This window comes from Chitinophaga sp. G7 BAM 1005, assembly GCF_057126945.1.
On record NZ_CP181478.1, the window covers coordinates 4036195 to 4266880 of the forward strand.

183 protein-coding genes and 2 tRNA genes (2 of these 185 running past the window's edge) are annotated in these 230686 nt (G+C 46.5%); 63 read left to right on the forward strand and 122 right to left on the reverse strand.

What is annotated here, in order from left to right; genetic code table 11:
* The 6 genes from ACMXI2_RS15910 to ACMXI2_RS15935 all read right to left on the reverse strand — a co-directional run.
* On the reverse strand, positions 1-793 hold the 5' portion of the coding sequence (locus ACMXI2_RS15910; RefSeq protein WP_483777083.1) for a RagB/SusD family nutrient uptake outer membrane protein. It extends 668 nt beyond the left edge of the window; 793 of the gene's 1461 nt are visible here — the first part of the coding sequence; its start codon is at positions 791-793; its stop codon lies beyond the left edge, outside the window.
* Positions 794-801: 8 nt separating this feature from the next.
* Positions 802-4191, reverse strand: a complete 3390-nt coding sequence (locus ACMXI2_RS15915; protein WP_483777084.1) for a SusC/RagA family TonB-linked outer membrane protein — start codon at positions 4189-4191, stop codon at positions 802-804.
* Positions 4192-4535: 344 nt separating this feature from the next.
* Entirely contained in the window at positions 4536-5738 is a 1203-nt protein-coding gene (locus ACMXI2_RS15920) for a FecR family protein (protein WP_483777085.1), read from the reverse strand.
* Positions 5739-5803: 65 nt separating this feature from the next.
* Complete coding sequence (locus ACMXI2_RS15925) at positions 5804-6373, reverse strand: RNA polymerase sigma factor (RefSeq protein ID WP_483777086.1); 570 nt, start codon at positions 6371-6373, stop codon at positions 5804-5806.
* 202 nt (positions 6374-6575) lie between these two features.
* Positions 6576-7352, reverse strand: coding sequence for a pseudouridylate synthase (locus ACMXI2_RS15930; RefSeq protein ID WP_483777087.1), 777 nt, complete (start codon positions 7350-7352; stop codon positions 6576-6578).
* 317 nt (positions 7353-7669) lie between these two features.
* Positions 7670-10018, reverse strand: a complete 2349-nt coding sequence (locus ACMXI2_RS15935; protein ID WP_483777088.1) for a TonB-dependent siderophore receptor — start codon at positions 10016-10018, stop codon at positions 7670-7672.
* Positions 10019-10365: 347 nt separating this feature from the next.
* Here ACMXI2_RS15935 and ACMXI2_RS15940 point away from each other — a divergent pair, with 347 nt between their 5' ends.
* On the forward strand, positions 10366-10656 hold the full coding sequence (locus ACMXI2_RS15940) for a class I SAM-dependent methyltransferase (RefSeq protein ID WP_483777089.1): 291 nt from the start codon (positions 10366-10368) through the stop codon (positions 10654-10656).
* A 13-nt stretch (positions 10657-10669) separates the two neighbouring features.
* Positions 10670-11068: a hypothetical protein gene (locus ACMXI2_RS15945; protein ID WP_483777090.1), complete on the forward strand. Its 399-nt coding sequence runs from the start codon at positions 10670-10672 to the stop codon at positions 11066-11068.
* A 171-nt stretch (positions 11069-11239) separates the two neighbouring features.
* On the opposite strand, the gene ACMXI2_RS15950 is transcribed toward ACMXI2_RS15945, so the two are convergent.
* Together ACMXI2_RS15950 and ACMXI2_RS15955 are read right to left on the reverse strand one after the other, a co-directional pair.
* Entirely contained in the window at positions 11240-11872 is a 633-nt protein-coding gene (locus tag ACMXI2_RS15950) for an ankyrin repeat domain-containing protein (protein ID WP_483777091.1), read from the reverse strand.
* A 32-nt stretch (positions 11873-11904) separates the two neighbouring features.
* On the reverse strand, positions 11905-13503 hold the full coding sequence (locus ACMXI2_RS15955) for a hypothetical protein (protein WP_483777092.1): 1599 nt from the start codon (positions 13501-13503) through the stop codon (positions 11905-11907).
* 169 nt (positions 13504-13672) lie between these two features.
* Between ACMXI2_RS15955 and ACMXI2_RS15960 the strand changes: the two genes are divergently transcribed.
* The 4 genes from ACMXI2_RS15960 to ACMXI2_RS15975 all read left to right on the forward strand — a co-directional run bounded on the left by ACMXI2_RS15960 (position 13673) and on the right by ACMXI2_RS15975 (position 16261).
* Positions 13673-13813 (forward strand): hypothetical protein, encoded by a 141-nt coding sequence (locus ACMXI2_RS15960; RefSeq protein ID WP_483777093.1) that lies wholly within the window; start codon positions 13673-13675, stop codon positions 13811-13813.
* 96 nt (positions 13814-13909) lie between these two features.
* On the forward strand, positions 13910-14932 hold the full coding sequence (locus tag ACMXI2_RS15965; RefSeq protein WP_483777094.1) for an SDR family NAD(P)-dependent oxidoreductase: 1023 nt from the start codon (positions 13910-13912) through the stop codon (positions 14930-14932).
* A gap of 71 nt (positions 14933-15003) precedes the next feature.
* On the forward strand, positions 15004-15813 hold the full coding sequence (locus ACMXI2_RS15970; RefSeq protein ID WP_483777095.1) for an AraC family transcriptional regulator: 810 nt from the start codon (positions 15004-15006) through the stop codon (positions 15811-15813).
* 160 nt (positions 15814-15973) lie between these two features.
* On the forward strand, positions 15974-16261 hold the full coding sequence (locus tag ACMXI2_RS15975; protein ID WP_079473123.1) for a hypothetical protein: 288 nt from the start codon (positions 15974-15976) through the stop codon (positions 16259-16261).
* Between the two features lie 30 nt (positions 16262-16291).
* On the opposite strand, the gene ACMXI2_RS15980 is transcribed toward ACMXI2_RS15975, so the two are convergent.
* Positions 16292-16642 (reverse strand): VOC family protein, encoded by a 351-nt coding sequence (locus ACMXI2_RS15980; protein WP_483777096.1) that lies wholly within the window; start codon positions 16640-16642, stop codon positions 16292-16294.
* Positions 16643-16778: 136 nt separating this feature from the next.
* Entirely contained in the window at positions 16779-17600 is an 822-nt protein-coding gene (locus ACMXI2_RS15985) for an alpha/beta fold hydrolase (RefSeq protein ID WP_483777097.1), read from the reverse strand.
* A gap of 222 nt (positions 17601-17822) precedes the next feature.
* Between ACMXI2_RS15985 and ACMXI2_RS15990 the strand changes: the two genes are divergently transcribed.
* The 3 genes from ACMXI2_RS15990 to katG all read left to right on the forward strand — a co-directional run bounded on the left by ACMXI2_RS15990 (position 17823) and on the right by katG (position 21196).
* Positions 17823-18275 carry an SRPBCC family protein gene (locus tag ACMXI2_RS15990; RefSeq protein ID WP_483777098.1) on the forward strand — a complete coding sequence of 151 codons (453 nt, stop codon included), beginning with the start codon at positions 17823-17825 and terminating at the stop codon, positions 18273-18275.
* On the forward strand, positions 18256-18579 hold the full coding sequence (locus ACMXI2_RS15995; RefSeq protein WP_483777099.1) for an ArsR/SmtB family transcription factor: 324 nt from the start codon (positions 18256-18258) through the stop codon (positions 18577-18579). The genes ACMXI2_RS15990 and ACMXI2_RS15995 overlap by 20 nt, the downstream gene beginning before the upstream one ends.
* A 340-nt stretch (positions 18580-18919) precedes the next feature.
* Entirely contained in the window at positions 18920-21196 is a 2277-nt protein-coding gene (gene katG / locus ACMXI2_RS16000) for a catalase/peroxidase HPI (RefSeq protein ID WP_483777100.1), read from the forward strand.
* Positions 21197-21340: 144 nt separating this feature from the next.
* Here the strand turns inward: katG and ACMXI2_RS16005 are convergent, their stop codons facing one another.
* Positions 21341-22177, reverse strand: coding sequence for a hypothetical protein (locus ACMXI2_RS16005; RefSeq protein WP_483777101.1), 837 nt, complete (start codon positions 22175-22177; stop codon positions 21341-21343).
* Positions 22178-22381: 204 nt separating this feature from the next.
* Here ACMXI2_RS16005 and ACMXI2_RS16010 point away from each other — a divergent pair, with 204 nt between their 5' ends.
* The 3 genes from ACMXI2_RS16010 to ACMXI2_RS16020 all read left to right on the forward strand — a co-directional run bounded on the left by ACMXI2_RS16010 (position 22382) and on the right by ACMXI2_RS16020 (position 25059).
* Positions 22382-24004, forward strand: coding sequence for an NADP-dependent glyceraldehyde-3-phosphate dehydrogenase (locus ACMXI2_RS16010; protein WP_483777102.1), 1623 nt, complete (start codon positions 22382-22384; stop codon positions 24002-24004).
* Positions 24005-24119: 115 nt separating this feature from the next.
* Positions 24120-24452: a hypothetical protein gene (locus tag ACMXI2_RS16015; RefSeq protein WP_483777103.1), complete on the forward strand. Its 333-nt coding sequence runs from the start codon at positions 24120-24122 to the stop codon at positions 24450-24452.
* A gap of 112 nt (positions 24453-24564) precedes the next feature.
* Positions 24565-25059 (forward strand): hypothetical protein, encoded by a 495-nt coding sequence (locus tag ACMXI2_RS16020; RefSeq protein ID WP_483777104.1) that lies wholly within the window; start codon positions 24565-24567, stop codon positions 25057-25059.
* 283 nt (positions 25060-25342) lie between these two features.
* Here the strand turns inward: ACMXI2_RS16020 and ACMXI2_RS16025 are convergent, their stop codons facing one another.
* A complete protein-coding gene (locus ACMXI2_RS16025; RefSeq protein WP_483777105.1) occupies positions 25343-25675 on the reverse strand; it encodes an ArsR/SmtB family transcription factor in 333 nt (110 codons plus the stop codon).
* Positions 25676-25842: 167 nt separating this feature from the next.
* Between ACMXI2_RS16025 and ACMXI2_RS16030 the strand changes: the two genes are divergently transcribed.
* Positions 25843-28635, forward strand: coding sequence for a TonB-dependent receptor domain-containing protein (locus ACMXI2_RS16030; RefSeq protein WP_483777106.1), 2793 nt, complete (start codon positions 25843-25845; stop codon positions 28633-28635).
* A 43-nt stretch (positions 28636-28678) separates the two neighbouring features.
* The gene (locus tag ACMXI2_RS16035; RefSeq protein ID WP_483777107.1) at positions 28679-30085 is read left to right on the forward strand and encodes a hypothetical protein; all 1407 of its coding nucleotides are present in this window, start codon (positions 28679-28681) and stop codon (positions 30083-30085) included.
* A gap of 70 nt (positions 30086-30155) precedes the next feature.
* On the opposite strand, the gene ACMXI2_RS16040 is transcribed toward ACMXI2_RS16035, so the two are convergent.
* From ACMXI2_RS16040 to ACMXI2_RS16090, 11 genes are all read right to left on the reverse strand, one after another.
* Positions 30156-30431: a hypothetical protein gene (locus ACMXI2_RS16040; RefSeq protein ID WP_483777108.1), complete on the reverse strand. Its 276-nt coding sequence runs from the start codon at positions 30429-30431 to the stop codon at positions 30156-30158.
* A 147-nt stretch (positions 30432-30578) separates the two neighbouring features.
* Positions 30579-31349 (reverse strand): metallophosphoesterase family protein, encoded by a 771-nt coding sequence (locus ACMXI2_RS16045; RefSeq protein ID WP_483777109.1) that lies wholly within the window; start codon positions 31347-31349, stop codon positions 30579-30581.
* 56 nt (positions 31350-31405) lie between these two features.
* On the reverse strand, positions 31406-32179 hold the full coding sequence (locus ACMXI2_RS16050; protein WP_483777110.1) for a metallophosphoesterase family protein: 774 nt from the start codon (positions 32177-32179) through the stop codon (positions 31406-31408).
* Positions 32180-32212: 33 nt separating this feature from the next.
* Positions 32213-32626, reverse strand: a complete 414-nt coding sequence (locus tag ACMXI2_RS16055; protein WP_483777111.1) for an arsenate reductase ArsC — start codon at positions 32624-32626, stop codon at positions 32213-32215.
* A 16-nt stretch (positions 32627-32642) separates the two neighbouring features.
* Positions 32643-33170, reverse strand: coding sequence for a DUF6428 family protein (locus tag ACMXI2_RS16060; protein WP_483777112.1), 528 nt, complete (start codon positions 33168-33170; stop codon positions 32643-32645).
* A 26-nt stretch (positions 33171-33196) separates the two neighbouring features.
* On the reverse strand, positions 33197-34285 hold the full coding sequence (gene arsB, locus ACMXI2_RS16065) for an ACR3 family arsenite efflux transporter (protein WP_483777113.1): 1089 nt from the start codon (positions 34283-34285) through the stop codon (positions 33197-33199).
* A 23-nt stretch (positions 34286-34308) separates the two neighbouring features.
* The gene (locus ACMXI2_RS16070; protein ID WP_483777114.1) at positions 34309-34629 is read right to left on the reverse strand and encodes an N-acetyltransferase family protein; all 321 of its coding nucleotides are present in this window, start codon (positions 34627-34629) and stop codon (positions 34309-34311) included.
* A gap of 24 nt (positions 34630-34653) precedes the next feature.
* Positions 34654-35493 (reverse strand): arsenite methyltransferase, encoded by an 840-nt coding sequence (locus tag ACMXI2_RS16075; protein ID WP_483777115.1) that lies wholly within the window; start codon positions 35491-35493, stop codon positions 34654-34656.
* 53 nt (positions 35494-35546) lie between these two features.
* On the reverse strand, positions 35547-35876 hold the full coding sequence (locus tag ACMXI2_RS16080) for an ArsR/SmtB family transcription factor (RefSeq protein ID WP_483777116.1): 330 nt from the start codon (positions 35874-35876) through the stop codon (positions 35547-35549).
* Positions 35877-36049: 173 nt separating this feature from the next.
* Positions 36050-36337: a hypothetical protein gene (locus ACMXI2_RS16085; protein ID WP_483777117.1), complete on the reverse strand. Its 288-nt coding sequence runs from the start codon at positions 36335-36337 to the stop codon at positions 36050-36052.
* Between the two features lie 15 nt (positions 36338-36352).
* Positions 36353-37198 (reverse strand): universal stress protein, encoded by an 846-nt coding sequence (locus ACMXI2_RS16090; protein WP_483777118.1) that lies wholly within the window; start codon positions 37196-37198, stop codon positions 36353-36355.
* 151 nt (positions 37199-37349) lie between these two features.
* Here ACMXI2_RS16090 and ACMXI2_RS16095 point away from each other — a divergent pair, with 151 nt between their 5' ends.
* Positions 37350-37838 (forward strand): PDDEXK nuclease domain-containing protein, encoded by a 489-nt coding sequence (locus ACMXI2_RS16095; RefSeq protein WP_483782400.1) that lies wholly within the window; start codon positions 37350-37352, stop codon positions 37836-37838.
* Between the two features lie 94 nt (positions 37839-37932).
* Entirely contained in the window at positions 37933-38985 is a 1053-nt protein-coding gene (locus tag ACMXI2_RS16100) for an IS481 family transposase (protein WP_483777119.1), read from the forward strand.
* Between the two features lie 149 nt (positions 38986-39134).
* On the opposite strand, the gene ACMXI2_RS16105 is transcribed toward ACMXI2_RS16100, so the two are convergent.
* From ACMXI2_RS16105 to ACMXI2_RS16125, 5 genes are all read right to left on the reverse strand, one after another.
* The gene (locus ACMXI2_RS16105) at positions 39135-39464 is read right to left on the reverse strand and encodes a YegP family protein (protein WP_483777120.1); all 330 of its coding nucleotides are present in this window, start codon (positions 39462-39464) and stop codon (positions 39135-39137) included.
* Positions 39465-39528: 64 nt separating this feature from the next.
* Positions 39529-40290, reverse strand: coding sequence for a PIN domain-containing protein (locus tag ACMXI2_RS16110; RefSeq protein WP_483777121.1), 762 nt, complete (start codon positions 40288-40290; stop codon positions 39529-39531).
* A gap of 1455 nt (positions 40291-41745) precedes the next feature.
* Complete coding sequence (locus ACMXI2_RS16115; protein ID WP_483777122.1) at positions 41746-42126, reverse strand: hypothetical protein; 381 nt, start codon at positions 42124-42126, stop codon at positions 41746-41748.
* 187 nt (positions 42127-42313) lie between these two features.
* Entirely contained in the window at positions 42314-43549 is a 1236-nt protein-coding gene (locus tag ACMXI2_RS16120) for a tyrosine-type recombinase/integrase (protein ID WP_483777123.1), read from the reverse strand.
* Between the two features lie 260 nt (positions 43550-43809).
* Positions 43810-43885: transfer RNA gene (locus ACMXI2_RS16125), tRNA-Lys, on the reverse strand.
* Positions 43886-44076: 191 nt separating this feature from the next.
* Between ACMXI2_RS16125 and ACMXI2_RS16130 the strand changes: the two genes are divergently transcribed.
* The 4 genes from ACMXI2_RS16130 (at position 44077) to ACMXI2_RS16145 (ending at position 49675) form a co-directional block, all read left to right on the forward strand.
* On the forward strand, positions 44077-44889 hold the full coding sequence (locus ACMXI2_RS16130) for an SDR family oxidoreductase (RefSeq protein WP_483777124.1): 813 nt from the start codon (positions 44077-44079) through the stop codon (positions 44887-44889).
* A 247-nt stretch (positions 44890-45136) separates the two neighbouring features.
* Entirely contained in the window at positions 45137-45964 is an 828-nt protein-coding gene (locus ACMXI2_RS16135; RefSeq protein ID WP_079472864.1) for an SAM hydrolase/SAM-dependent halogenase family protein, read from the forward strand.
* Positions 45961-46254 carry a putative quinol monooxygenase gene (locus ACMXI2_RS16140; protein ID WP_336387913.1) on the forward strand — a complete coding sequence of 98 codons (294 nt, stop codon included), beginning with the start codon at positions 45961-45963 and terminating at the stop codon, positions 46252-46254. The genes ACMXI2_RS16135 and ACMXI2_RS16140 overlap by 4 nt, the downstream gene beginning before the upstream one ends.
* 184 nt (positions 46255-46438) lie before the next feature.
* On the forward strand, positions 46439-49675 hold the full coding sequence (locus tag ACMXI2_RS16145; protein WP_483777125.1) for a glycosyltransferase family 117 protein: 3237 nt from the start codon (positions 46439-46441) through the stop codon (positions 49673-49675).
* A gap of 153 nt (positions 49676-49828) precedes the next feature.
* Here ACMXI2_RS16145 and ACMXI2_RS16150 read toward each other — a convergent pair whose 3' ends face one another.
* Positions 49829-50674, reverse strand: coding sequence for a sugar phosphate isomerase/epimerase family protein (locus tag ACMXI2_RS16150; RefSeq protein ID WP_483777126.1), 846 nt, complete (start codon positions 50672-50674; stop codon positions 49829-49831).
* 367 nt (positions 50675-51041) lie between these two features.
* Here ACMXI2_RS16150 and ACMXI2_RS16155 point away from each other — a divergent pair, with 367 nt between their 5' ends.
* The 4 genes from ACMXI2_RS16155 to ACMXI2_RS16170 all read left to right on the forward strand — a co-directional run bounded on the left by ACMXI2_RS16155 (position 51042) and on the right by ACMXI2_RS16170 (position 56291).
* Positions 51042-52136, forward strand: coding sequence for a vWA domain-containing protein (locus ACMXI2_RS16155; protein WP_483777127.1), 1095 nt, complete (start codon positions 51042-51044; stop codon positions 52134-52136).
* 81 nt (positions 52137-52217) lie between these two features.
* The gene (locus tag ACMXI2_RS16160) at positions 52218-53723 is read left to right on the forward strand and encodes a sigma 54-interacting transcriptional regulator (RefSeq protein WP_483777128.1); all 1506 of its coding nucleotides are present in this window, start codon (positions 52218-52220) and stop codon (positions 53721-53723) included.
* 458 nt (positions 53724-54181) lie between these two features.
* Complete coding sequence (locus ACMXI2_RS16165) at positions 54182-55504, forward strand: Gfo/Idh/MocA family protein (RefSeq protein ID WP_483777129.1); 1323 nt, start codon at positions 54182-54184, stop codon at positions 55502-55504.
* A gap of 49 nt (positions 55505-55553) precedes the next feature.
* On the forward strand, positions 55554-56291 hold the full coding sequence (locus ACMXI2_RS16170; protein WP_483777130.1) for a 3-keto-disaccharide hydrolase: 738 nt from the start codon (positions 55554-55556) through the stop codon (positions 56289-56291).
* A gap of 54 nt (positions 56292-56345) precedes the next feature.
* On the opposite strand, the gene ACMXI2_RS16175 is transcribed toward ACMXI2_RS16170, so the two are convergent.
* Together ACMXI2_RS16175 and ACMXI2_RS16180 are read right to left on the reverse strand one after the other, a co-directional pair.
* Positions 56346-56840, reverse strand: coding sequence for a GNAT family N-acetyltransferase (locus ACMXI2_RS16175; RefSeq protein ID WP_079472857.1), 495 nt, complete (start codon positions 56838-56840; stop codon positions 56346-56348).
* Positions 56841-57314: 474 nt separating this feature from the next.
* A tRNA-Cys gene (locus tag ACMXI2_RS16180) sits at positions 57315-57385 on the reverse strand.
* Between the two features lie 197 nt (positions 57386-57582).
* On the opposite strand from ACMXI2_RS16180, the gene ACMXI2_RS16185 reads away from it, so the two are divergent.
* Both ACMXI2_RS16185 and dapF read left to right on the forward strand, forming a co-directional pair.
* Entirely contained in the window at positions 57583-58461 is an 879-nt protein-coding gene (locus tag ACMXI2_RS16185) for a nucleoside phosphorylase (protein WP_483777131.1), read from the forward strand.
* 48 nt (positions 58462-58509) lie between these two features.
* Positions 58510-59292, forward strand: a complete 783-nt coding sequence (gene dapF, locus ACMXI2_RS16190; protein ID WP_483777132.1) for a diaminopimelate epimerase — start codon at positions 58510-58512, stop codon at positions 59290-59292.
* A 64-nt stretch (positions 59293-59356) separates the two neighbouring features.
* Here the strand turns inward: dapF and ACMXI2_RS16195 are convergent, their stop codons facing one another.
* Positions 59357-60856 (reverse strand): hypothetical protein, encoded by a 1500-nt coding sequence (locus ACMXI2_RS16195; RefSeq protein WP_483777133.1) that lies wholly within the window; start codon positions 60854-60856, stop codon positions 59357-59359.
* An 89-nt stretch (positions 60857-60945) separates the two neighbouring features.
* Between ACMXI2_RS16195 and ACMXI2_RS16200 the strand changes: the two genes are divergently transcribed.
* Complete coding sequence (locus tag ACMXI2_RS16200; protein ID WP_079472853.1) at positions 60946-61884, forward strand: magnesium transporter CorA family protein; 939 nt, start codon at positions 60946-60948, stop codon at positions 61882-61884.
* An 18-nt stretch (positions 61885-61902) separates the two neighbouring features.
* The gene (locus ACMXI2_RS16205) at positions 61903-62355 is read left to right on the forward strand and encodes an NUDIX domain-containing protein (protein WP_483777134.1); all 453 of its coding nucleotides are present in this window, start codon (positions 61903-61905) and stop codon (positions 62353-62355) included.
* 42 nt (positions 62356-62397) lie between these two features.
* Here ACMXI2_RS16205 and ACMXI2_RS16210 read toward each other — a convergent pair whose 3' ends face one another.
* The gene (locus ACMXI2_RS16210; RefSeq protein WP_483777135.1) at positions 62398-63204 is read right to left on the reverse strand and encodes a queuosine precursor transporter; all 807 of its coding nucleotides are present in this window, start codon (positions 63202-63204) and stop codon (positions 62398-62400) included.
* 343 nt (positions 63205-63547) lie between these two features.
* Between ACMXI2_RS16210 and ACMXI2_RS16215 the strand changes: the two genes are divergently transcribed.
* Positions 63548-66079: a YfhO family protein gene (locus ACMXI2_RS16215; RefSeq protein ID WP_483777136.1), complete on the forward strand. Its 2532-nt coding sequence runs from the start codon at positions 63548-63550 to the stop codon at positions 66077-66079.
* 72 nt (positions 66080-66151) lie between these two features.
* Here the strand turns inward: ACMXI2_RS16215 and ACMXI2_RS16220 are convergent, their stop codons facing one another.
* The 8 genes from ACMXI2_RS16220 to ACMXI2_RS16255 form a co-directional block, all read right to left on the reverse strand.
* Positions 66152-67024: a glycosyltransferase family 2 protein gene (locus ACMXI2_RS16220; RefSeq protein WP_483777137.1), complete on the reverse strand. Its 873-nt coding sequence runs from the start codon at positions 67022-67024 to the stop codon at positions 66152-66154.
* 5 nt (positions 67025-67029) lie between these two features.
* On the reverse strand, positions 67030-67746 hold the full coding sequence (locus ACMXI2_RS16225) for a class I SAM-dependent methyltransferase (RefSeq protein ID WP_483777138.1): 717 nt from the start codon (positions 67744-67746) through the stop codon (positions 67030-67032).
* Between the two features lie 110 nt (positions 67747-67856).
* Entirely contained in the window at positions 67857-68612 is a 756-nt protein-coding gene (locus ACMXI2_RS16230) for a glycosyltransferase family 2 protein (RefSeq protein ID WP_483777139.1), read from the reverse strand.
* Between the two features lie 8 nt (positions 68613-68620).
* Entirely contained in the window at positions 68621-69862 is a 1242-nt protein-coding gene (locus ACMXI2_RS16235; RefSeq protein ID WP_483777140.1) for a glycosyltransferase, read from the reverse strand.
* A gap of 3 nt (positions 69863-69865) precedes the next feature.
* Positions 69866-70864 (reverse strand): polysaccharide deacetylase family protein, encoded by a 999-nt coding sequence (locus tag ACMXI2_RS16240; RefSeq protein WP_483777141.1) that lies wholly within the window; start codon positions 70862-70864, stop codon positions 69866-69868.
* Positions 70865-70889: 25 nt separating this feature from the next.
* Complete coding sequence (locus ACMXI2_RS16245; protein WP_483777142.1) at positions 70890-71582, reverse strand: methyltransferase domain-containing protein; 693 nt, start codon at positions 71580-71582, stop codon at positions 70890-70892.
* Positions 71575-72513 (reverse strand): glycosyltransferase family protein, encoded by a 939-nt coding sequence (locus ACMXI2_RS16250; RefSeq protein WP_483777143.1) that lies wholly within the window; start codon positions 72511-72513, stop codon positions 71575-71577. Before ACMXI2_RS16250 ends, ACMXI2_RS16245 begins: the two co-directional genes overlap by 8 nt.
* Positions 72514-72602: 89 nt before the next feature.
* Positions 72603-73274, reverse strand: a complete 672-nt coding sequence (locus tag ACMXI2_RS16255; RefSeq protein WP_483777144.1) for a C40 family peptidase — start codon at positions 73272-73274, stop codon at positions 72603-72605.
* 378 nt (positions 73275-73652) lie between these two features.
* Between ACMXI2_RS16255 and dnaE the strand changes: the two genes are divergently transcribed.
* The 5 genes from dnaE (at position 73653) to ACMXI2_RS16280 (ending at position 81700) form a co-directional block, all read left to right on the forward strand.
* Positions 73653-77297: a DNA polymerase III subunit alpha gene (gene dnaE, locus ACMXI2_RS16260; protein ID WP_483777145.1), complete on the forward strand. Its 3645-nt coding sequence runs from the start codon at positions 73653-73655 to the stop codon at positions 77295-77297.
* A gap of 110 nt (positions 77298-77407) precedes the next feature.
* Positions 77408-77725, forward strand: coding sequence for a thioredoxin (gene trxA / locus ACMXI2_RS16265; protein WP_079472839.1), 318 nt, complete (start codon positions 77408-77410; stop codon positions 77723-77725).
* A 112-nt stretch (positions 77726-77837) separates the two neighbouring features.
* The gene (locus ACMXI2_RS16270; RefSeq protein WP_483777146.1) at positions 77838-79979 is read left to right on the forward strand and encodes a M43 family zinc metalloprotease; all 2142 of its coding nucleotides are present in this window, start codon (positions 77838-77840) and stop codon (positions 79977-79979) included.
* Entirely contained in the window at positions 79976-81157 is a 1182-nt protein-coding gene (mqnE, locus tag ACMXI2_RS16275) for an aminofutalosine synthase MqnE (RefSeq protein ID WP_483777147.1), read from the forward strand. The genes ACMXI2_RS16270 and mqnE overlap by 4 nt, the downstream gene beginning before the upstream one ends.
* A 12-nt stretch (positions 81158-81169) precedes the next feature.
* Entirely contained in the window at positions 81170-81700 is a 531-nt protein-coding gene (locus tag ACMXI2_RS16280) for a DUF192 domain-containing protein (protein WP_483777148.1), read from the forward strand.
* Positions 81701-81748: 48 nt separating this feature from the next.
* On the opposite strand, the gene ACMXI2_RS16285 is transcribed toward ACMXI2_RS16280, so the two are convergent.
* Both ACMXI2_RS16285 and ACMXI2_RS16290 read right to left on the reverse strand, forming a co-directional pair.
* Positions 81749-82123 carry a GreA/GreB family elongation factor gene (locus ACMXI2_RS16285; RefSeq protein ID WP_483777149.1) on the reverse strand — a complete coding sequence of 125 codons (375 nt, stop codon included), beginning with the start codon at positions 82121-82123 and terminating at the stop codon, positions 81749-81751.
* 329 nt (positions 82124-82452) lie between these two features.
* A complete protein-coding gene (locus tag ACMXI2_RS16290; protein ID WP_483777150.1) occupies positions 82453-84747 on the reverse strand; it encodes a DUF7133 domain-containing protein in 2295 nt (764 codons plus the stop codon).
* Between the two features lie 153 nt (positions 84748-84900).
* Between ACMXI2_RS16290 and ACMXI2_RS16295 the strand changes: the two genes are divergently transcribed.
* Positions 84901-86166: a NupC/NupG family nucleoside CNT transporter gene (locus ACMXI2_RS16295; RefSeq protein WP_483777151.1), complete on the forward strand. Its 1266-nt coding sequence runs from the start codon at positions 84901-84903 to the stop codon at positions 86164-86166.
* 237 nt (positions 86167-86403) lie between these two features.
* Here the strand turns inward: ACMXI2_RS16295 and ACMXI2_RS16300 are convergent, their stop codons facing one another.
* Positions 86404-86799 carry a DUF4259 domain-containing protein gene (locus ACMXI2_RS16300; protein WP_079472833.1) on the reverse strand — a complete coding sequence of 132 codons (396 nt, stop codon included), beginning with the start codon at positions 86797-86799 and terminating at the stop codon, positions 86404-86406.
* 77 nt (positions 86800-86876) lie between these two features.
* The gene (gene smc, locus ACMXI2_RS16305) at positions 86877-90407 is read right to left on the reverse strand and encodes a chromosome segregation protein SMC (RefSeq protein ID WP_483777152.1); all 3531 of its coding nucleotides are present in this window, start codon (positions 90405-90407) and stop codon (positions 86877-86879) included.
* Positions 90408-90813: 406 nt separating this feature from the next.
* Between smc and ACMXI2_RS16310 the strand changes: the two genes are divergently transcribed.
* Positions 90814-93045: an FUSC family protein gene (locus tag ACMXI2_RS16310; RefSeq protein WP_483777153.1), complete on the forward strand. Its 2232-nt coding sequence runs from the start codon at positions 90814-90816 to the stop codon at positions 93043-93045.
* A 235-nt stretch (positions 93046-93280) separates the two neighbouring features.
* Here ACMXI2_RS16310 and bshC read toward each other — a convergent pair whose 3' ends face one another.
* Positions 93281-94864, reverse strand: a complete 1584-nt coding sequence (gene bshC, locus ACMXI2_RS16315) for a bacillithiol biosynthesis cysteine-adding enzyme BshC (protein WP_483777154.1) — start codon at positions 94862-94864, stop codon at positions 93281-93283.
* 218 nt (positions 94865-95082) lie between these two features.
* Here bshC and ACMXI2_RS16320 point away from each other — a divergent pair, with 218 nt between their 5' ends.
* Positions 95083-96084, forward strand: coding sequence for a glycosyltransferase family 4 protein (locus ACMXI2_RS16320; protein ID WP_483777155.1), 1002 nt, complete (start codon positions 95083-95085; stop codon positions 96082-96084).
* Positions 96085-96093: 9 nt separating this feature from the next.
* Here the strand turns inward: ACMXI2_RS16320 and ACMXI2_RS16325 are convergent, their stop codons facing one another.
* Genes ACMXI2_RS16325 through ACMXI2_RS16335 form a run of 3 tightly spaced genes read right to left on the reverse strand, consistent with a single transcriptional unit; the run spans position 96094 to position 100308 of the window.
* Complete coding sequence (locus ACMXI2_RS16325; protein WP_483777156.1) at positions 96094-97563, reverse strand: glycoside hydrolase family 130 protein; 1470 nt, start codon at positions 97561-97563, stop codon at positions 96094-96096.
* A 14-nt stretch (positions 97564-97577) separates the two neighbouring features.
* Complete coding sequence (locus ACMXI2_RS16330; RefSeq protein WP_483777157.1) at positions 97578-98849, reverse strand: glucose-1-phosphate adenylyltransferase; 1272 nt, start codon at positions 98847-98849, stop codon at positions 97578-97580.
* Between the two features lie 43 nt (positions 98850-98892).
* Entirely contained in the window at positions 98893-100308 is a 1416-nt protein-coding gene (locus tag ACMXI2_RS16335) for a glycogen synthase (protein ID WP_483777158.1), read from the reverse strand.
* Positions 100309-100485: 177 nt separating this feature from the next.
* Here ACMXI2_RS16335 and ACMXI2_RS16340 point away from each other — a divergent pair, with 177 nt between their 5' ends.
* Positions 100486-101379, forward strand: coding sequence for a DUF72 domain-containing protein (locus ACMXI2_RS16340; RefSeq protein ID WP_483777159.1), 894 nt, complete (start codon positions 100486-100488; stop codon positions 101377-101379).
* An 86-nt stretch (positions 101380-101465) separates the two neighbouring features.
* The gene (locus ACMXI2_RS16345; RefSeq protein ID WP_483777160.1) at positions 101466-104390 is read left to right on the forward strand and encodes an FAD-binding and (Fe-S)-binding domain-containing protein; all 2925 of its coding nucleotides are present in this window, start codon (positions 101466-101468) and stop codon (positions 104388-104390) included.
* A 38-nt stretch (positions 104391-104428) separates the two neighbouring features.
* On the opposite strand, the gene ACMXI2_RS16350 is transcribed toward ACMXI2_RS16345, so the two are convergent.
* From ACMXI2_RS16350 to ACMXI2_RS16365, 4 genes are read right to left on the reverse strand one after another with little or no spacing between them, the layout of a single operon-like run.
* Positions 104429-105181 carry a class I SAM-dependent methyltransferase gene (locus ACMXI2_RS16350; protein WP_483777161.1) on the reverse strand — a complete coding sequence of 251 codons (753 nt, stop codon included), beginning with the start codon at positions 105179-105181 and terminating at the stop codon, positions 104429-104431.
* Positions 105182-105197: 16 nt separating this feature from the next.
* Positions 105198-108371, reverse strand: a complete 3174-nt coding sequence (locus tag ACMXI2_RS16355; RefSeq protein ID WP_483777162.1) for an efflux RND transporter permease subunit — start codon at positions 108369-108371, stop codon at positions 105198-105200.
* A gap of 21 nt (positions 108372-108392) precedes the next feature.
* The gene (locus ACMXI2_RS16360) at positions 108393-109529 is read right to left on the reverse strand and encodes an efflux RND transporter periplasmic adaptor subunit (RefSeq protein ID WP_483777163.1); all 1137 of its coding nucleotides are present in this window, start codon (positions 109527-109529) and stop codon (positions 108393-108395) included.
* 36 nt (positions 109530-109565) lie between these two features.
* Positions 109566-110912, reverse strand: a complete 1347-nt coding sequence (locus ACMXI2_RS16365; protein WP_483777164.1) for a TolC family protein — start codon at positions 110910-110912, stop codon at positions 109566-109568.
* Between the two features lie 175 nt (positions 110913-111087).
* On the opposite strand from ACMXI2_RS16365, the gene ACMXI2_RS16370 reads away from it, so the two are divergent.
* Together ACMXI2_RS16370 and ACMXI2_RS16375 are read left to right on the forward strand one after the other, a co-directional pair.
* Complete coding sequence (locus tag ACMXI2_RS16370) at positions 111088-111792, forward strand: TMEM175 family protein (RefSeq protein ID WP_483777165.1); 705 nt, start codon at positions 111088-111090, stop codon at positions 111790-111792.
* Between the two features lie 10 nt (positions 111793-111802).
* Entirely contained in the window at positions 111803-112843 is a 1041-nt protein-coding gene (locus ACMXI2_RS16375) for a hypothetical protein (RefSeq protein ID WP_483777166.1), read from the forward strand.
* A gap of 55 nt (positions 112844-112898) precedes the next feature.
* Here the strand turns inward: ACMXI2_RS16375 and ACMXI2_RS16380 are convergent, their stop codons facing one another.
* Positions 112899-113873, reverse strand: coding sequence for a terpene synthase family protein (locus ACMXI2_RS16380; protein WP_483777167.1), 975 nt, complete (start codon positions 113871-113873; stop codon positions 112899-112901).
* Positions 113874-114082: 209 nt separating this feature from the next.
* Positions 114083-114616, reverse strand: a complete 534-nt coding sequence (gene idi / locus ACMXI2_RS16385) for an isopentenyl-diphosphate Delta-isomerase (RefSeq protein WP_483777168.1) — start codon at positions 114614-114616, stop codon at positions 114083-114085.
* A gap of 176 nt (positions 114617-114792) precedes the next feature.
* Between idi and ACMXI2_RS16390 the strand changes: the two genes are divergently transcribed.
* Positions 114793-115263 (forward strand): GAF domain-containing protein, encoded by a 471-nt coding sequence (locus ACMXI2_RS16390; RefSeq protein ID WP_483777169.1) that lies wholly within the window; start codon positions 114793-114795, stop codon positions 115261-115263.
* Positions 115264-115314: 51 nt separating this feature from the next.
* A complete protein-coding gene (locus ACMXI2_RS16395) occupies positions 115315-116055 on the forward strand; it encodes a tyrosine-protein phosphatase (RefSeq protein WP_483777170.1) in 741 nt (246 codons plus the stop codon).
* On the opposite strand, the gene ACMXI2_RS16400 is transcribed toward ACMXI2_RS16395, so the two are convergent.
* From ACMXI2_RS16400 to ACMXI2_RS16485, 18 genes are all read right to left on the reverse strand, one after another.
* Positions 116056-117633: a T9SS type B sorting domain-containing protein gene (locus ACMXI2_RS16400; protein ID WP_483777171.1), complete on the reverse strand. Its 1578-nt coding sequence runs from the start codon at positions 117631-117633 to the stop codon at positions 116056-116058.
* A 152-nt stretch (positions 117634-117785) separates the two neighbouring features.
* Positions 117786-118964 carry an aminotransferase class I/II-fold pyridoxal phosphate-dependent enzyme gene (locus ACMXI2_RS16405; protein WP_483777172.1) on the reverse strand — a complete coding sequence of 393 codons (1179 nt, stop codon included), beginning with the start codon at positions 118962-118964 and terminating at the stop codon, positions 117786-117788.
* 19 nt (positions 118965-118983) lie between these two features.
* Positions 118984-119565 carry an acetyltransferase gene (locus tag ACMXI2_RS16410; protein ID WP_336387937.1) on the reverse strand — a complete coding sequence of 194 codons (582 nt, stop codon included), beginning with the start codon at positions 119563-119565 and terminating at the stop codon, positions 118984-118986.
* 20 nt (positions 119566-119585) lie between these two features.
* Positions 119586-120197, reverse strand: coding sequence for a sugar transferase (locus ACMXI2_RS16415; RefSeq protein ID WP_483777173.1), 612 nt, complete (start codon positions 120195-120197; stop codon positions 119586-119588).
* On the reverse strand, positions 120172-121449 hold the full coding sequence (locus ACMXI2_RS16420; protein WP_483777174.1) for a glycosyltransferase family 4 protein: 1278 nt from the start codon (positions 121447-121449) through the stop codon (positions 120172-120174). Before ACMXI2_RS16420 ends, ACMXI2_RS16415 begins: the two co-directional genes overlap by 26 nt.
* A gap of 5 nt (positions 121450-121454) precedes the next feature.
* On the reverse strand, positions 121455-123347 hold the full coding sequence (locus tag ACMXI2_RS16425; protein ID WP_483777175.1) for a heparinase II/III domain-containing protein: 1893 nt from the start codon (positions 123345-123347) through the stop codon (positions 121455-121457).
* On the reverse strand, positions 123344-124462 hold the full coding sequence (gene wecB / locus ACMXI2_RS16430; protein ID WP_483777176.1) for a non-hydrolyzing UDP-N-acetylglucosamine 2-epimerase: 1119 nt from the start codon (positions 124460-124462) through the stop codon (positions 123344-123346). Before wecB ends, ACMXI2_RS16425 begins: the two co-directional genes overlap by 4 nt.
* 111 nt (positions 124463-124573) lie before the next feature.
* Entirely contained in the window at positions 124574-125545 is a 972-nt protein-coding gene (locus ACMXI2_RS16435) for a glycosyltransferase (RefSeq protein ID WP_483777177.1), read from the reverse strand.
* Positions 125542-127590, reverse strand: coding sequence for a hypothetical protein (locus tag ACMXI2_RS16440; RefSeq protein ID WP_483777178.1), 2049 nt, complete (start codon positions 127588-127590; stop codon positions 125542-125544). Before ACMXI2_RS16440 ends, ACMXI2_RS16435 begins: the two co-directional genes overlap by 4 nt.
* Before the next feature lie 14 nt (positions 127591-127604).
* The gene (locus ACMXI2_RS16445; protein ID WP_483777179.1) at positions 127605-128975 is read right to left on the reverse strand and encodes a hypothetical protein; all 1371 of its coding nucleotides are present in this window, start codon (positions 128973-128975) and stop codon (positions 127605-127607) included.
* Between the two features lie 5 nt (positions 128976-128980).
* On the reverse strand, positions 128981-130129 hold the full coding sequence (locus tag ACMXI2_RS16450) for a glycosyltransferase family 4 protein (RefSeq protein ID WP_483777180.1): 1149 nt from the start codon (positions 130127-130129) through the stop codon (positions 128981-128983).
* On the reverse strand, positions 130126-130677 hold the full coding sequence (locus ACMXI2_RS16455) for a serine O-acetyltransferase (protein WP_483777181.1): 552 nt from the start codon (positions 130675-130677) through the stop codon (positions 130126-130128). Before ACMXI2_RS16455 ends, ACMXI2_RS16450 begins: the two co-directional genes overlap by 4 nt.
* Positions 130678-130680: 3 nt before the next feature.
* On the reverse strand, positions 130681-131775 hold the full coding sequence (locus ACMXI2_RS16460; RefSeq protein ID WP_483777182.1) for a polysaccharide pyruvyl transferase family protein: 1095 nt from the start codon (positions 131773-131775) through the stop codon (positions 130681-130683).
* Positions 131772-133292 carry an oligosaccharide flippase family protein gene (locus tag ACMXI2_RS16465; RefSeq protein WP_483777183.1) on the reverse strand — a complete coding sequence of 507 codons (1521 nt, stop codon included), beginning with the start codon at positions 133290-133292 and terminating at the stop codon, positions 131772-131774. Before ACMXI2_RS16465 ends, ACMXI2_RS16460 begins: the two co-directional genes overlap by 4 nt.
* Positions 133293-133341: 49 nt before the next feature.
* Positions 133342-134655 (reverse strand): nucleotide sugar dehydrogenase, encoded by a 1314-nt coding sequence (locus ACMXI2_RS16470; RefSeq protein WP_483777184.1) that lies wholly within the window; start codon positions 134653-134655, stop codon positions 133342-133344.
* 129 nt (positions 134656-134784) lie between these two features.
* A complete protein-coding gene (locus tag ACMXI2_RS16475; RefSeq protein WP_483777185.1) occupies positions 134785-137178 on the reverse strand; it encodes a GumC family protein in 2394 nt (797 codons plus the stop codon).
* Positions 137179-137195: 17 nt separating this feature from the next.
* Entirely contained in the window at positions 137196-138011 is an 816-nt protein-coding gene (locus tag ACMXI2_RS16480) for a polysaccharide biosynthesis/export family protein (protein WP_483777186.1), read from the reverse strand.
* Between the two features lie 43 nt (positions 138012-138054).
* Positions 138055-139857, reverse strand: a complete 1803-nt coding sequence (locus ACMXI2_RS16485; RefSeq protein ID WP_483777187.1) for a polysaccharide biosynthesis protein — start codon at positions 139855-139857, stop codon at positions 138055-138057.
* A gap of 1047 nt (positions 139858-140904) precedes the next feature.
* Between ACMXI2_RS16485 and ACMXI2_RS16490 the strand changes: the two genes are divergently transcribed.
* The gene (locus tag ACMXI2_RS16490; RefSeq protein WP_483777188.1) at positions 140905-141096 is read left to right on the forward strand and encodes a hypothetical protein; all 192 of its coding nucleotides are present in this window, start codon (positions 140905-140907) and stop codon (positions 141094-141096) included.
* Positions 141097-141267: 171 nt separating this feature from the next.
* Here ACMXI2_RS16490 and ACMXI2_RS16495 read toward each other — a convergent pair whose 3' ends face one another.
* The 4 genes from ACMXI2_RS16495 to ACMXI2_RS16510 all read right to left on the reverse strand — a co-directional run bounded on the left by ACMXI2_RS16495 (position 141268) and on the right by ACMXI2_RS16510 (position 146565).
* Entirely contained in the window at positions 141268-141840 is a 573-nt protein-coding gene (locus ACMXI2_RS16495; RefSeq protein WP_483777189.1) for a LutC/YkgG family protein, read from the reverse strand.
* The gene (locus tag ACMXI2_RS16500) at positions 141837-143213 is read right to left on the reverse strand and encodes a lactate utilization protein B (RefSeq protein WP_483777190.1); all 1377 of its coding nucleotides are present in this window, start codon (positions 143211-143213) and stop codon (positions 141837-141839) included. Before ACMXI2_RS16500 ends, ACMXI2_RS16495 begins: the two co-directional genes overlap by 4 nt.
* Positions 143194-143949: a (Fe-S)-binding protein gene (locus tag ACMXI2_RS16505; RefSeq protein WP_483777191.1), complete on the reverse strand. Its 756-nt coding sequence runs from the start codon at positions 143947-143949 to the stop codon at positions 143194-143196. Before ACMXI2_RS16505 ends, ACMXI2_RS16500 begins: the two co-directional genes overlap by 20 nt.
* 375 nt (positions 143950-144324) lie before the next feature.
* Complete coding sequence (locus tag ACMXI2_RS16510) at positions 144325-146565, reverse strand: helix-turn-helix domain-containing protein (RefSeq protein WP_483777192.1); 2241 nt, start codon at positions 146563-146565, stop codon at positions 144325-144327.
* A 36-nt stretch (positions 146566-146601) separates the two neighbouring features.
* Here ACMXI2_RS16510 and ACMXI2_RS16515 point away from each other — a divergent pair, with 36 nt between their 5' ends.
* Positions 146602-146796 (forward strand): hypothetical protein, encoded by a 195-nt coding sequence (locus ACMXI2_RS16515; protein WP_483777193.1) that lies wholly within the window; start codon positions 146602-146604, stop codon positions 146794-146796.
* Between the two features lie 488 nt (positions 146797-147284).
* Here the strand turns inward: ACMXI2_RS16515 and ACMXI2_RS16520 are convergent, their stop codons facing one another.
* Positions 147285-148004, reverse strand: a complete 720-nt coding sequence (locus ACMXI2_RS16520; RefSeq protein ID WP_483777194.1) for a hypothetical protein — start codon at positions 148002-148004, stop codon at positions 147285-147287.
* A gap of 157 nt (positions 148005-148161) precedes the next feature.
* Positions 148162-148353 (reverse strand): cold-shock protein, encoded by a 192-nt coding sequence (locus tag ACMXI2_RS16525; protein WP_079472790.1) that lies wholly within the window; start codon positions 148351-148353, stop codon positions 148162-148164.
* A 259-nt stretch (positions 148354-148612) separates the two neighbouring features.
* Between ACMXI2_RS16525 and ACMXI2_RS16530 the strand changes: the two genes are divergently transcribed.
* Complete coding sequence (locus ACMXI2_RS16530; RefSeq protein WP_483777195.1) at positions 148613-149896, forward strand: MFS transporter; 1284 nt, start codon at positions 148613-148615, stop codon at positions 149894-149896.
* Here the strand turns inward: ACMXI2_RS16530 and rpiA are convergent.
* From rpiA to ACMXI2_RS16555, 5 genes are read right to left on the reverse strand one after another with little or no spacing between them, the layout of a single operon-like run.
* Entirely contained in the window at positions 149862-150563 is a 702-nt protein-coding gene (rpiA, locus tag ACMXI2_RS16535) for a ribose-5-phosphate isomerase RpiA (RefSeq protein WP_483777196.1), read from the reverse strand. The genes ACMXI2_RS16530 and rpiA overlap by 35 nt on opposite strands.
* 27 nt (positions 150564-150590) lie before the next feature.
* Positions 150591-151835, reverse strand: a complete 1245-nt coding sequence (locus ACMXI2_RS16540) for an NAD(P)/FAD-dependent oxidoreductase (RefSeq protein ID WP_483777197.1) — start codon at positions 151833-151835, stop codon at positions 150591-150593.
* 11 nt (positions 151836-151846) lie between these two features.
* Positions 151847-152848 carry a 4-hydroxyproline epimerase gene (locus tag ACMXI2_RS16545; RefSeq protein ID WP_483777198.1) on the reverse strand — a complete coding sequence of 334 codons (1002 nt, stop codon included), beginning with the start codon at positions 152846-152848 and terminating at the stop codon, positions 151847-151849.
* A 14-nt stretch (positions 152849-152862) separates the two neighbouring features.
* Positions 152863-154452: an aldehyde dehydrogenase (NADP(+)) gene (locus tag ACMXI2_RS16550; protein WP_483777199.1), complete on the reverse strand. Its 1590-nt coding sequence runs from the start codon at positions 154450-154452 to the stop codon at positions 152863-152865.
* Positions 154449-155372 (reverse strand): dihydrodipicolinate synthase family protein, encoded by a 924-nt coding sequence (locus ACMXI2_RS16555; RefSeq protein ID WP_483777200.1) that lies wholly within the window; start codon positions 155370-155372, stop codon positions 154449-154451. The genes ACMXI2_RS16550 and ACMXI2_RS16555 overlap by 4 nt, the downstream gene beginning before the upstream one ends.
* Positions 155373-155577: 205 nt before the next feature.
* On the opposite strand from ACMXI2_RS16555, the gene ACMXI2_RS16560 reads away from it, so the two are divergent.
* Both ACMXI2_RS16560 and ACMXI2_RS16565 read left to right on the forward strand, forming a co-directional pair.
* On the forward strand, positions 155578-157197 hold the full coding sequence (locus ACMXI2_RS16560) for a M28 family metallopeptidase (RefSeq protein ID WP_483777201.1): 1620 nt from the start codon (positions 155578-155580) through the stop codon (positions 157195-157197).
* Between the two features lie 29 nt (positions 157198-157226).
* Complete coding sequence (locus ACMXI2_RS16565; RefSeq protein WP_483777202.1) at positions 157227-157985, forward strand: M90 family metallopeptidase; 759 nt, start codon at positions 157227-157229, stop codon at positions 157983-157985.
* 50 nt (positions 157986-158035) lie between these two features.
* Here the strand turns inward: ACMXI2_RS16565 and ACMXI2_RS16570 are convergent, their stop codons facing one another.
* From ACMXI2_RS16570 to ACMXI2_RS16635, 14 genes are all read right to left on the reverse strand, one after another.
* Positions 158036-158656, reverse strand: a complete 621-nt coding sequence (locus ACMXI2_RS16570; protein ID WP_483777203.1) for a barstar family protein — start codon at positions 158654-158656, stop codon at positions 158036-158038.
* Between the two features lie 8 nt (positions 158657-158664).
* Positions 158665-163044: a DUF6443 domain-containing protein gene (locus ACMXI2_RS16575; protein WP_483777204.1), complete on the reverse strand. Its 4380-nt coding sequence runs from the start codon at positions 163042-163044 to the stop codon at positions 158665-158667.
* A 72-nt stretch (positions 163045-163116) separates the two neighbouring features.
* A complete protein-coding gene (locus tag ACMXI2_RS16580; RefSeq protein WP_483777205.1) occupies positions 163117-166524 on the reverse strand; it encodes an RHS repeat domain-containing protein in 3408 nt (1135 codons plus the stop codon).
* A 156-nt stretch (positions 166525-166680) separates the two neighbouring features.
* Positions 166681-167094, reverse strand: a complete 414-nt coding sequence (locus tag ACMXI2_RS16585) for a hypothetical protein (protein ID WP_483777206.1) — start codon at positions 167092-167094, stop codon at positions 166681-166683.
* Positions 167091-167831 (reverse strand): hypothetical protein, encoded by a 741-nt coding sequence (locus tag ACMXI2_RS16590; protein ID WP_483777207.1) that lies wholly within the window; start codon positions 167829-167831, stop codon positions 167091-167093. The genes ACMXI2_RS16585 and ACMXI2_RS16590 overlap by 4 nt, the downstream gene beginning before the upstream one ends.
* A 29-nt stretch (positions 167832-167860) precedes the next feature.
* Positions 167861-169282 (reverse strand): hypothetical protein, encoded by a 1422-nt coding sequence (locus tag ACMXI2_RS16595; protein WP_483777208.1) that lies wholly within the window; start codon positions 169280-169282, stop codon positions 167861-167863.
* 13 nt (positions 169283-169295) lie between these two features.
* Positions 169296-170141: a hypothetical protein gene (locus ACMXI2_RS16600; RefSeq protein ID WP_483777209.1), complete on the reverse strand. Its 846-nt coding sequence runs from the start codon at positions 170139-170141 to the stop codon at positions 169296-169298.
* A gap of 387 nt (positions 170142-170528) precedes the next feature.
* The gene (locus ACMXI2_RS16605) at positions 170529-173885 is read right to left on the reverse strand and encodes a 3-keto-alpha-glucoside-1,2-lyase-like domain-containing protein (RefSeq protein ID WP_483777210.1); all 3357 of its coding nucleotides are present in this window, start codon (positions 173883-173885) and stop codon (positions 170529-170531) included.
* Positions 173886-173904: 19 nt separating this feature from the next.
* Positions 173905-175182 (reverse strand): Gfo/Idh/MocA family oxidoreductase, encoded by a 1278-nt coding sequence (locus tag ACMXI2_RS16610; protein WP_483777211.1) that lies wholly within the window; start codon positions 175180-175182, stop codon positions 173905-173907.
* A gap of 167 nt (positions 175183-175349) precedes the next feature.
* Positions 175350-176948: a RagB/SusD family nutrient uptake outer membrane protein gene (locus ACMXI2_RS16615; RefSeq protein ID WP_483777212.1), complete on the reverse strand. Its 1599-nt coding sequence runs from the start codon at positions 176946-176948 to the stop codon at positions 175350-175352.
* 18 nt (positions 176949-176966) lie between these two features.
* Positions 176967-180239, reverse strand: a complete 3273-nt coding sequence (locus tag ACMXI2_RS16620) for a TonB-dependent receptor (protein WP_483777213.1) — start codon at positions 180237-180239, stop codon at positions 176967-176969.
* A gap of 120 nt (positions 180240-180359) precedes the next feature.
* Positions 180360-181481, reverse strand: coding sequence for a FecR family protein (locus tag ACMXI2_RS16625; RefSeq protein WP_483777214.1), 1122 nt, complete (start codon positions 181479-181481; stop codon positions 180360-180362).
* Positions 181482-181552: 71 nt separating this feature from the next.
* Positions 181553-182170 (reverse strand): RNA polymerase sigma factor, encoded by a 618-nt coding sequence (locus ACMXI2_RS16630; protein ID WP_483777215.1) that lies wholly within the window; start codon positions 182168-182170, stop codon positions 181553-181555.
* Between the two features lie 198 nt (positions 182171-182368).
* On the reverse strand, positions 182369-183247 hold the full coding sequence (locus ACMXI2_RS16635; protein WP_483777216.1) for an ROK family protein: 879 nt from the start codon (positions 183245-183247) through the stop codon (positions 182369-182371).
* A gap of 518 nt (positions 183248-183765) precedes the next feature.
* Between ACMXI2_RS16635 and ACMXI2_RS16640 the strand changes: the two genes are divergently transcribed.
* Both ACMXI2_RS16640 and ACMXI2_RS16645 read left to right on the forward strand, forming a co-directional pair.
* The gene (locus tag ACMXI2_RS16640) at positions 183766-185676 is read left to right on the forward strand and encodes an SPFH domain-containing protein (RefSeq protein WP_483777217.1); all 1911 of its coding nucleotides are present in this window, start codon (positions 183766-183768) and stop codon (positions 185674-185676) included.
* A 174-nt stretch (positions 185677-185850) separates the two neighbouring features.
* Entirely contained in the window at positions 185851-186255 is a 405-nt protein-coding gene (locus ACMXI2_RS16645; RefSeq protein ID WP_483777218.1) for a winged helix-turn-helix transcriptional regulator, read from the forward strand.
* On the opposite strand, the gene ACMXI2_RS16650 is transcribed toward ACMXI2_RS16645, so the two are convergent.
* Positions 186252-187139 carry an NAD(P)-dependent oxidoreductase gene (locus tag ACMXI2_RS16650; RefSeq protein WP_483777219.1) on the reverse strand — a complete coding sequence of 296 codons (888 nt, stop codon included), beginning with the start codon at positions 187137-187139 and terminating at the stop codon, positions 186252-186254. The two genes, ACMXI2_RS16645 and ACMXI2_RS16650, sit on opposite strands and share 4 nt — an antisense overlap.
* Before the next feature lie 196 nt (positions 187140-187335).
* On the opposite strand from ACMXI2_RS16650, the gene ACMXI2_RS16655 reads away from it, so the two are divergent.
* A complete protein-coding gene (locus tag ACMXI2_RS16655; protein WP_483777220.1) occupies positions 187336-187797 on the forward strand; it encodes an Mpo1 family 2-hydroxy fatty acid dioxygenase in 462 nt (153 codons plus the stop codon).
* A gap of 6 nt (positions 187798-187803) precedes the next feature.
* Here ACMXI2_RS16655 and ACMXI2_RS16660 read toward each other — a convergent pair whose 3' ends face one another.
* From ACMXI2_RS16660 to ACMXI2_RS16680, 5 genes are all read right to left on the reverse strand, one after another.
* Positions 187804-188376: a hypothetical protein gene (locus ACMXI2_RS16660; protein WP_483777221.1), complete on the reverse strand. Its 573-nt coding sequence runs from the start codon at positions 188374-188376 to the stop codon at positions 187804-187806.
* 138 nt (positions 188377-188514) lie between these two features.
* Entirely contained in the window at positions 188515-190092 is a 1578-nt protein-coding gene (locus ACMXI2_RS16665) for a DHA2 family efflux MFS transporter permease subunit (protein WP_483777222.1), read from the reverse strand.
* A 173-nt stretch (positions 190093-190265) separates the two neighbouring features.
* Positions 190266-191354 (reverse strand): HlyD family secretion protein, encoded by a 1089-nt coding sequence (locus tag ACMXI2_RS16670; protein WP_483777223.1) that lies wholly within the window; start codon positions 191352-191354, stop codon positions 190266-190268.
* A 70-nt stretch (positions 191355-191424) separates the two neighbouring features.
* Positions 191425-192786 (reverse strand): TolC family protein, encoded by a 1362-nt coding sequence (locus ACMXI2_RS16675; protein WP_483777224.1) that lies wholly within the window; start codon positions 192784-192786, stop codon positions 191425-191427.
* Positions 192776-193408, reverse strand: coding sequence for a TetR/AcrR family transcriptional regulator (locus ACMXI2_RS16680; RefSeq protein WP_483777225.1), 633 nt, complete (start codon positions 193406-193408; stop codon positions 192776-192778). The genes ACMXI2_RS16675 and ACMXI2_RS16680 overlap by 11 nt, the downstream gene beginning before the upstream one ends.
* 274 nt (positions 193409-193682) lie before the next feature.
* Here ACMXI2_RS16680 and ACMXI2_RS16685 point away from each other — a divergent pair, with 274 nt between their 5' ends.
* On the forward strand, positions 193683-194150 hold the full coding sequence (locus tag ACMXI2_RS16685; RefSeq protein ID WP_483777226.1) for a hypothetical protein: 468 nt from the start codon (positions 193683-193685) through the stop codon (positions 194148-194150).
* Positions 194151-194176: 26 nt separating this feature from the next.
* Here ACMXI2_RS16685 and ACMXI2_RS16690 read toward each other — a convergent pair whose 3' ends face one another.
* Entirely contained in the window at positions 194177-195100 is a 924-nt protein-coding gene (locus ACMXI2_RS16690) for a hypothetical protein (RefSeq protein WP_483777227.1), read from the reverse strand.
* 200 nt (positions 195101-195300) lie between these two features.
* Here ACMXI2_RS16690 and ACMXI2_RS16695 point away from each other — a divergent pair, with 200 nt between their 5' ends.
* Together ACMXI2_RS16695 and ACMXI2_RS16700 are read left to right on the forward strand one after the other, a co-directional pair.
* Entirely contained in the window at positions 195301-196737 is a 1437-nt protein-coding gene (locus ACMXI2_RS16695) for a sensor histidine kinase (RefSeq protein ID WP_483777228.1), read from the forward strand.
* A 4-nt stretch (positions 196738-196741) separates the two neighbouring features.
* Positions 196742-197434 (forward strand): response regulator transcription factor, encoded by a 693-nt coding sequence (locus ACMXI2_RS16700; protein WP_483777229.1) that lies wholly within the window; start codon positions 196742-196744, stop codon positions 197432-197434.
* Between the two features lie 200 nt (positions 197435-197634).
* Here the strand turns inward: ACMXI2_RS16700 and ACMXI2_RS16705 are convergent, their stop codons facing one another.
* The 14 genes from ACMXI2_RS16705 to ACMXI2_RS16770 form a co-directional block, all read right to left on the reverse strand.
* On the reverse strand, positions 197635-198435 hold the full coding sequence (locus ACMXI2_RS16705) for a hypothetical protein (RefSeq protein ID WP_483777230.1): 801 nt from the start codon (positions 198433-198435) through the stop codon (positions 197635-197637).
* Between the two features lie 15 nt (positions 198436-198450).
* Entirely contained in the window at positions 198451-199245 is a 795-nt protein-coding gene (locus ACMXI2_RS16710) for a hypothetical protein (protein WP_483777231.1), read from the reverse strand.
* Positions 199246-199277: 32 nt separating this feature from the next.
* The gene (locus ACMXI2_RS16715; protein WP_483777232.1) at positions 199278-202736 is read right to left on the reverse strand and encodes a TonB-dependent receptor; all 3459 of its coding nucleotides are present in this window, start codon (positions 202734-202736) and stop codon (positions 199278-199280) included.
* 85 nt (positions 202737-202821) lie between these two features.
* On the reverse strand, positions 202822-203820 hold the full coding sequence (locus ACMXI2_RS16720) for a FecR family protein (RefSeq protein WP_483777233.1): 999 nt from the start codon (positions 203818-203820) through the stop codon (positions 202822-202824).
* 129 nt (positions 203821-203949) lie between these two features.
* Positions 203950-204573: an RNA polymerase sigma factor gene (locus ACMXI2_RS16725; RefSeq protein ID WP_483777234.1), complete on the reverse strand. Its 624-nt coding sequence runs from the start codon at positions 204571-204573 to the stop codon at positions 203950-203952.
* Positions 204574-204752: 179 nt separating this feature from the next.
* Positions 204753-205775 (reverse strand): MBL fold metallo-hydrolase, encoded by a 1023-nt coding sequence (locus ACMXI2_RS16730; RefSeq protein ID WP_483777235.1) that lies wholly within the window; start codon positions 205773-205775, stop codon positions 204753-204755.
* 10 nt (positions 205776-205785) lie between these two features.
* Positions 205786-207288, reverse strand: a complete 1503-nt coding sequence (locus tag ACMXI2_RS16735; RefSeq protein ID WP_483777236.1) for a RagB/SusD family nutrient uptake outer membrane protein — start codon at positions 207286-207288, stop codon at positions 205786-205788.
* 11 nt (positions 207289-207299) lie between these two features.
* Positions 207300-210392 (reverse strand): SusC/RagA family TonB-linked outer membrane protein, encoded by a 3093-nt coding sequence (locus tag ACMXI2_RS16740; RefSeq protein WP_483777237.1) that lies wholly within the window; start codon positions 210390-210392, stop codon positions 207300-207302.
* Positions 210393-210484: 92 nt separating this feature from the next.
* On the reverse strand, positions 210485-211525 hold the full coding sequence (locus ACMXI2_RS16745) for a FecR family protein (protein WP_483777238.1): 1041 nt from the start codon (positions 211523-211525) through the stop codon (positions 210485-210487).
* A gap of 104 nt (positions 211526-211629) precedes the next feature.
* Positions 211630-212166, reverse strand: coding sequence for an RNA polymerase sigma factor (locus ACMXI2_RS16750; protein ID WP_483777239.1), 537 nt, complete (start codon positions 212164-212166; stop codon positions 211630-211632).
* A gap of 315 nt (positions 212167-212481) precedes the next feature.
* Entirely contained in the window at positions 212482-214425 is a 1944-nt protein-coding gene (locus tag ACMXI2_RS16755) for a hypothetical protein (protein ID WP_483777240.1), read from the reverse strand.
* A gap of 21 nt (positions 214426-214446) precedes the next feature.
* A complete protein-coding gene (locus ACMXI2_RS16760; RefSeq protein ID WP_483777241.1) occupies positions 214447-216306 on the reverse strand; it encodes a 3-keto-alpha-glucoside-1,2-lyase-like domain-containing protein in 1860 nt (619 codons plus the stop codon).
* 447 nt (positions 216307-216753) lie between these two features.
* Complete coding sequence (locus ACMXI2_RS16765) at positions 216754-217374, reverse strand: HAD family hydrolase (protein WP_483777242.1); 621 nt, start codon at positions 217372-217374, stop codon at positions 216754-216756.
* Between the two features lie 235 nt (positions 217375-217609).
* Positions 217610-218128 (reverse strand): DUF4251 domain-containing protein, encoded by a 519-nt coding sequence (locus ACMXI2_RS16770; protein WP_483777243.1) that lies wholly within the window; start codon positions 218126-218128, stop codon positions 217610-217612.
* Positions 218129-218262: 134 nt separating this feature from the next.
* On the opposite strand from ACMXI2_RS16770, the gene ACMXI2_RS16775 reads away from it, so the two are divergent.
* The 5 genes from ACMXI2_RS16775 (at position 218263) to ACMXI2_RS16795 (ending at position 223076) form a co-directional block, all read left to right on the forward strand.
* Positions 218263-220023 carry an ABC transporter ATP-binding protein gene (locus ACMXI2_RS16775; RefSeq protein WP_483777244.1) on the forward strand — a complete coding sequence of 587 codons (1761 nt, stop codon included), beginning with the start codon at positions 218263-218265 and terminating at the stop codon, positions 220021-220023.
* Positions 220024-220117: 94 nt separating this feature from the next.
* The gene (locus ACMXI2_RS16780) at positions 220118-220954 is read left to right on the forward strand and encodes an ankyrin repeat domain-containing protein (protein ID WP_483777245.1); all 837 of its coding nucleotides are present in this window, start codon (positions 220118-220120) and stop codon (positions 220952-220954) included.
* 72 nt (positions 220955-221026) lie between these two features.
* Complete coding sequence (locus ACMXI2_RS16785) at positions 221027-221926, forward strand: NAD(P)/FAD-dependent oxidoreductase (protein ID WP_483777246.1); 900 nt, start codon at positions 221027-221029, stop codon at positions 221924-221926.
* 98 nt (positions 221927-222024) lie between these two features.
* A complete protein-coding gene (locus ACMXI2_RS16790; protein WP_483777247.1) occupies positions 222025-222336 on the forward strand; it encodes a hypothetical protein in 312 nt (103 codons plus the stop codon).
* 332 nt (positions 222337-222668) lie between these two features.
* A complete protein-coding gene (locus ACMXI2_RS16795) occupies positions 222669-223076 on the forward strand; it encodes a contact-dependent growth inhibition system immunity protein (RefSeq protein WP_079472745.1) in 408 nt (135 codons plus the stop codon).
* A gap of 195 nt (positions 223077-223271) precedes the next feature.
* Here ACMXI2_RS16795 and dinB read toward each other — a convergent pair whose 3' ends face one another.
* Entirely contained in the window at positions 223272-224390 is a 1119-nt protein-coding gene (gene dinB / locus ACMXI2_RS16800) for a DNA polymerase IV (RefSeq protein WP_483777248.1), read from the reverse strand.
* 123 nt (positions 224391-224513) lie between these two features.
* Between dinB and ACMXI2_RS16805 the strand changes: the two genes are divergently transcribed.
* Entirely contained in the window at positions 224514-225098 is a 585-nt protein-coding gene (locus ACMXI2_RS16805; protein ID WP_483777249.1) for a pentapeptide repeat-containing protein, read from the forward strand.
* A 226-nt stretch (positions 225099-225324) separates the two neighbouring features.
* Here ACMXI2_RS16805 and ACMXI2_RS16810 read toward each other — a convergent pair whose 3' ends face one another.
* The gene (locus ACMXI2_RS16810; protein WP_483777250.1) at positions 225325-225702 is read right to left on the reverse strand and encodes a hypothetical protein; all 378 of its coding nucleotides are present in this window, start codon (positions 225700-225702) and stop codon (positions 225325-225327) included.
* A 3-nt stretch (positions 225703-225705) separates the two neighbouring features.
* Positions 225706-226101, reverse strand: a complete 396-nt coding sequence (locus tag ACMXI2_RS16815) for a hypothetical protein (RefSeq protein WP_483777251.1) — start codon at positions 226099-226101, stop codon at positions 225706-225708.
* A gap of 125 nt (positions 226102-226226) precedes the next feature.
* Between ACMXI2_RS16815 and ACMXI2_RS16820 the strand changes: the two genes are divergently transcribed.
* From ACMXI2_RS16820 to ACMXI2_RS16830, 3 genes are all read left to right on the forward strand, one after another.
* A complete protein-coding gene (locus ACMXI2_RS16820) occupies positions 226227-227108 on the forward strand; it encodes a helix-turn-helix domain-containing protein (protein ID WP_483777252.1) in 882 nt (293 codons plus the stop codon).
* Between the two features lie 76 nt (positions 227109-227184).
* Positions 227185-229923, forward strand: coding sequence for a DUF1553 domain-containing protein (locus ACMXI2_RS16825; RefSeq protein WP_483777253.1), 2739 nt, complete (start codon positions 227185-227187; stop codon positions 229921-229923).
* A gap of 180 nt (positions 229924-230103) precedes the next feature.
* On the forward strand, positions 230104-230686 hold the 5' portion of the coding sequence (locus ACMXI2_RS16830) for a DUF1501 domain-containing protein (RefSeq protein ID WP_483782401.1). It continues 731 nt past the right edge of the window; 583 of the gene's 1314 nt are visible here — the first part of the coding sequence; its start codon is at positions 230104-230106; the stop codon falls past the right edge of the window.

Genomic DNA, 230686 nt, shown 5'->3' on the forward strand with positions numbered 1-230686 from the left:
TGAAGGCAGTGGGCAGTGCAGACAGCGAATAAAGCGCGGTTTGCGCAATCACTTCAGATGCCTTATCTGATGCGGCCTGCCATTGGCTGGTATAGACATACACCCTGGCCAGCAACGCTTTGGCTGCGCCCCTGTTGGGCCGGCCACGGTCTATGGTAGTATTTCCGTTCACATCGCTGTAAGCTTCCGGCAGCAGGCTTTCGGCCTTCTTCAGGTCTTCCGCCACCTGGGTATATACTTCGTTCTGCGGACTTCTTTTTAATACATTATTCAAACGGTAATCGGAAGTAACTACCAGCGGTATATCACCATAAAGATTAGTGAGATAAAAGTGTAGCAACGCGCGCAGGAAATACGCTTCCCCCAACCACTGATCGCGGTGGTTTAGGATAGCTGTAGAAGCACTGATGCCTTCCAGCGCCATGTTCACCTTATAGATCTGGGCATAAAAAGTAGTCCATTGGTCAGATACCTGCCCAGGTGTTACCACGCTGGAATAAATGGCCCTGTTCAGTTCCGAAACAGCGTAATTGATGATTTCATCGGTATACAAACCTGTCTGGTAGCCAATCCCCTGCCCGTCGAAATTGCTGCCGCCGGCTAACGTGCCGAAAATACCATTGAGGGTGGCGGCGCATGATTTATCGTTGGTAAAAGCGCTGGAGCCGGAAATTTTATCTACCGGCAGCGGGATGTCCAGGTAATTCTTACATCCGGTTATAAACAGGCAGGCTGTTATCCCGGTAATTGCTATGAAGTATTTATACAGCAGCATCATGATTATCTTTTTCATATAACAGCTTATAAGGTTACGTTTAAACCAAACATATATGTTTGCAGCGGTGCAGTTCCCACACCGAGGTTTTCCGGGTCCAGATCACCGAATTCGGAGATGGTAAGCAGGTTCTGTCCCTGTGCAAAAACGGAGCATCCTTTCAGGTGCATTTTCTTCAGGAAGGCGCCTTGAAGAGCATAAGAAAGACTGATGTTTTGCAAACGCGCATAAGTAGCCTGGCTATATGCGCCGGTACTGGTGATAAAATTGCCTTGCGAGAAAAAACCGATGGCTGCATTCTGTGTTGCTCTGGGGACATCTGTAATATCTCCCTTCTTCTGCCAGCGGTCCAGAAACACGGTGGAAGTATTTTGCCCCATGAATCCTGCGGAAAACAACTGTGAACCCAGGAAATTTTTCCCCATACGGTTGGTGAAGGTAAACAGCACATCCAGCGAGAAATTCTTATACCGGAAATTATTCTGGAACCCGCCGTAGTACTTAGGGCTGAGATCTATAAATTCTGTTTTATCGGTGTTAGGGTCCAGACTTCCGCCGGAGAACAATGTCCATTCGCCTTTCACATCATTCTTGTAAAAATTGTACACACCTGTTTCCGGGTTCACACCGGCATATTTATAGAGCTTCACGCCTGTAACCGGTTTCCCAATAATATAGTTCAGGCTTGTTATGATGTCTATATTCGGATAAGCAACCAACTTATTTTTTGGAATACTGATATTCAGGTTGCTGGTCCAGGCGAAGTCCTTGCGTTTTATATTCACGGTATTCAATACCAATTCATATCCCCAATTGTGGATCACAGCCGGTGAATTTACCGTGATGCCGTTAAAGCCGGTTACGTTAGACAGGATTTGTCCTACCAGCTGATTGGAGGTAATGTTCTTGTAATAGGTAGCATCGATACCAATGCGTCCGTTCAGGAATTCCAGTGTGAGGTTCACATCTCTTTTCTTGCTTACTTCCCATTGCAGCGAAGGATTAGCAAGACTGGTAGGCACAAGGCTTACACCGCCCTGGTATTGCCCGCCGTTGGAATAGGTACTCAGGTAACCATAGTTGCTGATGTTGTCGCCACCGGAGGTGCCAAAACTTCCTCTCAGTTTGGCGAAGGAAACGAAGCTGAGTACATTCCTGAACCATTTCTCTTCACTGATGATCCAGGCAGCTCCAATAGAGCCAAAATTACCGTATTGGCTATCGGGCCCAAACTTTGTGGAGCCGTCTCTTCTGCCGGATAAGTTCAGCAGGTATTTATCATTCCAGCTGTAGTTCAGGATGGCAAAATAACCGAGGTAACGGTTCGGGAACTGGTTATAGGAGGTAATCACTTTGTCTCTGTCTGCAAAGGAAGGATTATAGAGCAAATCATCCGACAGGAATCCGCTGCCTTGTGTGCGGGTATAGTACTGCAGTTTATCCTGCATGGTCATACCGGCGGTAATGGTTACCTGTCCTTTTTTCGACAAGCGGCGCTGGTAGCTGATATTTGGATCAAATGTAAGCGTGCGTATATTAAATACATTCAGCGTACTATTGGTGGTATAACTGGTAGCCGGGTTGAAGAAGCTGCTGGGTTGGCCGTTAATTTCCTTACCGGACATTACATTGTAGCTTAAAGTAGCGTTGATGTTAAGTCCTGGTAGTGGTGTATACCTTACATCCAGGTTGCTCAGGAGGTTATTGGTATTATTTTTATAGATCTGGTTATACACTTTGGCGGGATTATCGCCGGTTTCCCAGTTGAGCGTACCATCTGCATTATAGAGCCCTGGCGCATTCGGCGCGGCTGTCAGGTAATCTGTTCCGCTGGTGCCTGAAAAATCATAAGGCACCATGTCATTAGCGGTAGAAGAATAGCTGCCTGTTAAGCTGGCCATCAGCTTATTATTCCTGGAGCGGGTATTGATATTAAAATTCAGTCCGCCGGTATTAACAGTACCTTTTGCACTTTGTATATCATTCTGCACATTATAGTTGCCCCCCAGCCGGTAAGAAACCTGTTCGGTACCGCCTGAATAGCTGAGGTTATTCATGGTTTTAAACGCCGTGTGGCCCAGGAATTCATCATACCAGTTGGTGTAGCGGTCCTGCGGCCAGGTGCCGTTCACATCATAGTCTGTTGCCTTGGGCGTTGCGCCATCGTTGGCAAAGGCTTCTTTTCTCAGCATGAGGTATTGTTCTGTATTCAGCATTTCGGGCGATACGCCTTGTTTGCTGAAACCTACCTTTGTATTGAAGTTCAGCGTAGGGGCGCCGGCCTTTCCTTTTTTGGTAGTGATCACAATTACGCCGTAGGCGCCCCTTGATCCATAGATAGCGGTGGCATCTGCATCTTTCAGTACACTCACACTTTCTATCAGGGAGGGATCAATAAAGTCGAGGCCATTTCCACCCTGCAGAATATTGGGGGTGTTGGCATAACTTAAAAGCGGCAGGTTATCGAACGGATAGGCGACGCCATCCACCATTACCAGCGGAGAAGTTCCTCTTCCGCTATTGAGGTTGGAGATAGAGTTCCTTCCGCGTATTTCCACGCTGAAAGGGGTGTTGGGTCTGCCGCTGTATTGCTGAATGTACATGCCCGGCACTTTACCCTGTAATGCTTCCAGCACATTGGGAACGGGATTGCGGCCAATTTCTTCCGCGGTAATGGTGGTTATGCTACCTGTTGAAAAACGTTGGGTAGTAGTACCATACGCTTTTATCTGTACCTCATCCAGTTTTGAGGAGCTGGGCTCCAGGTTGATGGCCAGCAATATATTATCGCCTCCGGGAAGCGGTGTTAACTTCAACAGGCCCGCCTGGCTTTTACTGAGGGTGTAAGCGGTAAAGCCTGTACCTGCCCGGCGAAAACCTATTTCAAGAGATCCATAGCCTACCATTGTTACCTGCAGTACGGTATTTTCTTTAATATGGCTCAATGAAAACATACCCTGGGCGGAAGTAGTAGTGCCCGTGGCTGATCCTTTTATCCTGATGGAAACGCCTGGTAAAAATTCTCCTGCTGCCGAACGGATAATGCCGGTAACACGGGTTTCATTTATTTCTTTCTGGACGGAAGGCAGGGGCACACCCAGCTTCAGGTAGTAGGTAACCGGCGTTTTCCTCGACAAGGAAATGGTTTTATCTTCTATAGTATAGCTGAGTGGCTGATCTTTCAATACTATCTCCAGAAAATCGCTTAATAAAATGTTATCCGCGATAACAGATACCGGCTTCGCCAACTGGAGATCCGACTTGTTACAGAATACTACATAGCCGGTTTGCTGCTCAATAGCATTAAAAACCTTTTTCAGGGATAAATTCTTTCCTGACAGGGAGATCTTTTGAGAAAAAGCGGCAGCGTGTACCTGAACTAAAGCAATGGTCAATAAAAAAGTGGTTAGTTTCATAACCAATAAGATTTTGGTAATGGCGCGGTACCCCCGGGGGCATACCGGTAACCAATTGCAGTTTTTTTTCATAAATTGCAGTTGTTTTTTGGTTGATTTTTATCAATGAAGCAGTCTTAGCGGACAAGCGTTGTAAGGATCGTCAAAGACAATCTGCCGGAGGTGGTACGAACACTTCCGGTTTTCTTTTTTTGATCTCTTATAGCCTGTAATTCTTTGGCTGAAGATGTATTTCTTTTTTCCTGAAAGATTTTTTTCCGGGCAATAGCAATCCTGCTGCATCTCTCCGCGGGATGCGTACATATACATTTCTCATATCAACAGTGTATTAACTTACTCTCAGATCAGGCTGGCTGAACATATAATTTTTTTCCTTCCAGGCGGAAATGGACCCCTGCCCTTTCCAGTACCCTGAGTACTCCATTCAATGAAATACTTTTACTTATTTTTCCTACAAATTCAATATCCGGTATGCCTTCCTGGTAAACGACTTCTATATCGTACCAGCGGGATAATTGTTTCATTACTTCTTCCAGCCCGGCATTTTCAAAATCAAAAAGACCGCTTTTCCAGGCCATTGTTTTGCTGATATCTGCATCCGTGACCAACTGTAAAGCTGCCGGCAATTCATTGCTATTTGACACCTGCGCCTGTTGTCCCGGCCTGAGAAGCAAGGGAGGCTGCGGTTGTGCGGATTGTGTTTCTTTGACTTTTACCGCGCCTTCCAGCAAGGTTGTTTTTATCACCGGTTCATCCTGGTAGGCATTTACATTAAAGCTTGTTCCGAGTACTTCCACCATTGCCTTTTTATTAGCTACTACGCGAAAGGGCGATGCAGCATTTTTTGCCACTTCAAAGTAAGCCTCCCCGGTTATTTCCACCTGTCGCCCGCTGGCTGCAAACCCTGTTGGGTAGCGGATAGAGCTGGCAGCATTTAACCATACCGCTGTTCCATCCGGCAGTGTGATCCGGAACTGGCGGCCTTTGGGAGTGGTCACCTGGTTGTATACCAGGTTGCCGGTGGTGGCGGCTGTGTTATCATATAACAGGGCGCCATTTTGTAATACTACCTGTGCGCCGTTTTGTGTAGCGACCACGCCGTTGCCAAGACTGTCGAGTATCATGCTCGAACCATTTGCCAATGTGAGTATGGCGCCGTTTTTTCCCGGCGCAACATCGGCGGGTGGCGTGTTTCCAGCGACCGGTTTGTTTTTATTGCCGGAGCCAAGTATTACTGCCAACGTACCGGCGCCTGTTAGTAACAAGATGGCTGCAGCCCAGCCCCATTTTCGGATAAATGAAATCCGGTGAACGGGCTTCGCTTGCTGAATATGCTGTAATACGGCGTTCTTCACCCTGGTATGAGCAGCGGGGAAAGCGTCATCCGCCTGCAACCGGTCGGCCAAATACTGGTCGGCCAGTTCATCCAGCACCTGCTGATAAGCGGGATCATTGATGATACGCTGCAATTCAGCCATATCTTCCCGGTTCAGCGTACCGGTTAAGTATTGATCAATTAAAGCCTGGATGTCATTTTTATCTCCCATAATCAGCGTTCTCTATTAAAGACGCAACAAAAAAAGGATATGTAGTATGGAAAGAAAAAAAAATTTCAGCGATGAAGAAAAAACAGGAACACTACCAACAGGCCGGTAGCAGCAGAGGTAGTTTTTAAGCGGCTCCGGATAAATACGGTAGCATCAATAAGATACTGGTTTACAGTTCCGTAAGTTAGCCCGGTTTGCGCGGCAATCTCTTTGCGGCTCAGGTTTTCCAGCCGGCTCATTTTAAACACCTCCTTTTTACGGGCGGGCAGTTGTTCTATAGCATCCATTACCTGGCGATAAAATTCTTTGTAGCCGAGTTGTTCGTCCGGCTGGAGAGCGGGGGCCGGGAAATGATCGAGGGTAGTATCTTCCAGCAGTGTTTTTTTCTTCCGGAGTTCGGAGAAGATGCGGTTCCTGGTAGCGATGAAGAGATAGCTCCGGAAATCGTTCACGGCGCCGAGGGTTGCTTTTACATCCCACAGCTTAATGAAAATATCCTGGCTTACTTCTTCCGCCAGGCTGGCGTCCTTTAAAAAGCTCAGTATATGTGCATATACACCCGGCCAATAGCTGTCAAACAAAGCGGCAAAAGCCACTTCATCGCCTGCAGCCACCTGCAGGAGCAATTCTTCCACATTATAATATTTCCCGCTGATCGCCAATCAATAATCCATTTAATACCGGCTGCAAACTATAACAAAAAGTTACAGAATAATAATATCCGCCTGGTTGCAGACTAAAATACTTAATATTCGCCGAACAGTTTATTTATCTCTCCATAAGGTTTTGCCTCCCCTCATATCCCGGACGTTTTCCAGCGTTTCCTCCCGGGTACTCCTACTCTCCCAGCATGTGTGCTAATATGGCCGCACATTTTTCGCGGCAGGGAGCGTAAAAGTGGCCATGCTGCCAGTAGTCTGATTTAGGCGATTGCCCCCACCAGAATTCCGCCAGCGCCAGCGGCTCCATCGCATAACGAAAAGCGTATTGCAGTAACTTCGGCGCCGCGCATTCGCCTGCACCGGCGGGTGGCTTACCGGAAGGCGTGTGCTCAAAAATCTCCATTAGGCTTTTGGATGCCCCGGCTTTGTTCAGGAAGTGATACTGTTCAAAAATTTTATGTTGCAGTGCAGTAGAGTGATTTTTCCGTAATATTTTGAGAAGACGGACCTGTTCAGCGCTTGCGTCATCATCAAACGCTTCCAGGATGTTAATTTCTTCATTGATCGCTGTGAGTTTCAGCATGCCGGTATTCACAAACCCTCCTGGCTCCAGTCCGTCGAAAATGGGCGGCACAAATTTCGCGTGGTGGTTGCCACCCGCTAATTTGCCCGAGAATGCCGCCAGGTAGCCCAGTTCATTATCCTTCGTTCTGACAATCAATACGCCGAACATCTTTCCGATAATTGTACCTGCTGCATTGCCCGGTAAACCAAAATTATGCTCCCACTCCTGCTGTTGCTGCAAATGTGCCTGCAAATGGCCTGCTGCCAGCAGGCAAAGCGGATGGGGTGCGCCGTTCAACGAAAAGGTAAGCCCTGCGGCTAATTCATTAACGGCTGTTGATTCGTCGAAAGGGCTGAATACAGACGGCTCATAAACCACACTATCCATTACCAACGTTGTAAAATTTAATATAAAAAGCTTCAGAAAGATCTGAAGCTTTTTATGATGCCCCTGAGGGGATTATATATGTCTTATAATGTGGCTTTCCGGGGATGTTCCCCCGGCCGGCTTCACCTGATCAGACCTGAAAAAACTTTTAATCGCCGCAAAGGTACTAAAATACTGGTCGTTTCTGCTATATTGTCCCACCGCGTTGTCACTTCCTCCATACTTCCCGCGGGAAAAGCAGCGGTTTTATTTCACTGCGTTCCTGCAGTTGCTGCCCATACCAACTCAACGGCATAACCGGGGTAACATAGGATTTCTTAAAATTTAAAAGCAATACCAAGTATTAACCGCCGTGGCATCTGCGGGTTACCACTGGCATCCCAGTAGCGCTGATCCGACAGGTTATCTGCTTTCACAGAAAAACGGTACCGCTTTGTATTATAAAACACTACGGCGTTTAAAATCGTGTATCCCGGTACCGTGATGGTGTTAAGATCATTCCAGAAAGCATTGCTGCTGTAGTTGCCGCCAAATCCGGCGCCAAGCCCGTTTAAACGTCCTTTCACAAAGCTGTAGCTTACCCATAGGTTAGCAGCATGTGCGGGGGGGCCTGCCGGTCTTTTCCCTTCATATCCCTTATCAGTTTTCACGAAATGAATATCATTGTAAGCATATCCTGCTACTACATTTAAGCCTGGCAATATAGTGCCGGTAACTTCGGCTTCCACGCCCTGGCTTTTCTCGGTGCCATCCTGGATACTCGCTGCCGGGTTACCGGGGTCCTGACGTACTACATTCTCCACGTGGATGTTGTAGTAGTTAACGGTACTGCTGAGTCGTCCGTTCAACAGCTCCATTTTCACACCGCCTTCCACCTGCCGCGCATTTTCCGGTTTGAAACTGATACCAAAAATATCCTGGCCGTATACATTATTAAACCCGCTCTGGTAGTTGGCAAACAGGGAAACTTTGCTTTTTACAATTTCGTAGGTAGCGCCAAACTTTGGCGACAGCGACGTTTGATCATAGTTACCCGATATTTCACCGGTTTCCAGTACTTCCGTTCCTTTTTTATTATCGAAGTAGTTGAGCCGTAAACTGAGCAATACATTCAGCCGTTCCGTGAGGGAGATAACATCTGTTATATAGGCCGCATAGCTCACGGGTTTGCTGAGGGTAGTTACCGCCGCGGCTTCACCATCTGCCAGTACTTTGGCGGCATTGATGGGCGGCACAAAGGATTTGGTGTAATCCAGGCCGTCTACCAGTACCGTATTTCCCAGGGGCGAATAACGGGTGTCGCGATGCAGGTAATCCAAACCTACCAGCAGGCGGTTACGCAGCTTGCCTATTTTGAAATCGCCCGTCAGGTTAGGTTGTATAGCCAGTGACTTGGTGGCGTTGGAAAAAGCGCCGTAATAACGCCAGAGGCTATCTTTCTGAAATCTAAGGAAAACGTTACCGATCTCATAGCTGTAGTCGGAGTAATTTACATTCATATCCAGCTTCCAGTCGTCCGAAAAGCGGTGGGTGACCCTTGTATAGAAGCTCCGGATATTAAATGTGCCGCTCAGTTTATTGGAGCCATATGATTTAAAGTAATCGCGTTGTAACTGGTTGATATTTGTAACGCCCGGCACATCGATACCGCTCACCCGCACCGGTGAATTGGCCTTCATGTTAAGGAACTCTGTACTGAAGAGAACATCAGTACGGTCGTCCAGTTTATAGGAAAATGAAGGCGCAATGGTATAGGATTTTTTAAATCCGTAATCCTGGAAACCATTGTCCCAGCTGCCGGCGGCATTAACGCGGAAGAGCGCTGTTTTGTCGTCATTCAGGGGCGTATTTACATCTACTGTTAAGCGGCTGTAGCCATAGCTGCCGAGGTTGGCGTCTATCTCACCGGCTCTTCTGTCGAAAGGCTTTTTGGTAACGCGGTTGATCAATCCGCCATAGGAAACCCCGTTGGCGCCAAACAGCGTACCGGAAGGGCCTTTGATCACTTCTATTCTTTCCGTGTTCACCGGATCAGCATTCACTCCCTGGTCCACATACATTCCATCTCTGAAATTATCGCTGGCAACAAACCCGCGGAGGTATACCCAGCTGTTGTATCCAGGCCTTATCAGCGCCCCGCTTACGCCGGGAATAGCCCTGAGCGCGGATACATAATCCACGATGGCCTGTTCCTGCAATAAGGCCCTGGAGGCTACCGAATATACCTGTGGGTTTTCCAGGTTGCGCAACTGCATTTTGGCTACATACTCACTTTCCTTATTGGCTACACGGTACTGGTTCCCTACCACTACCACTTCTCCCAGTGAAGAAGCGGTTTCTTCCAGTTTTATAGCCGGAAGATCTGTAACCGTTGCATCGGTGATCACCACCGGCTGTTCCAGGCTTTTAGCGCCGATAAAGGAAACCATTAACGTATAACTGCCCGCAGGCGCCTTTATTTCAAAAAGCCCTTTTTCATTGGTAACCGTATAATACCGGGTCGACTTTAACCCTACGGTTACGCCGGGCGCGGGTTTACCGTCGGCCGACAGCACCTGGCCCTTTATGCCGGTAACACCATTTCTCGCAAGCCCAAACAATGGCAGCAGCAATAAAAGAAAGGCAGAAAGATAAAATAAGATATCAGGTTGGTAACGTTGTTTCATATTTAAAATTTAGTACTGCAAAGTGAATACATGCGCGGCTAAGGTGTTTATGTAATCCGGAATTTTAAGAAAAAACCATTTCCCTGGGCGGATGCCCGGAAAACCTTTACTGCACTACATTTCCATACCGGCAGCAAAAAATCATCCCTGCTCAAATCGGAAAAAACATCCGGCTCTTTCCCGTCAAAAGACCTTACTTTTGGCAAAACAGATCAACCGCCGGGCCACAGCGCACCTCAAAACACCTGATTGTCAGCAAAACACCTGGCACTTTCACTAACAATGGCACAAATGCTTCAACAGGAGTTAAGACTAAATATTATCATCTTTTAATTAAACCCCACATTATGGAACAAGTACTTGAACAAATCCGCGATCAGCAAAAGGACGCCTGGAATAAGTTCTCTCCCGGGTGGAAAAAATGGGATGAACTTACGATGGACTTTCTGCAGCCAATGGGCGATGAAATTATCCGGATGCTTCATCTTAAAGAAAACGATGTAGTGCTGGATATAGCCGCAGGTACCGGTGAGCCGGGACTAACCATTGCATCAAAGCTGAAGAACGGCAGGGTAGTAATTACCGACCTCGCTGAACACATGCTGGAAATAGCCCGTGAAAATGCTACGGGTACTTAAACCCGGTGGCAGAATGGCCACATCAGTATGGAATGTGCCGGAGAAAAACTTCTGGGTCACCGCTATTATGGGAACCATTAACCGGAATATGGAACTGCCGTCGCCACCTCCGGATGCGCCGGGAATGTTCCGTTGCGCGAATGATCAGCTGATCGCCGGCTTATTCGCAAAAGCAGGACTCAAAAACATCTCTCAAAAAGAAATTACCGGGAAACTGAACTGCAAAACAACAGATGTATACTGGAATATGATGACCGAGATAGGCGCTCCCATTGTGGCAGCGCTCAGCAAATGCGATGAGGCTATGAAAGAAAAAATAAAGAGAGAAGTGTATGAAGCCGTGAACCAGAAATATCCTTCCGGAGATGTGATGATTGAATCCAGCGCGCTGGTGATCTATGGGGAGAAATAACGATTGCCTTATTAAAAAGTTGTCTCATAAATAAATGAGGCGGCTTTTTAATTTTAGGAAGTAAAGGTAGCTTTATCCACTCAATAGCATTTAAAGCACCCATCAGAATCAGGGTATGTTATTTTCTCCAGTTAAGTGCGCTTGCGGGGACCGGGCAAAAATAAACCTGTGCTATCTTAACAGGTTGATTAACTCAGTATCCGTTTCATCAAGAAATTCCAATGGGGTAGTTCCGTCTATATTGGGAACCGTTTTATCGGCGCCGGCCTCCCTTAGCAACCGCACACATTCCACCTGGTGACGCCTGTTTTCCGCGCCTCCATGTTTGAGCCCATGAACAGCCCATAAAAGCGGGGTGCCTTTAAAGTCAACACAGCGTTTATGAATGTCTGCTTTTTCACGGATTAGTCTTTCCACCAGCTTATCTCTTCCCACCCAGGCAGCCCAATGTAAAGCGGTTCCTCCATGACATCCTGCGTGATCAATAGCGGCGCCGTTTTCTATGTACAAAATACCTGTCTCCTCCGCATGCAGACTGGCAGCTGCAATCAGTGGCGTATCCCGTCCATCGGTTAATTCATAGCCGTTAACGTTTGCCCCATGCGCTAAAAATATCCGGGCCATTTCTACTGCTTCCTCATCGGTATAGGTACCAGCAAATACGCCATCACAGATCCGGTGCAGCGGATGCGCTTTGGTAGTATTCTTTTCATCAAAAGGGATCCCTTCATTGGCCAGTGAAGGATTTTGAGAAAGCGCCTTTTTAATGCCTTCATAATCTTTATTGATGATCAGTTCTTTCATGATAGTTTAAAATAAAGTGAATATTAGTGTTCCTATCTGACCGCCTGCCGGTGCAGATAATCAAACATGTACTTATTCCAGGAAACAGGAAAATAAGGTTCCCCACCTTTCAGCCAGTGTTCAAATACCGGACCGAGTACGACTTCTTTTAAATGCGTACTTATTTTCCCCGACTCAGCAATCACTTTCGCTTTCTCCATCAATACCTCTCCTTTCGCGTTATCGCCTTTGTTGAAATAGTGGAGCGCAAATGCAAGGAGGATATGATATTTGGAGTCAAACAACACGTATTCCGGAACAATACCAATATCCCCTTCCCCATTTTCGAGGACGTATAAAAGTTGGTCAGGGTCCCTTGCGAAGAATTTGTCCGGAAATTCGCCTGTTAAAAAATCAAAATAGGTATCTCCCAAAACCTCCAGTGCTGCAGTAAGGTTGCCGATACTTTTCAAGAGCGCACTTTCCGGCTTCTTAATATCGTATTTCCAGCCACCCCACTGACTGTGGTGTTGCTTATTCTCCTCCATCCAATCATCCGGAAGAAAGGCAACAATATCGCGGTAAAAATGAAAATAACGGGGCGCCGTATCTGCTTCCCTGCGTTGCCATTTCAACAGCAGGCCATGTTGAAGGGCCTGTTTACAAAAAAGCGTTTTCTCTTTTATGTCCAGGTCCAGCATTATAAACCGCCGGTGCTGCATCGGGGTATCTTTGTACCAAAGCCACCGTTCCGGTTGTTGCTGCGGTATAAAGGTCCAGTTGTGCGGGGCCAGGAAAGCATTCATCTTCTCAAAGATCAACCGGAGTTTCTTTTCCGGGTTATCGGTTGTCTTACTTTCTTTCTCATATATGTTTGCAAGTGCCTGCACTGTTTTTTTCAGGTCGAGCAGGAAACGGATTTTACAAACCTCCTCCACATCCTGCGCAACATCTATCTCTGGCTTCAGGGCGGGCAGCGCCAGGTAATCGTCGCTATCACTGGTTTTACGCCTGCTTTCCCCTGCTTTATTCCTCTGCGCAATTGCCCGGATATTACCCAGCACTTCGTGCTGTAAAAAGCCGGTGAATGTTTGCGGGATGCCATCTTCCCCGGAAAAATCAGCACCCAGTATACCATTCACCAGCAAGGCGTACCATTGCACCAGCAGGGCCGGTTGCTGCTGCTTTTCTGCTTCTTCCAGCAGGAGGTTAATTAAATGTAAGATGGAAAACTTTTCCGGTGGCTGCTGATCATCTCCCAACAGCATCCCTTCACTGCAAAGTTGCTGCCACATGGCTTCGCCGGCATCAAAATAAAGCCAGGTTTGTCCATTTTCCTTTAGCGCATAAGCCAATGGCGTTTCGTTACCGTCATTGCTTTTCACCCACCCCTCCATTTCCCCGCTGGCATCCGGAGCGAAGTTCATGGATACCGCCAGATCAGGATATTGTTCCAGCTGTATTTTGTAAACAAACCGGTACTTCAGCAAAATATCAATGACCCTGAAGTGGGTGTAACTGGTATCGAAATACCAGGATTGCAGGGCAAATAAATTACCCAGGAGCCCGCGTTTCTGATGAGCAGGTAAATCAGCCGCATCTATCAGGTGAACAGTTTCCTCTACCAGGTCCTCAATCTGGTGCATGCTCATATTACATTCTTTTTATCAGGTTACTCCGGTGTCCGGCGGGTAATACGGGTTAAAAATCAGGAAAGCAAATGCCTGCTTCTTCGTGCTAACAACCGGCTAATGTTAGGGCTATCAATAATATTTTCATACTGCAATATAGGAAAAGATTGATTTGAACTAATCAACCAGGATGGCAGGGATAAAGCTGGAGAAAGAACTGACTTCTTTCTATACCAATACACCGGAACAACAATTGCTAAGTAACCAACCCCTAAGTAATAGGGGTCCATCCGTTTGGATGGCCCTCAGCTTCCTGGTGCACTCCCGGTAAGATCCGGAAATGACGTTTTAAACAAAGTACTTTGACGTTTTAAACAAAATGGTTTCATCACGCGGTCACTAGCTTTGTCTCATAAAATTTAAAACTATGAATTTAAAAGACAATTATAGTGGTGCACTTCAACAGCCCGTCCACTCAGGATTTGACGCTACCTCAACGGTACATGATGTTATAAAAGGTATCGATCTTACCGGTAAAACAGCTATCGTTACCGGCGGCTATGCTGGTATAGGGCTTGAAACTGTAAGAACGTTTGTTGCCGCCGGCGCAAAAGTAACTGTGCCCGCCCGCGATATCCATAAAGCAGGCAATAATTTAAAAGGTATAAATAATGTAACCATCGAAGCAATGGATCTTATGGACCCCGCATCTATCGATGCTTTTGCGGAAAAATTCCTCACCACTAATGATACCCTTGATATACTGGTTAATAACGCCGGCATTATGTGGGTGCCTTTGCAGCGCGATAAACGGGGCTACGAATCACAACTTTCCACCAATCACTTAGGTCATTTTCAGTTAACGGCAAAACTCTGGCCTGCCTTGAAAAAGGCCCCTGGCGCGCGTGTGGTGAATGTATCCTCATACGGTCACCAGATGGCGCCTTTCAATTTCGAGGATCCCAATTTTACAAACCGGGCATATGAAACACTGCAGGGCTATGGGCAGTCCAAAACTGCCAATAATCTTTTTACTGTAGAACTGGACCTTCGCGGCAAAGCTTTTGGCGTACGCGCTTTTTCTGTACATCCCGGATCAGTAAATGGTACCGACCTGGGTCGTGTTGCCCCAATGGCTTTGTTTCAGCAAATGGGCACACATGATGAAGCCGGGAATATACGACCGGAAGTTGCTGCCAAACTCAAAAGTATTGAACAGGGCGCCGCTACAACGGTATGGTCCGCCACTACCCCCCTATTAAATGGTATGGGTGGCGTATACTGCGAGGATGCGGACGTAGCCGAGCTGGATGAAGGGAATATTGCACACAACTATAATGAGCCTTCCTCGCTGAGAGGCGTAAAACCTTACTCAGTTGATGCTGAAAATGCCAGGAAACTGTGGGCACTAACGGAGAAACTGACAGGCGTAGCGTTCCCTGTCAGCTGATTAAAATCTTCTATCACAAGCCGAATTCATATATTCGGCTTATTTTTTTCCGTAAATCTATCGTTTGAAAAATGGAATTTGAAACGAAATATATTACGCCGGATATTAAGCTGTCGGAGTTTAAAGGCAAAGGGTTCAAAACAGAAGTGATATTTGAACACCATATCCTGGTTTGGTTTATCTCAGGTGAAACAAAAATTATACAGGCCGATGCGGCCTACACTTTCCATTCCGGTGATATTTTTCTCATTCCCCGTAATCAGCTCACCACTGTTATCAATTACCCGAAAGACGGAGCGCCGCACAAAGCAGTAGCGATGCATTTAACCAGGGAACGGCTGAAGGACTTTTATGCCAGGCATAAAGCAGTGGGCAGAATAATGTCTCATCCAAAAGTATATCGTTTCTCCAAACACCCGCTGCTGGAAAGTTGTCTTGCTTCACTGATCCCCTATTTTGATCTTGGTGAAAACCTGCCTCCCGATATCGCCGCTATTAAAATTGAGGAGGCCATTAGTATCCTGAGGTCCATCGACAAAAGCGTGGATGGCTTGCTGGCCGACTTTGAAGAGCCGGGGAAAATAAATCTCTCCGACTTTATGGAGCGGCACTTTATGTTTAACATGACGATGGACCGCTTTGGCTACCTTACAGGCCGCAGTCTGGCCACTTTCAGAAGGGATTTTAAAAAAACCTATCATACCACACCACAAAAATGGCTGACAGAGAAAAGGCTGCAACTGGCGCATTACGAGATGTCGGAGAAAAAGCGAAAACCTATTGATGTTTATTTTGAAGTAGGCTTTGAAAACCTCTCGCATTTTTCAAGTGCGTTTAAAAATTATTTCGGGTATCCGCCCAATTCCTTATTCAATAAATAGAACACTTCATTGACCTTTTGCTTTTCAGATTGTCCGTTTCCGGACATGCACTGCCCGCCCATGAACAATTACAGAAAACAGTTATACATAAGTGATATATGTTGTTTGCTGCCCGGATATGGCAACCTTCTTGTGGAAGCGCTTGTATAATACCAACACCATGAGCCACATTGTCATTCCTATTCCACCACTCCCGGGTAAGCAGGAGATCGAAGTTGAAGTAACCATTAACAACCAGAAGCAACAACTGCATTACCGGGTGGAGTTGTTTTACTGGGACGATTGTTCCAACCCGATGGGGCACCGGGCAGATTGTATCAGTGAAATGCTGTCGCACCACGATCCGGAGTGGACTGTGTATTATATCGGCGCGCCTACAGACAAGTTTGTGCCGATTACTTTTGTGAGTAAGGAGAGCAGGAAATTATTGCAGCGGGTGAATGTGTAAGAAAGCCAGAGCAATCGTTCCAAAACCGGATTATTCAACAAAATGCCAGCATACTCCTGCTATGTCAATAATATTCACTTCTTTTCCATAAGGCTGCTGTGTTACTTCCCCGATCCGTATCCCAAAGCGGTCCGGTAATTTTTTATCCAGCACCTCGCGTCTGAATTCACTTGCGTTTTCAACCTGTACCGTGATCATAAAGTTCTGTGCAAAATCGGGAACATCATAATGCTGCAGAATAAACCGGCATCCGTCTTTTTCAAAACCAGCATAACCAGGAGCTTCAAAACTGATGTTGAAACCTAATGCTGAAAATAATTGTTTCGATCTTTCAAAATCACCTCCCGAAGGAACAAATGGTTGCAGGGAAAGAAATTTCATATGTTGCTTTTTATAGTGTGGCAGAATGAAGCCTGGTGATATCATTACTTCAGCAAAGCAGCAAGCACAAAGCGTGATACATTCTTTCGGATTGTATCACGCTTTGTGCTGCTATTTGAATTGGCATACAGGTGTATTACGACTTGATAAATGCCAGGAGATCCTTATTAATCGTGGCAGCTTCTGTAGTGGGCATACCATGAGGGAATCCCGGATAGGAAATGAGTTTTCCATTCTTTAACAGGCCTACCGTCTTTGCCCCGGAAATGGGGAACGGAACGATCTGGTCATCTTCGCCATGCAGTACCAGCACGGGAATATCCACACTTTTAAGATCTTCAGTAAAATCTGTTTCAGAGAACGCCTTAATGCAGTCGTAATGTGCTTTGATGGCTCCCATCATGCCCTGGCGCCACCAATTATCTCTCACACCCTGCGATATCTTTGCTCCTTCCCGGTTGTACCCATAAAATGGCAGCGTAAAATCCTGGAAGTACTGGACGCGTTGTGTGGCGGTATTTTTTCTTATGTCATCAAATACGGATAATGGCACGCCATCGGGGTTGTTGGCTGTTTGCACCATCAGCGGAGTTACTGCGCTGATGAGTACTGCTTTTGCCACACGGCCTTTACCATGTTTTGCAACATAACGGATTACTTCCCCGCCGCCCGTAGAATGGCCAACGTGGATGGCGTCTTTTAAATCAAGCGCTTTTGTAAGCTCCGCTACATCGGCTGCATAAGTATCCATGTCATGGCCATTGGCGGTTTGACTGGATCTTCCGTGACCTCTCCTGTCATGGGCAATAACCCGGTAGCCCTGCTCCAGGAAAAACATCATTTGTCCGTCCCAGTCATCACCGGACAAAGGCCAGCCATGATGAAAAACAATGGGTTGGCCTGTTCCCCAGTCCTTGTAATAAATTTCAGTACCATCTTTTACTGTGATCTTACTCATTTTGTTTGGCTTTATTTACTTGGTGATAAATTTTTCAGATGTTATCAATTTAGGTCTGTTTAACGGTAATTCTTACCTGCTAACAAAGATTTAATAAATGTTGTTCGTCTGACAACCCAAAAAATATCATCCCGTTTCTTTGCCATTTATACTTATTTCTAAAAAACATTTGCGTAACTCAAAAGTTACACATATATTTATGTAACCTTAAAGTTACTTATTATGATAAAGACAATTAAACACCGGTTCTTCTTCCCGCATCCGGCTGAAACGGTTTGGAACTATCTTACCCAACCTGAACTGATGGAACAATGGCTCATGAAAAATGATTTTCAGCCCATCGTTGGACTCGACTTTCAGTTCAGAACAAACCCGGTACCCAGCGTCAATTTCGACGGGATCTTCTACTGTAAGGTATTAGAGGTTGTTCCTTTTAAAAGGCTCTCCTATTCCTGGAAGTGCGGCCCCGGCGATGGCAGGATTACACTGGATTCTGTAGTAGTATGGAAACTGGAGCCAACCGACAAAGGCACGGAGCTTTTCCTGGAGCACAGCGGTTTCACGAAAGAAGAAAACCTGAATATGCTCAACGCACTGACTGATGGCTGGCTTAAGAATATACACAAAATTGCGGAACGTATAAACAAGGCACAACATGACAACACCAACACCTGATGTATTCCAGGTAATCGGAGATCCGAGCAGGCGGAAGATGCTGATGCTGCTCTCAGAAGATAGTTTGACTATCAACAGCCTGGCAGATAATTTTGATATGAGCCGTCCCGCCGTTTCAAAGCACATTAAAATATTGCACAACGCGGGCTTTATCTCCATCCAGGATATTGGCCGGGAGCGATATTGCACGCTGAAACAGGACGGGTTTAAGGAATTGCAGCACTGGATCTCCTACTTCGATAAATTCTGGACAACGAAACTGAAAAAATTAGAGACTTTATTAAATAATAAATTATCCAGCTAAAAAAATGTAATTTTTAGCGGACACAGGCATCCTGAATGTATAGATAGTGCATGGAGAGTGCATTGATAGTGCATTGATAGTCCATGAGGAGTCCATGAGGACTGTATAGATAGTGCATGGATAGTCCATGAGATACCCATGTCCGAAGCACCGGAGAAGTACCCCGGAAGTAACAGGTAGCCTCCCCCCGTTCATAAGCCCCCATGTACAAATAGATTTTAACTATTGAAATATAGAAATTAATTGATTGTGATTATTCTTTCTATATCATAACTTTATCATTATGCACAACTAAAAGGTGCAGGTAAGTGTTCTTTCAATACCATAAAAACTTCTAAAAATGGGAACAGAATCAAACGACATCAGTAAATGTCCGTTTCATAATGGCAGCATGAAGCACAATGTTGGCGGTGGTGGCACCAGGAACCGGGACTGGTGGCCCAACCAGTTAAAGCTGAATATCCTGCGCCAGCATTCCTCCAAATCAAACCCGTTGGGTGAAGATTTTAACTATGCCGAGGCCTTTAAAAGCCTCGACCTGGAAGCAGTGAAGAAAGACCTTCATGCACTTATGACCGACTCGCAGGATTGGTGGCCGGCAGACTTCGGGCATTATGGTCCCCTGTTCATCCGCATGGCATGGCACAGTGCAGGCACCTATCGTGTGGGAGATGGCCGTGGTGGCGCTGGCTCAGGCCAGCAACGTTTCGCGCCGCTTAACAGCTGGCCCGATAACGTGAGCCTCGATAAAGCCCGCAGGCTGCTTTGGCCCATCAAACAAAAATACGGCAACAAAATTTCATGGGCAGATTTGCTGATCCTCACCGGCAATATAGCACTGGAATCAATGGGCTTCAAAACATTTGGTTTCGCCGGCGGACGTAAAGATGTATGGGAACCGGATGAAGATGTATACTGGGGCTCCGAAACCACCTGGCTCGGCGGCGACATTCGCTATGCACATGGCTCCCCCGGCGTGGAAGAGCATCATGGCGTGGTGGTATCAGACGACAAGGCAGATGGCGATATTCACACCCGCAACCTGGACAAGCCACTGGCCGCCGTACAGATGGGACTGATCTACGTAAACCCGGAAGGCCCCGATGGCAACCCCGACCCCATTGCAGCTGCTAAAGACATCCGTGATACTTTTGGCCGCATGGCTATGAACGACGAAGAAACAGTTGCCCTCATAGCAGGCGGCCACAGCTTTGGTAAAACCCACGGCGCTGCACCTGCTACCCACGTAGGCAAAGAGCCGGAAGCTGCCGACCTCGAAATGCAGGGCCTCGGCTGGAAAAACAGTTATGGCTCCGGTAAAGGCGCAGATACCATTACAAGCGGACTTGAAGTTATATGGACGAAAACGCCCACCCAATGGAGCAATAATTTCTTCGAAAACCTGTTTGGGTTTGAATGGCAGCTTTCTAAAAGCCCTGCCGGTGCGCACCAATGGGTAGCTAAAGATGCAGACAGTATTATTCCTGACGCATACGATAGTGCCAAAAAGCATTTACCCACCATGCTTACCACCGATCTCTCTTTAAGATTTGATCCGGTTTATGAAAAAATATCCAGGCGCTTCCTGGAAAATCCCGATGAATTTGCAGATGCTTTTGCCCGTGCATGGTTTAAATTAACGCACCGCGATATGGGCCCCCGCGCCCGTTACCTGGGCCCCGATGTGCCACAGGAAGAACTCCTTTGGCAGGATCCTATCCCTGCGGTTGACCATGCATTGATAGATGAAAAAGATATTGCAGCCCTGAAGGCAAAAGTACTGGCATCAGGATTGAGCGTATCAGAACTGGTTTCCACAGCATGGGCGTCTGCTTCCACCTTCCGTGGCTCCGACAAACGCGGTGGCGCCAATGGCGCCCGCATTCGCCTGGCTCCCCAGAAATACTGGAAAGTAAACAATCCAACGCAGTTACAAAAAGTACTGGATACACTGGAAAGCCTTCAGAAAGAATTTAATAGCGCCCAGTCCGGCGGTAAAAAAGTTTCACTGGCAGACCTCATCGTACTGGCCGGCGCCGCTGCTGTTGAAAAAGCAGCGAAAGATGCAGGACATGCGATCACTGTTCCTTTCACCCCCGGCCGTATGGATGCTTCCCAGGAACAAACCGATGTTGAATCAGTAGGCTTCCTGGAACCTGTTGCCGACGGATTCCGCAACTACCGCAAATCAAAATTCCCCGTACCTACAGAAGAATTGCTGATAGATAAAGCTCAACTGCTTACCCTTACTGTGCCGGAGTTAACCGTATTACTGGGTGGTATGCGCGTGTTGAACACTAATTTTGATGGCTCCAAACATGGCGTCTTCACGGCACGTCCGGGCCAGCTTACCAACGACTTCTTTGTAAACCTGCTCGACATGGGCATTGCATGGAAAGCAGTTTCTGAAGACAAAGAATTGTATGAAGGCAGCAACCGCGCTACCGGCGAAGTAAAATGGACCGGTACCCGTGCAGATCTCGTGTTGGGCGCCAACGCAGAACTGAGAGCTAATGCAGAAGTATACGGAAGTGCAGATGGCCAGGAAAAATTTGTGAAAGACTTTGTAGCAGCCTGGAATAAAGTGATGAACCTGGACAGGTTTGATCTTGCTTAATTAATCAGAAAAATAACAGGAGCCTCCGTCACCGGGGGCTCCTTTTTTTTGCAAACAGGACGGTATGTATCCTAAAGATACTGCTGCAGCCATTCCTTTGCATAGCGTGCTTTTTGAGTAGGAATATAGAATACCTGTCAGCCGTTAAAATAAACTGCCCTGAACCACAGCCGGCGGCATGGTAGGATGAAACAACCCAATAATGGTAAACGGCTGCCTGGAACCCGCATGTGCATTTTGTGTAGTACCCAGGAAGAAATACAAATCGGTATTCCTGGCATATTCCTGCAGGTACTTCTTCCTTACCTCGTGAATGGCTTTTTGTTCCTTATCAGTACCCCGCTGCTTTTTCAGGCTTTTCCAATACAGCGATGCCAGCTCCCAGTCTTCCACCGGCAGGGTGATTTCTTCATTTCTGTTGTCCGTAAAACGAAAGGAAAATCTGTAGGGCAGCTTTTCCATCACGGTAAATGGATCTTCCGGCTGCTCAGATACCTGGCCACGATACATCTCTTCCTGTAGTATCTTCAACCGGTCGCTGTTCCATTCCCGCTCCGTTTCTTCTACCACAAAATCCAGTATCCGCGCAGGTTTAAATACAACCAGTGAGGTATAAAATGCTTCATGTTTCGCTTCCATGATCACCGTGGACAAGTCGCGGTATACATTCTTCAGCACAATGGCTTTCCGTTCCTGCCAGTGATCTTCCATACCCAGATGCCCTGTCTTTTTTACCGGTGCATCCACCGTTACCGGTCTGAAACTTTCCAGCCGGAAATCCCTGGTGTTCCGCACAAGATCCACCTCCACCCAGTCGTAGAGCTGATATTGTTCTTCATAGGTTTTCTTTGAAAAAGGGATGGGGTATATCCTGATAAAAACGCCATCTTCCCTGAAACCGGCGATGCTAACCTGTTCATCATAATGGGAAGATATGGTAGGGTAACTTTTAACAGTGATCAAAACTTTCGTCAAGGGCATGCGCAAGATGTATTAATTTTCTCCTCTAAAATATCCCGCAATATTAGGTGAATCATTGAAAATAAAAAAGTTAGCGCGGGTACAGCCAATATTTTTCATCTCCCCAAAATCTATCCTATAGATTTTCCACACACCCCGATCGAAACATTCTATGCTTATTATCCGGTCAGTTTTGTGTAATTTGTACGCATAAAATTTTAACACATGAGTTTTCAAGATGAGCTGAAGAAACTTTTTGTTGAAGAAAATGAAATACCCGAGGAATTCCGTATTTCTGAAATTCATCAGAGAGAGTACCTGGTAAACGGGGAAATGAAACAATGGGATGGGCCGGTGAGTGAAGTGTACTCCCCTATCAACATTCCTACTGCGGATGGCCTGAAACGCAAGCTGATAGGCACTTACCCCTTAACCACCGAAAAAGAGGCGTTTGAAGCGCTGAATGCCGCCCTCTCGGCGTATGATAACGGTCGTGGTGAATGGCCTACGATGCGACTGGATGAGCGCATCAACTGTTTGTCTGTATTTGCCCGCAAAATGACGGAGCAACGCACCCTGATCGTAAAACTGATCATGTGGGAAATCGGGAAATCATTTGCTGACTCCATCAAGGAGTTTGACCGCACCATAGAATACATTAACGCCACCATAGATGCGCTCAAGGAAATAGACCGCAGCTCTTCCCGCTTCGAAATTAAAGAAGGTACCATCGCACAGATCCGCCGTTCCCCATTAGGAGTGGTACTCTGCATGGGCCCATTCAACTACCCGCTGAATGAAACCTTTACCACGCTGATCCCGGCGTTGCTCATGGGCAACACCATCCTTTTCAAACCGCCAAAGCACGGCACGTTAGTGCATTACCCGTTGTTACGCGCATTCATGGAGTCTTTCCCGAAAGGAGTGGTAAATACCATATATGGCCGCGGCGCTTCCGTGATACCAGGTATCATGGCTACCGGTAAAATCAATGTACTGGCCTTTATCGGTTCCAGTAAAGTGGCCAACGATCTGCGTAAGCACCATCCTAAGCTGAACCGGCTGCGCGCCGTGCTGAGCCTGGATGCCAAAAATGCCGCTATCATTACACAGCATGCGGATATACAGGTGGCCGTGAATGAATGTATCCTCGGCGCATTATCGTATAACGGTCAACGTTGTACCGCCATCAAAATATTATTTGTACATCGTTCTATTGCAGACGAATTCAATGCCCGCCTCGGTGAATCCATCAGCAAAATGAAATTCGGTATGCCCTGGGAGAAAGGCGTACAACTTACACCAGTAGCGGAACCCGGCAAACCTGCTTATATCCGTGAAGTACTGGATGACGCCATCGCCCACGGCGCGGCTGTTGTTAATGAAAATGGTGGCGCTACCAACGAATCCTTTGTATTCCCGGCTGTGGTATACCCGGTGAATGATAAAATGACACTGTACCGCGAGGAACAATTCGGACCGGTAATTCCTGTAGTGCCTTATGATTATATAGAAGAAACGATCGACTATCTAATCGAATCGCCACACGGCCAGCAGGTAAGCATCTTCAGCAATAACCATGAAGAAGTGGCTACACTGATCGACCCGTTGGTAAACCAGGTAAGCAGGGTGAATATCAACAGCCAGTGCCAGCGCGGACCGGATGTATTCCCCTTCACAGGCCGGAAAGACAGTGCAGAAGGCACCCTTTCTGTGCATGATGCCCTGCGTTCCTTCTCTATCCGCTCACTGGTAGCAACAAAGATGAACGATACCAATAAAAAACTGCTGGAAGATATTGTGAATGAACACAGCTCCGACTTCCTCAGCACCAATTTCATTTTCTAGACATCCGCATTTTTGCGCACATAAAAAATACCTGGAAATCGGGAGAAAAAAAACACCGGATAAGGGTATATGTTTTCGGGGATACATTCGATCATTATTCTTCGGCATTTCCGCTTTGATCTTTGCATGCGCCTGCAATAATGAAGGAAAGCAACAGGCCGCCACTGCTGATTCTACGCCGAAGACGGATGTTGTTACTACCACTGAAGAAAAGCCGGTAAAAGGAACAACCGCTTTTAACATTAATGACGTTCCGGTATCAGAGAAAGAACTGGGCGCTTTCCCCTTTTTTACTTTACCGGAAGGATTAACGACAATGAACAAACCTGTTGAACGCAAGTTTGACCGCCTGAGTTCCGAAGGATTTGGTTCCCTGCAGCCAATTGCAGACAATAGCTCAGAGGAAGGCAAAGCGAAGAATAGACGGGTGGAGCTTGTAAAGAAGTAATCCGCTGCACCCGCTTACATCGAATACCGGGGTTAATTTTTCACACCAGGTTATTCCATTTATACCCAAAATCCCATAAGTCCCGGCATGAGCAAATCAATGATTTTTTACAATGATGGAGAATCCTGCAAACCGACATTTGTATCAAAATATAAAACAAATGAAATCAGGTTTATTGGCGATTATTATTTGCTTCGCATTCATGAGTAGTAAAACTTATGCACAGGCAAATATTACTGCGTCACCATCAAAAAATAATGCAATGAAACAATACAGTTTATTAGTAAGGGTTCCCGAAACTTATGGTTCAGAACAGGCAAAAGTAGCAGGCCCAAAATGGGAGCAGTTGCTCGCACAATGGAAAGCCGACAGCGTGTATGTTTTGAGTTTCGCTTTTCCGGGAGAGAGCTACACGGTGTCAGGAAACGGAAAATCGGTAAAAAAAGAAACCGTTCTTTCCGGTAACCTTAAAGTTGTAAGTAATATCGTTCTTCAGGCGAAAACGATGGAGGAGGCGTTAGAGCTGGCAAAATCCTGCCCTATTCTCTTATATGACGGCACGGTGGAAGTACGGGAAATTCCTAAACCAGTTAAGGCTATACAATAGGTTGCAATAGCTAAACAAAAAGGCCGGGCTTCCGGCCTTTTTGTTTATAATCTGTCTTCCCTGGTTGATATAGCGATGACAGAAGGCTTATCACACGAACTAATTTACAATTCCATCACAAACTACTGAAGAACGGTAAATATACCCCCGCGTGTTATACCGTAATTGCGGTTACCGCAGGTATAGCAGCAAACCTCTCAAAAAGCAAATGATTTATACATGTTAAAATATATAAATTTGGCTGGTAGGATAGAACCAATCCACTATAAATCAATTATTCAGGTCAACAACAATCTTTATTCAACCCTATTATCTCTACAAAGAACCCTGAAAAGTAACTCCGGTATTTTTGCCAGGCCTCCGGCTCTATACAATAATAAACGCTGGTTCCCTCTACAGTTCCCTGTATCAGTCCGGCATTTTTCAGTTCTTTCAGATGTTGGGAGATCGTTGGCTGTGCGAGTCCTAATTCTTCTACCAAATCTCCGCAGATACAAGTATTGGATTTTATGAGATACTGTAAAATGGCTATTCTGGCTGGATGGGCCAATGCTTTGGCCATTTGGGCGAAATCATTCTGTCTCTTATTAAATAATCCTGTCTTTGTTATTCCCATGTTTCCATTTACTTATTGCAATATTACAATACGGGGTCTGAAAGTCGAAATTTAGACAACAGAATTAACGAGGTTCTAATTCAGAGTTAATAATTCCTTAACATCATTCGCACATTACTATATTGCTATATTACGATCTTTGCTCGCAAATAAAACCAAATCCCGCGATGTATAAGAAACTACTTAGTGTAGCATTGCTTTTTCTTTTATCCCAGCTCGTATTCGCACAGAACGCAAAAATAACCGGGAGGGTCGTTGACGAAAAGAATAGTCCCGTAATCGGAGCATACGTACAGGTTCCGGCAAGTCCGTTGAAAACAGTAACGGATGTGGAAGGTCGTTTCAGCTTCAAAGTAACTGCCGGTAATAAATACAGCATCCAGGTATCAGCGATGAGTTACACGACCAAAACCATTAGTGATATCGAGGTAAAGTCAGATGGGCAGGAAGATTTGGTGATTATCCTGACACAGAATGTATCGAACCTGAAGGAAGTAAACATTACCACTACCTATAAAAAGGAATCCATCAATTCATTAATCGGTTTCCAGAAAAATACCAATGCCGTGGCACAGGTCATTTCTGCAGAAGCCATCCGTCGTTCGCCGGATAAGAACACCAGCGAGGTTTTAAAGCGAATTCCCGGTACCAGTGTACAGGAAGGTAAATACCTGGTGGTTAGAGGGTTGGCAGACCGGTATAATCAGGCCATGCTGAATGGTGTATTGCTGTCCAGCACCGAGCCGGATAGAAAAACCTTTTCATTTGATTTGTTCCCTTCCAACATGATTGATAACATTATTATCAATAACACTTTCATTCCTGAATATCCCGGAGAATGGGCTGGCGGGTTGGTACAAGTAAATACCAAAGACATTCCCAATAGAAAATTCCTGAATGTACAAATCGGCACCAACTTTAACACCAATACAGTCGGACAGGATTTCTACTCCTACCAGGGTGGTAAAACTGATTGGCTGGGATTTGACGATGGTACCCGGGCATTACCGAAGAATTTCCCAACAAAATCAGGCTTTGCAAGCTTAAGCGATCAGGATAAAATCAATTTCGGAAAACAAATAGCCGGCAACAACTTTTCCGTTTCAAATAATAACAATGCACTTGCTACATTGGGTCAATCTGTACAAATAAGCGGCGGTGTGCACACTACCCTGTTTAATAAAGATTTCGGCGGTGTGTTTGCCCTTAACTATAACCGCTCCGTACGCAGATTAGAGTATGAGAATAGTTTCTTTAACGTTAACGGCAAAATTGCTCAACCTAACTTCGATTACTCAAATAATAAATATAGCACAGAAATATTGGAAGGCGTACTGGCCAACTTCTCTTTAAAGTTAAATGCCAACAATAAAATATCTCTCAAAAATATTCTGAACGTCAATACAACAGACTATACCACCTTACGACAGGGTATAGATTACGACGCAGAACCACCGGTAGGGGATATTATCCGCGCACGGGAGTTAGGCTTTAAGGCGAATACCTTTTTTAACACTGTATTATCAGGAGAACACAACCTTCCCGTACAAAAGCTGAAATTCAACTGGTATGGTAGCTTTAATATACTGGATCAGTATATCCCTATGCAGCGTCGTATACAATACAATCAGTCTCAGGTTTCAAATGATAAACGTTATCTCGCCTTATTAACGAATACACTCTCCCAAAAAAGCGGTAGCATTTTCTATTCTACACTGTCTGACTATATCTACACAGCAAGTGGCGATGTGACCAAATCACTTGACCTGTGGTCACGTAAACAATCCATTAAAGGCGGGTATCTGTTGCAAATAAAGGATCGTTTGTATGATGCCAGGCCCCTCAATGTTCACTTGCCAAGCAATAATGTGGCAATCCGGGCCTTAGACGAGGATCATATTTTTGCTCCGGAAAACTTCGGTACCGATGATAACCAGTTACAATTTGAAGAAACAAGCGGAGATCAATATCGTTACCTCGCAAATACAATTATGAATGCCGGGTACATACAATTCGATAACTCATTTACGGATTGGCTGCGGGTAGTATGGGGAGTGAGATATGAAAACTTTGATCAACTGGTGGGAAGCACCCGTAAATCCGATCCCAGATTTAATCACACCCGTGTAGGTGATTTCCTTCCATCATTAAATATCACTTTTAAGTTGAATGAGAGAAACAACTTAAGGGTAGCCGGATCTAAAACACTGGTAAGACCTGAATTCAGAGAGCTGACCAATCTCGCATTTTATGACTTTGAATTAGGCGCTATTGTTACTGGTATCAAGACACTTCAAAGAACCAATATTACCAATTTTGATCTTCGTTATGAAATGTACCCAAGAGCCGGTGAAGTACTAACGATAGGAGCATTCTACAAGGATTTCCAGAAACCAATCGAACTAAGATTTAATCAATCCGGAGTTTCATCCGGAAGTTTCAACTACGTCAATGCCACTTCAGCAAAAAGCTTTGGTGTTGAGTTAGAGTTCAGGAAGAAACTGGATGTATTGGGCGAAGAACTTAAGAACTTCACATTTCAGGGAAATGCCTCTTATATCTATAACAGAGTACGATTTGATAATAAGCAACAAGACAGGCCCATGCAGGGACAATCTCCTTATCTGATCAACGCGGGATTATTATATGATAACGAGAAACTGGGATTGACCTCTACTATATTATTCAATGAAATTGGCCGCAGAATTTTATTTGTAGGCAATGAAGAAGTACCTGAAATATGGGAAGCGCCAAGACCGTTACTGGACCTACAGATTGCCAAGAAGATCTTAAAATCAAAGGGAGAACTTAAGCTGAACGTTTCGGATATCATCAATCAAAGAGCCAAATTCTATCATGATCTTGACGATAACAAGCGCTATTCCAAAGCCTCTGATGCTTTAGCAATAAGCCGTAACTATGGTACTAACGTCAGCATTATTTTCGGCTATAACTTTTAACAATCGCTTACGATTAACATAACGAACACTCACAAAAAACTATATGAAAAGATTATTTTTATTTGCAGCTATCATTGGTTTATTCACCGGTTCCTGTCGCAAAATTGAGATTGATGGCACAGGTACTGATGGTAGTAATAATAATAGTGGAGGCGATGAGGTTACGCTCCTGGAAGGTAAAATCACTAAAGATCGTACATTAAAAGCAGGTTCCACCTACACGCTGAGAGGCATTGTGTATGTAACCAGCGGCGCCAAATTAACAATTGAGGCCGGAACAATAATACATGGAGAAACCAAATCAAAGGGCGCTTTAGTAATTACAAGAGGATCTCAGATTATTGCAAACGGCGAAAAGGACAAGCCAATCGTTTTCACCTCTGATGCGGCAACTCCAAAGAGAGGTGACTGGGGAGGCATTGTAATTTGTGGTAATGCGCCTACTAATGCTGCCTTTAACGGCACACAGGGCGTGGGCCAGGTTGAAGGAGGGGTTAATAACGGTGAAGGACTGGGACTTTTCGGAGGAACAAATCCCGCCGATAACTCAGGTACACTGAAATATGTCCGTATTGAATATGCAGGATATGCCTATCTACCCGACAATGAATTGAATAGTTTAACACTTGCCGGCGTAGGTAATGCAACAACAATAGATTATGTAGAAATTTTCAAGGCAAACGATGACGCTATTGAATGTTTTGGAGGTACCGTCAACTTATCTCATACAGTATTCATCAGCACCCTTGATGACGATTTTGATACTGATAACGGATATAGCGGCAGAGTACAGTTCGGTATTGTAATGCGTGATTCAGCCATTGCAGATATCTCCAAATCCGAAAGCTGGGAAAGTGATAATGACGCAAATGGTACCGCTTTACTTCCACAAACAAAAGCAATATATAGTAACATCACGGCCATTGGCCCCCGCGCTACATCAACAAACGTGGGTAACAGCCTGTTTTTATGTGGCGCGCAAATCCGTCGTAACTCAAGCATCTCAATATTCAATTCCGTGATCATGGGTTATCCAACAGGCGTACTAATTGATGCGAGTAAAGGAGTTCCGACAGATAATAATATCAAAGCGGGTACTTTGGCTGTTCAGAATACACTGATTGCAGGTTGCGTAAAACCAACAGATTATGCGCTCAGTAGCACCCCTACCGGCTGGACAGCCGCCGATGTAACTGCCTGGTTCACGACTGCCACATATGGCAATACCATTTTGGCAACGAATGCCGAAGTTAAACTGGCCGCAGCATTCAACTATGTTACACCAGATTTCACCCCACTGGCAGGGTCTCCCCTATTAACGGGCGCTTCATTTACCAACCCAGCGCTTACGGGCTTCACCCCTGTTACCTACCGCGGAGCAGTTGGACCAGCGGGTACTCCTGATGCTGACTGGTGGAAGGGCTGGACTAAATTAAGTTTATCCTTATAACTTCCTATTGCAAACAATAAAAAAACCGGTATGACAAAATCATACCGGTTTTTTTTATGCCGTTAATTACTTATTTATTTTTTGCTGAATTCCGCATATATTGTTTCCGGAGCTTTATACGGGCCTGATTTTGAATATTGAAATATTCCTTCTGGATCTTCAGGATCTGATCCATGTATTGCTGATAGTTAAAATGCAGTATTTCCAGGCGCTTTCTATCTTCTTCCAGCTGATCCTTTATGTCTGTTTTGTTTATAATCTCACGATTTACCAGATCTGGTTCAACAGAAAGCGATTTCAGTTTATCACAAAAAGCATTGTGCATGGATGTTGTTATATGCCGCATATACTTACGGTTAAAATAGGTTGACAGACTAAGATATTGCTACATTGCAATATTACAATAAATGGAGGAATTATTCACTATCATGGTTCTTTTTTTTGAAGAAAAGACGACGATAAAAGTTTTCTTAAAACACATACAAATGTTCTTTTAGTATGCTTTTCGGAGCATATCCGCAAATTCGTTGGGTAGCGGGCTACTTTCTACTGCCTGTGCAGCTTTCTCAATATCATAATCAAATCTGACAAACTGCACCTGGATGCTATCCTTATCTAAAATACTGCTGTTATCATTAATATGCAAAAGCACATAACCTCCTTGCGGATTAGCATCTTTTGGCTTTCCAATGGAACCAGTGTTGATGGCATGAAGATACCGGGGCTGTTCATCTCCATTAACCGGCACGATCCGGTGATAAGGTTTATGGGAATGACCAAAACATAAAATGTCTGTATGAGCCTCCAAAAAGGTATTCAGCAAGGCAGCTTCTTCCATATCTTCCAGCAGGTATTCATCAATACTTCTCGGACTACCATGTACCAACAGCATAGTTAGAGGGGCATTATTTAGTTGGAAGGTTATACGCAGATGTGCTGGCAATGTTTGAAGATAAACCCGGTTGTCATTGTCTATGATATCATAAGCATAGCCTTTGCCACCTGTAGAGGCTTCTGCTGGTTGTTGCCCCTTCACTTTCGCATCATGATTCCCTGCGATGGTAGCAATTCCCCGTTGGCGGATCTCCCGGATTACTTCGTTAGGCCAGATGTTATATCCTACCAGGTCACCCAGGCAATAAATGGCATCCGGACGCTGCTTTGATACATCTTCAAAAAAAGACTGTAAGGCCGGTAAATTGGCGTGAATGTCACTTAATAATGCAATTTTCATTTGATAGATAGCAGTAAGAAAGTATTTCATGCGACCGACAAGATATCAGCTGCATGATTCTAAATAAATTATCAATAAGAAGAAGCTTAGATACCGGTTCTCAGACTTTCGGCGTAGGCATCAGGCAGGGGGCTGTCTTCCACCGCTTTCGCAGCCTTCTCCACATCATACTCAAAGCGGATGAACTCCACCTGAATACTGTCTTTTTCATGAATGCTGCTATTATCATTAATATGCAGCATTACATAGCCTCCACGCGGGTCACCGTCTTTAGGCTTACCTACTGAACCGATATTAATGGCATGCCTGTAGTGTGTATTTTCATCCGGCACGGAAGGCAATATCCGGTGATACGGTTTATGTGTATGCCCAAAGCACATGATATCAGCATCCGCATCTACCATAATCCTCATCATACTTTTCTCATCCCGGTCTTCAAATAAATACTCATTGATTTTACGCGGACTACCGTGTACCAATAGCAGATTCAGTTTATCATTGTTTAACTGAAATTCTACTTTAATATGAGCTGGCAGTGTACGGAGATATTTGCGCTCGTCTTCTGTTACAATCTGGTTAGTGTAAGAGATTGAGACGCTTCCGTTAGCTTTCTCACTGTCAGTTTTGTAAGCACAACCGCAATCATCGCTTGTTCTGCCAATACCAAAATCATAATTCCCTGCAATGGCAGGAATACCACGCTTCCTGATTTCGTTGATTACCTCGTTGGGCCATATGTTATAACCTACAAAGTCGCCCAGGCAGTAAATGGCATCGGGCTTTCTTTGATCCACATCCTTAAAGAATACTTCAAGGGCTGGTAAATTTGCATGAATATCGCTGAACAACGCTATTTTCATAAATAGAAATTTGAAGATTGGATAAGTTCTGTTTTATAAATATTGTTCAACAAAATTTTTCGTGTAATCTTTTATTGTCTGCCTCACGTTTCTGAAATCAGACATTACCTGTTCTTCAGTACCGGTGGCTTTTGCCGGATCAGGAAAATTTTCGTGTAGCATCCTGGCTGATGACGGGAAAAAGGGGCACCTTTCTTTTGCATTGTCACATACGGTGATTACATAGTCGAAATCAATATCCTGATATTCATTAATATTATTAGAAGTATGTTTTGAAATATCAATGCCATCTTCCGCCATTGTGGCTATGGCACGAGGGTTGACACCATGTGTTTCAACCCCTGCGCTATAAATTTCTGCTTTATCACCTGCAAAATATCTCAGGTAACCTTCTGCAATCTGACTGCGGCAGCTGTTGCCGGTGCAAAGCACTAATACTTTCTTCATGTGATTATTTTATAGATTAGCAGCAGCCGCTTCCTGGTGTACAGGACTGGCCGGCTTCCATTGCTACCGGTATTTCGAGTGTTTTAGCTTTCGGTGTTCCGCAGGTCATACCTCGCTCTGTTGCCTTACATTGGGTGGCATCTGGCTGCAGGTTAATGATCAGATTTTCACCTTCCAGCAGGAATTCGTTCGGATACATTTGGCGGGTATCAAATTCAGAATTACCGAATTCGATTTTCACGGTAGCCTTTGGGTTCAGATCCAGATTCTTTTCAACCAGCGCTACAATCTTCAAGGCCTTATTGACAGCCATTGCACGATCAGTCTGTTGTTCTTCCGGCTCCCATAACTGAACGATGATCTCAGTCCAGGCATTTACTTTACCCCCACAATCCACTGAAGTGATTGGCGCCTGTTTGATTTCAGTGATATGGTAAGAAGGATCTACAAGTTTATCTTCCGCATATTGAAACTGCAATATTTGTTCAGGGTGCTTTTCCAGCTGGTCTTTAAAAGCCTGCCAGGTCATTTTTGAATTACTCATTGTATAAAGATTTATGTTTTTTAAAACTATGCTTCTGCCGTCTTAGCCGGAGATTCAATACCACTGCTATACCAGCGTTTGCGGAGCCAGAAGGCAACATTGACCAGGGCAATCAGAGCTGGCACTTCTACCAGTGGGCCGATAACACCTACAAATGCTTGTCCGGAGTTAATACCAAATACGCCAATGGCTACTGCAATGGCAAGTTCAAAGTTATTGCCGGCAGCTGTAAACGCGATAGAAGCATTTTTGGAATAATCTGCTCCTGCTGCTTTGCCTAACGCGAAGCTCACCAGGAACATGATAGCAAAGTATACCATCAGTGGAACGGCTATTCTTACCACGTCCATCGGAATCTGTACAATCAGTTCACCTTTCAGGCTGAACATAACGATAATGGTAAACAACAAAGCGATCAGGGTAATGGGAGAAATAAATGGTATGAACTTCTCCTGAAACCATTCCTCGCCCTTTAATGCAATCAGGCTATAGCGACTGATTACGCCGGCTGCAAATGGGATACCGAGGTAGATACCTACACTTTTAGCAATTTCTCCGATAGACACCTCCACCGTTATGCCTTTCATGCCAAATACCGTTGGTAGCCAGGTGATGAATACATAAGCATATACGCTGTAAAGTAGTACCTGAAAAATGCTGTTGAGGGCTACCAGTCCTGCTGCGTATTCACGGCTACCGTCTGCCAGCTCATTCCAGACGATCACCATAGCAATACATCTGGCAAGACCGATAAGAATAAGACCTGTCATGTATTCCGGATACCCGTGCAGGAACAATACTGCCAAACCAAACATCAGGATTGGACCAATTACCCAGTTTAGCAACAGGGATAACGATAATACCTTCGTATTGCGGAAAACCTCTCCCATCTTGTCATACTTCACTTTCGCCAATGGAGGATACATCATCAGAATTAAGCCAATTGCCAGCGGAATATTAGTGGTTCCCGAAGAAAAGGAATTAATAAACCCTGATGACGATGGGAAGAAATAGCCAATGCTGACACCGATAGCCATTGCCAGGAAGATCCATAATGTAAGATACCTGTCTAAAAAGCCCAGTTTTTTGCGTTGCGCCGGATTACAATTTTGCATATCAATAGAAATAAGTTCGTTATTTAAATACCTACTTTGGTGCTTCTTCTGTCCAGCAGCAAGGTATCGCGCCACCAGTCACCCATTTTTTCAATACTTTCTCTTCTGCCTGTCTGTCTGAAACCGTTTGCTTCATGAATCTTTACACTGCCTGTGTTTTCAGGGAATATACCGGCTTGATCATTTTCTACAGCAACTAAACGGCAGGTAGAAAAGTGTGATTTATTCCAGTCTTCCCACGAAGGGGCTGTTGTTTGAAAAGTAGCGTTCCCGGTAGAAATACCTTCCTGATATATCTGAAGAATGCTTTCAGCATGGTCCTCCGTCATTGGGTAAATAATCATGGATATGCTTTTGTTTATTGACGATTAGCAGCATCCCGGAGGACAGCAAGTTGCTTCAGCTGGTTTTTCTGCATAAACAGTAATGCTATATATGCCTGTATTACTTTGCCTGAAAGCTGAAATTTCATCAGCGGATAGATATTGAGAAAGAATGTCATCCGGTATTTGAATGGTCTTCGTTTTTTGGATCGTAATATTCCTGAACCCGTTATTTGAAATCAACCCGAGATAGACATCTTTTTGGATAGCACCAGATACACAACCAGCATACATTTCAGCTGCTTCCCTGATTTTATCGGGCAAAATGCCTTCCAGAACGATATCTGAAATACTAAAATGACCACCAGGCTTCAATACCCGGAAGATCTCCTTAATTACGTTATTCTTATTTGGAACGAGGTTTAATACACAATTACTTACCACTACATCAGCTACAGCTGCGGTAACCGGCATTTTTTCGATATCGCCCTGGCGGAACTCCACGTTATTGAAGTGCAGCTTCTCTGCATTTGTGCGGGCTTTATCAATCATGGCAGGTGTAAAATCAATACCGATCACTTTTCCTTCGTCACCGGTTTCCTGTCTTGCTACAAAGCAATCATTACCCGCGCCTGAACCAAGATCTATTACTGTATCACCTTTCTTTATTTTTGCGAACTGAGTAGGAAGGCCGCATCCGAGCCCCAGATCAGCATCCGGGTTATAACCTTCAAGGGTAGTATAGTCATCACTCATGATATTATATACTTCAGTAGAACAACAACCAGAGCCACAGCAAGAAGATTCATTGGTGGCTTTGTCCTGTAAAGCGATCTCGCTGTACTTCTGTCTTACTATTTCCTTCATTTGTTCATCAGTAGTCATAATAAAAAGTTATTGTATAATTGCAATATTACGATATATGATAGCAAATTTTTTTAGCAGCAAGATTTTGTCTCCGCTGCTTCTTTGAAGAATGCTCCCAGTATGTTGTGGTATTGGTTCCAAACTTTTGGATTGATACAGTAGCAAACACTGGCTCCTTCGATAGTTCCCTGAATCAGGCCAGCTGTTTTCAGCTCCTTCAGGTGCTGGGAAGTTGTAGCCTGCGCCAGGCCAAGCTCGTCCACAAGGTCACCACAAACACAGGCGTTCTTTTTAACGAGGTACTGCAAAATAGCTATCCGGGCAGGATGTGCCAGCGCTTTAGCCATGTTGGCTATGTCATTTTGCTGTTTAGTAAATAAATCTGATTTCGTAGCTCCCATAAATATTATATCTTTAGCACATCGCAATATTACGATAACTTTCCAATTTTGCAAAGAAAATTTTCTTTCTTAATATAAAATTTACATGATGAGCGAAATTGACAACGTGCAGGTTGGTATGGATAGGTTTTACTAAAGTCATTTGCGTGGTGGTAGCCCCCATTCTCTTACAATCAATACATAAAACCTGGTACAAGTTGGGGGAGTATAGCAAAAATATAAATACCGGAAAGTATAGCAAATAGGATTCCCATCAACAGGGGATAAAAGATAAGATTCCCTTTCTGTTTGCTGGTAAGGCCATGTGACAAGAACCCATGGATACTTGCTACTAGTAATGCATAAATCAAAGTCACTACCCATACAAGTATCTTTACATCCAGAACTTCAGGATTAAATATGAAGTAAAGGATAAATGCAAGTGAAAAGACACCCAATATTGTATATACTCTCTTTGCCATACGGTTGAATTTTGATTACAATTCTACATTTGAATTTAAAGTGTTGAATACCAGTAAAGGAACATTTAAATGAGCCACAAACCGCTTAACCATGTCCGCATGAAACAATTGGTCGATAAGTTCAATCTTCTCTTTTTCGTACATCACCAGCAAATCCACTTCATATTGCTGAAGGTATTCTGCAATAGCCTCGCCTGCATTTTCTGAAACCCGGCTTTCATATCTTAAAAGCGCGTACTTATTTAGGTCTTCTTTCAGGGAGCTGATTCCTGTTTTATCGTTTGCCACTGTAGAAAATATATGAAGGACGGTAATGGACGCCATCATCTTCGATGCAAATTCTGAAAGCCTTTTCAATAGATTGCTGTCATGGCAATCAAAGTCCGATGCGTATACAATTTTTCTTATTTCACCAAAAACGAAATGCTCTGGTATGACAAGTACAGGGCTGGTAGATTTTTCAATCAATTTTCTTGTAGTACTTCCCATAATTACTTCTCTTAGCCTGCTTTTTCCCTTCGCGCCAACTACTACCAGGCTGGCATCATTTTCCTTAATGAAAGCGAGTGCTCCGTCAACTGTTGAATTGTTGATTACCGAAGAGAAATTGACAGTTGACAAGGTTGAAATCATTCCAAGTTCTGTATCGCAATAGTCTTTCAAATGATCAATTGTGGAGGCCTTCTTCTGATCATCCATTTCTTCAAATGTAAATGCGTGCGGGGTATTTAACATGGTTGGTGTTTCCGCAATGTTAACAACCCACAAAGGCACGCTTAGCTTCTGCGATAGATAATAGGCATATCGTAGTGCTTTACGTGCATTATCAGAAAAATCTGTTAGATGAAGAATCTGTTTCATCGTATAACTTTATACGAAGGTACAAGGGCCTTAATCTCTATGCCATGATCAACGTCAACTAAAGTAATGATTCACATCACAATGAAGGCAGGTGTTAACTGTTGGATTTATAATATATATAAATGAAAGACAACTATTCTCGCTCATGTAAATTGGGGGATGTTCGCGGAGAAATCTATATACAATCCGGCAATGGTACCTCTTCTTTTCACAAGATTTTGAATTTGTGCCACAACCTGTGGCACAATTACCCTGGTCTTATCAACGACTCCTGATTTCAAAAATAAAAGAACTCAAAATAGCCATCCAGTATGCCAAAGCGACGCACAAAAATGGCTGGTCAAGGACACAACTTGAAATTAATATTAAAAGTAACTATCATTTAGGACAAGGAAAAGCGGATTACAACTTTGAATCGATCCTACCCAAACCGCAATCTGATCTGGCAGCTGAAAGCATTAAAGATCCCTATCATTTTGATTTCCCCGGATTAGAAGAAAATGCCCAGGAACGAGAAATTGAACTGACCCTAACAAAGAAAATCACACATTTCATGCTGGAACTTGGGAAGGGTTTTGCCTTTGTCGGTCGTCAATATAAATTACAACTAAATAACCCCAAACGCGAATTCGCAACCTAATATGTAATATGAAATAGTCACGACTTAATCTGACAGTAAGGGATTAACTTTAAGTAACCACACTTATTAATTAATCCCCCTAAAACTGTCAGAAATGAAAAGTAATGACAAGTTAATTAAAACCAAATTAGGATTACTCAAATTAGCAGAAAATTTGGGTAACGTATCCCAAGCTTGCAAAGTAATGGGTTATAGCCGGGATAGCTTTTACAGGATTAAGGAATTATACGATACTGGAGGAGAAACAGCCCTACAGGAGATTAGCAGATCCAAGCCGATATTGAAGAATCGGGTTGAGCCTATAGTTGAAGATGCTGTAGTTAAGCTCGCTTTCGAGTACCCTGCCTTTGGTCAACAACGGGTAAGTAATGAATTAAGAAAGCAGGGAATTTTTATCTCCGCCGGAGGCGTACGGAGTGTGTGGCAAAGACATGATTTAGAGATATTTGAAAAAAGACTACATTCTCTGGAAGTCAAAGTAGCTCAGGATGGAGTAATTCTTACTGAAGCTCAGATGATGGCCATTGAGCGCAAGAAAGAGAAACGGGAAGCCTTTGGCGAAATTGAAACAGAACATCCAGGTTACCTTGGAGCACAGGACACTTACTATGTCGGTAACATCAAAGGAGTTGGAAGAATCTACCAGCAAGCCTTTATTGATACCTACTCCCGGATTGCTTTTGCCAAGGTTTATGATCGTAAAAACGCTATTACTGCTGCGGATCTACTTAATGATCGGGTTCTCCCATTTTTTGAGGAACAGCAAGTACCAATGATGCGTATTTTAACGGATAGGGGATCCGAGTATAAAGGGAAGTACGAACATCATGAATATGAACTGTATTTAACTATTGAGGGCATAGAACACACTAAAACCCAAGTTCGAAGCCCTCAGTCCAATGGCATATGCGAAAGGCTTAATCGGACTATTAAAGAGGAATTTTACGTAGTAGCCTTCCGTAAACGTCTTTATACAACATTAGAAGAACTACAAGCTGATCTGGATGAATGGCTTGAATATTACAATAATCAAAGACCTCACAGCGGAAAATATTGTTATGGAAAAACTCCCATGGAGACTTTTCTTGCAAGTAAACACCTGGCTAGAGAGAAACAAATAAATGAGTTAACTTTAGCTACTACTTAACCAACAAAAAATCCCTGTACTGTCAGATCAAGTAGTAGCTATTACATGTAATAGACAAAAAACAAAAACCCGCGCAGCGCGCAGGTTTAAAATTTTCATTGTGATCAATCTTCTTAGGACAACATGCTGAATCAACTCGTAGCAAATCGTTATGCCTCAGATTCAACAGGCGCATTTGGCGCATTGGCTTTAACAGAATTAATTCCATTATCCCGTGCACTTTCAGTTGTATACATCTCACTAGTTCCAATAACTTGTCCATTGCCTGCTTTGAGATTGAAATAAAACGACCCCCTAAGTGAGGCTAGCTTATCATATCGTGAATCATTTACGGCATTTGTCTTAACAGATGCAATGCCATTATCGCAAGCAGCTCTATTGCTATACATTTCACTAGAAAGAATAATCATGCCATTATCCGCTTTTAAATTGAAATAATATTGATTATTCTGGCTTCTCTTAATTACAAATTTCCCCATGTGATAATCCTATACGGATGATGTTTATTTTTCAAAATTCCAAGATAAATTGCGAAAACTAATGCTATTCGCCTTCCGATTTATCCTTCCTTTTCCAATATTCAGCAAAACCTGAATCTTTAATCGTCTTTATTAACTCTTCTTCCGCGTCTACAAGCGCTTTTGACAGATGGACCCCGATCTGTTCGAAAGCATCTGTAATTTTGGTGGTCTTACTATAAATCAATCGACCGGTTCCTCTATGAAAATCCTTACGTAGAAAACTGAAGTTATCGTTGTATGTATTATCTCTTCCAACAAGAATGATATCTTCATTTAAATTGCTTAAGATAATTTCCCAATTGATCTCATCTCCTATTGAATATTTGTCACTACTTGGAGGATTACCAATTAGTTTCCTTTTTTGAGCCTTGGCTATTATTTCATCAGTTGTATACAGCAATCTATCATTCTTAACCGCTTCATCAGTCAGTTGTTTAAAGGCTGTAGCAACTTTGTCCTTTGAAGGGTCTACTAAGATCTCACGAATGTATGCTGTAATTTCATTTCGCTTAGTTTTGTACTCATTCTGAATAGCGATTAACTCTTTAAACCCTGGATAGTCCTGCAAAAATGAAGAAGAAAAATTTTCGAGCTGAGACTCCTTATCGAAATTTTTTTGAACGTCTCTGATTACCTTTTCTCTTCCGCGCTCAAATTCCTGAATTATCTGGTCGGTAAGAATAATATGTTCACTTTTCTCCAGAATTTCAGTCAATAAATTTAGCCCCTCATTAGTAGAGCGATAAAAATCAAAATATATATTAGTATCAATCAGTATTTTCATTCTTCAAGCAAGACAATAAAAACCAGTACCAAATATAGCAAATAAATCAATATAAATAGACCTAAGTAATATACCACAATGATTATAATACCATCCTTCCATCTGAGGAAGGCAGCTCACCTTATCGCTAGGCGATGCAAACTATTTGCATCTCCTCTTGATTATATACTTTCTATGGTCCTAGTTCCAACAACTACAATAAAAAACTAAAACCGAGATTAACGCAAATTTCTAAAACTAAATATTGTATTTTAGTATAGACAAGTCAACCCGAATAAAACTAAGTAAACACGAACGGCGAATCCGCACTTTGATAGACTAACAAATAGACCAAAACAAAAAAGCCCGCGACCAGCGCGAGCTTTGTAATCTTCCAGTGATCCCCTTGGGAGTAGCACGTATCTTCGTAATGTCTTGTAGTATCTGTGTTTGATAGTGGTGAGCGTTTATTGCTAACCGTTATGCTAACCTGATTACGTGTAACCGTTATAGTCAGGAGTAATGATAGGCAAATATAAGTAACATTAGTTCAATAATACAAAACTAGATTAAGTTTAATTGCCCGTATATCAGTCTCCGAACTTAACAAAATTAAGGACCATTAAAGGCACCCAAATAAGCAACAAAATTATTACTGGCACCAAACCACTCCTCTTCTTATAGGTGTCGGTCCCTTTTAAAAGTATATTCCAAACAGGGAATGCGAACAAAATAGCCCCCAAAACCAATGGCAAGAAAAATGTCAACGTTGATGGGCCATAATACACCATCAATCCTACGTGTCCCATTTCAAAAAGCAAAAGTGCTATAACAAGCCAGATAATGTTTATTAATCTCCCTACGCTTATTAAGTTGATTGACATCAAAATAACCCCGCCAATAGGTGTTAAACAAAACGAATAAATTAAAATTAAGATTCTGGAATAAAGAGCAGGTGTTGCTTCGTCAATATCGTTAAGATGATCCATAATGAATTGTACAAATAAAATAATGAGTTCTATCTCGCATTATAAGTTTCAAATATATAAAAACAAACTGACTATATCTTAAAAACTACGTATTGCCAGCTATGTTTTGGTAATACCAAAACACCTAAACCTATCATGCTCCCGCATTCATAAAAACCGATTTTGAGCCAACACAATACGGCTTTTTTCTTTTCACCGGCAATCCGATCTCCCTTTTAATCTCCGCTGCATTTCCTTTTATGACCAACGGGAACAAAAGGCGAGCAGTTTTTGCGAAGCAAAAACACCGCTCGCTAACGGAGCGAAGATCCGTTCAGCGTCCGCTACCAGATGGCGAAGCCGGCTGGTTTATCTCCGCATACCGGCAGCGAAGCTACCTGTATTATATCCCAGAACAGGCGGCCTCGCCGCCTGTTCCATCTTCGCAAACGGAGTACGTTCATCGTTACCTCCAGTTCGTATTACTCGATAAGACCGCATTCATCCTTTAAAATATAAAGTACATATTTTTCTTAGTGGCAAGAGAAATATCCAACAGCCTTAATAGCCCTTGAAGAATTTCCATTTCTCTACCATTCCCAATTGTATCTGCATAATTTGTCAATCTTACCAAAATATTGAGTTTAACTTCAGATGAAAGTATCCAATCATCTTCTCCCTCTCCGAGCATTCCGTCGTTTTCTTCATTTATTATATCCAATATCTGACTCTTATATTGAAGAAGATAAACATCGTCCAAATTCAAAAACAAGGCATTAGGACTAGAGCTTTTTAGATTTTGAGTACACCAATCAATAACATCACTATGCTCCATTTCGTCTTCGTCTATATGCTCAGCGGGGACAAAAACAGGATAAGTTCTTTCCATAACTATAAAGGATATTTTGAATACTAACTTATTGTTTTTTTTCTGCCGGTGAAAAAAAAAGCAGATATCCCACAAAAAAACAAGTGCCTTACGAACAGATGTTTTTTCCGATGCGGCCCAATAGAGAACCACACCGTTGCAAAAAACATCTATTCATAAGGCACCAGCCCGCGGCAGCGATACCAGGCTAACCGATCTGCTGTAATCCTACTCCGGGAGCTGCCAACCGATCCCGCAAAGCCCGCATATTATTACTCACCTTCTGCTGCGTGATCTTTGCATAAATCTGTGTTGTACGGATACATTTATGTCCTAACATCTGGCTCACCGTTTCAATCGGGACATCATTTTCAAGCGTCACCGTGGTAGCAAAAGTATGTCGCGCAGTATGTGTTGTTAAATGCTTTTTCATGCCGCATAAGACAGCTATTTCTTGCAGGTAGGTATTATACCGCTGATTACTATTAACCGGCAACAAACGGCGATACAATAGGCAATACGGGGATTCTTTGTACCGGTCTATTATCTCTAACGGAATTGGCAAAAGCGGCACCCGCTCCGCTGTGTTGGTTTTCATCCGGTCCTTCATAATCCATCGTTCGCCGTCAATGCCAATAACGAGATTGTCGGGGGTAAGATGTAGTACATCTGTGTAAGCATAGCCCGTAAAACAGCAGAACAAATAAATATCTCTCACTTCTGCCAATCGTGGAATCAGCTCCTTTTTATACAAGGACGTGATTTCATCCATTGTAAGCCGTTCCCGCTGCGGTTCTTCATAGCTACATTTAAAACCGCTTAATGGGCTAACGACCAACCAACCTTGATCTACGGCCAATTTCAGCATCTGTTTTAAAATCTTCACATACTTCATAGCGGTGTTGGCTCCTATCCCCTGCGTGATGGTGAGGAAGTGTTCAAAATCCGGGGCAAAAGAAAAACGGATTTCAGAAAGCGGCTTATCTGAAACATGAAAATGAGCTTTCAGGAAGGCTACGATCTTCTCTTTCGTGATCTCAAAGCGTTTCAGGGTGCGCCCAGACTTCATTCCGGCTTTTACTTTCTCTGCAAACCGGCGGTTATGGAAGTCTATCACTTCGCATAATGTCCGCGAGTGTTCCGCAATTCCAGCGAAAGAATTTTTAATAGCAGCAGCGGTTACCAGCCCACCGGACGTAACTAAATGGCTGTAATGCTTGTGTAAATTGGCTTTCAGGGTCACCAATTGCCGGTTAATCGCCTGCGCTTCCTCGGAATTTCCTTTGACTGATTGGGTAGCAGCGTTCCATAAAGAAGGGGTTACATACTGATAGGTGGAAAGTTCTGCACGTTTGCCGTCTACGCTGAGACGTAGATAAATAGCGGGCTTTTTGTTTTTAGAGCGGCTTTTATTAAGCCAGAAAAGAACAGAAAAACTGGTCATACAACACTTGTTTTAAGTTAACCAAAATTGTTTCAACTTCACTTATCCTGACATCACTTAACATTGGTCAAACGCAACACGGTGCAGCATTTTGGGTCTGTGACGGTTTGCACAATTTAATAATTCTATTGCTAACCGCAACGCTCACTTTTCTACCCTTACTTATCTTTTCACAACTTTACCACTAAAAGCAAAAAAACCTTGTAGAATCAGCTTCTACAAGGTTTTAATTACGTGAGAGTATCTAGTTTTACTCCTGATGGTGATCCCCTTGGGACTCGAACCCAAGACCCATACATTAAAAGTGTATTGCTCTACCAACTGAGCTAGGAGATCCTTTGCTGTTAAGCGGTTGCAAAAATAGGAATATTTTTATTTCCGCCAAACTTTTATTCAAAAATATTCCCAAACATACTACTACAGAGTATTATAACACCACACACCCAAAAATAGTTCATTACATTTCTGTAAATGCCTTGTAATAAATTGATGTTACTCACCTATTTTTGTGGGGCTAAATTATACCCATGAAAATGTACTTTCAGAATAAAACGGTTGTCATCACCGGCGGATCGTCAGGAATTGGTAAAGCCCTTGTAACAGAATTGCTGGCACATGGCGCTAATGTGGCTGTTTGTGGCAGAAAGCAGGCTGCCCTCAGTGACCTGCAAAAGGAAGTCAATAGCACCCGGCTGTTTACTTTCGTTGCGGATGTTAGTGTAGAGGCCGAATGTAAAGCCTTTATTGAAAGTACCATCAGTAAATTCGGAAAAATAGATATCCTTATTAATAACGCAGGCATTTCCATGCGCGCCCTGTTCCGCGACCTGGATGTAAGCGTATTGAAATCGCTGATGGATATCAATTTCTGGGGAACCGTATACTGTACCAAATTTGCATATCCTTCTATTCAGGCAAACAAAGGAACCATTGTAGGGGTATCTTCCATCGCCGGGTACAGGGGCTTACCGGCGCGTACCGGCTACTCTGCCTCCAAGTTTGCCATGCAGGGTTTCCTGGAAGCGCTGCGCACCGAAAATTTACATACAGGCGTTAACGTGATGTGGGTATGTCCCGGATTCACGGCGTCGAATATACGTAATACCGCTCTCAATCCTCAGGGACAGGCACAGAGCGAAACTCCGCTGGATGAAGGTAAGCTGATGAGCGCAGAAGCAGTGGCAGCAGCTATTGCCACCGCCATCGCCAAACGAAAACGTACGCTGGTACTCACCGGGCAGGGCAAGCTCACCGTGCTGTTAAGTAAACTCCTCCCCGGCTTCCTGGACAAAATGGTTTACAATCACTTTAAAAAAGAACCCGGTTCTCCTCTTCAGTAAGTAACCAATCTTTTCACTGTAGCCGTTAACGTTAGTGCAAAAAATTCCGCTTAAAATACGATCGCCTCGGCTTTTTTGTCTTTATTTGCACTAAGTTTATTTCACTTAACCCCCAATGGCATCTTTTTTGGAAGGAAAGCGCACTTTTAATTTGCCATTCCGGATAAATGAAAAACGGATAGACGAGTGAGGACGGGAATTGATTCGTGGGTTTTGAACACTGGGATTTGGATTTAGATTTTCGGGCATGTCCATTATAACTTTAACATCAGACATAGGAATGCAGGATTACCTGGTAGGTGCCATTAAAGGGCAGCTCTGGCAATACTGCCCGGAATGTCATGTTACGGACGTCACACACCATATCAGCCCCTTTAATTTACCACAGGCTACTTATATCTGCAAAAGCGCCTTTGCCTATTTCCCGCTGGGAACCTTCCACTTTGTACTGATCAATTTATTCGACAAACGACCGGATCACGTACTGGTGGCTGAACACAACGGACAATACATCGGCTGCGCAGACAATGGCCTGCTCACCATGATTGCCGGAGGTATGCCGGAGAAGGTCATTAAACTGCCCCTCCCGCCGGATGCGCCCAGGAACACATTTACCATCATCCAGCTGATGGCCTCCGCCGCCCGGGAACTAAGCCGCGGCAAAGCCCTCGGCGAACTGGGCCCGCTCACCCAGCAGATCCACGTAAAACACAACCTGCAGCCACTTGTAGGCGACGACTTCATAGAAGGACAGATCATTCATATCGACAGCTTCGAAAACGTAGTGGTGAATATTACCCGGCAACAATTCGATATGCAATGCAAAAACCGGAAATTCCGCATCTTCTTCCGCCGCGATGAAGTCATCAGCCAGATCAGCGAAACCTATGCAGACGTTCCTGAAGGCACCAAACTCGCCCTCTTCAACGCTGCCGGCTACCTGGAAATAGCCATCAATAAAGGAAATGCAGCCGGCCTGTTCGGCCTGCAGGGCTTCCGCCGCGACCAGCTCACACAGCCTGCCGGATACCAGCAACTGTCATACTACCAAACTGTCAGAATAATTTTTCAATGATTAACCGTATCGTCAAAATGGAATTTGACCCGGAAAAAGTAAACACCTTCCGGGAACTCTTTGCCAAACAACAGGAACTCATCCGGAACTTCCCCGGATGCCTCCACCTGGAACTATGGGAACATGCCGCTTCCGGAAACACCTGGTTCACCTTCAGCCAGTGGGAATCTGAAACCGCACTCGAAAAGTACCGCCAGTCCCCCCTCTTCCGGGAAACATGGGCGGCCACCAAAGCGCTTTTCAATGCGAAACCCGCCGCATGGACCGTCCAAACTGCCGTGAGCCTGTAACCTTCAGCGCTTAATCATTGAATTATAATGCCTTTTTAATCTCCCGGAAAACTCCCATCCGGCGCCCGGATGCTGCTAGCCAAAGGCTAACAGCTAAAAAGATATTTACAAAAAGTTAAAACTGTTCACCAGATTAGCATAATTTGCTGTTTTTTATATTTTTGTCGGACCTTAAAACAACCTTATGAATTTTAAAAGGACCAACAACATGGTCGGCTGGGTCATCTGCATCATTGCCTGCTTTGTTTACATTAAAACGATGGAAGCTACAGGCAGCTTGTGGGACTGCGGCGAGTTTATTTCAAGTGCTTACAAAGTACAGATTCCCCATCCGCCCGGAGCGCCGTTGTTCGTGTTGCTTGGAAGATTGTTTAGTATGTTCCTGAAACCATCTCAGGCCGCCCTGGGCGTAAATACCATGACTGCCCTGGCCAGTGGTTTCACCATCCTGTTCCTGTTCTGGACTATTACCCACTTCGCACGCAGACTCATGGTGAAAGCCGGTGAAGAGATCTCCCGTGAAAAAATGATCGCTATCATGGGCGCAGGCGCCGTTGGCGCTTTAGCCTACACCTTCTCTGATTCATTCTGGTTTTCCGCTGTGGAAGGTGAAGTATATGGTATGTCCTCCTTCTTTACCGCCATCGTTTTCTGGGCCATCCTGAAATGGGAACATGAAGCCGATGAACCCTATGCGGACCGCTGGATCGTCCTTATCGGATACCTCCTCGGCCTCTCTATCGGCGTCCATCTGCTCAACCTCCTCACCATCCCCGCTATGGTAATGGTGTACTACTTCAGACGCTTTAAAGTAACCGGCTGGGGAACCTTCTGGGCCTTCATCATCGGTTGCGGTATCACCGGTCTCGTACAGAAATACCTCATCCAGGATACCGTAAAGGCATCCGGATATATGGACGTATTCTTCGTAAATAGCCTCGGAATGGGATACTTCTCCGGATTTATCTTCTATTTCGTACTCATCATAGCCCTGCTGGTAATCGGTTACCAGAAACCTAAATTCGGTATCTACGCACCTTTCATCGTTATCGCTACCATCATCCTGGTACCCGCATTTAACGAGGCAAGTGGCGGCGCTATCGCCTTCAAATTCTTACTGGCTGGTTTCTTTATAGCCATCCCATACCTGCTGAAAACAGTAGGCGTGAAAATGGATATATCCAAAACAGCACACTTCAGCCGGCTCACCATCTCCTTCGTGCTGTTCATGCTGGTAGGCTACTCTACTTATATTACCACTATGGTACGCTCTACTGCCAATCCTTCAGTAGATATGTACAACGTAGATAACCCCATCTCCCTGGTAGGTTACCTCGGTCGTGAACAATACGGCGACTTCCCGCTGGTATACGGCCAGGTGTTCACTGCCCGCCCAACCGGGTACAAAGAAGGCGGTAACATCTACGCACGCGGTGCCAAAAAATATGAAATCGCCGGCAAGAAAATGGAACCGGAATACGATCCGGCGGATATGATGCTCTTCCCGCGCGTTTGGGATGCCAGCAACGATCAGGGCCACGCCGATTACTACCGCACCTGGCTGGGCCTCCAGCAAGGTGAAAAACCAGGCTTTGGCGACAACCTCAAATTCTTCCTGCAATACCAGGTGAACTTCATGTATGCCCGCTACTTCCTCTGGAATTTCGCGGGTAAACAAAATGATACACAAGGCTATGGCAACGTACGTGACGGTAACTGGATCTCAGGTATTCCGTTTATCGATAACTTCTTATATGGCGACCAGTCCATGATACCAGACAGTCTGAAAGATAACAAGGCACACAACACCCTGTTCTTCCTGCCATTCATTCTTGGTGTCATCGGTTTCTTCTATCAATATAATAATCACCGTAAAGATACCCTCATCGTATCCCTCCTGTTCTTCTTCACAGGTTTCGCTATCGTCATCTACCTCAACCAGGCAGGTAACCAGCCGCGTGAACGTGACTACGCCTACGTAGGCTCCTTCTACGCATTTGCTATCTGGATCGGTTTAGGCGTATTGTCGGTATACAGCTTCCTCAAAAAGAGGATCAAAAGCGCTGTCACTCCCGTACTGGCCACTGCTATCTGCCTCCTCGCCGTACCGGTACTGATGGCCTTCCAGGAATGGGACGACCACGACCGCTCTACAAAATACGTAGCCAGGGACGTGGCCAAAGATTATCTGGAATCCTGCCAGAAAAATGCCATCCTGTTCACCGTCGGGGATAACGATACCTACCCGCTCTGGTACGCACAGGAAGTAGAAGGCATCCGCCCCGATATCAGGGTGATCAACCTCAGCCTCCTCGGGGTAGACTGGTACATCGATCAAATGCGCAGAGCCGTAAACGAAAGCCCTGCTATTCCGATGACCTGGTCTGCCGATAAATATAAAGGCGAAAACCGCAACTATATCCGCTTCTTTGATCCGGGAAATATTCCTGCCGACAAATACTTTAACCTGAAAGAAATCATGAACTTCATGGGAAGCGATGATGTAAACAGTAAAGTAACCACACAGGATGGCGGCGCAGAAAACTTCCTGCCTACCCGTCAGCTGTTTATTCCGGTCGACAAGCAGGCCATCCTCTCCAATGGCGTGGTGGCGGCGAAAGACAGTGCGAAGATCTTAGCTTCCATGCCTTTCAAAATCACCAAAAACTACCTGCTGAAAAATGACCTCGCAGTATATGATATCATCGCTGCCAACGACTGGAAACGGCCTATCTATTTCACCAGCCCTACCGATCTTGGCCTGAATGAATACATGCAAACCGATGGTCTTACCTACCACCTGGTGCCTTTGCCAAAAGCTACATCTACCGATCCGCTGGGCATGGACATCAATGCGAACGTAGGCGTGATGTATGATAACCTGATGCACAAATTTGAATTCGGTGGTGCTCAAACACGCGGTACCTACTTCGATGAGCCAAACAGGAAAATGATCATGTACCTACGTCAGGCATTTACCAAACTGTCGGTAGCCATGACACAGGAAGGAGCCGCCAAAGACAGCGCCCTCAACGTACTCCGCTACATGGACAAAAACATTATGGAAACCAACTTCCCGTATGCACTCACCACACCTGGTAACATGCACAACTATACTTCTATCCAAACCATCTACGCCTATTACATGGCCGGCGATGCGAAAAGAGCAGAAGAATTGTCGAACCAGGTGATTAAAGACTGTGAACAGCAGCTGCGCTACTATAGCTCCCTGCCGCCAAACAGGATGACTAACGATTTACAACGCGATGGTCAGAATGCACAACAGTTCATTACCTGGTTAAACCAGATGAAAGGTGAATTTGGTCCTAATGGTACAAGAAAAAATAAAGACGGCGCCGTACAGGTGAATACCGGCGATTCCAATGCAGTACCGCAAAGTGCTGCGGATTCCGCAAAGTAACCGTCACATACCCGATATAAAAAGGAAAGCCCATACCGGTTGGTATGGGCTTTCCTTTTTATATAATAAAGAAAACTACTCTGCTCTTAAAATCCGAAGATCCCGGCAAGGCCGTTATCTTCGGATCCGTCATCCAACAAGGATGATATGTTATTACAGGTTACTTACGATAGTTCTCCAGAAAGCAGCGCTGGCCTTCACTTCCGGAACATTGAAATCCCAGTGGTATTCATATTCCGCAGAAAACAAACCTTTGAATTGCTGGTTTTTCAGTGTTTCCAGCACTTTCGGCATCTGGCAAACACCATTACCCCAAACTACATCATGGGAATCAGGAGATTTGTCGTTCAGATCCTTGAAATGCAGGCTCACAATATGACCATTCAGCTTTTTGATACATTCTACCGGATCCAGTCCTGAGCGTACCCAGTGACCAATATCCGCACAGGCGCCCATTAATTTACTTCTGCCTTTAATCGCTTCCAACACCGTTTCAGGGCTCCAGTAACGGCTTGGTTTCGGGTGATCATGTATCGCCAGCTTAATCTGGTATTGATCACACAGGGAAGAAATCAGGTCCAGATCTTCCGGCTTGGGCTCGGAAGTAATGCTCTGGATTCCCATCCTGTTGGCAAAATCAAACAGCATACGCCATTCAGCAGCCGATTCCGGTACTACCACGCCAAAAGCCAGCAGCACTTTGTGCTTCTTCTTAAACAGCGCTTTTACCTCTTCCTGTTTGGAAGGCGGCATATGGTAATCAAATTTACCTTCAATACCACCACCAATCACCTGGCCAGGATATGCTTCCACGTACTGGATACCGCAGCTGTCCATTTTATCCAGCGCTTCCGCCAATGTAAAATGATTGAATGTCCACGCCTGCGCTCCCAGCTTCCATCCCAATGCATCTGCCCTGCTCTGGGCAGCTGCCGATTTTGCAAATAATGCAACCGCCAGGCCGCCTGCCAGCATCAATGCATTTCTCAATTTTTTCATATAGATATTTTTTTGATGATTGAAAGTAGTTGCTTTCAATCTAAAATGCAAGTTTTAAGCGAAGAAAAATCGTAGGGATCGCCTTCGGCGATTTTAAATTGTCTTGGAGCAGGATTACGCTGATTATACTGATTAGGATGATTTGATTATATTTTGATTATAATGGATTTTATAAAGGATTAAGGAAGATATAAGCGGATATTAGCTTTTATCTCTCTTAATAATTATTAATCATAAAAAAATCAAACATAATCAAATCATCCTAATCAGTATAATCAGCGTAATCCTGCTCCAAGACAATTTAAAATCGCCGAAGGCGATTCTCCGCGAAAAGTGGTAAATTTAATTCAGAAGATTGAGCTAAGCTATGAGAGGAATACAATTTACCAGGTTCAACCCGGACGAAAACAAAAAACCACCTTTCCAGAAACTACTGGACCTTTTCACCCAACTCCTCACCTACACCAGCGGAGACGTGTCAGAAGCCCTGCAATGGCTCACTGAGCTGGACAGCGAATATAATCTCTCCAGCCAGGAATACGGTATCGGCGATTTTATTCAGGAGCTGAAAGATAAAGGATACATCCGCGAAAACGAGGAAAGCGGCGCTATAGAAATTACTTCCAAAGGAGAACAAACCATCCGTAAAAACGCATTGGAAGAAATCTTCGGTAAACTGAAAAAATCAGCTACCGGCAATCATAATGTCCGCAAATCCGGCATGGGCGATGAACTCAACGCCGAAACACGCCCCTTCGAATTTGGCGACGGCGTTGATCAGCTGGACATTACCGCTTCCATCCGTAACGCGCAGATCAATCACGGTATAGACAGTTTCTCCATCAGCCAGGACGACCTGGAAGTAAAAGAAACCGACTTCAAAACACAAACGTCTACCGCCCTGATGATCGATATCTCCCATTCCATGATCCTTTACGGGGAAGATAGGATTACGCCCGCCAAAAAAGTAGCAATGGCCCTGGCAGAACTGATCACCACCCGATACCCGAAGGATACCCTCGACATCATTGTATTTGGAAATGACGCCTGGCAGATAGAAATCAAAGACCTTCCCTATCTGCAGGTAGGTCCCTTCCATACCAATACCGTGGCAGGGCTGGAACTGGCTATGGATCTGCTCCGCCGCAGGCGCAACCCGAACAAACAGATCTTTATGATCACAGATGGAAAACCCACCTGCCTGAAAATTGGATCACAGTATTATAAAAACAGCTTTGGCCTCGACAGGAAAATACTCAACCGTACCCTCAACCTGGCGGCCCAATGCAAAAAACTGAAAATACCCATCACCACTTTCATGGTAGCCACCGATCCGTGGCTCCAGAAGTTCGTAACAGAATTTACCGAAACCAACAGCGGTAAAGCCTTCTTTTCCGGCACCGATAAACTGGGACAGTTTCTTTTCCGCGATTTCGAAAGCGGCAAAAGAAAGTTTTATTAATAGTAAACAGCAGCATAGTGAAAACCGGATCTCCGCATCCGCTAAAAGCTACTGCCAATTTGTAATGCGTAATTATCAAAGATGAACACAAACATAAAAACACTAGGCGAACTCAAAAAAAGCGGCTATAAACCAGTTTCCGTAAAAGAAGAGATCAGGCGTAACCTGATCAAAAAATTAAAAGAAAAGGAAAGCACTTTCCCCGGCATCATTGGCTATGAAGATACTGTGATCCCCGATACAGAAAGAGCCCTGCTGTCAAGACATAATATCCTCTTCCTCGGTTTACGCGGTCAGGCGAAAACACGCATAGCCCGCCAGATGACCGAGCTGCTGGATGAATATATTCCCGTAGTGGAAGGATCTGAAGTAAATGATGATCCCTTTCACCCGCTCTCCCGCTATGCCAAAGACCTGATCGCCGAAAAAGGCGACCACACGCCCATCACCTGGCTCCACAGCAGCGCACGGTATGGTGAAAAACTGGCCACCCCGGACGTGTCCGTTGCCGACCTCGTGGGCGATATCGACCCTATCAAAGCCGCTAACCTGAAACTCAGCTACGCAGATGAAAGAGTGATTCACTTTGGTATCATCCCACGGTCAAACCGCGGCATCTTCGTGATCAACGAACTACCCGACCTCCAGGCACGCATACAGGTATCCCTGTTCAACATCCTCCAGGAAGGTGATATACAGATCAGGGGCTTTAAAGTGAGAATGCCGCTGGATATCCTGTTTATCTTCACGGCTAACCCGGAAGACTATACGAACCGCGGCTCTATCGTTACGCCGCTGAAAGACAGGATCGAAAGCCAGATCATTACCCACTACCCGAAAACAATAGAAAACTCCCTGCTTATCACAGAACAGGAAGCCGATATCCACGAAGAGCAACAGGCCAAAGTACAAATCGCCGATATGGTGAAACGCCTTATCGAACAGGTGTCCTTTGAAGCCCGCTCCAGCGAATACGTTGATAAGAAAAGCGGTGTGTCCGCCCGCTTAACCATCGCCGCCTACGAAAACGCGGTGAGCGCCGGCGAACGCCGCGCCATTATCAACAAGGAAAAGGAAACACAGGTGCGCATCGCCGATCTGCAGGCCATCATTCCTGCCATCACCGGGAAAATAGAACTGGTATACGAAGGCGAACAGGAAGGCCCGCTCCAGGTAGCTCATAACCTGCTCGACAAAGCCATCCGTACCCTCTTTGCCCTCTACTTCCCCAACCCGGACTCCTTTAAGAAAAAGAAAGCCGGCGCACCCGCTGAAAACCCCTACCGCAGCGTGATCCAGTGGTTCGACAAAGGTAATTCCGTTCAGCTCCTGCAGGATATCAGCGACAAACAATACGATGCTACCCTCAGTAAAGTAGAAGGTCTGAAAGATCTCATCAAAGCCCGCTTCCCGAAAGCCAACAGCAAAGAAGCCCTGCTGCTCATGGAGTTCGTACTGCATGGCCTCTCGTCCTACTCGCTCATCAGCAAAAAAGTGGTGGAAAACGAAACACGCTTCAGCGACCTGCTGGGCACTATGATGAACTTCAGCCTCGGCCGAGAAAGCGAAGAACCGGAGGAAGAATAGCGAGGGAAATCGCCTTCGGCGATGAAAATTGTCCTGGAGCAGGATTAAACTGATTACATAGATTACGCTGATTTTAGCTCTTTTATAACAAAGGCTCTTAGCTGCTTTCAACGTTTTCTTTTGATGGATGTTGATGTTCTTATTTAACTTAAAGTATTAATGCTCTTGTTTAGTATCGGCGTAATCATTCAGTGATTACGCCGATACTATTTTAAAATAATATTAAAATAGCAAGATAGATACCTTGCTCCCAAAAGCCCCCATCTAAAATATTCCAGTTCCCAAAGAAAAAAATAAAATCAGCGTAATCCATGTAGTCAGTTAAATCCTGCTCCAAGACAATTTTCATCGCCGAAGGCGATCCCCACCGCTCATAAAATCCGTACAAATAAATCCGCTTTTTTCCCTATTTTGTATTTTTAATTGTCAATTTAACAATTCCACAAACGTTTTATTACATGAATAATTCCCGTAGAAACTTTATCAAGTCTGCCTCCACGCTGATGGCCGGAGCAGGATTGGTGTCTGCACTGCCTGCCGGGCTACAGGCATTTCCACTGCGAACAGTAGCTGCCAGCGACCGGCTCAATGTCGCCGCCATCGGCATTAACGGCATGGGATGGGCAGACCTCACCTCCATGCTGAAAAACCCCGCCGCACAATGCGTTGCTCTCTGCGACGTGGACAAAAACGTGCTGGACAAGCGGGTGGCCGAACTCGCGCAAAAAGGCATCAAAGTAAAAGCCTACAGCGACTACCGCAAGCTCCTGGAAGATAAAAACATCGACGCCGTTGTTATCGGTACACCCGACCACTGGCACTGCCTGCAAATGACAGAGGCCTGCGCCGCCGGCAAAGACGTATATGTAGAAAAACCAATGGGCAACTCTATCATCGAATGCCGCTCAATGGTAGGCGCACAACAGAAATATAACCGCGCCGTACAGGTAGGTCAGTGGCAACGCAGCCAAAAACACTTCAGAGATGCCATCGAATTTGTACACTCGGGCAAACTGGGTAAAGTACGCCTGGTAAAAGCCTGGGCCTATATGGGCTGGATGAAATCCATTCCCGTAAAACCAGATGGCGCCCCGCCTGCAGGCGTGGATTACAAAGCCTGGCTGGGCCCCGCCACCACACGGCCTTTTAACCCCAACCGCTTCCACTTCAACTTCCGCTGGTATTGGGATTATGCAGGCGGCTTAATGACCGACTGGGGCGTGCATCTTCTCGACTACGCCCTGCTGGGCATGAAATCCGGCGCACCAAAATCCATCATGGCCGCAGGCGGCAAATTCGCCTACCCCGACGATGCAGCCGAAACTCCGGATACACTCACCACCGTTTATGAATTTGAAGACTATAACATCCAGTGGGAACAGGCCATAGGCATTGATGGCGGCCCTTACGGACGCGATCATGGTATTGCCTTCATTGGCAACAACGGTACGCTGGTGCTGGACCGCGGCGGTTGGGAAGTAATCCCCGAAAAAGGAAAAATGGAAGCCGTACCACGGCAAAAATCCGTCGATAACGGCCTCGACCTCCATACCACCAACTTTGTGGAAGTAGTAAAATCCAGGAAACTGGACGACCTCCACGCCTCCGTACAGGTGGGCTCTCTTGTGGCCACCACCGCGCAAATGGGTAATATCGCCTATCGCACCGGTAAAAAAGTGTACTGGGATCAGCAAACAGGTAAATTCACCGACAGCGATGCCAACAAACTGTTAGCAGCACAGTACCATAACGGGTACCATCTGCCTAACGTTACGGCCTGAACGAAAACATAGTTTAAATATCATCTACCCGAAAAAAAATAAAAGACACATGCGTACGTTATTGCTATCTGCCTGTACACTGCTTGCCGTTACCGCAGCAGCACAAAACAAGGAGCAGATGAAACCTGAGGCCACGGAAGTATGGGAACCGGTACCAAAAGTAATTACACCCGGCACCGAAACCCTTACGGCGCCGTCAGATGCCATCGTACTGTTTAATGGTAAGAACCTCGACAGCTGGGAATCGGAAAAAGGAGGCCCCGCCAAATGGGAAGTGAAAGACGATGCTATGACCGTTGTAAAAGGGGGTGGCGTTATCAAAACAAAAGAACAGTTTGAAGACTTCCAGCTGCATATCGAATGGCGTACCCCTGCTGAAGTAAAAGGCGAAAGCCAGGGCCGCGGCAACAGCGGTATCTTTATGCAGGAACAATACGAACTGCAGGTATTGGACAATTATAACAACCGCACCTACTCCAACGGACAGGCCGGCAGCTTCTACAAACAAAAAATTCCATTGGTAAATGCCTGCAAAAAACCAGGCGAATGGCAAACCTATGATGTGATCTGGACCGCTCCCCGATTTAACGGCAACGGTTCCCTGAAATCTCCTGCAAGAGCCACTGTACTGCAAAATGGCGTACTGGTGCAGAATAATGTGGAGCTGGAAGGTAAAACAGAATATATCGGCAAACCAACCTATGTAAAACACGGTGCTAAATCCATCGCACTGCAGGACCACGGAAATCCGGTAAGCTTCAGGAACATCTGGATAAGACCCCTGTAAGCCACCATCCTTTTATATGTTATGCAGCGGAGGAAATCCTCCGCTGCATTTTTTTTAAGTTAAACTATCCTCTTCAATGTTCAACGACAAATACACCGCATCGCTGATCGGATTATCATAATACGCAGCAATCGGCTGAAATCCGAGTGAAGTGTACAGATCAATTGCAGGACGCATATGCGCCAATGTATCCAGCAGGATCCGCTTGTATCCAAGCTCCCGGCTCTCTGCAATAGCTGCACTGGCAAGGGCTTTCCCAACGCCGTGTCCTTTAAATGCATCCTTTACGAAAAGACGCTTCATTTCCGCAGTAGCGGTACTGTCGTCAAATGACCGGATAGCCACACATCCGGCCAGCTGTCCATCTACCAACGCCAGGAACAATGCACCGGTTGGAGGCACATACACACCCGGCAGGTTCGCCAGCTCATCTTCAAATTGCTGAAAACTAAGATCAACATTTAGCCAATTGGCATATTCGCGAAAAAGCAGCTTCACCTGGTTCAGGTGCTTGGAATCTTCGGCGGTTACTTTAATAATCTCTGTCATAACCACTTCTTTTTAATGTATATAAAACGCAACAAGCCTTCTGCATGCAGAAGGCTTGTTGACCGGAAAATGATGGCAGCTCCATATTTTAATAGAAAATGCCGCCGATATCTTTATTATCAATTACACACGCTGTGTTTAGATAGCTATAGTAAATTATTGATAAATCTCTTGCCTTCTGATAACCTCACCTGCCTCTTGCGGGGTATGCAATATAATCTTTTGGATTGATATTTCAGCATACTTTTCATTATTTCTTTTTTACCTCTGAAGCCAGCCAGCAGTGGGCATCTCCGCATCAAGTCCACCTATACTCCGGGGATACTTCATGGATGCCCCGGGAATACGCCGGGTATACCACCATATCCCGCAGTGGCACATAAATATGCCCCTCTGTTATTGTTAAAATCCATTAAAGCCTTACCGGAAATGAAAAAGCCGCGTAAACCGCGGCTTTTGGAAGAAGATATGTAGAGGTTCCGAGCGGATTCGAACCGCTGTACGAGGTTTTGCAGACCTCTGCCTAGCCACTCGGCCACGGAACCATCAGTTTCAAAATGTTCGCCGTAAGTGCCCCACTGGCGTACATCTCATTCGTTTTGTGGGATTGCAAAAGTAGTGAATTTATAACAACCACCAAATATTATTTAAAAAATATCTGAAAAAATATTTTGATAATATAGCAGAACAAAGGAATATTGACACTGGAAATGTTGATTTGCGAATAATAAAAATTAGTATAATGAATAACAGTATTGCAGCATCAGAACTGATCATCAACAACCGCGGAGCCATCTATCATCTTGATGTAAGACCGGATGAACTGGCTCATACCATCATCACCGTAGGCGATCCTGACCGCGTAGGTGAAATAAGCAAACACTTTGATAAAATAGAAGGTAAATATCAGCACCGTGAATTTGTAACGCATACCGGCTATATCGGCAACAAACGACTCTCCGTGGTTTCTACCGGCATCGGCACCGATAATATCGATATCGTACTTAATGAACTGGACGCACTCGTAAATATAGATTTTGAAACACGCCAGGTAAAACCAACGCTCACTTCCCTGCAAATCATCCGCCTCGGCACTTCCGGCGCGCTGCAGGAAAACATACCGGTGGATAGCTTCGTGGTATCGTCGCACGGGCTTGGCCTCGACAATCTCATGAACTATTATGTATTCGAAAATACCAGCGCAGAAAAGCAATTGTTAGAGTCGTTCCGCGGACAGGTATTCCTCCAGCCCGGCGGCGCCAACCCCTGTCTCTTTGAAGCATCGGCAAAACTACAGGAACATTTCACAGATGGTTTTCATACAGGCATTACCGTTACCTGCCCGGGTTTTTATGCACCGCAGGGCCGCGTACTCCGGGGAGCCCTGTCTAATCCAGACCTGATCGATAAACTCACCAGCTTCAACTACGAACACCACCGCATCACCAATTTCGAAATGGAAACCTCCGGCATCTACGGCATGGGCCGCATACTGGGGCACGAATGCCTTTCCATAAGCGCCATCGTTGCCAACCGTATCCGCCAGGAATTCAGTAAAGACGGCGGCGCAGCAGTGGCAGCACTGATTGAAAAAGGACTGGGGATCATTGCGGCCATTTAACACCGGTATCGCTCCGCCAACTTCAGTTAATTTTTTATCTTTGTACCCATGCATAATATTCATTTCTATAAATATCAGGGAACCGGCAATGATTTTATCATCATGGATAACCGGGAAGGGCAATACGACTGGCTTACAGATGAACAGGTGAATGAACTCTGCGACCGCCGCTTCGGCATCGGCGCCGATGGCTTAATGCTGCTCAACAAAAGTGAAGACTACGACTTTGCCATGAAATATTACAACGCAGATGGCCGCGAAGGTACCATGTGCGGTAATGGAGGCAGATGCCTCGTAGCCTTTGCCAACAAAATGGGCGTAGGCGACGGCAACCTCTACTTTATTGCAGTCGACGGAGAACATGAAGCTACCATCGATGGCAGCAACTGGGTAAACCTGAAAATGCAGGATGTGGATGATGTGGAACATGGCCCCCTCTACTACTACCTCAATACCGGCTCCCCGCATTTTGTAAAATTTGTGGAAGATGTACAGGCAGTAGATGTGTTTAACGAAGGCCGTAGCATCCGCTACAACGACCGCTTTGCAGCAGAAGGCACCAATGTGAACTTTGTACAGAAATTTGAAAGCGGCATATTTGTACGGACCTACGAAAGAGGGGTGGAAGATGAAACCTACTCCTGTGGCACCGGCGTAACCGCCGCTGCACTCACTTTCGCAGGCGCCGCAGAAAAGGAATACATAGTGCCGGTACAAACTTTAGGCGGACAACTGGAAGTACGCTTCACCAAAACCAGTGAACGTACCTTTGAAAATATCTGGCTCTGTGGTCCTGCTACGCTGGTGTTTGAAGGCGAGATTTCTAAATAAGAAAAACTATAAATAAGAAAGCCGCTCAAACAATTGGGCGGCTTTCTTATTTATATCCGTAACCTTATTTTCTTCTGAACACCTTGTTGCCCACCTTACGCAAGGTAGCCGCAACAGTATGATTAATATCTTCCGATACCTGCATCAGCAATATAGCGCCGCCAAACAACACGAGGAACAACAGTCCGTGTACTACAATACTGATAAAAGGATTACCCAGGGGCGGAAGCAGGCTGCTGATATAATAAATCGTCACACTGGCTGCTACTGCCTTCAATGTGTTAATGGAAAATGGCTGCAGTCCAAAACGCTTCCGGATAAACAATAAGCGGATACCGTTAAACACAAACTGCGAGATCATCATGGAATAACCCGAACCCACCATACCATACTTCTTTATCAGGAAATAATTCAGTGGAATAGACAATATCACCAGCACAGTGGCCGAAGTAAGATCAAACCGCCAGAAACGGGAAGTAGCGAGTAACTGCTGATTCACCCCGGTGCCCATGTCAATAATCTTGGCAACACCCATAAAAAATACCAGGTACTTAGCCGAAGAATACGCGTGCGGCATAATCCGGTATATATCATCAATGTTGAGCCATATCTCCCAGAAAATAAAAAGCGCAGCTACCAGCTGTAAAATCGACGATTTCTTATAAATTTCATCAATCTTAGCCATGTTCTTATCCTTCCACGACTGGGCGATAATAGGTGTGGCAATAGAAGAAATACTCCTTTGCGGCACTTGTATCAGCTGGGCCATGTAAGTGGCAATGGTCATATACGCTGCCTCATCCAATCCGCTGATGCTCGCAATGATCAACGCCCCTATGTTCTGCGACAGGAGGTTAAAAATAGTCGCCGATGTAAGAGAAAACGCATAGATCATCATCCGCTTATACAGCCGGGATGTAACACTGCTCACCCTTATGGAGAAATACAACAGGTCCTTGCGCCAGAGATAAAAGAGCAACAGCACCAGCGCAATGATATACAGGAGGCTGAAAAGCCACATGAAAACAATAAAACTGATTAGCTTGAATACATACAGGCCAATAATGGCCGAAGTCATAATCCTGATTAGCAGTTCCTTCAGGAAGTTGGGTGCTACCGTTTCATGCCGCGACCAGCTATAGCTTTCAAATACCGAAAACAGTACAATCCCCGTCACAAAAGGATACAGGAAATAGAAGTATTCTATAAGCAGGGGCGACTTCGTTACATATTTCCTGACGATCAGATCCTTAAACACCACGGTCCCCACAAAGAACAACGCCAGCCCTATCAGGGTGGCAATTACCACCCAACCCATCAGGTCATTTTTCTTCTCCGGTAAATGATAGGCGTAGTAAGGATAAAACCGGTTGATCATCAAACCCGTGCTAAACGTGCAAAACGGCACCACAATCACCCCTATATCCCCTATGATCCGGGTTAACCCGAATTGATCCCCGCTGAAAAATACCGGAAACAGTAATAACGTATTGATCCCGCCTATCGCAAAGCCCAAATAAATCAACACCGACGACCGCAGACTCTGATGTTTTACAACTCCCATTTATATATAAAATATTTTAACTGTTTCCCGTTGCACAATATTACATCAAATGAAAACAGGATTCAACATTTTAACTACCTTTGCGCCCGATGATCCAGTATTTTACAAATATAGATTCCAAAACTGTAGAAATACACCAGCCGGAAAACGGTGCCTGGGTAAATATTACCCCCCCGCTTAAACAGGCTGAATTTGAACAGTTATCCGAGGAACTCGATATTCCCCTGGACTTCCTCACGGATTCCCTCGATATTGACGAAAAAGCCAGGTTTGAGCTGGAAGACAATGTAAAGCTCATTGTCCTGAAAACGCCGACCGAAAATAATTCGATCAACGAAAGCGAAGCCTATTACATCACCATCCCCATCGTAATTATCCTGACCCACCACCAGATCATTACGGTAAACTCCTTCGACAATACCGCCATCAAAAAGTTCCTGAATACTTTTCATAACCGCTCTCCTGAGAAAAGGAATATGATGGTCCTGAAAATATTTGAGAAAGTGGTCATCAATTTCCTCGATTACCTGAAGGAAATTAACCAGCGCAGGAACATGCTGGAGGCTAAATTATACGATTCCAACCGGAACGAGGAACTGCTGGGTATTATGCGTATCCAGAAAAGCCTGGTGTATTTTGTAACCGCCCTGCGTAGTAATGAGCTCCTGCTCATGAAGCTGGAACGGACCAATTTCCTGGGACTGAATGAAGATGAAAAAGAATTCCTGCAGGATCTGATCGTGGATACTTCCCAGGCGCTGGAAATGGCCAATGTGTATACGAACATCCTCAGCAGTACGATGGATGCCTTTGCCAGCATCATCTCCAACAACCTCAACGTGGTGATGAAGCGGCTTACCTCCATTACCATTATCCTTACATTTCCCATGCTGGTGGCCAGTATCTATGGCATGAACGTGGATATCCCCTACCAGCATACCCTTCACGCCTTCTATATACCGGTTATTTTGTCGATCGCTATTTCTGTAGTTATCAGCTGGTATTTTATGAAGAAGAAGTGGTTTTAGCCCTTTTTAAATAAGCATATGCAAACAGGATTTAACGTAAGAGTATACGGCATCATGATCAACGATCAGAAGCAGGTGCTGGTGAGCGACGAGTATATACGTGGGGGTTATTATACCAAATTCCCTGGCGGCGGCCTGGAATTTGGCGAAGGCACTCTGGAGTGCATCGTCCGCGAATGGCAGGAAGAACTGGACCAGGACGTAAAAGTGGTAGAACATATCTATACCACCGACTTCTTCCAGATCTCAGCTTTCGATAACGTTACACAGATCATTTCTATTTATTACCTCGTAACGCCGCTGTCGCCGTTCATTGCATCGGTAAGCACTACGCCGTTCGACTTTACCATACCGGAAGGCGTGGAAGAAGTGGAACGCGCCCGCTGGATCAGCTGGGATGAGTTTTCATCAATGGCCGTAACCCTGCCCATCGATAAAGTAGTGGCAGACATGGTAAAAGCAAAATACTAAAAAAGAAGGGGGCTGTTTGATCAAACAGCCCCCTTCTTTTTATCAGTTGTTAGTAACAGGTTCTTCAAACGGTTGCTCCTTACCCATCGCAGCCGCCTTCATCTGCTTAGCGGTATCATGCCCCAGGTAACGTTCAATCCGGTGTTCTATAAAATAAATCAACGGAGTAAGCGCCACCGCCACCACAAACTTATAGCTGTAGTTCACCAGGCATATAGCCAGTACCCGCTGCCAGCTCCAGTCGTTACCCAGCTTAAAGGCAATGTACAATACAATAAAGCTGTCTACCAGCTGCGATACAATGGTGGAACCGGTTGCCCTCAGCCATACATGCTTTTCGCCGGTACGCTTTTTAATTTTATGGAACACGGTCACATCCACGATCTGGCTTACCAGGAAAGCGGTTAAGCTGCCCAGGATGATCCACATACCCTGACCAAAAATGCTGGTAAAGGCATGCTGCATGTCGGGAATACCGGCATCTGCACGGCTGCCCTTCCACCAGCCATCGGCAGGCACGCTCATAGCTACCCAAAACATAATAAACGCATAGGAGATCAACCCCACGGCGATGTAAGAAATACGGCGCACTGCCTTCGGGCCAAAGTATTCATTCACAATATCCGTCATCACAAATTCCAGCGGCCATAACAGTACCCCAGCCGTTAAGGTATACGCCAATCCGCTTTCGCCAAACAGGGTGAAGGTATGCACAGGCAATCCCAGTAACTTCTCCAGGGAAAATAATTTACCGCCAATACATTCTGCAATCAGCGCATTCGCCACAAAGAAGCTGGTAAATATCACGAACAGTTTGGTGGGCTTATCGTTTAACAGATTTCTGAGCATTAGTAATTAACTATAAGTTGAAATACAAGGATAGCAATATTGAACAAATATAACCAGGGCGGTAATGTTTTCCATTGTATTTTTTTTAACAATAATAACACACCCGCCAGCATACATAAAAAGGCATTCAACGGAAAAGCAATGCCCACACCCAATACCAGTATATGATTCACCACGTTATCAAAAGAATGGTCATAAGCTGTAATGCGCAGGATTTCACTGATTATAAAGCACAGATTGCATATAAATGCAAATTTTAAGAGAAACCGGATCCAGCGCATATTGAAATTTCGGATAAATTACAGTTATTTTTGTTTCTTTAAAACTAAATCCAAGATATCCGATGAAGCAAAACTGGCTAAAAGCCATTCTTCCACATGTTGCAGCAATAGGGCTCTTCCTCCTGCTGGCATTTGTTTATTGCGCTCCTGTCCTTGAAGGCAAGGTGGTGAATCAGAGCGACATGAAGAATGTAAAAGGAATGGCGAAAGAGGCAAAGGACTTTTATGAAGCAACCGGCGAACGTCCGTTATGGACCAACAGTATGTTTGCCGGGATGCCCTCCTATGTGATATATACGGGTCCGGGCGCCAATAAAATAGCGTACATGAATAGAATTGTGACGCTGTATACGCCGGATCCTGTTAATATGCTGTTCCTGGCCATGATATCCATGTACCTGCTTCTCTGTATACTGGATTTCAAATACTGGATCCGGGTAATGGGAGCCATCGCTTTTGCTTTCTGCTCCTATAATGTGATCCTCATCGATGTGGGTCACGTTACCAAGATGTACGATATCGCCCTGATGCCCGCTGTACTCGCAGGCATTGTGCTCACCTACCGCGGTCGCCTGATCACCGGCGCTGCGTTAACAGCCCTGGCCACCGCCATGCTGATCTATAATAACCACCTGCAAATCATCTACTACACATTGATCATGGTGCTTTGCCTGGCCGTGTGTGCATTTATACATTTTTTCCGGGAGAAACAACTGCTCCAGTTCTTCAAAGCTTCGGCCTTACTCGCCGTAGCCGGCGTTTTGGCGGTACTCACTTCTATGGACAGCCTGATGATCCTGCGTGAATACACCGACTACACCATGCGTGGCAGCAAATCGGAACTCACCCTGGACAAAGATGATGTAAACCAGAAGAAGTCCACCGGCCTGGATATTGATTACGCATACGACTGGAGCTATGGTAAAGCAGAATCGGGTACACTCCTGATCCCCGGCTATGTGGGTAACTCCTCCGGCCAGAAGCTGAAGGTAAGCTCCAACTTCGGTCAGCAAATGATCAGTCTTGGCGCGGCCGAGCCGCAGGTGGAACAGTTCCTGAGCCAGCAGAAATTACCGCTCTACTACGGCGCCCAGTCGAAAGGTACTTCCGGCCCGGTATATGTAGGTGCTATCATCTGCTTCCTTTTCATACTATCGTTACTGTTAGTGAAGAGCTGGCATAAGTGGTGGCTGATCGCTGTAACGGTGATCGGCTTTATACTGGCATGGGGTAAAAACCTGGCGTTTATCAACGATCCATTGTTCTACAACCTGCCGCTGTATAATAAATTCCGCGCACCGGCGCAAGCACTGGTACTGCCATCACTCACCTTTGTAGTACTGGCCTGCTGGGGCTTACAGGAAATTGCCAATGGCAAACATACTACCAAAGAACTGCTGAAAAAATTGAAAGAATCTGCACTGATCACCGGTGCATGTATCCTCGGTTTTGTCCTCATCAGCTACTTCTTCGTGGGCTTCAAATCCGCCAGCGACGATAACATGCTGCAATATTTCGCCCAAATGATGGGGGGGGAGGAAAACGGTAAGCTTCTTATCCGCGCCCTCGAGAAAGACCGCGCCAGCCTGTTGCTGACAGACGCTTTCCGCTCTGCGTTCTTTATCCTGGTGGCTGCCGGCGCTATATGGGCTTTCCTCGTAAACAAAATGAAATGGCAGGTAGCGGCCATCGTTATCACCGCAGCCGTTACCATCGATCTGTGGCAGGTAGATAAAAACTACCTCGGCAGCGAAAGCTTTGTGGATGATATGAGCTACATGCAGGACCTGCAGCCGTCCCCTGCCGATCTTCAAATCAAACAAGACCCGGACCCATACTACCGCGTATTCAATCTTACCACCTCTCCGTTTGATGATGCATCCCCTTCTTACTTCCACAAAAATATCGGCGGCTACAGCCCCGCTAAATTGTGGATCTACCAGGATCTCATCTCTCACCAGATCGCCAAAAACAATATGCATGTGCTGAACATGCTCAACACAAAATACTTTATCGTACCCGATCAGAAAACAGGTCAGCCGGTAGCACAACGTAATCCGGATGCCTATGGTAATGCATGGTTTGTACGTGATATCGTATGGGCGCCCGATGCCAATACAGAAATGAAAACGCTGGATGCGCTGAATACCCGCGACTCCGCAGTGATCGACAAACGGTTTGAAAAACAACTGGGCAGCTTCAGGCCAGGCGCCGATAGCACCGCTGCCATCAAACTCACCAAATACGGACTGAATAAACTGGAATACACTTCCCGCAACAGCCAGGAAGGTTTCGGCGTATTCTCTGAAATATACTACCCTGCCGGATGGAACGCATTTATCGATGGCAAACCCACTGATATTATCCGCACCGACTATGCACTGCGCGGACTGAAAATACCCGCGGGAGAGCATAAGATAGAAATGAAATTTGAGCCGCAAACATTCCTGAAAGGACTGAAAATAGCCAATATCACTTCTGTACTCCTGCTCCTGCTGGTAGCGGCTTCCCTCGTCTTTGAGGTGATCAGGCAAAACAAAACAGGCGTTGTACCGGAACCCGTGACTCCGCAAAAACCTGCTGCTAAAAAATAAGCATTGTAATATTATATAAAAGAAGAAGGGCGGAAAATCATCTCCGCCCTTCTTCTTTTATATAATATTTTGTTATTGTTCGCTTCTGCCTTTTTTTACCACCGGGTAAAGTGATATCAAACCCGTATAAGTGCGGATGATTTTCCACGCATTGCCCCATTTCAGCTTCGCTAATGCCAGCAAGAACGGCTTTCCCAGGTCTTTCAACGCTTTCAGATAAGCTACAAAGAGATTTCTTCTTCGTATATCCATTAAGGTAACCAAACCGTACACCTTGTAATGTTTAATGATCATCTCTTCGGTTTCCTTACGGGCGTGGCGGTCGTGGCAAATGGTTACTGCCGGGCATACACCTATCTTAAACCCGTAGTAAAGTACCCGCTGCGCTAAATTATTATCTTCTCCATAATGAAAAAATACCGGGTGAAACAACCCCGCTTTTTCCAGACAGGCTCTACTCATCATCCAGGCGGCGGCATTTACAAACTCCACGGGGTATATGTCCTTTGCCGGTTCTCCAGGCGCAGGTTGACTGGCACTGTAATACTGTGCGAACCCTGCATCCATACCACTGTAGTCGCCACTCAGATGTACCGGGCTTACTATCCCGTATTCCGGGTATTGCTCCATTACATTGATCAGCACCGCAATAGTATTCCCTTCTGTCCAGGCATCCTGGTTCAGCAGGAAAACATAATCTGCTCCCTGCTGCAATGCCTGTTTAATAGCCATATTATTGGCCTGTCCAAATCCCAGGTTCCTGCCCGAACGGATCAGCGTTACTTCCGGGTAATCCGCTTCCAGCATAGGAATGGTAGCATCTGTTGAGCCATTATCCACCACGATTGTTTGCACCGGATAACTGCCCGACCGTAAACTGCCAAAGCATTGATGTATCCACTTCGCTCCGTTATAGGTGACAATAACAACAAATACCTTTTTCATTCCGGCTATTTTCTGTATTTCTCTTGCAGGAATTCAAAGAAGTAATGGGAAGGTTTTAAGTTAATCAGTTCATACCGTTTCTTTTCAAGATCGGCATAGCTCATGGCTTCAATGGCCGGTATGCTCACGTCCAGCACACTTTCCGGAGTGCCTTTGGTAATAACGCCGATGCCCCAGTCGCTGTCGATGGTAAACACCTGCAAATCCTTACGGGTGCGCAGCATGGCAATCGACTTCCACACATCGCCGGTCCAGGCGCCGGTCCAGTCAGGAATTTCCCCTCTTTCAGCCTTTGCCAGCACTTCCTGTTGTGAAGCTCCTACCGGCGATTCGCAGGCAGCATTGGGAGGATTCACATCATGCACCACAATAAAACCACCGTCGTTCAGGAATTCCAGGCAGTTAACGATATCCTGGTAACATTGCTTGTAAGTATGTAAACCATCTACAAATGCTACATCAATACCATCCCGGCGAAGCATCTCTTTTTGATCTGCGAAAAACTGGTCGCTGGTTACCTGGAAGTATTTGGCATTGCCCGGTCTCAGCTTTGTGCGTAACCAGGCCCTGAAGGAAAACCTGAATTCAGGATCAACAGCAATTTTTGCTTTTACCGGCGCATTCAGTGAAAAGAACACATATCCGGTATCTACTCCTATTTCAACGTAAACTTTGGCCTTTGTTCTCTGCAACAAAGATTTAATGACAGCAATGCGATTCATTATAATGGTTTAATTTTTTAAATCATTCACTTTCCGCAGAAAGACGACCTTCACAAGATAGACATCATTTTCAATATACGATATCCGTTGTGGTTCATTTTACGGAACAATCAGTACTTTTTGCGAACCAGGTACCTGCCTGCGATAAACAGGTGATTCACCAGGTTGGCCAGCTTACCGTAATAGTGGTTCAATATCCTGTAACGCTCCCTCCACGCCAGTTGCTGGTGCTGCTTGGACGTACCGCCCACCCTGAACCTTGCCACTACCAGGTGCGTGTTACATATTTTGCGCGATGCCTTTAATGTACGGATCATCCAGTCAATATCCGCGCAAACCCGGTACTGCAAATCGTATAACGGACTCAAACTGCGGCGGATCACATATGCCTGGTGCGATACCACCATGCCATGTTTCAGGCTTTTCCAGGTCAGTTGCTCCGGCACCCTGTGCGGTGTTTGTTCAGATCTCAACCCAATGTCCTGCCCGTCCCCATCCATAAACATGGCTTCTCCGTAATACACATCGGCATCTTCGCAGGTGGCGAACATTTTGCTGACCACATCGGGTGCTGCCAGTACATCGTCCGCATTGAGAAACAACAGGTACCCGCCTGTAGCAAGTTGCATGCCTTTATTCATGGCATCGTACAAACCATTATCTTTTTCAGAGATCACCGTGGCAATACGGGAGCGGTATTTTTCGATCACCCCTATTGTATTATCGAGCGAACCGCCGTCTACAATGATGTATTCAATGTGCGGGTAAGTTTGCGCCAGCACACTCTGAATGGTATTCTCAATAAATTTCTCAGCATTAAAACACACCGTAATGATGCTTAATACCGGCGAAGATGCTTTGTTCATGTATCTTATTATTGCGGGTTCCTGACCACTGATTGAAACAGGTGAAAGTACTGTCCGGCTACTACTTTCATTCCAAAATACTGTTCTGTAAATGTTCTGGCCGCTTTGCCAAACTGCCGGCAGGTATCCGGCTGGTTCAGCAGCAGCAGCGTTTTTGCGGCAAACTCTTGCTGGTTACCGGGTGCAACCACATATCCCGTTACGCCTTCCTGCACTATTTCCCGGCATCCGCCTACATCAAAAGTAATACAGGCCGTTTCACAACTACCGGCCTCTATCAGCACATTGGGCAGGTTATCCGCCTTGGTGGGATAAAAGAAGATATCACTGGCACTGTAACATTGCATCATTTTCTCTGTTTCCTTCACATAACCGGTATACACACATTCCAGGTGTTTAAATGTTCCGGGCAGCTGGTCCTTACCTATCATCAGCAGGTACACTTTCCGGTCCAGCTGTGCATCCAGCAGGTGTAAAATATGCAGCAGTTCTGCGCCGCCTTTAAACTCGCTGTTAAACAGCCGCTCGGAAACAAAAGTGATCACGGAGGCATCTCCCGGAAGGCCCAGTGCCTGGCGGGAGGCGGCTTTATCCTGCGGCCGGAAATAATCCGTGTCGATAGGATTCGGAATGTGATACAGCGGTTTGTTCTTTGTAAGCGGACTTTCAGCGGTCATGTTATACAACCACCGCGAAGGCGAAACAATATGCAGGTCACTGCCTGCATACAGCTTTTGTTTTCGCTTCATGAGATAATTGCCGGTAGGCAATCCCATAGCGGGAGCGCGTTTGTGCTCCCCTTTGCCGGCCACCCCGCTTTTCCAGGCAGTGTCGCCGAAGGTATGCGCCGCGTTGCCCGTGATGGCCCACATATCATGCAGGGTCCATACAATAGGGGCTATAGCGGATAAGCGCGGTAATAAGGTGGCGTCAAAATATCCGCCGTGAATATTATGCAGACTGATCACATCAGGCTGATAAGCCTGTGCATGCCGCATGATGGCAGAAGTGGAAAAAGGAAAATATAAATATTGTAATCCTGCCCGGTTACTCAGTACATTAAGACCTCTTTCAATAACATTCCGCACCGCACCCGGACGGGTAGCAGTAGCGCGGGAAGAAGCGGTATGGGTGCCCACCAGGAAATCATTGACGGTATGATAATACTCCGCCAGCCCGGCTGCGATCCTCTGCGCCGCTATGGCAGCGCCGCCGCTGTTCTCATATTTATTGATAAAAAGTACTTTCACCGGCTAGTATTTAAAGAACTGTTGCATTTGTTTACGGAATACGTCCGGTGGCCAGTTGCGCACCAGGATACGGGGCAGCGCATACGGATTGCTCCAGCTATGTACCTGCCCGTGGTAGTTAGCGCATACCATCTGCAAACCCAGCGCCTTACAGGCTTTGATGCTGTCTGCGTTGTAATAGCGTTTGGTGCCGAGGAACTTTCTGCCGCCAAAAGGATAGGAAAAATGTACCTGTGGAGTGCCCAGTACGCCTTCCAGTATTTCCCTGGACATCCCAATTTCGGTATACTGTTCTTCATAGCTCAGCATACCCACTGCCGGATGACGGTGGGTATGACAACCAATGGCAGCATAGGGAGCATTGCCCATTGCTTTTACTTCTTCCCAGGTCATTAACCGGTGGGAAGAGCGACCGGTAGCGGTTTTTCCGGACCATTCATACAGCTGCTGCATGGCCGATTCAATTTCCGCAGGTTTACAGAAACGCAGTACCTGCTGCAGCGCGTAATATGTTTCGCGTATAGCCGCAAGCGTATCTGTGGTGTATTGCGCCGGCTGCCCGTTGATGGTGATCTGTAAAACAGGCGGCAGGTTACCGGGCGTGAGCAGCACTCTTTCAAGGTCGTCCCACCACAATTCGTAAGCAGTATTGATTTTAGAGGTAGTGATATAAAACAGGGCAGGCACCTGGTGCCTGGTTAGTAAAGGCAATGCCTCCAGGTAGTTGTCTGCATAGCCATCGTCGAACGTCACAAATACAGAGCGTTCCGGGAAGACTTTTTTGTTTTTTACATGATAGAGGAACTGTTCGGCATCCAGCACATTGTAGTCGGTGGCCAGGTGCGCTAAATGTGAGCTGAAGTGTTCCGGCGTAACAGAGAGGTCTTGTGGGTCCTGCTGCAGGGTAGTAACCCGGTGGTACAGTAAAATAACCGCCGGTTGCTGCACCTTGTTGGCCACATAGTGCATCACTGAAAATATTTTTTTACTCAGGTCTCCCATCAGATAATAGTACAGTTTTTAATCGTTACGCTTTCTTTGCCCTCACCGCAATGATAATAGGATATACCGGGTCGCGGTAATCCAGTTCTTCCGGCAATAATTCTTCTGCGGTAATTCCCTGGAGGATAGCCGTACAGGTGAGTACATTGCCGTAAGAGATGATGTCGATATTGTCTTTACCAAAAATTTCGCCGAAAACTTTCGCGGCCGATTGTATGGTGAACCGCCAGTAGTCGCCCCACCGTTGTTCGTCGTATACGGAGATCTGCGTAGCACCGGCCAGTGTAGCCAGCAACACGCCTCCCGGCTTTAGCAGGTGATGCGCTCCTTCGATGGCTGTTTTAAAATCGTAGATAAAATTAAACGTTTGCGTACAAATGAAACAGTCGATATAGTTGGCCGGCAGCGATGCTTTGTTGGTCAGGTCGCCGATGATGGTCACGTCTTTGCCTGGCTGCACATGCAATACTTCATAGCTGCTCACATTGGTACCAAACTGCTTTGAATAACTGCTTTCGGCTATTTCCAGTACCTGCCCGTGAATATCGGCACGGTGGGCGCTGAGAAAAGAGGTGATATAGTGCCGGTCTACCGGGGTACCACGATTGTAACCAAAGCCTGTGGCAAGCGGTTGCAATCTCCTTAAATTATCCCAGGAAACGGGAGATATTACTTCCCGTTTCATCTTTTTGAATATCTTCCTGATTACTTTAAGCATGGCCGGTTATTTTTCTCCAGTATTTTTTAAGCCTGTTTTTAATCTTCGCAGGTATCGTCATACCGGCGTTCGCCCGCAGGAATTTTGCAAACACTTTTTCCATCGGCAAATTATTCTTTACAGGAATGTCATCTACCGCAATGGGATGCTGATAAATGTCTGTATACAGCCAATCTTCCTCCTTGTAATGATGGGTGGCCGAGGCTACGTTGCCATCATGTCTTACCAGCGATTTTACCGGGTATAATGTAAGCATGTCGTGCAGGTAGGCGGTGGCCCTCCAGCGGATGGCCCACGAGCTTACTTTCCCATGCTTATGCTGGTGCAGCATCCGGAAGAAAGGATAAGCTCCCCAGAAATCAAACGCCGCTTTCAAACCCAGTTCTTTTATTTTGGTTATTACCACATCGGTGTCCCGCTCAAACTTATTCCATGCCCGCTGCCAGGTACCCCAGCCCAAACTGCCCGGATCATGCACCAGGAAAGTAGAGGCGTTATAATCTGCCGGCATCTTAAACGGATACAGATATCCATGCACCGACATTACCTTTTCGTTGTGCTCATATTTTGTGAGCCCATCGTTCATATATTTCAGGAAGAAGGGAGATACCGTAAGATCATCTTCCAATACAATTATTTTCCCGTGCCTGCTGATCACTTCTGTTACCCCATCGATCACGGAGGTAGCCAGTCCTTTGTTCTTTGTCGCCTCTAAAATATTCACTTCTTTACACCACTGCCGGCTGTGTACGATGTCGCGCACCTGTTTGATCAGCTGCCGTTGTTCTTCGGAAGCGCCTTCTTTTGCGCCATCACAATAAACATACAAGGTGCTCTCCCCTGCTTCCCTGTTTTCACTCAGATGCTGTAAAGTACTCAGGGTCAGCTCTGGCCGGTTGTATACAAATAATACGATGGGAGCAAATTCCATGATATAAAAAAGTACTGCGCAGCGCAGTTGTTAGGTTAAAAGGGTAAAAATCGTATAAAAATAACAATAAAACAAATGTGTAGAAGTGGCTATAGTCTTCCTCCGCCGGCAAAATAACGCTTCCAGTAAGGCTCTTTCAGATCACTGATCATGACGCCGGCACTGGTAGATGCGTGTACGAATTTATCGTTCTCCAGGTAGATGCCTACATGGGAAATACGTTTATGATGGATTCTGAAAAATACCAGGTCACCTTCATGCAGGTCATGCGGCTTTAATCTTTTCACCTGTGAATACAGGTCGGTGGAATTCCCGGAAAGGCCCAGTTGAAACACGGTGTTCATCAGGGTATTCACAAACCCCGAACAATCGATGCCGTCTCTCGTTTTCCCGCCAAGCCGGTAAGGTGTGCCGTACCAGTCGTCGATAAAACTGTAGAGTTTCTGGTTCAGTACTTCTTCCACCGCCACATCCAGTAACTGAGCATATTTAAATTGCCAGCTCTGTGCATTTTCCAGGTTGGCGCTGCCCCTGGTAATGTTTTTACTGATGCTTACATCTTTGCTGTTATAGTGAGAAGTATTATTGCGGGAAGTACGGCTGGTAGCGATACCATCTATAAATTCAATACGGTTGTTGGCAGTGGCTGGTGTGGTGGCAGGTTTCTTATTAGCGGTACCTTTCTTTAATGAAGCGCAGGAACTGAGCGATAATGCACATATCGATAACTTCACAAGTAGATGTCCCTTTACTCTGATCATAAGCGCTGGCTAAATTTTTGCTAAAATACAAATATATAGCGATTTACAATTGTTGATTTTACGCGAAGAATCGCCTTCGGCGATGGAAATTGTCTTTTTGCCTGATTAGACTGATTAACCGTGATTTCGCTGATTTGATTGTGTTTTGATTTTATAATGGATTTATAAAGGATCAGGGAAGATATAAGCGGATATACAAGCTGTTATCTTCCTTAACTATTATTAATCATAAAGAAATCAAAAGAATCAAAACACAATCAAATCAGCGAAATCACGGTTAATCAGTCTAATCAGGCAAAAAGAGAATTTAAAATCGCCGAAGGCGATTCCTTTGCACTAATTACATTACTTTTGTCGCTTGACGAAACAGATTAGCAGATGAATTTTTCCCACTTACACGTTCACACCCAATACTCTTTACTGGATGGGGCTGCCGACATTAAATCGCTGTATAAAAAAGCGATGGCTTCCAATCAGCCCGCACTGGCGATTACAGATCATGGTAATATGTTTGGCGCATTTCAGTTTGTGGCAGAAGCATACAACAATAAACTAAATCCGGGCGATCCGAAAGATAAAAGACTGAAAGTAAAGCCCATCGTAGGGTGCGAATTCTATGTAGTGGAAAACCGCCACAAGAGAGCTTTTACAAGAGAAGAAAAAGATGTGCGTTATCACCAGGTGTTACTGGCAAAAGATGATGAGGGTTACCGCAACCTCATCAAACTTTGCTCCCTTGGCTATATGGAAGGACTGTATGGTAAGTATCCCCGTATCGATAAAGAACTCGTATTACAATATCACAAAGGGCTCATCGCCACCACCTGCTGCCTCGGCGCCTCTGTACCCAGGATCATCCTGCGCAAAGGTGAAGAAGAAGGAGAAAAAGAATTCCGCTGGTGGCTGGATATTTTCGGAGAAGATTTTTATGTAGAATTACAACGCCACGGCATTCCGGAACAGGAACAGGTAAACGTAGTCCTGCTCCGCTTTGCAGAGAAGTATAATGTGAAGGTGATCGCGTCCAACGACTCTCACTATGTAGACCAGGCCGATGCCAATGCACACGACATCCTTCTTTGTATCAACACCGGCGAAAAGAAAAGCACCCCTACCAATAAAGATTTTTCTGACGATGATAGTGGTGGCGGAAAGAACAGGCGTTTCGCTTTTTATAACGACCAGTTCTATTTCAAAACAACGGAAGAAATGAGCAAACTGTTTCATGATCTTCCACAGGCCATCGATAATACCAACGAAATTGTAGATAAAGTACAGCTGCTGGATCTTAAAAGAGATATCCTGCTGCCCAACTTCCCTATTCCGAAAGAATTTATTACCCAGGACCAGTACCTGCGTCATATCACCTATGAAGGGGCCCGTACCCGGTACATGGAAATGACCGCCGATATTGAAGAACGTATCAACTTTGAGCTGCAGGTAATCGAAAACATGGGTTTTGCCGGTTACTTCCTCATTGTGGCCGATTTCATCAAGGCAGGCCGTGAACTGGGCGTATTTATTGGTCCGGGCCGTGGTTCCGCCGCCGGATCGGCCGTAGCGTACTGTATTGGCATCACCAATATAGACCCCATCAAGTACAATCTCCTGTTTGAGCGTTTCCTAAACCCGGAACGTAAGAGCATGCCCGATATTGATACGGACTTCGATGATGAAGGCCGTCAGAAAGTAATTGACTACGTAGTACAGAAATATGGCCGCAACCAGGTAGCACAGATCATTACCTACGGTACGATGGCCGCCAAAATGAGTATCAAGGACGTGGCCCGCGTAATGGACCTCCCCCTGGTAGAATCCAACATCCTCGCTAAAATGGTTCCGGATAAACCCGGTATCCAGCTGGATCGTATCTTCAACGCCCCCCTCGAAGGAGAAAAGAGCCTCGCCGATAAGGAAGGTCTCGCAGGTGAAGACATTGAGAACGTGAAAAAGCTGCGGGAACTCATCAAAGGCACTGACCTCCAGGCTGAAGTGCTCCGCGAAGCCTGTGTACTCGAAGGTTCCGTGCGTAATACCGGTATCCATGCGGCAGGTATCATCATTGCCCCGCAGGACCTGTACGACCTGATCCCCGTATCTACCGCAAAAGACTCCGACCTGCTGGTAACCCAGTTTGAAGGAAGCATTATTGAATCTGCCGGCGTAATCAAGATGGACTTCCTGGGGCTGAAAACCCTTACCATCATCAAAGGCGCGCTGGAACTGATCCGCCAGAACCACGGCATCTCCATCGAAATAGATAATATCCCGCTGGACGACGCCAAAACATATGACCTCTACCAGAAAGGTGAAACCAACGCAACGTTCCAGTTCGAGTCGCCCGGTATGCAGAAATACCTGCGCGAACTGAAACCCGACAGGTTCGATGACCTCATCGCCATGAACGCCCTGTACCGCCCGGGACCACTGGAGTACATCCCTTCCTTTATCCGCCGTAAACACGGACTGGAACCGGTGCAATACGATATCGCCGAAATGGAGGAATACCTCAACGATACCTATGGTATCACGGTATACCAGGAACAGGTGATGTTGCTGAGCCAGAAACTGGCAGGCTTCTCCAAAGGTGACGCGGACGTACTGCGTAAAGCGATGGGTAAAAAGCAGATCGCCGTACTAAATAAAATGAAGGCGCAGTTTATGGAAGGTTGCGCCAAAAACGGCCATGATCCAAAGGTCTGCGAAAAAGTATGGACCGACTGGGAAGCCTTCGCCTCCTACGCATTCAACAAATCCCACTCCACCTGCTATGCGTTCGTGGCCTATCAAACGGCCTACCTGAAAGCCCACTACCCTTCCGAATACATGGCCGCCGTACTGAACTGCGCCAGCAATATTGAAAAGATCACCTTCTTCATGGAAGAATCCAAACGCATGGGCATCGACGTACTGCCGCCCGATGTGAATGAATCTTTCAAAGGTTTCGCTGTAAATAAACAGGGCCAGGTACGCTTCGGTCTTGGTGGCCTGAAAGGCGTAGGTGAAGCCGCCATCGAAAACCTGCTGGAAGAACGTAAAAAAGACGGTCCTTTCAAAAATATCTTCGACTTTATCAAACGCGTTAACCAACGCGCTGTAAATAAAAAATCACTGGAAGCCCTGGTAATGTCTGGCGCTTTCGACAGCTTCCCCGAACTGCACCGCGCGCAGTATTTCCACAAACCGGAAGGCGAACAACTCACCGGCCTGGATAAAATCGTGAAATTCGGGCAGCAGGTAACAGCAGGCTCTTCCAACATGGGCAGCCTCTTCGGCGCCGACGACCTCCCGGATGTGGAACCACCAAAGATCCCAGCCTGCGACGCCTGGCCGCTGATCATGAAGCTCAACAATGAAAGGGATATCACCGGTATCTACATTTCCGGCCATCCCCTGGACGACTACCGCTTTGAAATGAAGCATTACCACATGAATTCCGTACAGGAACTGGTGGAATATCAGACCGAAATAGCCCAGCCGGGCGGCAACGGCGGCCGCTCCAGGGAACGCAATTTCCGCCTGGCGGTATATATCACCAACGCCCAGGAGAGGATTTCCCGTAATAACCGCCAGTTTGGCGTAATGACCATCGAAGATTACACCGGTAAGTTTGAATTTGCCCTGTGGAGTGAAGATTTCATCCGCTTTGCCCCCTACCTGAAACCGGGCCTTTGCCTGTTTATCAACGGCGGCTTCAAATCCAAACGGTTTAATGACAATGAATATGAGTTCAAAGTAAGCAGCATCCAGCTGTTACAGGAAGTGAAGAAAACGCACACCAAACAGGTGTACCTGAACACAATGCCCAAATTCATCAAAAAGGAAATGGTAGACTTCCTGGTAGACAATGTAAACCGCTTCCCGGGCAACAGCGTACTGCATGTACACCTGACCGACCGCGACGATCAAACCCAGGCAAAACTGCATACTTTTAACCGGAATATAGAGATGAATGACGAGTTGGCGGGTTTCCTTCACAAACAGCCGGATATTGATGTGTATATAGAGATAATCAATAAGTAAGATGTCAAAAATGCAGTAATTTGCACTCGGATCAAGATTTGATTATAATATAACGCAATCATAAAAATCAAAACAATCGTTAAAATAAAAACATTTTAAAATCAAAGAATATGGCTTTAGAAATCACTGATGCGAACTTTGAAACGGAAGTTCTGAATTCCGATAAATTAACTGTTATTGACTTCTGGGCGGAATGGTGTGGTCCTTGTCGCGCTATCGGTCCGGTAATCGAAGAACTGTCTAAAGATTACGCAGGTAAAGTAAATATCGGAAAGGTTAACGTGGATCAGAATCCACAGTTGTCTGTAAACTACGGTATCACCAGCATCCCGGCTATCCTTTTCGTAAAAGGCGGTCAGGTTGTAGACAAACAGGTAGGTGCTGTGCCTAAATCCGTACTGGATAAAAAAATACAGGCCAATATGTAATTTTTATAAAAACTGAGTTTTGAAAGCGTTCCGGTTTGATCCGGAGCGCTTTTTTTTGCGGGAGATCCAGAAACACATTTTTCGCGTATCTTCAAAGCCAAAATCTACTTTTTTGCGTCACTATATCCTCGCCCTGGTTACCTTTTTTTATTGCGCTACGGCCAACGGTCAACGTAAATGCGGCACTGCCGAAGCACTGCAACAGCGGGTAAAAGAAATTCCTTCTCTTCAAAATATTATACAGAATAACGAAAATAAAATGATGCTGGGCCAGCAACGGCAACAGCAACGTGCGATGGTGGAAGCCATTCCGCAAACAGTATCTGTTCCCGTGGTGATCCACGTAGTACTGGATAATCCGGCGCTGGTAACCGATGCGCAGATCGCCTCCCAGATCGATGCCCTGAACCGGGATTATAACGCCGCCAATCCCGATATCTCCCAGGTGCCCGCAATATGGCAGGCGCTAATCGGCAACAGCCGCATCAATTTCTGCCTCGCCCAAAGAACACCCGACGACGAACCTACCAATGGCATTGTAAGGGTGCAAACTGCTGCCGGTCAAAGCTTCTCCATCAGCAACGCAGCGGCAGACGCCAAGTACAACAACACCGGCGGCTCCGATGCCTGGGATCACAGCAAATACCTCAACATCTGGGTCACCCGCCTTTCCGGCAATTACCTCGGCGTGGCCGCTCCTCCGGGTACCGGCTACCCTGTTGAACAGGAAGGCGTAGTGGTGCAATACACCGCTTTTGGGACTACCGGCAGCGTAGGCAGTACCTACAACCTCGGCAGAACCGCCACGCATGAAATAGGGCATTATTTCGGGTTAAAACATGTTTGGGGAGATGATAACGGAGGATGTACCATTGATGATGGCATCACCGATACGCCCCTGCAAGGCGATAACACATATGGATGCCCCTCCTTTCCGCGGCTCGACAACTGCACCGCTACCTCACCGGGTGTTATGTTCATGAACTACATGGATTATACAGATGACGCCTGTATGCACCTCTTTACCGCCGGCCAGGTGGATCGCATGCGCTTTGTACTGGAAAATATGACCGCCAGCCTGATGACCTCCAACGGCTGCGTACCTCCCGCTATGGTGAATAACGACGCCTCCCTGGTTAGCATCAACGCCCCGGATGGCAAAATATGCAACAACAATATTACACCGGTAGTAACCCTGCGTAACCGCGGCGCCAACGCTCTCACTGCTGTGAGGATCTGGTACCAGGTAAACAGCGGCGCCCTTACCTCTTACCAGTGGGCAGGCAACCTGGCTAGTTTGCAGCAAACCACTGTTACACTTCCTTCTTCCAATGTAGCGATCGGCAGCTATAACCTGAAAGCATATACGCAATCGCCCAACGGCCAACAGGATGGAAATGTTACCAACGATACAGCGGATATCCGTTTCCGTTATGATGCGGAAGCCACCCTGCCTTTTGAACAAGGCTTTGAAAACGACAGCTTCCCGCCCCCGGGCTGGGACCTCTATAATCCTGATCACAGCTTCACCTGGGAACGCGTCCGGAATGTGGGCAAAGGCAGCAGCGCCTCCGCCCTCATACGCAACCTGGGATACAATACCAACGACCAGACAGACGATCTCATTACACCGGTCATTGATCCGCAGGGCGCCGACTCCGTATTCCTCTTTTTCGACGTAGCCGCCGCCGTATTTACCGACCCCGCTGCCACCGGAAACGCATGGGATACCCTGCAGGTGCTGGTTACCAACGACTGCCGCGAAACCGGCCAGATCCTGTATTCCAAATGGGGGCCCAATCTTATTACACACCCTGCAGCTGTTCAAACAGAATACATCCCTACCGCCACCGAATGGCGCCGGGATTCTGTGGATCTGACCGCTGTAAGCCATAAAGGAAAGTTCCAGGTAGCCTTCAGAAACATCTCAAATTCAGAGAATAACATTTATATTGATAATATTAATATTGTCACCAAATCAGTGAATCAAACCCTCCGTGAAAAAGGGGTATTGGTAAATCCCAACCCAACAGACGGCATCGTTTGGGTAACATTCCTGGAAATACCGGAAGACCTGCTGCAGGTATCTATTTACAATGTACAGGGGCAGTTTATTATGAGCCGCCCGGCCGCAGCAATCGGCGCCGGCAGCCGGCTGACCTTTAATTTGGTAAATGAGCCAAATGGTGTTTATTTTGTAAAATTAATTTACAGGAACAGGGCCAACACCATCAAATTAATGAAAGTAAGATGACGATGAGACAAGATTATCCGGCTGTTCAAACGCTCCTTCAGCAACCCAACCTGGACGCAGCATTGAAGGGCATTGCAGAAAAGATCCTTCAACAGGAAAGAATTACACCCGCAGAAGGGCTGATCTTATTTGAAAAAGGCGATATCGGCTTTTTGGGCGCGTTAGCCAACCTGGTACGGGAGCGGATGCACGGCGACAAGACTTACTTCAACCGTAACTTCCATATTGAACCTACCAACGTTTGTGTATTCACCTGCCACTTCTGCTCCTATTCCCGGTTGTATAAAAACAGGGAAGACGGATGGGAACTGAGTATCGACCAGATGATGGACATCGTTAAAAAATACGATAACCAACCCGTTACAGAAGTACATATTGTTGGCGGCGTACATCCAAAAATGCAGCTCAACTTCTTCGTGGAACTGATCCAGAAGATCAGGGCACACCGTCCGGACCTGCATATCAAAGGATTTACCGCTGTAGAACTGGATTACATGTTCCGCAAAGCCAAAGTAAGTGTAGAGGAAGGCATGCGTATCCTCAACGAAGCTGGCCTGCAATCCATGCCAGGCGGCGGCGCTGAAATATTTGCACCCGAAGTACGCGCTAAAATATGCCACGATAAAGTAGATGCCGACGGATGGCTCACCATTCATAAAGCAGCCCACAACCGCGGCATGCATACCAACGCTACCATGCTGTACGGTCATGTTGAATCTTTTGCAGACCGCATCGACCACATGGAACGCTTACGTTCCCTGCAGGATGAAACCGGTGGCTTCAATACCTTCATTCCGCTGAAGTTCCGGAATAAAGGTAATGACATGTCGCATATCCCGGAATCCTCCATCGTGGAAGACCTCCGACTGTACGCCATCGCACGTTTATACATGGATAACTTCCCCCACCTGAAAGCCTACTGGCCTATGCTGGGAAGAAACACTGCACAGCTTACCCTGTCTTTCGGTGTGAATGACCTCGATGGCACGATAGACGATACCACCAAAATTTACTCTATGGCAGGTTCGGAAGAACAAAACCCTTCCATGAACACCGCCCAACTCACCATGCTCATCAAACAGGCCGGCAGAAGGCCCGTGGAAAGAGATACCGTGTACAATGAAATAAGAGATTACACAGATGTAGTTTTTTCAGACGAAGAACTGCTGACCAAATAGTATCGCTGTTTTATGCAATTACACCTGAAATGTATCCTGGTAGCCAGTTTATATATCGCTGGCTGTCATCAGAACAACAGTAACACCAACAGTTCCGCAGCCACCGGTACCAACACGGCGACCACTACGGAAACTGCCGGTGAAACTTCCAATGGCATCGCGTTCAAAAAACAAGGCGCCCTGGCATTCGTTTCCAAATCAGGAGCAGATACCCTGCGGAAAATAGATATCCAGCTGGCCCAAACAGACGAACAGCGCGCCGATGGACTGATGTACCGCAAATCCATGACAGACGATCAGGGTATGCTTTTCATTTTCCCCGATATGGAAGAACGCGCATTCTGGATGAAAAATACCTACATCTCCCTTGATATTATCTACATAGATGATAAGCTGGAAATTGTGTCCATTCAGAAATACGCTACCCCCCTGTCGGAAGAAAGTCTTCCTTCTTTCAAAAAAGCCAAATACGTGCTGGAAGTAAACGGTGGATTCTGCGACAAGTATCACATTAAATACGGCGATAAAATAACTTATCAATAAAAAGGAAGCCCTGGCGTTTGCCAGGGCTTCCTTTTTATTGAGCCTCTTTTATACAGTACCTTCCGGGTTTGTTACATCCAGGATATGCAGCTGCGTTTTTCCGGCAGGCACTTCCCAGTCAACAACATCCCCTGTACTATATCCCAGTAAGGCCGTGCCTATGGGAGAAAGGATCGATAACTTACCCAGCTGTAAATTGCTGGCAGCCGGCAATACCAGCTGTACATTTCTGATGGCCCCACTGCGCTCATCTCTGAATTTAAGGGTGGAGTTTACCTGTACCACATCGGCAGGTACCTTACCTTTCCTGACAGTGGCCCTGTCGAGCTCTTCTCTCAGCTTATCGGTACCCGGTGCATGATAGCACAGGGTTTTAAGGATTTCGTAATCATGTAGGGACACAATAATCTGCTTCTTTTTCATGATAACCGGGTTTTATGTCAGTTGTTTACAGATGATTGCCATCGTGCTATCCGATGATTCATCAAACTGATTTTATAAGATTGTTTGGAAAATACTAGCGGAATAAAACTACGCAGGTAGTTATCCCCCCGGGTACAACACTTTATGTACTAAAAGTTGCCCGGGCTTAATTGTTGAAGTCTTTTGGGCAGGATAAGAACGGCAACAGGAACCCACACATGCGTTTGGATGCACGGGGTGTATTGAGTAAGACTAATATGTTAGTTGCCGGATTCAATTAATAAATAATTGTATCCGGCAAAGATAAGGCTTTTATTTGCAACAAACGGTCAATGTGTTAATTCTCCCGCTGTGAAAGGCTTCTGGCGGCCATTGTTCAGCTTCCGCACCTGCTGGATATCTGCGGCGGAAACTTTATCGGCTTTATTATTCCAGGCACTGCGCAGGAACGTCAGTAGTTGTGCAATATCTGCATCACTGAATTCATCACTGGCGCCGATACCCGGCATATCGCCATTTATTTCGGGCGCTTTGTACACTTTGCCGTGTACTTCCACCGGACCGGTAAGACCGTATAATACAATAGATATAAATGCTTTCTTGTTGCCGTTTACCCAATTGCTTTCATTCAGCGGCGGGGCCATAGAAGCAATGCCTTCCCCGCTTTTACCATGACAGGTTTGACATACGGTATTGAAAATCTTATATCCTCGTGGCAGTTCTTTCCGCAATGCCTCCATTTTTTTTGCATTGGCTTTGCTGTCCATGTTCTTCAGCACTGTTTCCAGCTGCCGGCGCAACACCAGCGTGGTATCAGGATTCCAGGCAATCACCTCTTTCAGCAATACCGCTTCCCTGTTTGTTGCATTGTTTACCAGCGCTGCTGCCACATAACGGTTAGGGGCATACGCTTTTATCATTTTATCTTCCAGGCGGGTGGCGGCGGCTTTATCCAGTTTTTCTACTGCAGGCAATACATAAGCTACAACCGGCGCCAGGTATGGGTTATCCGACAAGGAGTCCAGTGCCGCAGCCGCTGCTTTGATACTGCTGCTGTTTAATACAGATGGCAATGCTGCCAGCCCCTGCATCTTCAACGCAGGATCTGCCTGTTGCCAGATACCGCTGATATCTTCTGCGGTGAGGCTGTGCAGCCCTTCCAGCGTCCAGAGCGCGTGGATCTGCGTCAGCGGATGCGCCGCGTCTTTCAGCATGGTCCTCAGTTCCGGCGCCATCGTGGTTAAGCGCTGATCAATGATGAGCTGTTGCGCTTTATCTCTCAAAATACCATTTTCATTACCAAGCATTTTACCGAGAAAGGCAGGTGTAAGTTCAAACGTTACCGGTTGCGGTTTACTGCCGATAGGAATAACACGGTAAATACGTCCGCAGTTCAGCGGCTGCGTAAGGTTACGCATCTTTATTTCATTCTTCAGGTATTCGGTAAGGTAAGTTTTATGCTGCAGGATGCCCCGGTACATATCGGCGATATACAAGGCCCCATCCGGGCCGGTGCGCAGGTCCACCGGTCTGAAACGCTCGTCGGTGCTGGCGAGGAATTCCTTCCGCTGATAGGCCTGTACACCTTTCACGATGTAGCTGCTGTCTGATAAAATATTCCTTTTGATGAGGTTGGCGGAAGGCTCTGCTACAAAGGCATTACCGGCATAAGTGGCCGGCAGCAGGTTAGCGCGGTAAATCACCGGACCACAGGCGGCGGTGAAATTCACCAGGCGGAGGCTGTCGTCCAGGGAGCCTTTCTGGTAACCGCGGTTTACTCCGGGCGTGGGCCGCGCGGGATACGTACGGTTATCAGGTACTATTTTCTGATCAAAACCAGCGGCATTGTTCTGTTGCGGATTGGTGCCGCCCAGTCCCGGGGAAAAGTAATCGCCCAGCAGGTTTTCGGAGTTGTTGTTATAATAAAGACGGCCATGATCATCCTGTGTGATGCCCCATTGTCCGCGGAAATGTGTGGGTTCCTTCAGCCACTTATCTCCCACCTTACGGTAACGCCTATCCGATTTTGCGTTATAGATCCAGTTGTCCATTGCACGCAGCAATCCGTTTGGTTGGTGTTCCACGTTTCCGCCGGTGGCGTATTGGTCATCCACCAGGGTTCTTTTACCGGGTTTATCGCTGTTGTTTTCAATAAACCACAATTGCGGCGGTGTGGCTACCAGTACCCCGTTTTCAATCAGGCATATGGCCCGTGGCAGTACCAGTGAGTCAAGGAATACGGTGCGTTTATCCATAACGCCATCGCGGTTGGTATCTTCCAGGATCACAATTTTACCATCGGGTTTATCTTCCCCGGTACCGGCAGTATCGGGCATGAAGCCGGTCATTTCCACTACCCACATGCGTCCGCGTTCATCAAAGGTCATCGCTACTGGCGCCACTACCATTGGTTCCGCGGCCACCAGCTGTACTTCCAGCCCCTCATCAACCTGCATGTGCCCGATGCCTGTTTTGCCATCCAATACGGGTGAAGTAGCAAACTGCTCCCGCATGGCAATAGAATCTTTTTCGTGCTTGTTCCCGTTTTCCTGCTGGTTCCCTTGTCCACAGGCAAATAAAGCCAGGGATAACGTGGTGATTAAACGATAATGAATACGCTGCATTTGTTATTGTTCGATTGCGAAAGCGATAAAAATACATTTCTAAATATATTTTTTCTGAAAAATTATATGAGATAACAGCTTACTATGTGAGCGACGGCAAAAAAACTTATCTTCGTCGCTTCATTGCATACATTTTACGATTTATTTGCATTTATGGAACGCTTTCAGGGCATCATAGGCATTGTACTTATTTTGGGTATAGCCTTTCTATTTTCTAACAACAGAAGTAAGATCAACTACAGGCTGGTGTTCAGTGGTATTGGCTTACAGGTACTAATCGGCTTCCTGGTATTTAAGGTGCCCCCTATTACCTGGTTTTTCCAGCGGGTAGGCGATGCGATGGGAAAGCTGGAAGCCTTTGCCCGCAAAGGCGCCGCCTTTGTGTATGGCGGTATTGGCGTATCGCAGCCCGATGGCACAGGGATTAAGGATTATGCTGCCGGAGGTTTTGTATTTGCCTTTAACGTTACGGCCACCATCATCCTGGTGTGTGTGCTGGTAGCGGTTTTATATCATTATGGCATCATGCAGCGTGTGGTAGCAGTGATTGCCCGCGCCATGAATTATGTGATGCGTGTAAGCGGCGCAGAAGCATTGAGCAATGTGGCCAGCGCCTTCGTAGGACAGGTAGAAGCGCAGGTGATGATCCGTCCTTACTTATCAAGCATGACCAAAAGTGAAATCCTCGCTTCCATGAGTGGAAGCCTGGCTTGTATTGCCGGTGGTATCCTGGTGGTGTATGTGAACATGGGATTACAGGCAGGTTTGCATATTGCGCCCTTCCTGATCACCGCCAGCCTGATGGCCGCGCCGGGCGCACTCGTGATATCCAAGATCGTTTTCCCGGAAACAGAGGAAAGTGTAACGATGGGCCGCGTTAAAATGGAAGTAAAAAGTAATTACACCAACGTGATCGACGCCATTTCACACGGCGCCGGCGATGGTTTTAAGATAGCCATGAACGTGATAGCCATGCTGATCGGGTTCATTGCTTTTATTGCACTGATCGACTGGGGCCTCATTCATATCGGTCATATTTTCAATCCTAAGTTTGATCTCAGTCTCGACTGGATCTTTGGAAAGGTGTTTATGCCAATGGCCTGGGCAATGGGCGTACCACAGGGAGATGTACAAAACGTAGCTACCCTGCTCGGACAAAAACTTACCATCAACGAATTTGTGGCGTTTAAAAGCCTCACTGACAAAACAGTACCGGTGCTAAGCTCCAAAGGGATTGCCATTGTTACTATTGCCATTGCGGGTTTTGCCAATTTCAGCAGCGTAGGCATGCAGATCGGCGGTATCGGTGAGCTGGCGCCCGACAGAAGGGCGGATCTGGCTAAATTGGGGCTGAAAGCACTGTTGTGCGGAACGCTGGCGTCTTATATGTCGGCCTCTATTGCGGGGATACTGATTTAGACAGGAGCGCCTTCGGCGCTTTTAAATTGTCTTGGAGCAGGATTAGAATGATTAATCGTGATTACACTGATTTGATTTTCCGGGATTTTGAATAAATGATTTGGGGAGATAAAAGCGAAAATATCCGCTTTATCTCCCCAAAATATTTAAAATCAAAACCTAATCAAATCAGTGTAATCACGATTAATCATTCTAATCCTGCTCCAAGACAATTTAAAAGCGCCGAAGGCGCCCCTGCTACTCCAAACGTTTGATAAGACCTGCCTGTACAGCGGCCCATGCTTCGCCCTGACCTGCATCTTCCCAATAATTCTTCATTTCGGAGGCTGCTACAATTTTATTTACAGCAGCGATTGCCTGGTTTCTGAGTGCGCGCGTACCAATAAGGTTCAGCACATCCAGCTGATCCAACGGATCTTCCGGGAAATCTTCGCTTGGGCGTGCCACCAATGCTGCCACCAGTTCCGCAGCGGCCAACGCCTCTTCGCAATCCGAAATTTCCAGTGTTTCGATATTGTTGATAACACGCGCTAACGTGTCAGCCACCAAACCACCGTCTTTATTATCAATCAGGTCAAAAATCCAATCCTGTGATCCATCATTTTCAAAATTCCTGGTGCCCCATGCGCCCATAGTGTTTACGTTTTTTTATTTTTTTAGAATCAAGAATAAAAGTAATGAACTCTCTTTACAACAACCAAACCAACTGGCTAGTTCAAACTCCTGAAATCAACCGGAACGAGCTTGCTTACACCCGGTTCCTGCATGGTTACGCCGTAGATCACGTCTACAGCAGCCATCGTTTGCTTGTTATGTGTTACAATAATAAATTGTGAATTATCCGAAAACTTGCGGATCATGTTGGTAAACTTACCCACATTGGCATCATCCAATGGTGCATCCACCTCATCCAGGATACAGAATGGCGCCGGCTTAATCAGGTAAATGGCAAACAGCAACGCGGTAGCCGTCAGTGTTTTTTCACCACCGGATAACTGCGTAATCGCTGCCGGGCGCTTCCCTTTTGGCTTCGCAATGATTTCAATACCGGTATCCGCCAGGTTTTCGGGATCGCTCAGGATCATATCGCACTGATCTTCTTCCGTAAACAGGGCTTTAAATACCCGGATAAAGTTTTCCTTTACCTGGTTAAAAGTATCCAGGAATTTCTGATTAGCGGTAGACTCAACCTCCTGGATAGTGGCCAGCAGGGAATCTTTCGCATTTACCAGGTCCGTTTTCTGCTCCAGTATAAACTCGTACCGTTTTTTCATTTCCTGGTAGGCTTCAATGGCAGTGGGGTTAATTTCTCCCATGTTCTCCATGCGCTTTTTCAGTCGCTCTGCACTACCCGTTAATTCATCCACCGACAACTCCGAGCTGCGTTGCTCATCTATAATTTCATCGAGGTTCACTTTAAACTCCACGCTGAGCCTTTCTTTCATGGAAGCCAGTTGCAGTCGCAGTTCATTTACTTTATCCTTGATGGTATTCAGTTGCTGTTCCAGTTCCTGTTTGGCGCGCTGTTTTGTTCTCAGCGTGGTTTCCAGTTCCTGGAGTTGGTTCCGGAAGTTATAGTATTCCTGGTCTTTTTCGTTGAGTGCTTTTTCTTCTTCTTCGCGCTGGCGGAACAGTTCCACGAGTCCGTCGTCCGCGTGGCTCAGCTTATCCACGGCGCCGGCGATATTGGCCACGGCGTCTTCCAGTTGCGATTTGTTACTGGTGATCTGCACGTGCAGGTCTGCCAGTTGTTTGCGTTTAAATTCCAGTTCCTGCTTGAGGGCCTGCACTTTACTTTGCTGACGGGTATGTTGCAGGTTTTGGTTATTGAACTGCACCGTAGCCATATTGAACTGCTGTTCTGCTTCCTGGGCCATCCTGTCGGCGTCTGCGATGCTGTCCTGCAATTCGGTGACTCTTTCGTTCAGGCTTTCCAGTTCGTCCTTCACGCCGGAAATGCTTTCCTGGTTGGTTTCCAGGGATTGCTGCATCTCTTCGAGGCGTTTATCGCCGGCTTCAATGAGGTGGTGGAAGTTTTCAATCCTGTTCTGTAAGCCAAACAGCTGATTGCTCAATTGGTTTACTCTTTCCCGCGCAGCATTGATATTATTTTCATTTAACTGGCTGTTGTAGCCTAATACTTCGTCATGTTTGCTTTGCAGCGCCACTTTCAGGCGGCCCACTATTACTTCGAGGTCTTTGATCTCTGTTTCCAGTTTTTCCAGGTTTTTGGCCCTTCCCAGCTTCTTGCCTTCAAATAATCCTACAGAACCTCCGCTGATATTGTATTTACCGCGGTGCATGCGACCGGATTTTTCCACCAGCAGCATCCTTTCATCAGCCACCTGGCTGAATTCCAGGCGGGTAAGGTCTTCCCCGATAAATACTTTACCCAGCAGGTGTTGTCCCAGGCCCCTGTACTTTTCCTCTATTTCCACTACTTCCAGCGCAGGAATGGTGCCTGCCGGCGCCAGCAGCGAACTGTAATCAGTACGGAACTGATCGAGGATAAAGAAATTGGCTTTACCTTTTTTGTTGTTATCAAGCAACTGGATGGCCTGTACCGCTTCCTGTACATTGTTTACTACATAGTAGCTCAGATAAGGTTCCAGCAGGTTTTCCACGCAGGTGCGGTATTCTTCTTTACAGAAAAAGATATCACTCAGGATGGGAGCGTTATTATTCCAGTCGGGATTCTTTTTGAGGAATTTGATACTCTCCGGGTAGCCTTCCAGGCTGTCGACCAGTGATTTGAGCAGGTCAAACTCGTTCTTTTTGGAATCGAGGGTACGGTTCTCGTCTACCAGTTTATCACGCAGTCCTTCTATATCGGACTGGGTGGCGAGTATTTTACTTTTGGTTTCTTCCTGGAAACGGACCATGTTTTCCAGTTCCGTTTTGCTGCCAGTCAGTGTTTGCTGCAGGGCTTCCTTTTCTGTTTCGAGCTGGGTGATCTGCTGCTGACGGCTGGTCTTTTCTTCCTGGAGTTGCTGCATGCTGCGTTGCAGGTTCATCACGGAAGTATCGGCAACGGCTACTTTCTTTTCGGCCTCAAATTGCTGACGTTGCCAGCGCTGCTGGTCGTTGCGCAGGGTTTCGAGGGCTTGTTTCTTCTGATGGAAGCGTTCTTTCTTTTCCTCTACCATATCGCGGAGGGTGTCCAGTTCGTCTGCCATTGTTTCAAACACTTCTCCCTCTTCTTCCACCTGTTTCTCGGTAAATTCAATGGAAGTGGTAAGTCCCTGCAGTTGTCCTTCCGCATTGTTGAGGAAGTCGCTGATATTTTTTTCCCGCTCGCGCAGATACGTAAGTTGCTGCGTGGCGAGGTTCTTATCGTTTTCTTTGGTGCGGATAGTGGATACCAGCTCATTGAAAGATTTCTGCATGGTTTGCAGTTCCCTTTCTTTTGCTACAAAGTGCAGTTTATCCTGTTCCACGGCCGCTTCTGCGGTGAGGATCTCTGTTTCCAGCGCCAATTTGCGGTCGCTTTCGTTTTGCTGGGTGTCCGACAGTTCCTTAAAGGTAACGTTAAAGCCTTCCAGTGCGGCTTTAGCGAGTTCTATACTAATTTCGCGGTATTCTTTTTTTACTTCATAGAAGCGTTCTGCCTTACGGGCCTGGCTTTCCAGTGTTTTGAGGTTGTTATTGATTTCAAACAACAGGTCCTCAATACGGTTGAGGTCTCCTTCAGTAGCGTCCAGTTTGGATTTAGCTTCTTTTTTGCGGGTTTTATATATGGAGATGCCTGCCGCCTGTTCCAGCATACGGCGACGGCTGTTTTCCTTGTCTTTGATGATATCGTCCACCATTCCCAGCTCGATGATGGCATAGGAATCGGTACTTACGCCCGTGTCCATGAACAGGTTATGGATATCTTTCAGGCGGCAGGCCACGTCGTTGAGGCGGTACTCGCTATCGCCGTTCTTATAAAATTTGCGTGTAATCGTCACCGTAGTGAACTCGGTGGGTAGTACGTTCTTGGTGTTTTCAAAAGTGAGACTAACCTCCGCCATACCGCTTGCAGAGCGGCTTTTGGAACCGTTAAACACAAGTCCAGCCTGGTTATCAGACCGGAGGTTACTGATCTTGTGCTCGCCGATTACCCAGCGGATGGAGTCGATGATATTACTTTTGCCGCAACCGTTTGGCCCAATCACCCCAGTGATGCCCTCATCAAACTGCAAAACGGTTTTATCTGCAAAACTTTTAAAGCCTTTAATTTCTAGTGTTTTTAAGCGCACGTCGTACTCCGAGGTTTTTTAAGGCGTCAAAGATATAATTTTACCCGAATCAAAAAGTAATTTAAGTGAGATGCAATGATATACAGTAATTATTTATACACAATTACCGGTCATTTGCCTCTGTCCGCAGCACGCAACTAAAGTCTAAAAGACTGGTTATAAATATAGTAAAAAGAACAATTAGAATTTAATTCGCTGTTAGAAAATTACGCGGATTTTGCCTTTCTCCGGATTACGCTGATTAAACTGATTAATATGATGATATTTTCTGAATCAGGTATTAAATTAAAGTCAAAATTAATATATTCATCTGCAGAAAATAAAAAAACTGTAATCCGTTTAATCAGCGTAATCCGGAGAAAGACAAAATCCGCGTATCTTTGCGCCAGCAAAAACCCATTTACGCTTGCGTACAGAACAGCAGATCAATAACATAAAAAATTTCCTTTACAGTTATCATTTCAGCAACGGTATGCGTACCACCATCAGTGTGGTAGTGCCTTCACTGGTGTGCGCGTACTTCGGTATGCTGGACCTGGGCATCGCTATGTCGATGGGCGCCCTGTGTACGGCCCTCAGCGACGTACCCGGCACCATTGTACATAAGCGGAACGGCCTGATCATCAGTACCGTACTGATCTTTTTTTCTGCGCTGGGCACGGGTCTGCTGATCCCTTATGTAATCCCGATGGCCATCTGGATAGCGGTGTGTTGTTTTATGTTTGCCATGCTGCTGGTGTATGGTAACCGCGGCGGTAACATTGGTACCGGCTGCCTGCTGGTAGTAGTGTCTATCCTCGGGGAAACCCAGCTCACCCCGAAGCTCACGCTCCTGCATTCCTCTATGGTGCTGCTGGGCAGCATCTGGTACGCGGTGCTGGCGCTCATCCTCTGGCAGATCCGCCCCTACCTTAACGTACAGCAGGCGCTGGGCGACTGTATCCTGCAAACCGCCCGCTACCTCGAAGTAAGGGCCAACTTCTATACCCCCGGCATAAATGTAAGCGAGAACTATAAAGCCGTGCTGGCACAGCAGGTGATCGTCAACGAAAAACAGGAAAATGTACGCGAACTGCTGCTGAAAAGAAGATCCGCCCAACAAGGTACCACCAGTCTCAATAAAAGCATGGTACTCATTTTCCTGGATATGGTAGACCTCCAGGAACAGATCATGGCCTCTCAAACCGACTATAACGCCCTGCAGGCCGATTTTAAAGACCTGGCAATCCTGGAAAAATTCCATGCCCTCATCCTTGAATTCACCCAGGAGCTGAAAAATATAGGAATGGCCGTGGCAGCAGGTCAGCGCTCCCTGCCAAAAGCCAACCTGAAGTTTGAGATGGAAAAGGTAAAACAGGCCATTGCCGACATTACCATGAAACTGCCTACCCTCAAAGAAAGAACCCGCACCATCCCGCTGAGCAACATCCTGCAAAACCTGCAGGACATGGCTCAGCGCATTTATAACCTGCACCGGCTCACCCGCCTGGAAAGACTGAAAGACGAATCCATAGATCCAAAACTGGAGCTGTCGAAGTTCACTACCCGCCAGAAATATGACTTTGAAACGTTCCGGGATAACCTTACTTTCAAATCACATATCTTCCGGCACGCCATCCGCGTGAGCCTGGCTACCGTATTGGGTTACGGGCTGGGCATCGCACTTCATCTCGACCGGGTATACTGGATCCTGCTAACCATAGTAGTGATCCTGAAACCAGGCTTTGGGCTTACAAAATCACGCAGCATACAGCGTTTAATCGGTACCGTTACCGGCGCCCTGTTTGCCGCCGGCCTGCTTTACCTCACGCATAACGATACGGTGATCTTTATCGTGATGCTGATCTGTATCCTGGGTGCCTACAGCTTTATGAGCTTCCAATATACCCTCAGCGTATTTTTTGTAACGCCGTTTATCATCTTCCTGCTGCACTTCCTCCATCCTTCAGACCTGTATAATGTAGCGCAGCGGGTACTGGATACCTTTATCGGCGGAGGCATCGCCTTCTTTGCCAACATGCTGCTGTGGCCTACCTGGGAGCATAACTTCCTCCCGGATTACATGAAAAAGATGATGGAAGCCAACCGGAAATATTTTGAACTGGTAATGCGCGCCTATTCCGATGAAAAGGTAGCCGTTACAGATTTCAAACTGGCCAGGAAAGATACTTACGTGGCCGCAGCCAATATGATGTCGGCCTTTCAACGCATGCTGTCGGAGCCAAAAAGCAAACAAAAAAACGCTTCCGAGGTGTATCATTTCGTGGTGCTGAATCATACGCTCACCTCGCACACCGCCACCCTGGCGGCTTACAGCATGCATCACGGCGTGCAGTTTCCCCGCCCGGAATACCGCGAAATTACGGATTATCTCCTCCATTATATGGACCAGCTCACCCTGTTCACTGATCCGGCCACCAGCAGCAGCGCCCAGCCTTCTCCGCAGGTACGCGCCTTTGAACGGCTGGACGCCCACCTGGAAAGCCTGGTACATCTGCGTCAGCAGGAAATCAATGAAGGCAAAGGCCCTACGCCTACCCGTGATGAAATGCTGGAAACCAAGCAGGTGCACGACCAGCTCGTAGCGATCCTGTCGCTCGTAAAAGATATGAGTAAAGCATTAGCGCAGAGTGCGTAGGAGATCGCCTTTGGCGATGAAATTGTGTTGGAGCAGGATTACGCTGATTATACTGATTACGCCGATTTGATTATGTTTTGATTTTTTATCATTAATAATAATTAAGGGAGATAGAAGCGGATATTCGCTCTTATCTCCCTTAATCCTTTATAAAATCAAAAAAAGTAAAAATCCAGCTAATCAGTATAATCAGCGTAATCCTGCTCCAAGACAATTCCCCCATCGCCGAAGGCGATCACTCCCCTAAAATGGTAAACTGGTCGGTAACAGGCGTTAACGCAGCCAGCACCCTGTCAAAGAAAGCAGGACCTTCCTGGGCATACCAGGGCATGAAGTTCTCTTTACGTTCCTGTAAAGAACCCGCAGGGAATAATTTATTTTTAATCTGACGGATCTGATCTGTTTGCCACGCGAATTTTTTCTTCTCGGCACGCAGGAACTTATGTTCCAGCTTACCAATCGACTTCAACGCTTTCTTTCTTTCAGAGGCCGTGGTAGCAATCAGTGTTACATCAATGCTGCGGGCTTTTTCTTCCAGCGCATCAAACAACTGCTCAATGGCGGCATACTCTTCTTTCAATACCAGCGAAGCATTGGTATGCCGCTTCACATAATCGTTTACAATATCTTCCGTTCCCTTGAAAAGATCGGTGGTAGTGAGTCCCAGCTTATGGATCCGCTGTTGCGAAAGTTCATCAGTAAGCAACAGGGAATTACGCAGCAGCAAAACAGGGAAAGGCACTTTGTAATGTGCAAAAAGCCCTTTCAATTCCAGCCAGTAAGCAATTTCACCGCCACCGCCAATAAATGCAATATTTGGCAGGATGGTTTCCTGGAACATTCCCCGTAAAATAACATTGGGACTGAAATTTTCAGGATGTGTTTCCAATGCTGCTTCCAGGGAAGCGGCGTTGAAAGTCAACGACGTGTGTAATACTTTCCACTGATCACCCTCCTGAACAATACGCTCCCGCGAGCCATCCTGTAAATAAAAAAGATTTATTTCCCGCGGATTGGCCTGTACTTTATAATGTTCGCCCAGCTTCTCCAATGTATCACTTACAATAGCATGCGACGCCTGGTTAAACAGTTCATCCTTTATAACGGGAAGGTATAAACGTTTTAATGCGGCATTGTCCGGCACCAGTACTACCAGTCCGAAGCGGCCGAATAACGCATGTACCAGGTACAGTGTGGCTTCCTGGATATTCGCGTGTTCCAGGTAAGCTTTTTGCAGCAGGTCTGCCAGTTCATCGCTGTGAGCCGCATAACCCAGTCCTTTCTTCACTTCACCAATCAGCGTTTCCAGTCCCTCCGGCTTCATACGCCCTACAGCGCCCTGCTGATCAGTGTTCCAGGTAAGGGTTTTCCCTTCCAGGTAGATGCTGCCCAGTTCTTCGAGGTCGGCATCTTCACTGCCCATATAATAAACCGGTACAAAATTATGTTGCGGGTATTGCTGTTTCAGTTCGTGGCAAAGCTTAATGGTTTGCAGGATCTTATAGGCGAAGTAGAGGTAGCCGGTGAATATGTTAGGCTGATGAGCCGTACATACCGTAAAGGTATTAGGCTGCAGCAGGGCGGTGATGTTGTCCTGTACTGCCTTTACAGGTTCCAGGGCAGTGTATTGCTGTTCCAGTGCGGCTACCAGTGCGATTCTTGGTGTATCAAAATGCTGACGGGCGGCTATCGCGGCGCCAAAATCCGGATGTACAGGAGAATAGGTATAAAATGGTCTGATCTGCGGACGTTCTGCTAAAAAATCTGTTACCAGCTGGTTAAAATAACCAGTTTTCCCATAAGGAATATATTCGGGCATATTGAGTTTCGAATTACAAATTACCAATACAAAACGATGCAGTGCCAACACATCGAAATTTTTGAATGTACGAAGTTAGGTAATTAGTCAATTGGTTGATCAGATTATTGGTTGACCGGTAATCATTCCGGTACACCGGTTTCTTTGGCGCTTGTTTTGACAGCTATGTTGCAAACAACAAACGCCTTACAGCGGTGATGTTGGAAAAACATACCATTATGAAGATTGCAATACTGTCACCGATAGCCTGGCGTACACCTCCAAGGCATTACGGCCCCTGGGAACAAATGGCTTCCAACCTGGCGGAAGGACTGGTAGCCAAAGGAATGGACGTAACCCTTTTTGCCACGGCCGATTCGCTCACTTCCGGCATCCTGGCGGCCATTTGCGCCCAGGGGTATGAAGAAGACCGGGAGGCAGACGCCAAAGTAAACGAGTGTATGCATATCAGTTACCTGATGGAGCAGGCCCGGGATTTTGATATCATCCATAATCACTTCGATTTCCTCCCCCTCACCTATTCCAGGCTGATTAAAACGCCTATGGTAACCACTATTCACGGGTTTTCCTCTCACAAAATATTACCGGTGTACCAGCGGTATAATGATATAGGGAGATATGTGTCTATCAGTAATTCCGACCGCCATGCGTCGCTGAATTACGCAGCCACTGTATATAATGGCATCCGCACAGAAGATTTCGTCTTTGAGCCCGCGCCTGAAAACTACCTCTTATATTATGGCCGGATCCATCCCGACAAAGGTACCCATGATGCAGTGCAGATAGCCCTGCACTCCCGCCGCAAGCTGATTATAGCCGGGATCATACAGGATGAAGCGTATTTTAATGAGAAAATAAAGCCTTATATAGATGATGAACAGATCATTTACATCGGCGCGGTAGGCGGAGAGGAACGCAGCATGCTGCTGGGTGAAGCCAGCGCACTGCTGCATCCCATCTATTTTGAAGAACCTTTTGGCTTAAGTGTGGCGGAAGCGATGCTTTGCGGCACGCCCGTTATCGCTTACAACCGCGGCTCCATGCCGGAGCTGATCAATGACCGCAAAACAGGTTTCCTGGTAAATAATTTACACGAAGCCGCTGCCTGTGTGGAAGATCTTTCGCTGATCAACCGGCAGGATTGCCACCTGCACGCAAAAAATAATTTCAGCGCGGAAACAATGACGGAAAAGTACATCGCAGTATATAACCAATTGTAAAAGGCCGTGCTACACGCCATCTTCCTTGATCTGCGTCAGCAGTTTTTCCAGGTTGACGGTGGCGAAGCCGGAGGCATAATCCGACAGGCCGTAAGGAATGATCAGTTCATCGTTGTGGATAATAGATCCGCAGGAGTATAATACGTTGGGGACGTATCCTTCCCTTTCGTCCTTGTTGGGCATGAGCAGGGGCTCGCGTAAGCGGCCTATTTCCTTTTCAGGGTTTTCCAGGTCCAGCAGGCTGGCGCCGATGCAATAGGTACGCATAGGACCTACGCCGTGCGTGATCACCAGCCAGCCGTCTGGCGTTTCAATGGGCGAGCCGCAGTTGCCTACCTGTACAAATTCCCAGGCATACTTGGGCACATGAAGGATCTGCGGGTTTTCCCATATATTGATTTTATCGGAGTACATAATATACCCGTTGATGCCATCAATGCGGGAGATCATCGCATATTTGCCGTTGATCTTACGGGGGAAAAGCGCCAGGTTCTTATTCTGTGCGCCTTCTCCGTAAAGCGGCATGATCTTGAAATTATAGAAGTCTTTTGTTTGCAGCAGCTTGGGCTGGATCGTAATCCCATCATAGGCTGTGTAAGTGGCATAATAAGTAACGCTCCCGTTTTCGCTGGTATATTTCACAAAGCGGGCGTCTTCAATACCCCTGCTTTCTGCATCTGAATAAGGAAAAATTACGCGGTCGGACAGGTCGGTATCCAGTGAAAAGTTCAGTTCATAATAGGAGTCTGCCAGCCATAGTACCCTTTCCAGCCCTTTTTTAAGGAGATGATCTACCTGGAACCGTTGTTGCATTTCCCGGATCACCTTTTTAAGCGTGAGGTATTCAAACTGGTCCGGCAGGGAGTTTTGTATTTCGCGCATCACAGAATCCGGCAGCCGTATGGATGCTGCATTCTGAAAAAAAGTTTGTTTATGGTACATAGAGTTGCGGATAATTTCCGCTTCATCTACATAATTACCGGGCGCTATCAGGGAGATTTCGTTGTTCTTGTCGATAATACCGGATCTGAAAGCAATGGAAGATACGTGTCCTTCCCCTACTGCGCGGAAGCTCATGATCACGCGCTTTTGTCCTTCTTCCAGCCCGCTCTGATCTACATCTTCCACGAGGGAAGGGTTGAAGAATGCGGCTGATTCGATAGAATATTCGTTGGTGAAATAAGAACCGGTGAGCAATTTACGTTTAAGCGAGAGTCCTTCGTAATCGATCTGCAAACCGGGAAACAGATGTCTCAGCCGGTCTGCATGTCGTTCAAATATCCTCGTAATGTTCCTGTGACGCCGGGAAAATTCTCTTAGTATAGGCATAATCGTTAGATTCACCTCGGAGTCGTTCATCGCTGCTACCAGTTGAATGATAGACTTGGCCCGGGCCTCTCCGTTGAAAAAAAACCTGGCTACTACCCTCTTCAGGTCAGGATAAATTTTTGTACTCTTCCGCTCTATGGACAATCGCATGGTTATCTTGTTTGTTAAATACTGAATCCATCTTCCAGGACCACTCCCTTTTTAACAACAACAATGCCGTCTTTTACCGTATATTTCTCAAAGTCCCCATCAGCTAAGTGTTTTCCGCCATTTATATGTACGCCGTTTCCGATGCGGCAGTTCTTATCGATGATGGCATTACTGATCACGCAGTTCTCTCCTATCCCCATTAACGGACTCCCTTCTGCGCGTGATTTTTCTATTTCATCCAGCGTCTGGTAGTAGTCGCTCCCCATGATATATGCATTGCTGATTTCGCTGCCTTTACCGATGCGGGTACGGATGCCTACCACTACTCTTTCCAGCTTGTCTGCCATAATAATACAACCGTCGGCTATCATTGTTTTCTCCATGTGGCCGGAAATTTTTGTGGGCGGCAACATGCGGGCGCGGGAATAGATGGTTTGGGATTCATCAAAGAGATTAAATAAGGGGATTTCATCGGTGAGACCAATATTGGCTTCAAAGAAAGACTGGATGTTCCCGATATCTGTCCAGTAGCCTTCATATTGATAACTGTAGATCCGGCGTTTGTTTTCGATGGCCTGCGGGATGAGCTGCTTACCAAAATCGGCAGCTTCCGGCTGTGCGTTGAGCATATCGAACAGTACTTCGCGGCTGAAGATATAGATCCCCATGCTGGCCAGATATACGCGGCCTTCTTTCTGCATTTCCTCGCTTACTTCCGACGCCCACGGTGGAAGAACGGCCTGGGATGGTTTTTCTGTAAAAGACACAATAGCGCCGGTTTCATCTTCCTTTAAAATACCAAAATCAGAAGCATCCCTCGCGCTTACGGGAATAGTGGCAATAGATATTTCCGCACCCGTGTCGATATGATGTTTGATCATCTTTTTAAAATCCATCTGGTACAGCTGGTCACCGGATAAGATGAGGATATACTCAAACTCAAAATTCTCCATGTGATGAAGGCATTGCCTTACAGCATCGGCTGTTCCCTGGTACCAGGTGGGGTTATCGGGAGTTTGCTCCGCTGCCAGGATATCTACAAAACCCTTATCAAAATTGCTGAAGTGATAAGTGTTTTTAATATGCTTGTTCAGGGAGGCGGAATTGAACTGCGTTAATACAAAGATGCGGTTCAGTTCTGCATTCAAACAATTGGAGATAGGAATATCCACCAGTCTGTATTTACCTGCCAGGGGCACCGCTGGTTTTGAGCGGCGACGGGTAAGCGGATACAGGCGGGTGCCGGCCCCTCCTCCGAGAATAATGGATATTACATCGTTAGTCATAATGGGAATTGGTTTTAGAAGGTCATCACTCAATTATTCTAAACTATTTCATACTCTTGTACATTTCCAGGTACCGTTGTGCCGAACTGTCCCAGGAATTATCAATGTTCATGCCTCTTAATCGTACTTCGTCCAGGTGTTTGGAATCGCGGTACAATTCGATGGCCCGTTTTACGGAGTAACAAACATCCCAAACGCTGGCCTGGTTAAAGCGGATGCCTACGCCATCCTTGTCTCCAAAGTCAATGACCGTGTCTTTCAGTCCGCCGGTGCTACGTACCACGGGAACAGTTCCATAACGCAATGCGTACATCTGGTTGAGTCCGCAGGGTTCCACCCGGGACGGCATCAGCAGAAAATCGCTGCCGGCATATATCTGATGGGATAATGATTCATCATAACCAATGTGTACATTGAAACCGTAGCTCACTACTGTACGGGTTTGTTGCAATGACCATTCAATATGTGGGTCACCGCTCCCCAGTACGAGGAAATTCACCTCTCCGGCCAATTCATGCAGGGATCTGCCAATTATTTCCGGCAGCAGGTCGGCGCCTTTATCGCCCACCAGGCGGCCAATGAAGGATATCAGCGGCAGGGAGGCATCCAGTCCGAAGCGTTCGCACAGGTGCTGCTTGTTGGTTTGTTTGCCTGCAGTGATGGTATCCTCATCATAATTAAGCGGCAACATCCGGTCGGAGGCCGGGTCCCATACTACATTGTCGATACCATTCAGGATACCCACCATTTTCGCTCTCTCCTGGTTGATGAGTGCTTCCAGGCCATTGGCATTATAATACAGTTCCTCCAGGTATCCCGGCGAAACGGTGGTTACCCGCCAGGCGCACTTGATAGCAGATGCCAATGGATTAATAGCCCCGCCCCAGTCCAGCATACCGGACTTCCACAAATCAAAAGACGGGATGAGGTATAGTTTGTCCCAGCCAAACTGGCCCTGGTACTGTGCATTATGAATGGTGAGCGCTGTGGGTATACTTTTCAGCCGCTCATATTTATACCCGTAGTTCAGCAGGAAAGGAATTAACCCGGTATGATGATCATGGCAATGGATCACGTCCGGCTGGTGCTGCCATTCGTTGATCCAGTCCAGCACGGCAACCTGGAAAGCCAGGAACCGTTCTGTATCATTGGGATAGCCATAAACGCCGGGGGTATCGAGCAAACCGGGGATATCTACCAGGTACAGGTCGAAACCCAGCTCATTGCTCCGTTCCTTTATCACGTTAAAGTGGTACCAGTTGTGTCCCAGCCACATGCCGGCCTGGTGTACCACGTCGAATTCGTGGGTGTGGTAATATTTATTCCTGTAGGCCGGTATCACTACTTTGGCAAAGTTGCCAAGCTGGTGCTGGTATTTGGGCAATGCCCCCACCACATCACCTAGTCCACCTACTTTGGCTACCGGGTAACATTCCGCGCTGATGTGTAAAATCTCCATGCTGGTTAGTTGATAATCCTTATTAAGTTAAACTGGAAAAATAAGAAAACAAAGACTTCCCCGTGATTTTTTATGATTATTATGAATATCCCCGCCGGCGGGGATAGGAGCCGTTACGATAGTTTATATTTGTAACAGCAATTTGTTATGTGTCTCACCTCTAAATGCTGAATGCTCATGGATTTTGGTCGCGTTCCTACTGATATGCTGATGGACATTGATTTTAAGTTGCCCGCAGAACCTGTTTTTAATAAGAAGGTATTGAAGGGCAAACCCGTAAAAAAGCCGCAGGCATGGCTGGGATGCGCCAAATGGGGGCGAAAGGAATGGATCGGGAAAATATACCCCAAAGGTACCAAAGAGGCCAATTTTCTCGGCGAATATGTAAAACACTTCAACAGCATCGAGCTGAATGCCACCCATTACCAGATCTATGGCCCGGAAACCATTTCCAAATGGGACGCCAAAGCGCAGGGAATGGATTTTAAATTCTGCCCCAAAGTACCGCAGGCGATCAGTCATTTCAGCAACCTGGTAAGCTCCGGACCTAAAACCACCGCCTTCCTGGAAGGGGTACTGGCCTTTGGTAAACACCTGGGGCCTATCTTTTTACAATTAAGTGATAAATATGGTCCCGCCAAACGGGAATACCTATACGAATACCTCGCCTCCCTGCCCACCGACCTGCAGTTTTTTGTGGAATTACGGCATAAAGAATGGTTTGAAGATGAAGCCGTGCGGCTGGAATTGTACGAAAAGCTCAACAAACTCAATGTGGGCCTCGTTATTACTGATACTGCCGGCAGAAGGGATGTAGCGCATATGCACCTCACCATCCCAAAAGTGTTCATCCGGTTTGTAGGCAACAGCCTGCACCCAACGGATTATACCCGGATCGACGACTGGGCCAACCGCATCAAATACTGGCTGGACAATGGTTTGAAAGAGGTTTATTTTTTTATGCATATGCACGATGAAGCCACCTCGCCGGAGCTGGCCGTATACCTGGTAGACAAGCTGGAAGCCGTTTGCGGGATAGACGTAAAAAAGCCTCAATTTGTAAAAGAATAGCGCTTTTTTTTACGAATACATTACAAGGGATGAAAAAGACGGACTGAAATATTAATTTCGCCCTCTCAAAACAGGTTTTTACCATGATGCGCGACAAGCTAGAGCAATTAGCCGGGAAACTGGAAGGCACGCTTTATACAGATGATACCATGCGGACACTTTATGCCACCGATGCGTCGGCATACCGTGAAATGCCGCTGGCAGTAGCTATTCCGCAGCATATCGACGATCTCAAAACACTGATCAGTTTTGCGCGTGAAAATAAAACATCCCTCATACCACGTACAGCAGGTACCTCGCTGGCCGGCCAGGTGGTGGGCAACGGGATCATTACCGATGTTTCCCGCACGTTCACCAACATACTGGAATTTAATAAAGAAGAAGGATGGGTACGCGTACAGCCGGGCGTTATCCGCGATGAGCTGAACATGTTCCTCAAACCGCACGGATTTTACTTTGGCCCCGAAACCTCCACCGCTAACCGCGCCATGATAGGCGGTATGGTGGGTAATAACTCCTGCGGCTCCAACTCCGTAGTATACGGCAGCACCCGCGAACACCTGCTGGAAGTAAAAGCCCTCCTCAGCAACGGAGAAGAAGTAACCTTTGGCAGCATGAACGCAGAAAGCTTTCACCAGAAATGCGAAGGTCCCGATACACTGGAAACCCGGATCTATAAACAGATCCGTACCAGTCTCAGTAACTACAGTTACCAGGAAGAAATACGGAAAGAATTCCCGAAAAAAAGCATCCCCCGCCGCAATACCGGCTACGCCGTAGATATGCTGCTGGAAACAAATCCATTCACCGCCGGTACGGAAGACTTTAACTTCTGTAAACTCATCGCCGGTTCTGAAGGTACCCTGGCTTTTCTCACAGAAATAAAACTGCATGTAGACCCGCTTCCTCCAAAGGAAACAGGTTTGCTCTGCATACATTTTAATAATATAGATGAATCCCTGCGGGCCAACATCCTTGTGATGGAATACAAACCCAGCGCCAGTGAACTCATCGACCACTACATCCTGGAATGTACAAAAGATAACATCGAACAAAGCAAGAACCGCTTCTTTGTGCAGGGCGATCCCGGCGCTATCCTGGTAGTGGAGTTTTGCCGCAATTCACGGGAAGAAATCATTGAAATTACCGGGCGGCTGGAAGCCACGCTGCGGGCGGCAGGACTGGGATACCATTTTCCCCTGCTATTCGGCGACGACAGTAAAAAGATCTGGGCGCTGCGAAAAGCGGGTCTGGGTTTGCTCAGCAACCTCCCCGGCGATGAAAAGGCCGTACCCGTGATTGAAGATACCGCTGTTGCCGTGGAAGACCTCCCCGCCTTTATCCGCGACTTCAACAATATACTGGCGCAATACAAATTATACGCCGTGCACTATGCACATGCCGGCAGTGGTGAAATCCACCTCCGTCCTATCATCAACCTGAAAACGGAAGAAGGAAATTTACTGTTCCGTAAAATCGCAGAAGAAATTGCCACCCTCGTAAAAAAATACCACGGCTCCCTCAGCGGGGAACATGGCGACGGCAGGCTCAGAGGCGAGTTTATCAAACAGATGGTGGGCGACAAAAACTATGAACTGCTGCGCCAGATCAAATATACCTGGGATCCTGAAAACATTTTCAACCCCAACAAGATCGTAGACACCCCATCCATGAACACGATGCTGCGCTACGAACCCGGACAAAAAGCACCGGAACTGAAAACCATTTTTCATTTCCCGGATCAAACCATACTGCAACACGCAGAGCAGTGCAACGGCTCCGGCGACTGCCGCAAAACGCAACTCAGCGGCGGTACCATGTGCCCAAGCTATATGGCCACCCGCAATGAAAAAGATACCACCCGCGCCAGGGCCAACATCCTCCGCGAGTTCCTCACCCACAGCACCAAAGAAAACCGCTTCGACCATAAAGAAATCTATGACGTGCTGGATCTTTGCCTGGCCTGTAAAGGCTGCAAGTCCGAATGCCCTTCCAACGTGGATATGGCCAAGCTGAAAATGGAGTTCCTGCAGCATTACCATGATGCCAACGGTGTTCCGCTACGTGCCAATATGATCGGCAACTTCTCCAAACTATCCGGACTGGCTGCTATTGCGCCCGGCATTTATAATGCGATGATCAATAACTCCTTCACCGGTGGCATCATCCGTAAGTTTGCCGGCTTTGCCGCCAAACGCTCCCTGCCCGGCCTGCATAACATTACCTTACGGAAATGGTTCTACGAAAGATGGCCGAAGGAAAAACAGGGCACTGCCGGTAATAGAAAAGTATATCTTTTCTGTGACGAGTTCACCAACTATAACGATACCACCATCGGTATCAAAGCGGTACAACTCCTGCACCGCCTGGGTTACGACGTACAAATGATTGAACACCCGGAAAGCGCCCGCGCCTATATGTCGAAAGGATTACTGCGCAAAGCGCGCGAGTATGCCGACCGGAATGTTCGTATATTCAGTAACGTTATTAACGACAATGTACCTTTGCTCGGCGTAGAACCTTCTGCCATATTGAGTTTTCGCGATGAATACCCCGACCTTGTGAGTGAAGGGCTTCGCGCACAGGCAAAAGCGCTGGCAAAAAATGTATTCCTGATAGATGAATTTATTGCCGCGGAAGCGGACAAGGGACATATCACGGCTCAACAGTTTACCGCCAACAAACAACATATTAAACTGCATGGCCATTGCCAGCAAAAGGCATTATCATCTGCCCTGTACAGCAAAAAAATGCTTTCCCTGCCGCAGAATTATTCCGTTGAAGTAATTCCTTCCGGTTGCTGTGGTATGGCCGGCTCCTTTGGTTACGAAAAAGAACACTACGACCTGAGCATGCAAATTGGTGAAATGGTATTATTCCCGGCAGTGCGCAATGCTGCGCAGGGAACGATTATAGCCGCGCCAGGTACCAGTTGCCGTCACCAGGTGAAGGATGGTACCGGCGTAAAAGCGCTGCACCCGGTGGAGATATTGTACAACAGCCTGGCTTAACGCGGATTTTCCCCATCGCCGAAGGCGATCGCTACGCGTTAAACCCTGCCCACGTAGAGTTTTGTTTCATAGTGGAACTTTACCATCCCCTGCTCCTGGTATTTCCCGAACAGGTCTTCCAGCGCGCGCATCATGGGCGTATGCGACGGGTGGCCCTGTTCCGGGACATAGGAAGAGGAGAGCAATCTTCCTTTAAGCGCAGGGAAATCGAATAGTTGCGCATTCTGAAATACTTTTTCCTGCATGGTACCGGGCTGGAAAAAGCCAGCTAACTGCGACGCCCCAACGTTTCTGTGCTGCATATCTTTATAATCGGTGCCGTATTGGTGCAGGAGTTTTTCGTAGCCTTTTTCAAATGGCAGTTCTGCCTGGCGTACATTCCACATCAGTACTACCTTTGCGTTTTCGCGGCCTATGCGGCGAAATTCTGCGGCGGTAGCCTGCTGGTCGAACCAGTGAAAGGCGGTGCCGGCCACTATCAGGTCCACAGCGGCATCCGGGAGAGTGGTGTGTTCAGCGCTGCCGTTAACGGCAATGAAATTCGGATACCTGTTCAGCAGCTTTTCGGCGGCTTCCCTCATATCTTTGTTGGGTTCCACTGCATATACTTTATTGCCGTTGTCGAGGAATGGCTGGGCGGAAATACCGGTGCCTGCTCCTATGTCTGCCACTATGGTGTGGCGTGTCAGGCCGGTTTCGGCTTCGAGATAAGGAATAACGGCCACAGGATAGTGTGGCCGGTATTTAATATAGTTATCTACGCGGGTGCTGAAGCGTTCTGTATTTTTCATCGTAATGAAGTTAGGGTTATTCTCCTAATCCTTTTGGCTTTTTCTCTTCATTACCGTGTGCTTCGAGGTCGGCCAGTTTCTTTTTACCGTAAGACAGTTTAGTGATGAGCACATACAAAACCGGTACGGTAAAGATTCCCAATAAGGTAGCGGCAAGCATCCCTCCTACTACGGTGAAGCCTATATTAACACGGGAAGCGGCGCCGGCGCCCTGTGCCAGACACAAGGGCAGCACCCCTAAAATGAAGGCGAAGGAAGTCATCAGGATAGGACGCAAACGTAGTTTTACAGCCTCCAGGGTGGCATCCAGCAGCGGCATCCCCCTGTCCACGCGCTCTTTACAGAACTCCACGATCAGGATAGCATTTTTCGCCGCCAAACCAATCAGGGTGATCAAACCGATCTGGGAATATACACTATTGGATTGTTTCGTTAACGACAGCGCCAGGATGGACCCGAACAATGCGATGGGGACAGCGAGCAATACGGAGAACGGAACAGACCAGCTCTCGTACAGGGCCGTGAGCAGCAGGAACACAAACAGGATAGATAACCCAAAGATGAGTACACTACTGTTACCGGCTTCAATTTCCTGCAGGGATACGTTGGCCCATTCGAAGGAAAAGTTTTCCGGCAGCACCTGTGCCGCCACTTCTTTCAGCGCATTGATGGCGTCACCACTACTGTAGCCGGCTTTGCTGTCGCCGTTGATTTCAACAGAGCGGTACAGGTTAAAGTGGTTGATTACCGGGGCGCCGGAAGCTTTTTTGGTGGTGATCAGTGCGCTGAGCGGCACCATCTGCCCGGTAGCATTGCGGACATAATAAGTATTCAGATTATTGATGCTGGTACGGTAGGTAGAATCTGCCTGCAATACCACGCGGAAGCTCCGGCTGAATTTGGTGAAGTCGTTTACATACAACCCTCCGAGGAAAGTTTGCAATGCGTTGAATACATCGCTGACGGCTACGCCGAGTTGCTTACATTTATCGCGGTCCACCTCCACGTTGAATTGCGGGGTATTGGCGCTGAAAAAAGCGTATGCCCTCGCTATTTCCGGCCGCTGGTTGGCGGCCATCAGGAACTGCCCCATTACCTGGAGGAACTGGTTGATGTCAGGATTACTCCGTTGTTCCAGCATAAAGGAAAAACCACCGGTATTACCCAATCCACGGAGCGTGGGTGAAGGAATACAGATGATATTGGCGCCAACGATACGACTGGTCTCCATTTGAATTCTTCCTAATACCGTCCCCATATTATCTCCGTGTTTGTATCGCTCATCCCAGGGCCGGAGGCTCACGAAAAAGGTGCCGGAGTTAGGCTTGGTGGCATTCGCCACGAAGTTGATACCCGTTATACCAAAGAAGTGCAGCACTGCACTGTCTTTGAGCAGGATATCACTGATCTGCGCCACTACTTCCTTTGTTCGCTGGGAAGAGGATGCTTCCGGCAGTTCCAGTGCTATGAACATGGCGCCCATATCTTCCTGGGGTACAAAGGTGGTGGGTGTTTTCTTAAAGAGATAGAATGCAGCCACGAACAGTACCGCCATAATCACCAGTACTGCCGGCGTTTTACGGATACTGAACATCACGCCTTTACCATAACGGTTGGTAAATCTTCCAAACCATTCATTGAATTTGAAGAAGATCTTATTCAGTCCTGTGGATTTCTGGGAAAGGTGCGCGGGCCTTAAAAGGATAGCAGTAAGTGCAGGCGTTAACGTTAGTGCCAGGAATGCCGACAACAACACCGAGAAGGCAATGGTTAAAGCAAACTGCTGGTACAGCCGTCCGCTTACACCGGGAATAAAGGCTACCGGCACAAACACTGCCGCCAGGATGAGGGCGATGGCAATTACCGGTCCCTGCACTTCCGACATGGCTTTAAAAGTGGCCTCCCGCGGCGACATCAGGTTCGCATCAATATGATGCTGCACCGCTTCCACTACCACAATGGCATCATCCACCACAATACCGATGGCCAGTACGAAACCGAACAGGGTGAGGGTATTGATGGAGAATCCCAGCAGCTGGAAAAATATAAAAGTTCCTATCAGTGAAATCGGGATTACCAGGATGGGGATAATGGTTGCCCGCCAGTTCTGCAGGAATACAAATACCACGATCACCACCAGTATCAGGGCTTCCACAAAGGTTTCTATTACTTCTTCGATAGAAATTTTTACGAAAGAGGTAGATTCAAACGGCACCAGCCATTTCACATCTTCCGGAAAGCGTTTTGACATCTCCTCCATTTTGGCCATTACCAGGTCGTTTACATCCAGTGCGTTGGCGCCTGGCGCCAGGTAGATGGCCATACCGCTACCGGTTTTACCATCTGCTTTTGCTTCGATGGCATAGGTAAAGGAGCCGAGGTCTATACGGGCCACATCGCGGAGGCGAACGAGGCTTCCATTCTGGCTGGTGGCCACTACTACGTTGCCAAATTCTTCGGTGGTAGCCAAACGGCCTTTTACGCTTACGGTATATTCAAAAGCCTGTGTGCTGCGCATCGGCGCTGCGCCCACACTACCGGCAGGTACCTGCTGGTTCTGTTCCGTAATGGCCCGGGCAATGTCGCCGGCGGTTAATCCGAGAGCCGCCATTTTATCCGGGTTCAGCCAGATACGCATACTATAATCCTGGGAAAACGCATTTACGTCGCCCACGCCGGCCACACGGGCCAGCTCCGGTTTCAGGTAAATGTTCAGGTAGTTATCGAGGAATTCGCGCGAGTGTTTTCCTTTGGGAGAATTCAGCGCGATTACCATCAACATATCATTAGAACGTTTCTTAACGGTTACCCCTACACGACGTACTTCATCCGGCGTACTTGGCAGCGCCAGGCTCACGCGGTTTTGTACATCCAGGGTAGCGATATCCGGGTTGGTACCCAGTTTAAAGCTCACGGTAATACTCATGGAGCCATCATTTGCACTTACTGATTGTATGTACATGGCGCCGGGTGTACCATTCACCTGGTTTTCTATGGGGGTGGTTACTGTTTCCTCTACCGTTGTGGAGTTGGCTCCTACGTAGTTGGCCCTTACATCTGTTACCGGCGGTGCAATATCCGGCAACTGTGCAATAGGGAGGTTAAACATACAGATGAGCCCTACAATCACAATAATGATAGCAATTACGATCGTAGTATTCTTGCGCTCTATAAATGTTTTTGAGATCATACTGTGATGGTGATTTAGGATTTATTGTTTTGCCCCTGCTCCTGCTCCGGCGATATTCACGGTATCTCCCGGTTTCACCCGCTGGATACCTTCCACCACGATCCTGTCGCCGGCTTTCAGTCCGCTGGTAACCAGCTGCATGGTATCTGTAACCGGGCCTGGAACAATGTCCTGGGCGCCAACTACATTATCTTTTGAAATGGTATACACGCTTGTTTCTGATAAATTCTGGATAATTGCTTTCGCCGGAATAGCCAGCTGTGTGGCGGGAGTGCCGTATTGCATCACAATTACGATACTCATACCTGACTTCAGCATGTTATCCTTGTTTTCAAAAACGAGTCGTACCCTAACGGTACCGGTTTGCGGATCTACAATATTATTGATGGTTAACACTTTGCCGATTTCGCCGTAGCGGGTACCATCGCCAAACTGGATATAGAATTTTTCATCACCGCCTTTACCTTTCTGGATGCGCAGGAATTCCGGCAGGCGGGCCTGTGGAATATCCATATCCGCAAACATGGGGTGTTCATTTACGATAGTGTTGATGAGGGTTTGCCCGGCATTGATTACGTCTCCTACTTTTATCTGGGCGATACCAATTTTACCGGTTACGGGCGCACGCACCACGGCATGGCTTACATCGGTACCAGCCCTTGCCACCGAAGCTTTTGCAGCCGCCACATTAGCCTGTGCGGTTAGCATGGCGGTATAAGCCTGATCTACTGTTTGTTTGGAGATGGCATCGTGGTCCAGGAGGGATTTATATCTTTCGTAGTCGCGTTGCCGTTGTGCCAGGTCGGCTTCTGCCTGTTGCTGGCTGGCGGCTACCTGTCCGTAGGCGGCGGCATAGCGGCTTCTGTCAATATCATACAGGGGTTGGCCCTTCGTTACGTTGCTGCCGTCGGCCACCCGGATGGCTTCCAGGTAACCGGAAACATCCGGCTTCAGCTGCACGATATCGTGGGCCATCAGGGTAGCAGGGAATTTCTCCGACACGGTATACACGGCCGGTACTACTTCTGCGGCTACTACGGTTGGCTTCATCTTCCCCATCATAGCGGCCTGTTGCTGTTGCTTTTTGCTGTTGCCACAGGCTACACAGAGTATCATTCCTGCCACATAAAAGGTCCGCTTGTAATTTATTAGATACATATGAGAAATTAATTGCGAATTACGAATGCTGATACTTTATTTAATTTTGCCCATAGCTTTATCCAAATCTGTTTTGCTGATCAGGGTGTTTAACAGGGCCTGCACATAATCCACCTGCGCCTGTTTCAGTTCACTTTCTGCTGAAATCACATCAAGACTGCTCGCTACCCCCTGTTCAAATTTGAGCACAATACGGTCATAAATACCCTGGGTCAGTCCCATATTTGTTTTCTGGGTCACGAACCGGGACTTGTTATTAAGATATTGTGTATTGGCGTTGGTTACTTCCAGTTTGATCTGCTCCGAGAGGTAGCTGAGGTCGTTCTCTGATTTCTCCAGCGTAATTTTATTCTGCCTGATCTGGTGTAACCTTTCGGTACCGGTAAAAATAGGCCATGCCAGGGTTAGTCCCAATGCGGAGGCGCCGAAACCTGTTTTATACAGATCCCCGAAATCTGTGGAGAAATAGTTCCAGCCGTAGTTCACAAAACCATTTAAAGATGGCAGGTAGGCCATTTTCTTACTTTTCAGGTTCAGTTCATTCAGGGCAATCTGGGTGGTTTGCATCCCGTATTCCACCCGGTCCTGTACCTGGTAATCAACGGTATCTGAAATGAATGATTCCACGTTAAGGTCCTGCACCGTTTGCGTGAGGTCCAGTTTAGCTTCCTGGGGCATGCCCATCTGAAATTTTAATAACTGGGTCGTATACACGAGTAAGCGGATCTGGGTTTCAATATCGGTTACCACATTATTATAGGACACCTGGATCCTGTCTACATCCACTCTTTCCGCCACCCCTACATCGTAGCGGGCTTTGGTATCTTTGAGGGTTTTCTCCAGCTGGTCCATATTGGCTTTGGAGAGGCGGATACTTTCTTCGTTGGCCAGCACTGCATAATAGGCTTTTGTAATGGCCACGCGGATGTCGATCTCTGTTCTTTTATAGGTTCTTTCTGCCAGGCCGCCATATACTTTTGCGGCTTTCAGTCCGAGAAAGTAGTCGCTGTTAAAGATGGTCTGGTTTACCTGCCCGGTTACGGTGGAGGCGTAGCGGGTACCGAATTGCACGGGGATCTTCTGGTCGTAGTTACCATTGGCGATATCCGGGATCAGGGAGGTGGCCAGTTTCAGGTTATCTGTAAAGCTGGCGTTGATATCTGCGTGGGGAAGCAGTTTTCCGGTAGCTTCCCGGATCTGTTCCCGGGAGAAATTGATATCCAGCCGGGCATTTACGACATCGTTCTGATGGGCCAGACCGTACTGTATGCAATTCGCCAGATTAAAAGCAAAGGGTCCCTGTTGCGCCGTATCTGTTTGCCCGTAAGCTCTTGTTATCCCTGAAAGTAAAACAAAGGTGAATAGAAAAAGACGACAATGCATACGTATTACTTTGAAAGTATATGATGATTGATAAATACTTAACAACAAACAGGTAAAAAGGTTCTGTTGAGGAGCCGGCTATTGTACGGTCTCCGGAAAATGAGCAGAATGCCTGATAACTGCCAGCTAAAAGCTATTTTCGTATCTTTCAGAAAAGTTATTGTTAACTATGTCTATGTCTGTCATAAAAGAACCCAAACCGTTTCATCGTGAGTTTGAGCTGGAGCGATTGATGTTTTTCAGTGATGCGGTGTTTGCCATTGCCATTACATTACTGATCATCGGAATAAAGCTGCCTGCCCTTCCAGGGAAAATGCCTGCCAACGGTTATTGGGATTTTTTTGAACCTACCGCTATTGAATTTTTAACGTTCGTGGTAAGTTTTGTCTTTATCGGGAACTTTTGGGTACGGCATCTTCAATTATGCCGGTTTCTCCAAAATTACAATGAAGGATTGATTCATCGTCATCTTTTCTTTTTATTTTTTATTGTGACGTTTCCTTTTTCTACTTCGGCGTTGTTGCATACGAGTGTTCATTTTATGCTGCCTTTCTTTATCTACCTGTGTAACCTGGCGGGTTGCCTGGCGGCTTTGTTCTGGATCAGTTATTATGTATTCCAGAAAAATCCGGACCTGGCCATTGCCGGTCATCATACCGAAAAAGAATTATTATACCAGCGGTTTAAATACGGCTTTCTCACTATGGCAACAGGTTTCACCTGCATTGCCATGACCTATTTCCTGTACCCGGAAAATACAGCGTACCAGCGTATCAGTTATATGTTGATCCCTGCGCTGGCTTTATTTAATTATTTCCGTTTAAAGATAAAGAAACGTAATACGCTCCGCCTGGTACACAAAATGGGGACAAACAACTGAAAAGCAGCCTATGTTAGAACTAGATAAAAAGGAAGCGCAGATAGTGCAACGGGCTATTCAGTCGTGGCAGCAGGACCGCCTCATCAACGATGAGCAGGCCGGCGAGCTGCAGAAAAGCTATAAAGTGGTGAATACAGACTGGCAAACCCTTACGCTCTATATTTTTATTGCGGCCATCTCCTGCGCGCTGATGGCTTTCGGATCGCTGGTGCTGGATGAAAAGTGGATAGAGATTCTCCGGAAGAAGTTTTCGCTGACTGACAGCGTGATTGCCCTGGTATTTGGCGCGCTCACTATTTTTCTTTGTTACGAAGGATGGCGTCGCAATAAACATCAACCACTGTTTTCGTTTAACCGGGAGATTTTCTGGCTGCTGCCTGTTCTTAGTATAGGCGTGAGCGTGGTTTACCTGGGCAAAAGCGTTAACTACCTGGAGGGCAATTATGGCGCCTTCTGGTTGCTGGCTACCGCCTGCTACGGCGTGCTGGGCATTACGCTTCACTCCCGGCTGTTATGGGTTGCCACCCTGCTTTGCCTGATCCCGGCTTATGTAAAGCTCACCTATTTCCTTACCGGCGACGCGGCTTATTTCCTGGGCATGAACCTCCCCTGCCGCATGGCCCTGCTGGGAGTGCTGCTCACGGGAGTGGCCTGGCTCCTCCGTCAGTTCAAAGTGTATGCGCCTATCAAGGATATTACCTGGAGCGGGGGCTGGCTGCTGTTACTTATTTCCGGCTGGTTGATCTCTATTTTTGGTAATTGTGGTACCTGGGACGAATGGCAGCAATTGCGGCAGGTTCACTTATTACAATGGGTGATCATTTACACCATGCTGTGTACCGGTGTATTCCTGCTGGGCCTCCGGTTAAAAGACGACCTGCTGCGTGATCTGGGTGTTGCTTTCCTGCTGCTGGACCTGTATACCCGCTATTTTGAGTATCTCTGGGATTTTACCAATAAGGGACTCTTCTTTGGCATCCTGGCGTTGTCGTTCTGGTGGGTAGGACGGCTCATTGAAAAGAGGATGAAACAGGGAAGCGAACGAAAATAAAAAGGCCTGCGGCGGTATGCTTCTTTCTGAAAAAACAAGCGCCGCAGGCGCTCTTCTACGCTGCTACTACATCTCCTACGGCTATGCCATAGCGGCCGGTATCTTTCACACTCCAGTCGTAATTGCCTGTAATCCAGGACCGGAGTACAGACACGTACCTTAACAATTCATAATCGGTTTCAACGCCTTTCAGGGGAAGCAGTTTTTCCAGGGTAACGAAAATGGCTACTTCTTCGTTGTGCATACGGGTTGCTTCATTAATTGCCTCCTGGAGACTGCATTGCCGGGCATGTTGCACCACCAGCACCAGGTTATGCACGTCGCCCTGCCGGGCTTCTTTCATGCAGGAAAACAGGTCGTTAGCCCAGCAAACAATATTGTTGCAGGCCTGGATCATACGCTGTATCAGGGGTTGTTCTATTATTTCCCGGCTGAGATACACTTTTTCGATAATTTCTATGGCTTCAATATCGGCCAGAAGCGCGCCGGTAAAGGGCCGCATATGTACATAATCGGCCACGGAGGGAACAATACCCGCCTCGCGGTTTTCGGCTTCCCAGATACAGGACGTAAAATAATCGTCCATGCTACGGATAAAGCGCAGGCGCCAGGCCGGGCTGCTGATGGCGCGCATACGCTCCCATATGCTGCTCAGGGCCGCCGCCAGCGGACCGCCGCTTTCCAGTGTTACCTGCCGGTTATGATGCAGTACGTTCATTAACCCGGCCATCATGCTTTTGAGGTAATCGGCTTTGCGCCCCATACCTGCTTCATCACACTGATCATCAAGGATAAACAGCCAGGTGTTAAAATCCGCGATGATGCAAAGCTCGTGCAGCGCCGCATCAGGAAAGGCCCTGGCAGCCAGCCAGGCAAAACGGGCTTTCTCAAAGCGCCGCCAGGCAAGCTCGGAGGTGATCAAACCATAAGTTTGTACCCAGGAAACAATGTGTTGCTGGGCTTCATGTGCGTATTGGTTAACGCCGGAAGGGAATGGATAGCCAATAGTTGGCATTTGGATAGTTGTCATGTGTTTTTGGTTTAATAGTTAACTATGGTGGGTAATAAAAATGACGCTGGCATTGCCGGGAGGGAATCCCGGAAAGGATGTAAAGGAGCGGGGCACAGGAAAACAGCCGCTACCTAAAAGCAGAAAACAAGGCAGGCAGGCTATAATCTTATTTAGATTAAAACAACCCGGTTAACAGCAAAAACTGGCATAGTAAAATAAAAGTTTAACTAAACAGCGCTGACCGGCGTACCGAGATATTGCAGTACCAATGGTAGTGCACGATGGAACCAGATGGTAAACGCAGCCGGTTCTTTTTCCATTAATTCAAGTATTTCGCCGGGTGACAGGTAGCGGTAATCACACACCTCGGATGCTTCGGGAAATATACTGCCATTATAGGTACCCAGCAATACATGATCAAATTCATATTCAGTTAACCCGTTATCAAAACCGGTTCTGTAAGTAAAAGAAAAAATTTCCTGCAGGTCACAATCAAACCCCATTTCTTCTTTTAAGCGCCGGTGCGCCGCTGCTGCAGTATCTTCACCTGGATACGGGTGGCTGCAACAGGCGTTGGTCCACAGCCCGGCAGAATGATATTTCTCCAGCGCCCTGCGCTGCAATAAAATCTCGCCTGCATCATTGATGATAAATACAGAAAACGCACGATGAAGCAATCCTTTCTCGTGGGCTTCCATCTTCTCCATCGTTCCAATAGCCTCATCCTGTTCGTTCACTAATATTACGTCCGGTGATTTCATAGACTGTCAAAGATATTTTATTTACGATTCCGGCAGATGAAAATAGGACAAAGAATCAAAAAACTATGCTTAAACAAATAATAATTGGTTGAATGGTTAACAACAATACTTTAACGGTTACGTGGATAAATATAATATAAATTTTCCGGACTTTTGCAATATTAACAACCACAAAAATGGCAGAAGACTTACAAATCATCAAAGGAAATAAAGCGGAGCAGTACGCTTCTCTCCTTCCCCAGATCAAAGGATTACTGGAGGGGGAAACCGACCTGGTGGCCAATATGGCCAATGTGGCCGCTGCGCTGAAGGAACAGTTTGGGTGGCTTTGGGTAGGATTTTACCTGGTAAAGGAAGATGAACTGGTGCTTGGTCCGTTTCAGGGTCCGGTAGCGTGTACCCGTATCCGTAAGAACAGGGGTGTTTGCGGCAGCAGCTGGGCACAGGCCCGCACGCTTATTGTGCCGGACGTGGAAGCCTTCCCCGGACATATCGCCTGCAGCAGCTTATCTAAATCTGAAATAGTGGTACCGCTGATCCGCAACCGCGAAGTAACAGCCATACTGGATGTGGATAGTGAACATCTTTCTCATTTTGATGTTACTGATCAGCAATACCTGGAAGAAATTGTGGCACTGATTGTGTGATAGCAAAGCGGATTTTTATATCATCGCTTTATTGAGAGACCATTATTTATTATGCTTTTTTTCAGAAAAAAAAATACCGAAACAACGCCGCCTGCAGATTTGCTGGCATTCATGCCGACAGATATCCATTCCCATCTCGTACCGGGTGTGGATGATGGCGTACCTGATGTGGCTACATCTTTACATTTTATTGAACAATTGCAGGCAATGGGGATCCGGAAAATTATTACCACCCCACACATTATGATGGACCGGTACCCTAATTCCGCCGGGACCTTAACCGATCCGTATCAGCAGGTACAACAGGAGCTGCTCCGGAAAAACAGCCCGCTCCCTTTTCACTTTGCCGCAGAATACTATCTTGATGAACAGTTTGTGCCATTAATGCAGCAACCACTGCTTACCATCTCCGGGAATATGGTGCTGGTGGAAATTTCGTTTATGTCGGCCCCTCCGCAACTGGCACAATGGCTGTTTGACATACAGGCTGCCGGCTACCAGCCGGTACTGGCCCATCCCGAGAGATATGGCTACTACCACGCAAACATACCACAGTACGAACAGTTAAAACAACAGGGCTGCCTGTTGCAGCTTAACCTGTTGTCGCTCACCGGCTATTACGGAAAACATGTACAGCAGGCGGCTGAAAAACTCATGGCTGCCGGCTTACCGGACCTGATAGGTACCGACCTTCATCATGAGAAGCACCTGCGCGCCATTGCCGGTATTGCCAAAAACACAAAGCTCCGCAAAACACTGGAAACCTATCCATTCGGCAACGCCGCACTATAATCAGTGGATCAGCATCACCGTACCAGTTTGCTTCCTCGCCTGCTGCTTGCTATCAGTATACAAAAGCACCCATACATAAGCGGCGGTTGGTAACATCTTTCCTTTGAAGAGGCCGTCCCACGCACCATCAGGACTGCTGGTGCTGAACACCGTTTGTCCCCAGCGGGTATACACTTCCAGCTTATAATCATGCACATCGTCATGTACTTTTGCCCGGAACAGGTCATTTTGCCCGTCGCCGTTGGGAGAGAACGCGGTGGGTACGAAAACGGCGCATTCACGGACGTTGCGGATAATATCCGTGCTGCCATCAACTTCACAACTGTGTGTATCCTTCACTTTGAAATGAAACGTGCCTGCGTCTAATCCCGACCAGCTGCCATCTCCCTGCCAGTGACCATTATCCAGACTGTAGGTATAAGGAAGTGTCCCTCCTGTGATGTCCAGCATGATCTTTCCATCCATCGTGGTACTGCAGCTCACATCTTTTTTACGTACTTCCGCAATGCTCACCGGCGAAGGCTCTACCACTTCTATTCTATCGAGTTGCTCAGCGCAGTTTTCTTCATCCTTCACCAACATGCTATAATTGCCCGGCGACAGTTTTTGGAAAGATGGCGTATAGGTAGCGCTAGTACTGCCATTGAAATAATAACGATAGGGCGGCGTACCGCCATCCGTTTCCAGTACGATGGTATTGTCGTTGTCGCCGTAACACGGCGAAGGTGTTACGGCGACTTTACTTTTCACTTCCTTTCCAATAATCGTAGCGCGTTTTGTTACGCTCACGCCATTCGGATGTGTTACCGTTACCTCGTAATCGCCGGGCGCCAGCCCTGTTATGCGTGAAGAGGTTTCTCCACCCGGGCTCCAGCGGATTGTACAATTGCTGGTAACCCCGGTAATGCTAACGCTTGCCTCACCGGTGCGTTCCCCTTTGCATGTATGTTTTAATGTGAGGGAAAGCTGTGGCGTTTCCAGTAGTGCAGCAGAAATATTATCTATCAATAGTGCTGAGCCATAAATACTTTTATCGCAGGGAATGGCCGGATCTGCCATGAAAGTGATAAACTTATAGTTGCGGGTGGGATGAAAAACAAAAGTATAGCGCTTCCAGTTGGTATGAAAGAAGGCCCCGGTACCCGACAATCTTTCTGCCGTATCGCTGGGAGCATTGCCACCATACACTGTAAGGTTTGCGTAACAGGCCAGGAAAGCGTATTCAGGAGCGTAGGCGAGATCCATTGATACTGTATAACTTTTACCGCCAATGAGCGGCACCTCCTGACTAATGGATTCCAGCCATGTGGGACCGCTGTGCAGCCCTATATAAGTTGCTCCATCCGAAGCGGGTTGTGTGATATTGAGGGCGCCCGGTTGTATATCGGGCGTGTTTCTTCCTCGCCAGGAAGGGGGCACTTTACCCTGCCCCGGGATTCCTTCCAGCGAAGGATTCTTCAGTAAAATATTCTGTGCGGTAAGGGGATGCAAGGCGCTCATAGTACAGAACAATACTGCTGCAAGGTGTTTACATACACCGTACATAATATCGGAATATTTCAACAGCAGTGGTTTCATAGTTAGAATGGTTTTGAGGATAGAAAGCCTTTTATCTTTCTCAGGATTAAACTGATTAGGATGATTACGCTGATTTTATCTTCTCAAAAACCTAATTGGAAAATAGGTTTCCTGCAAAGAAAAATAAAATCAGCGCAATCGTCCTAATGAACTTAGTCCTGCGGAGCATAAGCACGGGAAACGTTCACTTCTGCTGTATTCCCTGCAAATAATTCTTTTATACGATTTGTAACACCTGAAAGATCTGTTGTTGTGAGATTAGACCCGCTCGGCAGGCACAGTCCATTCTTAAACAGGTTTTCTGAAACACCATTTACATAGGCAGGCGCGTGCTCAAAAACCGGCTGCATGTGCATTGGTTTCCATAATGGCCTGGATTCAATATTTTCTTTCTCGAGTGCGAGACGTACCGTTTCACGGGTAATGCCATTGCTCAGCACCGGATCAATCAGGATGGTGGAAAGCCAGCGGTTACTGAAAAAACCGGTTGGTTCCGCCACCAGTGTAACACCTGGCAGATCTGATAACTGCTCTGCATAATGCTGGTAGTTGGCTCTCCTCTGGGACACTCTTACATCCAGCACCTCCATTTGTCCGCGACCGATAGCGGCGCAAACATTGCTCATCCGGTAGTTGTAACCGATGTGCGTGTGTTCATAATGCGGAGCAGGATCGCGGGCCTGTGTAGCCAGGAAGCGCGCTTTGCTGATGGCAGCTTCATCATTGCCTATCAGGGCCCCGCCACCGCTGGTGGTGATAATCTTATTGCCGTTAAAACTAAGAATCCCCAGCTTGCCGATGCTGCCGCATGGCTGTCCGTGATATAACGAACCCAATGCTTCCGCTGCATCTTCAATTACCGGGATCTCATAGCGATTGGCTATTTCCATAATTTCATTCATTTGTGCCGGCATGCCGTATAAATGAACAGGGATAATGGCTTTAGGCTTTCTACCTTTTGCGATCCTGTCATTCACGGCCTGCTCCAGCAACGCCGGGTCCATATTCCAGGTACTGGTTTCGCTGTCAACAAAAACGGGCGTTGCGCCCAGGTAAGCAATTGGATTGGCGGACGCAGAGAAGGTCATGCTCTGGCAAATCACTTCATCGCCGACACCCACACCCGCTAATATCAGGGCAAGGTGCAGCGCGCCCGTTCCGGAAGACAATGCCGCAGCATATGCAGTATGCGTATACTCCGCAAGATCTTTTTCAAACCCATCCACATAGGCGCCTAAAGGGGCGATCCAGTTGGAATCAAATACGTCTTTCACATACACCTGTTCATTTGCTCCCATATGAGGCGACGATAACCATATTTTTTTGTTCATAATGATAATTTTTTTGCGTTTATCTTTTACGTGCGGGGTTGCCCACCGCTACACTGTGATCAGGAATATCTTTGGTAACTACAGCACCGGCGCCGATTACAGCCCATTTGCCAATAGTAATACCAGGAATAACTACAGCGCCGGCGCCAACATGTGCGCCTTCTCCTACCCTTACATTTCCGCATAAGGCTACATTAGGAGAAATGTGAACGAAATCTTCGAGCACACAATCATGATCTACCGACGCATTGGTATTGATGATGCAATGCCTGCCAATCAACACATCAGCGTTAATGGTAGCACCGGCCATCACTACTGTTCCTTCTGCGATCATGGCAGTAACGGAGATATTGGCCCGCGGATGCAGGGCCATTCCGAAGCGGCCCGGCAGTTGTTCTGAAATGGTTTTCCGGGTCGAATTTTTACCTATGGAGATAATAATTTCCGGAGATGATAATGCGGGTGAATACGCCGTTACCGGGTACTGCCAGATCTGCTTTATATCCGGGTTGCTATCAAACAAACCGTCCACAGGGATTCCCCGGGATTGTAATATTTCGATAATCACTTTGGCGTGTCCGCCGGCGCCGAATAAATACATATCTGCTTATTTTAATTATTTCATCCATTGCCCATGAAACGCTCCATTGTAGCTGCACCGGCCGCGTTAATCCCTTCTGATTTAATTACTTTCTGTACGGTCATCCAGACTATTTTTATATCAAGTGCCAAACTGATATTATCTACATACCATACATCGTATTCAAATTTCTGCTCCCAGCTGATGGCATTCCGGCCATTCACCTGGGCCCAGCCTGTGATACCGGGGCGTACTTCATGACGGCGGTGCTGCGTGGCATTGTATAACGGAAGATAGTCTACCAGCAAAGGCCGGGGGCCTATCAGGCTCATATCTCCTTTCAATACATTGATCAGCTGGGGAATTTCATCGAGCGATGTTTTCCTCACAAATTTCCCCACGGGTGTGAGCCGGATTTCATCCGGCAGGAGCCGGCCATCTGCATCTTTCCGGTCGTTCATGGTTTTAAACTTGATAACACGGAATACACGGCCATTCTTTCCCGGCCTGGGCTGCAAAAAGAAAGGCTTACCATTATTGGCGATGGTCAGTAATACGATCAGCACTGCCAGTACCGGTGATAGTAATACCAGTGCCAGCAGTGCCGCGGAAATATCCACGAGTGGTTTAAATAGATTCCTGTACCAATGCATCGGTTGCTTTTATTTCTTTTGTTACTTTCTGCCTGATATAATTCAGATACCGGAGGGCCAGTACCTGCCGGTCGAAATTTTGTTTGGCGTACCGGAAGCCGCTCTCACCTTCGCGTTGCAGACGCTGTGCGTCCTGCAGGTAACTGCGGATCGTAATGTTATAGGCCGCTGTATTCTCCGGCTCCACATAACAACCTGCCCCGGCTGTTTCCACCAGCTCTCTTGATACGCCGTCGATGGCCATCAGGATGGGCTTTTTGCAGGCCATATAGTCAAAAGTTTTATTGGAGTAAACTGTTTTAAATGTGTCTACTCTTTTTAATACCGAAGCGCCCATTTCAGACGCCAGGATATATTTGAATACTTCTGCCTTTGGCACTGCATCCAGGAAACGCACGTTTGTTACCCCTCTTTCGGCGGCAAGTTGCTGCAGCCGGGGTTTCTCCATTCCCTGTCCTATCAGCAGGAATAACACCGGGGTATCTTCCAGCGCTTTGCCCGCATCCAGGATCTGTTCCAGGTGGTTGGCTACTCCGTGCGCTCCAACGTAAGTGATTACAAACTTTCCGTCCAGCTGATGTTGCCGGCGGAAAGCCTCGCTGTCAAAGGATTGCAGCAGGTGATCCGACAAAGAAAAATCTGCCGCATTCGGAATGAAGATCAGTTTCTGTTCCGACACTTTTTTCTTATCCCGCAGGGTATTATAAAACGCAGGCGTTAATACATTGATCAGGTCTGCTTTCCGGTAAATAAAATCCTCTACCCAATAGGCCAGTTTAATGACGAGCTTATTTTTCAGGACGCCGGTATCAATGGCAGATTCCGGCCAGAGATCCCGCACTTCAAATATCAGCGGCATCCGTTTCAACCTGGACAACAGGTAGCCGGAGAAGCCCACAAATAAAGGCGGAGAGGTAACCACTACCACGTCGAACTTGCCTTTAACTTTGAAGAGGCCGGCCCAGAGGGAGGAAAACATAAAAGAGAAATATCCCCACAGCCTGCCGAGAAAGTTAGCGTTATAAGACTCCGACACATGGCAACGCCATACGGTAACAGCGCCCTGTTGCTTCTTTACAAAGTATTTTCCTTTGTACTCATCTCTTTTTGCGGAACCGTTGTAATGCATCATGCCACCCAGCACTGTCACTTCTGCGCCCTGATCTGTCCAGGACTTCGTGATTTCATTCCACCGCGAGCCACCCGGATCATCTTCTTCTAAAAAGTATTGGTGTACTAATAAAATTTTCATGGATATTAAATTATGATCTCAGTAATAATGGTATCAGCATCCGAAGTAAATATGATGCTGCTGTTTTCTTCCTTCATGCCATAGAGAGATGAATACATACCCGGTTTACACAGCGGCTGCAAAATGGCGCCGCTGCTGTCTTCCGCTTTGGCAATTAATTTCTCCGGTGCGCTGGTATGCCACAACTGCCGCATTACCAGGTAAGGAGGTTTGTGTTGGATATGATCTTTCACTATCCATACCGGCGCATTCTTTTTCTTCCGCACCTGGCGGATGTGGACAATATCAGGTCCTACATGCTGAAATCCGCTCATGGCGCCTTCCCAGATATATTCATCTGTTGTTTCGTATAGTCTTGCGCGTGCGCACTGCGACCAGTTATACCAGATAAAGCGCGGCCCCTTCAGCATCTGGTCGTAGTTATCCAGCATAACGGTGTTATGCGAAGCGGTGCCCATGAAGTAACGCAACGTTTCTTCATCGGTATTATATTTATAACTGCCTGCATCCATCAGCAGGTTTTCGTTTTTATACCAGATATCCAGGTGCAGGTTATCCGCCTGCGAGGGCCTGTCCTGGTGATTTCCGCAACGCAGGAAGGTGAGCGTTTCCATCTCCCGGCAGATAAAATATCCACCCTCCGGAAACGAATACAGCGTTTGATCTTTTTCCAGTACAGTAGTTTCATATGCTGCCGGCTGCAATCCGTACCAGTATACGTCCTCGCTGATTTCCGGGAACTCCGCATCCATTTGCAGCAGCGTGGCAAGCGCCTGCAGCTGCGGACGGTAATCGCGGTAATGCTCGTTATTAAGACGGAAGAACAGCGCGCCGTCGTTGGCCCCATAGTTGGGTAACCAGCCGTTGCCATCATTCATGCATACACGCAGAAAGCGCAGCGACTTAGCCGCTTTTTCTTTCACATGCGGCGCAAAGGATTCCCCGTTGAGCGCCGACAAGCGCAATGCCCAGGTAAACAGCTGGATCACTACCCGGTGGTAGTTCATGGAAAACTGCAGGAAGGTGCCGTCGTCATATACCTGGTAAGCAATCTCTTCTTCAAACCATTTGCGTCCCTGCTCTTTCCAGGTAGCGGCGCCGGGCAATGTTGGATACAACAATCCGCCGAGATACAATGCTAGCGTTTCCGTGATCGCATGGTTATTACGCACAGCGATCCGCGAAAAATTGATGTTATGAAATACATGATGCAGTTGCCAGTAGATAGCGTACTGGATCTGGTCAAAAACTTCTTCGGTGAGTGCTGGCGAGTGCCGATAATAATATAAGGCGAAGGTCCAGTTCAGCACCCGCAAACTTATTTCCTGGCTGCATTTGTAGTGCGGACCACTGTTTACTTTATTGGCGCTGATCCACGACAGGATATCGCCAAACACCAGTGCGGCATTGTCTTTTCCGAAATGGTGATCATACCGGATAATATCGTACAGGTAAGCGAAACGGGCTTTCTCCCATACATACTTGATATCGCCGGCTTCTGCTGAATAATCGTTTACTTCCGTCCAGTGTTGTTCTCCATTATACATGAATCCCGAATCCGGGTTTTTCATCCAGGGGAAATTTTTGCCGAGCGATAAAGTAGCACCGTTGAAAAAAGTGAGCTTTCCTCCTTTGATCTGTTTAAAGCGCTCTGCCAGCGCTGGTTCCGGCTTCCGTACAGCAGTCACTTCTTCCCTGCTCTGGAAAAAGAACACCACTGGTTGCTTCTTCCACTCTTCCAATGACAGATAACGCTGAAATGCAGGCGCCTGGGGAAAGCGCTTTTTTAGGCGCCCGGTTCTGCGGTTCAACTCGTGAACAGAACGGAATGCCACATAGCGCCAACCCATATTCCTCACTACCTTCAATCCATTTATTACTGTATTCAAACTACTCATACCACTTCTGTCTGTTGCTGTTTTACAGCAAATATTTGTGTTAAATGTTCGGTAATCCTCTCTGATGTTTTACCGTCCCATAAAGCAGGGATGGCACCTTTCTTCCACTGGCCGGCAAATAATTTCTGCATAGCCGCCGCCAATGCCTTGGGATCAGTACCCAGTAATTCGTTGGTACCGGTGAGACATGTTTCCGGTCTTTCAGTAGAATCCCTCAATGTCATGCAGGGAACACCCATTACAGTGGTTTCCTCTGTAATGCCGCCGGAGTCGGTGATAACGGCCTTTGCATTTTCTACGAGGTAATTGAACTCCAGGTATCCCAGTGGTTCTACCAGGTGCAGACGCGGATGTGCCACTGCAATTTTTTCCAGGTTCTTAGCGGTACGTGGATGTACCGGGAAGATGACCGGCAATTGTTGGCTATGAATCATAATTTCATTGATCAGTAAAGCGAGGTTTTCTTCTTCATCCACATTCGCCGGGCGGTGCAGGGTCATTACCAGGTACTGCTGCGGCTGCAATCCTGCCTGTTGCCAGATAGCGGGCGGTGTAAAGCGGCTCCGCTGTTTCAGCAGGGTATCAATCATGGTATTTCCTACAAAAAGGATCTGCTCCGGTGATTTACCTTCTTTCTGAAGATTTGTATTTGCAATTACCGAGGTGGTAAAGAAGTAATCGGTGACAGCATCTGTTACCAGGCGGTTAATTTCTTCCGGCATAGTGATATCGCCGGAGCGGATGCCAGCTTCCACATGCGCTACTTTTATTTTCATTTTCTTGGCTACAATGGCGCAGGCAAGGGTAGAAGTAACGTCGCCTACCACCAGCAACAGATCGCAGGGGTGCGCCGTCAGTTCCTTTTCAAAGCGGATCATGATATTCGCCGTTTGTTCCGCCTGTGTACCGCCACCAGATTCCAGGTTTGCATCGGGCTCAGGGATACCCAGCTGCTCGAAAAACGACTGACTCATGTTTTTGTCGTAATGCTGCCCGGTATGCACCAGGCGGTAACTGATGTTATAACCCTCCTTTCGCTTTTCCTGAACGGCAGCGATGATAGGAGCTATTTTCATAAAATTAGGGCGCGCACCCGCGATGATGGTTAACTTCATATCGATATGGTTTTAATATGGTTTATCCCTGCGATCCCGGAGGCGCAGGGGATTTTTCAATCTGGTTTTTCATTTATGCGTGCGGGATACTTCGTTTATCCGGCACGTTTATTATGCTACTACTTTTTTATACAGTTCCAGTAATTCCTCTCCCCCATTGCGTAATGTGTGGCGTTTGTATGCGGTATTATCATGCCGCATTTTACCGATAGCGTCTGCAATATCCCATTCGTTCAACGCCACCAGCTGTGTGCCTGCAGGCCGGTTCACCACGTCAGTGGCCAGCACCTGTTTACCAAGAAACAAGGCTTCTTTCACCGATAAGGAGTCACCATCTGTAGTAGTGATCCTTAAAAACACATCCGACCTTTTCAGGATCTCGAAGAATGGATGTGGTTCGCTGATCAATAAAACATTGGCGGGTATTTCAAGTCCCTGTTGCTCCAGGAATGATTTATACCGGCCCGAAGCGTCTGAAATCACCAGCGCGTTGTCCTTCATTTTCCGGAAGATATTCACCAGCAGTGTTACCTGGTAGGTTTCATTACCGGCCTTGTCAATGGAAACAGTAGACGCATTAGTGGCATATATTCCTGCGTATTTCGCCTGCATCTCCCCCACCGCAGCCTGGATAGCCGCTGATAGTTCTTCAGGCTGCTGTGGCGGAATAAACGCGCCGATCATCTGTGTCCGTTTGTTCCATTTCCTGCCTTTTTCAAAGCTTTTCTGGTTCAATACAATGGGCATATAAGCGATCCTGAATGCAAGCTGATCCAGCAGGTTGTACAAAGTATTGTGCCTGCCGAGGTTTCCGTGCAAAGTAAAGAGCATCCTCTTACCAAATATTGTACCCAACAGCACAAAGCAGCAGCGGACTACCGGGTGATAAATATGAAAATGAATGAACCGGTGCTGCCTGATCTGCTTTAAAATATTGCCTTTGGTACTTCTACGGAAATCTGTAAACGTATACTCATATCCGTTATTATCCAGGAATTGTAATAGTCTTTGTATATGAATGGTCACACCACCAATAGGCGGCGGCATGGTAGCCAGTATTAACAATTTTGAGCGTTGCTTCATTCCAGTTCTTTTATAAGTTGAGTCCTTGCCTGATCGCCTGTTTGCGGGTTGTCCGCGTCGCTTAATACCCCGTTACATATTTTCATGGCCGCAGCTTTACCATATTTCTTAGCATAGGCATTCAGCAGCATATAATCTTCCACGCCCATCTTAAAAGCCTCCCATCTCCTGCTGGAAATTACCTGGCTGCCATTATCGTATACTACGGCAAAGTCGGCCGACTTACCATCGAAATCATCCCAGAGCGAGGTGGCTCCTGCCTCGTGCCCCGCATCTGCATACTGCCAGAATCCGATACCGGTAACGTCATCTGCATACGCTTTCCAGGCCATTAAGCGGTAATAGCCGTAGGGCGACAATGATTTGGTAGGCTTTTTTGTATCGTATAGCCATACCTGTTGGGCCGATAAATGTTGCTGGCGGTAAGCCTTCAGCACATTGCCGTTGTCATATAGCTGGAAGATATCCACCTGTCCGGATAAGCCGTTTAACACGGTGGCATTAGACACCGTAGCAAACAGTTTTGCATTTTTCCTTACCGACTTCACCCATGTGGCAAACTGCCTGTACACCGGCAATTGTGCCGGCTTAATTTCGTCAAAAGGATAGAGGTAAATATTGGATGCCGCGATGCCCTGTTGCTGTAAGGCAGCTACCATCGCATCATACCATGTTAAAAAAGATTGCTTCCAGGCATCGGATAAAAAACCCTCCTTCTTCCCGGAAAAATCAAGGAAGAGTAACACATTCTGAAATCCTTTTACGTAAGACAGGTTATTACGGAGCTTTTCATTTTTTACCAGTTCTATATTGGGCAACAAAATACCCGGATGAAACACAAAGGTATTTACATAGTGCGCCAGCAAATCCTGCCGGGCGCTTTCTTCACGTCCTTTAAAAAAAGTATCATTAAAGTAAGGCCATACATTTACATCTGGTTTGTATTGCCGGTAGGCAGATAAAGCGCCATTGCCGGCAGTAACGGTAAGCTGCCTGCTGGTATTGCCTGCACTCAATGTAAGTTTGCCCGCACCGCTTTCCACCGCCACTGCTTTCACCAACAACAGCCTCGACTCATTTCTGGCAAGGTTCATTGTTTCCCCGCTCTTTACTTCCATGAGTGCATCGGGCACTACTTTGAAATCGCGGCTTTTCACCGGCTTCGCCCAGTACACCTGGTAACGGACAGCTGGTGTGGAGGCCGTAAAAGTAACCTTCACACCGGTAGCAGCCGCTCTATTATTGATTAAGGAAAAAGCTGCATATTCAGAAACACCGGTCAGGGTTTGGATGGCAATATCTCCGTTGGCTGTTTGACCCGAACCCGCCAAACCGGAAGCCAGCGGCGTTAATGTTACACCACTTCCATCGGCAGGCGCCATACCTTTGGCAACCGGTGCACCCCCGCCCACGCTTTCAGCAGAAAAGCGCTTATTGATACTAGCTGTACGTTGCTCCTTTACAAATCCTTCCATCGCTGAAGAAGCCACCACCATCGATTTTTTGCCGGCGGCCTGCTTACCCGTAAACACCTGTATCTCATCTGTAAAAAAATAACTGCCATTGGGAACCACTATCAACCGTATATACTTACCCGTTATACCAATGTTCCGGAGCGACAATGGCACAATACGGTAGTACTCATCTTTCACGGGCGACTGCCCCATCATATCGCCTGCAAATGACCAGTTCTTCTGATCATTGCTTACAAACGCCAGCACGCTCAGGGGTAGCGTTACCTGGGCTTTTTGCCCCGTTACGGTATTGAGGTTAATACCCGTTACCGGTACCGGCTGCGGCAAAGTAATATCAATGGTGATCTTACCGGTGTTTTGCCAGCCCAATGTTCCGGGATCTTTCCAGAAAGAATTACCGGTAGTATATTTCCCGTCAGATAAAGAGGTTACCTGGCTTTGATCTTTCGTAAGACTATAATTTGGTGCGGGCATTACCTTGCATTGCCACCCGGAGATGGCCTGCCGGGAAACAGCGGGAAACTGTATCGTCAGCATCATGCAAAAAAGGAAAAATACTGATCTCACCATAGCAAAAAAATTTGTCACTTAATCAACGCATAAACAAATACCAACCCAAAGTAAAACAGGAGCGATGCTGCGATGAGCTGCTTGCGTTTTACTTTATCCAGTGATAAAAATCCACCTGCAAAAACAACATATATAACCGGGTATACCGACATAATCCTTCTCGTATCCGCATTGGAGCTGGCCCCGAGGATCAGCAGCGCTGCAATGATGAACAGGAAACGTAATTCCCTGATCTTAAAGAACGGATTACGCGGTTTAATAATAGCGGTATAAATAATAACCCCCCAAACCACAAACCAGAAAAGGGCCGCCAATGCCCAGGGAATGAAGAACGGGTTTTCCTCCAGCACTGCATAAAAAGGGAACGGCAGCGTTTGGGAAAACAATCCCACCACCACGTGCCGCACACCAAAAGGCAGTTTCAGCAGCAAGCTGCCAAATGAACCCAACCCGGCATTTGACATGGAGGAATCCAGGTAATTTTCACTGGTACTCTGAATAGTGTTAAAGCCCTGCTGCAGGTAAACCACCTGCGTTAACGCCGGCAATGCCAGCAGGATTAAGATGGGTATCTTAAACTTATTGAGTGTTTTGTTATTCCTGTCTGTTACCAGCAGATAGATATACGCCATTAAAAAAGAGGCGCTGAAAAAGCCATGCTCAGGCCGGAATAAATAGATCAGTACGGTAAGCAGGATGCCGTAAAAAATACCTGCAAGTCCCTGCCTGTTAATGATCAGCAGGAAATACAAACCAAACAGCAAACCAATGTGTACATCTCTCAGGTAAACAGCAGAAAAGAAAAAGTTATAAGACAGGAAAGCATATACGACCGTAAACTTTATGCTGAGTTCACGATTGATATAAGTTGATAAGATGCTGAACAGGATCACGGGGATAAGCGCCGAACAGAACACGATCTGTAATTTCTGCAATACCAGTGTATTATTATCAATGCCTTTGGCCAGGAAGCCCAGCACGCTGGAAAACCAGGCGAAGCCTTTCCAGTCGGCAGAGAAGAAATCATCCCGGTAATATGCTGTAATATCGCCCAACGTCCGCATGGACGCTACTTTATCGATGTAGGTATAAAACGTCACAGAATCCTTTGCATAAAAAATATCCCGGAAAGGATCCTGGATATAGATAGCATTCGTTACCAGCATAAAGATACCATACACCAGGAAGAACGAGAGGAAAAGCCGCATGCCTGTTTGCCTGCGGGCCGGTTCCTTAAACATAGCTGTTACAATCAGCATGCCGGCGCCCAGCAGGAGCATATTAAACAGGAAAGTGGCTACACTCACTGATACAATACCAGCAATACAAGCGAATATAAAATTCAGCAGGAGCAGTAAATTGGTATTGGCATTGCTATTCCTCATTCCTATCAGATATTAATAATTTTGCCGGCCATCGTTACATTTGAAAACTCCGATATGGCCCGTGTATAAGCAGTGGTTTGCAACCTGTTCCTCAGATCTGCATCTTTCAAAACAGTGACTACTTTATTGATGATTTCCTCTTTTGATACAGGATCTACCAGGTAACCGGTTACATCATTAACCACCGCCTCATTGGTTCCTCCCCGGTTGCCTGCAATCGCTGTTTTGCCGCAGGCTGCCGCCTCGAGGTATACCAATCCGAAAGACTCATAAAACTGGCTGGGAAGAATAAAGAGGTCGCAGACTGCAAAATAATCGGAGAGTATTTCGCGGGCAACGCCCCCGGTAAACAATACCTGTTTTTCCAGTTTCAGTTCCTTTACCTGTTGTTGTAATGAAGGGAGATAAATACCGCTGCCAGCAATAATGCACAGCAGATCCGGCACCGCTGCCACTATTTCAGGCAGGCTTTCAATGACCAGTTCCTGCCCTTTCTCTTTTACCAGGCGGGACGCGCTGAAAAGCACAGGGCGACCAGGATCTATACCCAGCCTGGCTTTGATGGCGCTTACCTGCTGCGGCGTACGCTGGTGGAAAATATCCGTATCAATTCCATGACGGATCAGCAGCAGCTTTTCCTTGAGTGCAGTTTTCGTCCACAACTCATATTCGGCTTCACTGACCACTACTATTTTCTTCTGCTGTTGCAGGAAGTTCAACATCCGTCGCTGCATGCCAAAAGCGCGCAACAGGAAGGATGGCTTTTCAAAAAAACTGGCTTTTTCACTGCCATGCAGCACCGACAAGGAGCAGGCCGACAAGTCCTTTAATGCCGGGTGGAACAGGGCGCCCATTTTTTTTGCACGGGCGTCGCTGAAAATGATGGTATCAAACGACTGTTCCTTTACTATCTTCTTCAGCTGACGGAAGAAAAGATAAAAATGAACATATTTCTTTTCGGGGATAGTATAACAGTGAATGCCATACGTTTTTTCGAATGATGCCAGGAAGGCTTCATTACGCGGCGTTTTATAGGTGAGCAGGCTCACCCGGTGCCCGTTTTTCACCAGTCCTATGGCCAGGTCGTGTGCATACACGCCCGCGCCCCCGATGATAGGCGGAAATTCGTAAGATATGATTAAAACATTTTTCATAGACCCCATTCGTTACAGATATACCCCTCTACATCCTTTCCCTCGTAAATCACTGCGGGGTTACCCATCACCAGCGAGTTAGCAGGAACATCCCTGTTTACATATGCCCCTGGTGCTATCATCACATTATCTCCGATATTAATTTTACCTACAATTATTGCATTCGAACCAATCCACACCCGGTTGCCTACCACCGGCACGCCCATAAGGCGGCCGCGGCTCGATTGGCCTATCACTACGCCGGGCGAAAGATTTACATTGTTCCCGAGTTGCGCATTCCCATTGATAACAATCGTACCGAAATGCCCGATATACAATCCATAACCCACTTTGGTGGTATGTGGTATCTGGAATCCATACTTATAAGAATAATGCCGGAGTATTAACCGCAGCAAAATTCTGAATGGAGCCGCAGCGCCTTTATGCAGCCTGAAAAAAAACATGTAACGGAATCCTTCTATTAAAAAGAAAGCCTTTACAAAGCTTTTTGCATCTGTTTTTCCGTGATACCGGTGTAAATCTGATTTAATCAATTGCCTGACTCTCATAAGCTACGGTTTTACATTATTGAGCATCAGATCATTAAATGTTCCACGGATCTTCCGGCTGTATTCCGTAGGCTGATTTCCTGGTAAAATATATTCCTGGTGAAAGGATTTTAACTTCTGCGAAATCAGGTAAGCCTTCACGGTGCATTGATGTTTCATGGCTAATATCAATGCGTGCATCCTGCCGGAATATACATCGGAAGCGGATTGGTACAGCTGCTTCAGGTCATTGACAGAAGACAGCCTCGCCACCGGCAACTCCAGGTGATAATTCAGTTTTATATAATTCCGGAAAGCAATTGTTTCAGCCGCGTCGGTGATGGTGGTATAAAACAGCTCTACCGATAATCCTGCATCCAGGTATCCTTTTACCACTGCAAACCATTCTTCATAGTAATCTGCATTGGTTTTACCGGGCTGATTATATTTCGCAAACACCTCGTTAAAACTGGTAATTCCCACCAGTGCTTTCCTGTTCGTATTTTCTTCTTCAATCCTGTTCTTACCGCTGTAAAAAGCGATATCCGGCGTGAGCACTGCTTTGTGGCCAAACTTTTCAAACAGGGATGCTTTGGAATAGCTATCTCTTACCCAGATGAGGTCTGCCTTTGACAATGCTTTTGAGAAAAGGGACTGCTCTTTTGTATTGAAGGTAGTGCCCACTCCTACGCCAATGATATAAATTTTCGCACGGGTAAATTTCTTTACCAGGAGCGTCCACCAGTACATGGCAATTGCAAAACGGCTGGGATAGTCTTTCCCTGATGATTCAATCAGTTGTCCGCCGCCAATCACCACGATGTCGTAATTCCCTTTGCGTAATTTGGCGCGGATATGTTTATAGTTGATACCGATCCAGTATAAACCAGCCAGTTTCAACCTTGCTTTTTTGGCAAACGACAGCGCAGGCGGCGCTATAGCGCCTGTTCCTGCTTCCAGGTAATTATATGCCGGCATGCTGTTCATACCGGGGTTGGTGAAATAGGCAAAATCTGTACTGAAATCGCTATCCCGCAATAAACTGGTCATGCTTTCACGGATGGCCTGATCACCCAGATTATTGGAAAACCCTTCATTAATGATTAACGCCTTTTTCATATTTGTCTTCTTATCAATTTTCCGATCAATAATCGCTGATCTTTATTTAAACTTACAAACCAGGCAAAAGGAACACTGCCAATGCCGATTATGATGGCTGATACCATCAGCCCGCCCCAGGAACCAGGCAACATGAACTTCCTGCACCCCCACGATAATAACAGTACCCACACAAACAATCCACATCCACGCAAAATACTGGGGTAATAAAACCACGGTTTCTGTTCCAGGATCTTAGCAGCATAGGTGGGTGAGAAAATCAGGTTCTTCACCGTTAATAATACTGCCGATACGATGGCTACACTATAGATGCCCCAGTTAAAATATTTTATGACCAATATGCCTAATACCAGGTTCAGTATGCCACAGAAAAAGGACGTGAGTCCCGGTACTTTCACTTTGTTGTATACTGAATTGATAGACAGTATAGGCAATACCGACAGGTTAAAGATCAAATGACCGGTCAGCAGGATCATCAGCGGGTAAAAATGGGTGAACTTCTCACCTACCCACAACCGGAGGATCACATCCGAATAGGCAACGATAATGCCTATTGGAATAGCCAGTACCAGTCCCATTGCCACCACCGAATACTTTGAAAACTTCAGCAGGTTGCTGAAGTCTTTATCTGCATAATATTTATATACCACTGGTGTAAATATGGCTACAAATACCCCTGCAAATGAACGTAATAACGTATGCCATTGGGCTACTGTACTGAATTCACCGGTGGCTGTAGCTCCATAGTAATGATTCAGTAAAATGATGTCAATATTGATAAAGAGCAAGGTGCCTATCTGGTTAATCACCAGCCAGAAACTCATGGAGGCCACATATCTCACTATCTTCTTATCAAAACTGGCCATCCGCAATTTCAGGAAGGGAAATTTCCGGATGATCCAGATCAGCGCTGCCGCAAATGACACCAGTGAAGCCAGGAAGAAGGAAACCCCTATCAGGCTCAACTTTGCCGAAGTGTTCAGCAGTAAAAAGATCAGCGCTGTTCTTACCACTATTTCCAGGATGGCAATAATGCGCTGGATATAAATTTTATTCGACGCAAATGCCGGTACCAGGAAAAGTCCGCGGATAAAGGTGAGTACGAAAGAGGTGATAATGGCGATGAACACCCACCTCATTTCTCCCACGGCGTATCCGCGATAGCTGATAATGTTGTCTATTTTATACAAGAACCAGGCTATCAGCGGCAGGATGGCAACAATTAACAAGGTGGCTGAAATGATGGAGGAAGAATAGATGGCGTTTGAAGACGCATGATCATCCTTTCTCATTGCCAGTGTAAAGTTCCTTCCTACCGCCGCGTCAATAGCAATGGTAATGATAGACAAATATGAACTGAAAGAAGTAGCCAGTGCTATGATACCATAGCCATCCACACCAATCTTCGCAATATAAAAAGGTACTACTACCAGCCCCAGTAAAATATTTAAAACCAAAGCCAGAAAGTTAGTCCCTAAGTTTAGCGACATCTCATAGCTCATCCCTTTCGTTGACATCAAATATCAATTTCCAAATTATTCATATATGTTTCTGCGTTAACTGCTTTTAGAGCCTGCCGTCTACCAGGCTTCTATCTACACAAGCTTTGGTATCAAAAATGACCCCGTTGTTACGTCTGTACTTCAGGTAATCAAAGGTTAAAAACTCTTTATGTGCTACTGCCACGATGATAGCGTCGTATACAGCGCCTTTATCAATGGCGTTTAAGATTTTTATACCGTATTCTTCTTCCACTTCTGCGGGATCGGCCCACGGATCGTAGATATCTACATTCAGACCGAACTGTTTCAGTTCGTGATAAATATCCACCACGCGGGTATTACGTACATCCGGGCAGTTTTCCTTGAAGGTAATTCCCATGATGAGCGCTTTTGATCCTTTAATTTTGTGATCTTTATCGATCATCAGTTTCACTACCTTATTGGCTACGAAGTGACCGATGTGATCGTTTACACGGCGGCCGGACAGGATCACCTGCGGGTGATAGCCTACAGATTCTGCTTTGTGTGCGAGATAATAAGGGTCCACACCGATGCAGTGACCACCAACCAATCCTGGTTTGTATTTCAGGAAGTTCCATTTGGTGCCGGCGGCGTCAATAACGTCGTTGGTATCAATGCCTATTTTATCGAAGATCAGCGCCAGTTCGTTCACAAATGAAATGTTCACGTCGCGCTGTGCGTTTTCAATAGCTTTGGAAGCTTCGGCCACCTTCAGGCTTGGCGCCTTGTGGGTACCTGCTTCAATGATAGAACCATACAGGGCATCCACTTTATCTGCAATTTCAGGGGTAGAGCCGCTGGTTACTTTCTTGATCTTTGTGAGGGTGTTTACTTTATCACCCGGGTTGATCCTTTCCGGGGAGTATCCTACAAAGAAGTCGGTGTTATATTTCAGTCCGGATACTTTTTCCAATACCGGAACACAATCTTCTTCTGTACAACCTGGGTATACGGTAGACTCATAGATCACGAGGTCACCTTTTTTCAGGATGCTTCCCAGCATTTCAGATGCTTTGATAAGCGGGCGGAGATCCGGCGCCTTGAACGCATCTATCGGTGTGGGAACCGTTACAATAAACGTGTTATACTTTTTCAGATCTTCCACGTTGGAAGAGAAAGAAAGCCCAATGTCTGATTTTTTCCCGGCTTTCAATGCTATCACGGCGGTCAGATCTTCCATGTTAGCTTCCCTGGTACGGTCAGCGCCCGCAGCCAGCTCTTTTACTCTTTCCTTGTTGATATCAAATCCCAACACATCGTATTTTTTGCCAAATTCAATTGCTAACGGCAAACCAACATAGCCCAGGCCTATAACGGCAAGATGGATATTCTCAACGCTGTTGCTAATCTTAACCATAAAATATTTGTCTGTCTTTTATTTTTTTAAGTCTTTTAATACAGTCCTGCCATCCATCCAACTGATAAGTACAGGGTATATCCGGGGCCAAATGGCGATGCATACACGAATATACATAATATCGTAATGCTATTTCCCGTCCAGCACGGCCCGCTTTCTCCATTTCCCCAGGAAACGCTTACCGCCGGCGTCTTCATTGCCGTAACCGTAGCCGTATCCATACCCGTAGCCATAGCCATAGGCGCTCTTATTCTTCACATCGTTGATCACGATATTGATCCGGGGCAGTTTACGCTGCAGGTACAGGTCTTTGGAGATCTGCAGCTGCTGCTTGAAGGTAAAGCCGTGGCGAACCAGGTACAGGGTGGCATCCGCATAGCGGCCCAGTACCTGCGCATCTGTTACCAGCCCTATCGGGGCGGAGTCAATAACGATATAATCAAAGCGTTCATTCAGTTCTTTAAAGAGCGCTTCTGTCCTTTGCTGTAATAACAACTCGGTAGGGTTTGGCGGAATAGGACCGGAACTGATGATCCAGCAATTCTCATGAATCCCTGATGGCCTGATCAGCGCTTCCATAGAAGTTTTACCGATGGCGTAAGTGCTAAAGCCTTCATGGTTGGACAGGCTCAGTCGCTCCGCGATTTTAGGCTTGCGCAAATCCATTTCCATCAGCACTACCTTTTTCCCTGAAAGGGCCAGGATGGCCGCCAGGTTAGTAGACACAAAGGACTTGCCTTCTCCTCCCATACTGGAGGTAACAATCACCGCTTTATTACTGATATCAGACAATACAAACTGGAGATTGGTTCTTAAAGCACGGAACTGCTCTGCTACCGGCGTACGTGAATCGGCTTTGGTGACAATCATATTTGAGGAACTGTGACCAATTTCCGCCAGTACCGGCACTGGTGTGTTGCTGGTGATGTCTTGTTTATTGAGGATCCTTCTGCTTAACAGTTCCCTCATGTACAGGTATCCGGCCGGGAGTGCTACGCCCAGTACCAGTCCCAACAGGAGGATGAGGATGCGTTTTGGTTTGAAAGGCAGTGCATCGCTTTTGGCATCATCAATAATGCGGGCGATGGCCAGGTTAGAGGTTTTGGAAATCGCTGATTCTTCTCTTTTCTTCAGGAGAAACAGGTATAATTCCTGCTTGATGGCCTGTTGACGGGAGATATCCAGGAATACCCTTTCTTTGGCAGGCACCTGCCTGATCTTCTGATTGAGGGCGCCGGCGTTCTTTTGTTGTTCTTCGATGCCCACCTGGATACCTTTTTTCAGAGAAGCCAGGTTACTGAGCAGGTCGGAACGGATGCCTGCGAGCTGCTGGTCCATATTCACCACTACCGGGTTGGTGGTTGTGCTGGACATCAGCTGGCGTTCCCTGTCGAGCTGCAGGGTGTTGTAACGCTGTACCAATCCTACAAAGGTAGGGTCCTGTACAATGAGGGAAGAAGGCACTACCCTTTTATTGTTTTCGGTGTCGCGCATATATTGTTCCAGCGACTCTACCACGTTTAACTGTACCTGTTGTTCCAGCAGCTGTTTACGGGCATCGCCGGTACCTTCTACCAGTAATTTCGACTGTGATTCAATATCTGCCAGTTCATTATCCTGTTTGAACTGCTGTATATTTTTTTCTACCCCCGACAACTCCTGTGTTACAATAACGAGGCGGTTGTCGATAAAGGCGATGGTGCTGTCGGCGATACGGTTCTTGTCTTCCACACTCGCTTTCAGGTAGGTGGTGAGCAGGTTGTTCAGTACTTTTTCTCCTTTTTCAGGAATCCGTGCATCTAAACTCAGATCGATGGTACTTACCTGTTTATTGGGAATACGCACATCCAGCAGCAGCTGGTAATTAGCCGTAGTTTCATCTACAGACGCCACTTTGACGGTGTAAGCCGACCGGGTGAAAGGAAACGCTGTACGGGATATTTTTGCCACGCCTTCCTGGAGGTGAAGCGTATCATTCCAGGCAGCGGTACGTGTACCTTTTTTGCCGGACAATTCAAATTTATCATTCCCCAATGGCGAAATAACGTAGGAAGTTCTGTTAATGGTATCATTGAGGGAAAGCCATTGCAATGAAAAAGGAAGGTTACCGTATTGCTCGGATTCTTTCACCCTTCCATCCACAAAATAAGAGGTGTTCAGTTGCAGGTTGTTCACTACCTTCTGCATGAGGGTACGTGACTTTAATATTTCCACTTCATTGTCCACGCTGCTCTTATTGGAAAAAACTTCCAGCTGTTGCAATATCTCCTGACCGGGGATATCGCCACCTTTCTGGTCATCCTTCACCAGTACTTTAGCACTGATTTTATAACTTGGAGTGGCGTAGCGGAGGTACAACCACGCAGCAGACACACCCATTATTATAAAGATAATAAACAGGTACCAATGCCTCATCAGGGTATCCAGTATATAACGGGGGTTGATCCCGCCGTCTTTTTCCGGCTCCCTTGCCTCGTGCCCATTTAAATGAGCTGCGTGATTCGTAAAGATATGCTCTGGCATATTTTCTTATTAAAAAATTAAAAATTAATTCTCGACACCGCCACGATCAACAATGATAAAACAGATGCCAGGATTGAAATACGTTTTACCTGTGCAAAGTCCGTACTGGACACTTTCGATTTATTAGGTTCTACATATACTACATCTCCCTGATGCAGGTAAAAGTAAGGAGATGAAAAAATATTGCTCTGATTCAGATTCAGTCTTACAAATTCTTTCTTTCCATTGTTATCCCTGATCAGTAATACATTTTCTCTTTTTCCGTAGATAGTAAGATCGCCGGCTGCACCCAGTGCATCCAGTAAGGTTACTTTCTCATTGGGCATCACATAGGTAGATGGCTTGTTCACCTCTCCCAATACTGTGATCTTAAAATTGGCAAACCGTACGTTCACTACCGGATCTTTATAGTAGGTCGCCGCCTTTGTTTTGATCTCTTCTCTAACGCTGTCGGTTGTTTTGCCCTGCACCATTATTTTACCGATGAGTGGCAGTACCACGTAGCCGTCTTTATCTACCAGGTAGCCGCTTGCTGCTGCGGCAGCGGGTGCTGCAGCGGTATTACCACTTACCGGCACTGCTGCACCGGATTGATTCAGCATGGCAGTAGCCGTTGGATCAAGCGTTTGGATGGTTATCTGTAAAATATCATCTGCCTGGATTAACGGCGTTGAGTAAGTGGCCTGTTGTATTTCGTGTTGTTTGATAGTATCCGGTACATCTCTGAAATACGTAATGTTTTTTGGCGCCGAGCAGGAAGTGATAAATAACGTGACCACACCCGACAACACAATTAATAATCCTTTAAAATCTCTGATAGATCGCTCACACATATTGATTGCTCTTGTTTCCTATTTAGTAATGAATACCGGATGATCAGATGATCATCTTTCCCTTATCAAGTTCTTCATAAGCAGAATTTTTGCTGATGAACTCCGGTACCAGTTGTTTCATCCTCGCCACGGTTGGCGTGAGATAATGTTTCCTGGCGGATTCTATCAATTGATTCACTTGTTCATTCACCTCGGTAAAATCTGATGCGCGTACTTTGGCAATCATAATTTTTTCGTGGTAAGTGGGTAAGGTATTCTCGGCATTGTTCAGTAATTCTTCATACAGTTTTTCCCCGGGGCGCAACCCTGTGAAAACGATCTGTATATCTTTTCCGGGTTCTTTGCCGGACATACGGATCATTTTACGCGCCAGTTCCGCAATCTTCATGGGTTTACCCATATCAAACACGAATATTTCGCCTCCCTGTCCCATAGAACCGGCTTCCAGCACCAGCTGGCAGGCTTCGGGGATGGTCATGAAGTAACGTGTAATATCCGGATGAGTAACCGTTAGCGGACCACCTTTTTCCAACTGTTGTTTGAAACGTGGAATTACAGATCCGTTTGAGCCCAGTACATTGCCAAAACGGGTAGTGATAAAGCGTGTGGGAGGTGTACCATACACCGGTCCTATTTTCTGGTATTTTTCATTCAGGTGGTTGTTGAACGACTGGGAGAAGATTTCGGCAATACGTTTGGAAGCGCCCATTACGTTGGTAGGGTTCACCGCTTTATCCGTAGATACCATAACAAATTTCTCAGCGCCGTATTCCACGGCCAGTTCCGCCACTATTTTAGTACCCAGTACATTATTCACTACTGCAATGGAAGGATTCTTTTCCATCATGGGCACATGTTTGTAAGCAGCGGCATGATAAACGATCACCGGCGCATAGATTTCAAACAGTTGCTGCATCCGTACACGGTCGCATACATTGCCGATAAAAGGAATCACCGGAACCCCGCCGGCGGCTTCCGCCAGTTCCAGCTCCAGTTCGTGCAGCGGCGATTCTGCTTTATCACAGAGTATAACTACCGAAGGCTCATACTTTATTACCTGTCTTACAATTTCACTACCAATAGAACCGGCAGCTCCTGTAACCAGGATACTCTTTCCTTTCAGTTCTTTACTGAGCTGCATGTTTTTGATGTTGATAACAGATCTTTCAAGAAGATCTTCTATGTTGATATCCTTTAACTGGATACCGCTATCGGTGTTACCTTCTGTCCACTGGCTCACGGGAATGATTTTTTGTACACGTATATTTAATGCAATACATTCTTCTACGAGTTCATTGAGATGTGTCCTGTCCAGGTGATCTTCAGGAATCAGCAACAAAGTTGCCTTTGCCTGTTTTACGAGCTTATACAGCTCTCCTTTGCGGGAAGCATAAATGGGTAGCCCTTCCAGCGACTTACCGGCGTGTGCATTCGTGTCTGCCAGGAAAGCGGTGATACGGATATCCGAGTGCGGATCATCGCTGATAGCTTTCCGCAGCATGAGACTGGAATGTCCTGTATAATAAATCGCAGCACGGGTTCTGTTCACCGCGCGGAAATTATTATAATATTTGAAAATCCATTTCACCAGCAGGCGGTAGGACAACAACAGGAAGGAACTGATAAAGAAATTGATCAGGATCACAGACATTGGAAAAACAGCCTGTTCCGGATCCAGCACATAGCTGTAGCCGATGGCCAGATAGATACCACAGCTGATGATGTTTAATGCTGCAATACGCCCGATATCTGCGAGGCTTGTAAAACGGACGATTCCCCTGTAAGTGTGCAGCAGCAAAGATAACACGAGCGTAACAGCCCCGGTAAGTAATGCTATCTTCTCCAATGGATACAAAACAATAGCAGATGCATCAAAATTTAGTCTCAGGAGAAATGCTAAATTGATTGCGATGACAGAGCACCCCAGGTCTAACAATAAAATTAGCCATGACGGGGTAATCCATGATGAATTACGCACCATAGGTTCAATAATAAGATATGGTTATTAAATATAAGCTCGCCTGTTTAACTAAGGTCGCGCAAGTTTCAAGGTTTTCATAGAGGCGCTTAGTTAATGTACAGGACGGAGAATTAATTGATTACAATCTTTCTTTCGGTTTTCAAAGTTAGCGCAAGATAACTACTAAAAATGAAAAGTTCTGTTATGAAAAAGTAAACTGTTAAAAAAAATTTCACCGGCCTACTCTTTCTGAAAGATCAATAATACAAAGCGTTTCCGAACCGCTTTAACTAAGCGATTATGGCAACCATTTTCCCGGTGGGCTATCTGCTCAAACGCTGACCTGTTGGCACATTGCGACAAATAACTTCATCGGATAAACGAAAAATGCGGATCAGCCAATCATGCTGTCCATTTTGCATACTATTAAAGAAAACTTACCAGTGATGCTACATTGGTGGTGATGCACCTCGCTCTCTTGCTGTAACGACTTGTTCTGATGCCGCTCTAAAGTGTTAAATAGATGAAACATGGTCTTTCAATTTTTCTGGTTAACGCAGCTGCTAAAAATATGGCTATGCTAATATGGTTAAAAAAATCACTGCGCTATTTGTATTCGGTTCTTGCAACGCACGCAATTGAACAAACACCATACCAATTTCGGGGATCTATTTAATTTCCCGCCCCAAAGTTAATGAAGTATTTATTATACTGCTTCAATTGTTAAAAAATAACGAAAATATTCTGTAACGTGCTGTGCTATTAAAAAGATGAAGGATGTTTAATCCTTGAAATTTTGAGTCCATTTTTGATTGATGAATTGGCGTAAAGAAATCAGGTTATGTACACAATAGTCAGTATTACGCTGATATGGTCTGGGGTGGCTTGCAGAGAGCCTGTAACTAAGTGCAATAAAAACTAAAGATATTGAATATGAATAAACTATTGATAAGTCTATCCCTCCTTTTATTTTTATGTTCCTGCAGCTCATGGTATAAATCAGGACTGGGTACTAAACAGTATTCGGAAGAGAATGGAAATGAGTTTGAGGGCGTAAGACTAAAACGTATGGGTGGAGGCGACGACAATGCAATTGTAACAGGAAAAAGCATTTATGTACAATGAACTATCGGTAAAGAAGGTTACTCTTTCAAAAGGTGACAGCCTTGTGTTAAATTTTAAATTAACGCCATCTACAAAGCCTATAGAATAGAAAACAAGGCTTCTGATTTCAACCTCACCGGTAACCGGTGAGGCCGTTTTTTATGTAAAATAGCCGTATATACGTAAAAGATATTACCCGGCTGTAATAAATACCACCAAACTCTTCGCCCCATGTGCGCCCAGCACCAGCGATTGTTCGATATCTGCTGTTTTGGAAGGACCGGCAATAAATACCCCGAATCCGGTTTGCGGCGCACCGATTTTTTCATAAGCCTCGTGCATCGTAGGCAGAAGCCTGCCAGCAGGCAGTACAATGGCCAGATGCTGGCAGATGAAAGGCAATACCCTTACCGGTATTTCGGCTTCTGTGAGCCATATGGCGCCGTTTTCCGCTACTCCCCACTGACCGGGCACAACCGCCATATCCACATCTTCCAGCAGGTGCGGATCTTCGTTTATCCATGCACGTTGCTCATCCCCTACCCTGATAATACGCTGCAAGTGCGGATAATGCGCCGCCAGTAATGCAGGTATTTCACTTTCATCTTTTACCTCAAACAAACTGCCACCTAATCCTTCCAGTACTTTGCGGTAGGCGGCCAGCGTACCCGGCATATTACCGGATAACCCTTCCAGGGATGGCAATACGGATGCCTCCGGTTGATGTTGCTTCACAGCTGCTAATATCTGGTCCCTGCTGCTCATGATTTTTTATTTTTTTCGTACCACTGGGAGAAGGATTGCTTCGGTGGAGCCGGCATCTCTCTTTGTTTATACCAGGGATTTAAGCGGTTATTCACCATACCGGGAAATGCGCGCATTACCCATCGACCCATTTTGCCGGCCGTCCGGTAAACAGCGGGCGTAGATAATACGCCGCTCATTGCCTTCATGCCGGCTGTTTTTGCGGACGTAGTATAGCCTTCCTTTACCAATACCTGCCGCCACTTATACAGCTGCTGGTGAATATCTATTTTCACGGGGCATACATTGGAGCAGGACCCACATAGTGTGGACGCAAAAGGGAGGTCGGCATAATCCTTCATATCCAGGTTTGGCGCCAGGATAGCGCCAATAGGCCCCGCTACGGCGGTATGATAGCTATGGCCCCCGCTGCGGCGATATACCGGGCAGGTGTTCATACAGGCGCCACAACGGATACATTTCAATGAATTGCGGAAGTCTTCCCGCCCCAGCTGCCTGGAACGGCCATTATCCACCAGTACAATATGCAGCTCCTGGCCGGGCCGGGGCTGTCTGAAATGACTGGAATAGGTGGTAATGGGCTGCCCGGTAGCACTACGGGCCAAAAGGCGCAGGAACACGCCCAGGTGCTTACGCTGCGGGATTATTTTTTCGATGCCCATACAAGCAATATGTACATCTGCCAGGTGCGCGCCCATGTCGGCGTTTCCTTCATTGGTGCACACCACCATTTCACCGGTTTCCGCTACGGCGAAGTTCACGCCGGTGATAGCTGCTTTGGCCTGCAGGAATTCCTTCCGCAGGTGTTGCCTTGCGGCAGCGGTCAGGAATTGCGGGTCTGCATTCCCCGCGGGCGTACCCAGGTGTTCGTGAAACAGCTCTCCTATCTCTTCTTTCTTTTTATGAATACAGGGCAGTACAATATGACTGGGCGGCTCTTTGGCGAGCTGTACAATCCGTTCTCCCAGATCGGTATCGATTACTTCGATGCCATTTGCCATGAGATGAGGGTTCAGATGGCATTCTTCCGTGAGCATGGACTTACTTTTCACGAGATGACGTACCCCGTGTTTTTTCAGTATGCCTGTCACGATCTGATTATGCTCCTCTGCGTCCGCGGCCCAGTGAACGATGGCGCCATTCTGTGTTGCCTGTTGTTCAAACTGAACGAGATAATCGTGCAGGTTGCCCAGGGCGTTCAGCTTGATGGCGGAAGCGGTTTCTCTCAGCTGTTCCCATTCCGGGATGCTCCAGGCCATCTTATCTCTTTTGGCGCGTACCCACCAGAGGGTTTGGTCGTGCCAGTCCACCCGCGGCTCATCCCCGTTGAACTTATCTGCCAGCGTGGCGTGATCAGCTGTTTGCCTGTTCATGGATATTCTGATTGAGAATTTCTGCAATATGCATCACCTTTACACCGGCGTGCTGCCGGCGTAAAATGCCTTCCATGTGCATGAGGCAACTCACATCTGTTCCGGTGATTACCTCTGCGCCATGTTTAACGTGATCGGCTACACGATCTTTACCCATTTTTACGGATACTGCTTCTTCGGTAACACAGAACGTGCCTCCAAAGCCGCAGCACTCATCCTGCCGGTCCAGCGGTACCAGCTCCACGCCTTCCACCATGCGCAGCAACTGCTCCGGTTTGGAGAAAGGCGCCGCCACCAGCTCACTCATCTGTGCGAGGGCGAGGCCCCGTTGTCCGTGACAGCTCTGGTGCAGTCCTACTTTACAGGGGAAGCGGGCTCTCAGCTTTTCTACTTTGAGTACATCTGTGAGGAATTCCGTGAGTTCGTAGATCCGTTCACGTATGTGAGTGGCCGCTATTTCTGCTGCCGGATCGTGCAAATGATCTTTGATGTGTAATACGCAGCTACCGGAGGGGCCTACAATATAGTCGTAGTCAGCAAAGTTTTTAATGAACAGGCTATTGCACTGGTGCGTAAGATGTTCGTATCCTGAGTTGGCCATTGGCTGACCGCAGCAGGTTTGCCCCTGGGGGTATTCCACTTCACAACCCAGTTTCTGCAGCAGCTGCAGGGTGGCAATGCCTACCTGCGGGTAGAACTGGTCAATATAACATGGTATAAATAATGCTACTTTCACGGGTAAAGTAATTTAAATGATCATTGCTGACCCGCAAATTTAGCGGGCAATGCGACAGTAATCCTCCCTCTTTTTTACCGGTTACTGGCTTATTTTTCACTGATCCAAATTAAAGCAGTGTTTGGAGGTTGGCAACCCGGTCTGTCCTGTTGCGCGCCTTCGGCGCTTTTAAATTGTCTTGGAGCAGGATTACGCTGATTATACTGATTACCTTGATTTTATTTTTTGGGATTTTTTAAATGATTAAGGGAGATATAAGCGAATATCTCCCTTTTATCTCCCTTAATCCTTAAAAATCAAATATGATCAAATCTGATAAATCATTATAATCAGCGTAATCCTGCTCCAAGACAATTTAAAAGCGCCGAAGGCGCGCTAATCGTTCATGATCTGTTCTTCCTGTTTCTTTTTGAGATACCATTGTACCACGCGGATTTCCGCGAAGGTAGCGGCATCGCCTACTCTTTCCTTGATAGGGCCTGCGGCGGTGGCGCCTAATTCGCCAATATGCCTGAGGATAAGGCGCATGGTGCCTTCTGTAACAAAACGGTTGATGTCCATTTCACCGGCTTCCACGCATTGGGCCAGGTGGCTTTCAATGGTGCTGACGGCGAGCTGGCGCGCCGTGGCAATGTCGGGGATAGATTTACCGGCGAGATATAGTTCCAGTGTACCGCGACGGCTGCTGCCCTTTTCTACTTTGCCTTTGGCGGCTTTTTCCTTAGCAGCGGTAACAGGAGCGGCGGCAGCAGCGGCATCCGCATCTCTGAGTTTGGTGTAGTCTTTTAAGCCGGTGGTGAAGTCCAGGTCGGCGTAGGATACTTCCCAAACGTGCCGCAGTTTGTTCCAGCAATCGGCTTCGAGGGCCATGAGCTGGAGGAGATATTTTTTCGACTTTGCTTTTTTTACATCAGCGATGTGTGTTTGCAAAGGCTGGATGAGATCTTCATAAATGCTTTGGGTAAAATAGCCGATAGCTTTATTTACCCGTTGTTTTAACTGTTCCATTTCCCCTGTTTGCACGGCGGTATCCAGCAGTTGGTGTAGCTGTGTCACAAACCTGGCGGCTACTTCCTGTTGCTGTTCTGCTTTGGCAGACAGGGAGCGGCTTAGTTTAATGGAGGCGTCGAAGTCGGGGAGTTTTTTATCCTGGATCCATACGGCGTGGCTGCGGATGGTAGCCTGCATACGGTACCAGTCGAACAGTTGCAGCAGGGACGTGGCCTGGAACTTCTTCTTTTCCATTTCCAGCAGCACTACCAGTTCATTGGCTTCGTTCTCTTTTTCTGCAAATTCAATTACCTGGCGGTCTGTTCTGATGCTGCCGTGCCCGATGCGGGAATGCAGTACCAATCCATCCAGTGAGGTACAGCGGCTCAGTGCCACGTATACCTGTCCGGGTGCGAAGGCGTATCCTGCGTCGATGATGGCGCGTTCAAAGGTAAGGCCCTGGCTTTTGTGGATGGTGATGGCCCATGCGAGGCGTACCGGGAACTGGGTAAAGCTGCCTATTTCTTCTTCTTCGATGCTGTTCTCGTCCTGGTTATAGGAATAGCGGATGTTTCGCCAGGTTTCCTTTCCCAGTTTAAGTTCTTCATGGGAGCCTGCGAGCACCAACATAATTTCCTCGTCGTTGATTTCCTTTACGGTAGCGATTTTGCCGTTGTAGTAACGGCGGGGTTGCGCCAGGTCGTTTTTGAGGAACATTACCTGTGCGCCTACCTTTAGTTGCAGCAACAGTTCTGTAGGCAGGGCCTTGTCGCTGAAATCCCCTTCTATCTTTCCTTCAAAGCGATATACTTTTCCGGGCATATCTGCCAGGCGCCTGGCATTGATTTCATCGGCCTTCCGGTTATGGGTAGTGAGTACGATGTACTCTTCATCTTCTCCCTTAAAATTCGGCTGATAATGTTCATTCAGCAACTGCAGGTCTTCGTGCAGTACTTCATTATTGCGGATCCGGTTCAGCACATCAATAAAGTGCTGTTCATTTTGCCGGTAAATTTTCTTCAGTTCAATATACAGTGGCGGCGCCTGTTCTATTACTTTGGCTGCAAAGAAAAAGGTGCTGTTGTAATATTCGGAGAGCATGCGCCATTCCGCATCCGGCACCACGGGCGGGAGCTGGTACAGATCCCCGATAAACAATACCTGTACGCCGCCGAAAGGCAGCAGTGGTTTATTGCGGAAATGGCGGAGGATAACGTCGATAGCATCCAGCATATCGCAGCGCACCATACTTACCTCATCGATGATGAGTAGTTCCATTTCCTGCAGCAATACTTTTTTATCGTTGGTAAAACGAATATTGCGGAACAGGCCGTGTTTATCTGTACTGCTGATTTCATCCATTCCAAACCCTCTTTTAGTGCCGGGGATAAAAGGTCCGAAGGGCAACTGAAAAAAAGAGTGCATAGTAACACCACCGGCGTTGATAGCGGCTACTCCTGTAGGCGCTACTACTACCGTGTTTTTACGCGTATGTTCTTTGATATACTTCAGGAACGTAGTTTTCCCTGTACCGGCTTTACCGGTAAGGAAAATATGACGGTGTGTATGATTTATGAAATCTGCCGCCAGGTGAAAGATAGTATTTGTATTATCCGGTTGGGGCATTTGCTGTTAAATTGAAAGGGCGAATATACAGAAAAAGTGGCGAAAACAGCTGTATATCCGTTTGGTGATGTGATTGCAGAATGCCGGAAACCGGACAATGACGTAGTAACGGCTACGCTTACACGAAATAAACGCACGGGAGCCGGTGGGCGCCGGCCCGATTTGTATGGAGAAGTGATTGCAGCGGCGCATACGCCCATACAAAAGGTGTGGCTACAGGAAAAGGCGTAAATGCGCTATGGCAGCAGTGGCATATAAAGGCGCTGCTGATACTACATTCCTGCCGGCAGTGCAGGAACATGATAATTTAAACTAAATTGTAATACAAATAAAAAAACGCGATTGGTTGCGGGTTTTAGCCGACTGGCCTTAAATAAAACCGGGAAATCCGGCTGGCCGGTTATCTTTGCAACTCCTGACATATGTTTACAGAGCTTTAAGATAACCCGTTTTTTAGCTTCTTGTATAAAGGAACCGTTCCCTTGTGGAGCGGTTTTTTGTTTCCCGGAACGGGGATGTGCAGCGCCTTCGGCGCTTTTAAATTGTCCTGGAACACTGATTACGCTGATTATACTGATTTGTCTGATTTGATTATTTCAGTCAGAGATGGAGGCCATTATTGCGGGAGTTGGATATAACATGGCTATTACAGGGATATTACCTGGCGATGGGATAGGAAATACAGTGGAGTTGGGGATTACATGGAGAGAAGGTGGAGTTCACGTGGAGGGGACGTGGACTTGATCGGGAAACGTACTGCCAGTAGGGGTTCCGGCGGTTTTTATTTTCCCGGTTAGGGCGGGTACCACGTGCATGATATCGGCGGCAGTGAAGCGGCGGCTGGCCAGGTTAGCCTTGTTAGCGGATGTATTTATTTGTAATACGTGCAGCAATGTGCCGTGGCCACTGAGGCGTGTATCCAGTGCTGCGCCATGAAAGGGCTTACTTAAATCGATGGTGACCACCTTTGCGCGGCTGCTGATGATGCGCCGTTGCATAAAGCTGATGCGGACGGCAATAGCGGTGATATGGAGGTGTGTGGCATTGCCCTGGGGAAGCAGCTCCTGTGCAGGAATATTCCAGGTTCCGGCGGGTGTTAGTACCGGTTGCCTGCTAAAAAACCGTTCCACCGCGGTATGCCTGTTGAACCGGAAGCCCTGCAGCTCCTGCAGGCCGTTTTTCCCGGCCCGGATCAGTGCTTTGTTGAGGCGGTTCACGCAGGTATCGTCCGGCGTAATATCCAGCAGCGGGCCAATGGCATGCCGGATCAGCTTCGCCTTTGTGCTGGCAATGCCGAACTCCCGGGCAGACTGCCTGGTAGCGCCGGTTTGCCGCACTGATTGCGCCATTGCGCGGATAAAGTAAATTCCATTTCTCCGGTAACCTACCTGGTTTTCCAGCTTACCGGTAAAAAGGACGATCCCTGTTTGTTTTGCCATTGTTTGATAAATCTGTTTCCTTAAAATTACGAAAACAGGCTGGCCGGAGAGCCACGAAGAAGAGACTGAACAAAATGAACAGCGCGTGGAATTTCATGCATAAAAAAACCGCCCTGGCAAAGCCAGCGCGGTTTATAACGAACTATTATAAAATAAATTATGCCAGTCTTACGTTAACAGCATTCGGGCCTTTTCTACCTTCTTCCACGTCAAAAACTACGCGGTCATTTTCGCCGATGCTTTCTTTGATACCAGATACGTGAACAAAAATTTCTTGTCCTGAACCTTCGATTTTAATGAATCCAAAACCTTTAGCTTCATTAAAAAATTTTACTACACCTGTTTGCATTATATTTAATATTTAATTGTGAACGTGTTCTCGCCATTATTACAGCAGGCGGCTACCTGGGCAACTAGAAGAAAGACTGTAAGAAAAAGCTGAATGTGAAGAGGTGATCTACCAACAGAATTGAAATACATTATCCTTAAGAAGCGGTACGAAGATAGGTGATTTCCTGAATACAACCCTAATTTATTTTAAACTTTTTCTTCGCCACTATGGCCTGCTGGCTCATAATTCCATATTAAAATATATTTTCGCATTCTATATGAAACATCCTGACGCATGGCGAATTAAAGCCATATTAACCGGTTCTGCCGGTAATCTTGTAGAATGGTATGATTGGTACATTTACGCCACGTTTTCACTCTATTTTGCGCCTGTCTTCTTTCCGAAGGGCAGTTACACCGCCCAGTTACTCAATACAGCAGCCATATTTGCGGTGGGTTTCCTGATGCGGCCCATCGGCGGCTGGATGTTTGGCCGCATTGCCGACAAACAGGGGCGTAAAGCCTCCATGACGCTGTCGGTACTCCTGATGTCGCTGGGTTCCCTGCTCATTGCATTTACGCCCTCCTATAACAGCATTGGCCTGGCGGCGCCCGCGCTGCTGCTGATAGCGCGCCTGTTACAGGGGCTCAGTGTAGGCGGCGAATACGGCACTTCCGCCACCTACCTCAGCGAGGTGGCTACGAGAGACCTGCGGGGTTTTTATTCCAGTTTTCAGTATGTAACGCTGATAGGCGGGCAGCTGGTGGCACTTGGTGTACAGATGCTGCTGCAGAAGATATTCCTTACACCCGCCCAGCTGCACGAATGGGGATGGCGTATCCCGTTTGTGATTGGCGCTGCGCTGGCATTTTTTGCGCTCTACCTGCGCCGGCATATGCAGGAATCCACTTCTTTCGAAAAAATAAAAGCAACAAAAGATAAAGGTTCCCTGAAGCTGTTGTTTAAAAAGCATCCCAGGGCCGTGATGACGGTAGTGGGATTAACAATGGGCGGCACGCTGGCCTTCTATACCTATACCACTTACATGCAGAAGTTCCTGGTAAATACCGTGCATCTGACCATAGAACATGCCACTACCCTCACCTTCTTCCTCATGCTCATCTTCGCCATTCTGCAACCGCTCTTTGGCTGGATTTCAGACATCTATGGCCGGAAGCCTTTGCTGATCGGGTTTGGTGTGTTAGGGACAGTATTTACCGTTCCAATCTTAACGGGCATCAGTCATGCTGCCTCCGAATGGACGGCCTTCTGGCTTATTTTAATGGCGCTGCTGATTGTAAGCGGTTATACCTCCATCAATGCCGTGGTAAAAGCGGAAATGTTCCCCGCAGAAGTGCGGGCACTGGGTGTTGGATTCCCCTATGCCATTACGGTGGCGCTTTTTGGCGGCACCGCAGAACCTATTGCGCTTTATTTTAAAAAGATCGGGTACGAACCGCTGTACTATTGGTATGTAACCATCTGCATCTTTACTTCGCTGCTGGTATACGCCACTTCGCGGGATACTAAAAAGACGTCTTTGCTTGATAGGGATGCGTAATTTCCCTGACAGAGCCATCGGCATTACCGATGATCAACCGGGTAGCGTAGTGGAGAAATAATCCATTTTCCACTACGCCGGGAATATTATTCAGCTGTGTATGCAGCGCTGCCGCATTATGTATTTTCTGATAATGACAATCGAGGATATAGTTGCCATTGTCCGTTACAAAACGGTTGTTATCTTTTAAACGTAAAACGGGATGCGCTCCCAGCGCCGCCAGTAGTTTGAAGGTAAGCTCCCATCCAAAGGTGGTTACTTCTACCGGCAAAGGAAATTTGCCCAGGTGTTTCACGAATTTACTCTCGTCTATCACCACCAGCATTTCTTTGGATGCTGCCGCAATAATTTTTTCCCGCAGCAATGCGCCGCCGCCGCCTTTGATCAGTTGCAGCTGCGCATCGGCTTCATCTGCCCCATCTATATCAATATCTATCTTCCCAATCTGTTCAAAATCCACCAGGGGAATCTGTTGCGCTATGGCCAGCTGCTCCGACTGAGCGGAAGTAGCCACCGCCTTTATATCAAGTCCCGATCTAACTAACTCGCCTATACGCAGAATAGTATAATACGCTGTGCTGCCTGTACCTAAACCAACGATCATACCAGGCTTAATATATTCAGCAGCTTTTTCGCCTGCTGCTTTTTTACCGATATCTGTTTGCATGGAACAAATATAACTATTAGCTGTTAGCTAACGATATCTTGCGGGAGAAAATGCAGCAATATCCATACTGGTATCGGAACCATTGGCCAGTTCCGCCAACAGCTTACCGGTAGCGGGTCCCAGGCTGAGGCCCATCATAGCATGACCAGTACCCATCAGCAAATTGGTGTGGGTGGGTGCATAACCGATATAGGGCAGGCCATCCGGTGAACAGGGGCGGCAACCGCTCCATACCTGTTTTTTGTCTGGTATTTGTATAGGGAGATTGGTGAAATAACGGTTCACTGAATCCACGATTCCGGCTACACGGTTCATATTTACCTGGTCGTTCACCGGCGCTATTTCCATTGTACCGCCATAACGCAAACGATTACCCATTGGCGTTAGTGCCACCCGTGCTTCGCAAAGGATTGCGGGGATATTTAAATTCACGGACGGGGCTTCCAGGGTAACTGAATAGCCTTTGCCCGGCATCATGGGGAGGCGTTCACCAGCCAGATGTGCTACAGCAGGGCTCCAGGAGCCGGTTGCCAGTACAAATACATCTGCGGAATGCGTTTCCTCCCCGGTTATTACGGCTGTTACTTTATTGCCGCTGGTTTTGATCTTTGTTACTTCGCGCTGTGGCAGGAACTTCACCTGTTTTTGTTCCAGGTATTGTTTCAGTTGCTGCATCAGGTCGTTGGGATAGAGATGGCTATCGCAGCGATAGTGTACGCCGCCTAATACATCCAGCTGTAGCTGTGGTTCCAGCGCCTGTAATGCGGCTTTATCCAGTACTGCAGCGTCCAGTCCCATTGTATTGGCCTGGGCGGCGAGGTGTGCTTCTTCTTCCGCCACCGCCGCTGTTTTATAGTACATGATGATGCCTTTGCGCTCCAGTCCGAAGTTAAACCCGGGCTGTTGCGCCAGCGACGTATACAACGAGCGGCTGAGTAAATTGATATCCCGCAAGGGCAGCGCGGAGGCTTCCACATGCTTTGCGGTAGCGCTTTTCATGAATTTGAGTCCCCAGCCGATGAGTTGTTTATTCAGCGAAGGTTTTACATAAAAGGGGCTTTTGCTGCTAAACATCCACCGGATTCCCTGTGAGATGATGCCCGGTGCGGCCAGTGGTACAAAATGACTGGGAACAATCATGCCCATGTTTCCATAGGAGCAGTTGTTACTGAAATCTCCTTTATCCAGTACGGTTACTTCCCAACCGCTTTCGTTCAGATAGTAAGCGGTACAAAGGCCGATAATTCCACCACCGATGACGATTGCTTTCATGTTTTAATAAGTTAGATCACCTGGAATCCGTGTACATACGGGTCGTCGTCGTCCAGTATAATAGTGTTATAGCCGGTTACCATTGCCCAGCCTTCAATACCCGGTACAATAGCGGGTTTCCCGCCGATGGTGGTTTCGGCCTCAATGGTGCCGGTGAATTGTGAGCCGATGATGCTTTCATGGATGAAGCGGTCGCCTGCTTTCAGCTTTCCTTTGGCGTGCCACTGTGCCATCCTTGCGGAGGTACCGGTGCCGCAGGGGGAGCGGTCGATGGCTTTATCGCCGTAAAACACGGCGTTACGCGCCGTTGCCTCCGGGCTGATAGTGGCGCCTGTCCACAGGATATGGCTTAGTCCTTTGATATGTTCATTTTCCGGATGTACAAAAGAATAATTTTCGTTTAGTCCTTTCCGTAATTCGCGGCTCCAGGATACCAGTTGATCGGCCGTATGATTTTCCAGTCCTTTGAAGTTTTCCTGCGGATCTACTATTGCGTAGAAGTTACCACCGTAAGCTACATCTACTTTCAGCAACCCGAGATCGGGGCACATCACTTCCAGGTTTTCCGCAGCGAGAAAAGATTTCACGTTGGTGAGCTTTACGGATTTCACTTTCTTCCCTTCCTTTACATAGCTCACCAGTACCAGTCCGGCTGGTGTTTCCAGTCGCAGCTGGCCGGGGACCTTTGGAATAATAAGCCCCTGTTCAATGGCGATAGTTACGGTACCGATGGTACCATGACCGCACATTGGCAGGCAGCCGCTGGTTTCAATATATAATACGCCGGTATCGTTCGCTTCATCAGTGGGCGGGTACAGGATGCTGCCGCTCATCATATCATGGCCGCGGGGCTCAAACATGAGCCCCTTACGGATCCAGTCGAACTCCTGCAGGAAATGCAGGCGTTTCTCCATCATGTTGTTTCCCTTCAGCACCGGGCCGCCGCCGGCCACCAGTCGAACCGGGTTGCCGCAGGTATGCGCATCTATACAAAAAAAAGTTTTGGTCGACATAAGCATTTAATATTTTAACGACTAACGGTGTCCCTTGTCAGCTGACCATCTATTTTCCGCCAGATGCCTATTGGGTTCTCATCTTTCAGCGCATCCGGAAGCAGGTGCTGTGGCCAGTCCTGGAAGCATAGCGGTCTTGCAAAACGTATGATCGCCGATGCGCCCACAGAGGTACTTCGTATATCCGTGGTAGCGGGGAAAGGGCCTCCGTGATGCATAGCGTAGCCAGGTTCCACACCGGTAGGCACATTATTCAAAATAACCCGGCCTGTTTTCTGACACAGTGCTTCCACTGCATCTGCGTAGGTTTCCAGGTCGGTATCTGTAGCCATCACCGTACCTGTTAACTGGCCATGTAAATGTAACAACAAGTTTAACAGTTCCGCATCATCTTTACACACTACCAGCAGGGACGCGGGTCCAAACACTTCCTGTTGCAGTTCCTCACTGGCTATAAAATCCGTTGCATCTACGCGGTAGAGCGCAGGCGATCCTTTGGTAGCTTCCTTTTCCTTCGGACCGGCATAGAGTGTTTGCACTCCTTTGCGGCGCGACAACTGATCCCTGTTTTCATAATAGTGATAACAGATACCGGGGTTGAGCATGGTTCCTGCGTTGATAGCAGCCATCTCTTTTTGCAATGCCGCCGCAAATTGCTCCGTAGCCTCGCCGGCCAAAGCTATCAGCAGGCCGGGGTTGGTGCAGAACTGCCCTGTACCCAGCGTGATGGATTGCGCATATTGTTGCGCCGTTTGCTGCGCTGATGCGGCCAGTTTGCCGGGTAACAGCAATACCGGGTTAATGCTGCCCATTTCCGCATACACGGGGATGGGTTCCGCCCTTTGGTTTACTGCATCAAAGATAGCCATGCCTGCTTTGAAGGAGCCTGTGAAGCCAATAGCTTTAATGCCGGGATGCTTTACGAGTTGCTGTCCCAATAAAGCGCCGGCGCCGTTCAGGCTGGAGAACACGCCATCGGGCATACCGCAGGATTGGGCGGCCTTTTGAATGGCAGTAGCCACCAGTTCGTTGGCGCCTAAATGTGATTCATGCGCCTTTACTATAACGGGGTTGCCTGCAGCCAGTGCGGAGGCCGTATCGCCTCCGGCAGTAGAAAATGCCAGCGGGAAATTGCTGGCAGGAAATACCAGCACGGGGCCCAGCGGCACCAGCATTTTTCGTATATCCGCCCGCGGTAGCGGGGTACGTTCCGGCTGGGCGGGGTCGATAATAGCTTCCACCCAGGAGCCTTCCCGCAGCACTGCTGCAAACAGGCGGAGTTGGTTAACCGTGCGCATACGTTCGCCGGTGATGCGGGCCAGGGGAAGTCCGGATTCCGCTACCGTTCTTTCCAGCAGCGGATCGCCGATGGCGAGTATTTCTGTGGCGATGGCTTCGAGGAATACTGCCCGTTGTTCCGGGGAAGTGTGGCGGTATGTTTTGAAGGCCGCGGCGGCTTTTAAAACCGCCAGGTTTACTTCCTCCGTTGTTGCGGTGACGAATATTTCCGGCAGCATGGCGTTGCTAACGGGATCGTATGCACGAAGTGTATCCGTTCCCGTTGCCGCCGCCGCGAAGCCTATGATATTTTTGCCTGTTATCATGCAGGGAGTTTTAAATAATCCGGTAGTTGCGGGCGTGCCGCCAGTGCTGTTGCAATTACTTTCTCTGCGTGGGCCAGTTCGGCGCCTTGCGGTATCAGTCGTGGCGCCCGTACATTTGTGCTGCCGATACCGGTAGCGGTAGCCGCCAGTTTAATATATTGTACCAGTTTAGGAACGATATCCAGTTCCAGCAATGGCATAAACCAGCGGTAAATAGCCAGTGCTTCCGCAATACGGCCTGCTTTGGCGAGGCGGTAAATGGCTACTGTTTCCTGCGGGAAAGCATCTACCAGTCCGGCTACCCAGCCATTGGCGCCTATCAGCATACATTCCAGCGCGAGCGTATCTACGCCGCAGAGGATACTGAAACGATCACCAAAGCGGTTGATCATGCGGGTTACGTTGGTGGTATCGCGGGTAGATTCTTTCACTGCCTGGATGTTTGGCGCTTTCGACAATTCTTCAAACATATCCAGCGTTACGAGAATTTTATAATCCACCGGGTTGTTGTAGATCATAATCGGTAAAGAAGTGCTGCCCGCAATGGCGAGGAAGTAAGCCACTGTTTCGCGGTCGTCTGCCTTATAGCGCATGGGAGGCAGGAGCATGAGGCCTGCTGCACCGGCTTCTTCTGCGGCTTTAGCGCAGGCGATGGCCGCTGTAGTAGTTTGTTCCGCAATATTCATAACTACCGGTACCTTACCGGCCAGAAAAGCCACTGCATGCTTCACGAGCGCATACTTTTCTTCGTTCAGTAAACTACTGGCTTCTCCCAGCGAGCCGCCAAGGATAATACCATTAACGCCTGCATCGATCTGTGCCTGCAGGTTTTTGTCGAACATCTCATAATCAATATGATCATCCGCAGTAAAAGGGGTGAGCAGTGCGGGAAATACGCCTTGCCAGTTAATTGCTGCCATTTTTCCTATCTTTTTTATGTCAACAAAAATAGCCGGAGAGGCCCGATAGCACGCTGCTGTAATTAATCAATACTGCGCAGATTTTAACCGAAAAAACCCATCTTCCACCGATATTTAAAAAATATCCGCATATTATCACCATACCTATTTTTTTGGAATTCTAGCTTAAGTCTGCTAATTTTTGCCCTGAATAAACCGTAAAATATTGAAAGCACCTATCATACTGGCCCTCACAGCGCTTTTACCCGGTATTGGGCTGAAAGCGCAGGATTCAACGGCCATCAAAGCCATTAACCCGGCAGATTTCGCCCGGCACATCAGCGTACTTGCATCCGACGCTTTTGAGGGCCGTAAACCCTTTACCCGTGGAGAAGACAGTTCCATTCAATACCTGGCTGCACAATTTAAGCAGCTGGGATTAAAGCCTGGCAATGGCAACAGCTATTTCCAGGAAGTGCCGATGGTGTCTATCGGTTCCAAACCCGCCGGCAACCTGGTCATAAAAGGCGCCAGCGGCGAAGTATCGCTGCAGTACCTCGAAGACTTTGTAGCCGCCACCCGCCGCGTACAGGAGCAGGTAACCATCCCCACCAGTGAACTGGTGTTTGCCGGCTATGGCATTGTAGCGCCTGAATATAACTGGAACGATTATAAGGGGCTGGATGTAAAAGGCAAAACCGTGATCGTCATGATCAACGACCCCGGCTTCGCCGACAGCACCCTGTTTAAAGGCCGCATCATGAGCTACTACGGCCGCTGGACCTATAAATTTGAAGAGGCATCGCGGCAGGGCGCCACCGGCGTGATCATCATTCATGAAACTGCCGCCGCCAGCTATCCGTGGAAGGTAGTGCGCAGTGGCTGGTCCAACTCCAAGCTGCACCTGCAAACCGCTAATAATAATATGCCTCGTACCGCACTGGAAGGATGGATCACACTGGACGCTGCCAAAAAGATTTTCCAGCTGGCCGGCGTATCGCCCGATATTATGCAGCAAGCCAGGACAAAAGGTTTCAAGCCAGTAGACCTCCGCTTAAACACCTCTCTCGTTATAAATAATACTATCAAAAAATCTACTTCCCATAATGTGCTGGCAATACTACCGGGCGCTAAACGTCCGCAGGAATGCGTAGTATATTCGGCCCACTGGGATCATTTTGGTATAGGCGAGCCCGTTAAAGGAGACTCCATATACAACGGCGCCGTAGACAATGCCACCGGCACCGCAGGACTGCTGGAACTGGCTACCGCCTTCACTAAGCTGCCGCAGCCACCGGCCCGCACCCTCCTGTTCCTTTCCGTTACCGGCGAGGAACAAGGGCTGCTGGGATCGGAATACTACGCCGCACATCCCGTGTTCCCGATGGAGAAAACCGTAGCAGATATCAATCTTGATGTACTCAATACGTTTGGCCGTACCCGTGATATCACTGTTATTGGCTTCGGCCAATCCGAACTGGATGAATACGCGCTGCGCGCCGCTCAAAAGCAAGGCCGTATTACCGTTCCTGAAGCCAATCCTGAAGGGGGCTGGTTTTTCCGCTCCGACCATTTCAACTTTGCAAAAAAGGGTGTGCCGGGATTGTATATCGGTCCGGGTAATGACGCCATAGGGCATGAAGCCGGCTGGGGAAAAGAACAGACCGCTGCGTATAACCGTTTGCGTTACCACTCCCCCGCCGATAAATTTGACGCCGCCACCTGGAACATGGACGGCATGGTAGAAGATATCCGCCTCTTATTCGACGTGGGCTATCACCTCAGCAATGAAAGCAGTTTCCCTGCATGGAAGAAAGGCTCAGAGTTTAAAGCATACAGAAAATAACTACAGACATGGTTTTATTCGGATTGATAATGATAGGTCTTATCCTGTTCCTGTACTTCCAGAATATGTACAGTCGCAGGAAAGGGAAGAAAACGGCGGTACCGGAAGGGTACCAATCGTTGTTAGAAGAACATGTACGCTACTACCGGCAGCTGCAACCCGCAGAAAAAACGCGCTTTGAATTCATGCTGCAACGCTTCCTCAAAAGAACCAGCATAGAAGGCGTAGGCACCGAAGTAGCACCGCTGGACCGCGTGCTGGTAGCCGCCAGCGCCATCATCCCCATCTTTGGATTCAAAGACTGGGAATATTTCAATCTTACCAACGTAATCCTTTACCCCGATACCTTCGACGAAACCTACCAGTATGAAGGCAATCGCCGTAACATCCTCGGCATGGTAGGCACCGGCACACTGAACGGACAAATGATCCTCTCCCGCTCCGCCCTGCGGGAAGGGTTCTCCAATGTAACCGATAAAAACAATACCGCCATTCATGAATTTGTACACCTCCTCGATAAAACCGACGGCTCCATAGATGGCTTCCCCAGTAAATTACTGGATCATAGCTACAGCATCCCGTGGATGAAACTGGTGCATCAAACGATTCAACAGATCTCAGACGGGCATACGGATATTAATCCTTATGGCGCCATGAATGAAGCGGAGTTTTTTGCGGTGATATCGGAGTACTTTTTTGAGCGGCCGGATTTGCTGGCGGAGAAGCACCCGGAGTTGTATGGGATGCTGGTGAAGATATTCAGGCAGGACCCGGTTGGGAAGGGGTGAGGAGGGATTGAAGGAAAAGCCGCAGGAAAATATCTGCGGCTTTTCTGCCTCTATACTCCAATTAATTCAATTAAATTAAAGTCCATAATCTTATCTAATTGATATTGCTCGTCTATTATAGATGGAATAAAATATTCTTTATCCAATAAATCCCTTATGTCTTTTAACTTATTATCATTAAAAATGAATATATTTCTTTGATCGACTTTATAACGTGTTCCATCTTCCTTTATAGTTGAAATGCCATTCCTATTACAATATGCGGCTACTATTAATCTTTCAAAAATACTTTCAAAATCAACTTTATTATTATTGAACAAATAACTTGAATCATTCCAAATAATAAATCTCCCCTCTGGCTCTGTTTCAAAATTTAGCAACAGGTCATAAAGTGCATCCAATCTTGGGCCCAACTGGTAACTTACTGGCAAGCTTAAATTCACCTGATAAATAAAAGTCTTTAAATTATTAATGGCATTTCCGTATAATGGAACAACCTCGTTAGCGCCCTTTCGAATCAAATATTGAGTATAGTTTGTTATAAACCAAATTAACTTATCTTGGTTATTTTCAAACAAAATAAAGTCATTAAAATAATTATTATTCATTAATAAATCATGCCACTTAGAAACTGGCTCATTCACATTTATTTTAAGTTGTTTAATGCTCATATTATTAGTTAATGATAATCTTGTATACTGTGAATAAATATTTCATCTTCAGTGGATTGAAAAACTATACGAAGCGCCCCTCTACCTCTTCCACTCCCTTTAACATCAATCGCGTTAAAACCTTTTAAATTTCCCGTTAAAATGTGTTGATTTCCTCCCGCCTTCCCATGTCGAATTAGCTCCAGTGCTTCTTCAACACTTTTTCTTGCTGAAGGGCCCAATTTATCCAAAACCTTTATTGCATCACCAGACTCGACTATTGTTCTTCCTATTTTAGAAAATTTCATAGCCTTGATCGTTCCCAACACATTTCTAATTTTCCATAAATTCTTGCCAAGGTTAACCCCTCCCACATCGACATAATCAGGAGGCATCCCTGCAATATATCTAGTAGCCAAATCAGACGTTATATAACCTGCCCGGTTAACAACGTGCCCTCCCCTCTGCCGTTGGCCTCCAAAATATTCTTCCATGGGACTTCTGGAAGGTCCTGCTTTATACCCAATCCCAAAGGTCAATCCATATCCATACTCATCCCAACCAGTGGTAACCTTTGTAGGTGAAACGTCTATTCCATTTAATCTTACTACATCAGTATTAGTATTAAATTCATTCCAAACTTTGGGTAAATCGCTCACATGCACTGTATCATCACCAAATGGATCACTCAATCCAATTGGATTATTAAGAACATGGCTATAAGGGCTGTAATCCTCAAAAATATCTGTTTTAGGGTCAATCTCCCACCATCTACCTATCTGTGGATCTAGATTTCTGTAAAACGCATCATACTGATTCAGATCCAAATCTGTTGTATGCTCTACCCCGTTAAACCCTTTCCTATTCTTTGAGTATTGTGTTCCCTTCAATGCATTCGAACTAATCCCCGCCATCGTCAATCCAAACGGATAATAATGCGTCTCCTCCAACAACGGGCCACTCGCCTGCGCCACCATTACATTATCAAAGAACACCTCCTGCGGGCTTTCATTACTTGTGTAAACATACAGAAAGCCACTCTTCTCCATCACCATTTTATCCTGGGCCAATGTCTGTAATTGGTCCGGTTCTGCTTTTACCTGTTTAACTCCGCTGTTCCCGTCTACTAATTTAAACTGATCATCGAACAAAACAAAATTAAGGTATGCTTTGGGTCTGTCAGTGTTCTGCTGATCAGGTTCCTTTTCCTTCAGCCGCTGGTAATCATTGTTGTAAAAACTGCTGTTAAACGGCGTTGTCTGTTCAGAAGATGCTATACCGTGAGTGCCGTCAGCAGTAGCGCCACCATTAAATACCTGTATCAGATCTGCCAGCATACTTTCAGCAGGCGCCGATGGATTATTCTTATTCTGAGGTCCTGTGGATTTGTAGAAGGCTTTTGCACCGATCTGGATCGTATCTCCAGCCATAACACGCAGTACAAGGGAGGGCCCTATTTTTTTACCGCCATTGGCAGTGGTCAATTTCGACACGGAGGCATTAGTACCTGCGCTCTCATCTGATGGATATCCCGCCGGTTTAGCTGAACGGGTGTTATCAATATTACTGAACAAGGCCGTTTCCGTTGCAGCTGCCGATGTTTCCATTGTTGCTGCGTACATTGATAAATCTGTTTGCTCTGTCAACACCATCCGTACATTTCCGAGATGATCCTTTACGAAGTAATCGTATGCAAATGCAGGTGGTTGGCCTGATTCAAAAACGGCACGCACCCGCCCTTCCTCATGAGCTAAAAACTGCAGGGTATCATTCTGGTAAACAAGTCCGTTGATATAATCCGTCGTGGTAGTTTTGGCCGGGGTAAGAGTATTATCTACAACTATCTTTCTTAGTTTATTCCCAGCCGCATCGTATTGATATTTAATGAGGCCCTTACCTGTGATAGCTATGCTATCCGGCAAATTGAGATGGTTATAACGAATAGCGGCTATATTTTTATTGGCGTCTTTTGTAAGATTGCCATTGACATCATAAGTATAATCGGCTGTTTCATTATTATTGATCTCCTTGAAGTCACCCAACTGGCTTTGCGTGTTATTCTTTCTATCTGTTACGAATGATATTTTATTACTACCTGCAAGATAACCATACTTTAAGCTGTCAATGGTTTGCACTACGGCGCCATTCAGTCCTTTCTGGTTCATGTACAGGATATTGCCGTTGGCATCATATGACAGTCCGCTTACGGTGAAATTTGCCACATTATCAGTCCAATTCGTACTGCCCGTATTCTGTTGGGTAAACTGCGCTCCTGTCAGGCGATTGCCCCTATCATAACCATATCCATAAGCGCGTGCAATTCCATTACTACGGCTTTTCCATTTCGCTCCTGCAATGTTTCCATTGAATTGAGACGTGGTGAAACCGTAGTCATAACTCAGCTCCTGCCCAAACCAGTTTGTAGTACTACCAGCTGCAGGAATAAAATCTTTGTTAATTCCCTTCAGCCAGCCACGGATATTATAGTCGTAATTTAAGGTTTCCAGCGGAGCGCCGGCTCCGTTTATACCTAAACGCTTTTTCTTTAGCTGGCCAAGTTCATCATACTCATTTGTGGCTACAGTTCTTTCAAGGTTTACATCATTGTTCAGTCGTTTTTTGATATTAAGCAGGCGACCACCGGCATCATATGCCAACATAGTTAATACCTCGGTTTGAGGGATAGTGCCGCTGCGTTGATTTCTGTGACGGAGATAGGTGCTTAACAGCTTTCCGTTAAAATCATACAGGTTAGTGGCCACATCTTGTCCTCCGCTCAGGTTATCAGATAAAGTCTGGATCAGCCGGCCTTTGTCGTTGTAATAGTTGGTGGTTGTCAGCCATTGATCGGTGCCCAGCACCCTTACTTTGGTCCCCGTAACCAGCCCTTTTATCATAGTGCTGGCAACGGCAGGTAGCGCTTCTGCATTTAAATTGCTGCCGGCTTGCGGTTTAGCAATATCTGTACTGGCGTAATTTTGCTTACCGGCAAATCCATAACTCTCGTAAAAGGTGTAAGTAAGAAATGTTAATGCACTGGTGGGTATGTTTGGTAGCGGATTAGTAACAGTAACATTGGCCGTCCCATTACTGGCTGTGGCATTGATTTCAGCGATCACTTCTCCCCCCGTTCCGGTGTCAAAACCATCTGTAAGTGTAATACTGTTGGTGGCCACGTAAGTAGCGCTTCCATTATGAGATGCCAATACGAGGTCCGCTGTTCCTGGAAAATTATAGGACAGATTTTGCGTATTGCTGGTTGCGCTATTCATAGATCCCTGCAATGTGGCCCGGTCGGTGGCAACATTGTAAAGAGCAGTCATCGTAGGCCGGTTCAATCCATCATAAAAAGTAACCAGCCAGCTTTTGCCCTTCATATTGCCATCCCGGGAGAAGGCCAGCCTGTCGCGTACATCATAGACCATTTCTGTGGAGTCAGCGCCAGGCACCTTTTTAACGATCATACGGTTACGTCCGTCATAGCGATATATAAAACAGAGTTCAGCTGCAATAGCAGTGCTGATTGTCCAGTTACTGATAATGGCTTCCACTGCTTTTGGAGGGATTACGAAACGCAGGTTACCCAGGTCATCATAGGCGTAATAGGTACATAGCCACCCCATATGGCCAGTACCTGGGTTTGTACCCAATTGTACTTTCTTAAGAAGAACCCTTCCTTCCTTATCCTTATACTCCACTACCTGGTTCCTGGCTTCGTCGATTGATATATTTTTAAATAACTGCCCGGCTGCATATATGCGTCCTGCTACACTGGTAGGAATGATGGCCCCGGCAGCAAAGTCCCATATACGCACTGAATCTGTCGCCGCATTTATCAGGTATTGGCTTTCCACCGGATGATTCCCTCCTCTTTCCACTGTTGAAGGGTCGTTTTTTGCCCAGCTATTGCCAGGGGCATAGGTTTTCAGCACCCGGTTCAAAGGCGATGCTTCATAATCAACACGACTATAATACACACTTTCCCCACTGGCGCCAGGCATTTGTGTCTGATAGAAGCTCTTCTGCGCGTTAAATGGATCTGTTTTAAACTTGCCATCTTTCACGCCTTGCGGAACATAGGGCAAATATTTAGTTTGTTCTCTTCCAAATTGATCATAAACTACGGGAGATACGATATCATTACCCCCAAAGCTCATTGCTTTTGACACGGTTTGTAATGGTCTGCCAAGTCCATCTACGTAGGCTGTTGTTTGCCTCACTTCAGCAACCGACCGGCTGGCTGACGCTACATAAGCAGTATCAGTAGTTGGCAATGCGGGTTCCCAGGTACGGACGTAGTTGATAACCGGGTTGGTATAAGCGGATGGCAAAGGTACAGGTGTTGCAGTAGGTAACTGCGTTCCTCCTGGTGTTTGGGCTTGTGCATTGACTGCGATTAAAAGCAGCAATATACAAGAGGCTATTTTTAATATACGGGGCGACAGATAAAACATATAGTTACTTTAAGCGTCTGCGATTAGTTAATTCGTTTGCTTGTATTGATAATCAAACTGCTTCAATATCTTTCCGTTCTGGTCCTTTATAAGCTTAAGTCTTCCCAAACCATCATACTCATAAAAGATTGTTTTACCAGAAGGATCTGTTTCAGATGTCATCCCTTTCAACAGGCCATAGGTATATGTAGTTACCAGTGCCCCCGGAAGTTTGATTCTCAAATTTGCTAGTTCCGCGCGTAACTGGGCATCATCAGTAGGATTATTGAGAATATTTTGATTAACATACTGTTTCGCCGTATCATACTCCGCCCCTATCACCCTGGCCACGGGGTACATCCCTCCGTATCCCCATAAATAAGCTTCCTTAACATCGTTTATTTTTTGCTGTTCTGTCAGATTTCCCCTGACATCATATTTATTGAAAGAAATGCGTTCTGTATAACGAGTATCTTTTACAACAGCTCCTGTCAGATTCCTGGATGCTATAAAATCAATTACAGGCACACTGCTTTCTAAACTGTAAACCTTATCCTTCTGAGGTAAATCTGAACGAAATGAGAAGAAATAGGAAGATAACAACCGTTGATTGGTACCATCTGAATTTGCCTTATAACTACTCATCTCTATTTCCGGTGCATATACATGTCTTTGCTGTAATAGCTTAATACCGGCAGTTGTCGCATCCGTAGCTGTCAAATTCCCATAATCAGATGGTCTCAGAATATTAGTAATGCTCATTTCTCCTTTGCTATCGCTCTTCTTTGTTTGCTTCAGCAAAGTGGTAGTAGTATCGTAATCATATTGTTCTTTAACAATATTTACACTCCCATTATCGTCATATGTTTTTACAACAACACTATCCAGTGTGCTATATCCTGATGTATAGTGAAAGGTGGCATGCCTGAAATACTCCTGTAACTGGTATTCATGATGAGCATTGCTCCAAAATGGATAGGAGCTACCCGGCACCAAATACCTGGACGCAAAAAAAGCTTCCCCATAAGCTTTTCTATTACGCTTTAAGTCGGAATAACTTCTTTTCTCATCTGATACCAGGGATGTTCCTGTTCCCTGAATTTTATATACGGATTTCCCTAATAATCTCCCATAGGTCCAGCTATTACCTGTAAATGGTGGATAAGGTATAAACTTATAATTTTCTCCACCGGGAGAATCGTCAATATTATTATCAAAGTAGGTAATCATGTATCCATTGGTAGCACCAGTTGTTAGATTACGTTGGGTTTCCTTGACTGTGCCATACCCAATTACGCCGCCCATCATATCTAGAATTGGATAAAGACTACTGGAAGAGATTACTTTCTCCTGTTCATTAGAGTAGCCATCGTTTTGCCCGGATAAATCAGTATTGAGGAAATCAGCATACTTCTCAAAAAAATAATTTCCGTTCCAGGGCGGTCTTACACCATTACTATATTCATAATCCCTCACCGTTTTGTTTCCTGATACTGAATCGATGTCTGTAACACTTTTAAGTCTTATTCCACCCACTGCAACATTGTCTACTGTTGTGATATACTCCGTATGACAATTAAAAGGCGCAATCTTCATATTGCAAAAAATATCATCCGCGCTTCCCGGGTAAGTCTGGCCGGTATTCTTAGGATACACATAGTATGTTCCTTTATTCAATATCAAACCTTTTGTGCACGTGGGATAAGGATATTGCGAATAACTATCACAAAATAACGAGCTATTCCGATAGGTGTAAATGAGATTATTAGTGGCACTATCTCTTATTTCGATGTAGTAATACGGTGGAAAATTACTATACCTGGCATCAAGTGAAGTGACAACTTCTACAGCAGAACTATTAGCAGAAACATGAAATTCACGCGGTGCCAGAGCATCCGGATCATTGGGAATAAGAGGTGCAAACTGTACTCCGGTAAAATTAGTGTTAATGTTACCATCACATACCTCAACAGGCTCAGTTGTTGATATAGATTCACTGAAGTGAGGCTCATACACAAAAGCCGTACTGCCACCGGTAGGATATTGAATATTTGTAAGAGCAGCCTGGACCGCATAATTAAAATCCGGCTTTTTTAAAAGTGTCAGATCCTTTTGATATCCCATAAATGCATCAAAGCTTCTGCCTGGAATAATGTCGCCAATCCCTTTATAACTTTTCCCGTTGGCAAATCCCCAGGTATCTCCACCGGACATCAATCGTGAAGGTAACCCTATTGAATGCTCATAGTCGAAAAGATAAGGGGGTAAGGAGCTACCACTTCCACCAGTTTCCTTAACGCTACGTAACATTAACCTCAGCTCCTCTTTTGCAGCGGTTCCGGGCACTTCAGCATCTTTATATAAAAAGGTTTTATACAAATACTGGTATTCAAAATTGTATGACTTTACTTTATTATTCTTCACGTTATAAAGAACAATACTGTCTAAACATTTTCCTTGCTGCATATCTTTTCGGTCCGTATTTCCGAAGAATTGGAGATAACCACCATTGAATCTTATATACTTTATTTTCTGCGATTCGATCTGATTTTTAAAGGTGGTCCTACTTTTATATGGTGTAAGCCTTGGCGAAAGATTGCCGGCTAATTGTTTAGTAGAATGAATGTCACTCGAACCAGAAGTCCAGTAATAGGTATCAGCAGTTTCATATACAAAACTGATAGTGTCTTTCTTACTGGCACTTATAATATTGGTCAAATGCCAATTGAATATATAACTTTCAGATACATGGATAAAATCATCAGGGGGCTGTGGACTGAAATCATCATTGATGTAGGTATATGGTGTTGTTACAGACAATTCAGGTGTCAGAAACTGGTATTGAGTACCATTTTCATCTGTAAGATTAAACCCTACAATAGCATCTGCTACAGTAATACCTGTATATGAATTTATATAGCTACCCCGGATTATCGGAGTTATCAGATTACTGGAATAAGGGATTGGGTAAACATTCTTCTGGTAATCAAAAACAAATTTACCGCTCATACCTGCAACGTTATAACTGAAAAGATCAGGCTGTGCATCCAGCTTCCCTAAACTATAAAGATTCACCCTTTCATATTCCATATAAGGATCGTTTGGAACAAATGTTATCGGGTACCGGGCCCAGAATCCGTCATTTGAATTGTCATCTACCTGTCCTCCCATCATGGTTCTGTTGATCACACCACCAGCGTTCATAGACCATCCTATTCCTACCTCTGAGCCAACATCATTGACCCTTATTCCTCCTGAACTGTAAGACAGTGAAACCGGTAAGGACAATTCTCCGGATTTAATTTCAAATAAAGGAATACTGACAGGGGCAGTTCCAGTGAAACTACCTAGCGGCCAGTTTCCATATCGTTGTATAGCTGCTACATTAGGAGATGGTAATACAACATTTTTTGTATTAAGATAATTATTCTGCGCCCTCAGAAATGAAGGGAGCATAGAAAGAAAGATTGAAAGGCATCTCACTTTTTGATAGAAATCACTAGACATATTGTATTAATCTTGGTTGACATGCTTACCAAATAGATATTTTACTGTTTAATAAACTTAACATAGGTTTGAAATAACTATTCCTTAATAAATAGTATAACTCCTTTACTTCTCCTTCAACATCTCCAACTCCTTCCGTTGCTCTATACTTTCTTTTTTGAGGTCAATAATATACAACGTCAGCTCTTCGATCTTTTGTAACAACTTCTTATTCATCTCTCCTACATCCAGCCCTTCTTTCTCCACTTCTATCTCCGAAGGAATCTCCGGCAAATGCTTATTCGCCTTAATAAAGCGTTCGACCTCCTGTAATGATGATAACTCATAATCCGCATGAAATACAAAATCCGCCCAACCACTCTGCGTAACCTTTACTTTCTGGGCAACGATATCCCCCTTCACTGCCAGCTTTGCCTGGGGAGCATTTGTACCTATACCTACATTACCATCTCCTCTAACGTACAGTAGTGGTTTACCTCCGCCAGCGGCACTAGAGCCATCTGTATTGGCATTGTTCAAAACAGCAAACGAATAGTTGTAGCCGATGCATTCAAGGTACCTACTGCCACGCCATAGTTTTCTCCCCATAAATAGGCAGATGCCTTAGTTGTATTACCAGGTGCAACTGTATGCAGCGCATATGCCGGCACAGTGCCTACTCCCATTTTCCCCATATTTATGGTATTGCCCTGCACATCTTCACAGGCCAACTGATAATATTGGTTATTATCAAAATCGCATTTCAGGCCATAGGTACTGGTACTTGCGACAAAGCCAGTCGGCGCAGTGATGGTTTGTTCGAAAGGTGTTGTATTTATCGGGCTTGTAGTCAGATAGTCAATAGTGCGATAATAAATACTTCCCCATTTGTAATTGGATCTTACCCATAAAGCGTCATTAAAAACATAAAAAGTGGCAGCGGACGGATTACCTGAAATAGAGCGGATCTCTAATCCGTCGAATCTTCCGATTGTATTTTCATATTTGTTGATACGGATACGGTAGGTACCCTGCATATAATAAGCATTGGCATCTCCCTGTATATCCAATTCAATAGTAGTAGCATATCGATGTCCATCACTATTAATTTTAGCTACTTTATAATAGTAAAAATTATAGGGAGATACACCGGCATTGGTAGTACCCATTGCGAGCCAGTCGCCCGGCCCGGTTACAGGGACGGCTTCTGCACTTAAGCTGGAAATAATTAAAATGATACAGGTTAAAAAACGGTATGGGCTAAAAAAAGAATGCATTTCAGAATATAGTTTGATTAACAAAGAAATTAAAAATTATACCCCAGCCTCACTTTAACAGGATCCGTGCGCGGTACATGCTGATTATACAAAAAATCAAACAACACCATCATGTTCCCTTTCAGCTTACTATTGATCTTATACTTCTTACTGATACCAATCAACCCACTCTGGGTCCACTTCTGCCCTACTCCTTCCGGTACGCCGGCATAATCAGGCTGATAATTCTGCTCATAGCCGCCATTCAGGAAAAAGGTGCCTTTCAGCTTCCAGTCGATGAAAGAGCGGATCCCTATACCCTGACCGGAAAACTGGATATTATCAAAGCCGGTGCCCATGCCCAGTTTATATGAAAGCCCCAGACCCGCGCTTCCATTTTTATGGAACTTATAGGCGGCTTGCCCGGCGAGATCGCCGGTGGTGGGAAAGAATTTGTTGCTGCGCTGGAACTGGATATTGCTACCAAACTCCAGTCTTTGCAAGAAGCTTTTGGTTTTCATTTCCTTTGGCTTGAAGTCCGGCATCTCTGCAGCGTTATCAAGGTCGGGGAACTTGCTTTTCAGTTCGTCGAATTTGCTGCGGGCTTCGGCCATTTGCTGACTTACAGCGGCACTGGCATTGGGGCCGCTGCCTAAGCGTTGCTGGATGAGTTGTTCCACCTGGTTACGTGTTTGCAGTCCTTCGAGGTTTGGGGCTGATGCAGTGGCGCCTTGTATATTAAATAAACTGGCGAGCTGGGAATGTTTCTGCATAAAGTCATTGAAAGCAGGTATCTTCTTAATTACTTCCATCGCCTTTTGCTCTGCCTTCTTTTTATCTTTAAAAACCTCTTTATACTCCTTCAGTTGCTGTGCATAATAGTAGGCTTCTTTGTTCATCTTCTGCAGATCTTTGGTGAAGCCGGTATACTGACTTAATTGTTCTTTCAGCAACTGTTTACGCTCCCGGATGTATGCTTTGATCTGCTCTGCCTGGGCGAGTTTATCTTTCAGGTTATCGACAGACTTTAACGAACCATTCAATTTATCGGTAATCCCTTTGGATTGTTCCAGTAAGCCTTTGGAGTCTTTCAGAAAAGACAGTGAATTGCTGAGGCTATCGAGGTAAGGCCCGCCGGACTGGGTTAAAGCACCGGAATACTTCCCAAGCTTGCCTTTCATACGGGATTTCAGGCTTCCGAGGGAATCGATCGAATGTGCAAAAAGATTATTGGCTTTCAGGGAGTCGATGCGGCCCAGCCGGCGTTTCAGCTTCTCTTCCTGTTTCATAAACCGGCTCAGGGCTTTTTCACTGCGCTGGGTGATTTGCCGTTCCATTTTATCGGACTTTTGTTTTACCTGCGACAGGTATTTACCCGGAATGGCATTCGCTTTTTGCAACAGGCTGTCCTGGGCCTGGGCTGTATACAGGCAGGCAAACAATAGTAAGGTCAGTTGATAAATAGTTTTCATGGCAAATCAGGGGTTATTTCGTGGCGATCTTCTGTTTAAGTACTTCCACTTCTTTTGAAAGAGTAGCCAGTTGCTTATTCATCTCTATAATATACAACATTTGTTCCTCAACTTTCTGCAATAATTGTTTGTTCATTTCTCCTACATCCACGCCGTTTTTCTCTACTTCAGTGGCAGATGGGACACCGGGAAGATGTTGGTTTGTTGTAACAAACTGTTCTACTTCAGACAGAGCTGGCAATTTATAGTCTGACCGGAAAACGAAATCAGGCCAATTGGCGTAGGATTTCACCACTACTTTTGTAAAGATGCCGCTGCCGTTCACGGCTAACTTGTAGCCTTTGGTATCGGTGGTTCCTATAGCCACACTGCCGTTGGCCTTTACCAACATCAGGTTTACGCCGGCACTGTTAACCGCCAGGACGTTATTGGTATTAAGTTGTGTAGCCGTTTTGGTTCTGCCATCCAGTATGATTGCCCCGATTGAATTATCAAATGCAGGGAGCACATCTTCAGCCTCCCCGGTTATGTAAAGTCCAAAAGACCTGCCAGGCATATAAGTGCGCCCAACAATATTAGGAATATAATTGCCGACACCGCTGGTGGCATTGCCGATAGTTAACACTCCATCGGTGGGAGATATATTAGATTGGGTAAATTTTGCAAATGCATTTCCTTGTACCCCTGTAACGTGCAATCTTGCAATAGGCACCGTCTGTCCTATTCCCACAAAACCATTGCTCAGGATCCGCATCTGCTCCACGAAGCCGGTACCATTGTGCATCCAGGTAGCAAACCCCGGTTGGGCATCACCGGTCAGCTGCATGTTTACTCCACCAGTAGTGGAAACACTTTGCATTAATAATGTGCTTGAAAAATTGTTGGAGCCATTATGAACAAAGCCTCCAAAACCAGCGATATTAAAATTGGCCACCTGAGTCGGGCCTGTACGATTCAGGATATATTTAGCTGAGTCAAGCTGTGCTGACACATCGGATGTGATAGCCAATACGAAAAGTATCAGGGATATTAAATATTTCATAAATAAAGGAAAAATAACGGGTTGAACGCTACAGTTAATTAAAGGTCAACAATCTTGGCTACAAAGAAAACGAGTATTCATTAATAAATGGTTAACACATTCGTTGTATTTAATATCTTGGAGGTTTTTTATACTTATCAAGTTACAACCATAAAAAAACCGCTCCCACTTACGCAGGAACGGTTCTATATCTCAAACAAAAAACTACAGCGTTTTCACCCTGATATTCCTGAACCTTACAATCGATCCATGTCCCAGGAAGCCGATATGACCGGTTTCCCTGTTCAGACCAGGATGTTTTTTATGATCCAGTGTGCCGTTTTTACGGGCGTCTGCAATGTCACCGTCGAGGATAACGGTGCCATTGAGTATTATTTTGATGTGGGTGCCATCTACAATTGCTTCTTCTGTATTCCACTCACCAACAGGTTTCAGGAAACCACGTTTGGCAGGGATTACACCGTATACGGAGCCATGATACTGGTATACCTGCAGGTCTTTATAGATGTCTGCTTCGTTATCGAGGATCTGTAACTCCATACCTTCATAGGCGGCATCGCCTTCTAGTGGTGCGCGGATACCGAGGCCATTGTTTGCGCCGGGAGTCAGCTGGAAATCGAAACGGAAAGAGAAGTTTTTGTATTCGTCTTTCGTATAGAGGTTACCGTGACCGCCATTCGTCGGATAGATCACGAGATTACCGTTATCGATCACATAGTCTTTGGTATTACCTGTCCATTCGTGCATATTGGTGCCGTCGAACAACATTTTGTAGCCGGCTTTCTTTTCTTCGTCGCTCAGCACATAAGGCTTCGGACGTGGAATTTCGCGGATGTACAGGTCGCGGTAAGCCACATAGGTACCATGTGCCTGCAGTTCGATCTGTTCTTCGGGAAAGATCGGTAATCCGCGGTTCCAGTAGTTTTCCAGGATGGTGTTATCGGTTACGAGTTCTCCGTTAAGATATACCGTTACGCGATCGCCCTGCATAAGGATGCGGAAATGATTCCATTCGCCGATAGCGTTGTCTGCAAGTTTCAGTGGTTTGCTTTCATGTTGCTGGTTGTTGTATAAACCACCGGAGCCAACCTGTGCGCCCACATCGGTGCGGGAGGTATCCCAGATCTGTACCTGGGGAGAGCCACGGAGGTAAATACCGGCGTCGCCCTGTGAGGTGATCTTCCAGTCTACCAGCATTTCAAAGTCGCCGTATTTCTTTTCGGTGCAGAGGTTATCGCCGCTGCCGCCAAATACCAGCAAACCATCTTTTGCCGACCAGCCTTTGCGCATGTTGTTGTTTGCTTTGTCCTGTGCTTTGCCGAGTGCTTTGGCATCCATTTTACCGCGTGCTACGGGATTCTCTACCAGTCCTTTCCACCCGGTAAGGTCTTTACCATTGAAGAGCGGAACAAATCCTTCGCCTGCGGGCATTTCTGCGAGGTACTTGCGGATCGACTGCCGTTGATAATCGGCATCGGGTCCGTTCAGTACTTTGGATGTTTTCTCTAACAAAGAGCGAACGATAGCGCCATTATAACTTTTATCCGCCAGTGCGATGTTCATGACTGCGTTGGCGGCAGCCTGTTGCACCGGTGTATTGTCGAGGTAGTTGCCCGCAAATAATAACGCAGGCAATGTTTTGCAACGCTCTATACCTTCCAGCACCTTCTGCTGGATAACAGCTGAGGGCGACAGCTCCATTGCATTGCGGAACATCAGCAGCTGCTGATCGGCAGGCAAAGCGGAACGGCGGGTAAGCGCTACATAGCCGGCAAGCGCTTCATCCCGATAGGCGGCATCTTCACGGGCTATTTTTAGCAGGGCCGGGGTGGCGTCAATATTTTTCCAGGTAGACAATGCTCTTACTGCTGCCTTTTTCGTAGCAGCGTCACCGTTATTAAAGGAGGTCACTACCGGTGATAAGGCATCTTTTTCACCGATACCTGCCAATACAGGAAGGTAGCGGGATTGCTGACCGGCGGGCGCCTGCTTCATTTGTGCAAGCACATCGTTGCTGGTAGCGCCGGCGCTGATGAGCGCTGCCTGTATGCTGGCGATATCTGTTTCGCTGGTGGTGTTATTGAGTAACGTAAATAGTTCAGGAAGATTTGACTTTGTGGCCACGTCCTTCAAGGCGGCGATGGCCGCACTGCGTGTACCGGCATCTGTGCTGGCGGTGAGCGGCAATACGTCATTTACGCGGTTGTCTGCTTTACGTGCAGCCAGTACCGTTAGTAAAGCCGTTTGCGCGGCTGCCGGCATGGTTGCCAGCGAGGCGCCCGATTGTGCAGCCACTTCTTCACCCGGCATAATCAGGAGCGCCTGTTTTACAGCTTCCACGGTAGCGGCATCTCCTGTTTTCATGGTTTGCAGCAGGGAAGCTAAAGCCGCGGCGCCGCCGGTTTTGCCGGCCGCTTTGATAGCAGCCAGTCTCACGCTCTCCTCTTTGCTACCCAGCAATTTCTGAAGGGCAGGTAAAGCTGCGGCCACTTTATTATCTCCCAGCATACCTATTACAGCGGCTTTATTGGCATTATCGGAACCCGACAGTTTCTTCAACCACAATGCGTTGGCTGCCAGGCCATATTGGCCTGCAAATTTCAGCGCGGCATCCCGGTATTCTGCATTCTTATCATCCGCAGCGGCTAACAGCAGCGGCATATTCTTTTCACCACGGATGGCGGTGAGCAGTTTTAATGCTGCCGTACGGGTGTGTACCTGTGCATCTGTTTTTGTTTGCTTCAGCAGGTGCTCTGCTATTTCTGCCGCAGCTGCTTTATCAGTGATATTGGCAGCGTAGTACAAATAGGAAGCGGTAGCATCGGTTACATCATAGGAATAACCGTTGTTGGCGGCAGCTGTAGCTAATACCGGAGCAGAAGCGGGCGCGCCGATCTGTGCCAGGGCATACAGCGCTACTTTGGCGAGTTTTTTATCGGCATTGGTTGCCAGTGGTGCAATAGCGGCAGCAGCGGGAGTATAACGGCTATCACCCAACGCTTCTGTAAGGGTGATGCGGTTGTTGCCGGAAGCGGTGCTGAGCGCCTGTAACAGGGCCTGCTGTGCAGCGGTCGTGTTAATTTTTACCAGTGCGCGCGCAGCAGGATCACACAAACGGTTATCTGTGAGATATGATTGCAACGTGCTGACAGCATTATCATCTGCCAGGGTTTCCAGCCGGGTGATCAGGAAAAATTTATTTTCCGGCTCCGCTGTTTTTGCCAGTGCTTTGCAAAGCGCCGCAGAAGCCTGTTTGCGGGCGGTTTCTTTTCCCGGTTGGGTAACATAATAAGCATATCCGGCAAGTGCATATTCCAGCTGCGTATTATTGCCTTTCCCGGGCGCTGCCAGCATACCGGCAATAGTAGTAAGCCCTTCTTCCCCCAGCGCCGCAATCGACTCCATATTGGTGTTAAACTGCGTTTTATTGGGGGCCGGCATCAACGCCAGCACATCGGCTATTTTAGTCTGAAACGCACGCTGGTCTGATGGCCCCTGTGCGGAAACCAGGCTACTCCAGCCAACCAGTAATGCAACGAGTAAGTACTGTATCTTTTTCATAATTCGTTTACTTGATTGTTTAGATAGTCCACGGCCCGCGCATTGGCTGATAGATCAGCGCATTGGCGCCTGCATCATCTATAAATTCCTGTTTCACCGGATCAAATTTCAACGAGCGGTTCAGGCGCAGGGCAATCTTACCCATGTTCACGAGAGTAGCGGAACGATGACCATTTTCTTCGTTCAGCGCAAATTTCCGGCGGTTCTTCACTGCATCCACAAAATCTGTTTGCTGGGGTGCAGGCTCAGGGAATGCAGCCAGTTTCTTTTCCAGGTCCTGGATATCTGAGCGGAAGCCGGGGTACAGTTTTCCTTTGGGTCCTTCTATATAAGCGGCCTTTTCGTCGGCGCCGTCACCATCCAGGATGATCTGGCAGCCATCTGCATAGGTGTAGGTAATTCTTCTCCAGGTGCCCACCGCATCAGGGTGTTGTTGTGGCGCATCTACCTCCACACTTACCGGGCTGGTGTCATCTTTACCGAGGAAATACTGGATAGGATCCAGGTAATGCTGACCCATATCTCCCAAACCACCCCCATCATAATCCCAATAACCACGGAAGGTTTGGTGCACACGGTGCGGGTTATACGGGCGATAAGGCGCAGGGCCCAGCCACATATCATAATCCAGTTCTTTCGGCACCGGCATGGCTTCCAGATTGGTTTTACCTACCCAGTAAAATTTCCAGTCGAAGCCGGTATGCTTGCTCACGGTCACTTTCAGCGGCCAGCCAAGCAAACCGCTGTCTACCAGTTTTTTAATCGGCTTCACGGTGGTGCCCATTCCATAAAAACGGTCTTCAAAGCGGAACCAGGTATTCAGGCGGAAGATCCTTCCATGCTGCTGCACTGCTTCCACCAGGCGTTTGCCTTCGCCAATGGTGGCGGTCATCGGCTTTTCACACCAGATGTCTTTGCCGGCGCGCGCAGCGTCTGCGGCAATGATACCGTGCCAGTGCGGCGGGGTGGCCACGTGTACAATATCTACCTCCGGTAAGGTGATCACTTCGCGGTAGTCCGCAAAGGTTTTTACGCCTTTACTTTTATCACCCAGCTGGTCCATCGCCAGTTTCAGGTGACTGCGGTCTACATCGCAGAGCGCCACTACCCGTGTGCCGGCATAGCCAAAGTGACCACGTCCCATGCCACCGGTGCCTATAACGGCTTTGGTCAGCTGGTCGCTGGGCGCCAGGTAACCGCGGCCCAGCACATGCCTGGGCACAATTGTAAATGCAGCAAGCGCTCCCAGGGAATTTTTGAGAAATGCCCGCCTTGAATCGCTGTTTTGTTTCGCCATAATTCAGTTTAATTGAATGCCTCGATTTGTTTTGATTGATAGTATTAGTTCACTGTATGATGATATATTCACTGTACTGTCACATCGTGGTTTATCTGGATGGTAAGATATAATCTAACAAGATGATATGCAAGTACAGTAACCGAAATTTGATAAACGGTAAGAAATTAATACCCGGCGTTCTGTGTCATTTCCGGGTTAGATAACATTTCTTTTTCCGGTATCGGCCAGAGATAATCCCGGTCGGTATACGAACGATCCTGCACCTTTACAGCAATACCCGTTGCTGGATTGGTGGCGCCGAATACCTGCCCGTTCATCACCTGCTTAACCAGTCCCCATCTCCTGATATCAAAATAGCGCTGTCCTTCAAATGCCAGTTCCGCCTGCCGTTCCCGGCGCACCAGCTGCCGCAGCATAACCGCACTGTTGTACCGCTGCTGGTCTACCGCCGGCATACCAGCCCGGGTACGAACGTCGTTCAGGTATTGTATGATCAGTGGATCCTGCCAGTTGCCCAGCTCAATCATGGCTTCTGCATAGGATAACAATATCTCACTGTAGCGGATATACATAAAATCGAGTGAACCGCTTCTACCCTGCCGGTCGCGTGGATCGAGGTATTTCCGGATCCAGTAGCCGGTGGCGGTAGATTTCTGCACACCTATCTTATCAGTGTTGTTCGTAGAATTATCAAAGGGAGAAAGAATATAGTTGGCGTCTAAATACGACTGGCCGGGATACAGAACAGATACCGCTAACCGGGGATCGCGGTTATTTTTGTAGTTGGGATCCTTGTGGTATACGGCCACAGAATCCGGTCCAAGCTCCGCAGGCGTTTTACCCTGCCTGGTTTCAAAGTTATCTACTACCTGCGCGGTGGGCGATACATAAGTTTCTCCCCCAATACCATAAGGCGCGAAGGTGGTCCATGCGTTATCGCAACCATTGGCTTTGAAAAAAATACGCTCTTTGTTGAGTTCACCGGTATAACTGAACAATTCAGCATAACTGTTTACACCCGCTTTTTCGCTGCGGTGTAATTTATAAACCCCTGTGCCGATGATCTTTACCGCTGCATCCCTGGCCACATCGTAATGATGAAAAAATAAGGCCAGCCGCACGATCAGCGCATTACAGGCCCCGGCAGAAATACGCCAGGTTTCATCACTGTCATATTCTTTTGGTAAATTTTCTGCACATTCTTTTAATTCATTCAGGATAAATTCATACACTTTCTCTGCCGGATCTCTTTTCAGGTGATTCTCCAGCGGGGTAACCGACTTCGTTACAATGGGAATATCACCAAAAAACAACATGATCTCCATATGATAAAAAGCACGTAATGCACGGGCTTCATACTTCATACGGGTGCGCAGCTGATCGTCCATAAAACATTTATCTACGTTTTCAAGAAAACGACAGGCACGGCGTACATCTATATAATCATCCCGCCAGATCCATTCCGCCACGTCCCAGGTAGGGTTCTGCAAGCCACGTGTATAAATATCATAGTTACCTCTGAAATCGCCGCGACAAACCGCTTCATCGCTCAGTCCAGACCAGAACATTACATTCCTGCCGCTGGAACCTGCCGGCACGCCTGCATAAATAGAGCCGAGGGCGTTATAGGCATGACTCTCCGTTTTCCACCATTCCTCGTCGGTTACACCGGACGGGTTATCGTGGGTGAGAAATTTTTTACAGCCCGGTGAGCACAGTAATACCAGGCCCAGTATCATTGTTATGTTGAATTTCATTTTCATCGTGAAAAAGTTGAATGGTTATAGTTGAATACTTACCCCTGCTGTATACATTTTCATAATGCCATAAGTCCATTGGTTGCCCTGGCTTTCAGGATCTACCAGTTTCATAGAAGTGAATACAAACGGATTCTGTGCATTCACATACACCCTGGCACCGTTAACGCCTATACGCTTTAAAGTGGTACTGCTGAAATTATAACCCAGCTGGATATATTTCATCCTGATATATGCGCCGTTTTGTATCCAGAAATCGGACGATAGCTTATTGATATCCGGCGTAGTGGTCAGGCGCGGAAAGCGGGCATTGGTGCGCTCCGGCGTCCAGTAGTTATCTGCATAATACTTTGTGGGAACGCCGCCATCAAAGGACATATCCAGTGGATAGGCGAGCATACCAGCCAGTACCGCATCGCTTTTGCTCACGCCCTGCAGCAGCATTTCCAGCTCCCATTTTCTATAGGTAATGCGGAAGTTGGCAAAGAAATCGGCACGGGGCGTAGGATTGCCGATCACAGTCTGATCATTGCCATCAATGATATTATCTCCGTTCTGATCCAGGTAGCGGATATCCCCCGGTTTGGCATTGGCGATTACCGGTACCAGTGGCGTACCATCCGGCTTGAAATCCGTTGCCTGCAACAAACCGTTTGTTTTATAGCCATACAAACTATTCAGCGAATAACCTTCCTTGTTAATTGTTTTACCATCGATATAAGGACCACCCTTTACGGTCAGGAAGGTATTGTTGTTATAGGAAACACCCGGACGCATAGAAATGGTGATATCCTTACCAATGCGACCATTATAATTCAGCGATAACTCCACGCCCTTATTCCGTAACCGGCCTGCATTGATAGGAGGAATTCCCATCCCCCCCACATAGGATACCGGCGGCCAGAGGATAATACCATTGGTAGTTTTGTTGTAGAAGTCAAAAGTGAGTTCCAGTTTGCTCCGGAGCAAAGCCAGGTCCATACCGAGATCCAGCATATCTACGGTCTCCCAGGTGATGTCGGGGTTACCGAATACGGACTCCACGCCATCGGTAGCGCTGATCATATTCTGATACTGGTAAAGAGCTATGTTCTCGTTTCCCAGCCGGCCGTAAGATGCACGGAGTTTCATGCTATTAATAAAAGACACCAGCGCCATAAAGGGCTCTTTATGTATATTCCAGCCCAATGCCACGGAGGGAAAAGTGCCGTATTTATGACCGGGGCCAAAACGCGATGAACCATCTGTACGAATGGCTCCTTCCAGCAGGTATTTATCTTTGTAAGAATAATTTACTTTTCCATAAAACGACAGCAGCGAATTTACATCCCAGTTTCCGCTGTTGTTCTCTTCTTGTGAATAACCACCCATCAGGTAAAAATGATGATCTTTCAGATCATAGGTATAGTCGGCCGTAACGCCTGCATAATAGTAAGTAGTCCTACCCATACTGGCAGACCGTTGCACACCCCACGTTTGTACCAGTTTACCGGTATAATAATCGAAGAAGTAATAATTATCGCGGGTGGTGCGGGTTACATCACTATTCAGCCGGAAACTGAATTGTCCGCGGAGATTCAGTCCGGGTAAAACTTCCCACTTAGGCTGCAAATTGATACTGGATTGCCCGTACTCATTAGCCGCCTTGCCGCCATGTTCTGCATAAGCCACCGGGTTTACAATGTCCACGTAGCGCCCGTATATTACCGGGGCGCCATCTTTTGCCGGGTATTTGGGAAGAATAGTGGGCGGTACACGGAAAATATCTTCCAGTATCCTGTTTCCATTACTGCCATTGGGGCGGTTAGGATAAAAAGTATTCCGTTTGATGGCCAGCATATCCATGTATACCAGGAATTTTTTAGTAAGCGTAATGGAGGTGTTGGCGCGGATATTATATTTATTGGAGTGGTTGAGTGGGATCATCCCCTGCTGGTTCTGATAATTGGCGGTTAAGGCAAACCGTGCGAGGCTGTTACCGCCGCTCACTCCCACCGAGTGACTGGTAATAGGCGCCGCGCGGTTCAGGATCTCTTTCTGCCAGTCGGTGTTGGGATACTTTACCGGGTCGTCGCCGGCTTCGGTATGTTGAATATCTTCTTCGGAATAAAACGGCGCATTGCCGGCGTTCACTTGCGCTTCATTAAACATGCGCATGTATTGCGGCGCTTCCACCAGCGCCGGCATGGAAGAGGGCGACTGCACGCCATAATAACCATCATAGGTAACGGCTACCCTTCCGGCTACGCCGCGTTTGGTAGTTACCAGTATTACGCCGTTGGCAGCACGGGCGCCGTACACAGCAGCGGCGGCGGCGTCCTTCAGGATAGTTACGCTTTCTACGGTAACAGGGTCTATGTAGTTCATATCCATCGGCACGCCATCCACCATTACGAGTGGATTAGAGGCGTTGAGCGTACTGATACCGCGGATTTTTATCACGGCGGCATCGCCGCCGGGCAGGCCGGAGTTCTGCGTTACCTGCAAACCGGTAACACCACCCTGCAACGCCTGTGATAATGCGGTAATGGGCTTGCCATTGGTTTGCTGCGCAATATTTACAGAGCTGATGGAGCTGGCAATATGTTTACGTTGTTGCTCTGAAAGGCCCACCACCACTACTTCATCCAGTGCAGCTACGTTTTCTTTCAGGGAAATGTTCAGCGCATTGTGGCTGCGGATAATGGTGTATTCCTCGGGGAGATAACCCATTTGCGTAAAAACAAGCACGGCATTTTTCTTAGCACGGAATGTGAAATAGCCATCGGCATCGGTAGTGGTACCAATACTGTTATTATCTTTCACCCGTATAGTCACGCCCGGTAGTGCCTGCGGCGGTTCATGCATATCGTATACCCGTCCACGTATGAGATAGCTACTGTCGTCCGATGGTGAGACGGCGGACAGGCGTTGATCGGGTTTACTTTTTTCTTTTGGGATGATGGCTACCTGGTTACGCATAATGCGGTAGCTGAGACCTGTATTTAACAGGGCTTTGTCCAGCACTTCGTTAATTTTTTTGTCCTGCAGTTCAAGGGTAAGCGGTTGCTCCCTGTTTACCAGTTCATCTTTATAAAAGATGCGCCAGCGGCTTTGCGACTGGATCTGGTTAAACAGCTGGGGTAAAGTACCCTGGTGCAGTTTAATGTTGAGGTGTTCGTCCTGCGACTTACCGGTAGCAGAAACCCCAAGGATAGCGGTGAACAGTAAAATTACAGTCAGTTTCATTGTTCTCAGGAGTTTAATGGCAAAAACATTGCCTGGCGGTACGCGCCATTGTGCATAGATTTTTTTCATAACTTCACTACAGTTTTTTTAGTTAAACAAAAAGACAAGCCCGTCCCCGCTTCCGGCGGGGCAGTGCAACCGGAAGATGTCCCACCATCTTCCGGTTTTTTTTGGTGATATATATGGTATTTAGTCTTTCTCTTTCAGTATGATGCGCTGTCCGTGGCGCTCATAGCGCAGCGAGTTGGTGGCGCAGATCACATCCAATACGTTTTCAAGATTATCTTCCAGGTCAAGGTCACCGGAACAGGTTTCCAGTCCGGGTAGTGTTGATGCAAGGTCCAGCTGTATATTATAGTAACGCGTTAGCTTTTTCAGGATCTCTTTCAGCGGCGCGCTGTAAAACAACAGGCGTCCATCTTTCCAGGCGGTATAGGTAGCCACGTTTACGGTGTTTACCTGCAGGTCTTCGCTGTTCATGCCTACTGTAGCCATCTCGTTGGGTTGCAGCTGACGGGAATGTTTTCCAAAAAGATGTTGTGACGACAGGTGCATACGCACACTGCCTGAAGCCAGCACCAGGCTTTGCTGCCGGTCGTCCGGATAAGCGCTGATGTTAAAGGAGGTACCGAGCACTTCTGTTTCTATACGTGAAGCATATACGAAAAAAGGAGCATGCGCATTAGGGGCCACTTCAAAAAAGGCTTCTCCTTCCAGGTATACTTCCCGTTTCTTTTGCTGGAAGGTAGCGGGATAGACAAGGCGGGAGCCGGCATTCAGCAGCACGATGGTACCGTCTTCCAGCTGCAGGCGGGCGCGGCGGCCATAAGGCACCAGCAGCGTGTTATACGGGGCTGCTGACGACAGGGTGCTGTCGGCATTGATGGTTACTCCTTTACCTCCATATACAAGCGATGCATTTTTCCCGGGTACCACAATGGCCTGTTGCTGCCCGAGGATCAGGCGGGTATCGTTGGCGCTTTCCACATGTTGTTGTTGAGCAAACTGTACCAGTGAGTGCATGGGCCGGGGCCAGAACAACCAGGTAGCCACCGACAGCAATACTAATACCGCGGCAGCGATTTTGAGGAACAGGTACCTGTATACAGCTGGTTTGGACACTAAATCCGCGGCAATGTTCTGCCATAGCAAGGCTTTATCGGCCGGGTCCCATGTTTCTGCGCCGGCGTTTGTGATCATGCGTTGCACGGCATCTGCCATCTGCTGCTGCACGGGATCGTCGCTTTGTGCAGGCGGCTCATGGTCATTGCCAAGCAGGTCTTCCAGTTTCAGGTGTTTCTTATCGGGCATCTTACGGCATCTTTGCTATATAGAGCAACAAACAAACAGGATATAGACTCCGGAACGAAACTTTTTTTTATTCAGGGATGCTCCCGGGAAATCCAGGACATGAAGAGGATGATTAACGGCAGTACCGGCACTTTTTCCATGTTGGCACGCAGTTGCCGGAAGGCTCTGTAGGTAAGGGTACGGCAGGTAGGCACACTTATTTTCATGATGCCGGCCACTTCTTCATACGACAGGTTGCAGTTAAACTTAAGGAAAAGGACTTCCTTCTGCCGGGCAGGTAATTCATTGAGTTCACGGGCCAGCAGCCGCAGCATTTCCTGCTGTTGTTCGGCTGCAATCAGCAGCTGTTCAGCATCCGGTTCATAAACGATGGAGAAGTAGTCTTCCGGATTGGCAGTATGGAGAATGGTGGCATTCTTTTTTACGGCCAGATGGATCTTCCTGCGGAACGACCGGAGCAGGTAAAACCGGATGTTCACATCGTGGGCCAGGTTATTCCTGTAGTGATAAAGACTGGTAAAAAGCTCCTGGATACAGTCTTTTATAGTGCTGGTATCTTTTAGATATCTTAAGCCATACCGGAAAAGCATATCCGCATACATCTCATACAATTCCCTGTAGGCTTGCTGATCCCCCAGGATGACATTGTTCCACAAAATATTATCAGCTGCAATTAGGCGGTCTTTCAAACAGTAAATATTTAGAAGTGGTTGATGCCCCTAATATAAAGGAAAAAGCAGAAAGGTGAAAGCATTAAACAAAAAGCTATTGGCACAAACACCGGAGCGGATATTTTTTCCGGAGATGGATATGTCCGGAATCTACCTGCTTTGGTTGTTGCGCCAATAGCTTCTTTTTATTTTATGTTTTCGATGAACAGGCTGTGCTTATGCTTCCTGGAAGGCATGCCATAAGCTGGCTGCGCCGATCAGGGCCGCGGCCTCACCGAGGGTAGCGGTAACTACCGGGATGGTGATCTGTTGTTTTTCGAGTTCTTTTCTCAGTTGGGGCAAGAACAGGTCTGCTGCGTTGGCGATGTTGCCGCCGATCACTACAATTTCAGGTTGTTCTTCTCTAATAAAGTTGGTCAGTAAAGTACTTAGGTTTACCGCAAACTCGTTGAACAGTTGCGGTATCCTATCGTCAACGCCTATACGCGCCACCAGGGCTTTAACATCCGCCACTGTTTCGCCGCTTATTTCTTCATAGCGTTTTACAAACCAGCGGGTAGAGAGATAGTCTTCTGCCATGCCATCTTTAAAGGGAGAACACCAGCGGTTGGCATCATTGGCTGCGCCATCGCGGTAGATGGCCGAACCCAGGCCTGTGCCCAGTGTAAGCCCGATCACGCACTGATGATTTCTGCCGGCGCCGCTGAACACTTCGCCCTGCAGGAAGCAGCCGGCATCGTTGATAAAGCGGATCTGTGACGGTGAAATTCCGAGGCGTGTTGCCAGCAATTCTTTTACGTTCAGGTTGTATAATGCGTCATATTTATGTTGCCCTTTCATGAGGCTGATCCCGTGCTCATAGTCGAACGGACCCGGCATGCCGATACCGATATGCCGGACATCTGCTGCCGCGTGGGTGAATACTTCCCTGATAACAGCCGCCCAGCCATCGATGATATCTGCGACTTCGCCCTGTGAGTTAATACGGGTGCGGTTCCATGAACCTTCTATGATAGATCTTGTGTTAAGATCTACCAGTGCTGCGGTAATGTGAGAGCCGCCGATATCTATTCCTAACGCCGTGGAATTTGTCATAAATTCAATACTAGAATGTTTGCTAAATCGTTAAAGCTATACAAATATAAAAAACTATTTGGTTGACATGCTCAGAAAAATCGTTTTAGCAGAGTGAAAAACAGTTAAATAGCTCCCAATATAGGGCGTTTTTCCAAAAATCAAAAAAAACGGGGGAATTTTCAATGGTTATCAAAGAAACCAGTCCGCCATTATCTGAAACAATTCCTAAAGATCTTCCGGAAACATTTGTCTGAAATTCCGGGCTAACCTCTGTGATCATCTGCCGGAAATTATTTTGACAGATGAAAAATAATCATCACTTTTACATCCGAAATTCATTCTTCAATGGAATCTGGTCATTGCTCCGGCAACAACACCCTGATAGTTTATATCGCTACGAACTTCAACACTTCGCCCCCACTTTTCTGAAGCATATATGCATGGCCCAAATGCTGAACTGACAGGTCCGTCAGCAGTATCGCCCTACATTTAAATTCATCTTGACAAAAACACATACCTTAACAACAACCCTGCAAATGGAAAACACATTTCTCAGATGGGCTTTGCTTATCGGCCTGCCCATTCTATGTCTTGTACTGTACAAAGTAATTCTTCGTATATGCTTTGGCGTAGTCATTGTTCCGGAAGACCGTATCGGTCTGGTTACTAAAAAATTTGTACTGATCGGTAAACAGGAATTGCCGGAAGGCCGCATCCTCGCCACCAATGGCGAAGCAGGCTTCCAGGCGCAAACACTTGCTCCCGGCGTATACTTCTGGAAATGGATCTGGCAATACAGCGTTACCTTCCAGCCCTTTACCATCATCCCTACCGGCAAAATAGGACTGGTACTGGCCAAAGATGGTTCCGAACTGGAAACCGGTTCCATCCTGGCCCGCAAAGTTCCCTGCGACTCCTTCCAGGATGCCGTAGCCTTCCTGCAGAACGGTGGCCGCAAAGGCCGGCAAACCGCCATTATCACACCCGGATCGTACCGTATCAATACCTTCCTGTTTGAAGTGGAAATCACCGACATGCTATCCATCCCCGATAATGCCGTGGGAATTGTTACCACCCTCGAAGGACAAGCCATTGAAACCGGCTCCATTGCGGGTAAAACCATCGACAAACACAACAACTTCCAGGATGTGGATGCCTTCCTCGAAAAAGGCGGTTATAAAGGCTTACAGGAACAGGTGATCCTGGCCGGCTCCTATTTTATTAACCCCTGGTTTGCCAAACTGGAAATGGTGCGTATGACGGAAATCGCCATCGGCCATGTAGGCGTAGTGATCTCCTTCGTGGGAAATGATGGCGTGGATCTCAGCGGCGCAGAATTCAAACACGGTAACATCGTGGCGAAAGGCACCAAAGGCGTATGGGCCGAACCACTGGGACCAGGTAAGTATCCTGTTAATCCCTATATTATGAAAGTAGAACTGGTGCCTACCACCAACCTGGTACTGAATTGGGCCACCGCCAGAAGTGAGGCCCACCAGCTGGATAAAAACCTTTCTACCATCACCGTGAGAAGCCGCGACGGTTTTACTTTTAACCTCGATGTAGCGCAGATCATCCACATCCCAACCACGGAGGCCCCTAAAGTAATTGCCCGCTTCGGTAACATGAGTAACCTGGTAACGCAGGTACTGGAACCTACCATCGGTAACTATTTCCGTAACTCCGCCCAGGGATCAGATGTGATCAGTTTCCTCACCAGCCGTAAGGAACGGCAAACCTCCGCGAAGGAACATATCGGCCAGGTACTGGATCAGTATAATGTGTTCGGGGTAGATACCCTTATCGGCGACATTGTGCCACCGGCAACACTGATGAAAACACTGACCGATCGTAAAATTGCAGAAGAACAGAAAATTACCTACGATACAGAGCGACTGGCACAGGAAACCCGTCAGACACTGGAAAAAGAAACCGCCATTGCAGAAATGCAGAAGGAAATTGTAAAAGCCGACCAGGGCGTTTGGATTGCAGAAAGACATGCAGACGCCTCCGTGAAAAAAGCCACCGGTGACGCCAACAGCGTGCGGCTGCAAGCCAACGCAGAAAGCGACCGGATGAAATTACTGGCCGGCGGTGAAGCGGAAAAAGTACGCCTGCTGGCCAAAGCAGAAGCGGAACGCACCGAGTGGATTGCAAAAGCCGATGCAGAAAAAATTGCCCTCACCGGTAAAGCAGAAGCAGAGAAGATCCTCGCCATCGGTCAGTCCAGCGCGGAATCCTACAAACTGGCGGTAGAAGCAATGGGTGGCAACAACTTTACCCAGCTGAAAGTAATGGAAGCCATCGGATCACAGCAGATCCGCATTATGCCGGATGTACTCATCAGCGGCGGAGACGGCGCCAATGGTCCGATCAGCGGATTGCTCGGACTCAAATTACTGGAAGATGTAGCAAAGAAAAACGAAGCCGGAAAACAGGCAGAATAACACTAAGCGAAGCATAACAAAAGGGAAAGGCGCACACCTTCCCCTTTTTGCTTTATGCCTTGCGGTTATCAATACTGTAAGGCACCAGAGAACAGGGTTACCAAAAGGATAGCGGTATCCTTCACTATAGCAGTGCATTACGTATCTTTATACCCGGAAAGAAAAAATGAACGTATGCGAAAAGAAAATTCCTCTAATGCCATCAACGGAAAACAGCTGCGCGGCGACTGCGGAACAGCGTATACCCTGTCGTTGATCGGCGGACGCTGGAAACCCAGCATACTGTGGCGCTTACTGGATGGTAAACTACGCTATAACGAACTGAAAAAGTCGATCACAGGCATCTCTGAAAGAGTGCTGGTACTGCAGTTGAGGGAACTGGAAAACGACCACCTTGTTAAGCGGATCGTGTACCCTGAAGTACCTCCACGGGTGGAATATGAACTCACCCCGCTGGGATGGAGCATGGAAAGTATGTTGCAGCATATCTCCGACTGGGGAACTATGCACCGGGACGATGCCATAGCACGCCAGGCATCCAAAGAAAAAAACGTGGCGGCTATGGCTGATAACGGTTAAACAGCAAGCCCGGCGTCCTCCAGCGCACCGGAAGCCAGCGCGGTCCAGTCGGCATCATGTACATCCTTCGCCAGGATGGTGGTGAGCCGGTTTTGCACCAGGTTAGCCAGCGGCATCGGCGTATATGATTTCCGCGCCGTTTGTAATACCAGGTCCATATCTTTCAATCCTAATTCCGCACTGAAAGAAGGACTGCCGGTAAATTTACGATCCAGGATCATGGCGCCATAATTCCTGAAAATGGGACCCGAAAATAAAGTAGTGGTGAGCATTTCATACGCCGCCCTGGGATCTACCCCGTTTTTCTCCGCCAGCGCAAAAGCCTCTGCCATCAGTTCCAGCGCTCCGGCAATCATAAAATTCCCCATCAGCTTCAGCACATTGGCGCTGCCGGCATCTTCTCCAAGATCAAAAATATTGCGGGCAAATCCTGCCTCTAATAAAGGGCGTATCCTTTCTTTAGCCGCAGCAGGACCGGAAATCACCGAATTACCCGCTTTCGCCGCTGCCGCCTCCGGCCGCGCAAATACCGGCGCACCTACAAATAATACGCCGTGCTTGCCGTGTTGCACCGACAACTCCCTCGATATATCCGGCGAAACGGTGCTCATAGACACATGGATGCCCCCTTCCCCGAGGGCCTGCGCCAACGCATCGGTGGCCACTGCTTCCAGCGCCTTGTCATCTGCCACCAGGCTCAGTACAATCCCTCCTTTCACAGCGGTTTCCTCCGGGCTGCTCACCAGTATGGCGCCCAGCTGCTCCAGCGGCAATGCCTTCTCCCGGGTACGGTTATAAATTCTTAAAGTATATCCTGCCTTCAGCAGGTTCTCTGCAATGGGATAGCCCAAATGGCCTGTGCCGATAAATCCAATGGTTTCCATAATTCTTCAGTTATTACTTGTTGATTCAAATCTATCATTTAAAACGATTAATAAAACATATTTAATTGCGGCTTTGTTGGTAGGTGGATTTTTTAAAGAAATAATATCTCAAGAGTAAATAAACTTTGATGCCCTCATCGCTCATTTTGGGTTATTTAACGTATTTTAATAGCAGCACTTTATAAACTCCACCGCTATGAGAACAATCCATCAATGGCTGGACGAGTACGGCAGCAGCCACCGTAACCATACCAATAAACTGATTCACTGGATTTGTGTGCCCGCTATTTTTTTCAGTATCGTCGGTTTTTTATATGCGATCCCGCTGCCTCTTGGTAGCGTGCGTTCTTATATTTCGGTGGCACATGTGGCATTGCTGTTACTGATCATTTACTATCTGCGCCTCTCTCCTTCGCTGGCGGCTGGCATGCTGCTGATCGGCGTGATCTGTTTATGGTTATGGCGCCTCATAGCAGCCACTCCGCTGGTGATCTGGCAGGTGGCGCTGTTTATTTTCGTAGTAGCCTGGATCGGGCAGTTTATAGGTCATAAAATTGAAGGCGCAAAACCTTCTTTCTTCAAGGATTTGCAATTCCTGCTCATCGGGCCGGCCTGGCTGCTGAGCTTTATTTATAAAAAAGCGGGTATCCGCCTGTAAGGGGTCTCATGTGGCGGCCGACAAATAAAGCCGCAGCACATAGCTCATTTCGTATAACATAAATATAATGACCAGCGCCCCGTGAAAAGTGCGGTTACTGATCCTGATGGCCAACAGGCAAAGGACAAAGTGGGCGATATTGCGGATGGGGTATTCTATCCCGAAATGATGAAAGTAGTCCTGTCCTTTTATCAGCGTATCTATTACATCTGCAATAAACGAAAACGCCAGTACCCCGAAGAACCACTTTCGCCGTGAGTAAAAGTAGTCCTGGTATCCTTTATAATCTTTCAGATCATCCGGGTACAATAGTGCACAGAGCAGGAAAAAGGTAGTTATAAAGGAGATGATAAAGATATATTCCGGGAAAGTCCATTTCTTCAATGCGTGCAATGGCATTTCCCACCACCAGAAATGTACCAGCAGCACGAAGATATAGGCTACCCATGAAAGGTGTATCCAGTATGGCTTTTCCCGGTCGGGATGCTGAATGAATTTGGCAGTGCCTTTGAGCAGATGGGCAATGCTGAGACTCAGAATAAATCCTATCACCATTCTTACATGGCCGAATGTTTCCATAGCGGGGTGTTTCTATGAATTTAATTCATTGCTCCTGAAAAAACAAAAGCCCCGATTAAAATCGGGGCTTATTTACCTAAACCTACAACTGTTACACTGTTATTGCAACAATAATTTATCTTGAAAAACTGTTTTCCGTTAGTGCATAGCAGACGGATCAAGTTTTGCAGCTTTCTTAGCTTTTACCATAAGTACAAACGGTACACAAATCAGGAATATCAGGCCCAGGTACAGGAACACATCCATATAGGATAATATGGCGGCCTGTTTCGTAACACTGTAATCCAGTAATTTATAGCCTGTGTTCAGCGCCTGGTGAGGGTCCATTCCTTTGGCGCCGAAGCTTTGCTGTAACCCGTTTACCCGGTTAATTACATCGGGGTTATTGGTATCCAGTTTTGATACCAGGTCGCTCCGGTGCAGCATATTCTGGCGGGCCATAAACGTAGTGATCAAAGCCACACCAAATGATCCTCCCAGCTGACGCATCATACCAGTGAAGGCTGCTCCCTGGCCAATCTGTTGTCCTTTCAAACCAGACAACGACAACGTGGTGATAGGAATAAAGAGTAAACCCATACCTATCCCGCGAACGATCAGCATCCAGAAGAAAGCGTCTGAACCGGTATCTGCAGGTGTGATAATTTTATAACCCCAGAAGCAGAACACAAAGAACAGGAACATACCACTAGCCACCAGGTATTGTTGCGGAATACCTTTCTCCAGCATCTTACCGATGAGCGGCATCATGACTGCGGTAGTCAATGCCGCAGGGATCATCAGCATACCGGATTGGGTAGCGGTCCATCCCAGCGAACCTTGTGTGTACAGCGGGATGATAAAGGTTGATCCGTATAAGCCAAAGCCCATGATAAACGACAGGATGGTACCTGCCCGGAGGTTTCCGTTTTTGAGCACCCTCAGCTCCACGATGGGGTTCTTATAGGTAAGCTCGCGCCATACAAAGAAGAACAGGGCCAATACACTTGTTACGGTGAGGGCGGTAATCGTGGAGTCGTTAAACCAGTCGTCTTCCTGTCCGCGTTCCAATACAAATTGTAAACACCCTACCATCAACGCCAGGAGTCCTATACCGAGGAAATCTATCTCTGACATCGCCCTTTTTTCACCATATTTCGGGCTGCGTACAAACTGCAGTGTGAGCAGGGTAGCGATTACACCGATCGGAATGTTGATGTAAAAGATATAAGGCCAGGAATAGTTATCGGTGATATAACCGCCTAACGGGGGACCTAACGTTGGACCAATAATTACACCCAATCCGTAAATGGCCTGGGCGATACCGCGTTTTTCGGGCGGATAACTTTCAGTGATAATCGTTTGAGAGGTTACCAGCAATGCACCTCCACCCAAACCCTGTATGAAGCGGAATATAATCAGCTCCCACATGGTAGTTGCGTTACCGCAGAGGAAAGAGGAAACGGTGAATATAATAATAGACGCCGCGAAGTAGTTACGACGACCAAATTGCTGTGATAACCAGCTGGTCATCGGTACTATGATTACGTTACCGATAGCGTATGCGGTGATGACCCATCCGATTTCACTGAGCGTGGCGCCCATGTTACCACGCATGTCATTCAACGCTACATTTACGATAGTGGTATCCACTATCTCCAGCAAAGCGCAGAATATAGCGGTGATCGTAATGATCACCCTGCGCGAGCCGTATTCTATCAATGATTCTTGTTGCATGCAGCACTTATATTTTGAATGAGAACAACACTACCCGGAGTTAATAATTAATGACGAACATGACCTTTCTGTTGATGATCTGTTGTTAAGCTAATCGATTACGCCTGTCTGTTAATTATTGCATGGTTCCCACTAATTATTAACTCCGGATACGTTGCTATTCATGTATATGATTAGTTGAGATGCACGTCTACCAGTACGTTCATACCCGGGCGTAACTGTTTTACCAGTTCATCATTAGGGTTATCGAACTCGATTTTTACCGGTAAGCGTTGCACTACTTTTACGAAGTTACCGGAAGCGTTATCCGCTGGCAGCAGGGCTAATTTAGAGCCGGTAGCCGGAGCAAAGGAAGTTACTTTGCCTTCCAGTCCTTTTTCAGGATAAGCATCGATATGTACGGTTACTTTCTGACCCAGTTTCATTTTATCCAGCTGTGTTTCCTTGAAGTTGGCCACTACCCACGGAGTAGTGCTCAGTACCACGCTGAATAAAGACTGACCTGCTGTAACAAACTGTCCCGGCTGTACGAAAATTTTTGACAGTACGCCATCTTCCGGAGCAAGGATCACGGAGTATGACAGGTTCAGCTTCGCATCATCCACATCTGTTTCACGCTGTTTGATACCTGCATTGGCTACGTTAATCTGTTTGGAAGTAGCGCCACTCTGGGAGCTCACTACGTTTGTCTGACGGTTGGCTGCCGCCTTTTGCCTGGCCAGTACGTCGAGCTGACGTTCAGCAGTTTGTTTGGCAGCAGAAGCCTGTTCAAATTCCTGTTGGGTGATAGAATGATCTTTAATCAGGTTAGCGTAACGGTCGTAATCCTGGCTGGCTCTCCAGAGGTTTACTTTGGCAGCTTCAATCTGTGCATCAATAGTACCTACCTGCGCCTGTGCGGTGCTGATACCTGCTTCGGCAGCAGCGGTGCTGGCCTGTGCAGCGCCCAGGTTAGCCTGTGCCGCATAAAGGGCGTTTTCAGCCTGTTGTACTTTAATGGCCAGGTCGCGGTCGTCCAGGATCACTAACGTATCACCTTTCTTCACCACCTGGTTATCTTTCACTCTTACTTCTTTCACATAACCGGATACACGGGGTATAACCGGGCTCACGTTAGCATCGATCTGCGCATTATCAGTTTCTTCATGGTGCTGACCATGAACATACTTGGTGATACCAAATGCGCCGCCACCCAGCACCAGCACTGCCAGCACTATAACGAATCCATTGCTTTTCTTTTTAGGCGCGGTTGTTTCCTGCATGTTTATATTGTTAGTAGGTTTTGTTTGAGTTTGCGTTTCCACGGCTTTGATATTTATTGGTTTGTTGGTATTATTTGTTGTTGGATTCCAGTATACCTGCAGACTGTAACAGTTTGTTATATGCTACCAGTGCATCTGCCTTTGCGTACGCATAGTTGAGATGCGCCTGCAGATTTGCAACGTCGGCATCCAGCAGATCTGTTGTGGTAGCCAGGTTGTTATCGTGCTTGTTCTTCGTAATCCGGTAATTTTCTTCTGATTGTTCTATCGCTTTGATATAAGTATCCATTTTCTTGTGGCTCAGGAGGTAGTTTTCGTAAGATTGGTATACGTCCAGGTGAATACCATCCACGAGCTGCGCCTCGTTGGCCTGTACTTCTGCCAGCTGCGCCTTTGCATTACTTACTTTTGATCCGGTTTTCCAGAGGGAAGAAAGATTGTATTTCAGCCCCACTCCTGCATTTACGGCATTGGTAATGGTGATCACATTAGGAATGTAAGCGGCCACATATCCGCCGGTTACAGCGAGCGACGGGAAATAATCCGCTTTAGCTCCTTTTATTCCTGCATTGGCTGCTTTTTCACGTGCCGTGAGAGAAGCTGCATCTTTGCGATTCTGGTAAGCCAGTTGTTCAAACTCTGCTACTCCGCGTCCATCTACCTTGTCATCTACTTTGAATACGGTGCTGTCTACCTGGAGCATGGTGTTATCCGGCAGGCCCAGCATGATATCCATATTCAGGTTGGCAATTTTCAGGTTGTTTTCAGCGTCCATCAGTGCCAGCTGGTAATTAGATTGCTGTAATTCTGCTTTTAAGAGGTCGTTACGGGCAAGGAGACCATTCTTTTCCTTGTTGGAAAATTCTTTCACCCTTTCGTCCGACTGCCGGATGTTTTCCTGTACCAGTGCTACTGCGGCTTTTGCCTTATAAAGATTGCTGTAGGCGGCGATAGTATTCTGGATCACATCTTCACGGTCCTTATCAACATCCAGCCGCGCAGCTTCTGCCAGATAACGGGCAGATTCTTTACCACTTTGTATCAATCCACCCGCAAAGATGGGTACCGATACACTGGCAATACCATAAGCTGCTGAATTCACTTTGGGGCTTTCACTTTTGGTGCCACCGTTGCTATCATCTCCCAGTTTAAGTTTCATGTCGATATTAGGCTGCGTAAGCCTGAGATAAGAACCGGAAACACTTACATCCGGTAACTGGCGTTCATTGGCTTCTTTCAGTGAGGCAGTAGCCTGATCCACTTTAGCATGACTCACCTTTAATTGTTTGCTGTTTTGTATACTCAGCGATATGGCTTCATTTAACGAAAGCGGTTTTACGCTCTGTTGTGCGGATGCTGTCTGAAAGAAAAAAGTCAGCAGGATTCCCGATGCAAGCGCATATAATCGTGTGTATATGCTTTTAGAATTCATGTGTTAGGATTGCTTTGAACAATTTTTTTAAATGTGTACTTACTCTGTTTTTCAAATACTCCCTGTATTCATCGTCGTTCAGGTCCTTCGCTTCAGGGTTCGTCCTTAATATATGCTGGGCAGGTATTACCTGATGGATAGTCCCGAATAAAGAAGTCATGAGCATTTCCACATCTACATCTTTATAAAAGATGCCCGCTTCCTGGGCATTTGTAACGATGGGGCGCATCAGACCGAGCATTTCTCCTTTCAGTTGCCAGATAAGATCCCTGACCGGGCTTTGCTGGCTGTTCAGCTGTTCGCGGCTCATGATGCACTGGAAATACTGCTCCCCAAGCATCTTATTGATGAACCGGTCGATCAGGCTGTTTATCTTCTCCAGGGGCTCCATCGTGTCGTTCTCCAGTAATTCATTGATGAACTTCCGGGAAGCCTCCATTCTATATTTGAAAATAGATTCCAGCAATTTGTCCTTTGAACCGAAATAATAGGAGATCATGGCGATGTTCACATCCGCCTCCTGCGCTATATCTCTTACCGATGTGCCATGAAAGCCCTGATCGGCAAATAGCCGCTCTGCAACCCTTAAAATTGAGAGCTGTTTTTCACTATACTCTTCCATGTTCCTTTTTTAGATTTGATAGAGCAAAGTTAAACAAACGTTTAATTTAAACAAGCGTTTATTTAACCGGTTGTTTAAATTTCGAATAATTAAAACTGTATAAAATTGATAATCAATAAAAACGTCTGAAATTTTAAGCTGTTTTTAATATTCCTTAATAATAGCTTAATAAAAAAGAAGAAAATCCTATCAATAGCGAGGTTTTTATAGCAGAATTTTATAATTTAAGAGAGATAGTCATACTGCCCTGTTTTACTATATAAAAATAAATCACATGCGTGCTGTTTCCTCCTTTCCGGGTATTGTTTTACTGGCCGGCCTCATTACCGGCACCCTGGACATCCTTTCTGCTTTTGTGTATTTTTCGGTTGTTAGTCATGGCCAGCCTGTCAGCAAAATACTGGTATACATCAGCAGCGGTGTATTTGGTAAAGCCGCCTTTAGCGGGGGGCCGGCCATGATGTGGTGGGGGTTACTGTTTCATTATCTTATTGCGCTGACGTGGTCGTTTGTTTTCTTCGTCCTCTATCCGAAGATAACAGGACTGCACAAACACCCGGTGGCCACCGGGCTCATTTATGGTTTACTGGTGTGGTGTGTAATGAACCTGGTGGTAGTGCCGTTAAGCCAGGTACCGCATGGGCCGCTGCGTTTAGTCAACTCCGTTATTAATATGCTTATATTGATGGCAATGGTCGGATTACCACTTTCCTTCATGGCACGTAGGTATTATACAAGATAAAAAGCGGAGGGCATTCCCTCCGCTTTTTATCTTGTATATTTTACTCCCGGAAATTCTTTCTGCGCCTGCAGGAACTCCTCTTCCCAACCGGCAGGCCAGCCAAAAGCAATGGTGGCCTGTGGTTTCAGGTTTACGCCCGCAGCGCCGCTCCAGAAATGGATAAACTCTCCCCAGTTCATATCACGCGTATATGCGTTGCCGTTACGGGGGAAGTTGGCGGCCAGTAATGTAAAGAAATTGTTCAGCACTTTAGCCCCGCCGTACTGATGGTAGATCGGGTAAAACCAGTTTTTGAACCACTGTGTTCCCGGCTGCGGAAAATTGTCCATGCTCTTCATCTGCATATCAAACCAGCGCTGCGCTTCTGCATCCCAGCCCAATGCCCGGTATACATCATACTGATAGATCTCCATCCACTTGCTGTCTTTCCATATCGGGAAAGCCGGCGACCCATGCACTCCTTTAGCCGCGCCTTCCACAATATGTCCTACCTCATGCACGGCTGCATCCAGGTTCCAGCCGGTATTGCTCACCCAATCACCTTCATGTCCTACATCAATCACATTGCGGTAGTCATGGCTGCCGTCGAAATAGGTAGACGGATGACCGCCGCCATATTTGCCGGTATGCAGCAACACAAACAAACGGTTATCCTTGCCAAAGGCGCCATAAGTTTTAGTGGTGTAGTTCCACACCTTCGTTAACAGCGTATCCGGCCAGGTAATACTTTCGGGCGTTTCCTTGTCGTAATACACCGTTACCGACGAATTGCTGAATACCCGGCGCATTACCTGCGCGTGCTCAAACCAATGCTCCTTCCAGGTAAGCGGTGGCGTGGCCGTGGTATCCTTCACCAAAGACGGCATCCACCCGGTATTTTTCGAAGCAAAGGTGGCAAGGGTAAAAAGACTGCCACCAACTAATAATACATAGCATAAATATCTCTTCATACAGGGATTTTTATAAAAAATGCTAAATCGATTTTCTAATACCAAAAAAGTAGTATCTTAATGGTGAAAATAGCCAACAGGAATCGAATCAATTTTAAAAAATCCCTAACGGATTGTAAACAAAACTTAAAAGTATCAGGAGCGGACGTCGTTATCAATTGAAGAACAGGAAAGATCAACCAAAAGTAACAAAGCGAAGCATGAGGCATTCCATCAAGCTGTATATCCTGACAGCTGTTATCTGTATTATCGCGTTGGCTATTGTACAGTTTTTCCTGGTATATAATACTTATCAGTTGCTGGACAGTCGTTTTAACTACGTGGAAAAAGGAAGGATCGGTGAAGCCTACAACCTGGCTATCGCCAACGATAAGCTGTTCCCGGGAGGGCAACCCCTGCTGGACAGCATCATTGTGCCACAGTACCCTTACCTGGAACAACTGTACAACACCAACCGCCACGGCTTCGACACCGCCGCGCAACACCTCGTGAACCGCATTATCCGCGAACTGGTAAAGCATGAGAACACCGACAGCATGCTGAAAGCCATTAAAGCCAACGACGGGATCAAGGATTCCCTCCTGTTTGCCCTGTGCATTCACCGGCTGGATATCAAGTTCAAAGACAGTCAGTACGTGAACGTATACAACCGCTTTAAAAAATACCCGCTCATCCCGGCCAACAGGCAAAAGGAAATGGGACTCTTTATTTGCGGCAACCTGCCGCATCTCAATGAAAACAGCGCGGCATCCTCGCTGGTGGCCAATTCGCCCCTGCCCTACTCCTATTCCCTGTCGTTCTCATTTTATGCAGATCCCTATAACCGCCGCACGCTCGTACTCCGGCAAATGAAATATACCATCCTGCCTGGTATACTTACCCTGCTGGCGGTGATCACGCTGTTTGCCATTACCTTGTTCAAATGGATCCGGCAAAAACATCTGTCTGATATGAAATCAGACTTTATCAATAACATCACCCACGAGTTTAATACGCCTATCACGGCTATTATCGTTGCCAATAAAAATATCCAGAACGAAAAAACACTGGATAACAAACAAAGCGTTACCGCTCTTTCCGAGATTATACACAGGCAGGCAGAACGCCTGAAACTATTGGTGGAAAAGGTCATCAATATTGCAGCTACGGAAAAACTGGCGCTCAAAACCACTACCACAGATCTGAATGAACTGATCAGCGGAATACTGGCGGTGTATAGTCTTAATACCATGAAGCAGGCCATCCGCTTCACTTTCAACAACAGCGGCCACCCGGTGATGATTGAAGCAGATACCTTTCATTTTACTACCCTGCTGCAAAACATCCTGGATAATGCCGTGAAGTACAACGACCAGCCGGAGAAGATCATCACCATTACTACTACTACGCTGCCGGAAAAAGAATCTACCGCATTGATCATACAAGACAATGGTATCGGCATGAACGCCGCTACCCTCCGCCATATCTTTGAGAAATTTTACCGGCACCAGCCTAATCTGTCCAGGCCCACAAAAGGCCTGGGCCTGGGGCTTTACTATGTAAAACAGTGCGTGGATGCACATGGCTGGACGATTAAAGTGAGCAGCGAGCCCGGTGCAGGAAGTACTTTCGTAATTACCATACCTTCAAAAATATAAAGCTATGAAACATCACATTCTGCTGGTAGAAGATGAAACGGATCTCGGTAACGTTGTAAAACAATACCTGGAGCTGATGGATTTCACTGTCGACTGGCAACAAAACGGGCAATCGGCGTTGGAGGCTTTTACCGCCACTCCCACGGCCTGGCATATCATCCTGATAGATATCAACCTCCCCGAAATGGATGGCTTTGAACTGGCGCAGGAACTGGTGAAAATACAACCAAGCGTTCCGTTCCTCTTCCTCACAGCACGTGGTGAAAAGAAAGACCGCCTGTACGGCCTGAAGATCGGGGCAGACGATTACATCGTAAAACCGTTTGATGTAGATGAACTGGTGCTCCGCATAAAAAACATCCTGAAAAGAAACCAGATCGTAAACAGCATAGCCGCCAGCAATGCCATTGAACTTGGAGGTATGCGTTTTCACAAAGACTCGCTGAAGCTTATCGGCAATGGCAAGGAAACCATTCTCACGCCGCTGGAAAGCGATCTGCTGCTGCACTTCTATCACAACAGCAATAAGGTGATCCGGCGGGAAGATATCCTGCACCAGGTATGGGGAGCAAATGATTATTTTGTAGGAAGAAGTTTAGATGTATTTGTATCCCGCTTCCGCAAATACTTCCAGGGAAATGAAAATATCAGTATCCGGAATATTTATGGGATCGGGTTCATGTTCAGTCTTACTTAAATAAAAAGGGCGGGCGCTACATCGCTTAAGGGCCCGCCCCTGCACATCTCTTACAAGATGTTGTGCCTGTTTATCAACCGTATCTTCATCATTTCAGTAAAATCATGTAAGGGAAAAACAAATACAGGAGGGCTTTGCCGCTATAGGTGTTTTTCATAGTGATACATAGTTAACAGGGGTAACCCGAAAAAGTTCACTTACTAGAACCTGTCCGGATAGAAAAACAAACGGGACTGCTCTAACTGCCAGGAGCCAGGCGTAATAAAATAAGGCAACACCAAACCTTTTTCACCGGCAAGGGGAAAACCCATTCCCATTGCTGGCAGTTTACTCATGGTTTCATTATCCTGAAAGGCCCATTGATCTGTGGTGCCTGCCTTCGTAAAACAAACACTGCTATTGCTCAGGGCATTTTTATTATCAAAATCAGCGGAAGGAATATAATCTATATAAATCCATGATTTCCGTTTTACATGCTTTGCCAGGTATTCCCGGTATTCCTGCCCGGTGGTGTTATCAATTCTGTACAGGAAAATATCAAAGGGCGCATCGCTATCTGCATAGTGAATATAAAAACCCAATTTATTGGTGGTGGCTTCGGCTGCCGGAGGATTTACTTCTACCACCTTACCATCTAAATAGATGTAATTAAAACAGGCTTTTGTGCCTGATGCAGGAAGTGGTTTGCTAAAGACTATTTCCCCGGTAGCAGGATCTGTTAGGGTAACCTTCGAACGTAACGCAGGGTCACGGTAGGTATATACTGCGTTAAAGCCTATTAAAGAGGCTGGCTGGAGTATAAATTTTCCGTTGGCCAAACTCTTGTCGTACCTGGTGGTATCTATTGATACTTCCAATTCGTTCGCACTGCCATTGTAGCCACTGATGATCACCTGTATTGCTTTTTCCGGGTTGAGCTCCTCTTTGTTGCACGCTGCAAGCACGTTAATAAGCATGGTAATGATACCGGCTATTTTCATGTACTGTATTAATTGCTTCATTGATTCGTTTATTAGTTATAGTTCAAATAATTTGGTAAACCTTATACTATTTCCTGCAGTGCTTTCATTGAATATATACAAATTGGAAGATGCCACTGATGCAGTTGGTATAGGAGCACTGGAGGAAGTGGCATGCCAGGTATATCCCATTCCCTCCGTGTAAAATTCATTCGTACCTGCTTTGTAGATATAAGCCTTAAACAGCACACTGGTAGGCTGTCCATTATATTCTTGCCCCGAAGTTGGAAAGCTGGAAATAGTGACAGGCTCACTGAATTCATAGGGCTTTACATTTTTAATCCGGATGATCTCCTCAAATGCCTTGGGTGTGAAATAATATTTTATCAGCACAATATCTACAGGCGCTGTATAATTAGTAAGCGTTGGCATGAACAGGTAACTGATTTTTATTTTTCCCTGTTCAACCACCGGCTTTTCCGGCAGGTCATTTACTTTACCATTCAGATAAAGAAATTTGAGGTTGGTGGGGCCATCTCCCCTTTTTATTTCCTTCTCCAGCACCACTTTTCCCGTTCCCTTTTCTGTTAATGACAGCTTTACTTTATTGGTATTGCCATAGAACGTATACGCATCGATAAGATCAAAGGCACTATTGGGTGATAATGGATAATTGATCTTAAAGGTATCCAGTTTTATCTCCAATGTTTCGTTGCTGCTATTATAGCCTTTCAACATCACAGGCGCTATAGTTTCCTTGTATAAAAAATCGTCTTCCCCTTTGTTGCAGGCAGCCAGTATCAACAGGAAGGCACCTGCCAGTATGGTATAAAATATCTTTATTGTCTTCATGACGTTACGGTTTTATTATAATCAGATGAAATCTAAAGGGAATATGAAACGGACAAACTGAAAGAGGTGCCAATCTTACGAATGAAGGTATCCTTGTCACCAATCCGGGTTTTAGTTTTCCCGTCTGCTGATGTTTCATAATAACCTTCTTCATATTTCTGGGAGAAGCCATATTTCCATTCGTAGATATCACTCCATTCTGTGGCTCCTGTAGAAGAAATTTCTGACATAGGCATGCCTTTCCATTTATCAAGCAGCTTATACGTGTCAGTACTATTAATATAAAAGCGGTAAGGAGTGTTTAGCAGGTTGCTGATGTTCAGCTTTGCCTTCAGCTTTTTGTTTTTCAGAAAATTATAGCTTAATTGGGCATCCAGCTGATCGCGTGGACGTTCATACTCTACAATATTCGGAGTAATGCCTGTGGAGAAGGTTTTGTAGCCCATGTGATTAAAGGCCATATTGGCTCCTAAACGGTTGCCATCATATTGCAGTCCTATATTGTATAGCACAGGCACCTGTCCATATAATGGTCTTTTTTCTCTCTGGAATACTTTGCTGCGGTACTCATAGCTTCTGTCGTATTTGTCTTCAATCATACCTTTTCCTACAAACATAGCAGACTGTACTTCGGAACGCTGTAAAGTAAGGTTACCACTCAGGTAAATATTATCAAGCAATTTCCACTGCGGATAGATAAAACCCAGGCTTTTACGCAGGTCAAATTCCCACCCGTTCACCTTTGCCCAATCTGAGTTTTGGGTAGATACATATACGCGCATAGTGGCATCCGGTTGTATACGGTACAGCTCTACCGGTTTGTCAAAATACTTATAGAAATAACCAACAGAGATCACCTCACCAGGTTTGGGATACCATTCCAGTCGTAAGTCATAATGGTCAATCAAGGTAGAAAGCACACCTTCATTCCGGCGAAAAGCACCTATGGCCGGATCATAGCGGATCATCCGGGAGTTTTCGATCAGTGCGGGTCTTACCACCGATTGTGAATAAGCAGCCCGTATATTAAAATCCTTCAATGGTGTAGCGGTAAGGCTTGCTGAAGGCAGGTAACGCCATTTTTTCTCTTCGGTTTCCGGATCAGCTGTAGGTGTTACGATTTTTCCGGTTTCGGGGTCCACGAACCTGTATTTTTCGCCCCGCTCTATGAGCGTACTGATAGATAGGTCATTGGCGCCGCTCCTGATTCTTTCGTAATTGTAGTATTCAGCCCGGACACCCCATACCAAACGCAGCCAGTTGGTAAAACGGTTATCCAGCATACCATAAACGGCCTGATTGGTATTCTTTCCTTCATATCCGTTCTGGGAAAAACTGGCAGGATAATATAACAAGTCTTTCATGGGATCTTTGAATTCCAGGAATTGTCCCCATTCCTGTACAGGAACATGCGCATATACGCTACCTACTGTTCGTACGGTACTGATCGGCAATAGGGTCCAGTCGTAAAGACCCTGGCGCTCCATATACTGATAACCGGACTTTACTATCTGCTTTTTTCCAAGTACGTTGAAATGATAGCTCAGGGACCCTTCCGCTATTTTATTGGTTTCCTCATACAGGTATTGCGCCCGGTTGAATGTTCCGCCACCTGGATTGGTAACGCCACTGGGTGTTATATTGTAACTGCTTCCATTAAGCGTACTTGTAGGCATCAGCCAGGCTTCCACGGCATCTTTTTCGAGGTTGGAGAGTTTGTTGCGGGCCACATTCCAATCAAAACGGAAAGCACCAAAGGTGTGTTCACCATTGATACGGTTTTGCAACAGGTCAATAAACTTTGGACGGTCATATTCCCGGATGGCAGGACGTTCGCCATAACCAATGTCATTACCATATCCCACGATACGGGAAAACTGGTTATTAAATACCCGTGAATAGAAATTGCGGGAAGTGATCTTGTGATGCTTTGATTGCCACCCCAGGTTGACCAAGGCGCCCCAGGTGGTATTGAAATTATACTGGTTGGAAAAAGTAGGATCGATTTCTTCTCCGGTGGCTACGTTATAAACGCGATTGCCGATCTTCTCCCAGTCGCCCCGCTCAAAATGGGAAATATCATCAATAGATTGCTCATTGCGGTAGCTGAGTGAACCCACAAAACCGAAACGGCTATCTTTAATGTTATAGCTACGTCCCAGGCTGAGCTGGTAGTTTTGCCCCGGTAATGCCTTGTAGGTCCTGGCGCCTATCCGTTCCAAACCGCCTATTTTTTTGTTCTGCGCTGCAATCATTTCAGGTGTTATTGCCGGAATACCTTTGGGAGGAAGATCATACGGCTTGATAGGATTATAGTTTTGATTGGTAAAGATCAGCAGGTCTTTGGGGAAATGGTCCCTGCTGCCATCATCAAAGGCGAGGTAGTCATTTTTTCCACGGCCATAACCCAGGAAATCTTTTCCTGTGCTTCCGCTTGTGTATTTTCCGCCAATACCTATTGTTGTAAAGTTTTGATCAGGAATCGCAAACGTGTTGATCTGTACCAACCCGCCGCCAAAGCCAAAGCTCATATCAGGCGTTGCCGTTTTAGATACGATCACATTGTCGATCAGGTTGCTGGGAACAATATCGAACTCAAAGTCGCGCACCTGTACATCCGTACTGGGTAATATGGCGCCGTCCATCATAGCAAGGTTGTAGCGCTCCGCAATACCTCGTATCACTACACGCCGGTTGTCATTAGTGCTCACTCCCGAAATCCGTTTTAATGTTTCCCCTATGTTTTTGTCGGGCAACGCTGCAATCTGTTCCCTGCTCATGCCGTTGGAGATGCCTGCTTCGTTCTTTTGGCGGGCATAGAGCGCTTTGATGCTTTCTTTTTTTGCAGAAGAGGTAATCACTACGCCACTCAGTGTATGCTTCGTTCTTTTAAGCGTTACGTTTAATGTAAAAGTCTGATTGTCCTTTACTTCGATATCGGTGACCTGTTTGGCGCCATAACCTAAGGACGAGATTTCTGCCTGATAGGCTCCCTTTGGCAGCGCAATACTAAAAGAACCATCTATGCTGGTGGTTGTCCCACTATTGCCAATGCGGATGCTGACACCAGGTATAGGATCACCGTTTTCTTCATCAATAATTTTCCCGCTGATTTTTCCAGGAGCTTTTTGGGGAGTGGCAGATGGCGTTTGTTTATCCGCGGCTTTTTTAACCAACCAGGCAGTGCCTTTTCTTTCTATAGTAAACGGAATGTTGGTGACCAGCCCGCTTAAAATCTGCTCCACCGTTTTGTTGTTGTATTCCGCTGATTTTATCGCAACCCCATTTACTTCTTCTTTGCTAAAGGCAATACTTACGCCCGTTGTTTTACGGAGTACGCCCAGCGCCTGTTCTAAACTGCCTTGTTCAAATTTTACCGAGTACTTCGTTTCCTGCGCCAGCGTTACCATAGGCGGCAATAGCAATAATAGGATCAGGGCGGGCAGGATAAATAATTTCCTTCCAGGTTGCTTCAACCATGTTAGTAGCATAACTTTGTTTTTTACTTTTTTTATTTTAACGAATGAAAGAATGGCATTGGCCCTGTTCACAGCAGGGCTTTTGCTTTTATAGCAGTTAATAGATCTCTATTTCAGCAGGGGTGATGATCCGGAACCGGCATCCGGTTAAACTGCAAAACACTTCCACGATTTCACTGGCCGATTGCTCCTTATTAAAATTGACATTGACATTGGTTTGCAGTTGGTGCGGATTCCGCCGCGTATTGAGGGTAACATCATATTGATTTTGCAGTAGCACCACCAGATCATTGAACCGGACATTTTCATAATCCCATTCGCCCTTTGCCCAGCTGGTCAGGCTTTCCGCAGATACAGCACGTTGGATGGTATAATCCCTGCTGGCCTTATTGTAATGGATGGCCTGTGCCTGGGTAAGGATATCCGGTGCGCTGCCCGGCTTACTGACCTGCACCTTACCGGATACAACGGTGATCTGTATATCTTCTCCCTGGGCATAGCTGTTGATATTGAACTGTGTGCCCAGTACCATAGTGGCCAGGCTGTCGGCAGTTTGCACTGTAAAAGGATGTTTGTCGTCATGGGTTACGGTAAACAATGCTTCACCCGAAAGCTGTACCTGGCGGTGACGGGCAAAGTCAGAGTGATAATGCAATGAGGAACCGGCATTAAGCAGTACTACTGAACTATCGGGTAATACCACCTGCTTTATTTCCCCTTTACCGGTTGTTATTTCTTTGAACACCGCCGCAGTTTGTGCGGGAGTAGCTGCGTATTGGATTGTTCCTGCCTTCCATATACCGGCGCCTGCGGTAATCAGCACCCCCATCCATACAGCAGCGGCACGCCAGCCGGATAATGGCCTCAGCAGCTTGCTGCTACGCACGGGGAGGCTGTCAGGAACGGTCGTTTTATCCTGCAAACGATGAATGTTATTTAGTAACAGCGCTTCGCCTTCGGCACTTAACTGAAGGTCTGCTTTCTCCATGTCGCCCCCTTTTTCAAACCATTCTTCCATGATGGCTTTTTCCTGAGAAGTGCAGGTACCAGCTATATACCGGTCTAAAAGTTCCCTGAAGCGTTGTTCTGTTTGCATAGCTTTTTCTTTAAGAAGGGAGGGCTATAAATACTATTTATAGTACCCCCTTACAGGATAGAGCCTAAAAACGAAAAGCAGACTACTCCGGAAAATGGAGTTAATAATTTGGTAATATTGCGAGGGGAATTAAATCACCAGCCATCTTGCTGCGGTGAGCAAAACAATAAAAAGCATAAAGAACAGGAAAGTTAACCGGGATACAGTCTGGCGGAGGCGCTTGCGCACTTTGGAGAGATGGTTTTTAACCGTGTTGGGGGAAATCAGCAGCAATTCAGCTATTTCAGGTACGCTCATACCAGCTTCCTGATTCAGGTGGTACACCTTTTTCATTTGTGCAGGCAGCCCTGCAATTTCATTGGCTACAGAGGATTCCATCGTGCGGATGGCAGATGCAGAATAAGCCTCCTGGAAAACCAGTGGCATGCCTTGTTCATTCAGTAGTTCCTGCAGCAAGTCCAGGCTTTCCGGACGGGCAGCATTACGTTTTATATATCTGAATGTTCTGTTACGGGCTATGCTGTATAAGTAGTTAAAAAGGGAACTTTGTATAGTAATATCTGCTCTTTTATCCCACAAATCCATAAAAACTTCCTGTGTAATATCTCCCGCATCGGCCCGGCTGCGGATATGTTTGTACACCATACTAAAAATAGGAGCAGCATACAAATGATACACCTGGTCAAAAGCGGTGCGGTCTCCCTGTTTTACCTGTTGCCATAATGCAGTGTGATCCTGGATGCCTGAAGCCATGTACTGATTTGTCCTTATGCAGGGCAAATATAGTCTTGCAATATTATCATAAAGTTAACGGTTATGTATGGGTAAGATCACAAAGGAATATCGTGGACGAGGGGAAGCGTGAAAATAATAATAAAAACAGGACAAGCAAGTATCATACTCACTTGTCCTGTTATATCACCCTGCCTGTATCATCTATACAAATAATGTTCGCCCCAAGCCATTACCAGGAATGGTGATGCAATATTTTTCATTCTTCTGAAGCTTAACCAGTAGGGTTCCCTGTGATCTATCGAATGGGCCATTTCGTTTTCATGTCCACTTATTACCATTTTTGGGTTAATTCCCTTTACGATTTCTTCTATATCATGAATCCAATTATGCAAAAGCAATACATCCACTTTTGCCAATTGGCCAACTCTCCTTAACCAGACGAGATCTTTCTTATTATATTGGTCACCAGTATGCATCATTGTATAACCTTCTGTTGTAGTAACCAGATATACATTATTCAATACTGTTTCATCCTGGTGTCCGGGAAAAACTTTCACGGTAATTCTTTTCCCGTTATGGAGCAATATTTGTTTATCAAGCACCATTGTATCCCGGAGGGGTTGTATATGTGTAGAAATACCTTCCCACATTCCCGTGGGTACAAATACCTGCTTTTGTTGACCGGCAAACATCTTCGCCACTTCCAGGTCAGCATGATCTCCATGTATATGACTTACAAAAAGCACATCGCATAGATTTACTATAGATTTCATTTGTGCGGAATCAATCAGCCTCCCATGTTTTGTATTGGCCATTACAAGATCAAAGCCTATAGTAACAGATTCCGTTCGAACTAAAAACCCCTGGTTGTATAATTTATACACCTGCATGCCTTTTTTAGGGGCAGCGATTTTAAAATCATTCAGCACTTGTTGCATTCTATCAACAATAAAAGACTTTAGTGCCGCAGTGGTATCCAGCCGGGTATCATGTAATAAACCATCAATGGAAAAAAGAGCCAGCTTTCGTTGTGCAGAAGGATTCAACTGCGGTGGATTATCCTTTAATATCGTTTGAATCTCCTTGCTTAGAGCATTTGTTTGCGCCTCCAGAAAGCCAGGGATGTCTTTCCAATATTGTAATTTCTCAGACTGAGCATACCCCGAAAGGGAGGCTGTCAGTAGCAATAATAAGCTGATACCTATTTGCAACTTTTTCATATAAACTATTTTAATAGTTGCTATTTTGTTTCAATGCAGGATTCAGATCAATTTCAGTGAAAGGAACCGGCCAGAAATAGTCCCTTGCAGGATTGAACTTTCTTTTCTGCATAAACTTGCCATCATGCGCATGAACATCTCCGTTCATTTCCTGTTCTATGGTCCTCCAGCGCCTGATATCATAAAAATAAATTCCCTCTCCGGCAAACTCTATCCTTCTCTCCAACCGGATGGCTTTCCTCATACCGTTCTGATCTAAACCGGCTGCAAGAGCAGGCATATTTACTGTTGGTCTTTGTCTTACTGCATTAATGGCATCATATACCCGGCTATCCGGTCCGGTGGTTTCATTTATTGCCTCTGCATACATGAGTAGTACATCTGCATATCGGATCACCACATAATTGGTTTGGGGATTGGTGATATCTCCAACGGTAGTACCGGTGTATTCTGTAAACTTTTTGAATGCATACCCGGTTTGGTGCAATTCTGCTTCTGTAGCTATTTTATTACGCCATTGTGATCCTAAATAAACAATCGACTGTTCAAACCTGGGATCCCGGTTTTGATAGGGCGCGGCGCTGCTGTACAATGGACTTTCATGTATTGATTTGCCATCTGTCATTTGATATACATCTACCAACTCCTGTGTAGGAGTTTGAGTATTGTATTGTCCATGCACTATATCATACATATTAGGTATCTCGGGGTATTTGAATCTTACGTCAAAAACAATTTCCTTATTGCCTTCATTTACTTTCTTGAAAATACCATTATAATTCTCAAAAAGACCATACACCTTTAAATCAATCACTTTTTCTATAGTGGTTATCACTTCTTCATACCGGCGATTCTGTAACAAAACTCTTGCTTTTAACGCCAGTGCTGCCCCTGATGTAGCTCTTCCGCCTGATGCAGCAGGGTACTTTGACGGTAATACAAGCGCTGCATCATCAAGATCTTTAAGTACCTGTGTTAGTACCTCCGCATAAGTATTTCTGGGTAAATTCGAATGTTCTGCTACTTTAGGCTGATTTATGACCAAGGGCACACCATTAAAAAGTTCATTCAGCATCTGATAAAAAAATGCCCGCAAAAATTTCGCTTCACCAACCACACGTTTCTTTAGTGCCTCATCCATCGGGATAGCCCCGATATTATCAATCAGCGTATTGCACCTCCCAATTCCTCTGTAACAACCGGACCAGGTAAGCAGGTTCATACCCGTGGTAGTAGCAGATTGGGTACCGGTGGCAAAATCATTCGCATTTTGATAATTATCCTTATGATAGGCATTGGGCGACATAACCTCAAACATGAAAGGTGTTTGATTGTTATAGAGGTCATCATGTGTAAGCGCATTGTAACATCCTGACAGTGCCTCTATAGCATGTTTTTCTGTTTTCCAGTAAGTATCCTGTGTAAGGAAGTCAGTTGGCTTGGTATCTAATATTTTACTGCACGAAAACAATAATAGCATACTGCCGAATACTGGTATTATTAAATATTTCATACTGCTGATATTTATAAGGTGATATTTAATCCTGCGGTAAACATTTTTACTGTAGGGTATTGATCAAAATTGTTTTGTGTAATGGTTCTTTCCGGATCAAAATATTTAACCTTGGTAAATGTTATAAGGTTTTGACCATTTACAAACAGGCGACATTTTTTTATGCCTATTCGCTCAATCAAAGCCGGTGAAAAATCATATGATAACTGTATGTTTTTTAGCCTTAGATAAGATGCATCCTTTAGCCAGAAATCCGAATCAGAAAAGTTTTCGGCTGTATATTGGTGTCTTGTGGTAATACGAGGAAGTGATGCGGTAGTATTTTGCGGCGTCCATGAATCTGTTAGCCAGTTCTTGGTAAGTCCAGCCCCATTGTTAAACGGCGATGCCATATTCCCGTTGGGACGTACTGCAATATTCTCAACCCCTTGCCAAAATGTCTGTAAAGAGAACCCTTTAAATTTTACACCTGCGTTAAAGCTATAAGTATACTCAGGAAAGGTGTTGCCGGCTATATAACGGTCATCACCATTAATTACTTTATCTCCATTAAGGTCAACATATTTAACATCACCTGGTCCAACACGGTTGGTAATAACCGGATAGTTTTTTACCTCTTCCTGTGTTTGAAACAATCCATCTGTTTTAAGCACATACCAGGAGTCAATAGGATATCCCTTTTTGGTAATGCGTGCACCCGCTGCATCAATAATAACTTCACCTTGAAGATCAACGACCTCGTTCCTGATTTTTGTTATATACGCGCTTAGGTTGTATGAAAAATTACTTCCGATTTTATTGGTGTGTGATATTCCTATTTCATAACCAACATTATCTACTACCGCCATGTTTCTAACAGGACCATCCAAAGCGCCAACCTGGTCAGGCAAGGTCTGCGTCCTCAGAATGCCATCTGTTCTTTTACGGAACCATTCTGCTTCTCCTGAAAGTTTTCCATCAAATAGATTCCATTCAAGACCAACATTCGTAATGGTTGTAGTTTCCCAGCTCAAACTGGCATCACGGCTTTGTACAATAGCAGATCCCGCATTATATATGCCTCCAAATGGATATCCATATCCAGGATTTACTGCATTTACATATTGAAAGCGCCCGATTTCCTGGTTGCCTATCTGGCCCCATGATGTTCTTAATTTAAGTTCCTTTACCCATTTTACATCGTCCATAAAGCTTTCCCTGGAAATTCTCCATCCTGCAGAGAAGGAGGGAAAAAGTCCCCATCTGTTGCCGTCTGCAAATCGTGAAGAACCATCATATCTGCTATTGGCTTCAAAAAGGTATTTATCCTTATAGTTATACTGTATCCTTCCAAAATAAGAAAGCAATGCATCTTCCCATCGGCTTCCATAAGCCTGGGGATTAGCAGTACCCAAACTTATTTCCTGCAATTCCAATGCAGGAAAACCCTGCTTGGTAGCTTGTAAATAATGCCAGGTGGTATTATCTACGCTGGAACCAAGCATCGCATTAAAAGAATGGTTGCCAATATCTTTTTTGTACGAAAATGTTTGGTATACACTTAACCGCTGTTCCTGATTATGATATCCCAGCCTTGTAGTAACTGAGTTCCAATATCTTTTGGGATCCCCGGTTTTTACATCATACATCATAACCTCCGGATACCACTGATCAATATCGAGCGTTCCATATGACACGGCTCCCCGCACCATATAGGTAAGGTCTTTGAATATTTTGTATTCAAGCGCGATATTCGCCAGTAAGCGGTTCGTTGTCTCCTTTCTCCAGGATTCCTCAGCCCATATTAAAGGGTTTTGAAATGAATTTTGCCCGGGTGTCAACACCCAGCTATCCGGCCAGTTGCCATTTTCCATTCTTCCAGCGGGTTGAATAGGCACCATCCTGTTGAGACGGTTCATAAGGGTTGTAATACCATCAGCAGGTTGATCTGTATTCCAACGCGTTACCATTACGGATCCATCTACATTCAGTCTTTTAGTAACCTGGGAGTTTAATTTCAAGTTGAGTGAATATCGTTTTGCCCCTGTCATCCCTTTTAATACGCCTTCCTGGTCCAGGTATCCACCCGACAAACTATACCTGTTTTTTTCAGTACCGCCAGAAACCCGAAGATTATGCTCCTGTACAAAAGCCGGCTTAAACATTTCTGTCATCCAATTGGTATTGGGATGTACTAAACTGGTAGGACTTGTACGGAACTCATTAATTAATGCTTCAGAATAATAAGGAACGCCCCCTTGGTTAACCATCGCCTTGTTATAGGCTTCCATAAAGTCTGCGGAATTATCAACAGGGTCGGGTAAATAGGTTGCTTTCTGCGTACCGAAATAGTTATTGTACTCTATAGTAGAGCGCTCTTTCTTTCCCATTTTGGTGGTGATGAGTATTACCCCATTTGCAGCCCTTGAACCATAAATAGCCGAGGAGGCAGCATCTTTCAATACACTGATACTTTCAATATCATTAGGGTTAATATCATTCAGGTTATACTCTACACCATCTACCAACACCAATGGATTTAATTTCCCTGCACCACCTATTGATCCCATACCTCGGATTCTGATAGTAGCACCATCAGCGCCTGGCTGGCCACCTGCCTGGTTTACATATACACCCTGAACCCCTTGTAAAGCCTGGGAAGAATTGGTAATAGGGCGTCCTTCCAAATCCTCTTTTGATACAACAGCTATTGCGCCGGTAACATTTACCTTTTTCTGTACCCCATAACCTACCACTACCAATTCCTGGAGCGTTTGATTGGAATTCTCCAGCCTGATCAATATAGAATTTGTCTGCCCTTGCTTTACTTCGAAATTGTCAGATCGACCTGTTACATAACCCACAAAAGATGCTTCAAAATTGTACTGGTTATTTACCAATAGGTTCTTAAACACGAAAAGCCCCGCGCTGTCAGTCAAAGAGTGTGACACATGGTTGGTTAGCTTATTGGTAGCTCTAACGGTTACCCCTTGCAAATATTTTCCATTTTCATTGGTCACGAAACCCTTTACTGTAGCAACCAGCGGTTCCTGTGCTTTGGTCTCATTTTTTAGGAGCAGTAGCATGAAGCCTAGTATCCAACATGCTTTAAATACACATTTCATAAATAGTTCTTATTTGATTGTTTATGGGCAAACCAATTCTATTTACGTTCCTGAAGAAACGTATCACTAGTGATTGCCGCTTATTTAATAGATTATTCTTGCTTGACGATTATCTTATACCCTTTTCCATCGGGGCTTATCTCTAACCCGTTTAATTGTCCTATCAGTTTCAAAATGACAGGCAAAGAGTCTGTTGATTTAATATTTCCAGAAAAATACCTTTCTGATATTTCATTTTTATTGTACTGTATAGGCACCTTATATTTTGCAACCAGGCTGTCCATAACTTCAGTGAGAGAGGTGTTATTAAAGAACAATGTAAACCCTTCTGGTTTTACCGGCTTTTTTAAGCTGGAAAAATTGCTGTCTGACTTCTTGTTGATAACTATTTTACAATAGCCATTCGTTTTATCGTAGTTCATTTTTTGACCTGGTGTCAGGAATATATCCCCTGTCCAACCACGTAATGAATCTACCTCTTTTTTTAGCTGTACTTTTCCAGTATACAACACTACCCAAACACTTCCGCCCTTTTCTTCTACCATAAAACTGGTACCTAGCGCCGTAGTTGAAACTGTACCGGTATATACAGTAAATGGCCGGTCTGTATTTTTGACTACTTCGAAGAATACCTTTCCCTTCATGTGTATAGTTCTTTTTTGTAATACAGTACCAAACCCTTCTTCATATTTTACTACTCCCCCTTTGTACAACTTTATTGTTGAACTATCCGGAAGCAGGTAGGTAGCTATTTCAACTGAATCATTACTTAGTGTTCTCCATGCAACAGCTGAAGCTTTTTTACTTTCCAGTTTTGCTACCTGGTTAATATTTTTAACAGGCTGTAGTATATAATATACAACAGTGCTTAACAAAATGATTACAACAGATGCCGCTGCTATCCACATCCTGCCTGACTTCTGATACGGGGTCATTTGCCTGATGTTATCCAACATTCTTTTACTTACGTCTGCCGCTAAGAAACTTTTGGGATCAGTTTGCTCCCAGTTTTTCAACAGATACTGGTAAGTCGGATCTTGTTCAGCTATCTTTACTATATGTGCATATTCTTCGGCTGAACAATCGCCATTTAAAAACCGTTCTATTTGCTCGTCAGTCAGTATGGATTCCATTGAAAAAGTGTAACACCCGTTTATTATGAATATATACAAAGGAAAAGAAGGGAAACCCTTGCAGGTAACAATTACTTAACATCAAGATCAGGGATCAGGCAGGATTAAAGAATGCCCATTACGCAGTTAATTACTTTCCGTAATATTTTCAGGGCTTTTGTAAAATGGCCTTCTACCGTCTTGGGCGAAACAGAAAGTTTGTCTGCGATTTCCTGGTTGGAATAACCATGAACTATCTTCAAGGAAACAACCTGCTTACTGGCGGGTGTCAGGGCATCAATTGCGCTAATAAAGTGGTCTTGCGTTTCAAATTTATTGTAGTCATCAACATTGCCCTCCTCTTTATCAATACACCGGAAATAGTCAACTTTATATTTTCGGGCTTTTGCTTCCTTTTTTAGGAAATTAATCAATAAGCTATAACAGATCGTAAATAGTTGTTTCTCCAATGTATATTCCAGTGAAAGAGATTCCCGATAATGCCATAGCTTGGTAAAGCTGTCTTGTGTTAGCTCTTCAGCTGTTTCAGGCAATGGAACTCTCTTTAGAAAAAAGTGATACACTTTCTTATGTAAATGCCGGTATATGTCCAAAAAAGCCCTATAATCGCTGTTTTTTATTTTGATAACAAGATGTTCCATGCCATCCTACATTTTTTTGCAAGGTGGTCAAAAGGGAAATGAATTTCTTTTTCGGCAGATTATTTTTTAATTATCTTTTGGGAACCTCTTTAATATCCGTAGCTAATGATACCCAGTGTACATTGACTGATCCAAACAAATTAGTTAGTTTCTCCTGCGAGCATTGATCCGTTACCCCTTAAAATTTACCTACGGTCACAAACAACAGGAATTTGGAATAGCATTAAAAACATATAGCCCGCCAGGGCGGGCCATATGTTTTTCTTTTTTGCGGGTACAGACCTTTCGGGTCAGCCCCATTATTATGTTATTAACTTATTTCAGTGAATTGATCCACGTAGCTATTTTCGTGGCATCTGCCTGCGGCACCTGCGGGAACGGCGGCATTGGTGTAGCATAGCCGGGCCAGTTCTCTGCCTGGGGGTTTTTAATCAGCGCCAGGATTTTGGCTACAGAGTAATTCCTTTTGGCTACATCGCGGAAACCGGGTCCCACCTGCTTTTTATCAGGATTGTGGCAGGAAGAACAGGTATACTTGTTCAGCAACGGTTTGATCTGCTCGTAAGTCAGCGCCTTTGCAGGAGCTGTTTTGGCTGCTGTGGAAGCGGCTTTTGCATCTGCTATTTTCGTGGCAGTGGTAGCTGGTTTGGCAGCAGAGTTTTTAGTGCTCAGTGTGGAAACCGCCAGCTTTGCGCCTTCAGGAATATTATTCAGGGTATAGTACACATCAGGGTGTACCAGTGAATAGGAGTTTTCCTGGGTACGGATACCATTCAGCGACAGCTTATGGATGTAGTACTGACGCAGCCCGTCGATCACAAGACGCACCTTCATACCGTCGGGAGACACCTGAACACCTTTGATGGTCAGCTTTTCTGAATTAACAGTAGGACTGCCATATACCGGGTGATATTTATAGATAAAGCTTTCTACATTGTAAGAAGCAATATCTTCTGCATACTTTTTATCTACCGGTAAAGTGAAGGTAATTTCAAAACCATCAGGCATAGCGCTTACAGTTCTCATTTCAAACGGCACTTTATTGTTCCATACCAAACGTTGCAGGCCCTGGTTGGCATCACCGGCAGAACCCCATCCACGGTTGGTTTCACCTACAAAGAGGGAACCGTCTTTACCCCAGGCGAGGCGCAGTACGCCCGACTGGAAGCCGCTTCTGAAATCCCAGGCAGCACCCTGGTACTCACCGTTTACTTTCTCCAGGTATACACGTACAATTTTGCTCTGTCCCTGGTCGCCAATCAGCACCTGTTTGGCAAACGGGCCAAAGGCTCCTTCAGGAATGGTGGTAAGCTGTGCATTGGAAATACCCAGGATACCGTGTGGCAGCCAAACTGCAGGCAGCTGTACTTCCGGGAAATATTTCTTCATATCAAACAGCGTCACAAACTTTTCATTCTCTACGTTTTCGGGTTTGATAGCACGGCCGTTGGCATCTCTGCGGAAACGTGGATCTACTTTGCTGTAGAGTGCTTCTGTGGTGAGTTTTACCGGGGAATTAGGCAGGTTGGTCCAGCGTAAACCTGCGGGATGACCAACAAAGCTACCTTTTTTCACGTGGGTTAAACCACCGGAACCCATCCAGTCGCCCTGGTTCTCTGTATAAAACAGTTCTCCATCGATCGTGCCAAGTCCGCACGGAGAGCGGAAACCGGTCGCAAATGGCTCCATTTTACCGTCTTCTGTAATGTGCATCATCCAGCCTCTCCAGGGTACCCGGCTTTCACCGCGCCACCATTCTTCATCGCCAAAGGCCACGTTGCCGGAAACAAAGAAAGAGCCATCTGTGCCCAGTACCGGGCCAAAGCTGTATTCATGATAGTGACCGGACAAAGGCCAGGAGTACACGGTTTCAAACAGGTCCATTTTACCGTCCATATTGGTATCGGTCATTTTGGTGAGTTCACCGCGTTGTGCGCAGTAGAGGGAACCATTTTTATAGGCCAGTCCCAATACTTCATGCAGCCCGGAGGCCACTTTCCTGAAGTAAGGTGATTTGCTGGTAGGGTTCTCTACTATAAATATATCGCCGCGGCGGGTGGCTACGCCCAGGTCGCCGTTGGGAAGGGTGCATAAACCGCCTACTTCCAGCAGGGTACCTTCGGGTGAACTGATACGCGCAATGCGGAAAAAGTCCTCTTCCTTCGGGGACTCCTGTGCTTTTACAGGCGTGATGGCCGTTGTCATCAGGAACATACCTGCGGCTATTCCTGCTGTAATACTTTTATAATTCAGTTTCATAATAGTCATTAGTGTTGCTGCTTAGAAGATAACCGCATAACCTGTTTTCGCCTGTACCGGCACTATCAGCTCCGCGCGGCCGTTCTGGTTGCGGATAATAGGATTCGCTTTGGCATCATCCATCTTCACATAATAAGATTTGTCGCCGATCACATATAATCCCGGAGACACCTGCTCAATACTATCACCTACGGCTATACGCAGATACAGGTCGGAAGCAGGTTGCTGCACCGTAACAGTCCGGTGGATGCCCTGGTTTTCCGGAAGCACGCTGATATCATCTGTTACAGCAGTACCATAGATATTATAACGGAAAGTAGGTTTGCCGCTTTCATCGAGTGCATATCCGGTTGGACGGAAGCCGGTACCGGTAGTATCCGCGCTCCAGGCAGTTTCTTTGGTGGCCAGTTTACCGATGGCCAGCGCAGGCTGATTGGTGAGCACCTGCACAGTACCCAGCGGACGGGAAGAACCATCGCCGCGGTCGTGCCACATAGGAGTAGTATTCAGGAATTCGCCGCGCCATACCTGGAAGGGCAAGCCGTTGTCCATATCGTAGGTATAATGCACTTTGGCAGGACTGCCTACAGATACGGCGTGTACCACGCGTTTGCCGCCACGTACATCCATGAAACTGCGTAATACGGTGTTTTCGTTGGCTGTTACCAGGATAGGATCGGTAGGATCATCCACGGGTACATTGGTATCGCTGATCACAAAGTCGCGGATACCGGCTTCGCTCACCGATAAAGTGATGGATGGTTTTGCCCAGTCGGTATTTTTGGCATACAGCACTTCCACCGGGTAACTGCCGGGTTGCAATTCAATGCTGCCGCGGCCATCCCAGCCCCGTGGCGTGATAACAGGCTGGTTATTCACCTTCAATACACCCGGACCTCCGGAAGTATGCAGGTTAAAGTGGTATTTACCGGCTGTTTTAATGGCAATGGTAGCAGTATAACGCACCAGGAACTCATTGTCCGGCAAACCAGCAATGTTGGAGGTCAGCAGTGTGGAAGTTCCGGTAGTTACAGGTTTCAGGGTAGCAAAGTCGGGTTCTTTATCAAAGCCGCCTTTGTACACGCTGTATTTTACGCCTTCCAGTGTTGGTCTGGGGGCGCTGAAGTTATTGATCACGATGTTCCTGAAAGCCACAGTGCCGTGGTCTCCCTGGATACGGAGCGGCCCGGAAGCCACTTCATTATTTTGCACGGCGCCACGGGTAGGTCCGGAAAGCACTACATTTTCCTGGATGGTTACACCGTTCAGTTCCAGCTTCAGGACAACGGCATCGGCGATTTTATTGCCGGCGGCATCAAAGCGGGGCGCCTGGAATGAAATTTTCATGTGCTGCCATAAACCGGGCGCGCGGCTTACGTTCTGGCGGGGAGCATGACCATCATAACCTTGCTGTCCTTCCGGTTTGCTATCATTCCAGCGTTCATAGATCCCTCCGTTGTCGGAAGCACGGGGAGCTGAAGTACCCCAGCTGTCGAGCAGCTGGATTTCATACCTCCCCTGCAAATAAATACCTGAATTAGAGCCTTTAGACATCATGTAATCCAGTTCGAGGTCCAGGTCACCGTGTTGCAGGGTGCTGAAAAGGTCCTGTCCATGTGCATTCTTTTCAGGCAGGTTTACCAGGATGCCCGTGCCTGCAGTTGTTTGCAGCAGGTTATTCTGTTGCAGGTCTGCTTTAACGCCGCCGGCTATACGCCAGTTGGCTGCAGGCTGCTGAAATGCAGATAAATCTGTTAACGGCAATTTGTTCTGTGCCATCATCTGCTGACAACTGCCAATACTTAAAATCAATACCAAAGTTCTCCGGTCGTACACACGTAACTGCTTCAACTTTGGACGGAACTTGTTCCATCTAAGCATAGATCTGGATTTTTTTTAAAAAGTTTACATTGATTGCTAAATGCATTTAGCCTTACAGCTGATGCATCATTATTTTTTATATAGGCAACCCCAATTGTTAATGAAATTTAAATTCTCAACTATCGCTAAACGTGGGACTGGACTAAATTTGAATCACGGGTGCCAAAATAGAAATTAATTGTAAGAAAGTTGTTAGTGAGGGGAAAAAAATTACACCAGCGGTAAAAATAAGGAGGGAAATCGCCTCGAATTTTGTCTTTTTCAGGATTACGCTGATTACACTGATTTTTACTGCCTGGATTTGATAAAGGATTAAGGGAGATAAGAGCAAATATATCCGCTTATATCTCCCTTAATTATTATTAAATCAGAAAAAATAAAAATCAAGAAAACCAGTACAATCAGCATAATCCTGCTCCAAGACAATTTAAAATTGCCGAAGGCGATCTATAACACCAATCCGAAAACCGCCAGTTTTTTCAGGGTGCTTTCATAATCGGTATGACAAACGCCATTGATACCCAAACCGGCAGATACATCAATGAACATGGAGCGGTCTTCCACATACACCACTTCCGCAGGTTTTACCTGCGCAATATCGAGCGCTATTTTATAAATATCTGCGTCGGGTTTGCGGAAATGCACAAAACAGGAGGAAATGTAAAAGTCAACAAAACGACTGATCTTAAAATGATGGATACGATGCTCATTCAGCTCTCTTCCTTCATTATTAACAATAGCAATTTTCAGCTTGTATTTTTCTTTCAGCTGCGGAATCAGCTCCAGCATCTCCGGATATGGCGCCGATTGGGCAAACATAAATTCCCGGAAATCCTCCCGGCTAAAAGATCTTTTCTCATAAAATATCACACGGCTCAGGTATTCATCCAGCGTAAGTTTACCTTCTTCATAAGTATCAAAAGTGAGGTGATGCCGTTCTTCCGTTTCTAATGCATCCAGCCCGAAAGTTTGTATTGCCAGTTTACGCGCGGCCCTGTCCCATCCATTGGTTAATAATACACCGCCTATGTCCAGGAACAGTGTCGTAATCTTTACGTGGTTATCCATTTGCAGAAAATTTATTGTTACACTAATGTAAGAAGAACATGGTGGATTTTGTCTTTCCCGGGATTAACCTGATTATGCTGATTGGGTTGATTTGATCACTTCTGATTTTAAAAGATTTGGGAAGATATAAGCAGATGTTCTTGCTTATATCTTCCCAAATCTTCTAAAATCCTTATAAAATCCCAAAAGTAAAATCAGCATAATCAGTTTAATCCTGGGAAAGACAACATCCGCGTTACTTCTTTTTAACTTTTCTTTCTGTTATATAGCCGTTAAAGCTGATCGGCGACCTGTCGCTGCTGGTTACCTGGAGCGACGCATATCCTTCACTGGAAACGCTCAGGTTCAGTGATTGTACCGATCTGTGATCTTTTGGCTTAATGGTAATATTCCAGCCATCCTTTTTACCTGGGGTGGCGTTGTAGTCGAAAGATTTGGTTTTAAAATCCAGTGGCGACTTTGTAGCGCCATAATCCACGGATGTATAAACCCGGCCAAAATAAGGCAGGTAGCTGATCACGGAGTCCGCCCCTACTATCACGTTGTACTCTGATGTAAGATTACGCATGCGGCCACTCATGGGCAAGGCATTCTGCGCTACAAAAACATAATTCTGCGAATCTATCAGGGATTTGATCTTAGCCACTTTATCCGCTTTTTGCTGCGCCTTTGTTTCCTGTGCAAAAAGACCGGTAGAGAGAAGGGCTCCTATAAAGAGAAGCACCGCTGTTTTTAATACAAAGAACCTTTTCATATGGTAAGTTTTTACATAAGGGGAAGTGCTAATATCGTACCATAACAGCCGGCTGCACGTTTTGTTCACCACAGCGGAAATACAAATTGGCGTTAAAATGTTACTTTTAAGGGCCAATGATTAAACCCGGAAACATGCCCAACCCATATATCTCGTTACTGAAAACCGCCTGGAAATATGCCCGGAAAGAGCGTAAAAAATACCTGCTGGTGTATTTCCTGTTCCTGATGGCGAATGTGATCTTTTCCCTGAACCCGGTGTTATTCGGCTGGTTTATTGGAAGCATACAGCGCGACAGCGCCCATCTGCCCCGGTATACGATAATCTTTGCCGCCTCCTACTTCGGACTTAAATTCATGGAATGGTGCTTTCATGGCCCCGCCCGCGTGATGGAACGGCAGCTGGCTTTTAACCTGAGCCGCAACTTCCTCCGGGAACGCTACCACCAGGCCCTGCACCTCCCCGTAAAATGGCACCAGGATAATCATAGCGGCTCCGTGATCAACCGGATAAGAAAAGCATATGAAGCCTTGAAAGAATTTTTTGAAAGAGGCTTTATGTACCTCCATGCGATCTGTAAACTGCTGTTTTCCATGATCGCCATGCTGTATTTTTCTCCCCTGTACGGCGGCATCGGCATCGCGCTGGGCGTACTGTGCATATGGATCGTACTGCGGTTCGACCGCCCCTTTATCAAAACGCTCAATGAAATAAATGAAGGGGAACATGTGGTATCCGCCACGTTGTTCGACAGCCTTTCCAATATCATGACCATTATTACCCTGCGGCTGGAAAAGAGCATGGAAAACGGGTTGCTGGCAAAAGTGCAGCGCATCTTGTCGCCCTTCAGGAAAAACACGTTGATCAACGAATGGAAATGGTTTGTAGCAGAAATGATGATCACCCTTATTTACTGCGTTATTACTATAGGCTATGTTTTCCAGCATTGGGTACCGGGAGAAATGTTTTATGTGGCCGGGCTGGTTACCCTCCTGGGCTATGTAAACCAGTTCACCAGCGTGTTCCAGGATGTTGCCTGGCAATATACCGACGTGGTGCAATACAATACCGCTGTAGACACTGCCGGCAATATCAGCGACGCCTATACGCAGCATCACCGTGCAGACGCAGCGCCGGAACTGCCGGTTTACTGGCAGCAGATCACTATCAGCTCCCTGAGCTTTTCGCATACAGCTACCTATGAGGATAACGCCGCTCCGCAAAGACTGCATGACCTTCACATCCTGATTGAAAAAGGAAAAAGGATCGCGTTAATTGGTGAAAGCGGCAGCGGAAAAAGTACGCTGCTGGCTATTTTACGAGGACTATACGAACCGGAACCCGGCGTGGTGATAGAGGTAAACGGAGAGACGTTACCGTTAGCCACCGTAAATGAAAGTGTTACCCTGTTCCCGCAGGAACCGGAGATCTTTGAAAATACCATCGAATATAATATTACGCTCGGCCTTCCCTTCCAACCCGATGAGATCATGGCCGTATGCAGCAGCGCCCACTTTTCGGAAGTGGTGGAAATGCTGCCACAAGGACTGGCATCCGACATCCGTGAAAAAGGCGTGAACCTCTCCGGCGGACAAAAACAGCGGCTGGCGCTGGCCCGCGGCATCCTTGCAGCCCGCAACAGCCAGGTGATCCTGCTGGATGAACCCACCAGCAGCGTAGATCCTAAAACCGAGGCCATGATCTATGAAAAGATGTTCCAGGCATTCTCCGACAAAGCGATTATTTCTGCTATGCACCGGCTGCACCTGCTGCCGCAGTTCGATTATATTTATGTGCTGAACCAGGGCCGCATCGTGTCTGAAGGTACTTTTCATTACCTGCGCGCCAATAGCGCCGCTTTCCAGGAGCTTTGGAAACACCAGGAAAACAAATAACTTTTTTTGATAATATTGCATTATCATTGCAGCCGCGTTTTCATCCTATGTAATGGTTTTCTCCCACCAGCTAACATTACACTATGAAAACTCTATGCAAAAAATTTCGCTGTACGACCTGAAACGTAGGCTAAGAAACAGTCAGGAGCCAGATGAAATTATCGCCCTGCTCGGATATAACCTCTCGTTTTTTACACGGGAGGAACGGTCACAACTACTATGCGATTTACTTGAATACCAGGAAATATTTTTTGAGGCGGCGGAACTGCTGATTGAAGAAGGCGGGGCAGATATCTGTTATAAGAAGGAAGGCATTATTCCAATCATTTTCTGCGCGGTAGGCGCCAATAAGCCGCAGGCCGTACAATACCTGCTGAAAAAAGGCGCGTCGCTTTATATCGGCAACGCCGATTACCTTTTTGCCATTGCCTATATCTTTAAACATCACCGGCTGGCGGCGATCACCGATATCCTGCTGATCCTGATTGAACACAACATCCACTTCAATTTTGTGCTGGCCAGTATGGACACCCCTTTGCTGCTGGCCACCCGGCATAATAATAACCGGGAAGTCGTGCAGTTTTTATTATCGGAAGAAGTGAATAAATACGTGTATGATGAAGATGGGTTTACTGCTATCCATTATGTTCCGTTTGCCAAAGCACCTAACCTGTATAAAGATATGATCACGTGCATAGCGGATATCCAGGTGAAAACAAAGTTCGCCACCAGCATGGAGCCTGTGTTTGAATGCGTGATCAAAGTGAGTGAACACCATACTTTTGAAGAATTTATTTATGAAGCCCTGAATGCCTTCCTGGAAAACAGGCGCCGCATGTACGACGATATCTTTGAAAAATATTACTACCGCCTTCACCTCATAGCAGAACATATTTCCACCATCCGTGCCAATGCCGGCGATGCCGTCTGATAGATTTTAATTTTGCAACAACGTTGCAATATATTATTTTTGCGGTCTTACTTCATTATTAAATACCACCATATGCAAACATACGATGTGATCATTGCCGGAGGAAGCTATGCGGGGTTATCGGCCGCTATGGCCCTGGGCCGCGCACGCCGCCAGGTACTCATAGTGGACAGCGGCAAACCCTGTAACCGGCAAACGCCGCACTCACACAACTTTCTCACACAGGATGGCGCTACACCCGCCGCCATAGCGGATACGGCCAAAGTTCAGGTACTGCAATACCCCGGAATACATTTCCAGGAAGGAACAATAACCGGCGCTACGCCCACCACGGAAGGCTTTACAGTTACTACCGCCGCAGGCGAACAGTTTGCTGCTAAAAAACTGTTATTCGCCACAGGCGTAAAAGACGAGATGCCTGCTATCAATGGATTTGCAGCATGCTGGGGCATCTCCGTACTGCATTGCCCTTATTGCCACGGCTATGAAGTAAAGGAAACACCCACCGGCATCCTGGCCAACGGCGACGATGCTTTTGAATACGTTAAAATGATCCGCAACTGGACCAGCCAGCTAACTATATTCACCAACGGTCCATCCACGCTCACAGCGGAACAGGTCGAAAAACTGCAGCTACACCATATCGGCGTCAATGAAAAAGAAATCGCGGAAATCACTCATGCAGGCGGACAAATAAGCGAACTGCTTTTCAAAGACGGCAGTTCCCTTGCGCTGAATGCATTATACCACAAACCTGCTTTCCGGCAACACTGCACCGTTCCGGAAGCGTTGGGTTGTGAACTCACACCGGCTGGCCATATTGTAGTGAACGAATTCCAGGCCAGCACCGTACCCGGCGTATACGTAGCCGGCGATGCCACCAATCCTTTCAGGAGCGTTTCCATATCGGTAGCAGCGGGAACCCTCGCCGGCGCTATGATCAGCCGGGAGCTCATCATCAGTGAATTTTAATAAAGCAGCCAGGGTGTTGTGTACAGCTATTTGTACATGTAGAAATAATTTCATATTTTGGAATAAATGATTATTTCCCATTACCTAAATTAACCAGCATGCTCACAACACTTACTATTTTGGCCGTTTTATTTTTCCTGGCCCACGTTTACCTCCTGTTTACCTCTTTTGGGAAAAAAGGATTTCAAAAACGAAAATACCTGTGGTCACATATTACCCTGTGGATTACAGGAGCCCTTGCCTGCCTCATTGCCATCCTTTTCGCCGGTAAAAATGTTTCCGGCGCGATCGATGTATTCGATACCCCCGGCAAAGCATCTCTCCTGATCGTGATAGCGCTGGTTTTGTCAGCCGCAGCACACAGCATCGTGAAACTGCTGGTACTGCCAAAATACCAAAGGGCCGTGTGATAACGGAACAGATTATACGAAAATCCCCCGGCCCCCCGCCTGGGGATTTTATATATAAATCATATCCGGACGGTCGTTTATGTTCATTTAACGGTCCGTTTTGTTACATAAAATGTTAAAGGTGGAAAATTTTCTTTCGCCATCAACAATATTCATTATATTTATACCTGTTGATCCTGGTTTCTTATAACCGCCGGCACTAACTGGCTACCGCAACACCTGCAATACTCCGCAGGTTCTGACAGATGATCACCATCAAAAGAAAAAATTGCGCGTTGAAATCATCTTCATAATTAAACATTTTATTAGCACGAAAAGAGAGACACATTTTTATGAATAAGAAAGATATCTGGAGATATAAATCTTTGGAGCAGTTGGAGAATAAGAGTTGGGGACCGGCCACAGATCAAGATTCGGGAATAATTCAGAAATGTCTTGCCTTAGTTAAAGTACCAGTAGTAAAATTAGCCGCAAGCGAATTGCGGATCTTAATCGGACAATCATTTAATCCTTCCTACCTGGTTCCTTTAGCACTGGAGATATTACAAAACGACGTACTGGTAACTGCCGGTATGTATCCCGGCGACCTGCTGAAAGCCGTACTCGATGTTCCTGCTGCTTTCTGGGAAGAACATCCCGACCTTCACAAAAGCCTGCTCGACCTGATGCAGGAAAGAAGCGAAGAAATTGAAACAGAAATAGACTTACCTGAATTCTGGCGTAACAACCTGGTCATGTAACCATTGTTGTTTTCTGCGGCAACTTATCTTCTCCCGCATAAAATAACATCATCACCGGAAAACCTGTAACATCTCCTTCAGCATACGCTACAAGACAACTCCACGTAAATTTTCAGTAATGATATTACCGGAGCAGCTGACAGTAAATACTGCGGGATGGTGAAACCTTTGCCTGTACGGCTGCAAAAGCAATCGTTATTCTTCAAAATTGAACAACGAAAGCTGTCCTGATGGAGGTAATTTCTCCTGGTTCAACGACGCATCATTGAAATTAGACAGGGTAATGCCCAACAGGCGGATCCGCTTATCTTCCGGATAAGTAGCCACCAGCAACTGTTTTGCCGTGTCTACAATGATATCGTAATCTCCTACCGGAAACGGAAAGGATTGATTCCGCGTGATTTGTTTAAAATCACTGTATTTTATTTTCAGGGTAATGGTGCGGCCTTTCAGGTTATAGCGCTGCAACCGGTCGTACACCGTTTTCCCGATCTTCTCCAGCTCCGCCTCCATATCAGCAATCAGGGTAAGATCGTACGGAAATGTATCCTCCGCGCCGAGTGATTTCGTTTCCCGGTGCGGCTGCACCTCGCGGTCATCTATCCCCCTCACAATCCGGTAGTAAAAACTACCAACCTTGCCAAAATGGGTTTTCAGATCCTGCTCTGATAGCTTCTTCAGATCAGCCCCGGTAAAAAGCCCCATCCTTTTCATTTTATCAGCGGTCACCTTTCCCACACCGTGGAACTTTTCCACCACCAACATTTCCATAAATGATTCAATAGACGACGGCCCGATAAACGTAAGCCCGTCCGGCTTATTAAGATCTGAGGCTATTTTAGCCACAAACTTGTTGACAGACACTCCCGCAGAAGCAGTCAGCCGCAACTCGTCCCGGATGGCCTGTTTGATCCGTTTGGCAATTTCAATGGCGGAGCCGATCCCCTGCTTGTCTTCCGTTACATCCAGGTAAGCTTCATCGAGCGACAATGGCTCAATCAGATCGGTGTAGCGGGAAAATATTTCCCGGATATGCCGGGATGCCTCTTTGTAAGCATCAAAACGGGGGCGGACAAAAACCAGTTCAGGACATAACTGCAACGCTCTTTTGGAAGGCATCGCAGAACGTACCCCAAATTTACGCGCTTCATAACTGGCTGTGGCTACTACTCCACCACGGCCTTCCGGCGAACCGCCCACAGCAATAGCTTTGCCGCGGTATATCGGGTTATCGCGCTGCTCTACAGATGCGTAAAACGCATCCATATCAATATGAATAATTTTTCGTTGTATGCTGTTTGAACTGTTCTCCATTTCTACATCCCGGAAGCAAAGTAAAGATATTCAGTATTTGGCTATTCAGACCACAAAATTGATTTTTTTACACGCTTCGCTGCTAAAACATAATTGCTACCTTCACACCTTAAACTTTTCACCGTGGCCGGCTACGATCAGGAAATTTCGCACGAACATAAAAAGTTTGAGAACATCATCTGGGAAGGTAAAACCATCTCCGGCAGGGAGTTCTACGATTGTCATTTTTATAAATGCAGCCTGAAGGAATGCGTTTTTGAAGAATGTGTTTTTGATAAATGCACCTTTGAAGAATGCGATCTGTCGTTGATCCAATTCAAACAAACATCTTTCAACAAAGTAATCCTGCAACATAGCAAAGCGATTGGCATTGCCTGGCATAATGCCCGTAATGCGCTTACCGTAGAGTTTCATCACAGCCGTTTGAGCTACTGCAATTTTTCGGGCAAAAACCTGAAAAAAGGGATCTTCCTTCACTGCCAGGCAGACGAAGCAGATTTTTCCGGCTGCAATTTATCACAGGCCGATTTCAGTGGTACGGACCTCGCCGGAGCGCGCTTCTTCGAAACAGATCTCACCCAGGCTAATTTTGCAGGCGCACAACGGTATGCCATTGATGTACGCAGCAATAAAGTGAAAAAGGCTAAATTCAGTTTGCCGGATGCATTGTCGCTGCTGGATGGATTGGGGGTGGAAATCGTGGAATAAAAAAAGCGCGGGTTTTGTCTTTCTCCGGATTACACTGATCATACTGATTAGCTTGATTTTTACTTTTTGGATTTTATAAAAGATAAAAAGGATTTTGGGAGATATAAGCGAAAATGTACGCTTATATCTCCCAAAATCCTTTAAATTCAAAAATGATCAAATCTCTAAATCAGTGTAATCCGGAGAAAGACAAAATCCGCGCAGGGGTCATGGATGAAGACTCGCTTTAAGCTACAGGGATGACTTTACTTTTAGCTTTTGAAGTTCTTCTTCCACGGAAGAAGAGATATAAATTAAGGAACAACATGATGCCCAGCCAGATGAAGAAGCCGCCGATCCTGCCGCTCAGGACTTCCATCATGGAACGCGGGTTGGAAATAGTTTCCGCAATTTTCATGATCCAGAACGCAAAGCCTACATTCAGCAGGTAAAACCCGGTTTCAAATAATTTGTTGGTAGCAGTAGCCAGCTCACTATTGCCGTGAAAAATATCAAGCATAAATACTTTACTGTTTTTGAACAGGGTTAAGGCTACCAACCAGGTAACGCTGATCACAACAGGCAAATAGATCATGTAGGCTAAGAAATTAAAAGAGGAAGACATATACTATGATTTAAGTGGTTGAATGGAATGATTTCTTTTACTGATGATATATATAACAAGCATATTAAAACAGTGTAAAACGCCCAGCGATAAAAGGATCTGGCCAGTCATGGCAGTAATGCTCACCAGCATTTCCGTCCAGCTGTGGACCGTATCCCAGGTGCTGATCATCACCGTGGCGTAGCCCAGGTTAACGAGGTAATATCCCACCAGTAAAATATTATTAATAGCATCTGCCAGCGTGTGGTGCTGCTCCAGCAGTCCGAGGATAAAAACCCTTCCGTTGCGGTAAAACCGCCATCCCGCTTTCACCGTAATCAGGTATGTTATTGCGAGATAGATCACGTAAGCAATAGCGTTCATATCAGTGTATTTGCTTTCGGCATCAAAATTATTCAAACTTATTGTATTTTCAAAATATTCTGAAAGTTTGGTAAATTAAATAGTAAGAAGATAAGATGGCGTTCGCCGCATGATGTTATAAAAATGGATTTTCTTACTTTGGGAAGAAAACCAGCGGCGTTATGATCAGGAAGAAAGAAGGCTTTCAGGGCCAGCGCATGATAGTGATTCCACGTAACATCCTGAGCAGGAAATGCGCCCGGGAGGCGACGCTTACTCCCCTGTACATTACGGATATCGGCTATTATCCAAAAGCGCTGTTCCACCACCGCAAAAGGGCGCAGGGGGCGGAGCAGCATATTTTAATTTATTGCGTGGAGGGCAAAGGCCGTATTACGCTGAAAAAAGAGGCGCATACCATCCAGGCGGGCGATTGCTTCCTGCTGCCACGTAAATGGGCGCATGAATACACTGCAGATGAAAGCGATCCGTGGACCATCTACTGGGCGCACTTCCAGGGAAGCAGTGCAGATGGGATTGTACAAACGGCGGTCAGCACATGGAACGGCAACCGGGTGTTCCTTCCCCATTCCCCGGAAAGGATCCAGCTGTTTGAACGGATCTATCAGCAGCTCCAGCGGGGCTACCGCGATGAAAACCTGGTTTGGTCCAATATGAATTTCTGGGCGTTTCTGTCGTCCTGCATTTACCCGGATTTCACCCAACCGGGAAAACCTTCCCGGCAGCACGACGCCATTGATCAATGCATCGATTATATGAATAAACACCTGGACCAAATGCTTACCCTGCAGCAGATGGCGCAGGCGGTAAACCTCTCCCAGTCGCACTTCTCCTATCTCTTTAAAAACAATACCGGCTTCTCCCCCATCGAATATTTCAACCAGCTGAAAGTCCAGAAGGCTTGCCAGCACCTGCTTTTCACGCAGTCCCGTATCAAGGAAATAGCCGCGCAACTTGGCATGGAAGATCCCTATTACTTCTCCCGGATGTTTACCAAAGTGATGGGTGTATCGCCCAATCAGTACCGGGAAAGGAAGTTCTGACCGTAAGATAATCCATCATAATCAGCATATCATCTAGCCACTATTCCGTGGCCCCGGCTTATTTTTACGGACGTCAATGAAAAAAACAATGTCCCATTTTTCCACGTTGAGGATTACTGTGAGCCTCACTATAGCGGTGGGGGCAGGCCTGCTGTTTGCCGCCTGTCACACTGATAAAAAGGTAGACTTCAGTACCGAGGTAAAACCAGTGCTTAACAAGCATTGTATCAGTTGCCACGGAGGAGTAAAACAAAGCGGCGGATTCAGCGTACTGTTCCGGGAAGAAGCCCTGGGCGTTACCAAATCCGGCAAGCCTGCTATCATTCCTGGCCATCCCGAAAAAAGCGAATTTATCCGCCGCCTTACCTGCAAAGATCCAAAAGAACGGATGCCGCAAAAGGGAGAACCCCTCACCAGCGCCGAAATAGATATTCTTACCCGATGGGTGAAACAAGGCGCGGAATGGGGAGAACACTGGGCATATATATCTCCCAAAAATGTTCCGGTACCGGATATTACCATCGCCAACGGCAATGAAATAGACCACTTCATACAGGAAAAGCTGAAACAGGAAGGGCTGAAACCCTCCCCGGAAGCAGATAAAATGACCCTGCTCCGCCGCGTGAGCCTCGATCTTACCGGCCTGCCGCCAACACCCGAAATGGCACAGCAGTTTGCCGCCAGCACCGACGAACACGCTTACGAAAAAATAGTAGACAGCCTCCTGCAATCGCCACACTACGGCGAACGCTGGGCCGCCATGTGGCTCGACCTCGCCCGCTACTCCGATACCAAAGGATATGAAAGGGACGACAGCCGGAAAATATGGCGGTACCGCGATTGGGTGATCGACGCATTTAATAATGATATGCCGTACGACAGCTTCACCATCGAACAACTGGCCGGCGACCTGCTCCCCGATCCTTCCCGCGAACAACTCATCGCTACTGCATTTAACCGCAACACCATGACCAATGACGAAGGCGGTACCCAGGACGAAGAATTCCGCACCGCCGCCGTAATGGACCGTGTAAGCACCACAATGGATGTGTTCCAGGGCGTTACCATCGCCTGCGTACAATGCCACAGTCACCCTTACGATCCTTTCCGCTTTGAAGACTATTATAAACTAATGGCCTTCCTCAATAATACCCGTGATGAAGATACCCATATGGAACATCCTAAACTTCGTTTGTACGACAGCGTTAGTACGGCAGAAGTAAAACAGGTGAGCGACTGGGTAGCGCAAAACGGCACCACCCAACAGGCAAAAGATGTACAGGAATTCCTGAAAGTACTGGAACCCAAAGTACACGCACACGTAGCCGACAACTACATCAACGGCGCCCTGCTGGATACCAAATACATGGGCATCAGGAATAATGGCAGCTGCCGCCTTCCCAAACAAAACATGGAAGGCAAAACACAACTGCTCATGAACTACTGGACCGGCAGCAAAGGCGGCACCGTAGAATTCCGACTCGACAGCTTAAATGGCCGCACCATTATCAAACATACACTGGCCCCCACCAACGGACGGCTCGCTGTCAGCATGCCGCTACCGCCAATAACAGGCACGCACGATCTTTACCTCATTTTCCGCAATCCTTCCCTCAACCCCGCAGACGCAGTGTGCAGCGTGGAATGGTTTGCCTATCGCGACGACATTCCCGGTAAAGGAAAACCCGGCTATGATAAAATCAACAATACCTGGTTATCACTCATCAATCAAAACCCCGACGACGTGCCGGTGATGATAGAAAATACACCGGTAATGGCACGCACCACCAACGTATTTGAACGCGGCAACTGGATGGTAAAAGGTAAAGCAGTGACGCCGGATGTACCACACTCCCTGAACCCATTCCCGGCAAAAGCGCCACGTAACCGTCTTGGCTTTGCCATGTGGCTCACCGATACAAAAAATCCGCTCACCGCCCGCGTAATGGTGAACCGTTTATGGGAACAGATCTTTGGCACCGGTATCGTGGAAACCATAGAAGACTTTGGCACACAGGGTTTCACGCCATCGCACCCTGAACTGCTCGACTACCTCTCTTACCAGTTTATGCACAAATACAGGTGGCGGGTAAAACCAATGCTGCGCGAAATAGTATTATCTGCGGCGTATAAACAATCCTCTGCCAGCACTCCCGAACTGCAGGAAAAAGATCCGGCTAACCGCCTGCTCGCCAGGGGCCCGCATTTCAGGCTTACGGCAGAAGAAGTAAGAGACCAGGCCCTCACCGTGAGCGGCCTGCTGAACCGCCAACTGCACGGCCCCAGCATCATGCCATACCAACCCGATAACATCTGGCAATCTGTTTGGAGCGGCGCCTACTGGAAAACCGCCGACGACGGCAACCAGTACCGCCGGGCGGTATACGTTTTTCAAAAACGTACCAGCCCCTATCCGTCAATGCTCTCCTTCGACGGCAGCAGCCGCGAAGTATGCCTGCAACGGCGCATCCGTACCAACACACCACTACAGGCACTGGTTACCCTCAACGATCCGGTATACGTGGAAACAGCCGCCTCACTGGCCAGGCATATGCTGAAAAACGGTGGTAACAACGCTGCAGCGTGTATCCGTTGGGGTTATCAAACCGCCATGTATAAACCACTGCCCGGTAATAAACTGAAAGTATTGCAAACACTGTATAAAGAGGCGCTCACGGAATACAAACAGAAACCCGCGGAAGCCGACAAACTATTGCAGCATAAAGATAATACACCACAAAAGGCGGAACTGGCAGCACTCACCGTAGTAGCCAACGCGATTATGAACCTGGATGAATTCCTGACTAAATCCTGATCCGGTATGACTAAACACGCACGACTGATAAAGGAAGCAAACGATCAAACACTGCGGTATTTCACCCGCCGCCACTTCCTGACGGATTGTGTAAAAGGGCTCGGCGCTGCGGCCTTCAGCTCTTTCCTGGCCAGCTGCGGCAGCAGCAGCAAAACCCTGCTGGACCTCGCAGGTAATCCAATGGCGCCACGGGTGCCACAGTTTCCCGCACGGGCCAAAAGCGTGATCTACCTCCACATGGCAGGCGCACCCTCCCAGCTGGAACTGTTCGACTATAAACCTGCCCTGCAGAAATTACATAACCAGCTGTGTCCTCCCTCCCTGCTGGAAGGTAAAAAATTTGCCTTCATCCGCGGCGTTCCCAAAATGCTCGGACCGCAAGCCATCTTCTCCCAACATGGAGAATCACGCGCCTGGGTGTCCGACCACCTGCCGCATTTCGCTACAATGGCCGATGAAGTAAGCTTCCTGAAAGCAGTACAAACAGATCAGTTTAACCACGGCCCCGCCCAGCTGCTGATGCAAACCGGCAGCGCCAGGTTAGGACGCCCCAGCATCGGCTCCTGGGTAACCTACGGCCTCGGCTCCGAAAACGATAACCTCCCCGGCTTTGTAGTGCTCACCTCCGGCGGTAAAACACCCGATGCCGGTAAAAGCGTATGGGGCAGCGGCTTCCTCCCCTCCGTATACCAGGGCGTACAATGCAGAACAAAAGGAGAACCCGTACTCTACCTCACCGATCCGGAAGGCATGAGCAGGGACC

What these genes read in the sequence shown, in the direction of transcription:
- ACMXI2_RS15915 (WP_483777084.1), bottom strand. Translation starts at nt 4,191, where the DNA reads ATGAAACTAACCACTTTTTTATTGACCATTGCTTTAGTTCAGGTACAC.
- ACMXI2_RS15920 (WP_483777085.1), bottom strand. Translation starts at nt 5,738, where the DNA reads ATGGGAGATAAAAATGACATCCAGGCTTTAATTGATCAATACTTAACC.
- ACMXI2_RS15930 (WP_483777087.1), bottom strand. Translation starts at nt 7,352, where the DNA reads ATGGATAGTGTGGTTTATGAGCCGTCTGTATTCAGCCCTTTCGACGAA.
- ACMXI2_RS15935 (WP_483777088.1), bottom strand. Translation starts at nt 10,018, where the DNA reads ATGAAACAACGTTACCAACCTGATATCTTATTTTATCTTTCTGCCTTT.
- ACMXI2_RS15940 (WP_483777089.1), top strand. Translation starts at nt 10,366, where the DNA reads ATGGAACAAGTACTTGAACAAATCCGCGATCAGCAAAAGGACGCCTGG.
- ACMXI2_RS15945 (WP_483777090.1), top strand. Translation starts at nt 10,670, where the DNA reads ATGGCCACATCAGTATGGAATGTGCCGGAGAAAAACTTCTGGGTCACC.
- ACMXI2_RS15950 (WP_483777091.1), bottom strand. Translation starts at nt 11,872, where the DNA reads ATGAAAGAACTGATCATCAATAAAGATTATGAAGGCATTAAAAAGGCG.
- ACMXI2_RS15955 (WP_483777092.1), bottom strand. Translation starts at nt 13,503, where the DNA reads ATGAGCATGCACCAGATTGAGGACCTGGTAGAGGAAACTGTTCACCTG.
- ACMXI2_RS15960 (WP_483777093.1), top strand. Translation starts at nt 13,673, where the DNA reads ATGGCAGGGATAAAGCTGGAGAAAGAACTGACTTCTTTCTATACCAAT.
- ACMXI2_RS15965 (WP_483777094.1), top strand. Translation starts at nt 13,910, where the DNA reads ATGAATTTAAAAGACAATTATAGTGGTGCACTTCAACAGCCCGTCCAC.
- ACMXI2_RS15970 (WP_483777095.1), top strand. Translation starts at nt 15,004, where the DNA reads ATGGAATTTGAAACGAAATATATTACGCCGGATATTAAGCTGTCGGAG.
- ACMXI2_RS15975 (WP_079473123.1), top strand. Translation starts at nt 15,974, where the DNA reads ATGAGCCACATTGTCATTCCTATTCCACCACTCCCGGGTAAGCAGGAG.
- ACMXI2_RS15980 (WP_483777096.1), bottom strand. Translation starts at nt 16,642, where the DNA reads ATGAAATTTCTTTCCCTGCAACCATTTGTTCCTTCGGGAGGTGATTTT.
- ACMXI2_RS15985 (WP_483777097.1), bottom strand. Translation starts at nt 17,600, where the DNA reads ATGAGTAAGATCACAGTAAAAGATGGTACTGAAATTTATTACAAGGAC.
- ACMXI2_RS15990 (WP_483777098.1), top strand. Translation starts at nt 17,823, where the DNA reads ATGATAAAGACAATTAAACACCGGTTCTTCTTCCCGCATCCGGCTGAA.
- ACMXI2_RS15995 (WP_483777099.1), top strand. Translation starts at nt 18,256, where the DNA reads ATGACAACACCAACACCTGATGTATTCCAGGTAATCGGAGATCCGAGC.
- katG (WP_483777100.1), top strand. Translation starts at nt 18,920, where the DNA reads ATGGGAACAGAATCAAACGACATCAGTAAATGTCCGTTTCATAATGGC.
- ACMXI2_RS16005 (WP_483777101.1), bottom strand. Translation starts at nt 22,177, where the DNA reads ATGCCCTTGACGAAAGTTTTGATCACTGTTAAAAGTTACCCTACCATA.
- ACMXI2_RS16010 (WP_483777102.1), top strand. Translation starts at nt 22,382, where the DNA reads ATGAGTTTTCAAGATGAGCTGAAGAAACTTTTTGTTGAAGAAAATGAA.
- ACMXI2_RS16020 (WP_483777104.1), top strand. Translation starts at nt 24,565, where the DNA reads ATGATGGAGAATCCTGCAAACCGACATTTGTATCAAAATATAAAACAA.
- ACMXI2_RS16025 (WP_483777105.1), bottom strand. Translation starts at nt 25,675, where the DNA reads ATGGGAATAACAAAGACAGGATTATTTAATAAGAGACAGAATGATTTC.
- ACMXI2_RS16030 (WP_483777106.1), top strand. Translation starts at nt 25,843, where the DNA reads ATGTATAAGAAACTACTTAGTGTAGCATTGCTTTTTCTTTTATCCCAG.
- ACMXI2_RS16035 (WP_483777107.1), top strand. Translation starts at nt 28,679, where the DNA reads ATGAAAAGATTATTTTTATTTGCAGCTATCATTGGTTTATTCACCGGT.
- ACMXI2_RS16040 (WP_483777108.1), bottom strand. Translation starts at nt 30,431, where the DNA reads ATGCGGCATATAACAACATCCATGCACAATGCTTTTTGTGATAAACTG.
- ACMXI2_RS16045 (WP_483777109.1), bottom strand. Translation starts at nt 31,349, where the DNA reads ATGAAATACTTTCTTACTGCTATCTATCAAATGAAAATTGCATTATTA.
- ACMXI2_RS16050 (WP_483777110.1), bottom strand. Translation starts at nt 32,179, where the DNA reads ATGAAAATAGCGTTGTTCAGCGATATTCATGCAAATTTACCAGCCCTT.
- ACMXI2_RS16055 (WP_483777111.1), bottom strand. Translation starts at nt 32,626, where the DNA reads ATGAAGAAAGTATTAGTGCTTTGCACCGGCAACAGCTGCCGCAGTCAG.
- ACMXI2_RS16060 (WP_483777112.1), bottom strand. Translation starts at nt 33,170, where the DNA reads ATGAGTAATTCAAAAATGACCTGGCAGGCTTTTAAAGACCAGCTGGAA.
- arsB (WP_483777113.1), bottom strand. Translation starts at nt 34,285, where the DNA reads ATGCAAAATTGTAATCCGGCGCAACGCAAAAAACTGGGCTTTTTAGAC.
- ACMXI2_RS16070 (WP_483777114.1), bottom strand. Translation starts at nt 34,629, where the DNA reads ATGATTATTTACCCAATGACGGAGGACCATGCTGAAAGCATTCTTCAG.
- ACMXI2_RS16075 (WP_483777115.1), bottom strand. Translation starts at nt 35,493, where the DNA reads ATGACTACTGATGAACAAATGAAGGAAATAGTAAGACAGAAGTACAGC.
- ACMXI2_RS16080 (WP_483777116.1), bottom strand. Translation starts at nt 35,876, where the DNA reads ATGGGAGCTACGAAATCAGATTTATTTACTAAACAGCAAAATGACATA.
- ACMXI2_RS16085 (WP_483777117.1), bottom strand. Translation starts at nt 36,337, where the DNA reads ATGGCAAAGAGAGTATATACAATATTGGGTGTCTTTTCACTTGCATTT.
- ACMXI2_RS16090 (WP_483777118.1), bottom strand. Translation starts at nt 37,198, where the DNA reads ATGAAACAGATTCTTCATCTAACAGATTTTTCTGATAATGCACGTAAA.
- ACMXI2_RS16100 (WP_483777119.1), top strand. Translation starts at nt 37,933, where the DNA reads ATGAAAAGTAATGACAAGTTAATTAAAACCAAATTAGGATTACTCAAA.
- ACMXI2_RS16105 (WP_483777120.1), bottom strand. Translation starts at nt 39,464, where the DNA reads ATGGGGAAATTTGTAATTAAGAGAAGCCAGAATAATCAATATTATTTC.
- ACMXI2_RS16110 (WP_483777121.1), bottom strand. Translation starts at nt 40,290, where the DNA reads ATGAAAATACTGATTGATACTAATATATATTTTGATTTTTATCGCTCT.
- ACMXI2_RS16115 (WP_483777122.1), bottom strand. Translation starts at nt 42,126, where the DNA reads ATGGAAAGAACTTATCCTGTTTTTGTCCCCGCTGAGCATATAGACGAA.
- ACMXI2_RS16120 (WP_483777123.1), bottom strand. Translation starts at nt 43,549, where the DNA reads ATGACCAGTTTTTCTGTTCTTTTCTGGCTTAATAAAAGCCGCTCTAAA.
- ACMXI2_RS16130 (WP_483777124.1), top strand. Translation starts at nt 44,077, where the DNA reads ATGAAAATGTACTTTCAGAATAAAACGGTTGTCATCACCGGCGGATCG.
- ACMXI2_RS16135 (WP_079472864.1), top strand. Translation starts at nt 45,137, where the DNA reads ATGTCCATTATAACTTTAACATCAGACATAGGAATGCAGGATTACCTG.
- ACMXI2_RS16140 (WP_336387913.1), top strand. Translation starts at nt 45,961, where the DNA reads ATGATTAACCGTATCGTCAAAATGGAATTTGACCCGGAAAAAGTAAAC.
- ACMXI2_RS16145 (WP_483777125.1), top strand. Translation starts at nt 46,439, where the DNA reads ATGAATTTTAAAAGGACCAACAACATGGTCGGCTGGGTCATCTGCATC.
- ACMXI2_RS16150 (WP_483777126.1), bottom strand. Translation starts at nt 50,674, where the DNA reads ATGAAAAAATTGAGAAATGCATTGATGCTGGCAGGCGGCCTGGCGGTT.
- ACMXI2_RS16155 (WP_483777127.1), top strand. Translation starts at nt 51,042, where the DNA reads ATGAGAGGAATACAATTTACCAGGTTCAACCCGGACGAAAACAAAAAA.
- ACMXI2_RS16160 (WP_483777128.1), top strand. Translation starts at nt 52,218, where the DNA reads ATGAACACAAACATAAAAACACTAGGCGAACTCAAAAAAAGCGGCTAT.
- ACMXI2_RS16165 (WP_483777129.1), top strand. Translation starts at nt 54,182, where the DNA reads ATGAATAATTCCCGTAGAAACTTTATCAAGTCTGCCTCCACGCTGATG.
- ACMXI2_RS16170 (WP_483777130.1), top strand. Translation starts at nt 55,554, where the DNA reads ATGCGTACGTTATTGCTATCTGCCTGTACACTGCTTGCCGTTACCGCA.
- ACMXI2_RS16175 (WP_079472857.1), bottom strand. Translation starts at nt 56,840, where the DNA reads ATGACAGAGATTATTAAAGTAACCGCCGAAGATTCCAAGCACCTGAAC.
- ACMXI2_RS16185 (WP_483777131.1), top strand. Translation starts at nt 57,583, where the DNA reads ATGAATAACAGTATTGCAGCATCAGAACTGATCATCAACAACCGCGGA.
- dapF (WP_483777132.1), top strand. Translation starts at nt 58,510, where the DNA reads ATGCATAATATTCATTTCTATAAATATCAGGGAACCGGCAATGATTTT.
- ACMXI2_RS16195 (WP_483777133.1), bottom strand. Translation starts at nt 60,856, where the DNA reads ATGGGAGTTGTAAAACATCAGAGTCTGCGGTCGTCGGTGTTGATTTAT.
- ACMXI2_RS16200 (WP_079472853.1), top strand. Translation starts at nt 60,946, where the DNA reads ATGATCCAGTATTTTACAAATATAGATTCCAAAACTGTAGAAATACAC.
- ACMXI2_RS16205 (WP_483777134.1), top strand. Translation starts at nt 61,903, where the DNA reads ATGCAAACAGGATTTAACGTAAGAGTATACGGCATCATGATCAACGAT.
- ACMXI2_RS16210 (WP_483777135.1), bottom strand. Translation starts at nt 63,204, where the DNA reads ATGCTCAGAAATCTGTTAAACGATAAGCCCACCAAACTGTTCGTGATA.
- ACMXI2_RS16215 (WP_483777136.1), top strand. Translation starts at nt 63,548, where the DNA reads ATGAAGCAAAACTGGCTAAAAGCCATTCTTCCACATGTTGCAGCAATA.
- ACMXI2_RS16220 (WP_483777137.1), bottom strand. Translation starts at nt 67,024, where the DNA reads ATGAAAAAGGTATTTGTTGTTATTGTCACCTATAACGGAGCGAAGTGG.
- ACMXI2_RS16225 (WP_483777138.1), bottom strand. Translation starts at nt 67,746, where the DNA reads ATGAATCGCATTGCTGTCATTAAATCTTTGTTGCAGAGAACAAAGGCC.
- ACMXI2_RS16230 (WP_483777139.1), bottom strand. Translation starts at nt 68,612, where the DNA reads ATGAACAAAGCATCTTCGCCGGTATTAAGCATCATTACGGTGTGTTTT.
- ACMXI2_RS16240 (WP_483777141.1), bottom strand. Translation starts at nt 70,864, where the DNA reads ATGGGAGACCTGAGTAAAAAAATATTTTCAGTGATGCACTATGTGGCC.
- ACMXI2_RS16245 (WP_483777142.1), bottom strand. Translation starts at nt 71,582, where the DNA reads ATGCTTAAAGTAATCAGGAAGATATTCAAAAAGATGAAACGGGAAGTA.
- ACMXI2_RS16250 (WP_483777143.1), bottom strand. Translation starts at nt 72,513, where the DNA reads ATGGAATTTGCTCCCATCGTATTATTTGTATACAACCGGCCAGAGCTG.
- ACMXI2_RS16255 (WP_483777144.1), bottom strand. Translation starts at nt 73,274, where the DNA reads ATGATCAGAGTAAAGGGACATCTACTTGTGAAGTTATCGATATGTGCA.
- dnaE (WP_483777145.1), top strand. Translation starts at nt 73,653, where the DNA reads ATGAATTTTTCCCACTTACACGTTCACACCCAATACTCTTTACTGGAT.
- trxA (WP_079472839.1), top strand. Translation starts at nt 77,408, where the DNA reads ATGGCTTTAGAAATCACTGATGCGAACTTTGAAACGGAAGTTCTGAAT.
- mqnE (WP_483777147.1), top strand. Translation starts at nt 79,976, where the DNA reads ATGACGATGAGACAAGATTATCCGGCTGTTCAAACGCTCCTTCAGCAA.
- ACMXI2_RS16280 (WP_483777148.1), top strand. Translation starts at nt 81,170, where the DNA reads ATGCAATTACACCTGAAATGTATCCTGGTAGCCAGTTTATATATCGCT.
- ACMXI2_RS16285 (WP_483777149.1), bottom strand. Translation starts at nt 82,123, where the DNA reads ATGAAAAAGAAGCAGATTATTGTGTCCCTACATGATTACGAAATCCTT.
- ACMXI2_RS16290 (WP_483777150.1), bottom strand. Translation starts at nt 84,747, where the DNA reads ATGCAGCGTATTCATTATCGTTTAATCACCACGTTATCCCTGGCTTTA.
- ACMXI2_RS16295 (WP_483777151.1), top strand. Translation starts at nt 84,901, where the DNA reads ATGGAACGCTTTCAGGGCATCATAGGCATTGTACTTATTTTGGGTATA.
- ACMXI2_RS16300 (WP_079472833.1), bottom strand. Translation starts at nt 86,799, where the DNA reads ATGGGCGCATGGGGCACCAGGAATTTTGAAAATGATGGATCACAGGAT.
- bshC (WP_483777154.1), bottom strand. Translation starts at nt 94,864, where the DNA reads ATGCCCGAATATATTCCTTATGGGAAAACTGGTTATTTTAACCAGCTG.
- ACMXI2_RS16320 (WP_483777155.1), top strand. Translation starts at nt 95,083, where the DNA reads ATGAAGATTGCAATACTGTCACCGATAGCCTGGCGTACACCTCCAAGG.
- ACMXI2_RS16325 (WP_483777156.1), bottom strand. Translation starts at nt 97,563, where the DNA reads ATGCGATTGTCCATAGAGCGGAAGAGTACAAAAATTTATCCTGACCTG.
- ACMXI2_RS16330 (WP_483777157.1), bottom strand. Translation starts at nt 98,849, where the DNA reads ATGACTAACGATGTAATATCCATTATTCTCGGAGGAGGGGCCGGCACC.
- ACMXI2_RS16335 (WP_483777158.1), bottom strand. Translation starts at nt 100,308, where the DNA reads ATGGAGATTTTACACATCAGCGCGGAATGTTACCCGGTAGCCAAAGTA.
- ACMXI2_RS16340 (WP_483777159.1), top strand. Translation starts at nt 100,486, where the DNA reads ATGGATTTTGGTCGCGTTCCTACTGATATGCTGATGGACATTGATTTT.
- ACMXI2_RS16345 (WP_483777160.1), top strand. Translation starts at nt 101,466, where the DNA reads ATGCGCGACAAGCTAGAGCAATTAGCCGGGAAACTGGAAGGCACGCTT.
- ACMXI2_RS16350 (WP_483777161.1), bottom strand. Translation starts at nt 105,181, where the DNA reads ATGAAAAATACAGAACGCTTCAGCACCCGCGTAGATAACTATATTAAA.
- ACMXI2_RS16355 (WP_483777162.1), bottom strand. Translation starts at nt 108,371, where the DNA reads ATGATCTCAAAAACATTTATAGAGCGCAAGAATACTACGATCGTAATT.
- ACMXI2_RS16360 (WP_483777163.1), bottom strand. Translation starts at nt 109,529, where the DNA reads ATGTATCTAATAAATTACAAGCGGACCTTTTATGTGGCAGGAATGATA.
- ACMXI2_RS16365 (WP_483777164.1), bottom strand. Translation starts at nt 110,912, where the DNA reads ATGCATTGTCGTCTTTTTCTATTCACCTTTGTTTTACTTTCAGGGATA.
- ACMXI2_RS16370 (WP_483777165.1), top strand. Translation starts at nt 111,088, where the DNA reads ATGTCTGTCATAAAAGAACCCAAACCGTTTCATCGTGAGTTTGAGCTG.
- ACMXI2_RS16375 (WP_483777166.1), top strand. Translation starts at nt 111,803, where the DNA reads ATGTTAGAACTAGATAAAAAGGAAGCGCAGATAGTGCAACGGGCTATT.
- ACMXI2_RS16380 (WP_483777167.1), bottom strand. Translation starts at nt 113,873, where the DNA reads ATGACAACTATCCAAATGCCAACTATTGGCTATCCATTCCCTTCCGGC.
- idi (WP_483777168.1), bottom strand. Translation starts at nt 114,616, where the DNA reads ATGAAATCACCGGACGTAATATTAGTGAACGAACAGGATGAGGCTATT.
- ACMXI2_RS16390 (WP_483777169.1), top strand. Translation starts at nt 114,793, where the DNA reads ATGGCAGAAGACTTACAAATCATCAAAGGAAATAAAGCGGAGCAGTAC.
- ACMXI2_RS16395 (WP_483777170.1), top strand. Translation starts at nt 115,315, where the DNA reads ATGCTTTTTTTCAGAAAAAAAAATACCGAAACAACGCCGCCTGCAGAT.
- ACMXI2_RS16400 (WP_483777171.1), bottom strand. Translation starts at nt 117,633, where the DNA reads ATGAAACCACTGCTGTTGAAATATTCCGATATTATGTACGGTGTATGT.
- ACMXI2_RS16405 (WP_483777172.1), bottom strand. Translation starts at nt 118,964, where the DNA reads ATGAACAAAAAAATATGGTTATCGTCGCCTCATATGGGAGCAAATGAA.
- ACMXI2_RS16410 (WP_336387937.1), bottom strand. Translation starts at nt 119,565, where the DNA reads ATGTATTTATTCGGCGCCGGCGGACACGCCAAAGTGATTATCGAAATA.
- ACMXI2_RS16415 (WP_483777173.1), bottom strand. Translation starts at nt 120,197, where the DNA reads ATGCATTGGTACAGGAATCTATTTAAACCACTCGTGGATATTTCCGCG.
- ACMXI2_RS16420 (WP_483777174.1), bottom strand. Translation starts at nt 121,449, where the DNA reads ATGAAAATTTTATTAGTACACCAATACTTTTTAGAAGAAGATGATCCG.
- ACMXI2_RS16425 (WP_483777175.1), bottom strand. Translation starts at nt 123,347, where the DNA reads ATGAGTAGTTTGAATACAGTAATAAATGGATTGAAGGTAGTGAGGAAT.
- wecB (WP_483777176.1), bottom strand. Translation starts at nt 124,462, where the DNA reads ATGAAGTTAACCATCATCGCGGGTGCGCGCCCTAATTTTATGAAAATA.
- ACMXI2_RS16435 (WP_483777177.1), bottom strand. Translation starts at nt 125,545, where the DNA reads ATGAAGCAACGCTCAAAATTGTTAATACTGGCTACCATGCCGCCGCCT.
- ACMXI2_RS16440 (WP_483777178.1), bottom strand. Translation starts at nt 127,590, where the DNA reads ATGGTGAGATCAGTATTTTTCCTTTTTTGCATGATGCTGACGATACAG.
- ACMXI2_RS16445 (WP_483777179.1), bottom strand. Translation starts at nt 128,975, where the DNA reads ATGAGGAATAGCAATGCCAATACCAATTTACTGCTCCTGCTGAATTTT.
- ACMXI2_RS16450 (WP_483777180.1), bottom strand. Translation starts at nt 130,129, where the DNA reads ATGAAAAATGTTTTAATCATATCTTACGAATTTCCGCCTATCATCGGG.
- ACMXI2_RS16455 (WP_483777181.1), bottom strand. Translation starts at nt 130,677, where the DNA reads ATGAGAGTCAGGCAATTGATTAAATCAGATTTACACCGGTATCACGGA.
- ACMXI2_RS16460 (WP_483777182.1), bottom strand. Translation starts at nt 131,775, where the DNA reads ATGAAAAAGGCGTTAATCATTAATGAAGGGTTTTCCAATAATCTGGGT.
- ACMXI2_RS16465 (WP_483777183.1), bottom strand. Translation starts at nt 133,292, where the DNA reads ATGTCAACGAAAGGGATGAGCTATGAGATGTCGCTAAACTTAGGGACT.
- ACMXI2_RS16470 (WP_483777184.1), bottom strand. Translation starts at nt 134,655, where the DNA reads ATGGTTAAGATTAGCAACAGCGTTGAGAATATCCATCTTGCCGTTATA.
- ACMXI2_RS16475 (WP_483777185.1), bottom strand. Translation starts at nt 137,178, where the DNA reads ATGCCAGAGCATATCTTTACGAATCACGCAGCTCATTTAAATGGGCAC.
- ACMXI2_RS16480 (WP_483777186.1), bottom strand. Translation starts at nt 138,011, where the DNA reads ATGTGTGAGCGATCTATCAGAGATTTTAAAGGATTATTAATTGTGTTG.
- ACMXI2_RS16490 (WP_483777188.1), top strand. Translation starts at nt 140,905, where the DNA reads ATGAATAAACTATTGATAAGTCTATCCCTCCTTTTATTTTTATGTTCC.
- ACMXI2_RS16495 (WP_483777189.1), bottom strand. Translation starts at nt 141,840, where the DNA reads ATGAGCAGCAGGGACCAGATATTAGCAGCTGTGAAGCAACATCAACCG.
- ACMXI2_RS16500 (WP_483777190.1), bottom strand. Translation starts at nt 143,213, where the DNA reads ATGAACAGGCAAACAGCTGATCACGCCACGCTGGCAGATAAGTTCAAC.
- ACMXI2_RS16510 (WP_483777192.1), bottom strand. Translation starts at nt 146,565, where the DNA reads ATGCCCCAACCGGATAATACAAATACTATCTTTCACCTGGCGGCAGAT.
- ACMXI2_RS16520 (WP_483777194.1), bottom strand. Translation starts at nt 148,004, where the DNA reads ATGGCAAAACAAACAGGGATCGTCCTTTTTACCGGTAAGCTGGAAAAC.
- ACMXI2_RS16525 (WP_079472790.1), bottom strand. Translation starts at nt 148,353, where the DNA reads ATGCAAACAGGTGTAGTAAAATTTTTTAATGAAGCTAAAGGTTTTGGA.
- ACMXI2_RS16530 (WP_483777195.1), top strand. Translation starts at nt 148,613, where the DNA reads ATGAAACATCCTGACGCATGGCGAATTAAAGCCATATTAACCGGTTCT.
- rpiA (WP_483777196.1), bottom strand. Translation starts at nt 150,563, where the DNA reads ATGCAAACAGATATCGGTAAAAAAGCAGCAGGCGAAAAAGCTGCTGAA.
- ACMXI2_RS16540 (WP_483777197.1), bottom strand. Translation starts at nt 151,835, where the DNA reads ATGAAAGCAATCGTCATCGGTGGTGGAATTATCGGCCTTTGTACCGCT.
- ACMXI2_RS16545 (WP_483777198.1), bottom strand. Translation starts at nt 152,848, where the DNA reads ATGTCGACCAAAACTTTTTTTTGTATAGATGCGCATACCTGCGGCAAC.
- ACMXI2_RS16550 (WP_483777199.1), bottom strand. Translation starts at nt 154,452, where the DNA reads ATGATAACAGGCAAAAATATCATAGGCTTCGCGGCGGCGGCAACGGGA.
- ACMXI2_RS16555 (WP_483777200.1), bottom strand. Translation starts at nt 155,372, where the DNA reads ATGGCAGCAATTAACTGGCAAGGCGTATTTCCCGCACTGCTCACCCCT.
- ACMXI2_RS16565 (WP_483777202.1), top strand. Translation starts at nt 157,227, where the DNA reads ATGATAGGTCTTATCCTGTTCCTGTACTTCCAGAATATGTACAGTCGC.
- ACMXI2_RS16570 (WP_483777203.1), bottom strand. Translation starts at nt 158,656, where the DNA reads ATGAGCATTAAACAACTTAAAATAAATGTGAATGAGCCAGTTTCTAAG.
- ACMXI2_RS16580 (WP_483777205.1), bottom strand. Translation starts at nt 166,524, where the DNA reads ATGCTCCCTTCATTTCTGAGGGCGCAGAATAATTATCTTAATACAAAA.
- ACMXI2_RS16590 (WP_483777207.1), bottom strand. Translation starts at nt 167,831, where the DNA reads ATGCATTCTTTTTTTAGCCCATACCGTTTTTTAACCTGTATCATTTTA.
- ACMXI2_RS16595 (WP_483777208.1), bottom strand. Translation starts at nt 169,282, where the DNA reads ATGAAAACTATTTATCAACTGACCTTACTATTGTTTGCCTGCCTGTAT.
- ACMXI2_RS16600 (WP_483777209.1), bottom strand. Translation starts at nt 170,141, where the DNA reads ATGCAAAGTGTTTCCACTACTGGTGGAGTAAACATGCAGCTGACCGGT.
- ACMXI2_RS16605 (WP_483777210.1), bottom strand. Translation starts at nt 173,885, where the DNA reads ATGAAAAAGATACAGTACTTACTCGTTGCATTACTGGTTGGCTGGAGT.
- ACMXI2_RS16610 (WP_483777211.1), bottom strand. Translation starts at nt 175,182, where the DNA reads ATGGCGAAACAAAACAGCGATTCAAGGCGGGCATTTCTCAAAAATTCC.
- ACMXI2_RS16615 (WP_483777212.1), bottom strand. Translation starts at nt 176,948, where the DNA reads ATGAAAATGAAATTCAACATAACAATGATACTGGGCCTGGTATTACTG.
- ACMXI2_RS16620 (WP_483777213.1), bottom strand. Translation starts at nt 180,239, where the DNA reads ATGAAAAAAATCTATGCACAATGGCGCGTACCGCCAGGCAATGTTTTT.
- ACMXI2_RS16625 (WP_483777214.1), bottom strand. Translation starts at nt 181,481, where the DNA reads ATGCCCGATAAGAAACACCTGAAACTGGAAGACCTGCTTGGCAATGAC.
- ACMXI2_RS16635 (WP_483777216.1), bottom strand. Translation starts at nt 183,247, where the DNA reads ATGACAAATTCCACGGCGTTAGGAATAGATATCGGCGGCTCTCACATT.
- ACMXI2_RS16640 (WP_483777217.1), top strand. Translation starts at nt 183,766, where the DNA reads ATGGAAAACACATTTCTCAGATGGGCTTTGCTTATCGGCCTGCCCATT.
- ACMXI2_RS16645 (WP_483777218.1), top strand. Translation starts at nt 185,851, where the DNA reads ATGCGAAAAGAAAATTCCTCTAATGCCATCAACGGAAAACAGCTGCGC.
- ACMXI2_RS16650 (WP_483777219.1), bottom strand. Translation starts at nt 187,139, where the DNA reads ATGGAAACCATTGGATTTATCGGCACAGGCCATTTGGGCTATCCCATT.
- ACMXI2_RS16655 (WP_483777220.1), top strand. Translation starts at nt 187,336, where the DNA reads ATGAGAACAATCCATCAATGGCTGGACGAGTACGGCAGCAGCCACCGT.
- ACMXI2_RS16660 (WP_483777221.1), bottom strand. Translation starts at nt 188,376, where the DNA reads ATGGAAACATTCGGCCATGTAAGAATGGTGATAGGATTTATTCTGAGT.
- ACMXI2_RS16665 (WP_483777222.1), bottom strand. Translation starts at nt 190,092, where the DNA reads ATGCAACAAGAATCATTGATAGAATACGGCTCGCGCAGGGTGATCATT.
- ACMXI2_RS16670 (WP_483777223.1), bottom strand. Translation starts at nt 191,354, where the DNA reads ATGCAGGAAACAACCGCGCCTAAAAAGAAAAGCAATGGATTCGTTATA.
- ACMXI2_RS16675 (WP_483777224.1), bottom strand. Translation starts at nt 192,786, where the DNA reads ATGAATTCTAAAAGCATATACACACGATTATATGCGCTTGCATCGGGA.
- ACMXI2_RS16680 (WP_483777225.1), bottom strand. Translation starts at nt 193,408, where the DNA reads ATGGAAGAGTATAGTGAAAAACAGCTCTCAATTTTAAGGGTTGCAGAG.
- ACMXI2_RS16685 (WP_483777226.1), top strand. Translation starts at nt 193,683, where the DNA reads ATGCGTGCTGTTTCCTCCTTTCCGGGTATTGTTTTACTGGCCGGCCTC.
- ACMXI2_RS16690 (WP_483777227.1), bottom strand. Translation starts at nt 195,100, where the DNA reads ATGAAGAGATATTTATGCTATGTATTATTAGTTGGTGGCAGTCTTTTT.
- ACMXI2_RS16695 (WP_483777228.1), top strand. Translation starts at nt 195,301, where the DNA reads ATGAGGCATTCCATCAAGCTGTATATCCTGACAGCTGTTATCTGTATT.
- ACMXI2_RS16700 (WP_483777229.1), top strand. Translation starts at nt 196,742, where the DNA reads ATGAAACATCACATTCTGCTGGTAGAAGATGAAACGGATCTCGGTAAC.
- ACMXI2_RS16705 (WP_483777230.1), bottom strand. Translation starts at nt 198,435, where the DNA reads ATGAAGCAATTAATACAGTACATGAAAATAGCCGGTATCATTACCATG.
- ACMXI2_RS16710 (WP_483777231.1), bottom strand. Translation starts at nt 199,245, where the DNA reads ATGAAGACAATAAAGATATTTTATACCATACTGGCAGGTGCCTTCCTG.
- ACMXI2_RS16715 (WP_483777232.1), bottom strand. Translation starts at nt 202,736, where the DNA reads ATGCTACTAACATGGTTGAAGCAACCTGGAAGGAAATTATTTATCCTG.
- ACMXI2_RS16720 (WP_483777233.1), bottom strand. Translation starts at nt 203,820, where the DNA reads ATGCAAACAGAACAACGCTTCAGGGAACTTTTAGACCGGTATATAGCT.
- ACMXI2_RS16725 (WP_483777234.1), bottom strand. Translation starts at nt 204,573, where the DNA reads ATGGCTTCAGGCATCCAGGATCACACTGCATTATGGCAACAGGTAAAA.
- ACMXI2_RS16730 (WP_483777235.1), bottom strand. Translation starts at nt 205,775, where the DNA reads ATGAAAAAGTTGCAAATAGGTATCAGCTTATTATTGCTACTGACAGCC.
- ACMXI2_RS16735 (WP_483777236.1), bottom strand. Translation starts at nt 207,288, where the DNA reads ATGAAATATTTAATAATACCAGTATTCGGCAGTATGCTATTATTGTTT.
- ACMXI2_RS16740 (WP_483777237.1), bottom strand. Translation starts at nt 210,392, where the DNA reads ATGAAATGTGTATTTAAAGCATGTTGGATACTAGGCTTCATGCTACTG.
- ACMXI2_RS16745 (WP_483777238.1), bottom strand. Translation starts at nt 211,525, where the DNA reads ATGGAATCCATACTGACTGACGAGCAAATAGAACGGTTTTTAAATGGC.
- ACMXI2_RS16750 (WP_483777239.1), bottom strand. Translation starts at nt 212,166, where the DNA reads ATGGAACATCTTGTTATCAAAATAAAAAACAGCGATTATAGGGCTTTT.
- ACMXI2_RS16755 (WP_483777240.1), bottom strand. Translation starts at nt 214,425, where the DNA reads ATGAAACTGAATTATAAAAGTATTACAGCAGGAATAGCCGCAGGTATG.
- ACMXI2_RS16760 (WP_483777241.1), bottom strand. Translation starts at nt 216,306, where the DNA reads ATGCTTAGATGGAACAAGTTCCGTCCAAAGTTGAAGCAGTTACGTGTG.
- ACMXI2_RS16765 (WP_483777242.1), bottom strand. Translation starts at nt 217,374, where the DNA reads ATGGATAACCACGTAAAGATTACGACACTGTTCCTGGACATAGGCGGT.
- ACMXI2_RS16770 (WP_483777243.1), bottom strand. Translation starts at nt 218,128, where the DNA reads ATGAAAAGGTTCTTTGTATTAAAAACAGCGGTGCTTCTCTTTATAGGA.
- ACMXI2_RS16775 (WP_483777244.1), top strand. Translation starts at nt 218,263, where the DNA reads ATGCCCAACCCATATATCTCGTTACTGAAAACCGCCTGGAAATATGCC.
- ACMXI2_RS16780 (WP_483777245.1), top strand. Translation starts at nt 220,118, where the DNA reads ATGCAAAAAATTTCGCTGTACGACCTGAAACGTAGGCTAAGAAACAGT.
- ACMXI2_RS16785 (WP_483777246.1), top strand. Translation starts at nt 221,027, where the DNA reads ATGCAAACATACGATGTGATCATTGCCGGAGGAAGCTATGCGGGGTTA.
- ACMXI2_RS16790 (WP_483777247.1), top strand. Translation starts at nt 222,025, where the DNA reads ATGCTCACAACACTTACTATTTTGGCCGTTTTATTTTTCCTGGCCCAC.
- ACMXI2_RS16795 (WP_079472745.1), top strand. Translation starts at nt 222,669, where the DNA reads ATGAATAAGAAAGATATCTGGAGATATAAATCTTTGGAGCAGTTGGAG.
- dinB (WP_483777248.1), bottom strand. Translation starts at nt 224,390, where the DNA reads ATGGAGAACAGTTCAAACAGCATACAACGAAAAATTATTCATATTGAT.
- ACMXI2_RS16810 (WP_483777250.1), bottom strand. Translation starts at nt 225,702, where the DNA reads ATGTCTTCCTCTTTTAATTTCTTAGCCTACATGATCTATTTGCCTGTT.
- ACMXI2_RS16820 (WP_483777252.1), top strand. Translation starts at nt 226,227, where the DNA reads ATGATCAGGAAGAAAGAAGGCTTTCAGGGCCAGCGCATGATAGTGATT.
- ACMXI2_RS16825 (WP_483777253.1), top strand. Translation starts at nt 227,185, where the DNA reads ATGAAAAAAACAATGTCCCATTTTTCCACGTTGAGGATTACTGTGAGC.